The 226595-nt window shown below is 67.4% G+C and carries 201 protein-coding genes, 2 tRNA genes, 1 pseudogene and 1 riboswitch (2 of these 205 running past the window's edge); of the genes and pseudogenes, 93 read left to right on the forward strand and 111 right to left on the reverse strand.

Annotated features, from left to right (window positions below):
• On the forward strand, window positions 1-14 hold the 3' portion of the coding sequence (locus ASD05_RS18325; RefSeq protein WP_056595281.1) for an IclR family transcriptional regulator domain-containing protein. The gene continues 772 nt to the left of window position 1, outside the view; only the last 14 of its 786 coding nucleotides appear in the window; the start codon falls outside the window, past its left edge; the stop codon is at window positions 12-14.
• 124 nt (window positions 15-138) lie between these two features.
• Here the strand turns inward: ASD05_RS18325 and ASD05_RS18330 are convergent, their stop codons facing one another.
• From ASD05_RS18330 to ASD05_RS18375, 10 genes are all read right to left on the reverse strand, one after another.
• A complete protein-coding gene (locus ASD05_RS18330) occupies window positions 139-1146 on the reverse strand; it encodes a Bug family tripartite tricarboxylate transporter substrate binding protein (RefSeq protein WP_056595282.1) in 1008 nt (335 codons plus the stop codon).
• Between the two features lie 147 nt (window positions 1147-1293).
• Window positions 1294-2307: a branched-chain amino acid ABC transporter permease gene (locus tag ASD05_RS18335; RefSeq protein ID WP_235508029.1), complete on the reverse strand. Its 1014-nt coding sequence runs from the start codon at window positions 2305-2307 to the stop codon at window positions 1294-1296.
• 14 nt (window positions 2308-2321) lie between these two features.
• Entirely contained in the window at window positions 2322-3185 is an 864-nt protein-coding gene (locus ASD05_RS18340; RefSeq protein WP_056595285.1) for a branched-chain amino acid ABC transporter permease, read from the reverse strand.
• Window positions 3178-3894: an ABC transporter ATP-binding protein gene (locus ASD05_RS18345; protein ID WP_056595287.1), complete on the reverse strand. Its 717-nt coding sequence runs from the start codon at window positions 3892-3894 to the stop codon at window positions 3178-3180. Before ASD05_RS18345 ends, ASD05_RS18340 begins: the two co-directional genes overlap by 8 nt.
• A gap of 130 nt (window positions 3895-4024) precedes the next feature.
• Window positions 4025-4744 (reverse strand): ABC transporter ATP-binding protein, encoded by a 720-nt coding sequence (locus ASD05_RS18350; protein ID WP_056595289.1) that lies wholly within the window; start codon window positions 4742-4744, stop codon window positions 4025-4027.
• Between the two features lie 12 nt (window positions 4745-4756).
• Window positions 4757-6010 (reverse strand): ABC transporter substrate-binding protein, encoded by a 1254-nt coding sequence (locus ASD05_RS18355; protein WP_056595291.1) that lies wholly within the window; start codon window positions 6008-6010, stop codon window positions 4757-4759.
• Window positions 6011-6053: 43 nt separating this feature from the next.
• Window positions 6054-7517, reverse strand: coding sequence for an aldehyde dehydrogenase family protein (locus ASD05_RS18360; protein ID WP_056595874.1), 1464 nt, complete (start codon window positions 7515-7517; stop codon window positions 6054-6056).
• 131 nt (window positions 7518-7648) lie between these two features.
• Window positions 7649-8656 (reverse strand): hypothetical protein, encoded by a 1008-nt coding sequence (locus ASD05_RS18365; RefSeq protein WP_056595293.1) that lies wholly within the window; start codon window positions 8654-8656, stop codon window positions 7649-7651.
• Between the two features lie 14 nt (window positions 8657-8670).
• The gene (locus tag ASD05_RS18370; RefSeq protein ID WP_056595295.1) at window positions 8671-9183 is read right to left on the reverse strand and encodes a hypothetical protein; all 513 of its coding nucleotides are present in this window, start codon (window positions 9181-9183) and stop codon (window positions 8671-8673) included.
• A 133-nt stretch (window positions 9184-9316) separates the two neighbouring features.
• A complete protein-coding gene (locus ASD05_RS18375) occupies window positions 9317-10279 on the reverse strand; it encodes a LysR family transcriptional regulator (RefSeq protein ID WP_056595877.1) in 963 nt (320 codons plus the stop codon).
• 127 nt (window positions 10280-10406) lie between these two features.
• Between ASD05_RS18375 and ASD05_RS18380 the strand changes: the two genes are divergently transcribed.
• The 16 genes from ASD05_RS18380 (at window position 10407) to ASD05_RS18455 (ending at window position 26840) form a co-directional block, all read left to right on the forward strand.
• Entirely contained in the window at window positions 10407-11492 is a 1086-nt protein-coding gene (locus ASD05_RS18380) for a nuclear transport factor 2 family protein (protein WP_056595296.1), read from the forward strand.
• Window positions 11459-12922, forward strand: coding sequence for a L,D-transpeptidase family protein (locus ASD05_RS18385; protein WP_056595297.1), 1464 nt, complete (start codon window positions 11459-11461; stop codon window positions 12920-12922). Before ASD05_RS18380 ends, ASD05_RS18385 begins: the two co-directional genes overlap by 34 nt.
• Before the next feature lie 421 nt (window positions 12923-13343).
• Complete coding sequence (locus ASD05_RS18390) at window positions 13344-13526, forward strand: Flp family type IVb pilin (protein WP_056595880.1); 183 nt, start codon at window positions 13344-13346, stop codon at window positions 13524-13526.
• 1 nt (window position 13527) lies between these two features.
• On the forward strand, window positions 13528-14034 hold the full coding sequence (locus ASD05_RS18395) for a prepilin peptidase (RefSeq protein ID WP_200955456.1): 507 nt from the start codon (window positions 13528-13530) through the stop codon (window positions 14032-14034).
• 73 nt (window positions 14035-14107) lie between these two features.
• On the forward strand, window positions 14108-15121 hold the full coding sequence (cpaB, locus tag ASD05_RS18400; RefSeq protein WP_056595298.1) for a Flp pilus assembly protein CpaB: 1014 nt from the start codon (window positions 14108-14110) through the stop codon (window positions 15119-15121).
• A 42-nt stretch (window positions 15122-15163) separates the two neighbouring features.
• Window positions 15164-16492: a type II and III secretion system protein family protein gene (locus ASD05_RS18405; protein ID WP_056595299.1), complete on the forward strand. Its 1329-nt coding sequence runs from the start codon at window positions 15164-15166 to the stop codon at window positions 16490-16492.
• Between the two features lie 36 nt (window positions 16493-16528).
• The gene (locus ASD05_RS18410) at window positions 16529-17812 is read left to right on the forward strand and encodes a response regulator (protein ID WP_056595886.1); all 1284 of its coding nucleotides are present in this window, start codon (window positions 16529-16531) and stop codon (window positions 17810-17812) included.
• A 4-nt stretch (window positions 17813-17816) separates the two neighbouring features.
• Window positions 17817-19130 carry a CpaF family protein gene (locus ASD05_RS18415; RefSeq protein ID WP_056595300.1) on the forward strand — a complete coding sequence of 438 codons (1314 nt, stop codon included), beginning with the start codon at window positions 17817-17819 and terminating at the stop codon, window positions 19128-19130.
• Window positions 19123-20127, forward strand: a complete 1005-nt coding sequence (locus ASD05_RS18420; protein ID WP_056595889.1) for a type II secretion system F family protein — start codon at window positions 19123-19125, stop codon at window positions 20125-20127. Before ASD05_RS18415 ends, ASD05_RS18420 begins: the two co-directional genes overlap by 8 nt.
• Window positions 20124-21080 (forward strand): type II secretion system F family protein, encoded by a 957-nt coding sequence (locus tag ASD05_RS18425; protein WP_056595301.1) that lies wholly within the window; start codon window positions 20124-20126, stop codon window positions 21078-21080. The genes ASD05_RS18420 and ASD05_RS18425 overlap by 4 nt, the downstream gene beginning before the upstream one ends.
• Window positions 21077-21967 carry a hypothetical protein gene (locus ASD05_RS18430; RefSeq protein WP_056595303.1) on the forward strand — a complete coding sequence of 297 codons (891 nt, stop codon included), beginning with the start codon at window positions 21077-21079 and terminating at the stop codon, window positions 21965-21967. Before ASD05_RS18425 ends, ASD05_RS18430 begins: the two co-directional genes overlap by 4 nt.
• Window positions 21964-22320, forward strand: coding sequence for a DUF3613 domain-containing protein (locus tag ASD05_RS18435; protein WP_056595305.1), 357 nt, complete (start codon window positions 21964-21966; stop codon window positions 22318-22320). The genes ASD05_RS18430 and ASD05_RS18435 overlap by 4 nt, the downstream gene beginning before the upstream one ends.
• A 34-nt stretch (window positions 22321-22354) precedes the next feature.
• Window positions 22355-22828, forward strand: coding sequence for a TadE/TadG family type IV pilus assembly protein (locus ASD05_RS18440; protein WP_056595307.1), 474 nt, complete (start codon window positions 22355-22357; stop codon window positions 22826-22828).
• The gene (locus tag ASD05_RS18445) at window positions 22825-23355 is read left to right on the forward strand and encodes a TadE family protein (RefSeq protein ID WP_082572140.1); all 531 of its coding nucleotides are present in this window, start codon (window positions 22825-22827) and stop codon (window positions 23353-23355) included. Before ASD05_RS18440 ends, ASD05_RS18445 begins: the two co-directional genes overlap by 4 nt.
• Before the next feature lie 10 nt (window positions 23356-23365).
• Complete coding sequence (locus ASD05_RS18450) at window positions 23366-25411, forward strand: TadG family pilus assembly protein (RefSeq protein WP_082572141.1); 2046 nt, start codon at window positions 23366-23368, stop codon at window positions 25409-25411.
• A 10-nt stretch (window positions 25412-25421) separates the two neighbouring features.
• Entirely contained in the window at window positions 25422-26840 is a 1419-nt protein-coding gene (locus ASD05_RS18455; protein ID WP_056595312.1) for a sigma 54-interacting transcriptional regulator, read from the forward strand.
• 4 nt (window positions 26841-26844) lie between these two features.
• Here ASD05_RS18455 and ASD05_RS18460 read toward each other — a convergent pair whose 3' ends face one another.
• From ASD05_RS18460 to ASD05_RS18485, 7 genes are all read right to left on the reverse strand, one after another.
• Window positions 26845-28407, reverse strand: a complete 1563-nt coding sequence (locus ASD05_RS18460; protein WP_056595314.1) for a TolC family protein — start codon at window positions 28405-28407, stop codon at window positions 26845-26847.
• Window positions 28404-29720: an HlyD family type I secretion periplasmic adaptor subunit gene (locus tag ASD05_RS18465; protein ID WP_056595316.1), complete on the reverse strand. Its 1317-nt coding sequence runs from the start codon at window positions 29718-29720 to the stop codon at window positions 28404-28406. The genes ASD05_RS18460 and ASD05_RS18465 overlap by 4 nt, the downstream gene beginning before the upstream one ends.
• A 45-nt stretch (window positions 29721-29765) precedes the next feature.
• A complete protein-coding gene (locus ASD05_RS18470; RefSeq protein WP_056595321.1) occupies window positions 29766-31583 on the reverse strand; it encodes a peptidase domain-containing ABC transporter in 1818 nt (605 codons plus the stop codon).
• A 76-nt stretch (window positions 31584-31659) separates the two neighbouring features.
• A complete protein-coding gene (locus ASD05_RS30165) occupies window positions 31660-31827 on the reverse strand; it encodes a hypothetical protein (RefSeq protein ID WP_157610165.1) in 168 nt (55 codons plus the stop codon).
• Window positions 31824-34934, reverse strand: coding sequence for a glutamate ligase domain-containing protein (locus ASD05_RS18475; protein ID WP_056595323.1), 3111 nt, complete (start codon window positions 34932-34934; stop codon window positions 31824-31826). Before ASD05_RS18475 ends, ASD05_RS30165 begins: the two co-directional genes overlap by 4 nt.
• Before the next feature lie 109 nt (window positions 34935-35043).
• Window positions 35044-35550: a peptidoglycan-associated lipoprotein Pal gene (pal, locus tag ASD05_RS18480; protein WP_056595325.1), complete on the reverse strand. Its 507-nt coding sequence runs from the start codon at window positions 35548-35550 to the stop codon at window positions 35044-35046.
• An 85-nt stretch (window positions 35551-35635) separates the two neighbouring features.
• Complete coding sequence (locus ASD05_RS18485) at window positions 35636-38776, reverse strand: hypothetical protein (RefSeq protein WP_056595327.1); 3141 nt, start codon at window positions 38774-38776, stop codon at window positions 35636-35638.
• A gap of 302 nt (window positions 38777-39078) precedes the next feature.
• On the opposite strand from ASD05_RS18485, the gene ASD05_RS18490 reads away from it, so the two are divergent.
• Complete coding sequence (locus ASD05_RS18490; protein WP_056595329.1) at window positions 39079-39513, forward strand: DUF1841 family protein; 435 nt, start codon at window positions 39079-39081, stop codon at window positions 39511-39513.
• A 104-nt stretch (window positions 39514-39617) separates the two neighbouring features.
• Here ASD05_RS18490 and ASD05_RS18495 read toward each other — a convergent pair whose 3' ends face one another.
• Entirely contained in the window at window positions 39618-40607 is a 990-nt protein-coding gene (locus tag ASD05_RS18495) for a LysR substrate-binding domain-containing protein (protein ID WP_056595330.1), read from the reverse strand.
• A 107-nt stretch (window positions 40608-40714) separates the two neighbouring features.
• Between ASD05_RS18495 and pcaH the strand changes: the two genes are divergently transcribed.
• Together pcaH and pcaG are read left to right on the forward strand one after the other, a co-directional pair.
• Window positions 40715-41440, forward strand: coding sequence for a protocatechuate 3,4-dioxygenase subunit beta (gene pcaH, locus ASD05_RS18500; protein ID WP_056595332.1), 726 nt, complete (start codon window positions 40715-40717; stop codon window positions 41438-41440).
• Window positions 41441-41457: 17 nt separating this feature from the next.
• A complete protein-coding gene (pcaG, locus tag ASD05_RS18505; protein WP_056595334.1) occupies window positions 41458-42066 on the forward strand; it encodes a protocatechuate 3,4-dioxygenase subunit alpha in 609 nt (202 codons plus the stop codon).
• A gap of 69 nt (window positions 42067-42135) precedes the next feature.
• Here pcaG and ASD05_RS18510 read toward each other — a convergent pair whose 3' ends face one another.
• Window positions 42136-42828: a c-type cytochrome gene (locus tag ASD05_RS18510; protein WP_007835005.1), complete on the reverse strand. Its 693-nt coding sequence runs from the start codon at window positions 42826-42828 to the stop codon at window positions 42136-42138.
• 160 nt (window positions 42829-42988) lie between these two features.
• Here ASD05_RS18510 and ASD05_RS18515 point away from each other — a divergent pair, with 160 nt between their 5' ends.
• The 6 genes from ASD05_RS18515 (at window position 42989) to ASD05_RS18540 (ending at window position 52126) form a co-directional block, all read left to right on the forward strand.
• A complete protein-coding gene (locus tag ASD05_RS18515; protein WP_007835007.1) occupies window positions 42989-43843 on the forward strand; it encodes an AAA family ATPase in 855 nt (284 codons plus the stop codon).
• Between the two features lie 16 nt (window positions 43844-43859).
• Window positions 43860-44447 (forward strand): GNAT family N-acetyltransferase, encoded by a 588-nt coding sequence (locus ASD05_RS18520; protein ID WP_056595337.1) that lies wholly within the window; start codon window positions 43860-43862, stop codon window positions 44445-44447.
• A gap of 17 nt (window positions 44448-44464) precedes the next feature.
• Window positions 44465-45652 carry a vWA domain-containing protein gene (locus ASD05_RS18525; RefSeq protein ID WP_007835011.1) on the forward strand — a complete coding sequence of 396 codons (1188 nt, stop codon included), beginning with the start codon at window positions 44465-44467 and terminating at the stop codon, window positions 45650-45652.
• A gap of 62 nt (window positions 45653-45714) precedes the next feature.
• Complete coding sequence (locus tag ASD05_RS18530; RefSeq protein WP_056595339.1) at window positions 45715-47643, forward strand: autotransporter assembly complex protein TamA; 1929 nt, start codon at window positions 45715-45717, stop codon at window positions 47641-47643.
• A gap of 8 nt (window positions 47644-47651) precedes the next feature.
• Window positions 47652-51728 carry a translocation/assembly module TamB domain-containing protein gene (locus tag ASD05_RS18535; protein WP_056595895.1) on the forward strand — a complete coding sequence of 1359 codons (4077 nt, stop codon included), beginning with the start codon at window positions 47652-47654 and terminating at the stop codon, window positions 51726-51728.
• Window positions 51729-51826: 98 nt separating this feature from the next.
• Window positions 51827-52126, forward strand: a complete 300-nt coding sequence (locus ASD05_RS18540; RefSeq protein WP_056595341.1) for a hypothetical protein — start codon at window positions 51827-51829, stop codon at window positions 52124-52126.
• 9 nt (window positions 52127-52135) lie between these two features.
• Here ASD05_RS18540 and ASD05_RS18545 read toward each other — a convergent pair whose 3' ends face one another.
• The 6 genes from ASD05_RS18545 to oxlT form a co-directional block, all read right to left on the reverse strand.
• Window positions 52136-52444 (reverse strand): formate dehydrogenase subunit delta, encoded by a 309-nt coding sequence (locus ASD05_RS18545; RefSeq protein WP_056595343.1) that lies wholly within the window; start codon window positions 52442-52444, stop codon window positions 52136-52138.
• A gap of 31 nt (window positions 52445-52475) precedes the next feature.
• A complete protein-coding gene (fdhD, locus tag ASD05_RS18550) occupies window positions 52476-53336 on the reverse strand; it encodes a formate dehydrogenase accessory sulfurtransferase FdhD (protein ID WP_056595898.1) in 861 nt (286 codons plus the stop codon).
• A 10-nt stretch (window positions 53337-53346) separates the two neighbouring features.
• Complete coding sequence (gene fdhF, locus ASD05_RS18555) at window positions 53347-56223, reverse strand: formate dehydrogenase subunit alpha (RefSeq protein WP_056595344.1); 2877 nt, start codon at window positions 56221-56223, stop codon at window positions 53347-53349.
• Window positions 56224-56576: 353 nt separating this feature from the next.
• The gene (locus tag ASD05_RS18560) at window positions 56577-58136 is read right to left on the reverse strand and encodes a formate dehydrogenase beta subunit (RefSeq protein ID WP_056595346.1); all 1560 of its coding nucleotides are present in this window, start codon (window positions 58134-58136) and stop codon (window positions 56577-56579) included.
• Window positions 58133-58660 carry a formate dehydrogenase subunit gamma gene (locus ASD05_RS18565; protein ID WP_235508033.1) on the reverse strand — a complete coding sequence of 176 codons (528 nt, stop codon included), beginning with the start codon at window positions 58658-58660 and terminating at the stop codon, window positions 58133-58135. The genes ASD05_RS18560 and ASD05_RS18565 overlap by 4 nt, the downstream gene beginning before the upstream one ends.
• Window positions 58661-58947: 287 nt before the next feature.
• Window positions 58948-60240, reverse strand: coding sequence for an oxalate/formate MFS antiporter (gene oxlT / locus ASD05_RS18570; RefSeq protein WP_056595348.1), 1293 nt, complete (start codon window positions 60238-60240; stop codon window positions 58948-58950).
• 679 nt (window positions 60241-60919) lie between these two features.
• Here oxlT and ASD05_RS30500 point away from each other — a divergent pair.
• Complete coding sequence (locus tag ASD05_RS30500; protein ID WP_007834182.1) at window positions 60920-61081, forward strand: hypothetical protein; 162 nt, start codon at window positions 60920-60922, stop codon at window positions 61079-61081.
• Window positions 61082-61123: 42 nt separating this feature from the next.
• Here the strand turns inward: ASD05_RS30500 and ASD05_RS18575 are convergent, their stop codons facing one another.
• From ASD05_RS18575 to oxc, 11 genes are all read right to left on the reverse strand, one after another.
• Complete coding sequence (locus ASD05_RS18575) at window positions 61124-62071, reverse strand: LysR family transcriptional regulator (protein ID WP_056595350.1); 948 nt, start codon at window positions 62069-62071, stop codon at window positions 61124-61126.
• A 65-nt stretch (window positions 62072-62136) separates the two neighbouring features.
• A complete protein-coding gene (pyk, locus tag ASD05_RS18580) occupies window positions 62137-63558 on the reverse strand; it encodes a pyruvate kinase (protein ID WP_056595352.1) in 1422 nt (473 codons plus the stop codon).
• A complete protein-coding gene (locus ASD05_RS18585; protein WP_056595354.1) occupies window positions 63555-64568 on the reverse strand; it encodes a 2-dehydropantoate 2-reductase in 1014 nt (337 codons plus the stop codon). The genes pyk and ASD05_RS18585 overlap by 4 nt, the downstream gene beginning before the upstream one ends.
• Before the next feature lie 52 nt (window positions 64569-64620).
• Window positions 64621-65397 (reverse strand): fumarylacetoacetate hydrolase family protein, encoded by a 777-nt coding sequence (locus ASD05_RS18590; RefSeq protein ID WP_056595356.1) that lies wholly within the window; start codon window positions 65395-65397, stop codon window positions 64621-64623.
• Between the two features lie 44 nt (window positions 65398-65441).
• On the reverse strand, window positions 65442-66341 hold the full coding sequence (gene sucD / locus ASD05_RS18595) for a succinate--CoA ligase subunit alpha (protein ID WP_056595358.1): 900 nt from the start codon (window positions 66339-66341) through the stop codon (window positions 65442-65444).
• A 333-nt stretch (window positions 66342-66674) separates the two neighbouring features.
• Window positions 66675-67847 carry an ADP-forming succinate--CoA ligase subunit beta gene (gene sucC / locus ASD05_RS18600; protein ID WP_056595360.1) on the reverse strand — a complete coding sequence of 391 codons (1173 nt, stop codon included), beginning with the start codon at window positions 67845-67847 and terminating at the stop codon, window positions 66675-66677.
• Between the two features lie 35 nt (window positions 67848-67882).
• A complete protein-coding gene (locus ASD05_RS18605) occupies window positions 67883-68200 on the reverse strand; it encodes a hypothetical protein (protein WP_056595361.1) in 318 nt (105 codons plus the stop codon).
• 199 nt (window positions 68201-68399) lie between these two features.
• On the reverse strand, window positions 68400-69647 hold the full coding sequence (gene frc / locus ASD05_RS18610; RefSeq protein WP_056595363.1) for a formyl-CoA transferase: 1248 nt from the start codon (window positions 69645-69647) through the stop codon (window positions 68400-68402).
• On the reverse strand, window positions 69644-70090 hold the full coding sequence (locus tag ASD05_RS18615) for a PAS domain-containing protein (protein WP_056595365.1): 447 nt from the start codon (window positions 70088-70090) through the stop codon (window positions 69644-69646). Before ASD05_RS18615 ends, frc (ASD05_RS18610) begins: the two co-directional genes overlap by 4 nt.
• A 154-nt stretch (window positions 70091-70244) precedes the next feature.
• Complete coding sequence (gene frc, locus ASD05_RS18620) at window positions 70245-71519, reverse strand: formyl-CoA transferase (RefSeq protein ID WP_007831046.1); 1275 nt, start codon at window positions 71517-71519, stop codon at window positions 70245-70247.
• 28 nt (window positions 71520-71547) lie between these two features.
• The gene (oxc, locus tag ASD05_RS18625) at window positions 71548-73380 is read right to left on the reverse strand and encodes an oxalyl-CoA decarboxylase (protein WP_056595367.1); all 1833 of its coding nucleotides are present in this window, start codon (window positions 73378-73380) and stop codon (window positions 71548-71550) included.
• Between the two features lie 152 nt (window positions 73381-73532).
• On the opposite strand from oxc, the gene ASD05_RS18630 reads away from it, so the two are divergent.
• The gene (locus tag ASD05_RS18630; protein WP_056595369.1) at window positions 73533-74141 is read left to right on the forward strand and encodes a Crp/Fnr family transcriptional regulator; all 609 of its coding nucleotides are present in this window, start codon (window positions 73533-73535) and stop codon (window positions 74139-74141) included.
• Window positions 74142-74358: 217 nt separating this feature from the next.
• Here ASD05_RS18630 and ASD05_RS18635 read toward each other — a convergent pair whose 3' ends face one another.
• From ASD05_RS18635 to ASD05_RS18645, 3 genes are all read right to left on the reverse strand, one after another.
• Window positions 74359-75891 carry a tripartite tricarboxylate transporter permease gene (locus ASD05_RS18635; RefSeq protein WP_056595371.1) on the reverse strand — a complete coding sequence of 511 codons (1533 nt, stop codon included), beginning with the start codon at window positions 75889-75891 and terminating at the stop codon, window positions 74359-74361.
• Between the two features lie 24 nt (window positions 75892-75915).
• Entirely contained in the window at window positions 75916-76437 is a 522-nt protein-coding gene (locus ASD05_RS18640; RefSeq protein ID WP_056595373.1) for a tripartite tricarboxylate transporter TctB family protein, read from the reverse strand.
• Between the two features lie 105 nt (window positions 76438-76542).
• Window positions 76543-77562 carry a Bug family tripartite tricarboxylate transporter substrate binding protein gene (locus ASD05_RS18645; protein ID WP_056595375.1) on the reverse strand — a complete coding sequence of 340 codons (1020 nt, stop codon included), beginning with the start codon at window positions 77560-77562 and terminating at the stop codon, window positions 76543-76545.
• Between the two features lie 228 nt (window positions 77563-77790).
• On the opposite strand from ASD05_RS18645, the gene ASD05_RS18650 reads away from it, so the two are divergent.
• Together ASD05_RS18650 and ASD05_RS18655 are read left to right on the forward strand one after the other, a co-directional pair.
• Window positions 77791-77865, forward strand: a tRNA-Arg gene (locus tag ASD05_RS18650).
• Window positions 77866-78106: 241 nt separating this feature from the next.
• Entirely contained in the window at window positions 78107-78559 is a 453-nt protein-coding gene (locus ASD05_RS18655; RefSeq protein WP_056595377.1) for a hypothetical protein, read from the forward strand.
• An 81-nt stretch (window positions 78560-78640) separates the two neighbouring features.
• Here the strand turns inward: ASD05_RS18655 and ASD05_RS18660 are convergent, their stop codons facing one another.
• Window positions 78641-79546: a LysR family transcriptional regulator gene (locus ASD05_RS18660; protein WP_056595379.1), complete on the reverse strand. Its 906-nt coding sequence runs from the start codon at window positions 79544-79546 to the stop codon at window positions 78641-78643.
• Between the two features lie 131 nt (window positions 79547-79677).
• Here ASD05_RS18660 and ASD05_RS18665 point away from each other — a divergent pair, with 131 nt between their 5' ends.
• Both ASD05_RS18665 and ASD05_RS18670 read left to right on the forward strand, forming a co-directional pair.
• Window positions 79678-81246 carry an MFS transporter gene (locus ASD05_RS18665; RefSeq protein WP_056595381.1) on the forward strand — a complete coding sequence of 523 codons (1569 nt, stop codon included), beginning with the start codon at window positions 79678-79680 and terminating at the stop codon, window positions 81244-81246.
• 1003 nt (window positions 81247-82249) lie between these two features.
• Entirely contained in the window at window positions 82250-82765 is a 516-nt protein-coding gene (locus tag ASD05_RS18670) for an ureidoglycolate lyase (RefSeq protein ID WP_056595383.1), read from the forward strand.
• Window positions 82766-82775: 10 nt separating this feature from the next.
• Here ASD05_RS18670 and ASD05_RS18675 read toward each other — a convergent pair whose 3' ends face one another.
• The 7 genes from ASD05_RS18675 to ASD05_RS18705 form a co-directional block, all read right to left on the reverse strand.
• Window positions 82776-83954 carry an amidase gene (locus tag ASD05_RS18675; RefSeq protein WP_056595385.1) on the reverse strand — a complete coding sequence of 393 codons (1179 nt, stop codon included), beginning with the start codon at window positions 83952-83954 and terminating at the stop codon, window positions 82776-82778.
• A 31-nt stretch (window positions 83955-83985) separates the two neighbouring features.
• Window positions 83986-84975 (reverse strand): ABC transporter ATP-binding protein, encoded by a 990-nt coding sequence (locus ASD05_RS18680; protein WP_056595904.1) that lies wholly within the window; start codon window positions 84973-84975, stop codon window positions 83986-83988.
• A 17-nt stretch (window positions 84976-84992) separates the two neighbouring features.
• A complete protein-coding gene (locus ASD05_RS18685) occupies window positions 84993-86033 on the reverse strand; it encodes an ABC transporter ATP-binding protein (protein ID WP_056595387.1) in 1041 nt (346 codons plus the stop codon).
• Window positions 86034-86037: 4 nt separating this feature from the next.
• Entirely contained in the window at window positions 86038-86937 is a 900-nt protein-coding gene (locus ASD05_RS18690; protein ID WP_056595389.1) for an ABC transporter permease, read from the reverse strand.
• A 19-nt stretch (window positions 86938-86956) separates the two neighbouring features.
• Window positions 86957-87910 (reverse strand): ABC transporter permease, encoded by a 954-nt coding sequence (locus ASD05_RS18695; RefSeq protein WP_056595390.1) that lies wholly within the window; start codon window positions 87908-87910, stop codon window positions 86957-86959.
• A gap of 23 nt (window positions 87911-87933) precedes the next feature.
• On the reverse strand, window positions 87934-89595 hold the full coding sequence (locus ASD05_RS18700; RefSeq protein WP_056595392.1) for an ABC transporter substrate-binding protein: 1662 nt from the start codon (window positions 89593-89595) through the stop codon (window positions 87934-87936).
• Window positions 89596-89834: 239 nt separating this feature from the next.
• The gene (locus ASD05_RS18705) at window positions 89835-90191 is read right to left on the reverse strand and encodes a cupin domain-containing protein (protein WP_056595906.1); all 357 of its coding nucleotides are present in this window, start codon (window positions 90189-90191) and stop codon (window positions 89835-89837) included.
• Window positions 90192-90476: 285 nt separating this feature from the next.
• On the opposite strand from ASD05_RS18705, the gene ASD05_RS18710 reads away from it, so the two are divergent.
• Window positions 90477-90836 carry a hypothetical protein gene (locus ASD05_RS18710; protein ID WP_056595394.1) on the forward strand — a complete coding sequence of 120 codons (360 nt, stop codon included), beginning with the start codon at window positions 90477-90479 and terminating at the stop codon, window positions 90834-90836.
• A 312-nt stretch (window positions 90837-91148) separates the two neighbouring features.
• Here ASD05_RS18710 and ASD05_RS18715 read toward each other — a convergent pair whose 3' ends face one another.
• From ASD05_RS18715 to ASD05_RS18740, 6 genes are all read right to left on the reverse strand, one after another.
• Window positions 91149-91895, reverse strand: coding sequence for a lysophospholipid acyltransferase family protein (locus ASD05_RS18715; RefSeq protein ID WP_007830981.1), 747 nt, complete (start codon window positions 91893-91895; stop codon window positions 91149-91151).
• Between the two features lie 152 nt (window positions 91896-92047).
• Window positions 92048-93334, reverse strand: a complete 1287-nt coding sequence (locus tag ASD05_RS18720) for a dihydroorotase (protein WP_056595396.1) — start codon at window positions 93332-93334, stop codon at window positions 92048-92050.
• Window positions 93335-93473: 139 nt separating this feature from the next.
• Window positions 93474-94436: an aspartate carbamoyltransferase catalytic subunit gene (locus ASD05_RS18725; protein ID WP_056595398.1), complete on the reverse strand. Its 963-nt coding sequence runs from the start codon at window positions 94434-94436 to the stop codon at window positions 93474-93476.
• Window positions 94436-94936, reverse strand: a complete 501-nt coding sequence (pyrR, locus tag ASD05_RS18730; RefSeq protein ID WP_082572149.1) for a bifunctional pyr operon transcriptional regulator/uracil phosphoribosyltransferase PyrR — start codon at window positions 94934-94936, stop codon at window positions 94436-94438. Before pyrR ends, ASD05_RS18725 begins: the two co-directional genes overlap by 1 nt.
• A 139-nt stretch (window positions 94937-95075) precedes the next feature.
• A complete protein-coding gene (gene ruvX, locus ASD05_RS18735) occupies window positions 95076-95510 on the reverse strand; it encodes a Holliday junction resolvase RuvX (RefSeq protein WP_056595909.1) in 435 nt (144 codons plus the stop codon).
• A gap of 118 nt (window positions 95511-95628) precedes the next feature.
• Complete coding sequence (locus tag ASD05_RS18740) at window positions 95629-96228, reverse strand: YqgE/AlgH family protein (RefSeq protein ID WP_007838420.1); 600 nt, start codon at window positions 96226-96228, stop codon at window positions 95629-95631.
• On the opposite strand from ASD05_RS18740, the gene ASD05_RS18745 reads away from it, so the two are divergent.
• The gene (locus ASD05_RS18745; RefSeq protein WP_056595402.1) at window positions 96229-97776 is read left to right on the forward strand and encodes a cryptochrome/photolyase family protein; all 1548 of its coding nucleotides are present in this window, start codon (window positions 96229-96231) and stop codon (window positions 97774-97776) included.
• On the opposite strand, the gene ASD05_RS18750 is transcribed toward ASD05_RS18745, so the two are convergent.
• Both ASD05_RS18750 and ASD05_RS18755 read right to left on the reverse strand, forming a co-directional pair.
• Window positions 97727-98125 carry a hypothetical protein gene (locus tag ASD05_RS18750; RefSeq protein ID WP_056595405.1) on the reverse strand — a complete coding sequence of 133 codons (399 nt, stop codon included), beginning with the start codon at window positions 98123-98125 and terminating at the stop codon, window positions 97727-97729. The genes ASD05_RS18745 and ASD05_RS18750 overlap by 50 nt on opposite strands.
• Window positions 98122-99747, reverse strand: coding sequence for a hypothetical protein (locus ASD05_RS18755; RefSeq protein ID WP_056595408.1), 1626 nt, complete (start codon window positions 99745-99747; stop codon window positions 98122-98124). The genes ASD05_RS18750 and ASD05_RS18755 overlap by 4 nt, the downstream gene beginning before the upstream one ends.
• Window positions 99748-99979: 232 nt before the next feature.
• Here ASD05_RS18755 and ASD05_RS18760 point away from each other — a divergent pair, with 232 nt between their 5' ends.
• Both ASD05_RS18760 and ASD05_RS18765 read left to right on the forward strand, forming a co-directional pair.
• Window positions 99980-101095, forward strand: a complete 1116-nt coding sequence (locus tag ASD05_RS18760; protein ID WP_056595410.1) for a helix-turn-helix transcriptional regulator — start codon at window positions 99980-99982, stop codon at window positions 101093-101095.
• Entirely contained in the window at window positions 101092-102174 is a 1083-nt protein-coding gene (locus ASD05_RS18765) for a helix-turn-helix transcriptional regulator (RefSeq protein WP_056595413.1), read from the forward strand. Before ASD05_RS18760 ends, ASD05_RS18765 begins: the two co-directional genes overlap by 4 nt.
• Before the next feature lie 27 nt (window positions 102175-102201).
• On the opposite strand, the gene ASD05_RS18770 is transcribed toward ASD05_RS18765, so the two are convergent.
• From ASD05_RS18770 to ASD05_RS29555, 6 genes are all read right to left on the reverse strand, one after another.
• Complete coding sequence (locus tag ASD05_RS18770; protein ID WP_056595417.1) at window positions 102202-108300, reverse strand: Hpt domain-containing protein; 6099 nt, start codon at window positions 108298-108300, stop codon at window positions 102202-102204.
• Between the two features lie 31 nt (window positions 108301-108331).
• The gene (locus ASD05_RS18775; RefSeq protein WP_056595420.1) at window positions 108332-110647 is read right to left on the reverse strand and encodes a methyl-accepting chemotaxis protein; all 2316 of its coding nucleotides are present in this window, start codon (window positions 110645-110647) and stop codon (window positions 108332-108334) included.
• A gap of 42 nt (window positions 110648-110689) precedes the next feature.
• Window positions 110690-111223 carry a chemotaxis protein CheW gene (locus ASD05_RS18780; RefSeq protein WP_056595423.1) on the reverse strand — a complete coding sequence of 178 codons (534 nt, stop codon included), beginning with the start codon at window positions 111221-111223 and terminating at the stop codon, window positions 110690-110692.
• A gap of 19 nt (window positions 111224-111242) precedes the next feature.
• Entirely contained in the window at window positions 111243-111608 is a 366-nt protein-coding gene (locus ASD05_RS18785) for a response regulator (protein ID WP_007838401.1), read from the reverse strand.
• Window positions 111608-112006, reverse strand: a complete 399-nt coding sequence (locus ASD05_RS18790) for a response regulator (RefSeq protein WP_007838399.1) — start codon at window positions 112004-112006, stop codon at window positions 111608-111610. The genes ASD05_RS18785 and ASD05_RS18790 overlap by 1 nt, the downstream gene beginning before the upstream one ends.
• Window positions 112007-112090: 84 nt before the next feature.
• Window positions 112091-112261 (reverse strand): rubredoxin, encoded by a 171-nt coding sequence (locus ASD05_RS29555; protein WP_007838397.1) that lies wholly within the window; start codon window positions 112259-112261, stop codon window positions 112091-112093.
• A gap of 111 nt (window positions 112262-112372) precedes the next feature.
• On the opposite strand from ASD05_RS29555, the gene thiD reads away from it, so the two are divergent.
• On the forward strand, window positions 112373-113335 hold the full coding sequence (thiD, locus tag ASD05_RS18795) for a bifunctional hydroxymethylpyrimidine kinase/phosphomethylpyrimidine kinase (protein ID WP_056595426.1): 963 nt from the start codon (window positions 112373-112375) through the stop codon (window positions 113333-113335).
• Between the two features lie 127 nt (window positions 113336-113462).
• On the forward strand, window positions 113463-114749 hold the full coding sequence (hemL, locus tag ASD05_RS18800; protein WP_056595429.1) for a glutamate-1-semialdehyde 2,1-aminomutase: 1287 nt from the start codon (window positions 113463-113465) through the stop codon (window positions 114747-114749).
• 126 nt (window positions 114750-114875) lie between these two features.
• Here hemL and purH read toward each other — a convergent pair whose 3' ends face one another.
• Genes purH through dusB form a run of 3 tightly spaced genes read right to left on the reverse strand, consistent with a single transcriptional unit; the run spans window position 114876 to window position 117818 of the window.
• Window positions 114876-116483, reverse strand: a complete 1608-nt coding sequence (gene purH / locus ASD05_RS18805) for a bifunctional phosphoribosylaminoimidazolecarboxamide formyltransferase/IMP cyclohydrolase (protein WP_056595432.1) — start codon at window positions 116481-116483, stop codon at window positions 114876-114878.
• A 16-nt stretch (window positions 116484-116499) separates the two neighbouring features.
• Complete coding sequence (locus ASD05_RS18810) at window positions 116500-116736, reverse strand: Fis family transcriptional regulator (RefSeq protein ID WP_007838304.1); 237 nt, start codon at window positions 116734-116736, stop codon at window positions 116500-116502.
• Between the two features lie 17 nt (window positions 116737-116753).
• The gene (gene dusB, locus ASD05_RS18815) at window positions 116754-117818 is read right to left on the reverse strand and encodes a tRNA dihydrouridine synthase DusB (RefSeq protein ID WP_056595435.1); all 1065 of its coding nucleotides are present in this window, start codon (window positions 117816-117818) and stop codon (window positions 116754-116756) included.
• Between the two features lie 175 nt (window positions 117819-117993).
• On the opposite strand from dusB, the gene ASD05_RS18820 reads away from it, so the two are divergent.
• Window positions 117994-118458: a YqaA family protein gene (locus ASD05_RS18820; RefSeq protein WP_007838306.1), complete on the forward strand. Its 465-nt coding sequence runs from the start codon at window positions 117994-117996 to the stop codon at window positions 118456-118458.
• Here the strand turns inward: ASD05_RS18820 and ASD05_RS18825 are convergent, their stop codons facing one another.
• The gene (locus ASD05_RS18825; RefSeq protein ID WP_056595438.1) at window positions 118459-119133 is read right to left on the reverse strand and encodes a glutathione S-transferase; all 675 of its coding nucleotides are present in this window, start codon (window positions 119131-119133) and stop codon (window positions 118459-118461) included. It lies immediately after the preceding gene.
• Between the two features lie 180 nt (window positions 119134-119313).
• Window positions 119314-120405, reverse strand: coding sequence for a redox-regulated ATPase YchF (ychF, locus tag ASD05_RS18830; RefSeq protein ID WP_007838310.1), 1092 nt, complete (start codon window positions 120403-120405; stop codon window positions 119314-119316).
• A 208-nt stretch (window positions 120406-120613) separates the two neighbouring features.
• Between ychF and ASD05_RS18835 the strand changes: the two genes are divergently transcribed.
• The 6 genes from ASD05_RS18835 to rbsD all read left to right on the forward strand — a co-directional run bounded on the left by ASD05_RS18835 (window position 120614) and on the right by rbsD (window position 126746).
• Entirely contained in the window at window positions 120614-121558 is a 945-nt protein-coding gene (locus tag ASD05_RS18835; protein WP_056595441.1) for a sugar ABC transporter substrate-binding protein, read from the forward strand.
• A gap of 125 nt (window positions 121559-121683) precedes the next feature.
• On the forward strand, window positions 121684-123279 hold the full coding sequence (locus tag ASD05_RS18840; protein WP_056595444.1) for a sugar ABC transporter ATP-binding protein: 1596 nt from the start codon (window positions 121684-121686) through the stop codon (window positions 123277-123279).
• Complete coding sequence (locus tag ASD05_RS18845; RefSeq protein ID WP_056595447.1) at window positions 123276-124265, forward strand: ABC transporter permease; 990 nt, start codon at window positions 123276-123278, stop codon at window positions 124263-124265. The genes ASD05_RS18840 and ASD05_RS18845 overlap by 4 nt, the downstream gene beginning before the upstream one ends.
• A 32-nt stretch (window positions 124266-124297) precedes the next feature.
• Window positions 124298-125395, forward strand: coding sequence for a LacI family DNA-binding transcriptional regulator (locus tag ASD05_RS18850; protein ID WP_056595449.1), 1098 nt, complete (start codon window positions 124298-124300; stop codon window positions 125393-125395).
• Window positions 125392-126357, forward strand: coding sequence for a ribokinase (gene rbsK, locus ASD05_RS18855; RefSeq protein WP_056595452.1), 966 nt, complete (start codon window positions 125392-125394; stop codon window positions 126355-126357). Before ASD05_RS18850 ends, rbsK begins: the two co-directional genes overlap by 4 nt.
• Window positions 126354-126746: a D-ribose pyranase gene (rbsD, locus tag ASD05_RS18860; protein ID WP_056595455.1), complete on the forward strand. Its 393-nt coding sequence runs from the start codon at window positions 126354-126356 to the stop codon at window positions 126744-126746. Before rbsK ends, rbsD begins: the two co-directional genes overlap by 4 nt.
• A gap of 22 nt (window positions 126747-126768) precedes the next feature.
• Here the strand turns inward: rbsD and ASD05_RS18865 are convergent, their stop codons facing one another.
• Window positions 126769-127647 carry an MOSC domain-containing protein gene (locus tag ASD05_RS18865; protein WP_056595458.1) on the reverse strand — a complete coding sequence of 293 codons (879 nt, stop codon included), beginning with the start codon at window positions 127645-127647 and terminating at the stop codon, window positions 126769-126771.
• Window positions 127648-127764: 117 nt separating this feature from the next.
• Here ASD05_RS18865 and ASD05_RS18870 point away from each other — a divergent pair, with 117 nt between their 5' ends.
• From ASD05_RS18870 to ASD05_RS18885, 4 genes are all read left to right on the forward strand, one after another.
• A complete protein-coding gene (locus tag ASD05_RS18870) occupies window positions 127765-128892 on the forward strand; it encodes an FAD-dependent monooxygenase (RefSeq protein ID WP_056595462.1) in 1128 nt (375 codons plus the stop codon).
• A gap of 40 nt (window positions 128893-128932) precedes the next feature.
• On the forward strand, window positions 128933-129655 hold the full coding sequence (locus ASD05_RS18875) for a DsbC family protein (RefSeq protein ID WP_056595465.1): 723 nt from the start codon (window positions 128933-128935) through the stop codon (window positions 129653-129655).
• Complete coding sequence (locus tag ASD05_RS18880) at window positions 129655-131481, forward strand: M61 family metallopeptidase (protein ID WP_056595468.1); 1827 nt, start codon at window positions 129655-129657, stop codon at window positions 131479-131481. The genes ASD05_RS18875 and ASD05_RS18880 overlap by 1 nt, the downstream gene beginning before the upstream one ends.
• Before the next feature lie 108 nt (window positions 131482-131589).
• Entirely contained in the window at window positions 131590-132369 is a 780-nt protein-coding gene (locus ASD05_RS18885) for an enoyl-CoA hydratase (RefSeq protein WP_056595470.1), read from the forward strand.
• 21 nt (window positions 132370-132390) lie between these two features.
• Here ASD05_RS18885 and ASD05_RS30505 read toward each other — a convergent pair whose 3' ends face one another.
• Both ASD05_RS30505 and ASD05_RS18895 read right to left on the reverse strand, forming a co-directional pair.
• Window positions 132391-133587, reverse strand: coding sequence for a hypothetical protein (locus tag ASD05_RS30505; protein WP_200955457.1), 1197 nt, complete (start codon window positions 133585-133587; stop codon window positions 132391-132393).
• The gene (locus ASD05_RS18895) at window positions 133584-134249 is read right to left on the reverse strand and encodes a sigma-70 family RNA polymerase sigma factor (protein WP_056595471.1); all 666 of its coding nucleotides are present in this window, start codon (window positions 134247-134249) and stop codon (window positions 133584-133586) included. The genes ASD05_RS30505 and ASD05_RS18895 overlap by 4 nt, the downstream gene beginning before the upstream one ends.
• 136 nt (window positions 134250-134385) lie before the next feature.
• Between ASD05_RS18895 and ASD05_RS18900 the strand changes: the two genes are divergently transcribed.
• From ASD05_RS18900 to ASD05_RS18910, 3 genes are all read left to right on the forward strand, one after another.
• Window positions 134386-135900, forward strand: coding sequence for a VWA domain-containing protein (locus ASD05_RS18900; RefSeq protein WP_056595474.1), 1515 nt, complete (start codon window positions 134386-134388; stop codon window positions 135898-135900).
• Window positions 135901-135954: 54 nt separating this feature from the next.
• Window positions 135955-136031 (forward strand) — tRNA-Met (locus tag ASD05_RS18905).
• A gap of 397 nt (window positions 136032-136428) precedes the next feature.
• Window positions 136429-136875 (forward strand): hypothetical protein, encoded by a 447-nt coding sequence (locus ASD05_RS18910; protein ID WP_056595477.1) that lies wholly within the window; start codon window positions 136429-136431, stop codon window positions 136873-136875.
• A gap of 289 nt (window positions 136876-137164) precedes the next feature.
• On the opposite strand, the pseudogene ASD05_RS18915 reads toward ASD05_RS18910, so the two are convergent.
• Window positions 137165-138805 (reverse strand): annotated as a pseudogene (locus ASD05_RS18915) (3-(methylthio)propionyl-CoA ligase).
• Between the two features lie 123 nt (window positions 138806-138928).
• Between ASD05_RS18915 and ASD05_RS18920 the strand changes: the two are divergent.
• From ASD05_RS18920 to ASD05_RS18945, 6 genes are all read left to right on the forward strand, one after another.
• Window positions 138929-139600, forward strand: coding sequence for a nitroreductase (locus ASD05_RS18920; RefSeq protein WP_056595480.1), 672 nt, complete (start codon window positions 138929-138931; stop codon window positions 139598-139600).
• 43 nt (window positions 139601-139643) lie between these two features.
• The gene (locus ASD05_RS18925) at window positions 139644-139889 is read left to right on the forward strand and encodes a hypothetical protein (RefSeq protein ID WP_056595483.1); all 246 of its coding nucleotides are present in this window, start codon (window positions 139644-139646) and stop codon (window positions 139887-139889) included.
• A gap of 62 nt (window positions 139890-139951) precedes the next feature.
• Window positions 139952-140728 (forward strand): helix-turn-helix domain-containing protein, encoded by a 777-nt coding sequence (locus tag ASD05_RS18930; protein ID WP_056595486.1) that lies wholly within the window; start codon window positions 139952-139954, stop codon window positions 140726-140728.
• A gap of 36 nt (window positions 140729-140764) precedes the next feature.
• A complete protein-coding gene (locus ASD05_RS18935) occupies window positions 140765-141673 on the forward strand; it encodes a DMT family transporter (RefSeq protein WP_056595489.1) in 909 nt (302 codons plus the stop codon).
• A gap of 54 nt (window positions 141674-141727) precedes the next feature.
• A complete protein-coding gene (locus ASD05_RS18940) occupies window positions 141728-142567 on the forward strand; it encodes an alpha/beta hydrolase family protein (protein WP_056595492.1) in 840 nt (279 codons plus the stop codon).
• Window positions 142568-142675: 108 nt separating this feature from the next.
• Window positions 142676-143701, forward strand: a complete 1026-nt coding sequence (locus tag ASD05_RS18945; protein WP_162248896.1) for a serine hydrolase domain-containing protein — start codon at window positions 142676-142678, stop codon at window positions 143699-143701.
• Window positions 143702-143732: 31 nt separating this feature from the next.
• Here the strand turns inward: ASD05_RS18945 and ASD05_RS18950 are convergent, their stop codons facing one another.
• Both ASD05_RS18950 and ASD05_RS18955 read right to left on the reverse strand, forming a co-directional pair.
• A complete protein-coding gene (locus ASD05_RS18950; RefSeq protein ID WP_056595499.1) occupies window positions 143733-144911 on the reverse strand; it encodes an acetyl-CoA C-acetyltransferase in 1179 nt (392 codons plus the stop codon).
• A 32-nt stretch (window positions 144912-144943) separates the two neighbouring features.
• Complete coding sequence (locus tag ASD05_RS18955; protein ID WP_056595502.1) at window positions 144944-145726, reverse strand: SDR family NAD(P)-dependent oxidoreductase; 783 nt, start codon at window positions 145724-145726, stop codon at window positions 144944-144946.
• Between the two features lie 102 nt (window positions 145727-145828).
• Here ASD05_RS18955 and ASD05_RS18960 point away from each other — a divergent pair, with 102 nt between their 5' ends.
• The 4 genes from ASD05_RS18960 to ASD05_RS18980 all read left to right on the forward strand — a co-directional run bounded on the left by ASD05_RS18960 (window position 145829) and on the right by ASD05_RS18980 (window position 150915).
• Window positions 145829-148498, forward strand: coding sequence for a LuxR C-terminal-related transcriptional regulator (locus tag ASD05_RS18960; RefSeq protein ID WP_056595505.1), 2670 nt, complete (start codon window positions 145829-145831; stop codon window positions 148496-148498).
• Window positions 148499-148707: 209 nt separating this feature from the next.
• Window positions 148708-149514 (forward strand): AP2 domain-containing protein, encoded by an 807-nt coding sequence (locus ASD05_RS18965; protein ID WP_056595508.1) that lies wholly within the window; start codon window positions 148708-148710, stop codon window positions 149512-149514.
• 161 nt (window positions 149515-149675) lie between these two features.
• On the forward strand, window positions 149676-150464 hold the full coding sequence (locus tag ASD05_RS18975) for an AP2 domain-containing protein (protein ID WP_235508034.1): 789 nt from the start codon (window positions 149676-149678) through the stop codon (window positions 150462-150464).
• Window positions 150465-150537: 73 nt separating this feature from the next.
• A complete protein-coding gene (locus tag ASD05_RS18980; RefSeq protein WP_056595518.1) occupies window positions 150538-150915 on the forward strand; it encodes a hypothetical protein in 378 nt (125 codons plus the stop codon).
• A 9-nt stretch (window positions 150916-150924) separates the two neighbouring features.
• Here the strand turns inward: ASD05_RS18980 and ASD05_RS18985 are convergent, their stop codons facing one another.
• Entirely contained in the window at window positions 150925-152073 is a 1149-nt protein-coding gene (locus ASD05_RS18985; protein ID WP_056595521.1) for an acyl-CoA dehydrogenase family protein, read from the reverse strand.
• Window positions 152074-152106: 33 nt separating this feature from the next.
• Window positions 152107-153219, reverse strand: a complete 1113-nt coding sequence (locus ASD05_RS18990) for a CaiB/BaiF CoA transferase family protein (protein ID WP_056595525.1) — start codon at window positions 153217-153219, stop codon at window positions 152107-152109.
• Window positions 153220-153476: 257 nt separating this feature from the next.
• Between ASD05_RS18990 and ASD05_RS18995 the strand changes: the two genes are divergently transcribed.
• A complete protein-coding gene (locus ASD05_RS18995; protein ID WP_056595528.1) occupies window positions 153477-153713 on the forward strand; it encodes a hypothetical protein in 237 nt (78 codons plus the stop codon).
• 9 nt (window positions 153714-153722) lie between these two features.
• On the opposite strand, the gene ASD05_RS19000 is transcribed toward ASD05_RS18995, so the two are convergent.
• From ASD05_RS19000 to ruvB, 3 genes are all read right to left on the reverse strand, one after another.
• On the reverse strand, window positions 153723-154592 hold the full coding sequence (locus ASD05_RS19000) for a UDP-2,3-diacylglucosamine diphosphatase (protein ID WP_056595531.1): 870 nt from the start codon (window positions 154590-154592) through the stop codon (window positions 153723-153725).
• Window positions 154593-154795: 203 nt separating this feature from the next.
• Window positions 154796-155764, reverse strand: a complete 969-nt coding sequence (gene dmeF / locus ASD05_RS19005) for a CDF family Co(II)/Ni(II) efflux transporter DmeF (protein ID WP_056595534.1) — start codon at window positions 155762-155764, stop codon at window positions 154796-154798.
• A gap of 6 nt (window positions 155765-155770) precedes the next feature.
• Entirely contained in the window at window positions 155771-156835 is a 1065-nt protein-coding gene (ruvB, locus tag ASD05_RS19010) for a Holliday junction branch migration DNA helicase RuvB (RefSeq protein ID WP_056595537.1), read from the reverse strand.
• Window positions 156836-156934: 99 nt separating this feature from the next.
• On the opposite strand from ruvB, the gene ASD05_RS19015 reads away from it, so the two are divergent.
• From ASD05_RS19015 to ASD05_RS19045, 7 genes are read left to right on the forward strand one after another with little or no spacing between them, the layout of a single operon-like run.
• Complete coding sequence (locus ASD05_RS19015; protein WP_056595540.1) at window positions 156935-157552, forward strand: CDP-alcohol phosphatidyltransferase family protein; 618 nt, start codon at window positions 156935-156937, stop codon at window positions 157550-157552.
• A gap of 32 nt (window positions 157553-157584) precedes the next feature.
• The gene (locus ASD05_RS19020; protein WP_056595544.1) at window positions 157585-159351 is read left to right on the forward strand and encodes a bifunctional alpha/beta hydrolase/class I SAM-dependent methyltransferase; all 1767 of its coding nucleotides are present in this window, start codon (window positions 157585-157587) and stop codon (window positions 159349-159351) included.
• A complete protein-coding gene (locus ASD05_RS19025) occupies window positions 159348-160697 on the forward strand; it encodes a phosphatase PAP2/dual specificity phosphatase family protein (RefSeq protein WP_056595547.1) in 1350 nt (449 codons plus the stop codon). Before ASD05_RS19020 ends, ASD05_RS19025 begins: the two co-directional genes overlap by 4 nt.
• Window positions 160687-161133, forward strand: a complete 447-nt coding sequence (locus ASD05_RS19030; protein WP_056595551.1) for a hypothetical protein — start codon at window positions 160687-160689, stop codon at window positions 161131-161133. The genes ASD05_RS19025 and ASD05_RS19030 overlap by 11 nt, the downstream gene beginning before the upstream one ends.
• Window positions 161134-161177: 44 nt before the next feature.
• Window positions 161178-161855 (forward strand): lysophospholipid acyltransferase family protein, encoded by a 678-nt coding sequence (locus tag ASD05_RS19035; protein ID WP_056595915.1) that lies wholly within the window; start codon window positions 161178-161180, stop codon window positions 161853-161855.
• Window positions 161852-162808 carry a phosphatidate cytidylyltransferase gene (locus ASD05_RS19040; protein ID WP_007827976.1) on the forward strand — a complete coding sequence of 319 codons (957 nt, stop codon included), beginning with the start codon at window positions 161852-161854 and terminating at the stop codon, window positions 162806-162808. The genes ASD05_RS19035 and ASD05_RS19040 overlap by 4 nt, the downstream gene beginning before the upstream one ends.
• On the forward strand, window positions 162805-163398 hold the full coding sequence (locus ASD05_RS19045) for a YdeI/OmpD-associated family protein (RefSeq protein WP_056595918.1): 594 nt from the start codon (window positions 162805-162807) through the stop codon (window positions 163396-163398). Before ASD05_RS19040 ends, ASD05_RS19045 begins: the two co-directional genes overlap by 4 nt.
• Window positions 163399-163676: 278 nt before the next feature.
• On the opposite strand, the gene ruvA is transcribed toward ASD05_RS19045, so the two are convergent.
• Entirely contained in the window at window positions 163677-164249 is a 573-nt protein-coding gene (ruvA, locus tag ASD05_RS19050) for a Holliday junction branch migration protein RuvA (protein WP_007827972.1), read from the reverse strand.
• Window positions 164250-164269: 20 nt separating this feature from the next.
• Between ruvA and ASD05_RS19055 the strand changes: the two genes are divergently transcribed.
• Entirely contained in the window at window positions 164270-165226 is a 957-nt protein-coding gene (locus ASD05_RS19055) for a PhoH family protein (protein WP_200955458.1), read from the forward strand.
• A gap of 1 nt (window position 165227) precedes the next feature.
• Complete coding sequence (gene ybeY / locus ASD05_RS19060; protein WP_007827968.1) at window positions 165228-165695, forward strand: rRNA maturation RNase YbeY; 468 nt, start codon at window positions 165228-165230, stop codon at window positions 165693-165695.
• 10 nt (window positions 165696-165705) lie between these two features.
• Here ybeY and dtd read toward each other — a convergent pair whose 3' ends face one another.
• Window positions 165706-166149, reverse strand: coding sequence for a D-aminoacyl-tRNA deacylase (gene dtd / locus ASD05_RS19065; RefSeq protein WP_056595555.1), 444 nt, complete (start codon window positions 166147-166149; stop codon window positions 165706-165708).
• A complete protein-coding gene (locus tag ASD05_RS19070) occupies window positions 166146-167063 on the reverse strand; it encodes a cation diffusion facilitator family transporter (RefSeq protein ID WP_056595558.1) in 918 nt (305 codons plus the stop codon). The genes dtd and ASD05_RS19070 overlap by 4 nt, the downstream gene beginning before the upstream one ends.
• 151 nt (window positions 167064-167214) lie before the next feature.
• On the opposite strand from ASD05_RS19070, the gene ASD05_RS19075 reads away from it, so the two are divergent.
• Together ASD05_RS19075 and ASD05_RS19080 are read left to right on the forward strand one after the other, a co-directional pair.
• Window positions 167215-167721 carry a FecR domain-containing protein gene (locus ASD05_RS19075; RefSeq protein WP_056595561.1) on the forward strand — a complete coding sequence of 169 codons (507 nt, stop codon included), beginning with the start codon at window positions 167215-167217 and terminating at the stop codon, window positions 167719-167721.
• Window positions 167718-168338: an OmpA family protein gene (locus ASD05_RS19080; protein ID WP_056595564.1), complete on the forward strand. Its 621-nt coding sequence runs from the start codon at window positions 167718-167720 to the stop codon at window positions 168336-168338. Before ASD05_RS19075 ends, ASD05_RS19080 begins: the two co-directional genes overlap by 4 nt.
• A 7-nt stretch (window positions 168339-168345) precedes the next feature.
• Here the strand turns inward: ASD05_RS19080 and tyrS are convergent, their stop codons facing one another.
• Entirely contained in the window at window positions 168346-169578 is a 1233-nt protein-coding gene (tyrS, locus tag ASD05_RS19085; protein WP_056595567.1) for a tyrosine--tRNA ligase, read from the reverse strand.
• 160 nt (window positions 169579-169738) lie between these two features.
• Between tyrS and ASD05_RS19090 the strand changes: the two genes are divergently transcribed.
• Both ASD05_RS19090 and ASD05_RS19095 read left to right on the forward strand, forming a co-directional pair.
• Window positions 169739-171085: a M23 family metallopeptidase gene (locus ASD05_RS19090; protein ID WP_056595570.1), complete on the forward strand. Its 1347-nt coding sequence runs from the start codon at window positions 169739-169741 to the stop codon at window positions 171083-171085.
• A 42-nt stretch (window positions 171086-171127) separates the two neighbouring features.
• Window positions 171128-172252, forward strand: a complete 1125-nt coding sequence (locus ASD05_RS19095) for an anhydro-N-acetylmuramic acid kinase (protein ID WP_056595573.1) — start codon at window positions 171128-171130, stop codon at window positions 172250-172252.
• Between the two features lie 6 nt (window positions 172253-172258).
• Here ASD05_RS19095 and mdtD read toward each other — a convergent pair whose 3' ends face one another.
• From mdtD to rplM, 4 genes are all read right to left on the reverse strand, one after another.
• The gene (gene mdtD / locus ASD05_RS19100; RefSeq protein ID WP_056595576.1) at window positions 172259-173686 is read right to left on the reverse strand and encodes a multidrug transporter subunit MdtD; all 1428 of its coding nucleotides are present in this window, start codon (window positions 173684-173686) and stop codon (window positions 172259-172261) included.
• An 89-nt stretch (window positions 173687-173775) separates the two neighbouring features.
• On the reverse strand, window positions 173776-174141 hold the full coding sequence (erpA, locus tag ASD05_RS19105; RefSeq protein ID WP_007827949.1) for an iron-sulfur cluster insertion protein ErpA: 366 nt from the start codon (window positions 174139-174141) through the stop codon (window positions 173776-173778).
• Window positions 174142-174356: 215 nt separating this feature from the next.
• Window positions 174357-174749, reverse strand: coding sequence for a 30S ribosomal protein S9 (gene rpsI / locus ASD05_RS19110; protein ID WP_007827948.1), 393 nt, complete (start codon window positions 174747-174749; stop codon window positions 174357-174359).
• A gap of 12 nt (window positions 174750-174761) precedes the next feature.
• Window positions 174762-175193, reverse strand: a complete 432-nt coding sequence (gene rplM, locus ASD05_RS19115; RefSeq protein WP_007827946.1) for a 50S ribosomal protein L13 — start codon at window positions 175191-175193, stop codon at window positions 174762-174764.
• A 197-nt stretch (window positions 175194-175390) separates the two neighbouring features.
• On the opposite strand from rplM, the gene ASD05_RS19120 reads away from it, so the two are divergent.
• Window positions 175391-176341, forward strand: coding sequence for a 23S rRNA (adenine(2030)-N(6))-methyltransferase RlmJ (locus ASD05_RS19120; protein WP_056595578.1), 951 nt, complete (start codon window positions 175391-175393; stop codon window positions 176339-176341).
• 12 nt (window positions 176342-176353) lie between these two features.
• Here ASD05_RS19120 and ASD05_RS19125 read toward each other — a convergent pair whose 3' ends face one another.
• From ASD05_RS19125 to ahcY, 4 genes are all read right to left on the reverse strand, one after another.
• Complete coding sequence (locus tag ASD05_RS19125; protein WP_056595581.1) at window positions 176354-176974, reverse strand: septal ring lytic transglycosylase RlpA family protein; 621 nt, start codon at window positions 176972-176974, stop codon at window positions 176354-176356.
• A gap of 62 nt (window positions 176975-177036) precedes the next feature.
• Complete coding sequence (gene metF, locus ASD05_RS19130; RefSeq protein ID WP_056595584.1) at window positions 177037-177861, reverse strand: methylenetetrahydrofolate reductase [NAD(P)H]; 825 nt, start codon at window positions 177859-177861, stop codon at window positions 177037-177039.
• A 10-nt stretch (window positions 177862-177871) separates the two neighbouring features.
• Complete coding sequence (locus ASD05_RS19135) at window positions 177872-178666, reverse strand: TlyA family RNA methyltransferase (RefSeq protein WP_056595587.1); 795 nt, start codon at window positions 178664-178666, stop codon at window positions 177872-177874.
• A gap of 10 nt (window positions 178667-178676) precedes the next feature.
• Complete coding sequence (gene ahcY, locus ASD05_RS19140; protein ID WP_056595590.1) at window positions 178677-180116, reverse strand: adenosylhomocysteinase; 1440 nt, start codon at window positions 180114-180116, stop codon at window positions 178677-178679.
• A 65-nt stretch (window positions 180117-180181) separates the two neighbouring features.
• Window positions 180182-180250, reverse strand: a riboswitch (S-adenosyl-L-homocysteine riboswitch).
• A 196-nt stretch (window positions 180251-180446) separates the two neighbouring features.
• Here ahcY and phaP point away from each other — a divergent pair.
• The 3 genes from phaP to ASD05_RS19155 all read left to right on the forward strand — a co-directional run bounded on the left by phaP (window position 180447) and on the right by ASD05_RS19155 (window position 184892).
• Window positions 180447-180941 (forward strand): TIGR01841 family phasin, encoded by a 495-nt coding sequence (gene phaP / locus ASD05_RS19145; protein WP_056595593.1) that lies wholly within the window; start codon window positions 180447-180449, stop codon window positions 180939-180941.
• 231 nt (window positions 180942-181172) lie between these two features.
• Complete coding sequence (locus ASD05_RS19150) at window positions 181173-183107, forward strand: serine protease (RefSeq protein ID WP_235508035.1); 1935 nt, start codon at window positions 181173-181175, stop codon at window positions 183105-183107.
• 111 nt (window positions 183108-183218) lie between these two features.
• A complete protein-coding gene (locus tag ASD05_RS19155) occupies window positions 183219-184892 on the forward strand; it encodes a peptide chain release factor 3 (RefSeq protein ID WP_056595598.1) in 1674 nt (557 codons plus the stop codon).
• Window positions 184893-184957: 65 nt separating this feature from the next.
• On the opposite strand, the gene ASD05_RS19160 is transcribed toward ASD05_RS19155, so the two are convergent.
• From ASD05_RS19160 to ASD05_RS19170, 3 genes are read right to left on the reverse strand one after another with little or no spacing between them, the layout of a single operon-like run.
• On the reverse strand, window positions 184958-185761 hold the full coding sequence (locus ASD05_RS19160; protein WP_056595600.1) for an ABC transporter permease: 804 nt from the start codon (window positions 185759-185761) through the stop codon (window positions 184958-184960).
• A 5-nt stretch (window positions 185762-185766) separates the two neighbouring features.
• Window positions 185767-186618: an ABC transporter permease gene (locus ASD05_RS19165; RefSeq protein WP_056595602.1), complete on the reverse strand. Its 852-nt coding sequence runs from the start codon at window positions 186616-186618 to the stop codon at window positions 185767-185769.
• Entirely contained in the window at window positions 186615-187610 is a 996-nt protein-coding gene (locus ASD05_RS19170; RefSeq protein WP_056595605.1) for an ATP-binding cassette domain-containing protein, read from the reverse strand. The genes ASD05_RS19165 and ASD05_RS19170 overlap by 4 nt, the downstream gene beginning before the upstream one ends.
• 94 nt (window positions 187611-187704) lie before the next feature.
• Here ASD05_RS19170 and ASD05_RS19175 point away from each other — a divergent pair, with 94 nt between their 5' ends.
• Window positions 187705-188544 carry an HAD-IIB family hydrolase gene (locus ASD05_RS19175; RefSeq protein ID WP_056595608.1) on the forward strand — a complete coding sequence of 280 codons (840 nt, stop codon included), beginning with the start codon at window positions 187705-187707 and terminating at the stop codon, window positions 188542-188544.
• 36 nt (window positions 188545-188580) lie between these two features.
• Here ASD05_RS19175 and ASD05_RS19180 read toward each other — a convergent pair whose 3' ends face one another.
• The 4 genes from ASD05_RS19180 to ASD05_RS19195 form a co-directional block, all read right to left on the reverse strand.
• Complete coding sequence (locus tag ASD05_RS19180; RefSeq protein WP_056595611.1) at window positions 188581-189555, reverse strand: Bug family tripartite tricarboxylate transporter substrate binding protein; 975 nt, start codon at window positions 189553-189555, stop codon at window positions 188581-188583.
• 128 nt (window positions 189556-189683) lie between these two features.
• Window positions 189684-190724: a histone deacetylase family protein gene (locus tag ASD05_RS19185; RefSeq protein WP_056595614.1), complete on the reverse strand. Its 1041-nt coding sequence runs from the start codon at window positions 190722-190724 to the stop codon at window positions 189684-189686.
• 7 nt (window positions 190725-190731) lie between these two features.
• Window positions 190732-191781 (reverse strand): ornithine cyclodeaminase, encoded by a 1050-nt coding sequence (locus tag ASD05_RS19190; protein WP_056595617.1) that lies wholly within the window; start codon window positions 191779-191781, stop codon window positions 190732-190734.
• 135 nt (window positions 191782-191916) lie between these two features.
• Window positions 191917-193329, reverse strand: a complete 1413-nt coding sequence (locus ASD05_RS19195) for a PLP-dependent aminotransferase family protein (protein WP_056595620.1) — start codon at window positions 193327-193329, stop codon at window positions 191917-191919.
• A 163-nt stretch (window positions 193330-193492) separates the two neighbouring features.
• On the opposite strand from ASD05_RS19195, the gene gabT reads away from it, so the two are divergent.
• The 7 genes from gabT to ASD05_RS19230 all read left to right on the forward strand — a co-directional run bounded on the left by gabT (window position 193493) and on the right by ASD05_RS19230 (window position 201855).
• Window positions 193493-194785 carry a 4-aminobutyrate--2-oxoglutarate transaminase gene (gene gabT, locus ASD05_RS19200; protein ID WP_056595623.1) on the forward strand — a complete coding sequence of 431 codons (1293 nt, stop codon included), beginning with the start codon at window positions 193493-193495 and terminating at the stop codon, window positions 194783-194785.
• Window positions 194786-194812: 27 nt separating this feature from the next.
• Window positions 194813-195907, forward strand: coding sequence for an ABC transporter ATP-binding protein (locus ASD05_RS19205; protein WP_056595627.1), 1095 nt, complete (start codon window positions 194813-194815; stop codon window positions 195905-195907).
• Between the two features lie 55 nt (window positions 195908-195962).
• On the forward strand, window positions 195963-196991 hold the full coding sequence (locus ASD05_RS19210) for an ABC transporter substrate-binding protein (protein WP_056595630.1): 1029 nt from the start codon (window positions 195963-195965) through the stop codon (window positions 196989-196991).
• Window positions 196992-197045: 54 nt separating this feature from the next.
• Window positions 197046-198269 (forward strand): ABC transporter permease, encoded by a 1224-nt coding sequence (locus ASD05_RS19215; protein ID WP_414930054.1) that lies wholly within the window; start codon window positions 197046-197048, stop codon window positions 198267-198269.
• Window positions 198270-198291: 22 nt separating this feature from the next.
• The gene (locus ASD05_RS19220; protein WP_056595636.1) at window positions 198292-199110 is read left to right on the forward strand and encodes an ABC transporter permease; all 819 of its coding nucleotides are present in this window, start codon (window positions 198292-198294) and stop codon (window positions 199108-199110) included.
• 11 nt (window positions 199111-199121) lie between these two features.
• Window positions 199122-200081 (forward strand): agmatinase, encoded by a 960-nt coding sequence (speB, locus tag ASD05_RS19225; protein WP_056595924.1) that lies wholly within the window; start codon window positions 199122-199124, stop codon window positions 200079-200081.
• Window positions 200082-200376: 295 nt separating this feature from the next.
• A complete protein-coding gene (locus ASD05_RS19230; RefSeq protein WP_056595638.1) occupies window positions 200377-201855 on the forward strand; it encodes an NAD-dependent succinate-semialdehyde dehydrogenase in 1479 nt (492 codons plus the stop codon).
• A gap of 34 nt (window positions 201856-201889) precedes the next feature.
• Here ASD05_RS19230 and uvrA read toward each other — a convergent pair whose 3' ends face one another.
• Complete coding sequence (gene uvrA / locus ASD05_RS19235; RefSeq protein ID WP_056595642.1) at window positions 201890-207829, reverse strand: excinuclease ABC subunit UvrA; 5940 nt, start codon at window positions 207827-207829, stop codon at window positions 201890-201892.
• A gap of 178 nt (window positions 207830-208007) precedes the next feature.
• On the opposite strand from uvrA, the gene ASD05_RS19240 reads away from it, so the two are divergent.
• The gene (locus tag ASD05_RS19240) at window positions 208008-209123 is read left to right on the forward strand and encodes an ABC transporter substrate-binding protein (RefSeq protein ID WP_056595645.1); all 1116 of its coding nucleotides are present in this window, start codon (window positions 208008-208010) and stop codon (window positions 209121-209123) included.
• 18 nt (window positions 209124-209141) lie between these two features.
• On the opposite strand, the gene ASD05_RS30510 is transcribed toward ASD05_RS19240, so the two are convergent.
• From ASD05_RS30510 to ASD05_RS19260, 5 genes are all read right to left on the reverse strand, one after another.
• Window positions 209142-209288 carry a hypothetical protein gene (locus ASD05_RS30510; protein ID WP_200955459.1) on the reverse strand — a complete coding sequence of 49 codons (147 nt, stop codon included), beginning with the start codon at window positions 209286-209288 and terminating at the stop codon, window positions 209142-209144.
• Between the two features lie 119 nt (window positions 209289-209407).
• Complete coding sequence (locus ASD05_RS19245; RefSeq protein WP_056595649.1) at window positions 209408-211102, reverse strand: MFS transporter; 1695 nt, start codon at window positions 211100-211102, stop codon at window positions 209408-209410.
• A gap of 170 nt (window positions 211103-211272) precedes the next feature.
• Window positions 211273-211917 carry a 2-hydroxychromene-2-carboxylate isomerase gene (locus ASD05_RS19250; RefSeq protein ID WP_056595651.1) on the reverse strand — a complete coding sequence of 215 codons (645 nt, stop codon included), beginning with the start codon at window positions 211915-211917 and terminating at the stop codon, window positions 211273-211275.
• On the reverse strand, window positions 211914-212171 hold the full coding sequence (locus ASD05_RS19255) for a DUF1289 domain-containing protein (protein WP_056595654.1): 258 nt from the start codon (window positions 212169-212171) through the stop codon (window positions 211914-211916). Before ASD05_RS19255 ends, ASD05_RS19250 begins: the two co-directional genes overlap by 4 nt.
• Window positions 212168-212656, reverse strand: a complete 489-nt coding sequence (locus ASD05_RS19260) for a YbaK/EbsC family protein (protein WP_056515999.1) — start codon at window positions 212654-212656, stop codon at window positions 212168-212170. The genes ASD05_RS19255 and ASD05_RS19260 overlap by 4 nt, the downstream gene beginning before the upstream one ends.
• Window positions 212657-213053: 397 nt before the next feature.
• On the opposite strand from ASD05_RS19260, the gene nirB reads away from it, so the two are divergent.
• Genes nirB through ASD05_RS19280 form a run of 4 tightly spaced genes read left to right on the forward strand, consistent with a single transcriptional unit; the run spans window position 213054 to window position 218564 of the window.
• Window positions 213054-215585, forward strand: coding sequence for a nitrite reductase large subunit NirB (nirB, locus tag ASD05_RS19265; RefSeq protein ID WP_056595657.1), 2532 nt, complete (start codon window positions 213054-213056; stop codon window positions 215583-215585).
• Window positions 215586-215605: 20 nt separating this feature from the next.
• Window positions 215606-215947: a nitrite reductase small subunit NirD gene (nirD, locus tag ASD05_RS19270; RefSeq protein WP_056595659.1), complete on the forward strand. Its 342-nt coding sequence runs from the start codon at window positions 215606-215608 to the stop codon at window positions 215945-215947.
• 51 nt (window positions 215948-215998) lie between these two features.
• Window positions 215999-216811 carry a formate/nitrite transporter family protein gene (locus ASD05_RS19275; RefSeq protein WP_007827863.1) on the forward strand — a complete coding sequence of 271 codons (813 nt, stop codon included), beginning with the start codon at window positions 215999-216001 and terminating at the stop codon, window positions 216809-216811.
• 10 nt (window positions 216812-216821) lie between these two features.
• Window positions 216822-218564, forward strand: coding sequence for a bifunctional protein-serine/threonine kinase/phosphatase (locus tag ASD05_RS19280; RefSeq protein WP_056595662.1), 1743 nt, complete (start codon window positions 216822-216824; stop codon window positions 218562-218564).
• A gap of 15 nt (window positions 218565-218579) precedes the next feature.
• On the opposite strand, the gene ASD05_RS19285 is transcribed toward ASD05_RS19280, so the two are convergent.
• The 9 genes from ASD05_RS19285 to ASD05_RS19325 all read right to left on the reverse strand — a co-directional run.
• Window positions 218580-219500 (reverse strand): hydroxymethylglutaryl-CoA lyase, encoded by a 921-nt coding sequence (locus tag ASD05_RS19285; RefSeq protein ID WP_056595665.1) that lies wholly within the window; start codon window positions 219498-219500, stop codon window positions 218580-218582.
• 174 nt (window positions 219501-219674) lie between these two features.
• The gene (locus ASD05_RS19290; RefSeq protein WP_056595668.1) at window positions 219675-219980 is read right to left on the reverse strand and encodes an acylphosphatase; all 306 of its coding nucleotides are present in this window, start codon (window positions 219978-219980) and stop codon (window positions 219675-219677) included.
• 10 nt (window positions 219981-219990) lie between these two features.
• On the reverse strand, window positions 219991-221160 hold the full coding sequence (locus tag ASD05_RS19295; RefSeq protein WP_056595671.1) for an acyl-CoA dehydrogenase family protein: 1170 nt from the start codon (window positions 221158-221160) through the stop codon (window positions 219991-219993).
• Entirely contained in the window at window positions 221157-222383 is a 1227-nt protein-coding gene (locus tag ASD05_RS19300) for a CaiB/BaiF CoA transferase family protein (protein ID WP_056595675.1), read from the reverse strand. Before ASD05_RS19300 ends, ASD05_RS19295 begins: the two co-directional genes overlap by 4 nt.
• 130 nt (window positions 222384-222513) lie before the next feature.
• Entirely contained in the window at window positions 222514-223530 is a 1017-nt protein-coding gene (locus tag ASD05_RS19305) for a Bug family tripartite tricarboxylate transporter substrate binding protein (RefSeq protein ID WP_056595678.1), read from the reverse strand.
• A gap of 26 nt (window positions 223531-223556) precedes the next feature.
• Entirely contained in the window at window positions 223557-223946 is a 390-nt protein-coding gene (locus ASD05_RS19310) for a cupin domain-containing protein (RefSeq protein ID WP_056595681.1), read from the reverse strand.
• A complete protein-coding gene (locus tag ASD05_RS19315; protein ID WP_056595686.1) occupies window positions 223943-224692 on the reverse strand; it encodes an IclR family transcriptional regulator in 750 nt (249 codons plus the stop codon). The genes ASD05_RS19310 and ASD05_RS19315 overlap by 4 nt, the downstream gene beginning before the upstream one ends.
• 92 nt (window positions 224693-224784) lie before the next feature.
• Window positions 224785-225705, reverse strand: a complete 921-nt coding sequence (locus ASD05_RS19320; protein ID WP_056595689.1) for a 2-hydroxyacid dehydrogenase — start codon at window positions 225703-225705, stop codon at window positions 224785-224787.
• A gap of 98 nt (window positions 225706-225803) precedes the next feature.
• A protein-coding gene (locus ASD05_RS19325) for a DUF4349 domain-containing protein (RefSeq protein ID WP_082572172.1) crosses the window boundary here: on the reverse strand, window positions 225804-226595 show its 3' portion. 171 nt of this gene lie beyond the right edge of the window; 792 of the gene's 963 nt are visible here — the last part of the coding sequence; its start codon lies beyond the right edge, outside the window; it ends in the stop codon at window positions 225804-225806.

Below are 226595 nucleotides of genomic sequence, written 5' to 3' on the forward strand. Positions count from 1 at the left end.
CGCAGCTTCTTTAGGCAACCGCACGCAGCCGTTGGCCCTTTCCAGGAACACCGCGGAAGCGGCTTCGCCGGGCCGCTGGTGTTGCCCCCGGTAGGGGGTGGGAGAAGCGACACGAAGTGCGCGAAGCCTGGGGCGAGCTCAGCCCTCCGAGTGAATGCCCTTCATGATGATCACGCCGCCCAGGCGCGTGGTGTCGGCGCGCATGCGCTTGGCCAGCGTGTCGGGCGAACCGGGCTGCGCCTGCCAGCCGGTCTTGAGCAGGGCCTGGCTCACATCGGGCGAGCTGATCACCTCGACCAGCGCCGCGTTGAGCTTGGTGACGGCCGCGGGCTTCATGCCCGCGGGCGCGGCCAGCGCGGTCCAGATCTCGAGGTCGGCGCCGCGCACGTCGGCGTCGCGGATGCTGGGCAGTTCGCCGGCCAGCGGACTGCGCTCGGGCGAGGTCACGCCGATGGCCTTCACCTTGCCCGACTTGATGTGCGGCAAGGCCAGGCCGGGCGGCAGCAGCGCCAGTTGGATCTCGTTGGCCAGCAGGCCCGCAATGACCTGCGGGTTGCCGGTGTAGGGCTTGTGCTGCGCCGTGATGGCGGCGCGGCTCTTCAGCAGCTCCATGCCCAGGTGGCCCACCGTGCCCACGCCCGGCGTGCCGTACCTGGCGCCGGTGCCGAGGTTGCGCACCCACAGCAGTTGTTCGGCCGCAGTCTTGCCCGAGGCACTGCCCGACACCACGAGCACCAGCGGTGCGGTGCCGATGAGGCCGATCGGCGCGAAGTCTTTCTCGGGGTCGAAAGGCAGCGACGGATTGAGCAGCTTCGCGATGGTGAGGTTGCCGTTGATCAGCGCGCCGACGGTGTGGTCATCGGTGGCCTTGGCCACCAGGTCGGCCACGGTGTTGCCGCTGGCGCCGGGCTTGTTCTCGACCACCACCGGCTGGCGCAGGATCTTCGACAGGGGTTCGGCGATGGCGCGGGCCGCGAGGTCGGGCGAGGCGCCGGCGGGAAAGCCCACGAGGATGTGCACGGGCTTGGTCGGCCAGGCGGCTTCGCCGGCGGGAGCGGTGCGTTGGGCCCACGAAGCTTTCGCGAAGAACGAGGCGGCAACGGCTGCCGCGCCGCCTTCGAGCAAGCGGCGTTTGGTGATTGTCAAGGTGACTCCAGAGAGAGTGAAAACCAGGAAATGCGGAACGCCGGCTGAACGCCAGCTGACCATCGCACTTACAACACGTTACATGAGCAAACTGTGTTGCGCAAGTCCCAACGGACACGACGCTGGGGTTTTCACATCGGATGGCGTCTATCGCGCGGGCTTGCCAGGCGCGTGCAGCAGCTTGCGCTGCGTGGGAAACAGCGACCAGCCCCAGCGCTGCTGCGCGTAGCCCCAGAGTCCCTGCTTGAAGAATAGGGTCACGAGAATGGCCATCAGGCCGAGTCCGAGCAGATACCACGTGCCGTAGTCGCTCAGGAACTTATTGAGCGCCCAGAAGATGAGCGCTCCCACCAGCGGCCCTTCGATGCGGCCGATGCCGCCGATCACCACCATGAAGATGGCGAAGGCAGTCCAGTTGACACTGAAGGCGGCATCGGGGCTGATGCGCAGGTTGCCCACGAAGTACAGCGCCCCCGCGAGGCCCGCGCCGAAGGCCGCGACCACGTACACCGCGAGCTTCATGCGCGCGACCGGAATGCCCTGCGACTCGGCCGCGACTTCGTTGTCGCGGATCGCCAGCAGCGCCAGCCCGCGCTTGCTGCGCAGGAACAGATACACCAGCGCGACCGCCGCAACCACGCAGGCCAGCGCCATCCAGTAGGTGGTGCTTTCGCGTGTCGCCTTGTCGATGCCGCGCAGCGCGGTGAGCGTGGTGCCCGAGCCGCCACCCACCGCCGACACGTTGGCGAAGCTCAACCGGAACACCTCCGCGATGACCCAGGTGCCGATGGCGAAGTAGCCGCCCGCAAGCCGGAACGCGACGAAGGACACGGGTATCGCCACAAGCCCCGCCGCCAGCGCCCCCAGCGGTATCGCCACGAAGGGATTGACGCCCGCGAAGTTGCCGAGCATCAGCATCACGTAGCCGCCGAAACCGAAGAAGGCCTGCTGCCCGATGCTCACCATGCCGCCGTAGCCCGCGAGCAGGTTCCACATCATCGCGAAGATGAAGTAGCAGGCGATCTCGACGAACTCGCGCATCCAGCTCGACTCGCCCCACCACGGTAGGCTGGCGGCGACGAGCACGAGGGCGATGCCGGTGAAGAGTGCGGCTCGGCTCGCGGCGGTGGCGCGCGCGACGGCAATGAGGGGTGGGGGCATGTTCGTCATCTGCTTCATCCACGTGTCTTGGGGAAAAGGCCTTGCGGCCGCAGCACCAGCACGATCAGGAACACGATGTGCCCGAACCAGATGCCCCAGCCCGGATCGAGCCGGAAGCCGATCTGCTGCGTGACGCCGAGGATCATCGCGCCCGCCAGCGTGCCCCAGAAGGAGCCCATACCGCCGATGATCACGGCCTCGAACGCGAAGAGCAGCAGCAGCGGACCGTCCGAAGGAGAAACCGTGGTGCGCATGCCCTGCAGCGCACCTGCGATGGCGATGAGCACGAAGGCAATCGCCGTTGCCAGCGCATAGACCTTCTTCGCATTGAGCCCCATGAGTTCCGCGATCTCGCGGTCGTCGGACACGGCGCGAAACGACCGACCCAGCGCCGTGCGCGCGAACAGCCACTGCAGCGCCCCCGTCGCACCGACCGCGATGGCCAGCACGATCAGCGGCAGCACGCCCAGCGACATTGCATCGCCCAACGCGATGCCCTGCGTATTGAGCCCACCGGTCTCTATGGCGCGCGGATCGGCCGAGAACAGTTCGAGCAACAGGTTCTGGATGACGATCGACAAACCGAAGGTGACGACCAGCGAAGGCAGCGGGTCCTTCCCCAGCGTGCCGTTGAGCACGTAGCGCTGCAGCGCGTAGCCGAAGCCGAAGGCCACCGGCAGCACCGCGAGTGCGACCAGCCACGGCGCCGCATCCCCCGTCAGCGACACGCCCGCGATGACCGCGAACGCGCCGAGGATGATGAAGTCGCCCTGCGCCGTGTTGGTGAGCCGCATCACGCCGAACATCAGCGACTGGCCCAGCGCGAACAGCGTGTAGAGGCCGCCGAGCAGCACGCCCTGAACGAGGGTCTCAAGCATGGGCAGCCTCCACGCCGAAGTAGGCCTGCGAGATCTGCTCGCGCGTCAGGTCGGCGGAGTTGCCTTCGAGCGACACGCGACCTTCCTGGAAGCAGTAGATGCGCCGCGAGACCTGCCGCGCCATGGTCACGTCCTGCTCGACGATCACGACGGTCATGCCTTCCGCGGTGATGGCTGGCATGGCCGCGTAGATCTCGCGGATGACGATGGGCGCGAGGCCGAGCGACAGCTCGTCGCACAGCAGCACCTCGGGGTTGCTCATGAGCGCGCGGCCGAGCGCGACCATCTGCTGCTGGCCACCCGACAGCGAGGTGCCCGGCTGGTGGCGCTTTTCGGCGAGGATGGGGAACAGGGCGTAGAGGCGCGGCAGGTTCCACGGCCCCTTGCGCGCGGCGGTAGCGCCCATGAGCAGGTTCTCCTCGACGCTGAGGCTCGGAAACAGCCTGCGGCCTTCGGGGACCATGGCAAGGCCGCGGCGCACGATGTCGCCGGGAGCAAGGCCGCCGATGGGCTCGCCCTTGAAGCGGATCGCCTCACCGGGCGCGCGCACAAGGCCCGTCAGGCTCTTGAGGAAGGTCGACTTGCCGGCGCCGTTGGCGCCGATGATGGCGACGAGCTCGCCCTGGGTCAGCGAGAAGTCGATGCCGAAGAGGGCCTGGGCGTCGCCGTAGAAGGCTTCCAGCGCGCGAGTGGTAAGCAGAGCGTTCATGGTCTTTGCTCCCTCCCCCTCTGGGGGAGGGTTGGGGTGGGGGCAAGCGGCGTTGGAGTGGTGGCGCCGTCGTGCCCCCATCCCAACCTTCCCCCAGAGGGGGAAGGAGCAATTCGAAGGCGCCGCGCGCTCATGCTTCCATCCCCATGTACACCCGCCGCACCTCCGGGTCGTTCATCACCGCTCGCGGCGCGCCCTCGGCCAGCTTCTGCCCGAAGTTGATGACGAACAGCCGGTCCGCCAGCGACAGCAGCGCATGCACCACATGCTCGATCCAGATCATCGTCACGCCGCGCGCCTTGATGCGCTGGAGCTCGCCGACCAGCACCGCGGCCTCGGGCTCCGTCAGCCCGCCCGCGATCTCGTCGAGCAGCAGCAACTGCGGCCGCGTGGCCAGCGCGCGCGCCAGTTCCAGCCGCTTGCGGTCGAGCAGCGTCAGCCCACCCGCCTGCTTGTTCGCATGCGCCATCAGGCCCGTCTGATCCAGCACCTCGTGTGCGGTGTGCCACGCTTCGCGCTCCGTCTGCTGCCCACCGAAGCAGGCGGCGGTCACCAGGTTCTCGAACACGCTCATGTTGCCGAAGGGCTGCGGCACCTGGTAGCTGCGGCCGATGCCCGCATGGCAGCGCTGGTGCGGCTTCAGCCGTGTCACGTCGCGACCCGCGTACTCCACGCGCCCCGCGTCGACACGTACGTCGCCCGAGATCAGATTGAACAGCGTGGTCTTGCCCGCGCCGTTGGGCCCGAGAATGCCCAGCGTCTCGCCCTCGGTTACCGACAGCGTGATGTCGTCGGTGACCTTGAGCGCGCCGTAGGACTTGCTCACGGCATGCAGTGCCAGCAGCGTCATTGCATTCGCTCTTCAGAGCAGCCGCAGCTTGCCGCCGGTGGGAATGTTCGTCGCCGCCTCGTTGTTCACGATGGTCAGCTCCACCTTGTACTTGCTGCCCTTGCCCCACTGGCCGAGCACCAGCGGCGTCTTGCTGACGTTCCTGAACGGCCCCTGCCCGCCCCACTTCACCGGACCGACCACCGAGTTGATCGACGTCGACGCAACCGCGTCGCGCACGTCGGCAGCCTTCAGCGACTTCGCCCGCCCGAGCGCATTCGCCGCCACCTCGAACAGCGCGTGCGCGAAGCCGATGGGCTGCGTCCACTGCTTCTTCGTGCCGGCCTCGTAGGCATCGGCCAGTGCCTTCGCGCTTTGCTGCGTGAGGCTCGACGTGAACGGATGCGACGGGCTCCACCACACCTCGGTCGAGAGGCCGTCACCCAGGTCGCCCAGCGCCTCGATCGCGCCTGGGAACAGCAGCGCCTTGCCCAGCGTTATGACCTTCGGCTTGAAGCCCTGTTGCCGCGCCTGCGTGAGGAAGGTCTTGGCGTCGGGCGGAATCACCACGCCGGTGACGATCTCGACACCCTCCTTCTTGAAGGCCGCGATCTGCGCGCTGAAGTCCTGCGTGCCGTTCTGGAAGCGGCCGGGGTCGGTGAGCGTGAAGCCCATCTGCGCGAGCGGCTTCGGAAAGCCCAGCTCCTTGTCGCCCCATGCGTTGCCGTCGCCGTCGTTCGGGAACAGGCCGCCGACTTTCTTGTTGGTGGCGAGTGTCTTCCAGCCGTTGGTGAAGTTGGCGATGACGTCCTCCAGCCCCCAGAACATGTGGTACGTCCAGTTGAAGCCTTTGGCCGGATCGCCCTTGCGGCCGAAGAACCACGGCTGCCACGGCACCACGCTGGAAATGCAGGGCACCTCGTTGAGCTCGCAGGCATCGCTCACCGGGTTGGCGGTTTCAGGCGTTCCGGCGGTGAGCACCAGCGCCACCTTGTCCTTCAGGATCAGGTCGTTCGCCACCTCGCCCGCGCGGTTGGGGTTCGACTGGCTGTCCTTCAGCACGATCTGCACCGCGTACTTCTTGCCGCCGACCGTGATGCCGTCCTTGAAGGCGGTCTTCATCTGGTCGATGACCCATTTGTCGGCCTCGCCGAAAGGCGCGAGCGGGCCGGTCTGCGGCGAGACGTAGCCGATCTTGAGCGTGTCGGCCGCGAACACCAACGGGCTTGCGCCCGAGGCGACCAGCGCGGCCGTGGCCTGCGTGAACTGTCTGCGATTGAATGCCATGGTTGTCTCCGTCTCTTGTGTTTGTGTTGCCGCAACGACCGGGTCAGCGCACGAAGTGCGGCGGTATCTGCGCGTCGACGTTCACCCACACGCTCTTGACCTGCGTGTATTCGCGCATCGCATCGAACCCCATCTCGCGGCCGTAGCCGCTCTGGCCTACGCCGCCGAAGGGCGAGCCGGGATTCACGCGCTTGTAGCTGTTGATCCAGACCATGCCGGCGTGCAGGTCGCGCGCCACCTTGTGGGCGCGCTGCAGGTTGTTGGTCCACAGGCCGCTGCCCAGGCCGTAGTCGGTGCCATTGGCGATCTGCATCGCCTCCTCGTCGTTCTTGAAGGTGAGCACAGTGACGAAGGGGCCGAAGACTTCTTCCTGCGCAACACGGTCCCTGTACGACTTCGCACGCATCACGGTCGGCTCGACATAGCAGCCCTTCGCGAGATCGCCGCCGGGCGATTTGCCGCCAGCGAGCAGTTCACCGCCCTCGCCTTGCGCCACATCGACATAGCTCAGCACGCGCTCGCGATGCTGTGCGCTGGTGAGCGGGCCCATCTCCGTCGCGTCGTCCAGCGGGTTGCCGAGGCGGATGGACCTGGCGAGCGGAATGAACTGCTCAAGGAAGGCATCGGCGATCTTCTCGTGCAGCATCAGCCGCGAGCCCGCGATGCAGGCCTGCCCCTGGTTGTGGAAGATGGCCCAGGCGCTGCCATTGACGGCGGCCTGAAGGTTCGCGTCCTCGAACACGATGTTGGGCCCCTTGCCGCCGAGTTCGAGCTGCACCTTCTTCAGGTTGCCCGCGCTGGCCTGCACGATGCGCCGGCCCGTGGCGGTGCTGCCGGTGAAAGCGATCTTCGCGATCTCCGGATGCTCGGCGATGTACTGGCCCGCCACGCTGCCCAGGCCCGGCAGCATGTTGACCACGCCGGGCGGCAGGCCCGCATCGGCCATCAGTTCGGCGATGCGCAGCGAACTTAGCGGCGTGATCTCCGCCGGCTTCATCACGATGCAGTTGCCGGCCGCGAGCGCGGGCGCCATCTTCCAGCTCGTGAACATCAGCGGGAAATTCCACGGCACCACCTGGCCGACGATGCCGACCGGCTCGCGCAGCGTGTAGTTGAGGAAGCCTTCTTCGACCGGAATGGTTTCGCCCTGGAACTTGTCGGCCATGCCGCCGAAGTAGCGAAAGCACGCGGCGGTGCGCGGCACGTCGAGCCGGCGCGAATCGCGGATTGGGTGGCCGGTGTCGAGCGATTCGAGGCGCGCGAGTTCCTCGCCGCTGGCCTCGATGAGGTCGGCGAGCTTCAGCAGGATGCGGCCGCGGTCTGCGGCGGCCATGCGGCTCCATTTGGGGAAGGCGCGCTTCGCAGCCGCAACCGCTTTGTCGACGTCGGCCTTGCCGGCGAGCGCGACGTTGGCGATGGGCGTGTTGTCGTGCGGGTTGAGCGTGGCGAGGGTCTCGCCGGACTCGGCGTCGACGAAGCGGCCGTCGATGAAGAGCTGGTGGCGGATGATGGAGGCAGGCATGGGTTTCCTCTCCCTCCCCCGCTGGGGGAGGGTTGGGGTGGGGGCTTCTTCGAAGAGGGCGCGGGCTCGGAGAGCCCCCACCCCTGCCCTCCCCCAGAGGGGGAGGGAGTAATGCATCAGAACTGCACCGGAATCTCGGGCGACTCGCCCTTCTGGATCTCGTACACCAGGCTCGGCGACCCGTTCTCCCACACCAGCAACATCGAGCGCTTCGGGCTGAAGCCTTGGTGCCGGCAGTACGCAGGCATGGCCGCCATATCGCCGGCCTTCATGATCACGCGGGCCATCGGCCTGCCGGTGTTCTTGTCGCCGCAGTCCCAGTGGATCTCGTCGGTCATCTGGAAGAACCACTCGACGCGGTCGTTGCCATGGATGATCGGCAGGATGTGCTCCTCCGTCGTCGGGCACATGTAGCTGTGCTTCACCACCGAGGTGAAGCTCGGGTTCCACGTGACCTGCGAACGGCTCAGGAAGCCGAAGAGATTGAAGGCATGCACCTCGTTCTCGAAACCGGGCTCGGGGTGCAGCTCGGGCTGGCCCTGCGGCACGTCGGCAAAGGCGCGGTTGACCGGTGCGCCGCGTTCGTCGCTGCGCAGGTCAAGGTCGCCCTTCAGGCCCACGCAGCGCTTGGCCAGTTCGCGCGCCCTCGTGATCTTGGCGGTGTTGTTGCCCTTCTTGCGGCCGTAGGGCGAGCCGGTTTCCTGCGGCGCTGCGAACGGGTCGAAAGCCTCGTTGGTCCAGTCGTCGAGCATGGCCTCGAAGGTGGCGCGGATCTGCGCCGTGGGGAAGTTCTCGAGCAGGTCGATGCCCGCGTCCTTCATGGTGCCGTTGAAGCTGCCGGCGTACAGGTCGACCGACTCGTAGTGGTTGACGGTGCCGAACACGTCGTCGAAGTTGACCCAGCCGTAGAAGAAGCCCCAGGCCACGTCGCGCATCAGCGCGCGCAGGTAGCTGCCGGCGTCCATGGTGTGGCTCATCGGGCGGCCGTCGCGGGTCTTCCAGCCGATGTGCACGAAGTATTCATCGCGGTGAAAGCTGAAGCTGCCGAGCGAAAAGCCCTTGTAGCCGAGTGTGGCGTCGGGCTGCGACGCGATCACCTTGGCGAGTTCTGCGGGTGCGTTCATGGTGTGGCTCCTGTTCAATGGGTTTGGCAGATGTCGGCCCACTTTTCCACGGAGAGATCGCCCTTGCAGCTCTGCAGCACGATCACGCCCGGCTCGCCGGCACTGCGGAACTGGTAGGCGGTGTTCTTCGGCAGCAGGCCCTGGTGGCCGCGCGAGAGCTTCATCCAGCCCATCTTCCTGCCCTGCGGTTCGCCCTCGACCAGCACGGCGCCGTTCTTGTCCTTGTCGGCCACCGTCTGCGCGGCGTCGAGCTGCACCAGGTGCACTTCGACATCGCCGTCCATCACCAGCGCGAACTCGTCGTGCGCGCAGGTGTACCAGGGCGAAGTGCCTTCGGCGCGCAGCGTCTCCAGCACGTAGATCTGGTTCTGGCCGAACACGACCTTCTCGTAAGGCTTGCTGATGCTCGCGATCTCGAAGCAGTTGGAAAACGCGTAGTGGCGCACGTCGTCGTCGATCGGTTCGACGTGGCCCTTCTCGAAGTGCTTGAGCGACCCGAAGCGGGTTTGGTAGGCGGTTGCGGTCATGGCGGGGTGTCTCCTGTGATGAGCGAACTCTAGGAGTCAACCGGCGCCGCCGGTAGGGATCAGTTTGGAAGAGGATTATTCGGCGCTTCCGAATAATCGCTGGGGTTTACCCCCGTTCGGGCACCAGCCAGACCTAACCGCTGGTCCGGCTGAACTCGATGAGTTCCGACGGGATGAGCCCGCGCTCGATCAGCGCCGCGTCCCATGGCGGCACGCGCGTGAAGCGGGTGGCGATGTGCTCGATGAACAGGCGCAGTTTCAGCGCATTGCGCGAGGTGCCCGCATACACCGCGCTGAGCGAAAAGGACGACAGCTGGTGCTCGGCCAGCACCACGCACAGCTCGCCGCGCGCAATGGCATCGCCCGCCACCAGCGTCGGCAGGCAGACGATGCCCGCATGCTCCAGTGCATATTCGCGCAGCAGATGCACGCTGTTGGTCAGCAGCGCGGCGTTCAGGTAGATGGTGGTCTGCTCGCCCTGGTGGTGAAAAGTCCAGCGGTCGCGCGTGGGGTAGCCCGAATACAGGCCCAGCTTGTGGCGATGCAGCTCGCGCGGCGTGGCGGGCATGCCGTGCGCCTCGAGGTACGCCGGTGTGGCGCAAAGCACCCGCCGCACCGGAAACAGCGGCCGCGACACCAGCTCCTGCGAAGCCGCGGGAAAAATCTGCAGCGCACAGTCGACGCCGGCTTTCACCGGGTCGGCCACCGCATCGCTCACGATCAGTTCGAGGTGGATGTCGGGATAGGTCGTCTGGAACTCGCGCAGCAGCGAGGCAAAACGGCCCAGCACCATGCCCGTCAGCGCATGCACGCGCAGCGTGCCCGAGGGCGTGCCGCGCGCTTCGCGCATCTGGTCGACGATGCTCTCGGCACGCACGACCAGCTCCGTGCAGTCGCGCAGAAAGGCCTGGCCCATGTCGCTGAGGCGCACCACGCGCGTGCTGCGGTGGAACAGCGGCGCGCCCAGGAACTCTTCCAGCTGCTTGACCCGCGTGGTGACGACCGAGTTGGCCACGCGCAGTTGCCGAGCGGCTTCCGCGAAGCTCTGGGTCTGCGCGACGCGAACGAAGGTTTCAATACTTTGGAGACGGTCCACGGCCGCACTGTACTGCGCGAGCCCCGTGTTGCGGCCAGGTCGAAAGACCGTCATCACTGTGTCCGAAGGTTAACCACCACTTACAATGCCTGCCGCATCTCCCACCCCCTACGAGGTCTTGTCCGCAATGCCCAAGAGCCCCCGGCCGCGCGCCCGTTTCAGCTTCTCTCCCGCCGTTCGCGCCCTGTTCCTGGCCGCGGCAACCTGCGGCGCCATGCTGCCGGCACTGGCCGCCATCGAGCACGAGGAAGTCGACAAGCTCATGCAGGCCGGCAAGCTCGACGAGGCCATGACAAAAGCCGACGCCTTCCTCAAGGACAAGCCGCGCGACCCGCAGATGCGCTTCCTCAAGGGCGTGATCCAGCTCGACACCGGCAAGCGCGCAGAAGCCATCGCCGCCTTCACGCAGCTCACGCAAGATGCGCCCGAACTGCCAGAGCCGTACAACAACCTCGCTGTGATCTACGCGAGCCAGAACCAGTTCGACAAGGCACGCGGCGCGCTCGAAAGCGCGATCCGCACCAACCCCAGCTACGCCACCGCCCAGGAAAACCTCGGCGACGTGTATGCACGGCTTGCGAGCCAGGCCTACAGCAAGGCCCTGCAGCTCGACCAGAACAACACCGCCGTGCAGCCCAAGCTGGCGGTGATCCGCACGCTCTTCACGCCGACGCCGGTGGGTGGCAAGCCGACGGCCGTGGTCGCTTCGGCGGCGCAGGCACCGGCACCCGTGGCCAAGGCGCCTGCTCCCGCGCCAGCCCCTGCCGCGCCGCCGCCGGCCAAGGTCGCGGCCGCCCCTGCACCGGTGGCCGCCGCGCCCAAGGCGCCCGAGGCAACGCCGGCGCCCGCACCGGCGCCTGCGGCCAGCACCGCGTCCAATGCCGAAGTCGAGTCGGCCGTGCGCGCCTGGGCGTCGGCCTGGGCCGGTCAGGACATGGAGCGCTACCTCGCGGCCTACGGCCCCGACTTCGCACCCGCAGGCGGCCAGAGCCGCAAGAGCTGGGAAGAAGACCGCCGCGCCCGCATCGTCGGCAAGACGAGCATCAGCGTGAACATCGAGAACCTCGCGATCAAGGTCGACGGACAGACCGCGACCGCCAAGTTCCGCCAGATCTATCGCGCGGACAACCTCAACGTCTCGAGCCGCAAGACGCTGGACATGCAGCGCTCCGGCAATCATTGGCACATTCGCAAGGAAAGCGTCGGCGGCTAGTGGCAGACATCGTCCGGCACGGCCGGCTTCAGAATCCCCCGTTCCGTCTGCGCAGCGGACAGCTGCTTGCAGCCCTAGTGACCGCTTCCGCGCTGATGCTTGCAGCGCCCGGTGCGGCACTGGCGTCGAACAACACCAAGATCGGTAGCAGCGCCAAGGCCAAGGCCGCAACGGGCGGCCGCACCACGACCGCCGGCCGGTCTTCCGCCAAGGCACAGCCCAAAAGCAGGAAGGGCGCGGTTGCAGCAGAGGCCCGAACAGCTGGCGCCACGGCAAGGCCCGCACGAAAGCCCGCCTCCAATGCGGCCCCTATCCAGGAAGCCGGCAACGCCGAGGCACGCCTGATCGCGGTCTACGAAATGTTCGGCCGCGGCCAGGCCCGACCCGCGCTGGCCAAGGCCCGCGACCTGGTGCGCGACTATCCGAACTTCCAGCTCGCGCAACTCGTCTACGGCGACCTGCTCGCGGCGCAGGTGCCCCCGTCGAACGCGCTGCCCGACACCGCCAGCATCGCGAAGATGCGCGGCAACCCGGCCATGGCCGAGCTGCACGAGGAATCGAAGCGCCGCCTGCAGGCCCTGCGTGAGCGGCCGCCGGCCAACACCGTGCCGTCACAGTTCCTGGCGCTCTCCACCCGCAGCCGCTATGCCATTGCCGTCGACGCCTCGCGCTCGCGGCTGTACCTGTTCGAGAACTCGGACAAGGGCTTGAAGCTCACCGCCGACTACTACATCTCGGTCGGCAAGTCGGGCACCGACAAGGCCACCGAAGGCGATGCGCGCACTCCGCTTGGCGTGTACTACATCACCAGCAGCCTCGACCCGAAGTCGCTGAAGGACTTCTACGGCGCGGGCGCCCTGCCCATCAATTACCCCAACCCATACGACCTGCGGCGCGGCAAGACCGGCGGCGGCATCTGGCTGCACGGCACCCCGCCCCAGCAGTTCGCCCGGGCGCCGCTGGCGAGCGACGGCTGCGTGGTCATGGCCAATCCCGACCTGAAGCAGCTTTTGCGGAAAGTGCAGATTGGCGCCACCCCGGTGGTGACCGCGCGCAGCCTGCAATGGATATCGCAGCCGCAGGCGGAAAAAGAGTCGCAATCGATTACCGGCGCAATCAATGGCTGGAAAGATGCGCGAGCCAATGGAAATGAAGCGCAATTGAAGAAATTCTATTTGCCCGATTTCCAGCGCAGCAGCAAGAAATCCACCGAAGGAATTTCAGCTGTCGACGAAGAAGTGAAATACGCGCAGGGCAAGCGCGTGCAGCTCAAGGACATGTCTTACCTCCACTGGCGGGACGGTGACGACACCATGATTGTTACCTTCGGCGAAGTGTTCGAAGGCGAAAAGAGTGGACGCTCACGGCGCCAGTACTGGTTACGCCAGGGTACCGACTGGAAGCTGTTTCACGAAGAAATCCTGGGCTGAGGCCCGGTCGAAGCCCTCCCGGCGGCGAGGCAACCTCGCAATCTCGTGACTTTTTGCTCACCAGATAGGCCTTTTTTCAATGTTACATCTGGCCCGTTGGGAACCCGCGCTACGTAACACGTAACGCGTTTGTTCCCGTAACGTTTCCTATTCGCGCGTTCCCGGCGACGTAACGACGCATCCCATCTTTATGGGAGGTGACATGTGTCGTACAGAGGGAAATATTCGTTTCCAAACTGTCAATCGGTTGAGCAGGCCGTTTCTGATTCCGGCCGGCAGGCGGCTGGCCGCCATCCTGCTTTATCTCTCTCGCTCAGTACTCATTAGACAAAAGTACTATCTACTTCCCTGTTGATACACAGAGTTACGCTGTATAACATTGACCTGCAAGTCTTTGTTAACACTCCTGGAAAGGGAAATCATGCTTGGATCTATTGCTCGTTTTTTGCGCGATGAAGAAGGTGCTACCGCAATTGAATATGGAATTATTGCGGGACTGATGGCAATCATCTTGATCGGAATCTTTTCCGAAACATCCGGCATCGGCAAGGCGCTGATCGATATGTTTTCGTACATCGGAGGCAAGCTTCCGACCAAGGATTGATTTGCGCGCGGATTCCGTCCTGTTGATCTGGTTGGCCTTGATTGCCGTCCATGACTTCCGCAGGCGCACTGTTCCCAACTGGCTCGTGTTGGCGGGCGCCGCGGCGGCGCTCGCACAACTCATCCTTGAGCATCAGCCCGTGGGCCTGGGCTGGACGGAAGCACTGCTTGGCTTCGCCGCCGGATTCGGCGCACTCCTGCTTTTCTATGCCACAGGCGTCATGGGAGCGGGCGACGTGAAGTTCGCTGGCGCTCTCGGTCTATGGGTTGGCCCCATGGCACTCCTTCCCATCTGGATCGGCGGCAGTCTGCTCGCCGCCCTCCACGGCATTCTTTGGCTGGCGCTGCTGCGCTGGCCCGTGCTTCCCCGGCTCGCGTTGATGCTTGCGCACCAACGCTCTGCTGCCGACGGCATGGCGCCGTCCGGACGCCGGCCTCGTGTTGTTCCCTATGCAGCCTATCTGGCGCTCGCCACCGCTGTATGGCTGATCTGGGGGCGACAGAGTTGATCGCACACATGGCGGCGAAGCCGCCAGTCGTCGATTTTCCGGTTGCGCACATTCCTTCTTCTAAATGCCGCCCATGATCCATCTCACCAAGATAGTCGCCGCCATCCTCGTGCTGCTTGCCATTGCGCTCGGCGGCTATGCATGGATGCTCAGCAGGCAGGCTCCCCCTGCAAAAGCAGCCACCGCTCCGGTAGCCGCGCCAGCAAAGGCGCCGGTGGTAATGATGTATGCGGTGGTGGTCGCATCGAAGCCCTTGCCGGCAGGACAAGCCATTTCCGCCGACGCGATTCGCGTCGAGCGCCTGCCCATCAACCCCGCGGGCGCGTTCCAGGAAACGACGGATGCCATCGGACGTGTGCCGGTGATGGACCTTGGCGAAGGCACTCCGCTGCTTCAAGGCCAGCTCGTTTCGGGACTCGCATTGCGCGTGGCGGAGGGCGAACGTGCGGTGGCGGTCAAGGCCGACGAGCTCATGGGCGTCGGAAACAAGGTCCAGCCAGGCGACTTCGTCGATGTCTTCGTGATGTTCAAGTCGGACAACAAGGACGTCGATCGGAGCCAGGCGCGGCTGCTGCTCGCACGCAAGCGCGTGCTGGCATTCGGCAGTGCCTCCGTCGACGGTTTGCCACCCAAGGGGGCGGACGGCAAGGCCGGAACGGCACAGCCGCAGGCGCAACGCACGGAAGCGGCGAGAACCGCTGTTCTGGCGGTCGCGGTCGACGAGATCAATCGCCTGACGGTGGGCGAATCCAGTGGGCGGCTGTTGCTGGCGCTGCGCAATCCGACCGACTCGGCCGAGCCCGATCCCAAGCTCTTCGCAGAACTTCCGACCGCATTGCAACCCGCGCCGGCCAAGCCCGGCGCGCCGCGTCGAGCCCCGCTCGAAGGGCTGGACAAGGCTCAAGCAGGCTTGACCGCGGTGGATTTCGTTTCTGGCGGCACGACCGACAACACCCGCCGCGCGAACGCAGTGGCACGCAATGCGCCGGCCGGAAACGCAATCTCCCGCAGCGGCCCACCGACCGCGCGGGGAGGCACCGAAGTTGAAGTGATCCGCGGCGAGCGAAGCGAAACCATGCGCTATTGATCGGCCAAAGCAATGACCGTCCAAGTTCAAGAAAGAAGACACATGCCGCATTCGCCCTGCCAGTTCACAAGGAATCGGCGGCCTCCATTTCGCCTTGCGCTCGTCGCGCTGTGCCTGGTCTCGTTCGGTATCGTGCCGCCCGCTTCGCAGGCAGCTGGCCCGGAGACAAAGACACCTCCCGCGCGGCAGCCCATTGCGCTCGTGATGCAGGCGGGAACCCAGCAGGAACTGCTGGTCGACAAGGGCATCGATCGCATGGCCATCGCCGACGAGGCGGTGGTGGGCGTCACGCTGACCCGCAAGGCCGCGGGATCGGCCGGCGCACGCCTCATCATGACGGGTAAGGCGGCAGGACGCACGACCTTGATGGTTTGGGAAAAGGGCAGCACAGCAGCCACCACGTATGCCGTGGAAGTCCGTCGCCGCGCGGCGGTGCTGACCGGCTCCACCGACAGTCTCCCCGCGCACCAGCAGGCCACGGACATCGCCCTTTCAAGCGCCGATGAGAAGACCGCGCTGCAGGACCGGTCGGTCGTGAACGTCCGCAGCCACACCGTCCAGGTCGAAGTCAAGGTCGTCGAGTTCAGCCGGAGCGTGTTGAAGGAAGCGGGATTCAACCTTTCCTCCTATGGTCCCAACAGCCATGGCTTCAGCTTCAGCAACACCACGCCGGGCGGCGTTCTGGCGGATGCGTTCAGTCTTGCCTTGGGCTTTGGCAATGCCAACAAGGGCCGCGGCATGAAGCTGACGCTGAACCTGCTCGAAGGCAACGGCCTCGCGCGAGTGCTTGCAGAGCCGACGCTGGTGGCCATGTCGGGCCAGAGCGCAAGCTTCCTTGCTGGTGGGGAGTTGCCGATTCCAGTACCGCAAAGCCTTGGGGCAACGACCATCGAGTACAAGCCTTTCGGCATCGGCCTGTCGGTGACTCCTACGGTCCTGTCGAACGACCGCATCGTCCTGAAGGTCGCTCCGGAGGCGAGCGACCTCGACTACACCAACGCCCTGAGCATCGACGGCGTCGCGGTTCCCGCGATCACGACGCGCCGCGCGGACACGACCGTCGAGCTCGGCGATGGCGAGAGCTTCGTCATCGGCGGTCTGGTGAGCCGCACCACGTCGTCCAACGTCGACAAGGTGCCGCTGCTCGGCGACATCCCCGTTCTCGGCTCCTTCTTCAGGCAGAACAAGTACCAGATGAGCGAGAAGGAGTTGGTGATCATGGTGACGCCGCGTCTGGTCAAGCCGATCGCACGCAACACCGATCTCGACCCGTTCCTGCCGGGCACCGCCGAACAACGCGACGGCGCGGTGTGGCGCTCGATCTTCCTGGGCGGCGCAGCCAACACCGCGCTTCCCGGCTTCTCGCGTTGAAGAAACACCAGCATGAACGCCAGAAATGCTGACCTCATGAACGCACCACGCGACAGCATTCCCGAAACAGGCGCGGAAACCTACCTGTTCGCATCGAGCAACGGCGGCCACATCACGTGGTTGACCGATGCGCTCGGGCGGGTGGGCTCCGTGGTCGTGCTTGCTCCGGACGCGAAGTCGATCGACGAGCGCATCGCCCTGCTCGGCCCGGCCGCGATATTCATCGACTTCTCATCCGACCAGGTGACCGGTGCGAGCCAGCTTCACCAGCGCCTGAGGAGGGACTGGCCCGCCTTGCCAGTGCTTGCCATGGGAACGTCCACGGAGCCCGCCGCGATGCTTGCGGCACTGCGCGCAGGTGTCGACGATTTCGTCGACGTCGCGGCGGCGCCGACCGAGGCAGTGACCACATTGAAAACACTGCTCGAGCGCCGCAGCAGCTTGCAAGGAGGCACCCGCGGCAGCACCCTCGCGCTGCTCGGCGCGCGTGCCGGGCTGGGAGTGACCACGCTTGCGACCAGCCTGGCCCTGATGCTGCACACCCAGTTGTCCAACGCGCCTGCAAGACCGCAATCGCGCGCAACGCGACACGGCGTGGCCTTGCTCGATCTCGGTCTTCCTGCGCGCGACGGCTTGCTTTACCTGGACACCCAGAGCGGCTTCAGCTTCGTCGACGGCGTGCGCAACCTGCGGCGCCTGGACCAGACGCTGCTGCACACGGCCCTTGCCCATCACACCAGCGGCGTCGCCGTGCTGCCGCTGCCCGCGAGCCTTTCGCAGGTGCGCGAAATCTCGCACGCCGATTCCGTCGCGCTGATCAAGCGACTCTCCGACTTCTTCGACTTCCAGATCGCAGACCTCGGCGGCTTTTCGACCGTCGACTTCATCGCTCAAACCCTGCGCGAAGCACAGCAGACCTGGGTCGTGTGCGACCAGAGCATCGGCGCCATCGTCTCCACTGCCAACCTGCTGAAGGAGCTCCGCGCGCGAGGCATCGAGACCGAGCATCTTTCCCTGGTCGTGAACAAGTTCGACAGTCATGTCGGCCTGTCGGCGAAGGACATTGCCGAACGTCTCGAATTGCCGCTTCTGCACGTGCTGCCTGCGCGCAGCGCTGCGCTGCTGGCCGCGGCAAGCCGCGGGGAAATGCTGGTACGCACTGCGCGCAGCGATCCCTACTCCCAAGCCGTCACGGGCCTCGCTCGAAGCCTTCATCAGCAGTACATGTCCGTGTCGGGCCAACCGCCGGCCAAAGATCAGCGCTGGGTTGCACTGATGTCGCAAATCACCGGGCTCTGGAAGAGTTCAAACGAAAGTTGAGCCAATGTCCACCGATATCGAATTTGCCGACGACGATCAGGCATTCATCAATTCGCAGCAGTTCCAGGACATCAAAAGCTGGACGCACGACCATCTGCTCAGCCGCATCGAGGAGCTCGGCGCGGAATTCGGCCGCTGGTCGCGCGCATCGATCCAGCAGTTCGTCGAACTGGAAGTCGACAGCTTCGTACGGTTGCGGCGGGTGCCGATCAACGACCGCGAGATGCAGCTCATCTCCGATGCGCTCACCAAGGAGCTGGCGGGATTCGGGCCGCTGGAAGACCTGCTCAACGATCCCGCGGTGGAAGACATCCTCATCAACGGGCACACGAACGTTTACGTATCGCGCAATGGCGTGCTCGAACGCGAGACGCTGCGCTTCGCCGACACCGAGCACGTGATGCGCATCGTGCGCCGCATCCTCGCCCCGCTGGGCCGCCGGCTCGACGAAGCCAACCCGATGGTCGACGCGCGGCTGCCCGACGGGGGACGCATCAACGTCATCATCGAACCCCTCGCCATCGACGGGCTTTCAGTATCGATCCGGAAATTCCGCAAGGAGCCGCTCACACCGGCAGACCTGGTCAAGCTCGGTACCTTCGACGCAGGCATGGCCCAGTTGCTCGAGATCGCCGTGCGCGCGCGCTGCAACATTCTTGTCAGCGGCGGCACGAGCTCCGGCAAGACCTCGCTGCTCAACGCCCTCGCGAGCTTCATTCCGCCCGCCGAACGGGTGATCACGATCGAAGACACCGCGGAACTCTCGCTCGGCCACACCCATGTGGTGCGCCTCGAAAGCCGCCCCGGCGGCTTCGACGGCACCGGCGTGGTTTCGATCCGCGACCTGCTGCGCAACAGCCTGCGCATGCGGCCGGATCGCATCATCGTCGGCGAAGTCCGGGGCGCCGAGGTGATCGAGATGCTGCAGGCGATGAACACCGGCCACGAAGGCTCGATGGGCACCATCCACGCCAGTTCCCCGCGCGAATGCCTCTACCGTCTCGAGATGCTCGCGGGCTTTGCGGGCTACCAGGGCAGCGAAGTGAGCTTGCGCCGCCAGATTGCCAACGCCATCGATTTCATCGTGCAGATCGGGCGCATGTCGGGCGGTCAGCGGCGCATCGTCTCGCTGAGCGAAATCACAGGCGTCAACGACAACGTCGTGGCGATGCAGGAGCTCTACCGCTACGACCCGATCGTGTCCTCCGACGGTGAAGAACGCGACCGGTGGATATCCCTCGGCATCGCGCCTCACTCGCCCAAGATCACCCGCTTCCGTCAGATGATGACGCGTGCGCAAGGGGATCGCCGTGGATGAGATCCTGCTGGGCATGGCGTGCCTTGCGCTGCTGCTCGCGGCGGCAGGCATCCTGCTTTGGCAATGGGCGCGCGGGCGCCAGGAGCGGCGAGCCGCCTATCGCCATCTGGCACAGCAACTCGAGGCCAAGGCCGTGGCTGTCGCCGTGGAAGCTTCGCTGTCGGCTTCGCCGCGCGCCTCGTTCATCGACACGCCTGGCAGCGGCATCGCGGCAGACCCGTGGATGAATGCCGGCGGCGAGCCGCCGCCGGTACCGACGAACAAGGCACGCCTGCAGGCGCTGTTGCCCTCCTGGCTGGAAGGCGCCGTTTCGATACAGGCAATTGCGCTGGGCGCGTTGGTGATCGTGGTCCTGAGCGCGGCGGCCGGCCTGTTCGCCGGCTGGATCAGCGCCACTGGGACCTTCGTCGTGCTGCTGGCCTTGTCGCTGTTCGGGCTGTGGCTGCGCCTTCAGAAGTTTCGCCGCCAACTGATCGGACAGCTTCCCGCATTCATCGATTCGATGGTGCGCCTCATTACCATCGGCAACTCCACGCAGGCCGCGTTTCAACTGGCGATTTCATCCACGCAGGCGCCGCTGCAAAACTATCTCGAGCGCGCGGCCAACCTGGTGCGCGCCGGTGTGGACCTCGACCGTGCGCTGCACCAGACGGCGGCCAGCGTGCGCGTCGAGGAGATGTATCTCCTGGCATCCATCCTCGGGCTGGGCGTGCGCTACGGCGGGCGCGCAGACCTGCTGCTGGAGCGCGTTGCGAACTTCATGCGCGACCGGGAGCAAGCCCAGCACGAACTCGTCGCAATGTCGGCCGAAACGCGGCTGTCGGCGTGGATCCTCGGTCTCCTTCCATTGGGCGTGGGCGGCTTCATCATCATTTCCAACCCGGGCTACTTCCTGCGGATGTGGCACGACTCCACTGGCCAGATGATGATCTTCGGCGCGGTGGGCCTGCAGCTGCTTGGCACCGTTTTACTCTATCGCCTGGCGAGGTTGACATGACGTTCACTCCCACGCAGCTCGCCGCATGGAGCCTCGCGCTGCTGGCGCTCGGTCTTTGCACCGCGGCGGCGGGCCTGCTGGTCAACGAGGGGCGGCGCGCCCGGCGCGGCAAGGCCATCGGCCGCGCACTCCATCGCGACGATGCGGTCGTCTCGCCGGTCGTCGATGGCCTGTCGGAAGTCGAGGCCGCAAGGCGCGCCGATGCCGACCTCCCGCTGCATTGGCTCAACACCCGGATCGGCAAGGCCCTGGTGGCCGACGAAGACCGGCGGTTGATCGACCAGTGCGGATTTTCCTCGGCGCGGGCGCAGCTCGTCTTTCTGGTCACACGGCTCGCGCTGGCCATTCTGTTGCCCACGCTGGCACTGCTGTTCTGGCCCGGAGCGATCTCGACGAGAAAGCTCACCATCATTGCGGCGTCGGCCATCGGCATCGGCTTCATGGTCCCGAAGTGGCTGCTCGGCCGGCTGGCCGCCAAACGGCGCGAACGCGTGGCGCATGAGCTGCCGCTCTTCATCGATCTCCTGCGGCTTCTTCAGGGTGTGGGATTGAGCCTCGACCAGAGCCTGCAGATCATGGCCAACGACTTCTCGCACGTCATGCCGGTACTGGGCTACGAGCTGAATCTCGCCAACAGCCAATACAGCCGCGGCCGCACACGCGAGCATTCGCTGGCACGCCTGGGCACATTGCATGCCAACGACAACCTCGCGGGCATGGTTTCCCTGCTCGTGCAGGTCGATCGCCACGGCGGCGCCGTCCAGGAACCCCTGCGCGTATTCAGCGACCGGTTGCGCGAACACCGCAAGTCGGAGATGAAAGCGCGCATCGGCAAGATCACCGTGAAGATGACCGGTGTGATGGTCAGCACGCTCCTGCCGGCGCTCGTGATCGTGACCGCCGGCCCAGGCTTCATCGCCATCATCCGTTCACTGGGAGCCATGTCCAAATGAACATCGCCTTGCATGACTCGAAGTGCGCCTGCGCGCTACTTGCGGCCCTGATGATGCTGGCCGGCTGCGGCGGGCCCAAGGGCCTGTATCCGGCTGCGGCCGATGCGCAACAGCGGATGGCCGCAGAGGCTGCCGCGACGCAAAAGAATGCGGCGAACATCGACACCGCCGCAACGTACATGAAACTCGTCGAGCAGATGCAGACGGACGGCCTGTGGTTCGCCTCGCTTGCACACATCGATGCACTCGAGCAGCGCTGGGGTGCTTCTCCTGATTCGAGCCGCATGCGCGCCGACGCGCTGCGCCAGACGGGCGAGACTGCAGGCAGCGAAGCAGCTTACAAGCGCCTGATCGGCACGCCGCTGGAGGGCGCCGGCTACCACGGCCTCGGACTGCTGGCGGGCGGGCGCGGCGACTATCCCGCAGCCGTTACGCTGCTGAAGGAAGCGCAACGCCGCAATCCGACCGATGCCGTGCTCCTGAGCGACCTGGGTTACGCCAACCTGCGCGCGGGGCTCGTCGCGCAGGCGCGCCTGCCATTGATGCAGGCACTGCAACTGCGCTCCGACAACCCCCAGGCACAAGCCAACCTTGCGCTGTACCTCGAAGTCACTCAGCAAAGAGCGCAAGCCGACGCGCTGATGGAAGCGCACCGCATGTCGCCCGCGACGCGCGAAGCGATTCGCGAGAGTGCACGGCAACTGGGCAGTGCGCCGCTCGCTGCCGTGCAGCCGCTCCCCCGGGCGGCGACCATGGGGACATCGATCTTCGACGACAGCACCACGCCGCTCAAGCTCAAGGCGGCGCGCTGGCCCGGCATGGGCGGCCAGCAGGCCAACGCAGGCGCAATGACTTCCCGCAGTTCGATCTCACGAGGCACAGAATGAAGAACCCTTTTTCCCGCCTGAGGGCCGCCGGGCCGATGATCGGCCTTTCTCTCTCCCTGGCCGCCGCCATCGCCTCTGCACAGAACGCGCCCGCACAAGACGGCACAGCCAAGGCCGCACCGCAGGAAGATGCCGAGTACGAGAAAGCACCGCCCCTGCAAGTTGGCGATGCCGCGACGAGCCTGCTCGCAAGGCAGCGAGACGGCAGCTTCGCATCGCCCACGGCGCGCCCCATTGCGGGTGATGTCGCGCGCCGAAGCTATGAGCGCTATCTGAAAAGTTTCGAATTCCCGATTCCCGAACGCCTGAACTCGACGGTCAAAACCGGCAGTAGCGCGGGCGGCGGCAAGTAGCCGCCGGGCTTCGCTTTTCGAACGACGACACACCATGAGGCTCTCGCGCTCCCGGACGAATCCGCGTACCCAACGTGGCGTCTATGCGCTCGAGTTCGCCATCGCGTTCCTGCTCTTCTTCACCCTGCTCTACGCCATCATCTGCTATGGCGTTCTCTTCGCCATCCGCTTCGGATTACAGAATGCCGCCGAGGACGGTGCACGGGCAGCGCTTCGGTATCCGGTCGGCACGACCACCAGAGCGGCCAAGGCGCACGACGTCGCGCGCGACCAGGCCAGCGGCCTGCTGCCTGTCGCGCCCACCGTGGATGCGAAGATCTGCCAGGTGGCCAGCAACGATTGCTCGGCTACCCGCGTGTGCAGCATCCTCTGGGAACAGCGGTGCCAGATCGTGGTCACGATCACCGCATCGGGCCTCAAGGACATGCTGCCGCCGCTGCCCGCTTTTGCCGTGCCCGACACCCTGGTTGCCAAGGCGAGCATGCTGCTCGACGGGAGAACACCATGACGAAGCGCATCGCAACGGCTGAACGGCTCCGGTCCGCTGCCGGCCACCGATGCCGCCAGCGTGGCATTGCAGCGATCGAGTTCGCGTTCGTCTTCACTTTTCTGTTCCTGGCCATCTACGGCATCGCTACGTTCGGGGCGGTCCTGTACGTCCAGCAGACCGTGTCGCGAGCCGCCGAAGACGGCGCACGCGCGCTATCGCAGCCTTCCATGATGGGTCTTTCAGATGACGCCCTGCGCAGGCAGAGGGTCCAGGACGCTATCCACGAATCCCTGGCGGGATCGCTGGTCGTGCCGGAAGCCAGCAGTGCAGACATGGCGAGCCGCCTAGGCTGGATCAAGAGCCACGTGAACGTGAATGTGGTGTGGACGGGTGCAGGCGGCTCCGCGCCTGCCACCGGAGCGGTCGTGACCGTGGCCTATCCCTACAGCGCCAACCGCCTGCTGCCTACGCTGCCTCTTCTGGACACCAGCCGCTGGATGCCGGACACGCTGACGGGCCGGACAACCGCCGTGCTTCCGTCGTGAAAGGCACACCATGAGACAAGCATCGAAATCATCTCGGCAACGGTATCGCGGATCGATCATGGTCAATACGGCCATCGCGATGAGCCTGATACTGATCGTTCTGATCGGTACGGAACTCGGCTACCTGTTCTTCATGAAGAGGGAGCTTCAAAAGACGGTCGACCTAGCCGCACTGGCAGGCGCCCAGGCACTCAAGCCGTCCGTATGCGGCGTTGCTCAGCAGGCTGCAAAGGACAACGCCGCAAAGAACTTTCCGGTCGGCATCGACCCGCTGACGGACGCCGAGGTGGTATGCGGCAACTGGGACCCGGTGTTTCGCGCCCCTCCGCTTTACTTCGGCGCGCCGAATGCCGGGGAAAAGTTGAATGCAGTGCGCGTTTCCATCACGCGGAGCCCTTCGATGCTGCCGCTCTCGTTCACCGGAAACGCCCAGCATTCGATCGTCGTTTCTGCCATCGCCTACCAGTCGATTCCGCAGGCGGTGCTCAGCATCCGGAGCACGCTGCTTTCCGTCAACTCGACCCAGTCCGCGCTGCTGGACACGGTCTTCGGAAAGCTCCTGGGCGGCAACGTGGCCCTCACGGCGGTCGGCTGGCAAGGTCTCGTGACCACGCAGATCAACCTGCTGTCATTCCTGGATGCCATCGCGCTTCAGGTCGGCCTGCAGGCCGGTCAGTACGAGCAGGTGCTCAACTCGAACGTTACCGCTGGAAAGATGCTGAAGGCGCTGGCCACGGTTCTCGAGAAAAACGGTGGGCTGACGGGGGTGGCGCTTAGCGGCTTCAACGACATGGCCGGGCTGACGACACAGGTTTCCAATGCCCAGCTCAGCGTTGCCGAGATTCTCGGGGTTGCCACGGGTACGCCCAGCAGCGCACTGGACCTCAATCTGCAGGCCTTCCAGCTGACGCAGGCCTTTGTTCAGTTGGCCAATAGCCAGAATGCAGTGTCCCTCAGCGCCCCGTCGAACCTGCTTGGCCTCGCCAACGTGGTCACCACCGTCAAAGTCATCGAACCGCCGCAAACCTCGGCCATCGGAAACCCCGAATTGGCCATGCTGGACCCCTTGGGGGAAAACGGCATTCGCGTTCGGACGGCACAGGTGCGTGCTTTGATATCGGTGGACTTCACGACCGCACTGAGCGGCGTTGCCAACCTGGCCAACGAGGTCTTCAAACTGACGCAGCCCGTGACCGATCTGCTCAACAGCCTTCTTCACCTGGATCTGATTGGCGCATTGAGCAACGTGCTGTGCATCGATTGTGAGAAAAAAATGACCGACCTTCGGCTGGTGTCATCGCCATTTCGCATCGACATCAACCTGGACGTGGCGGCCGGCAAGGCCCGCGTCGACAAGTACAGCTGTCCAGTGAACGGCAGCAAGACACTCTCCGTCATCGCCGACACCTCAGCCGCCACCCTGCGCGTGGGGAAGATCGGCAACAGCGCCGCAGATGCCGCAGCCCAAGCCTTCGCCAGCAAGGATCCGCCTAACGTGGAGCCCGTTCCCCTGGTTGATATCGGTTCGATGACAGTCAAGAGGACCTGCATCGCATTTATTTGCACCAACTACCAATGGAAAAAGGGGAACACCTGGGTCCCTGACAACCAGAAGAGTACAGCTGACCGCGAAGCCTTCGCGGGAGGCGGTATCGGCCTGATGACCAACACCCCTGTCCTCGGTTCGAACGACACGCTGGAATTCGCAGCGCCGGTGGATGCCAACCTGCCCGACATCTCCGCAACTCAGATACCCACACCTTACCAACCCGTCGTCGCCAGCAACCTCGTCGGAGGCCTGAGTCAGACCTTGGCGCAAATCGACATCCATATGTACAAGCCGTCGGTCGACAGCGCCTTAGGCGACCTCCTTGTGGGCGTGGGAAACACCATCGACGTGGCCGTCGGTTTGCTTCGGCAGGCGATCTCCGCGGTTCTCTCGCCTCTCATCGACCCCTTGGTGAACACCCTGCTCACTGCGCTCGGCATCGATCTCGCAAAGACCGAAGTTGGAGCACGGCTGTCGTGTCAGGGCGGCGCACAACTGGTTTATTGAATCGATTCTCATGAGTTCCCCCAACTTCGACGAACTCGACCTCTTTGTCTGGGAAGGCAAAGCCGACATCCTCGACCGCATCGCGCGGTGCATGGCGAGCTTCGACGTGGAGGTTGTCAGGGCCGACGGCATGCCGCCTCCGCCGCAGGACCGCGGCACGGCGCTGCGCCCGTCAGTGGCGATCATCAGCGTCACCGTCATCGACAGCGGCGGGCTGGCGCATGCGACCGAGCTGCTGCAGGGCATGCCGGTGATCTGGGTCGCCGCAGGTTCGCGCGAGCGCGATTCGCGCACCTATCCGCCCGAGTACCTGCACGTGCTGCCCTACGACTTCACCTGCGCCGAGCTGCGCACGATGGTCGCGAAGCTGGTGCGGCAGCTGCGCGCGCGCGAAGTGGCGCCGCAGGCGCCCGACGTGCTGGTTGCGCACTCGGAGGCGATGAAGGCGCTGCTGGCCGAGGTGGGCGCCTTTGCCGACTGCAACCACAGCGTGCTGGTGCGCGGCGAAACGGGCGTGGGCAAGGAGCGCATCGCGCAGCAGCTGCACCTCGGGCACCAGCACTACAGCAAGGGCGCGTTCGTGGCGGTGAACTGCGGCGCGATTCCCGACGGGCTTTTCGAGTCGCTGTTCTTCGGCCACACCAAGGGCTCGTTCACGGGCGCGGTGCACGCGCACCGCGGCTACTTCGAGCAGGCCACGGGCGGCACGCTGTTTCTCGACGAGATCGGCGATCTGCCGCGCTACCAGCAGGTGAAGCTGCTGCGCGTGCTGGAAGACAGCGCGGTCACGCGACTCGGCGCGACGGCGCCGGTGCGGGTCGACTTCCGACTGGTGGCGGCGACCAACCGCAACCTGCGCGAGATGGTGGCGAGCGGCGAGTTTCGCGCCGACCTGTTCTACCGGCTCGCGGTGATCGAGCTGCACGTGCCCAGCCTCGAGGAGCGCGGCGAGGTCGACAAGATCGCGATCTTCAAGGCGCTGCTGGGCAACGTGCTCGGCGACGAGCTCGAAACGCTCGGCGAAACGCCGCACTGGCTCAGCGATGCGGTGGCCGAGACCTACTTTCCAGGCAACGTGCGGCAGCTGCGCAACCTTGCGGAGCGCGTGGGCGTGATCGCGCGGCAACTGCACGGCTGGGACCAGAACCTGATCCAGCGCGCGATTGCGCTCACGCGCGGCACGCCGGCACCGGCGACTCCGAGCGAGCGCAACGGCATGGGCAACGGCAACGGCTCGCTCGATGGGAGCGGCGACCGCAAGGGCTGGAACAGCAGCGAGCGCAACCGCATCATCGCGGCGCTGGAGATCAACGACTGGAAGCGCCAGGACACCGCGCAGCACCTGGGCATCAGCCGCAAGGTGCTGTGGGAGAAGATGCGCAAGTACCAGATTCTCGACGGCGAGCCAGGCATCCCAGAGGACGCCTGATCTCTCAGCGCGTAGACAGGCGCGAGGCCTTGCGCAGCGGCGGGTTCGCTCCTGCCGCGCCCACGGTGCGTTCGGCAACGGGCTCGCTCGCACACGCCGTATTGCTCGAGATGCACAGCGCACCCAGCAGGCCGTCTTCCGTCAGCACCTGCCGCCTCGGCGCGCCGAAGAGGCGGTCGATCCAGCCGTTGGGGCCGGCCGGGTCGATGCGCAGTTCGCCGGTGGTACGTGCCAGGCGCAGCTCGGAGATGCGCAGGTCGAACACGCCGTCGATGTAGTCGAACAGCAGGGTGTAGTAGTCGAGCTGGGCGTCGAGCACCTTGGGCAGGGTCTCGCGGCCGAACTCCATGAGGCGGCGGCGGCCGCGGAAGGCCTGGCCTGCCGTGCTCACGGCTTCCATCAGCTGGCGCTCGCGCTCGCGGCCCGACACGGTGCGCGCCCACGATGCCGATGTGAGCTCGAACAGGTTGAGCTTCACGCTTTCGAGCTTGGCTTCCTGGTTGGCGACTTCGGCCAGCGCCGACTTCAGGCGCAGCTGCCGATCGAAGCCGTTGCCGAAGTTCCAGTTGAGTTCGAAGGCGGCGCGCGTCGGGTCTTGGGGCGACACGCCGCGCGGGTCCTTGCTCTTCACGAGCACGGCGTCGAGCGAGGGGTAGAGGCTCGCGTCCTGCTGGTCGGCCAGCGCCTTGGCGCGGTCGATGCGGCCCTGCGCCTCGGCGATCTCGGTGCTGCGCGACTCGGCGCGGCGCAGCGCCTCTTCCTGCGAGGAGATGCGCCACTGCGCCGGCGCCGCAAGCACGGGCAGCGACTCGGCATTGGGCGAGAACTTGAAGTAGTTGCGGAACTTGGCAAGGGCCTCGTCGCGCTGCGCCTCGAAGTCGGACTCGCGTGCAGCCACCAGCGCGCGCCGCGAGGCCGCCATGTTGAGGTCGTTGTCGCCGCTCACGCCCAATGCCACGCGGCGCGCTTCGGCCTTGGAGATTTCGGCCACCACCTCGGTGGCCTTGTGCGCGATCTGCTTCTTCAGGTCGAAGCGCTGCACCTGCAGGTAGGCGGTGAGCGCATCCAGCACCACCTTCTGCGAGGTGGTGACGACGGCCTCGTCGTCCGCCTGGTTGGCCGCTTCGGCGGCGCGCTGCGCCGCGCTCATGGCGCCGCCGTCGAGAAGGCTCACGCGCGCCTCGGCGGTGAGCACGGTGTAGCTCTGCGTCTTGGCGTTGGCCGCGCCGCTGTTGTAGTTGCCGGACGAGGTGCCGAACTTGAAGCGCGGGTAGCGCGCCTGCTTGGCCGCGTCCACGCCGTAGCTGCTGGTGTTGGCCGCGGCCTGCGCGGTCTGCACCTCGGGGTAGTCCTGCGACAGCGCGATCAGGGCCTGCTTCACCTGCTGGGTGTAGCTCGCGGCGCCGAGCGAGGGCGGGGACAGCCGGCGCGCGAGCATCAGCCTGGCACCCGCCTCCTGCTGCTCCTGCGCGAAGGCGACGGGCGGCAGGACGAAACTCGCGCACAGCGCTGCACAGACAACGCCGGCGCCCGTGCGGCGTCGGTCGGCCGGTTGGCGGTACTTCATGGTTCGCGGAAGGCTTCGCGCCGCAGCTTGAGCACAGGTCGCAGGATGTACCAGATGAACGGATCGGTGCCCACACGCAAGTCCACTTCGGACTCCATGCCGGACGTGATGCGGTTCTCGTCGCGGCCCACATGGGACTGCGACATGCTGATGAGCAGCCGGTAGTACGGCGCGCCGTTGGCGATGGCGGGGTCGCGGTCGGCGTCGGCCGCCACCAGCTTGACCTTGCCGTCGACGGCACCGTAGCGCAGGTAGTCGTAGGCGGTGATCTTCACGCGCGCCGGCTGGCCCACTTCGATGAAGCCGCGGTCGTTGGGGTTGAGCCGCGCCTCGACCATGATCTCGTCCTCGTCGGGCACCACCTCGAGGATGGATTCGCCGGGTTTCACGACCCAGCCCGGGCTGGAGTTGCGCAGGCCCTTGACGATACCGTCCGACGGCGCCTTCACCACGGTGCGCGAGCGCTGGGTGCGCGCGCGCGCCAGGTCTTCGCTCAGGCTCGCGAACTGTCGCTCCACCGTGGCCAGTTCGTCCGACGCGCGCCGGCGAAAGCGCCCTTCGGCCTCGGCCATCTTGGCCTGCGCCTCGGTGATGGACGCGTTGGCGGAGATCACGCCCTGGCGCGCCACGGCAAGTTCGCTGCGCACGCCTTCGGCCTGCCGGCGCTTCTCCAGCACTTCGACCTGGCCGACCAGCTTCTCGCTGAACAGCTGCTCGGAAATTTCAAGCTCCTTCTGCATCAGCGCCAGCCGGTCGCTCAGGCCCTTGACCTTGGCCTGCTGCTCCAGCTGCTTGCTGCGCGCCTGCTCCAGGCCCGACACGGCGCCGGCCATGACGCCGCGCTGTTCGAGCGCGCGCGCCTGGTAGGCGCCGGTCTCGCCTTCGAACACGCTTTCGTCGATGTCGGCAGCGAAGGATTCACGCTTGAGCGGCTGGCCGCGGCTCTCGGCCATGAGCCGCACGCGCGTGGCCTGCGTGGCCGCGTAGCGGGCCGAGAGCTCCTCGAAGTTGAGGCCGCTGCCGCCAAGATCGATCTCCACCAGCGACTGGCCCTGCTTGACCTTCTCGCCTTCCTTCACCAGCACGTTGCTGACAATGCCGCCTTCCAGATGCTGGATCGACTTGACGCGGTCCGAGGGGATCACGCGACCGGGTGCGACGACCACCGTTTCCATCGGAAAACCGAGGCCGACCAGCGCCAGCACGCCGATTGCGCCGCCGATGATCCATTGGCGCCGCCGCCCCTGCGGCGAGGCCTGGGCCGCGCGCCTGTCGTTCTCGTCCTGAAGAATCTGCGGCAAATCTGATTTCAAGTCGCCTCCCCGATCACTCGTCATTCGCTCTTCGTTCGTTCTTCGTCACGCCATCGAACGGGAGGCAGCGGCGCCCGCGCCGTCTTCCGCATCGCCCAGCGCCACCAGCGGCTTCTTCACGCCGAACAGCTTCGGCACCATCACTGCCGCCGCGCCCTGCTCCACGTTGCCCTGCCCCGTGACGTGATAGACCACGTTGGCGGCGGAGACGATGCGCAGCGAATGCGTGACCACCACCACGGTGCGCACCTTGGCCACCGCGAGCAGCGTGGCGAGCAGGTTGCGCTCGCTCTGAAAGTCAAGGTCGTTGCTGGGCTCGTCGAGCACCAGCACCGAAGGTTTGCGCAGGAAGCTCATGGCCAGCGCGAGCTTGCGCCGCTCGCCCACCGACACGCCGGTGCCGCCTTCGCCGATCATGGTGCGGTAGCCGTCCGGCAGTCGCGAGATGAAGTCGTGCGCGCCCGAGAGCTTGCAGGCCGCGACGATCTGCTCGTCGCTCTGGCCGGGCGCCGTGCGGCGCATCACGTCGATCAGCGAACCGCCGAACCAGTAGACCTCCTGCGAGAGGTAGCTGATCCAGCGCGACAGCTCTTCACGGCCGAACTGCGAGAGGTCGTACTCGCCGATGCTGACGATGCCGCGCGTGGGCGTGTACAGGCCCGACAGCAGCTTCACCATGGTCGACTTGCCCGCGCCGTTGCGCCCGACGATCACGTGCAGCCCGCCCGGGCCGATGTCGAGGTCGACGTTTTCCAGCACCGGCTGCTGCGCGGTGTCGGTGAAGCTGAAGCTCACGTCCTTCAGTGTGATGCGGCCGAGCGGCTGCGGCAGCGTCATGCCCGTGGGCGGTTTCTCGACCGGTTCGCACAGCACGCTCTCGAGCCGCTTGGCGGCTTCCTTGGCGGTGGCCAGCGAGCGCCAGTTCGACACCAGCCCGGCCACCGGCTGCAGCGCCTTGAGCGCCAGCATGTTCGAGGCGACGAGGCCGCCCACCGTCATCCACTGCTCCATCACCGAGACGGCGCCCACGGTCACCACGATGACCGAGAACACCGTGAGCAGCACGGTGGTGCCGTCGCGCGCGGTCTCGATCTGGCCGTTCTTGCTGAAGCTCTCGGTGAGCCAGGCGTTGTAGGTCTGGCGCCACATGTCGCTGATGGGGCCGTCGTTGGCCTGCGTCTTCAGCGTTTCGCGCGCATGGCAGATCTCGGCGGTCATGCGGTCGAGGCCGCGGCCGCGCTGCACTTCTTCCACGCGGCCGGCGCGGACCTCGTCGGCCCACCACCAGGCCAGGAACGACATGATGGCGAGAAACGCCGCCACCACGGGCAGCACCGGCAAAGCGACGATGCCGATCACGGCGAGCGCGAAGATCGCCATCGGCAGGTCGAAGATCGATTGCGCGAGGCCGCCGGTGACGGTGCCGCGCACCGAGCCCACGTCGCGAAAGTATTGCTGCCACACCGAGGCGGGACGTGCCTCGAGCGCACGCAGCGGCCGGGCCAGCATCGATTGCAGCAGGGCACCGGAAACGCCGTGGTCGATGATGGCGCCCGCGTTGCGCAGCAGGCGCGAACGGCGCGTGCGCAACCAGAACTCGATGCACAGGAAGAACAGGATGCCGCTCACCAGCGCAGCGAGCGTCGAGAAGCCGCTGCGCGACAGCACGCGGTCATACACCTGCAGCAGGAAGATGGAGGGCAGCAGCCCGAACAGGCTGATCGGCAGCGAACGCCATGCCGCGCTCTTCACGAGCGGGTAGGCCGCGCGGAACGCGGCGTTCAGCGCCCCGGCATAAGGACTGGCACCCGGCTCGTCCGGCGTTTCGGCAACCAGCTGGCTGGGCAAGAGGAACTTGATCATGGGGAAAAAGCCGATCCGTCGTGCAATGACGCCTGAGCCATTATCAACTGTTACCTCACTGTTACAAGGCAAAAATTCACGCTCCGGCCAGCACCAGTGCGATGTTGGCGCACAGCAGCATGCAGAGCACCCAGGCGCACAGCAGCTGCGCCCAGCCCAGCCACCAGCGGCGCATCGGCCGCCGCCGATGCGGCGCCTCATGGTCGAAGGGCGATTGCGGAAGTACATCCCATCTCGTGCTCATGGCAGTGCTTTCAAAACCCGGGCCAACCGGGACAGGCCTACGCCTGCGGAACTCTTCGCCAGCACCCAGTCGCCGGGCTGCAGCAGCCCGCCGAGCGCGGTCGACAGGTCGGACACATCGACGAACCAGTGCGAGCGAACCTTTGTACGAATGCGCGCGTGCAGTGCCCGCATCAGCGGGCCGCACAGCAGCACGCGGTCGGGCTGCGAGGCCAGCAGCTCGGCCTCGAGGTCGAGATGGTGGCGTTGCGCGGCGGGGCCGAGCTCCTGCATGTCGCCGAGGATCGCCACGCGCCGCGCCGGCTCGCAGGGGGCCTGCGACAGCATCTCGAGCGCCGCGCGCATCGAGCTCGGGTTGGCGTCGTAGGTTTCGTCGATGAGCTTGAAGCTGCCGCCGCCGATGTGAATGGTGTGCAGCGCACCGCGGCCGCCCGGCGGCTCGAAGTGCGCAAAGGGCTCGACCGCGGCGGCCAGCGGCAAGCGCATGGCCTGCAGGGCCGCGAGCGCGGCGATGGCGCTCGCGCCCATGTGGCGCCCCGGTGCATTGAGCCGCAGCTGAAAGGGCTCGCCCGCCACCAGCGCCTGCACCTCGCCATGGTCGAAGGCAAGCAGGCGCACGTCGGCGTCCTTGTGCTCGCCGCAGGTGACGATCTGCAGCTGCCGCGCCGTTGCCGCTTCGGCGAAGGTCGCGAACTCGGGCATGTCGCGGTTGAGCACCACGCTGCCGCCCGGCGCCATGGCCTGCAGGATCCGGCTGTCGAGCCGCGCGGCGGCTTCGGTCGGGCCGCGGTGCTTCAGCGACGCGGCCGAGAGCCCCGTCACCACCAGCAGCGAAGGCCGCACCAGCTGCGCCGAGGCCGGCATGTGCGAGGTGCCCATCTCCAGCACCCAGTAGGCGGCGTGCCGTGGCATGCAGGTCATGTTCCAGGCGATGCCCGATGGCAGGCTGACGTTGCCTTCGGGCTGGCCGACCTCGCCCCACACGGTGAGCGCGCCGGCCAGCATGGCGGCCACGGTGCCGCTGGCGACGCCGTTCGCCGCGCCGCTGCCGAGCACGCCGCACACGCGGCCGGTGAACTCGGCGCGCGCATGGTCGCCCAGCTCCAGCACGGCCTGCAGCACGTTCGGCACCTTGAGCACGGGCACGCGCTTGTCGAGGTGCGGCTTGGGGTCGGTGCACAGCACGGCGGCGGCCGGCTGCAGCACGCCCTTGAGCGTGACGGCGGCCAGCGGCGTCTTCGACGGCCGCGCCTGGTGGTCGAACACCACGCGGCCCTTGCGCATGAACGAGCGCTGCGCCACGCCGGTGGCGCGCCAGCCGTCCTCGGGCTTGACGACCCATTCGCCGCCGGTGACGTGCGCCATCTCGCTCGCGGTCCAGGCGGCGCTGTCGTCGCGCACGCCGCCCACGCCGGCACTCCCGCCGCCGCCCGTACCGGGCAAGGTGCGCCGCTCCACCAGGTAGCGGTGGTAGGCGGCGAAGCCCGACAGGTAATGCTCCACGTCGTCGATGCGCACGCGAAACGAGTGATGGCGGATGAAGAACGAGCCGACGATGCTCGACGGCCGGCGAAAGTACATCGCCATCTCGGGCCAGAAGAAGCCGTTGAGCAGGTAGTGCGCGCGGTAGTCGAGCGCGCGATAGAACTTCTCGGTGTCGAGCTCGTCGAGCAGGTGCCGCATCGCGGGCATGCCTTCGAGCCGCTGGAGCATCTGCTGCGCGGCCAGCATGAGTTCGAGCAGCGTCGGGAAGGTGGTCTTCCGGTCGAGCACGAAGTCGAGATACCCCGCCACGTTCTGCAGGCCGAAGCGGAAGTACTTCTCCTGCGGGCTCCAGTGCGTGAGTTCGTGGACGCAGCGGCTGAGCCAGTGGTCGTGCACCTGCCAATGCTGGCTGGCAATGAAATGATCGAAGGCCTTCTCGACCGCGGCCAGCCATTGCGGCTCGCGTGTGAGGCCGTACAGGCGCATGAGGCCGTAGGCCGCCTCGCCGTCGTAGCAGACGATGCGCGAGGCCTGCTTGAGCGTGAGGTCGGCCGCATGCAGCACGTGGTTGAAGCGGCCCGTGGCCGCGTCTTGCAGCGACACGATGCCGAGCGCGAGCTTTTCCAGCAGCGGCAGCCAGTGGCGCGTGTCCATCAGCTCGCAATACTTCACCAGCGCGAGCACGCAGGCCGCGTTGCCGCCGAGCCTGATCTCGCCGCCGGTGTCGACCAGGAACGCCACCGCGCGCCCATCCGCCAGCGTGTAGTCGCGGATCAGCGAGGCCGTGAGATGGTCGAGCGAGCGGTCGATGGCCGCGCGCAGCGTTTCGTCGCGCGTGAGCTCCCACGCCTCGAGCATGGCGTGAAGCGCGCTCGCGTGGCGCGCCGCGTCGTAGGTCGGGATGCGGCGATCGAAGCACGGGAAATAGCCGTACACGAAGAGGCCGTCGCTCTGCACCTGGCGCGCGAGATACGAAGAGCCGCTGCGCACGAGGTCGAGCACCGACTGGGGGTTCAGCGCCGGCAGCTGCCGGCGGCCCGCATCGAGCCCCGTACCCACGAGCTTGTGCACCATGCCGTCGGGCTGGCAGAACACGCCCACCGTCGCCAGCAGGTAGACCGGCTGCTCCGGGGGCATGCTGTCCAGCGGCGGCGAGCACTGGAAGCGCTCCTGGCCGTAGACCTCGAAGTTGCGCGGGTTCACCACCGAATGCGCAATGGTCGAGTCGCCGCACAGCATGGCGTTGGCGTTGAGCTCCTGCTCGGTGAAGGCAAGCGCGAAGTCCTGGTCGAAGGCCAGGCCGAGGCGGAAGTAGTTGCGCTTGACGGCGGTGAGCTGCGTCTTGAACTGCACCCACTCCATCGGGCTCGCGCCCTCGACCCAGTCGATGCGCAGCCACGGCGACACGACGCCGCGCTCGCGCACCCAGCGCTCGACGCGCCCGGCGCCTTCGCGCCAGGCGGTTTCGAATTCGGTGGCCCGCGCGTGCACGACGTGTGCGCGCTGCGCGCCATCGCTCACGGAGAAGAACAGCGTGAACGCCGGATAGGGGGCCGGCAGCGCCGCGCACAGCGAAGCCAGGCGTTCGTGGCAGGCGTGGAGCTGGTCTGTGAAGGACATCATTCGGCCCCGATCCAATGCGGGAGACCGGCCGCGCCCGTCATCTGCTCTCGCTTCGATGACGTGTGCGCAGACCGGGAACTGCCGTCGAAGTCATCGCGGTGATCCGGCTTCAGCGGTAGCTGAATTCGGCTCGGCGATTGAGCTGATAGCCCTCCTCGGTGGTTTCGGTGGACGCGGGTTTTTCCACACCCCAGCTGATGGCCTCGATGCGCTCGGCGGGCACGCCCAGTTGCGTGAGCGCGCGCTGCACGGAGTCGGCGCGGCGCTGTCCGAGCGCCAGGTTGTATTCGCGCCCGCCGCGCTGGTCGGTGTGGCCTTCGATCACGATCCGGCTCGCCGGCCGGTTGCGCATGAAGCCCGCGTGCGCCTCGACGACGTTGCGGTCGCCGGGCCGGATGTTGTACCTGTCGAAGTCGAAATAGACGATCTTCGCCACGCCGGCCGGTCCGTTCTGCACCGGCGGCGGAGGGGGCGGCTCCACCTTCGCCACCGGGGCGGCCGCGCCCTTGTTCGAGTAGTAGTAGGTCGCGTCGTCGCGGCCCGTCTTCGGGGCCGCGCAGCCCACGAGGACTGCGCCGAGGGCGACGATGGTCAGTGTCTGGAAATTCTTCTTCATATCGATCCTTTCGGGGGACAGGCCGGTGGCGGCCTGTCCCTGGTGCTGCGCTCCCCCACTGCTCCTTCTGCGTTCTTGTTGCCGTTCAGCCCAGCAGGCCGTGCAGCACGTTCGTCACGGGCGACAGGGCGGTGCCGGTCGGGCTGTGATCGACCAGGCTGGTGATCGGGGTCACGACGTCGGTCACCAGCGGAGTGACCGCATGCGTGACGCTGCCCACCAGGTCGCCGGCCGGAGAAGCGGCGCCCGAACCGGCCAGGATGTCGGTCACCGGGGCGAGCAGGTCGGAGACCGCGCTCGTCGGGTTCGATGCCACCGGAGCAGCATCGGTCACGCCGCTCACCACGCTGGTGACGGGCTCCAGGATGTTTGCCACCGGGCTGCTGCCACCCGACAAGCCGCCGAGCAGGCTGCCCACCAGGCCGTCCTGGCCCAGGAGGCTGCCGACGAGGCCGTCGTTGCCGACCACACCGTCGAGCAGGCCGCCCGTGCCGCCACCGGTCGCGCCGCCGAGGACGCCGCCCAGAAGACCGTCGCTGCCGAGCACGCCGTCAAGCAGGCCGCCCGTGCCGCCATCGGTCACGCCGCCGAGGACGCCGCCCAGAAGGCCGTCGCTTCCGAGCACGCCATCGAGCAGGCCGCCGGTGCCGCCATCGGTCACGCCGCCGAGGACGCCGCCCAGAAGGCCATCGCTGCCGAGCACGCCGTCGAGCAGGCCRCCGGTGCCGCCATCGGTCACGCCGCCGAGAACGCCGCCCAGAAGGCCGTCGCTGCCGAGCACGCCGTCGAGCAGGCCGCCGGTGCCGCCATCGGTCACGCCGCCGAGGACGCCACCCRGAAGACCGTCGCTGCCGAGCACGCCATCGAGCAGGCCGCCGGTGCCGCCATCGGTCACGCCGCCGAGGACACCACCGAGAAGGCCGTCGCTGCCGAGCACGCCGTCGAGCAGGCCGCCGGTGCCGCCATCGGTCACGCCGAGCAGGCCATCGCCGGACACGAGGTGGGCCACGCCGTCGGTCAGGTAGTCGACCTGCGCCGTGACACCGTTCAGCAGCGCTGTCGTCGTGCCCTCACCGAGCAGTTGATCGGTCAGCGGGCTCAGCAGACCACCAGCGCTGGCCGCCACTTCGCCCACGACGCCATCGACCGGGTCGAGCACGTTGGGGTTGTTCTCGGAGAAGCTGCTGCCGAGCACCGGAGCCAGCAGGCCGCCGGCGGTGTTGGTCAGACCGTCCGCGAGGCCGACCACCGATCCGAGCGTGTTCCCGAGACCAAGCTCGCCCACCAGGCCGGTGTTCAGGCCATCGGCCAGGTTGCCGGCCATGCCGTCGGCCGGGTCGAACAGGCCAGCGCCCGTGCCCGGGGTGCCGCCGTTGCCGAGCACACCGCCGAGCAGACCACCTTCGCCGCCGAGAACGCCACCCAACGGGCCTTCTTCGCCGAGCACGCCGCCCAATACGCCGTTTTCCCCGAGCAAGCTGCCGAGCACGCCGGTGGTACCGAGCAGGCCGCCCGCGAGGCCGTCTTCGCCCAGCACGTCGGAGAGCGTGCCGTTCGTGCCGAGCAGCGAGCCGACGGCGCCGTCCGGACCCAGCAAACCACCCAGGGGCGTGCCTTCGCCGAGCAGGCTTCCGACCACGCCATCCCCACCCAGAACGCCGCCGAGCAGGCCACCGGAAAGACCGTCGTTGCCGAGCACGCCACCCAGGGGTCCGCCGTCGCCGACCACTCCGCCAAGCAGGCCGTCGAGGGCGCTGCCCTGGCCGATCAGGTCGCCGACGAGGCTGCCTTCACCGAGCAGGCCTCCAACCAGGCCATCGTCTGCCAGCAGGTTGCCGACCAACCCGTTGTTGCCGAGCAGGCCGTCGATCGTGTTGCCGACCACACCGCCGTCAGCCAGCAGGCTGTCGAGACCCAGGTTGGAGGTCAGGCCACCGAGCGGGCCTTCATTGGAAAGGAGGTTGTTCAGGCCGTCGGTCAGGTAGTCCACCTGGCCGTTCAGGTGATGGAGCAGCGCATCGGTCACGCCCTCGCCGAGCAGGGTGTCCACGACGGGACTCAGGCTGTTGCCGAGCGGGTCGGTGATGTTGCCGACGACCTCGTCGACCGGGTCCAGCGCGTTGGGATCGTTGCGGGTGAACTCGGAGCCGAGCAGCGGTGCCAGCACGCTATCGACCACGTCGGTCGTGCCGTCGACCAACGGGGCCACGGGAGCAAGCGCGCCGCCCAGGCCAGCGGTGCCGTCGACCGCGCCGACCGCGCCATCGACGAGGCCGTCGCCCGGATCGAGCAGGTGATCGCCGTCTGCGTCTGCGTCTGCGTCTGCGTCTGCGTCAGCGTCAGCGTCAGCGTCAGCATCGGCATCGGCATCGGCATCGGCATCGGCATCAGCATCAGCATCAGCATCAGCGTCTGCGTCTGCGTCTGCGTCTGCGTCTGCGTCTGCGTCTGCGTCTGCGTCAGCATCGGCATCGGCATCGGCATCGGCATCGGCATCGGCATCAGCATCGGCATCGGCATCAGCGTCGGCATCTGCATCTGCATCTGCATCAGCGTCGGCATCACCGTCCGCATCCGCATCAGCGTCCGCATCGGCGTCTGCATCCGCATCGGAGTCGCCCACGCCCGAAAGGAGCAGCGGGACGGCGCTGTCGCTGCCGCCGCCACCGCCGCCGAGCGCGGCGCCGAGTGCGGCGGCGCCCAGGGCACCGAGGGCGAATTCACCCAGCCCGATGCCGCTGCCGGCAGCGAGCTTCTTGGTCACGGCCAGGGCAGCGGCATCCGCATCGCTGTCCGGCGGGGTCACTTGCAGGTCGCCCGAAGCGACATCCACATTCACTTGTTCGAGGCCGCCCGGCAGCTTGGTCGAGCCGATGGTGGCGTCGGTGCCGCCGGTGAACACGCCGGCCAGCGGGGCCTTGTTGGTCGCCGATCCGGGAAAGAGAACGTTGGCGTGGCCGTCCTGCGGAACGATCACGCGGTCGCCGGCCACCAGTGTCTGATTGCCATCGACCGGAATACGGACACCGTCGCGCATCACGGCGACACCCGGCGTGGCGTTCGATAATGTGCCGATGCTGGACGGGCCAGCTGCAGCGGGCGCCGCCGAACTCGCCATGGCAGGAGCGCCTAGCGGAGTAACGGTGGCCTGGGCAATGACCACGGGAGCAACGCCTGCGGCGGCAAGTCCTTCGGTCGAATTCGTCGATGCTTGTTGAGCGGTCATGGCAGCCTCTGTGACAAAAGATGCCTACTCAGGGGCAACTAGCGTGCCGCTTTTTGCGCGCCCCTTGCCAGACCGCCTCCAGGCGCTGCAACTTGTTGATTCGTATGGAAATTTTTCTTTTAACCGGCCTGCCAAGGGAGTTCGGAAACAGCCCGCAGGAAGGTCATTCAGCGATTCGTTACGTAACGACGTAACCCCCTGTACCCGGAACGTCCGACACATCCGAGGTCTTGCTCCGGGCTTGCGTACCGGCTCTTGCACGGGACCCCACTTCCTTCTTTTTTTCTTCCTCTTCTATAGATATGTTCAATCCCTCCCAGGAAGACGTGCGCCGCTTCTTCTGCGACGTGTACGCCAAGCACCGGCAGGGCTTGCCGATGGAAGCGCTCGAGACCATCGCCGCCGGCTGGATCGACGAGCATCCCGAGTACCACGAGGATCTCGCCGATGCCGACGCGGCGGTGGCACGGGTCTACGACGGATCGAACGGGCGCGAAAACCCGTTCCTTCATCTGTCGATGCATTTGTCGATCAGCGAGCAGTGCTCCATCGACCAGCCGCGCGGCATCCGCCAGGCCGTCGAGCTGCTGGCCGCGCGCCGCGGCTCGCTGCTGCATGCGCATCACGAGGCCATGGACTGCCTGGGCCAGATGATGTGGGAGAGCCAGCGGGCCGGCCGGCCGCCGGACGGCGAGGGCTACGTGGCCTGCGTGCAGCGGCGAGCGACAACAGACTAACCCCCAGGCTTCGCGCACTTCGTGTCGCTTCGCCAACCCCCTTGCAGGGGGCAACACCTGCGGCCCGGCAAAGCCGGTTCCGCGGTGTTCCACATGAAAGCCGACTACCCCCCGGGCTTTTGCCTCGCCCTTGCCGGAACGGCCCCCTGCTGCTTCGCGGCCTCGCGCAGCAGCGCGGCCATGGCGCCGCGCAGGGCCGAAGGCTCGGCATCGCTGCGCTGCAGCAGCCCGACCGGCTCCTCGGTGCCGGCGGTCTCGATGCGCAGCCGCACAAGGCGCCCGTCCGCCAGCTCGCCGCGCGCGGCGCCCAGCGGCGTGATCCACACCGCATCGGACACGGCCACCAGCGCGCGCGCCACCGCCACGTCGAGCGTCTGCAATGCATTGGACGGCAGCACGAGGCCGCGCGCCGACAGAAAGCTCTCGGTGTTGTGGCGCGGGATCGTGCCCTCGCCGTACACCACCAGCGGATAGGCCAGCACCGCCTGCACCGACACAGCCTTCGACGCGAGCGGATGGCCGGCGCGCACGGCAAACACCAGCGGCTCGGTGTGCAGCAACTCGAAGCTCAGGCCGCCCATCAGGCGCGGATCGCTCATGCGGCCGACCACGAGGTCGAGCTCGCCGGCGCGCAGTTCGTCGAGCAGCACGGCGTTGGCGGCGCTCTTCACTACGATCTGCACCGATGGCCGGCTGTCGCGCAGCCGCGCCAGCGCCACCGGCAGCAGGGCCGGGGCCACGCTCGGCAGCGCGCCGATGCGCAGCCGCTCGATGCGCCCGCCCGACGCCGGCGCCACCGCCTGCGCGCTGGCGTCGAGCGCCTCCAGCACGCGCAGGGCATGCGCCAGCAGTTGCTCGCCGGCCGCCGTGAGCCCCTGCACGCCGCGCCGGCCGGCCTTGCTGCGCTCGACCAGCCGCGTGCCGACGATCGCCTCCAGCTCGGACAGCGTCTTGGACACCGCCGGCTGGCTCAGCGCCAGCCGCTCGGCGGCGCGCGCGAGATGGCGCTCCTGCGCCACGGCCACGAGGCAGCGCAGGTGCCGCAGCTGCACGCTGCGCACGAAATCCTGTCGAAGATCGGCGGAGTCTTTCAATTCCTGCTGGTTATTGAGAACGGAGAATTCTTCAATTTACATCATCGGATGGCGCTTCTAAAGTGGCGGCTTCCCGATTCGTCCCACGACAGCAGGAGACAACGCACATGTCGACCAAGACCCAAGGGCCCCAGCCCACCCTCACCCCGCGCGACTGGGAAGCCCATCCCAGCTACGTCTACCCGGGCTACAAGTCCACCGCGAAGCGCGGCCCGCAGAAGCCGCTGATCCCGCTGAAGGCCTCGCTCGGCGAGCTGCAGCAGCCGGTGTACGGCCACGACAGCATCGGCGAGTTCGACCACGACCTCACGCGCAACGCGCGCCGCAACGGCGAGCCGCTGGGCGAACGCATGATCCTCACCGGCCAGGTGCTCGACGAGCGACGCCGCCCGGTGGCCAACACGCTGGTCGAACTCTGGCAGGCCAACGCCTCGGGCCGCTACGTGCACAAGGTCGACCAGCACGACGCGCCGCTGGACCCCAATTTCCTCGGTGCGGGCCGCTGCCTGACCGACAGCGAAGGCCGCTACCGCTTCCTCACCATCAAGCCCGGCGCCTATCCCTGGGGCAACCATCCGAACGCCTGGCGTCCGCAGCACATCCACCTGTCGCTGTTCGGCCAGAGCTTTGCGAGCCGCCTGGTCACGCAGATGTACTTCCCCGGCGACCCGCTGCTGCAGTACGACCCCATGGTCACCGGCACGCCCGAGCGCTACCGCAACCGCCTGATTGCCGACTTCAGCCTCGACATCACCGAAGAAGGCTACGCACTGGGCTACCAGTTCGACATCGTGCTGCGCGGCGCCGACGAGACGCCCTTCGAGAACCGCTGAGCCAGGAGACACACACCATGCTGATGACCGCACAGGAAGCCGACTACGGCCAGACCCCTTCGCAAACCGTGGGCCCCTACTTCGCCTACGGCCTCACCGCCACGCAGTACGGCTACGACTTCGACCAGCCCTTCGACGCCGTGCTGGCGCTCGACACCGCCGCCGGCCAGCGCATTCGTCTCGAAGGCCGCGTGATCGACGGCGACGGCAACCCGATCAACGATGCGCTGGTCGAGATCAGCCAGCCCGACGGCGAAGGCCGCTACCCGCAGACGCCTGAAGAAGCGCGCGCCATGGGCTTTCGCGCATTCGGCCGTGTCGGTACCGGCACCGCCGAGGGCAACCGCTTCGTGTTCCACACCGTGAAGCCCGGCGCGCAGGCGCCCGGCGAAGCACCGCACATCAACGTGATCGTGCTGATGCGCGGGCTGCTGCTGCATGCGTTCACGCGCGTGTACTTCAGCGACGAGGCCGATGCCAACGCGAAGGACGCGGTGCTGCAGAGCGTGCCGGCCGAACGCCGCCACACGCTGATCGCCGAGCGCGTGGAGCAAGGCGGCGCGGTGACGTACCGCTTCGACATCCGCATGCAGGGCACGGACGAGACGGCGTTCTTCGACGTCTGATCTCAGGGAAATCCCGGACACAAAAAAACCCGCTCGCAGCGGGTTTTTTTGTGTCCGGCTTCGAAGCGCTTATTCGGCGCCGTGGTGAATGCGCGACTCGGGCACCGTCTTCAGTTCGCCGGGCAGCGAGCTGATGTAGCTGGCCAGCGTCTTGAGTTCGGCGTTGGTGAACTTCTTGGGTTCGACCTGCTGGCCCATCACCGCGTTGGATCGGCCGAGGTGCGGGTTGTTCTTCACGCGGTAGGACTTGAGCGCGACGAACAGGTAGTCGGCATGCTGGCCGGCCAGCTTGGGCACGGTGCCGTCGTTCGGCGTGTTGAAGTTGGCGCCGTGGCACTTGGTGCAGTTGTTGTCCTTGTCGCGGGAGATCAGCGCCTGGATGTTCTCGGGCGTGGCCTTGGCGAGTGTGGCCGGCGGTGCATCGTCCTGCTTCACGCCGAGCTGGCTGTAGTAGGCGGCGACGTCGGCGATGTCCTGCTCGGTGAGCGTGTCGGCGATGGCGCGCATGGTGGGATGCTTGCGGTCGCCGCCCTTGTATGCGGTGAGCGCCGCCGTGATGTACGTGGCGCTCTGGCCGGCGATCATCGGCACCTTGTGGATCTCAGGGAAGCTGGCCTGGTAGCCGATGATGCCGTGGCAGCCCACGCACATCGCAACCTTCTTTGCGCCGTCCTGGGCCTTGCCAGTGACTTGCTGGGCCTGTGCCGAGAGCGTCACGCAAGCGACAGCAAGGGCAAACATCGTGGTCAACAACTTGTTCATTTTGCGCGCACAATCTCGTGGAGAGTACAGTTTTTCGAATCAACATTCGATTATATGCAGGGGTCCTCCGGAACCCTGTGCAGGCCAACCCTGAGGCTGCACAACGCGTGTCGAGTGTGTTCTTTTCTCCACCCCAGCCTCCGCCTCACTCATCTCACTCATGAAATTCCAGGGCTCAGACAACTACGTCGCCACGCAAGACCTGATGCTCGCGGTCAATGCGGCCATCACCCTGAAGCGTCCGCTGCTCGTCAAGGGCGAACCCGGCACCGGCAAGACCATGCTGGCCGAGGAAGTGGCCCAGTCGCTCGGCCTGCCGCTGCTGCAATGGCACATCAAGTCGACCACCAAGGCGCAGCAGGGCCTGTATGAATACGACGCCGTGAGCCGCCTGCGCGATTCGCAGCTCAAGGACCTCGACGGCGGCGAGCGCGTGAGCGACATCAACAACTACATCGTCAAGGGCGTGCTCTGGCAGGCCTTCACGGCCGACCAGCCGGTGGCGCTGCTGATCGACGAGATCGACAAGGCCGACATCGAATTCCCGAACGACCTGCTGCGCGAAATCGACCGCATGGAGTTCTACTGCTACGAAACGCGCGAACTCATCCGCGCCAAGCACCGGCCGGTGGTGTTCATCACCTCCAACAACGAGAAGGAACTGCCCGACGCCTTCCTGCGCCGCTGCTTCTTCCACTACATCAAGTTCCCCGATGCCGAGACGATGAAGCACATCGTCGCCGTGCACTTCCCCGGCCTCAAGCAGGAGCTGCTCACGTCCGCGATGAAGACCTTCTACGACGTGCGCAACCTGCCCGGCCTGAAGAAGAAGCCCTCGACCTCCGAGCTGCTCGACTGGCTCAAGCTGCTGGTGGCCGAAGACATTCCACTCGAGGCGCTGCAGAGCAAGGACGACAAGGTCGCCGTGCCGCCGCTGGTGGGCGCGCTGCTCAAGAACGAACAGGACGTGACCTTGTTCGAGAAGCTCGTGTTCATGCAGCGCAACAACAGATAACTGCACAGGCTTCGCCATGGCGTTCATCGAACCTGCCACGCTGAAGGCCCGCGGCATCGCGCTGGTGCCGTTGTCGCTGGCCCACGAAGAAGGCCTGCGCGCCGCAGCCGCGGACGGCGAGCTGTGGAAGCTGCGCGTCACCTCCGTGCCCGAGCCGCAGGACACGCGCGCCTACATCGAAACCGCGCTCAAGACCGCCGACCGCTTCGCCTTCGCCGTGACCGACGAGGCCACCGGCACCGTGCTCGGCAGCACCAGCTTTCACGACATCCTGCCGGGCGTGAAGCGCGTGGAGATCGGCTACACGTGGTACGCCGCGCGCTGCCAGCGCACGCACGTCAACACCACCTGCAAGCTGTTGATGCTCACGCATGCCTTCGATGCACTGGGCTGCAACACCGTGGGCTGGCGCACCGACAATTTCAACTTCGCATCGCAGCGCGCCATCGAGCGGCTCGGCGCGAAGAAGGACGGCGTGATCCGCGGCCACGCGATGCGCCGCGACGGCACCATCCGCGACACCGTCATGTACAGCCTGCGCGCGGGCGAATGGCCCGAGGTGAAGGCGCAGCTGCTGTACCTGCTCGACAAGCCACGCGGCTGACACACAAGGAGCGCCCCATGCTCATCGACTTCTTCTACACGCTGCGCTCGGCCAAGCTGCCGGTGTCGGTCAAGGAATACCTCACGCTGCTCGAAGCCCTGCAGGCCGACGTGGTGGGGCCCAACTCCGACGGCGCCTACGGCATCGACGACTTCTACTACCTCTCGCGCACCGCGCTCGTGAAGGACGAGAAGCACTACGACAAGTTCGACCGCGCCTTCGCCGCCTATTTCAAGGGCGTGGAGATGCTCACCGACTTCACCAAGGAAGTGCCGCTCGACTGGCTCAAGAAAACGCTGGAGCGCGAGTTCACCGCCGAGGAAAAAGCCAAGATCGAGAAGATGGGCTGGGACGAGCTCATGGAAACGCTCAAGAAGCGCTTCGAGGAGCAGAAGGAACGCCACGAGGGCGGCAGCAAGTGGATCGGCACCGGCGGCACCTCGCCCTTCGGCCACGGCGGCTACAACCCGCAGGGCATTCGCATCGGCGGCGCCGGCAAGAACAAGAGCGCCGTGAAGGTGTGGGACCAGCGCGCCTACAAGGACTACGACGACACGCAGGAACTCGGCACGCGCAACATCAAGGTCGCGCTGCGCCGGCTGCGCAAGTTCGCGCGCGAAGGCCACGACGAAGAGCTGGACCTCGACGACACCATCCACTCCACCGCCGCCAACGCCGGCTTCCTCGACATCAAGATGCGGCCCGAGCGCCACAACAACGTCAAGGTGCTGCTGCTCATGGACGTGGGCGGCACGATGGACGAGCACATCCAGCGCGTGGAAGAGCTGTTCTCGGCCGTGAAGACCGAGTTCAAGCACCTGGAGTTCTTCTACTTCCACAATTGCGTGTACGACTTCATGTGGAAGAACAACAAGCGCCGCTTCTCCGAGAAGTTCGCCACCTGGGACATCCTGCGCAAGTACAACAAAGACTACAAGCTCATCTTCGTCGGCGACGCGACCATGAGCCCCTACGAGATCCTGCAGCCCGGCGGCAGCGTCGAATACAACAACGAGGAGGCCGGCGCCGAGTGGATCCAGCGCCTCACGCACACGTTCCCGAAGTTCGCGTGGATCAACCCCGAGCCGCAGGGCGTGTGGCAGTACCGCCAGAGCATCGCGGTGATGCAGCAGCTGATGTCCAACCGCATGTACCCCCTGACCCTGCGCGGCCTTGAAGAGGCCATGCGCATGCTCTCGAAGTAGGACGAAACCGCCTGTGGTCGGGGCCTTCGGGAACCGGAAGAGCTTGCTGTCAGAATCCGCCCATGGTCAGGGTGGTTCCAGTTTCCTCGCCGGCGTGGTGGCCGGCTTTGCTTTTTTCCGGCGTCCTGCTTCTGCAAGGCTGCAGCCTGCTGCCGAAAAAGGAAAGCACTGAAAGCAAGCCTGCGGCCGGCCTCGTGCGCAGCGGCAGCGCCACTGCGCAAGACGACAAGGAAAAAGACGACAAGGCCAAGGCCGACAAGCGCGACGCCTTCACCGTCGATGTACGCGGCCCCGAGGCCGTGCGCGACTACCTCAGGCTCCACCTCGAAATCCAGCGCTACCGCGAGCTCGACGACCTCGGCGCGACCGAGATCTCGCGCCTGATGGTAGCCGCCGAGGCCAACGCCCGCGAACTGCTCGGCACCCTCGGCTACTTCACGCCCACGCTGACGCTCGAACTCAACGAGACGCCCGAGAGCACCAAGGCCCCGCGCGAGATCGTCATCACCGTGTCGCCGGGCGAACCCACCAAGGTGAGCAACGTGCAGATCAGCTACGGCGGCCCGATCGCCGACGACGCAGCCGCCGAGCCACAGCGCGATTCGATCCGCACCAACTGGAGCCTGCGCGCCGGCCAGCCCTTCACGCAGCAAGCCTGGGACAGCGCCAAGACCACCGCGCTGCGCAGCCTTACGGCCAACCGCTTTCCCACCGGCAGCATCGAGATCAGCCGTGCCGAAGTGGACGCCGACCGCAGCGAGGCCCGCCTGAGCGTCACCTACCAGTCGGGCCCGGCCTACAAGTTCGGCCCGCTGGTGCTGAACGGCATCCAGCGTTACGACCCCGACGGCGCGCGCCGCATCGCGCGCCTGCCCAGCGGCACCGACTACGACCAGCAGAAGCTGCTCGACGCCCAGCAGCGCCTGGCCAGCAGCGGCTACTACGACTCGGTGTTCCTCACGCTCGACACCGAGAGCGGCAATCCGCTGGCCGCGCCCGTCATCGCGCAGCTGCGCGAGGCGCCTCTGCAGAAAGTGGTGCTCGGCGTGGGCTTCACCACCGACAACGGCCCGCGCCTGTCGATCGACCACATCCACAACCAGATTCCGCTGCTGGGCTGGCGCGCCGTCTCGCGGCTGTCGGTGGACAACGACATCAAGTCGCTCGGCACCGAATGGAAGGCGATTCCCGACGACCGCGGCTGGCGCTGGTTCTCGGGCGCCGAACTGAAGAGCGAGCAATCGGGCAGCTACGTGGTCGACAGCGGACGCCTGCGCGGCGGGCGCAGCAAGTCGAGCGACCACATCGACCGCAGCTACTTCCTGCAATACGACTACGCACAGAACCGCGGCACCAACGCGCCGCCCTCGGCCTCGGCCGTGACGGCCAACTGGGGCTGGACCGGGCGCTACTTCGACGACAACGCAGCGCCCTCGCGCGGCTTCGGCCTCGCGCTCGAAGTGGCCGCGGGCTACACGCTCACCGGCCAGCAGATGCCCTTCACGCGCACCTACGCACGCTGGCTCGGCGTTCTGCCGCTGGGCTCGACCGAGGACAAGGAAACGCGCGCGCGCCGCAGCCGCCTGCAGCTGCGCGTGGAGGCCGGCGCCGTGTCGGCCAAGGACAGCGCGCAGATCCCCTCCACGCTGATGTTCCTGACCGGCGGCGACACCACCGTGCGCGGCTACAGCTACAAGCAGATCGGCACCGTGCGCGCCGACGGCACGATCGTGGCCGGCCGCTACCTCGGCGTGGCCAGCGTGGAGTGGCAGCGCCCCTTCGTCTACAACGACAAGCTCACCGAATGGGAGAGCGTGGTGTTCGTCGATGCCGGCGCCGTGGCCGACAAGCCCGGCGAGCTCAAGCCCAAGGTGGGCGTCGGCGTGGGTGCGCGCTGGCGCAGCCCGGTCGGGCCGGTGCAGGCCGACCTGGCCTACGGCGTGGACTCGAAGAAGTTCCGCCTGCACTTTCGCCTCGGCTTCACCTTCTGATGCTTCCGATGCAGACCGACACCGAACCTACGCCGACGCCCATGCCTCCTGCCGTGCGGCGCTCGCGCGCAGGGCGCGCCGCGCGTGCCCTGGCCTGGACCGTGGCCGGCCTGGTGATGATCGTGATGCTGCTTGCTGCCGGCGCCTGGTGGTACATCGGCTCCGACAAGTCGCTCGCCTTCGCGCTCGCGCAGGCCGCGCAGCGGCTGCCGGCCGGCCAGACCCTGGAGAGCCGCGACGTCACCGGCTCGCTGCGCACCGGAGGCCACATCGGATGGCTCAAGTACCAGAGCGAGAGCATCGCCGTCGAGGTGAACGACGCCACCATCGGCTGGACACTGGCCCCGCTGTTCCGGCGCAAGGTGCACCTCGGCGAGGTGCACGCAAAGCAGGTGCTGATCGAAAAGCGCGGCCCGCCGAGCGAGGAGCCCACCAAGCCGCTCGAGCAGCTCGTGCTGCCGGTCGAGGTCGAGCTGCCCTTTCGCATCGACGAAGTGCGCTGGGCCGGCCCACCCGTGCTGCGGGCGCTCAACCTGTCGGGCAGCTACAGCTACAACAAGGCCGCCGAGCACGCGCTGGAGATCAAGGGCGTTGACGTTGCCGACGGCCACTACAGCGCCCGCGTGAAACTGCAGGGCCCCGCGCCCATGGCCATCGACGCGGCGCTCGACGGCCGCGTGAAGGCGCCGCTGGCCGAAGGCCGCAATATCGACGTGCTGGCCACCGCCACGGTGAAAGGCACGCTCGCCGGCACGGCCGCGCGGCTGCAGGTGGCGGCCGAACTGAAGCCCGCCGAAGAGAACACCGATGCGCCGATGGAAGCCAAGCTGCAGGCACAGATCGCGCCCTGGCTCCCCCAGCCGGTGATCGACGCGAAGGCCGACCTGCACAACGTCGACGCATCGAGCCTGTGGCCCGGTGCGCCGAAGACGCGGCTCACCGGTATGGTCGAACTGCAGCCCGACGCCGACACCGGCCCCGCCGCGTGGAAGGCCTCGGCCGACATCCGCAACGCCGTGCCCGGCCCGTGGGACAAAGAGAAGCTGCCACTCGAACAGGTACAGGCCCGCGTGGGCTTCGACGGCACGAACTGGACCGTTCCCGAGGCCACCGTGCGCGCGGGCGGCGGCCGCATCGACGCGGCCGGCAAGTGGAGCCCCGCGCCCTCGCCCTGGCAGGCCCAGGCCACCGTGCGCGGCGTGCGGCCGGGCGCGCTGTACAGCGAACTCTCGGGTGCGCCCGTGAGCGGCACGCTCAAGGCCGAGCAGAAGGAAAGCACCATCACCTTCGACGCCGCCCTGCGCGCCGAAGGCGGCGCCGGCAGCAAGGCCCTGCCCGGCTTCGCGCTCGACCGCGCGCTGGCCCAGGGCCAGTGGAAAGACCAAGTGCTCGACCTGCGCACGCTGCGCATCGAGGCCCAGCGCGCCAGCGTCAACGGCCGCTTGCAGGTGCGCGTGGCCGAGCAGGCTGCGAGCGGCAAGCTGGCCCTCGCGCTGCCGGGCGGCGGCGCGCAGGTCGAAGGCCGCATCGCGCCCGATTCGGGCGGCGGCGAGATCAAGGCCGCCATCGACGACGCCGACGCCGTGCAGCGCTGGGTGCAGAGCCTGCCGGGGCTGTCCGGCGTGTTCGCGAACGCGGGCGCCAAGGGCTCCGCGAAGCTCGATGCGAGCTGGCAGGGCGGCTGGCGAACGTTCCAGCGCCGGCTGCAGAGCCCCAACGCGCCTGCGCCGCGCGGCAGCATCGAGCCCAGCATCAAGGCCGTGCTCGGCGTGCCGCGGCTCGACCTGAGCCTGCCCTCCGAGCAACCCGGCGCAGCCGCCACCGCCGTGCAGCTGCGCGACCTGCACGCCGACCTCGCCGGCAGCCTCGCGCAGGCCGCGCTCACGCTGAAGGGCGAAGCAGCCACCGGCACGCAGAAGTTCGCCATCGACACCCGCGCCAGCGGCGGCATCGCAGGCGCCGGCCAATGGCGCGCGGCGCTCGCCAGCCTGAAACTGCAGGCGCAGGACAGCGCCCGCCCCGGCAATCCGTGGCTACTGGAGCTGAGCCGCGAAGTGACCGCGACCATCCGCAGCAGCACCGGCAATGCATCACCCCGCCTCGACGTCGAAGCCTCCGCCGCCGCGGCCACGCTGCGCGGCCCCGTGCCCGGCACCGTGCGCATCGACTGGCAGCCGCTGCGCTTCAGCCAGAGCGGCGCCGCGCCCAACCGCGTGTTCCGCGTGCAGTCGAAGGGCCAGCTGCAGGGCCTGCCGATGGCCTGGGCCGGCGCGTTCGGTGCGAACGCCACGCTGGGCGAATACGGCATCAGCGGCGACCTGTTGTTCAACGGCGACTGGGATATCGACGCCGGCGACACGCTGCGTGCCAAGGCCCGCCTCGCGCGCCAGAGCGGCGACATCCGCGTGCAGGCCGGCGAGGCTGCGCTCGTCACGCGCATCACCAGCACCGGCACGGGCACCGCGAGCGAACGCACGATGAACGCAGCTTCCGCGAGCGGCGAAGCGCCCAGCACGCCGGCCGGCCTGCGCCAGGCCGAGCTGCGGCTCGATGCCGAAGGTGACGCCGTGCGCGCCATCCTCGCGTGGGACAGCGAACGCGCCGGCAAGATCGACGCCGCCATCGACACCCGCGTGCAGCAGCGCGCCGGTGGCTGGCAGTGGGCACCCGACGCACCGCTGGGCGGCACCATCAAGGCCGCGCTGCCCAACCTGGGCGTGTGGTCGATGCTCGCGCCGCCGGGCTGGCGCATTGCGGGCACGCTCGACGCCAGCGCCACGCTGTCGGGCAACCGCGCCGTGCCGCGCTGGAACGGCACGTTGGGCGCCGACAAGCTCGCACTGCGCGCGCCGGTCGAAGGGCTGGACCTGCACGATGGCCGCCTGCGCGCCACGCTCTCGGGCGAGCGCGTCGACATCACCGAATTCACGCTCAAGGGCGGCGCCGGCAGCTCCGTGCGCATCGGCGGCCAGAGCGGCAACCGCAGCACCGCCGCCAGCGAGGCCCGCACCGACGGCGGCACCCTCTCGGCCAGCGGCAACCTCGGCTGGGGCCCGGCGAGCGGCAGCGCCTCGGGCATTCGCATGGCCCTGCAGGGCCAGCTGCGGGCGCTGCGCGTGCTGGTGCGCACCGACCGGCAAGTCACGCTCTCGGGCGACCTGCAGGCGCAGCTCGACAACGGCCAGTTCAGGGTGCGCGGCAAGCTCAAGACCGACCGCGCCGTCATCATCCTGCCCGACGAGACCGCACCCAGCCTGGGCAGCGACGTCGTCGTGCGCTCCGCCGCCAAGGACCGCGAGGCCGCCGAGGCGGCGCAGCGCGAATCCGCCAGCGCCAACGCACAGGCTGCCAAGCCGCAGACCGCCAAGCCGCCGGACATCGCCGTCGACTTCGATCTGGGCAACGACTTCGCCGTGCAGGGCCGCGGCATCACCACGCGGCTCGAAGGCAACCTGGAGATCCGCAGCACCAGGCTCAATGCGCCGCCGCGCATCACGGGCGAGGTCAAGACGGTGAAGGGCCAGTACCGCGCCTACGGCCAGCAGCTCGACGTGGAGACCGGCCTCGCGCGCTTCAACGGACCTTTCGACAACCCGGCGCTGGACATCCTCGCGATCCGGCCGAACCTGTCGCAGCGCGCGGGCGTTCAGATCACCGGCACCGCGCAATCGCCGCGCGTGAAGCTCTACTCGGAGCCCGCGCTGTCCGACGCCGAGACGCTGTCGTGGGTGATCCTGGGCCGGGCCTCGGCCACCAGCGGCGGCGAGTCGGCACTGCTGCAGCAGGCCGCGCTCTCGCTCATCGGCAAGATCGGCAGCAGCAGCAGCGGCGGCAGCCTGGCCAGCCGCTTCGGGCTGGACGAGCTCGGCTTCAAGGGACCGGGCAGCGGCGGCGACCTGCGCGAGTCGGCCGTGACGCTGGGCAAGCGGCTGTCGAAGGATTTCTACCTCACCTACGAACGCAGCATCGGCGGGACCTTCGGCACGCTCTTCATCTTCTACGACCTGACGACCCGGCTCACGCTGCGGGGCCAGGCGGGGCAGACGAGCGGGCTGGACCTGATCTACACGGTGAAGTACGACTGACGACCGAGCCTGCCGCGAGCGGCCGGGCAAGGGACTTCGATCTTGACCCGGCCCCGGCCGCGATCAAGAATCGCCGACGCCTTCACCGAGGAGCGACGATGAACAACGATGGAGACAAGGGCGACCACAGCCCGGCAGCGGACCGTCAGACATCCAGCCCGCCAGCGTCGGCGCGGATCACGCTCGTGCGCAGCGCGCTGCATGCGGTGATCGCAGCCGTCGCCCTCGCGGCACTGGCCACGTCGATCCCTCATTGGGGCGGCAACGAGTTCCCCGTGATGAGCCTGGTGATCTACGTCGCGGGCATGGTGTTCGTCGCCATGCCGCTGTGCCTGTGCTATGAGGCGCTGCTCAAGTCGCAGGCAGAACGCATGGCCGGCCGAAGCTGGGGCGTCTAGGCCTCGCGCTCAACCCGCGTCGCCGCCGCCCTGCGGAAACTGCTCCTTCGCCTCGCCGGCCTCGCGCGCCCCGCCGGGCAGCAGATTCGCGCGGTGGCCGCGAACCGCGGATGCGACGATCGGCAGCAGTCCCGTTGCAGCGCCCGCTTCGAGCGCGCGGATCAGCTGCACGCGCATGCTCGGCGCCCAGAACGACTTCAGGTGCGCGGCGATCGCGTTCGTGGCCATGGTGGCGTCGCTCGGCGATTGCGCCTGGAAGAAGGTGCCGATCTGGTTGGCCATCTTGACCAGTTGCGCCGTCGGATCGTGATCGTGCATGCACTGCCTTTGGAATGATTGGATGACTGCTTCAGTGCGCGCCGTACCCGGCCGCCGCCAGGCGCCCGGGGTGGCTGTAGACCGCCAGGTCGTCCTTGCGCGCGAAACCGACCAGCGTGAGCCGCGCGCGCTCGGCCGTGGCCACCGCGAACGAAGTCGGCGCGGACACCGCGGCCAACAGCGGCACGCCCGCCATCGCCGTCTTCTGCACCATCTCGAAACTGGCGCGGCTGGTCACGGCGATGAAGCCGGCGGATGCGTCGACATCGTTGTTCGCGAGTGCGCCGATCAGCTTGTCGAGCGCGTTGTGGCGGCCCACGTCCTCGCGCAGCCACTGCACCTCGCCATCGGCCGAGCACCAGGCCGCGGCGTGCACCGCACCGGTGGCCTGCTGCAGCGTCTGCAACGACTGGACCTGCAGCATCGCGCGCGCGATGGCCTGCCGTTCGAGCGGCCCTGCCGGATCGGCGAGCACCGGCAGTTCGCGCGAGACGTGCGCCAGGCTCTCGGTGCCGCACAGCCCGCAGCCGGTGCGGCCCGCGATCGTGCGGCGCCTCTGCTTCAGGCGCGCGAAGGCGGCGCTCGACACCTGCAGGCGCACCGTGATGCCGAGCTCCGATTCGCCCGTCTCCACCGCATAGAGTTCGTGCGCGTGGTCGAGGATGCCCTCGCTGAGCGAGAAGCCGAGCGCGAAGTCTTCCAGGTCGAGCGGCGTCGCGAGCATCACCGCATGCGAGATGCCGTTGAACTCCAGCGCCACCGGCACTTCCTCGGCCACCCAGTCCTGCACCGCATAGGCCTCGCCGCCGCGCACGCCGTGCACGGGCAGCAGGCGCGCGCCCTCGCAGAAGGTGTCGGCGCCGTCCGCGGCCGGCAAGGTGGCGATGTCCATGGCCATTGCGCTACTTGGCGGGGATCGTCTCGTTGCGCGGAGCCTGCGCCGAGCCGGCCGTCGCAAGGTCCAGCTGGACCTTGTTGAAGCGGCTGTACTCCTGCTGCCAGGCGGAGGGCTGCATCACGGGCGCCACCTGCACGGCCGTCACCTTGTACTCGGGGCAGTTGGTGGCCCAGTCGGAGTTGTCGGTGGTGATCACGTTCGCGCCCGACTCGGGGAAGTGGAAGGTGGTATAGACCACGCCCGGCTGCATACGCTCGGACACCGTGGCGCGCAGCACCGTCTCGCCCGCGCGGCTCTGGATGCCGACCCAGTCGCCGTCCTTCACGCCGCGCTCCTCGGCATCGTGCGGATGGATCTCCAGTCGGTCCTCGCTGTGCCACTGGTTGTTCTCGGTGCGCCGGGTCTGCGCGCCCACGTTGTACTGCGAGAGGATGCGCCCCGTGGTCAGCAGCAGCGGGAACATGCGCGTGACCTTCTCGTCGGTCGCCACGTACTGCGTGACGATGAACTTGCCCTTGCCGCGCACGAAGCGGTCGATGTGCATGGTGGGCGTGCCCTCGGGCGCGGCGTCGTTGCAGGGCCACTGGATGCTGCCGAGCTCGTCGAGGCGCTGGTAGCTCACGCCGTGGAAGGTCGGCGTCAGCGCGGCGATCTCGTCCATGATCTCTTCGGGGCTGCTGTAGTCCATCGGATAGCCGAGGGCCTGCGCGAGCTTCACGGTCACTTCCCAGTCGGCATAGCCGGCCTTCGGCGGCATCACCTTGCGCACACGCGAGATGCGGCGCTCGGCGTTGGTGAAGGTACCGTCCTTTTCAAGGAACGAGGAACCCGGCAGGAACACGTGCGCGTACTTGGCGGTTTCGTTGAGGAAGATGTCCTGCACCACCACGCATTCCATGGCCATCATCGCGGCGGCCACGTGCTGGGTGTTGGGGTCGGACTGCACGATGTCCTCGCCCTCGCAGTACAGGCCCTTGAAGCTGCCGCCGATCGCGGCATCGAACATGTTGGGAATGCGCAGGCCCGGTTCGGGGTCGATCTGTATGCCCCATGCGGCTTCGAAGGCCGAACGCGTGGTGCTGTCCGACACGTGGCGGTAGCCCGGCAGTTCGTGCGGGAAGGAGCCCATGTCGCAGGAGCCTTGCACGTTGTTCTGGCCGCGCAGCGGGTTCACGCCCACGCCCTCGCGTCCGACGTTGCCGGTGGCCATCGCGAGGTTGGCGATGCCCATCACGGTGGTCGAGCCCTGGCTGTGCTCGGTCACGCCGAGGCCGTAGTAGATGGCGGCGTTGCCGCCGGTGGCGAACAGCCGCGCGGCCGCGCGCAGCTCGGCGGCCGGCACGCCGGTGGCGGCTTCGGTGGCTTCGGGCGACTGCTCGGGGCGCTCGACGTACGACTTCCATTCCTTGAACGAGGCCAGGTCGCAGCGCTCGGCCACGAAGTCGTCGGCCATCAGCCCTTCGGTAACGATGACGTGCGCCAGCGCCGTGACCACGGCCACGTTGGTGCCGGGCCGCAGCTGCAGGTGGTGCGCGGCCTTGATGTGCGGCGACCTCACGATGTCGATGCGGCGCGGATCGACCACGATCAGCTTCGCGCCCTGGCGCAGCCGCTTCTTCATGCGCGAGGCGAACACCGGGTGCCCGTCGGTCGGGTTGGCGCCGATCACCATGATGACGTCGGCCTTGTCGACCGAGGCGAAGGTCTGCGTGCCGGCCGATTCGCCCAGCGTCTGCTTCAGGCCATAGCCCGTGGGCGAATGGCACACGCGCGCGCAGGTGTCGACGTTGTTGTTGCCGAAGGCGGCGCGCACCAGCTTCTGCACGAGGTAGGTTTCCTCGTTGGTGCAGCGCGAGGAGGTGATGCCGCCGATCGAGTCCTTGCCGTACTTGGCCTGCAGGCGCTTGAACTCGCTCGCGGCGTAGTTCAGCGCGGTGTCCCAGCTCACTTCCTGCCATGGATCGCTGATGTTCTTGCGGATCATCGGCTTGAGCATGCGGTCCTGGTGCGTCGCGTAGCCCCAGGCGAAGCGGCCCTTGACGCAGGAGTGGCCTTCGTTGGCCTTGCCGTCCTTCCAGGGCACCATGCGCACGACCTCGTTGCCCTTCATCTCGGCCTTGAAGGCGCAGCCCACGCCGCAGTAGGCGCAGGTGGTGATGACGCTGTGCTCGGGCTGGCCGAGCCAGATCACCGACTTTTCCTGCAGCGTAGCGGTGGGGCAAGCTTCGACGCAGGCGCCGCAGCTCACGCATTCCGAATCCATGAAGGCTTCGTCCTGGCCCGGCGACACGCGCGACTCGAAGCCACGGCCGCTGATGGTGAGCGCGAAGGTGCCCTGCGTTTCCTCGCAGGCGCGCACGCAGCGGTTGCACACGATGCACTTGGAGGGGTCGTAGCTGAAGTACGGGTTGGACTCGTCCTTCTGGTCCTTCAGGTGGTTGGCGCCGTCAAAGCCGTAGCGCACGTTGCGCAGGCCGGTGACGCCCGCCATGTCCTGCAGTTCGCAGTTGCCGTTGGCCGAGCAGGTGAGGCAGTCGAGCGGATGGTCGGAGATGTAGAGCTCCATCACGCCCTTGCGCAGGTCCTGCAGCTTCGGTGTCTGGGTGCGCACCTTCATGCCGGCTTCGGCGGGCGTGGTGCACGAGGCCGGAAAGCCCTTGCGGCCCTCGATCTCGACGAGGCACAGGCGGCATGAGCCGAAGGGCTCCAGGCTGTCGGTGGCGCAGAGCTTGGGCACGTTGATGCCGGCATCCACCGCGGCGCGCATCAGTGAGGTGCCGGCGGGCACGGTGACTTCGGTACCGTCGATTTCCAGCGTGACCTCGCGCGTCGATTCGCGCTTCGGGGTGCCGTAGTCGGTTTCTTTCAGATGGTCCAACATGTCTTTTGCTTTCTCTCTGTGCCTCGGTGGGCTTTTATTCAGTGGGCTGACGTTCGGAGCATTTGCGTTCGGGGCGCGTGCACAGGCCACCGGGTACTCCCCTCCGCGAATGTCCCCCGCCTTCGGCTCCTCCTTTATTTCGCTGCGGGGAGCACCCGATGCCCTGTGCACAGTGAGCGCCGCTCTTGTGCTGGCCGTTCGGTCGCCGCGTCCATCGATCACGCCGATGGGGTGCCTTGCGCAGCGAAATAAAGGAGGAGGCCGCAGGCCGGGGGACATTCGCGGAGCAAGGCACCCCGTCGGCGTGATCGCGCCCCGAACAACCGCGAAGAATCAAAAAGCAAGGCGTCATCTCAAGCAGCCTTGCGATCGGGGACCACAAGACCGAAGTCCTGCGGAAAATGGTCGAGCGCGGAAAGCACCGGGAACGGCGTCATGCCGCCCATGGCGCACAGCGATCCGTGGACCATGGTGTCGCACAGGTCGCGCAGCAGGATGACCTGCTGTATGCGGTTCTGGTCCGCGCGGATCTTGTCGATCACCTCGACACCGCGCGTCGATCCGATGCGGCATGGCGTGCACTTGCCGCAGGATTCGAGCGCGCAGAACTCCATGGCATAACGCGCGAGCTTCGACAGGTCGGCCGTGTCGTCGTGCACCACGATGCCGCCATGGCCCACCGTGCCGCCGACGGCCGCATAGGCTTCATAGTCGAGCGGCAGATCCCATTGCGACTCGGGCAGGTAGGCGCCCAGCGGCCCGCCGACCTGCACCGCCTTGATCGGCCGACCCGAGGCCGAGCCGCCGCCGTAGTCGTACAGCAGCTCGCGCAGCGTGACGCCGAAGGCCTTCTCGACCAGGCCGCCGTACTTGATGTTGCCGGCCAGCTGCATCGGCAGCGTGCCGCGCGAACGGCCCACGCCGTAGTCGCGATAGAAAGCTGCGCCGCGCGCCAGGATCAGCGGCACGCTGGCCAGCGTGATGACGTTGTTGATCAGCGTGGGCTGGCCGAACAGGCCCTCGATGGCCGGCAGCGGCGGCTTGGCGCGCACGATGCCACGCTTGCCTTCGAGGCTTTCGAGCAGCGCCGTTTCTTCGCCGCACACGTACGAGCCAGCGCCCTTGCGCACCGCGAGCGAGAAGCGCTTGCCCGACCGCAGGATGTTGTCGCCGAGGAAGCCCGCCGCCTCGGCCACGCGGATGGCCTCGTTCAGCGTGGCGATCGCATGCGGGTACTCGGAGCGCACGTAGATGTAGCCCTGCGTCGCGCCCGTGGCGAGGCCCGCGATGGTCATGCCCTCGATCAGCATGAAGGGGTCGCCCTCCATCGTCATGCGGTCGGAGTACGTGCCCGAGTCGCCCTCGTCGGCGTTGCAGACGATGTACTTCTGCGCGGCGGCCGTGCCCAGCACCGTCTTCCACTTGATGCCGGCGGGAAAGGCCGCACCGCCGCGTCCGCGCAGGCCCGAATCGAGCACCTGCTGCACGATCTCCTCGGACGCGAGCGCCAGCGCGCGGCGCAGGCCGGCGAAGCCTTCGTAGGCCTGGTAGTCGGTCAGCGACACCGGGTCGGTGATGCCCATGCGCGCGAAGGTCAGGCGCTCCTGCTTCTTGAGGTAGGGAATGTCTTCGGTCGGACCGAGCGCGAGCGGATGCCTGCCGCCCGTGAGAAAGCCGGCGTCGAACAGGCCGGCCACGTCGTCGGGCGTCACCGGCCCGTAGGCGATGCGGCCGGTCGGGGTGTTCACCTCGACCAGCGGTTCGAGCCAGAACATGCCGCGCGAACCGTTGCGCACGAGCTCGAGCATGATGCCGCGCGCCGTGGCTTCCTTCGCGATGCGCTGGGCCACGCGGTCGGCGCCGGCTGCGAGCGCGGCCGAGTCGCGCGGGACATAGACGGTGATGGTGCTCATGGGTTGTTGTCCTGCGCGATCAGCGCGTCGAATGCCCTGGGTGTCATGCGTGCATGCGGCTGGTCGTCGAGCGTCATCGCGGGCGACGAGGCGCACAGGCCGAGGCAGAACGCGGGCTCCAGCGTGAAGGCGCCGTCCTTCGAGGTGCCGTGCGCGCTGCATCCGAGGCGCAGCTCCGCGTGGGCGAGCAGCGCATCGGCGCCCATCGACTGGCAGGCCTCGGCGCGGCAGATCTGGATCACGTGGCGGCCCGCGGGCTCGGCACGAAAGTGGTGGTAGTAGGTGACGACACCGTGCACCTCGGCGCGCGAGAGGTTCTGCGCCTCGGCGATCACCGGCACCGTGTGGGCGGGGATGTAGCCCAGCGCGTCCTGTACGTCGTGCAGGATCGGCAGCAGCGCGCCGGGTTCGTCCGCATGCTGCAGCAGGCTGCGCTGCACGGCGGCGAGTTCCTTGTCCTTGTCGATGGGAGCTGAGGCCGGATGCGGTACCTCGTGCCCCTGCTGCGCCTGTTGTAGTTTCATGGTCCCATCCGGTCTGGTCCGTTGCCGCCTGCGCCGCCGTTGTCTTGCTGCCGGCGGAGCCGTTTTCATCGTGGTTTCGTCACGGGCCGCCGTCATGAAATCCGACGTGAATCCCGCGCTCATCCGCTTGAGGATCAATGTCGATGAATCGAGCGATAGGGGCCTTGACGCAAGTCAATTTCCGCGGAAACAAGCGCGGTGCCAATGCGCACAAACCCTGCGGCCCCATCGGCAAAAAGCCCTGCCATCTTCATGGCAGGGCCGCGTGTATCGGAAGAGCCGACGGCTTACTCGATGGTGGTCGTGGCGCGGCTCGCCTCGATGTGCTTGCGACGCATCGGCCGCAACACGAACCACGCCATCAGCGCAGCAAGCGCATTGACCGCGCTGGCGGCGATGAAGACGGCCTGCCAGCTGCCGGTGGCGGCGGCGAGCACGCTCGACAGCGGAACCAGCAGCGAGGCCGTGCCCTTCGCGGTGTAGAGCATGCCGGCGTTCGATGCCGCATACCTCGAGCCGAAGGTATCGGCGCAGGTCGAGGGGAACAGGCTGTAGATCTCGCCCCAGGCGAAGAACACGATGCCGGTCAGGATCACGAAGAGGATCGGGTTCTGGCCGTAGTGGTAGAGCATCAGGATGCCGACCGACTCCATCGCGAAGGCGATGAACATCGTCTGCTCACGGCCGATCTTGTCGGACACCCAGCCGAAGAAGGGCCGCGTGAGGCCGTTGAGCACGCGATCGATGGCGAGCGCGAAGGTCAGCGCGGGCAGCACCAGGCCCATGATGTTGACCGGCACGTCCATGATCTTGAAGTCCTTCGCGATGGGAGCGAGCTGCGCCGTGGCCATCAGGCCGCCGGCCGCCACCATCACGAACATCGCGTACATGACCCAGAACACGGGCGAGCGCAGCACTTCCGAGGGCGCATAGTCGCGGCCCGCCTGCTGCACGTTGCGGCTATTCGATGCCTTGGCATGGTGGGGCGCACGGGTCAGCATCCATGCGAGCAGGAACACGATGAGTCCCTGCCCGATCCCAAAATACAAGAAGGCCGCTTCGTAGCCGCTCGACTTGATCATCGCGGAGATCGGGATGATCGTGAGCGCCGAGCCCGCGCCGAAGCCCGCGGCGGTCATGCCCGCAGCAAGCCCCCGGCGATCGGGGAACCACTTGAGCGCATTGCCCACGCAGGTGCCGTAGACCGCGCCCGCGCCGATACCGCCGACGGCCGCTGCGATGTAGAGCAACGTGAGCGAATCGGCCTCCGAGTTGAGCACCCAGCCGAGGCCGCACAGCAGGCCGCCCACCAGCACCACGGGACGCGGTCCGAAGCGGTCGACGAGGTAGCCTTCGATCGGCACCAGCCATGTCTCGGTGAGCACGAAGATGGTGAACGCCACCTGGATCGCGGCGCGGCTCCAGCCGTGCTTCTCGGCGATCGGATTGACGAAGAGCGTCCAGCCGTATTGCAGGTTGGCGATCATCGCCATGCAGACGATGCCGATCAGCAGCTGGCCCCATCGGTATGCCTCGGATCGGCTCGCGGTGGCGCCATGGGTTTCGGAGGGAGGAAACATCGCGGGGGTGGAACCTGCGATCGTGGAGGTGGGCCGATTCATGGTGTTGTCCTTGGTTTTTCGGTGAGGTCCGACAGACTTCGAATGCAGATAAATCAATCGAGCGATCGGTGCAAACAGCGGAAATAAAACGGGGTGCTGCGCCATGCGCCACACACGCCACGCGATCGGTACGCATCGACAGGCAACGAGGCTTCCTTGACATCGATACACCGCATGAAGATCACCTGGTTTTGCGCGTGAATGACTGTCGGTCGGAGCGACTCAAAAACTCTTGACCTCAGTCAAGTTCACACGAATCGCGGACTCGCAAGACCCCCGTGGTATCCCTAGCAGCAGGCCTCTTCGCACGCGCGCATTGCGCTGCATCCGACATGCATCTCGCGATGCCGCGGCATGGTGTGCATGGAAGAGAAATTGCCCAGCTGGATCGCAAAGGTCTTCGCGGAACTTCGACGGTTCGTGCGATGACTTTCGCGATGCGCGTTCTGCGCTGATGCAGGCCCGCTTGCGAAGCGCTCGTACGGCCACGCTGCGCGTTGTGCAAGAACCTGCCTGTCGTTGAAAAAATTGACCTAGGTCAAGAAACGCGAAAATGGCGTTTGCTCTCGTCTAGGGTAAACCCTAAAATTCAGGGTAATCCCTTCGGTCTTTCAGTTTCAATCCTTTGGAGCCCTCAATGAGCCACACCACCCTGAATTCCAGCGCCCTGCGCACTCCCGCCTCTTCGTCCACTGCCAACGATGCGCTGCGCGACCTCATCGCCGCAATGCCCATCGTGATCTTCTACAAGGCCGCGCGTGCCGCGCTGATGCAGCGTTCGCCGGCTGCACGGCGTTGAGCTTCCACACCGAACCGATCCTCCCCGAAGAGCGCGCGCGAGTTACTCGCCGCGCTCTTTGTCTTTGGGGCTTTCGAATGGAACGATCTGCGCGATCAGCGACGGTCCGTCGCTCAGCAGGAAGTCCTTGAAGGCCTGCGCCACCGGCGGCAGGCGCTTGCTGCGACGGTGCACCACGTACCAGTTGAGCATCAGCGGAAAGCCCTCGACATCGAGCACGCAGAGGCTGCCGGCGCGCAGTTCCTGGCTCACCGTGTGCGCCGACACGAAGCTCACGCCCATGCCTGCGATCACGGCCTGCTTGATGGTCTCGGTGCTGCGGATTTCCATCGCGATGTTGATGCCGCTGAGGTCGCCGCCGAAGCCGTCTTCCATCGAATGCCAGGTGTCGGAGGCTTTCTCGCGCACCACGAAGGGCTCGCGCATCAGCCGCTGGAGCGGGATCTTCTTCACGCCCACCAGCGGATGGCCCGGCGCCGCGACGATCACATAGGGGTGCGGAGCGAACGGCTGGTTGACGGTATCGAGATCGGTCGGCGGGCGCACCATGATCGCGAGGTCGGTGAGGTTCTCGGCGATGTGCGTCAGCAGCTGCGCGCGGTTGTGGACCGTGAAGTTCAGCGTCACGCCCTGGTGCCGGCTCGCGAACTCGACCAGCAGGCGCGGAAAGAAGTAATCGCCCGCGCTGATCACGCCCACGTTGAGCTTGCCGCCGGAGACGCCCTTGAACTGCATCATCGCGTTCTCGGCCGCCTCGAACTGCTGGATGATGGTGCGGCTGATCTGCAGCAGCTCGGTGCCAGCGGGCGTGAGGTAGATCTTCTTGCCGAACTGCTCGAACAGCACATTGCCGGCGTGTTCCTCGAGCTTGCGCACCTGCGTGGAGACGGCGGGCTGCGTGAGGTGGAGCTCCTCGGCCGCTCGCGAAAAACTCAGCAGCCGCGCCACGGCTTCGAAGACCTTCAACTGGCGCAGGGTCGCATGCTTCATCGGGGGAGAACAGGTGGCTGCAGTCGAGCGGCATCGTACAGCGCGCCTGCGCCGATGGCCTGCGCTCAGTCGGGTATCCGCGCGACGTGCAGCAGGTTCGTCGTGCCCGATTGACCGAAGGGCAGGCCCGCCGCCACCACCACGTCGTCGCCCGCCTTCGCAAAACCTTCGGCGCGGGCCGTGCGGCAGGCGCACTCGATCATCTCGGCCACGTCATGCACGTCGTCGACGAGCACCGCATGCACGCCCCAGACCATCGCCATGCGGCGTGCTGCGGCGGTGTCGGGCGTGAGGCTCAGGATGGGCACGGCCGGGCGCTCGCGCGCAGCGCGCAGGCTTGTGAAACCCGAAGAGGTATACGTCACGGTGGCGGCCGGCGCGAGCAGCGCGGCCACCTGGCGCAGCGAGGCGCAGACCGCGTCGGCCGTGGTCGACAGCGCCGCGTCGTGCGTGGCGTCGATGCCCGCGCGGTACGAGGGATCGGCTTCGACGCGCGCGATGATGCGGTCCATCATCGCGACCGCCTCGAGCGGGTACCTGCCCGAGGCCGATTCGGCCGAGAGCATCACCGCATCGACGCCGTCGTAGATGGCCGTTGCAACGTCGGACACCTCGGCGCGCGTGGGCACCGGCGATGCGATCATCGATTCGAGCATCTGCGTCGCCACCACCACCGGCTTGCCGCCCTTGCGGCAGGCGCGCACGATCAGGCGCTGCAGCTCGGGCACCTGCTCGGGCGGCAGCTCCACGCCGAGGTCGCCGCGCGCCACCATGATGCCGTCGCACAGCGCGACGATGGCGTCGAGATGCTCGATGGCCGCGGGCTTCTCGAGCTTGGCCATGATCCAGGCGCGCGTGCCGATGATGGCGCGCGCCTCCTCGATGTCCTCGGGCCGCTGCACGAACGACAGCGCAACCCAATCGACACCGATCGACAGGCCGAAAGCCAGGTCGTCGCGGTCCTTCGGCGTCAGTGGCGAGATCGGCAGCAGCACGCTGGGCACGTTGACGCCCTTGCGATCCGAGATCGGTCCGCCGACCAGCACCGTGGTCTCGGCGAAGTCGGCGCCGTGGCTGTCCACGCGCAGCCGCAGCTTGCCGTCGTCGAGCAACAGCTCGGTGCCTTCCTGCAGCGCGGCGAAGATTTCCGGATGCGGCAGCGGCGCGCGGCGTGCGCTGCCGCTGGTCTTGCTGTCCATGTCGAGCCGGAAGCGCGCGCCCGCATCGAGCTGCGCGCGGCCGCCTTCGAAAGCGCCCAGCCGCAGCTTCGGCCCCTGCAGGTCCAGCAGGATGCCGATGGGCCGGCCGAATTCCTTCTCGAGGCGGCGAATGGTTTCCAGCCGGCGCGCATGGTCGTGCTGCGTGCCGTGGCTGAAGTTGAGCCGGAACACGTCCACGCCACGCTCGAACAGCGCGCGGATGGCCGGCTCGTCGGTGGTGGCCGGGCCGAGCGTCGCGACGATCTTGGCGCTGCGTGTGCGTCTCATGCTGCGATTTCGTGGAGCCTGACGCGGCCGCGCTGGTCTTCCATCGTTCGCGCGAGCAGCTTGACCAGGCTGTAGACGGTGTCGATGTGCGGTGTCGAGGTCTCGGTCAGCCGGGCCAGTTCGACCACGGCGCCCACCAGCGCATCGATCTCCGGTGCGCGCCCGGCTTCCACGTCCTGCAGCATCGAAGTCTTGTGCTTGCCGACTTTCTCTGCGCCCGCGATGCGCTTTTCGAGCGTCACGCGGAACTCGATGCCGAGCTTGTGCGCGACGGCCTGGGCCTCGCGCATCATCGCGGCGGCGAGATCGCGCGAGGGCGGGTACTGGCAGATGTCGACCAGCGTCGAATGCGAGAGGCTGCTGATCGGGTTGAAGGTCAGGTTGCCCCAGAGCTTGAGCCAGATCTCCGCGCGGATGTTGTCGAGCACGGGCGCCTTGAAGCCGGCGCCGGTGAAGCAGGCGGCAACGCGGTTCACGCGCTCGCTGGCCGAGCCGTCGAGCTCGCCGACCGGGAAGCGCTCGCCTTCGATGTGCTTGACCACGCCGGGCGCGATCAGCTCCGAGGCCGGGTAGACCACGCAGCCGATCACGCGCTGCGCGGGGATCTTCGCGGCCACGAGCCCCGAGGGATCGACGCTGCGCACCGGCGTGCCTGCGAGAGCACCGCCGTGCTGGTGGAAGTACCAGTACGGAATGCCGTTCTGCATCGTCACGACAACGGTGTCGGGCCCGAACAGCTTGGGCACGTCGTTCGCCACCGCCTCGACCTGGTGGGCCTTCATGGCGAGCACGACGATGTCCTGCGGACCCGCCTCGTCGTAGCGGTCGGTGGCCTTGACGTTGCGCGCCACCTGTTCTTCGCCCTCGGCCGAGACCAGCTTGATGCCGTTCCTGCCGATGGCTTCGAGGTTGGCGCCGCGCACGATGAACGTCACGTCCTCGCCGGCCAGCGCGAGCTTCGCGCCGACCAGTCCGCCGATGGCGCCCGCGCCGATGATTGCAATCTTCATATCGATCCCCAAGAGTTGAATTTCTTGCGCGGCCGCTTCGGCATGCGCGTTGTCAGCCGAAGCGGTTGCTGAGTTTTCCGATGCCGCCGATCTCGATCTCGACGAGGCTGCCAGGCTTCATCGAGCCGACGCCGACCGAGGTGCCACAGAGGATCACGTCGCCGCGGTGCAGCGTCATGTCCTGCGAGATCAGGCTGACCAGCTGCTGCACCGAGAAGCGCATGTCGCTGATCGGATAGTTCTGGCGCATCTCGCCGTTGAGCAGCGTGGTCACGGTGAGCGTTGCGGCGTCGAGGCCGGTGGCCACCACCGGGCCCATCGGGCAGAAGGTGTCGAAGCCCTTGGCGCGCACCCACTGCGCGAACGAGGCGTCGCGGTTCAGGATGTCGGCCACGGTCACGTCGTTGGCGCAGGTGTAGCCGAACACATGGTCGAGCGCGTCGGCCTCGGAGACGGCTGTGGCGGTCTTGCCGATCACGATGCCGAGCTCGCCCTCGAACACCACCTTGCCGTCGCACAGCGGCTTGCGGATCGGCGCGCCGGGAGCGAGGTAGGAGTTGGGCGTCTTCAGCAGGTACAGCGGCTCCGCCGGCACCGGCAGGCCCAGCTTGGCGCCGAGCGCATGGAAGTTGTTCCACAGCGCGATCACCTTGGTCGGCTCGGTGGGCGTGAGCAGCTGGAGCCCCGCCAGCGCAAACACGCGGCCCGTGGGCTCGGAGCTGCCGAACATGTCGCCCCGACGCTCGTGCACCGCATCGCCTTCGAGCGTGCCGAAGCCGATGCCGCCGGCGTGTTCGAAGCGGACCCATTTCGTCTGTTCTTGCTGCATGTTGTTGTCTGCTTTCTGGATGGAGGATTCGAGCCGGCCGTCAGTCAGTCGAACGGCAGGTAGTCGGGGATCACGAGCGAGGCGAGCAGCTTTCCCATCTCCGCCGGATTGCGCGTGACGTGGATGCCGCATTCCTTCATGACCGCGAGCTTTTCCTGCGCGGTGCCGCGGCCGCCGGAAACGATGGCGCCCGCATGGCCCATGCGCCTGCCGGGCGGCGCGCTGGCGCCCGCGATGAAGCCGACGACGGGCTTGCGCATGTGGTCGCGGATCCAGTACGCGCATTGCTCCTCGGCATCGCCGCCGATTTCGCCGACCATGATCACGGCGTCGGTGCGCGGATCGTCGTTGAACATCCGCAGCACGTCGATGTGCCGCAGCCCGCCGACGGGGTCGCCGCCGATGCCGACCACGGTCGACTGCCCGATGCCGAAGCTCGCGAGCTGGCTTGCGGCCTCGTAGGTGAGCGTGCCCGAGCGCGAGACCACGCCGATGCGGCCGCGCTGGTGGATGTGGCCGGGCATGATGCCGATCTTGATTTCGCCTGGCGTGATGAGGCCGGGGCAGTTGGGTCCGAGCAGCAGCGTCTTGCGGCCCTGCATGCGGTGACGCGTGCGGATCATGTCGCGCACCGGAATGCCTTCGGTGATGCAGATGACGAGTTCGAGCTCGGCATCGACCGCTTCGTCGATGGCCGCAGCGGCGAAAGGTGGTGGCACGTAGATCACGGAGACGGTGGCGCCGGTGCGGGCCTTGGCCTCTTTCACGGTGCCGAAGATCGGAATGCCGGCCAGCGACTCGCCTGCCTTCAGCGGGTTCACGCCCGCGACGAAGCAGTGCCGGCCGTTGCCGTATTCGAGGCACTGGGCCGTGTGGAAGCTGCCGGTCTTGCCGGTGATGCCCTGCGTGATCACGCGGGTGTGCTTGTTGATCAGGATGGACATTTCAGTGGTTCCATCGCGCGTTGCTTGTGTGTGTCTTCGGGGTGCGTGCACAGGCCATCGGGTACTCCCCTCCGCGAATGTCCCCCGCCTTCGGCTCCTCCTTTATTTCGCTGCGGGGAGCACCCGATGCCCTGCGCACGAGGACACGCTGCCGGTGCTCGCCGATCAACCACCGCTGCGTCCAACGATCACGTCGATGGTGGGCTTCTTTTCGCGAAATAAAGGAGGAGGCCGAAGGCCGGGGGACATTCGAGAAAAGAAGCACGCCGTCGGCGGGATCGCGCCCTGAAGAACAACGCACACCGCATCGAACAGAAGAAGGGAGGTTCATTGCTAGCGCTCCCAGTTCCGAGCAGCCCCAATGGCCCGCTGCGCAGCCTCGGCCATGTCGTCGGTGTTGATGATCGACAGGCCCGACTGCGCGAGGATGGTCCGGCCCAGGTCCTCGTTGGTGCCCTTCATGCGCACGATCAGCGGCACGGTGAGCCCGGTTTCTCGCGCTGCAGCAACCACGCCGTGCGCAATGACATCGCATTTCATGATGCCGCCGAAGATGTTGACCAGCACGGCCTTGAGCTTCGGGTTGCGCAGCATCAGCTTGAAGGCTTCGGTCACCTTTTCGGCTGTCGCACCACCGCCCACGTCGAGAAAATTGGCGGGCGTTCCGCCGTAGAGCTTGATCGCGTCCATCGTCGCCATCGCGAGGCCGGCGCCGTTGACGAGGCAACCGATGTCGCCGTCGAGCGCGATGTACGAGAGGTCGAACTTCGAGGCTTCGACCTCCACCGGGTCTTCCTCGTCGAAGTCGCGCATCGCGGCGATCCCGGGCTGGCGGTACAGGGCGTTGGCGTCGAAGTCGAACTTCGCGTCGAGCGCCATCACGCGGCCGTCGCGGGTCAGCACCAGCGGATTGATCTCGGCCAGCGACGCGTCGCTGGCATCGAAGGCCTGGTAGAGGTTCTGCATGAACACGCGCGCCTGCACCACCGAACGCTCGTCGATGCCGATGCGGCGCGCGATGCCGTCGGCCTCGGCAATGCGCAGGCCGGCGTCCGGATCGATGAAGAGCTTGTGGATCTTCTCGGGCGTGCGCGCAGCCACCGCCTCGATGTCCGTGCCGCCTTCGCTCGAAGCCATCAACGCCACGCGCTGCGAGTTGCGATCGACCACGAAGCCGAGGTACAGCTCCTTGTCGATCTCGACGCTCTCCTCGACCAGCAGCTGCTTCACCACGCGACCCTCGGGGCCGGTCTGGTGGGTCTTCAGCGTCATGCCGAGCATCTGGTCCGCGTGCCGCCGCACTTCGGCGACGGACCATGCGGGCTTCACGCCGCCGCCCTTGCCCCGGCCGCCCGCATGAATCTGCGCCTTGACCACCCAGGCCCGGCCACCGAGCCGGGTAGCCGCATCCGCCGCCTCGTCGGGCGAGCGGCAGACGAATCCGCGGGGCGTTGCCACGCCGTATTGGCGCAGGACGTCTTTACCCTGGTATTCGTGGATGTTCATGGCCGGGCTCGACTGCTGGATTGAATGTATTTATTTCAGGCACCGAGCTCGACGCCGTGGCTTTCAGCCCAATTGAAATAGCTCGACGAAGCCATTTCCCGCTTTCTGTGGATTTCCTTCTTCTGCTCGATCACCACCGCCAGGAATTCGGCGTCGTATGCCCTCAGGAGGTGCGGCTGATGGGTCTTCAGGTAATGGCCGATCCGCTCGTTGGCGTTCTGGCTCAGGTCCATCAGGCGGTCGTAGGTTTCGCCGTCCCAATGCCAGCGCAGCCCCAATTCGAAAAATGCTGCGTTATAGGCATTGCGCTCGATTTCGTCGCGCCAGTATTGAACGGGCGAATGGTTTTCCATGACCTTCTCCTTGAATTGATGCCGGGCTCGGCAGATTCAAATGTAGGACCGGTGATGAATAAATAAAAATTAAACTAATTTATATAAATCATTCATCAAGAGTTATAGATGGAGGCCAGGAATGCCCGCGCCCAAGGGCCTACCGCGCCACCCGCAGGCGGCGCTCTCGCAACTCAAGTTGGCGGGCCTGTGCCGCGCCTCAGATCACGCGTTCGGCCCGCAAGGTCGCCAGGTCGTCCGCGCCGTAGCCGAGCTGCCGCAGCACTTCCTCGGTGTGTTCGCCGAGCAGCGGCGAGCGCGTCACCACCGTCGGGCTGTCGGACATCTTGATGGGATTGCCCACCGTCAGGTACTTGCCGCGCACCGGGTGGTCGACCTCGACGATGGTGCCGGTTTCGCGCAGCGACTCGTCCTCGGCGATCTCCTTCATCGAGAGGATCGGCCCGCAGGGAATGTCGTACTCGTTGAGGATCTCCATGGCCTCGAACTTGTCCTTGGTCATGGTCCACTGCTCGATGCGCGCGAAGATCGGCTTCAGGTGCAGCAGGCGCGCGGCTGGCGTGGCGTAGGCCTCGTCGGTGATCCAGCCCTCCTCGCCGATCACCTTGCACACCGCAGGCCACACGGCCGCCTGCGTGATGAAGTAGATGTATGCGTTGGGGTCGGTCTCCCAGCCCTTGCACTTGAGGATCGAGCCCGGCTGGCCGCCGCCCGAGGCATTGCCCGCGCGCGGCACGGCGTCGCCGAACTTGCCGTCGGGGTACTGCGGGTATTCGTGCATGGTGCCGGTGCGCTCCAGCCGCTGCTGGTCGCGCATCTTCACGCGGCAGAGGTTGAGCACGGCGTCCTGCATCGGCGCGAGCACCTGCTGGCCGCGGCCGGAAGAGTTGCGCTGGAACAGCGCGGCAAGAATGCCGAGCGCGAGGTGCAGGCCGGTGCCGCTGTCGCCGATCTGCGCGCCGGTCACCAGCGGCGGGCCGTCTTCGAAGCCGGTGGTCGAGGCCGCGCCGCCGGCGCACTGGGCCACGTTCTCATAGACCTTGCAGTGCTCGTACTTGCCGGGCCCGAAGCCCTTGACCGAAGCCACGATCATGCGCGGGTTGAGCTTCTGGATGTGGGCCCAGGTGATGCCCATGCGGTCGAGCGCGCCGGGCGCGAAGTTCTCGACCAGCACGTCGCAGGTCTTGATCAGGCTGTCGAGAACCTCCTTGCCTTTGGGGTTCTTGGTGTCCAGCGTGATCGAGCGCTTGTTGTGGTTCAGCATCGTGAAGTACAAGCTGTCCGCGCCGGGAATGTCGCGCAGCTGGCCGCGCGTGGCATCGCCTTCGCCTGCGCGCTCGACCTTGATCACGTCGGCGCCGAACCACGCCAGCAGCTGGGTGCAGGTGGGGCCCGACTGCACGTGGGTGAAGTCGAGGATCCGAACGCCTTCGAGTGCCTTGCTCATTGCCTGTCTCCTTCTTTAACCATCGCGGCTTCGACTTCTACCAGACGGGCGCGCAATTTGCGCTCCTCGGCAAAGCGCACGGATTCATCCCGCACGATGGCGACGATGCCCGTGACCTCGTGATCGGCGGAGAACAGCATCGACACCGTGAAGGCGATCGACAGCGTGTGCCCGTCCTTGTGCAGCGCGGGAACGCGCAGCAGGTCGGCGCCGTACTTGGTGATGCCGGTGTCCATCGTCTTGTGATAGCCGTCCCAGTGCCGCTGGCGCTGCCGCTGGGGAATGATCAGGTCGAGCGACTGGCCGAGCGCCTCGGCCTCGGTGAAACCGAAGATGCGCTCGGCGGCCCGGTTCCACAGCGTGATAGCACCCTGCGCATCGCACACCATGATGGCATCGCCGGCGCCTTCGACGAGCTGCTTGAAATCGACGTTCGCTTGCATGTTTACCTCTGGCGCTTCATTTCAATCCAGAACCCCGCAGTGCCACTGCCCTTCCAGAGACACCGCGGAACCGGCTCCGCCGGGCCGCAGGTGTCGCCCCCTCGAAGGGGGTAGGCGCTGCCACACGAAGTGGGCAAGCCTGGGGGTGAGCCAACTACACGGCTTTTGATTCCTTCAGGTTGTCGATCTGCTGCTGGGTGTAGCCCAGTTCGGCCAGCACCTGGTCGGTGTGCTCGCCCAGCAGGGGCGAGGCGGTGACTTCGGGCTTGAGGTCCGAGAACTTGATCGGGCTGCCGATGGTCCAGTAGCTGCCGCGCTCCTTGTGCGGCACTTCGACGATCGAGCCGCTCTTGCGCAGCGACTCGTCGTGCAGCAGTTCCTTCATCGACAGCACCGGGGCGCAAGGAATGTCGTACTTGCGGAAGATGTCCACCGCCTCGAACTTGGTCTTGTCCTTGATGAAGTCCTCGATGGTGGCGAAGATCTGCTCGATGTGCGGCTGGCGGGCCTTGGCCGTCATGTAGTCGGGGTCGGTCTTCCACTCGGGCTTGCCCAGCGCCTCGCAGATCGGTTCCCAGGCATGGCCCTGCACCGTGAAGTAGATGTACGCGTTGGGGTCGGTCTGCCAGCCCTTGCACTTCAGGATCCAGCCGGGCTGACCGCCGCCGCCGGCGTTGCCCCCGCGCGGCACGACCTTGTCGGCGAAGGCCCCCATTTCATGCGGGTACTGTGGGTACTCCTCGAGGTAGCCCACGCTGTCCAGGCGCTGCTGGTCGCGCATCTTCACGCGGCACAGGTTGAGCACGGCGTCCTGCATCGAGCAGGCCACCTTCTGGCCCTTGCCCGTCTGCTGGCGGCCGATGATGGCGGTCAGGATGCCGATGGCCAGGTGCATGCCGGTGTTGGAGTCGCCCAGCGCGGCAGCGGAGATCGTCGGGGCGGAGTTCTCGCCCTTCCACCAGCCGGTGGTGGAGGCGGAGCCGCCGGCGCACTGCGCCACGTTCTCGTACACCTTCAGGTCCTCGTAGTGGTGGCCTTCGCTGAAGCCCTTGACCGATGCGACGATCATCTTCGGGTTCAGCTCCTGGAGGCGTTCCCAGGTGAAGCCCATGCGGTCCAGCGCCCCGGGGCCGAAGTTTTCCACCAGCACGTCGGATTCGCGGATCAGCTTTTCCAGCACGATCTTGCCCTCGGGCTTCTTCGTGTCCAGCGTGATCGAGCGCTTGTTGCTGTTGAGCATGGTGAAGTACAGCGCGTCGACGTTCGGAATGTCGCGCAGCTGGCTGCGGGTGACGTCGCCGGCGCCCGGGCGTTCGACCTTGATCACGTCGGCGCCGAACCAGGCCAGCATCTGCGTGCAGGCAGGACCGGCCTGCACGTGCGTGAAGTCGATGATCTTGATGCCGTTGAGGGGTTTGATGCTGCTCATTTGGGGTATCTCCTTGGATGGAATTGAGTTACTTCTTCTTCGCCGTGCTGGGGTTCAGGCTCGTGATGCGTCCGCTTTCCGTGCCCGCGGTTTCGTCGATGACGGCGTTGATCAGAGTCGGCCGGCCCGAGGCGACGGCCTCGGCCAGGGCCTTCTGCAGTTCGTCGGCGGTGGTGGCGTGCACGCCCACGCCGCCGAAGGCCTCCATCAGCTTGTCGTAGCGCGCGTTCTTGACGAACACGGTGGGCGCCACGTCGGCGGTGCCGCTCGGGTTCACGTCGGTGCCGCGGTAGACGCCGTTGTTGTTGAAGACGACGACGCAGACCGGCAGGTTGTAGCGGCAGATGGTCTCCACCTCCATGCCGCTGAAGCCGAAGGCGCTGTCGCCCTCGATGGCGATCACCGGCTTGCCGGTGACCACGGCCGCGGCCACGGAGAAGCCCATGCCGATGCCCATGATTCCCCAGGTGCCCACGTCGAGGCGCTTGCGCGGCTCGTACATGTCGACGATGCTGCGCGCGAAGTCCAGCGTGTTGGCGCCCTCGTTGACGACGATGGCGTCGGGCCGCGCCTTCACCTGGTCGCGGATCACGCTGAGCGCGCTCTGGAAGTTCATCGGCGAGGGCCGCGCGGCCAGCGTCGCGGCCATCTTCGAGAGGTTCTTGTCCTTACGCTCGGCGATGGCGCCGGTCCACTCGACCGGGGGCTTGGCCCACTTGGCATCGATGCCGGCCAGCAGCGCCGCCACGCAGGAGCCGATGTCGCCGATCACCGGCGCCTCGATGGCCACGTTGCTGTCGATCTCGGTCGGCGCAATGTCGATCTGGATGAACTGCTTGGCGCCCTTGTCCTGCGCCCAGGTCTTGCCCTTGCCATGCGAAAGCAGCCAGTTGAGGCGCGCACCGACCAGCAGCACCACATCGGCCTCCTGCAGCACGTAGGAGCGCGCGGCTGCGGCCGACTGCACGTGGGTGTCGGGCAGCAGGCCCTTGGCCATCGACATCGGCAGATAGGGAATACCCGTCTTCTCGACCAGCGCACGGATGTCGGCGTCGGCCTGCGCGTAGGCGGCGCCCTTGCCGAGCAGGATCAGCGGCCGCTTGGCGCCCTTGAGCAGGTCGAGCGCGCGCTTCACGGCATCGGGCGCGGGGATCTGGCGCGGTGCGGGGTCGACGACCTTGATGAGCGACTTCTTGCCGGCCACGGCATCCATCGTCTGCGCGAACAGCTTGGCCGGCAGGTCGAGGTACACGCCGCCAGGGCGGCCCGACAGCGCCGCGCGGATGGCGCGCGCAATGCCCACGCCGATGTCCTCGGCATGCAGCACGCGAAAGGCCGCCTTGCACAGCGGCTTGGCGATGGCGAGCTGGTCCATCTCTTCGTAGTCGCCCTGCTGCAAGTCGACGATCTCGCGCTCGCTGGAGCCGCTGATGAGGATCATCGGGAAGCAGTTGGTGGTGGCGTTGGCCAGCGCGGTCAGGCCGTTGAGGAAGCCTGGGGCCGACACGGTCAGGCAGATGCCGGGCTTCTGCGTGAGGAAGCCGGCGGCGGCTGCCGCGTTGCCGGCGTGCTGCTCATGGCGGAAGGAGATGACGCGCAGGCCTTCGGCCTGTGCCATGCGCGTGAGGTCGGTGATCGGGATGCCGGGCAGGCCGAAGATGGTGTCGATGTCGTTGAGCTTGAGCGCGTCGATGACCAGGTGGAAGCCGTCGATGGTCTCGGCCGCCGGCGCGCTGTCTTCGGTCGCGCCGCCCTTGAAGGCGCGGACCACCGCTTCGCCGTCGGCATCGCGGGTATTCGTGGGCTTGAGGGCATCTTCCAGCGTGGTGGCTGCCTCTTTCTCTGTTCTGACTGAAGACATGTCTCTCCTTCTGCATGGGTGAATGGCCAAGGCCCGAGCCGCGACTATGATTCGGGCCCAAGCTTTCGGCCGTTGACCTCGGTCAACTTTCCCGAAAACGGCGCCGACCCCGATGAACGGCGGCGGCAGCGAAATCGAGCAAGACGGTGACCATGACGTTGTTGGAAAACCATCCGGAGAAAAACATCATTCGTGCCCAGCTCCGGCAGAACGTCCTGCTCAAGGACCTGAGCGAAGCCGACCGCGCCGAACTGGAAGCCCATCTCGTCATCGTGGACGGCAACAAGGGCGAGTTCCTGCTGCACCAGGGGGTGCGCGAGATGGAGCAGTACTTCATCCTCGACGGCATCCTCAAGCGGGTGGTGAGCAACCCGGAGGGCAAGGAAATGATCCTGCGCTTTGCCGACGAGAACGACATGGAGACGAGCTACGCCGCGCTGCGGCTGGGCACGCCGACGCCCTACGGCATCGTCTGCGTGACGAAGGCGCGGGTCGCGAGCCTGCCGCTGAAGGAATGGATCGCCTTCCTGAACAAGCATCCTGAAACCAAGGAGCTGTTCGAGTTCCTGGTGATGCGCGGCATGAGCGAGATCATGGCTCACACGATCACGCTGCACCTGCTCGATGCCGCGGGGCGGGTGCACCGGTTCATGAGAAAGCACCCTGAGCTGGAGGACCGGATTCCGAGCAAGGAGCTGGCTTCTTATCTGAATCTCTCGGCGGAAACCCTTAGTCGGCTTCGCAAGCGCGGGAAGATTTAGCTCTCTCGGTTGTCCGGGGGGTGTGCGAATGACACCGGGTACTCCCCTCCGCGAATGTCCCCCGGCCTGCGGCCTCCTCCTTTATTTCGCTGCGGGGAGCACCCGGTGCCATTCGCACATGGGCGCTCTGCTCGTGCCGGCGGTTCGACCGCTGCGCCCATCGGCGTGATCGCGCCCCGAACAACCCGGGTCAGCGCGATCACAGACAAGTTGCTGGTCAGTCCACCGGCCGCTCGACCGCAAACTCGTCGGGCTTCTTCGACTTCCTGATCACGGCCAGCGCCTTCGAGATCAGCGGCCAGAACAGCAGCACCAGCGCCAGCGTCGTGATGCCGCCGACCAGCGGGTTCGAGAACATCACCATCACGTCGCCCTGCGAGACCAGCATGGCCTGGCGGAACGAGTCTTCGGCCTTGTCGCCGAGCACCAGTGCAAGCACCAGCGGCGCCAGCGGAAAGTCGAGCTTCTTGAAGAGGTAGCCCATCACGCCGAAGCCGAGCATGAACCAGATGTCGAGCATCGCGTTGTGCACGGTGTAGGCGCCGATGGCGCAGATCACGATGATCACCGGCGCGATGATCGAGAACGGAATGCGCAGGATCGACGCGAACAGCGGCACCGTGCTGAGCACCACGATCAGCCCGACGATGTTGCCGAGGTACATGCTGGCGATCAGGCCCCAGACGAAGTCCTTCTGCTCGACGAACAGCAGCGGCCCCGGCTGCAGCCCCCAGATCAGCAGGCCGCCCAGCAGCACTGCGGCGGTCGGTGAACCGGGAATGCCGAGTGCCAGCATCGGCAGCAGCGCGCTCGTGCCGGCCGCGTGTGCGGCGGTCTCGGGCGCGACCACGCCTTCCATCTCGCCGGTGCCGAACCTGGCGCCTTTCTTCGACATCTTCTTCGCGAGCCCGTAGCTCATGAACGAGGCCGGCGTCGCGCCGCCGGGCGTAATGCCCATCCAGATGCCGATCAGCGAGCTGCGGATCGAGGTCAGCCAGTACCTGGGCAACTGTTTCCAGGTCTGCCACACGACCTTGGGATCGATCTTCGCGCTCTTGCCCGAGAACTTCAGGCCCTCTTCCATCGACAGCAGGATCTCACCGATGCCGAACAGGCCGATCACCGCGATCAAGAAGTCGAAGCCGCGCATCAGCTCAGGCTGGCCGAAGGTCAGGCGCAACTGGCCGGTGACGGTGTCCATGCCCACGCTCGCGAGCGCGAAGCCCAGCGCCATCGACGCCAGGATCTTGAAAGGCGAGCCCTTGCCCATGCCGACGAAGCTGCAGAAGGTCAGCAGGTACACGGCGAAGAACTCGGGCGAGCCGAACTTGAGAGCGAACTTCGCGACCAGCGGCGCAAGGAAGGTGATCATCACCACCGCAAGAAAGGCGCCCACGAACGACGAGGTGAAGGCCGTCGTCAGCGCGGCGCCGGCCTGCCCGTTCTGCGCCATCGGATAGCCGTCGAAGGTGGTGGCCACCGACCACGGCTCGCCCGGTATGTTGAACAGGATCGAGGTGATGGCACCGCCGAACAGCGCACCCCAGTAGATGCACGACAGCATGATGATCGCCGAGGTCGGCGACATCGTGAAGGTGAGCGGCAGCAGGATCGCCACGCCGTTGGCGCCGCCGAGCCCCGGTAGCACGCCGATCAACACGCCGAGGATGATGCCGACGAACATCAGTCCGATGTTCATCGGCGTGAGGATCACCGAGAAGCCCTGCATGAGGGCGCCGATTTCTTCCATTTCGCTTGTGCTCCTTGAACGCGTTCAGTAGCCGAGGAACCGAAGCGGATCGAGTGCGCCCTTGAACAGCGGCACCTTGAACCAGACTTCGAACATGAAGAAGAACAGCGTGTTGACGGCGAGCGCGGCAAGCACGCTCTTGGTCCACGCGTACTTGCCGAGCACCACCATGAACAGCGCGATGTAGACCGCCGACGCCACGTAGATGCCGAGAACGGAGATCGCCAGCACGTAGACCGTGGCCGGCACCAGCACCGACAGCACGCGCTTGAGCTGCACCGAGTCGACGAAGACCGCGGTGTTGCGGTTCTTGCCGAGCAGCGACTGGTAGAGGATGCCGGCACCGGAGATCGTGATGATCACGCCGATGAAGAACGGAAAGTAGCCCGCGCCGGGACCGTCGCTGGTCCAGCCCGCGCCGAGCTTGCGCGCCTCGAAGACCACCACCAGGCCGACAGCCAGCAGCAGCAATGCCACCGCCGCTTCGACCAGGTGCGTGGAGATGCCCGGACGCGCCGCGCCCTCGGATGTTTCGTCGTGCTCCATGGAGCCCCCATCGTGGTTGTGTGAGAGAAGGAAGGGACAGATGCGGCACGCCCGCGGTCCGTCGGGCCGCCGGCATCCGGCGGCAGCGTGCGCTGCCGGTGCGGCCTACTTGGCGCTCGCGAGGAAGCCCGCCTCGGACATCAGCGTGCGGTGCGTGGCCTCGGCCTCGGTGAGCCACTTCGCGAAGGCGTCGCCGGTCATGAAGGTCGGGTTGAAGGCGCCCTTCTCCATGTACTCCTTCCACTCCGGCGTGGCGGCCACCTTGGTCAGCAGGTCCTTGTAGAACGCGAGCTGGTCGGGCGTGACGCCGGGCGGCATGAAGATGCCGCGCAGCATCGTGTATCGGGTCGGCACGCCCGCCTCCTTGCAGGTGGGGATGTCGTTCCACGACTGCGTGTCGGTGACCTTGGCCTTGAACGGCATGCGCTCGTCGTCGAACACGCACAGCGCGCGCAGCTTGCCCGCGCGCCACTGCGCCACCGCCTCGATCGGGTTGTTCACCGTCGACTGCACATGCCCGCCCACCAGCTGCACCGCCACCTCGCCGCCGCCCTTGAACGGCACGTAGATGAACTTGGTGCCGGTGGCCTTCTCGAGCGCCACCGTGATGATCTGGTCTTCCTGCTTCGAGCCGGTACCGGCCATCTTGAACTTGCTCGGCCCCGCGGCCTTCACCGCCGTGACGTACTCGCCGGCGCTCTTGTAGGGCTCGGACGCGTTGGTCCAGAGCACGAACTGGTCGAGCGCCAGCATCGCAACCGGTGTCATGTCCTTCCAGTTGAAGGGCACGCCGGTGGCCATCGGCGTGGTGAACAGGTTCGACAGCGAGATGACGATCTTGTGCGGATCGCCCTTGGCCTCCTTCACCGCCAGGAATCCCTCGGCGCCCGCGCCACCCGACTTGTTGACGACGATCAGCGGCTCCTTCATCAGCTTGTACTTGATGACGATGCCCTGCAGCAGCCGCCCCATCTGGTCAGCGCCGCCGCCGGTGCCGGCGGGAATCACGAACTCCACCGGCTTGGTGGGTTCCCATGCGAGGGCAGGCGCGGCGGTTGCCAGCGCCAGGACCGCCGCGGCAGCGGCTGTCGCGCGACCCAGAACGTGCGAAGCGAACTTCTTCATCAGGTTGTCTCCTGTGTAGTGTTTCGCTCTTTTTTGTTCTTGGATCTGAGCAGAGATGCAACGGGCACGATGGTGCGCGCCACCGATTCACGCCGGCTTGATCGCGGTCAACTTTTCGAAGATTTCGTATCGGGGTAAGCCCGCGCTGGCGGGGCGGCGCATCCTGTCATCGGGAACCCTATAAAATCGCGGCGCGCAGCGGGCTTCCAGCTTCCTGCGCTTCCATCCGTCTTCGTAGTTCAATGGATAGAACGGGGTCCTCCTAAGACTCAGATACAGGTTCGATTCCTGTCGAAGGCACCAAAGACCCGCATCACGGCGTCTCACCCCTTTCTCTCTCTCCCTCCTGCGCTGTGCGCGTCATCGAGTCGCCAGCGCGTGTTGTCAGTGGTCGCGGGTTCAACGTCTCGATTTCCGCTGGATGCCGGCCCGCGCACACGCCACCTCAGGTCCTACATCCGGGCTCGCTTTGGCAGGGCAGAACTTTGGTGCTCGGCGCTGACTCGCGCATCGCGACAGTCAAGCCCGGCAAGGAGAATCGAAAATGAACCACACAAGACGCCTTCTCACCACCGGTCTCGCCCTTTCCGGCGTATTCGGCTTTATCAATGCGAGCTTCGCCAAGGGAAAGCATCACCATCACAATGGCGCGAAGCTGGTGGGCGACAAGCTCAAGAGCGACGGCCAGCACGTCATCGACAAGAGCGGGCCGCACACGGTCTCCGTGGACATCAAAGACGCAAAGATCGCCGCGTTCCACGTCAAGCATGCAAACAAGGGCGACCTGCCGGTCAAGAAATACAAGACGAACAAGAAGATGGCCCGGGCGGACGGAATGCAATACGCCAGCTTCATCCAGGTTCAAGACACGTACCTGGGAATGACATACATCGGGTACAGCTATGTCGACGAGTACGGCGACGAGCAGATCTACTGGTATCCCTATGACATGATCCTGGACGGGGACACCGGCGCGGTCGAGTACGTTGCTGTCTGAACCTGATTTCCTTCTGGCGGATTCCTTTTCCTCGCCAACGCTGTTCCGCAGTTCCGCAAAGAGCATTCTTGAGAGGCGGCGTTACTCCACGCGCAACGTGCGGCGCGGCCGCCGCGCAGGCTTGTCCTGGCGGGCCCACTCGGCCTGTTCGATCAGGCGGCCCAGCTCGACCACGGCCGCACTGCGCTCCTGCGCGTCGCCTTCGCCGTAGGCCAGCGTGAAGTCCAGCATCGGCAGCGCGGGCAGGCCGTCGCGCTCGTCCAGCACCACCATGCCCGGACGCAGGTTGTCGCGGGTGAACGTAGCCACCGCGAGCCCGCTCAGCGCGACCGTGCGCAGGTCCTGCAGACTGTGCGAGCTGAAGGCGCCGTGCCAGGGGATGCCGGCCTTGTTCAGCGCATCGATGCTGACTTGCCGGCACACGCAGGGCGCTGGCGAATAGGCCAGCGGCAGCGAGGCGCCGTCGGGGCGCTCGAAGCCTTCGGCAGCGGCCCACACCATCGGCAGACGCCGCAGCAACGTGCCCTCGACCGCGCCCGAGACCGACACCACCACCGCCAGGTCGAGTTCGCGCTCGCGCACCATCGTGGCCAGGTCGAGCGTCAGACCCACGCTCACCTCCAGCCGGACGTTGGGGCAACTGCGCGAGAACTGGCGCAGGAGCAGCGGCAGGCCCTCGCTCATGAAGCTCTCGGGCACGCCGAAGCGCACCGTGCCTTCAATGGGCGAGCAGCGGAAGTGCCGCGTCAGCGCGTCCTGCGCCTGCAGGATGCGCTCGGCATGGTGCAGGAAGTCCTCACCGTCGGCGGTCAGGCTCAGGCGTCGCGTGGTGCGGTGGAACAGCGGGCGCCCGACCAGCTCTTCCAGCCGGCGGATCTGGTGGCTGACGGCCGATTGCGTCAGGTGCAGCTGCTCGGCGGCGCGGGTGAAGCCGTTGGCCTGGTGGACGGCGATGAATGCCTGCAGCAGGCCGGTGTCGAAGCTCATGGCGCCAGATTAATGAACTCGCTTCTTTAATGGAAGGAAATTTAATCATTTGCGTAATGAAAAGGGGGTCTTGAGAATGACTGGAACCTCCTGTTTCCACTGTCGACCTTCTTTCTTTTCACGACGCGCCGATGTCTTCTTCCACTCCTCGCCATCCCACCCTTGCGCTTGCCGCCATTTGCCTGGCGGCGCTGTTGTTCGGCCTGGAGATCTCCAGCGTGCCGATCATCCTGCCGGTGCTGGAAGCGCGGCTGCACGCCGACTTCCAGGACCTGCAATGGATCATGAACGCCTACACCATCGCCTGCACCACGGTGCTGATGGCCACCGGCACGCTGGCCGACCGCTACGGGCGGCGTCGCGTGTTCGCGCTCACCGTACTGGCCTTCGGCATCGCATCGCTGCTGTGCGGCCTGGCGCCCAGCACGGCGGTGCTGATCGCCGGCCGCTTCTTGCAGGGCATGGCCGGCGGCGCGATGTTCATCTGCTCCATTGCGATCCTGTCGCACCAGTTCCCCGACGGCAAGGCACGCGGCCGCGCCTTCGCGATCTGGGGCGTGGTGGCCGGCATCGGTCTGGGCTTCGGTCCGGTGATCGGCGGCGTCATCGTCGCGCTGGCCAGCTGGCACTGGGTCTTCCTGGTGCACGCGCCGCTGGCGTTGCTGGGCCTGGCGCTGATCATGGCCGGCGTGGCGGAGTCCAGCGACCCGTTGGCCCGACAGCAGAAGCTGGACCTCGCCGGCATCGTCACGCTGACCGTCGCGGTGCTCGGGCTGACCTCCTTCATCACGCAGGGAGAGGGCCTGGGCTGGACCAGCACGGCCGCGCTGGGCCTGGCAGCGGCAACGGTGTTCAGCCTGATCGCGTTCGTCGCGGTCGAGCGATTGCATCCACATCCGATGTTCGACTTCTCGGTGTTCAAGATCCGCGATTTCTCCGGCGCCATCCTCGGCTGCATCGGCATGAACTGCAGCTACTGGCCGTTCATGATCTACCTGCCGCTGTACTTCTCCGCCGGTCTGGGCTACGACACCACCACCGCCGGGCTGGCTCTCCTGTTCTACACGGTGCCTTTCCTGGTGATGCCGCCGATCGCGCAATGGCTGCTGCTGCGCTACCAGGCGCGTTTCGTGATTCCTGCCGGCCTGTTCCTGATCGGCTTGGGCTTCGTGCTGATGAAGCTGGGCAGCGGCCTCACGCACCTGGGCGGCTGGACGGTGTTGCCCGGCGCGCTGATCGCCGGCATCGGTCTGGGCCTGACCACCACGCCCGCGACCAACATGACCACCGCCTCGGTGCCCGCCAACCGCGCCGGCATGGCCTCGGGCATGGACGTCAGCGCACGCCTCATCACCCTGGCCATCAACATCGCCGCGATGGGGCTGGTGCTCGTGGCGGGCATCCTGGCTGCGCTGCGCACGGCGCTGGGGCCGGCGCTCGATGCAGCCCGGCTGCGTGCGTTGGCCGAACGGCTCGCGGGCGGGGACGTGGCGGGCGCGCAGCAAATGTTGGCGACGCTGGCCGCACCGGATGCGGCCGGCGCAATCCTCCAGGCCGCCGTGACCCATGGCTTCGGGTGGGTCATGCTGTACGGCGGACTCGGGGCTTGGCTGACCGCAGGGCTGAGCCTTGCGGTGCTGAGTCGTCGGCGCGCCTCGCCCGCGCAGGACGTGTTGCCCGGTGTGGCTGGCGGGCACTGAGGGTCCATCGATCCTGGGGTCTGTCGAGGGACGAAATACAAGAACTCGGGCGAGCATTTCGTCACCGCTCGCAGGCATCGGCAGAGCTGCCGCGTCGCGTAACACCATGCTATGGCGATCTTGCATTCCACTCCTCTATGAAGCGAGAGGCACGCGACTTCATGCATTCGAGTGCGGCTTCACGTGTCGGCTGCTGGGTAACCAACAGCACGCAGCATCGCGTGATTTCGTGCCGGAGTTCGGCCCGTGCGGTGTAGGCGCCATCAAGAGAACTCTCGAGCTCTACCGAGCAGCTCCAGCCTTCGGGCAAATCGGAATCCATCAAGACAGCGGGCATGGTCTCTAGATCGAAGCCTTGCAATCCGTGGGCGCAAGCAAGACGGCTTTACGCCCAGCTGCTGAGCCGCACAACCAATAGCAGGAGCAAACAGATAAACACCACGAGCGCGCCGGCGATGGCGAACTCCGTGGACGACATGCCTGCGGCTTCACGCAGCAGGTTCATGAAGAAAGTTCCTGGTGGCAGACTGTGCGATTCCATGCGCTTCTCCAATGTGTCGACGAACCGGCACCGCTTTCAACCGTTTGGGCACAGAGCGTTTCGCCGTCAAGTCACTGTAGAAGCTGCCCCACATGCGCACATGAGCGATTCGCCCCTTCTCCACGGAGACAAACGTCCCGCCGCTCCTGCTACCGCTCATGACAAAGCGCCTGCCGCCGGGCATCGTAGGAAAGTCCCTCTCAGCCGGAATCGCTTTTTGAGGATACCGGGCGCCTCCCCGAATGCCATGTTGGGCGCAGTCGGCACCGTGCCGGTCCTCAGGAAATGTCATGGCCCTCTACCTTGCTTGGCGCATCTGGGAAAAGGCGCGGCGGCGCTTCCGTCGCAGGCCCCTTGTATGAGTTCCAAGTCGAAGCGCTCGAACGCTTCTGCGTTGCTGGCAGGCACGCTCGTCACCCGGCACATGACCTGCGTGGGCCACATTTCTGCTGCAATCGAGACATGAACAATGACCTCCCAACAGGCGCCGTGGCACTCGTGGCGAAGCCGTTGAATGCCCAAGCCTTCGCGCCGTATGGCATCGTGATCGAGGCGCCCGCCGTCGAAGGCCGACCCATCAACGGCAGCAATGCGCGGCGCTTCGACCTGCTCGACGACCTGCGGCTCGACGCCGAAGGCGGCCGGCCGATGCTGGCGCTGTTCCGCGCGCAGGCGCGGCGCTTTCCGCACGAGGTATCGGAGATGGAGCGCCACGCGCTCGGCAGCCAGACCTTCGTGCCGCTGGGCGACAGGCGCTTCGTGATCGTGGTCGCCCGCGCGGGCGAGGCGCCCACGTCAGCGGAGCAACTCGCGGCCTTCGTCACCGACGGGTGCCAGGGCGTGGTGCTTGCGCCCGGCACCTGGCATCACGCGCTGCTGGCGGTGGATGCGGGCGACTTCGTGGTGATCGAACGCGCGGGGGTCGGCATCGATTGCGACATCTGCCTTCTTCGGCAGAGCGGCAGCGTGCGGCTCTGAAGCCCCGGCTTCAGCCCACGATGCGCTGTGCCAGCGCAACCAGCGACCGGTCCGACCCGGCCGGCCCGAGCAGCGAAATGCCCAGCGGCGCACCCTCGCGCGTGGCCAGCGGAATCGACAGCTGCGGAAAACCCGCCAGGCCCGCAATGCACAGCATGCGGATCGCGCGGTTGCGGTAGTCCTCCAACGAAGCCTCGCTGTCGCTGCGTAGCGGCGCGATGTCGGGCATGGTCGGCAGGAGCAGCACGCCGTCGGTGCCGAGCAGGTGGGTCAGGTGCGCGCGAAAGGCCGTGCGGAAAATGCGCGCGGTCGTCACCTGCGCGTCGGTCACTTCGCGCGACCACGCAAAGCGCTCGGCCACGCCCGGGCCGAGCGGCGGCGCGTAGCGCTCGATCATGGGTCCGTCGGTGAGCCAGGCCTCGCGCGACTGCAGGTAGCGAAAGTGCCAGTACATCGCGTCGAAGGATTCCAGCGCCACCGTCGTGCCCTGCGCGGGGCCGAGCAGGTCCTGCACACGGCCGGCCGCGCCCTGGAGCGCATCGGCCGCGGCGGGCACGGCCAGCGCCCACACGTCATCGGGCCGCAGCAGCCGCACGCGCTCGGACAAGGCGGCCGCATCGGCACCCAGCAGCACATCGGCCACGCGCGCGAATGTGCCGACGTCGCGCGCAAACCAGCCACAGGTGTCGAAGCTCGGCGCCAGGTCGAGCGCGCCTTCGAGGCTCACGCGGCCGTGCGTCGGACGCAGGCCGTACAAGCCGCAGTGGTTGGCCGGCGCACGCACCGAGCCGCCGGTGTCGGTGCCGAGCGCGAAGTCGCACAGATTCGACGACACCGCCGAGGCCGAGCCCGACGACGAGCCGCCCGTGATGCGCAGCGGCGCGCCGCCATTGACCGGTGCGCCGAAGTGCGCGTTGTTGCCGTTCATCGAGAACGCGAGTTCGTCGGTCACGGTCTTGCCGGCGAAGCGCGCACCGGCATCGAGCAGTTTCTGCACCGTGGGCGCGGTGCGGGTCTTGATGCCCGACATCGCCAGCACGATGGGGTTGCCGCCGCCCGTGGGGTAGCCGGCCACATCGAACAGGTCTTTTGCTGCAAAGCTCAGGTCGACGAGCGGACCGGTCGCAGCGCGCGGCACTGGCGCATCGGGGTACGGAACGAAGGCGTGGGCGGGGTCGTGCAGGGGCATGGCGATGGATGGGGCGTTTGGAGGTTGTCAGTCAGGCGACGAGCACCGGCGCGATGGCCGCCGCCGCATCGGTATGAATGCAGCGCACGCGATGACTGAGTGCAAGCTCGAGCACCGGCGGCTGCGCCGCGCGGCAGGCATCGCTCGCGAGCGCGCAGCGTTCGGCAAAGGCACAGCCGGGCGGCAACGCGGACAGGTCGGGCGGCGCGCCGCCGATGGTTTCCAGCCGCGTGCCGCGTGCCAGCGCACCATGCGCGCGGCTCTTGAGCAGTGCAATCGTGTACGGATGGCGCGGCGAGCGGATCAGCTCGCGCGCGGTGCCTTCCTCGACAATGCGGCCCGCATACATCACGGCGATGCGGTCGGCCACCTCGACGGCAGCGCCGATGTCGTGCGTGACGAAGATCACCGACAGCCCCAGGTCGCGCTGCAGCTCGCGCAGCAGCAGCAGGATCTGGATCTGCACGGTGGCGTCGAGCGCGGTGGTGGGCTCGTCGGCCAGCAGCAGCTGGGGCTTGCAGGCGAGTGCCAGCGCGATCATGGCGCGCTGGCGCATGCCGCCCGACATCTCGTGCGGATAGGCCTGCAGGCGCCGTTCGGGGCTCGGAATGCGCACACGCTCGAACAGCGCCAGCGCGCGCTGTTGCGCCTCGGCCTGCGTGACCGATTCGTGCCGGCGGATCGACTCGACGATCTGCGCGCCCACCGAATACACCGGGTCGAGCGCCAGCAGCGGCTCCTGGAAAATCATCGATGCGACCTTGCCGCGGAAGTCGGCCAGCTCGCGCTGCGACATCGCGAGCACGTCGCGCCCGGCCACCTGCACCGTGCCGCCCATGCGGGTGCGGCGCTCGGGGTGCAGGCGCAGCAGCGTGCGCATGGTCACGCTCTTGCCTGAGCCCGATTCACCGATCAGCGCGACGACCTCGCCGCGCTGCACTTCGAGGCTCACTCCGCTGACGGCGTGCACCGGCTTGCGGCCGCCGCTGAAGGTGACGCTGAGGTCGCGCAGGCGGACCATCGGTTCGTTGTTGTCGCTCAAGCTGCTTCCCTCCGGGCTTCAGTGGCCATCGGATGCCCGCTGCCCGCTTCGTGGATCAGGCAGCTCACCGCGTGCCGCGAGCTGGTGACGATGCGCTCGGGAACGACCTTGCCGCACACCGGTGCGGCCAGCGCACAGCGCGGATGAAAACGGCAGCCCGAGGGCGGGTTGATGGGGTTCGGCGGATCGCCCGCGAGGGCGGCTTCTTCGGTGCGGTGGTCCGGGTCCATCGACGGCATGGACGAAAGCAGCGCACGCGTGTAGGGGTGAGCGGGTGCGTCGTACAGCGCATCGGCCGGGCCGATCTCGGCCACCTGGCCGAGGTACATCACCATGACGCGGTCGCTCACGTAGCGCACCACGTTGAGGTCGTGGCTGATGAACACGTAGGTCAGCCCGAACTCGGCCTTCAGGTCGAGCAGCAGGTTGATGACTTGCGCCTCCACCGATTTGTCGAGCGCGGAGACGGCCTCGTCGAGAATCACCATGCGCGGCTGCAATGCGAGGGCCCGCGCGATATTCACGCGCTGCCGCTGGCCACCCGAGAGTTCATGCGGGTAGCGCTCGGCAAAGCGTTGCGGCGACAGGCCCACGCGAGCGAGCAGGTCGCGCGCACGTTCCACCGATTCGCGCCGCGACACTCCGTGCACCTGCGGCCCGAAGGCGATCGAATCTTCGATGGTGAGGCGCGGGTTGAGCGAGGCGTAGCTGTCCTGAAACACCATCTGCACCTGGCGGCGGAATTCTTTCAGCGGCAGGTCCCGGCTGCCGACTTCGCGGCCGTCGAACACGACTTCGCCGCGCGTCGGCTCGATCAGCTGCATCAGCAGGCGGGCGGTGGTCGACTTGCCGCAGCCCGACTCGCCGACCACGCCGAGCGTTTCGCCCTTGAGCACCTCGAAGTCCACGCCGTCGACCGCGCGCACGACGCCACCGCCGCGGCCGAGCGGGTCTTTCTTGAGCGGGAAGTGCTTGACCAGGCCCTTGATGGTGAGAAGCGGTTGGGCGGGACCGCCGATATCCTTCAGTGCATCCATGGCTTCACCCCTTGTTGTCCATCGCCGAGCGAAGTCCGTCGGACAGGAGGTTGAAAGAGATCGAAGTGATGAAGATCATCGCGCCCGGCAACGCAGCGACCCATGGCTGCACGTAGATCGCCGTGCGCAGCGTGTTGAGCATCAGGCCCCATTCGGGTTCCGGCGGCTTCACGCCCAGGCCCAGGAACGACAGGCCCGAGGCCAGGATCATCGACACCGCGATCAGGCTGGTGGCGTAGACGAAGATCGGCCCGAGCACATTGCCCAGCACATGCACCCGCACGATGGTGAAGGGGCTGGCGCCCGAAGCGCGCGCCGCTTCCACGTAGTCGCGAGTGCGCACCTGCGTGGTGACGCTCTCGGCCACGCGCGCGATCTGCGGAATGAACACGATGGTCAGCGAGATCAACGAATTGACCACCCCCGCACCCAGCGTGCCCGACAGAGCGATGGCCAGCAGCACCGAGGGAAAGGCGTAGAACACGTCGATGGTGCGCATGATCAGCGTGTTGGTCAGCCCGCCCGCATATCCGGCGACGATGCCGATGACCGTGCCCAGCACGAAGGCGCACAGCACCGGCGTGATGCCGATGAACAGCGACAGCCGCGCGCCGACGATGAGGCGCGAGAGCATGTCGCGGCCCAGCTCGTCGCTGCCCAGCGGAAGGCCCTCGGTGCCTATGGGCTTGAGGCGCTTGAGCATCGACGACTGGTACGGGTCGGACGGCGCAAGCCATGGGCCGAAGACGGCGAGCGCGATCAGCAGCAACACGACGATGGCCGCGCCGACGGCGACCGGGTCGCGCCGCAGACGCAGCCACACCGAGACCCAGTAGCCGCGAGAGCGCTGGGCCGGCAAGGGTTCGACGGCAACGGCGGAAGAGATGGGAAGCACGGTGGACATTGCTTGGCGGCTTTCTTCTTCAGGCACGCGCGATGCGTGGATCGAGCAAGGTTTGCAGCACGTCGACCATCAGGTTCAGCAGCACGAAGAACAGTGCCAGCACAAGGATCGTTCCCTGCAGCAGCGGCAGGTCGCGCTGGAAGATGGCGGAGTTGAGCAGGAAGCCGGTGCCCGGCCACGAGAACACGGTCTCTATGAGGATCGAGCCGCCGAGCAGATAGCCCAGCTGCAGGCCCATCACCGCCAGCGCCGTGGGCGCCGCGTTCTTCACCATGTGGCGGAACACGCCGAGCTGCGTGAGCCCCTTGGCGCGCAGGCCCACGATGAACTCCTGGTCGAGGATGTCGGCCACCAGCGCGCGCACCGTGCGCGCGATGATGCCCATGGGAATCACCGACATCGTGAGCGCCGGCAGCAGCAGGAACTGCAGGTGCGCCCAGTCCCAAGCCCAGTCGTCCGAGCCGCTGGGTCCCGCGCCGGTGGCCGGCAGCCACATGAGCTGCGACGAGAACACGATCACCATCACCATGCCCAGCCAGTAGTGCGGCACGCTCACGCCCAGCACCGAGAACATCGAGGCCAGCCGGTCGACCCACGAGCCGCGGAAGTAGCCCGCCACGAAGCCGAAAAGGCAGCCCAGCACGAAGCCGATGAAGGTGGCCACCACCGCCAGCCGCAGCGTGTTTCCCACGGCGGTGAACACCTCGCCGGCCACCGCGCGATTGCTCGCGATGGACACGCCCAGGTCGCCGTGCACCGCGCGCCAGACCCACATGGCGAACTGCTCGGGCAGCGAGCGGTTGAAGCCGTAGAGCTCGCGCAGCTGCGCCTGCAGGTCCGCCGAGGCGTCGGGCGGCAGGATCGACACCAGCGGATCGCCGGGCGCGATGTGCACGAGCAGGAAGCACACGAGGGCCACGCCGATGATGATCGGCACGGCGTAGATCACGCGGCGCAGGAGGTAGGCGAACATGGGTGGCTGGCTGCGGGAGAGGGTCAGTCCATCGTCATGGTGGCGATGTCGATGAACCAGCTTTTCGGCTGCACCACGTTCTTGATCCTGGACGAGAGTGCGCGCGGCCCCACGTCGTGCGCGATCCACACGAACGGTGCGTCGTCCACGATGTGCGTGTGCAGCTTTGCGAGCGCGGCGTCGCGCACCTTGTCGTCGAAGCTGGTGCGCGCATCGGCCACCAGCTTGTCGACCTCGGGGCTGCCGTAGTAGCCCCAGTTGTTCGACACCGGTGGGAAGGCCTTGGTGCTCACGAAGCGCACCATCGCGAAGAACGGGTCCATCGCTGCGAAGCTGATGTTGACCGCATTGGCGCCATTGGCCGAGGGGTCCTTCGCGCCCTTGCGCCAGTTGGTGAAGAGCGTGTTCCATTCGATCACGTCGAACTGCACGTCGAAGTAGCACTGCTTGAGCGACTGCTGCGCGAACTCGTTCATCGGCAGCGGCTGCATCTGGCCCGAGCCCGAGGCCGATATCTGCACCTTCACCTTGATCGGTTTGGCCGCGGAGTAGCCGGCCTGCGTCATGAGGGCCTGCGCGGCCTTCACGTCGTAGCGGATGTCGAAGCTCGGCTTGCCGAACCACGGGTGGCCCGGCGGCACCGTGCCTTTGGGCTCGGCCATCATGCCGCCCAGCAGCTGCTTCATGCCGCCGCGGTCGATGCACAGGTTGGCGGCCTGGCGTACGCGCTTGTCGAGCCAGGGCGAGCCTTCGGCGAACGAAAGTTGCCATGGCCACACGTGCGGCTGCGCGTTCGAATAGATCTTGAAGCCGCGCTGCGTGATCTGCGCCATGGCGTCGGGCGCGGGCGCCTCGATCCAGTCGACCTGGCCGCCCAGCAGCGCAGCGGTGCGCGCATTGGCTTCGGGCATCGGCAGCATCACGACCTTGTCGATCTTCGGCAGGCGCTTGGCGTCCCAGTAGGTCTTGTTGGCGGCCAGCTCCAGCCGCTCGCGCGCCACGAAGCGCGTGACCTTGAACGGACCCGAGCCGGCGGGGTCGGCGGCGAAGGCGGTCCAGGCGGCCTTGGCCTTGTCTGCGGGCGTGGCGCCTGCGGCGGCATCGAACTTCTTCTGCCATTGCGCGGGCGAAGCCATGAACAGGTTCGTGAGGTTGATCGGCAGGAAGGCGTCGGGCTCGCTGGTGGTGAGCTCGACCGTCGTGTCGTCGATCTTGCGCGCCGACTTGAGCGTGGGCATGCGCGAAGCCGTCACGCCGACCTGGCTGGGGTCGAACTGCGGGGCGTCCTTGTCGAGCACCTTCTGCACGTTCCACACCACGGCGTCGGCGGTGAAGGTCGAACCGTCGTGGAACTTGACGCCGGGGCGCAGCTTGAAGACCCACTTGGTCTTGTCCTTGGCGTCTACCGCCCACGAGATGGCGAGGCCGGGAGTCAGCACGCTCGGTGCGTCGGCCTTCGACAGATCCCATTGCGTGAGCGAGTCGTAGATCGGAATGCCGGTGAAGCGGTTGCCCTCGAAGCCCTGGTCGGGCTGGCCCAGCGTGCGCGGAATGTCGGCTGCCGTCATGGCGATGCGCAGCGTCTTTTCCTGGGCCATCGCATGGGGGGCGGCCAGGGCCAGGGTCGCGATTGCCGCGCAGGCGGCCAGGGGCTTCAGGAACAGGGCAGGGGCAGCACGCTTCACATGGAACTCCGTTGGGTGGAATGGCGAAAGGACGAAAGAAACGCCCAAGCACGACATGTGCCAACAGGCGATCAGTCCCTGGATCCATGTCCACGACCGACGGGCGCGCGAGGTGCCGGGTCAGGCGGGTGGTGAGTGCGTGGCCGTGCGCCTACGCGCGGGCACACGTTGGTTCGCACTGGGCGGCGGTGGTATCGCGTCAAAGATTGCCGCAATCCACACGCTCGGCTCCCTCCCCCTCAAGCCATGACCCACACCTTGCGCACCGTTTCGATGGTGCGCCAGGTGCCGACGTAGCCGGGCTTCATGATGAAGCAGTCGCCGGCTCCATAAGTCACCGGGCTCTGGCCTTCCTCGGTAATCTCGACCAGGCCGGACAGGATCAGGCAGAACTCCCAGGTCTCACCCTTGATGGAGTGGTTCACACCGGGTGTCGACTCCCACACGCCAGCGCGCACCTTGCCGTCCTTGGCGCTGTCGACGTCCCAGTTGCGGCACACGATGTCGCCTTCGATGACGCGTTCGGCCGGCGGCCGGTATTCGCGCGGTTCACCGAGTTGGTCGAGGTTGAAGTTGACGAGCAGATTGTTTGACATGAAAGATCTGGTGAAGTTGAACACGGGATCCTTCATGCTAGGGTCGTGCGCTTCCGCGTGGGTGCCGAAGTCGGTACCGGATTCGGTGGCAAATGCGCGATCGGCGGCCCGCTGCAGCGCGATCTGCCTGCACGCAGCGGCTACGGACTGACGACCGCTGCATCGATCGCGACCAGGCTCGTCACATCTGGGAACGTTCTTCACAGCAGCGACGTGCGCGGTAGCGGGGGGCGGCGCGTTGGACACCCATGAGGGCTTATTTTTCCCGCCCTCCAGGAGTCCCCAATGACTTTTCGCAGAACTGTTCTCAAGCTGGCCGCTGCCGGCGTCGTCGCCGCAGGTACCTTGGGCATGGCCGCATCAGCCAATGCAGAAACAAGCTGGTCCATCGGCATCGGCGTGCCGGGCGCAGTCGTCAGCGAGCCGCCGCCGGTCTACTACGAGCCGGCGCCCGTCTATACGCCGCCGCCCACCTACTACCAAGCCCCGCCGCCGGTGCGCTACCAGCAGCCCGCGTACTCGGTTCCGCCTCCGGTCTACTACGAGCCCGACTCGCGCTGGGAAGAACGCCGCGCCGAGCGCCGTGAATGGCGTCGCCGGCAATGGGAGCGCGAACAGCGCCGCCGCTATTACGAAGAACGCTAACTGATCCGACCGGGGTGTTCGTCGTGTAGGCACCCGCCCACGCGCATGGTTTGCTTTCTCCCGCACCGGTGAGGCTGCGCCGCGGCCAATCTGCAGGCCTGCTTGTTTCAAGGAGACCTGATCATGAAAAGCATCATCCTCTGGCTGTGCGGCGTGCCCCTGATCGTGATCATTGGCCTGAAGATCTTCGGGATTCTTTGACGAAACAAGAAGAAAAGCGAAGCCGAAGAAGAAACGGATCGGTTCCTCCTCACGGCGCATCCGTGCGCCGTTAAGCGCCTCCCTCGCGGGGCGCTTTTTTTGTCTCTCTCGTCAGTGCGTCTCGCGGCGCAGCTGCTGCACGTCTTCATGCAGCGACTGAGCCCAGGCGCGGCGCTCGCGGCCGTGCGGATGCTGCGGTTCGCCGAAGCGCACGATGGCCAGCAGCGGCGGCGCGCGCAGCGTGTTCCACAGCGACGCGGCGAGGCTGTCGTCGTCGATGTAGCGCGGGGCCTGGCTGGTTTCGCCGGTGGCCGCATCGGCAAAACGCAGCGCGGCGGGCAGCACGGGTGCGCCCGACGAAATGGCCGCCTGCAGCAGGTTGGCATGGAACGGCAGCAGCCCGCGGCCGTCGCTGGTCGTGCCTTCTGGGAACACGCCGATCAGGTCGCCGTTGCACAGCGCCTCGGTCATGTGGTGCACCACGCGCAGCGCATCGCGGCGGCGTTCGCGCTCGATGTAAAGCGTGCCGGAACCGTTCGACAGCGTGCCGATCAGCGGCCAGTTCTTGACGTCCGACTTCGACACGAAGCGCACGTGGCGCGCCGCATGGATGCAGGTGATGTCGAGCCAGGAGAGGTGGTTGCAGATCAGCAGCACCGGCCCTTCGGGCGGCGGCGTGCCCTGCACCTTGAGCGTGATGCCCATGATCTCGAGCATGCGCTTGGACCAGGCCTGCACGCGTGCATTGCGCTCGGGCTGCGAGAGGCCGGGGAAGGTGAAGCGGATCGTCCACCAGCCGGCCAGCGCATGCGCAATCGCATGCAGGAGGCGCCAGCAGGCTTTCAGCGAATGAAACATCAGACGTGCGCCCTCTCAGCTACTTGCTTCAGTGTCGACGCATGGTCGCGGAACACCGCGGAACCGGCTCTGCCGGGCCGCTGGTGTTGCCCCTTGCAAGGGGGTTGGCGTAGCGACACGAAGTGCGCGAAGACTGGGGGTGAGCTTCATTTTTAGCCGTGGACGACGCGGCCTGCCACCAGCGTGTGGCGCGCGCGGCCCTGCATGGGGTAGCTGGCGAACGGCGTGTGCTTGCCCTGGCTCTTGAGCGCATCGGGCTGCACCTGCCATTCGAGCGCCGGGTCGAACACGCACAGGTCGGCCACGCCGCCTTCGACGAGGCGGCCGATGCCGGTGCCCGCGTCGGCGGCGGCCAGCAGGCGCGCCGGCGCCGAGGTGATGACCTCGATGGCGCGTGCCGTGCCCGCGCCGCTGCGCTCGCCCCACTGCAGCGCGAGCGGCAGCAACAGTTCGAGGCCCGTCGCGCCCGGTTCGCTCTCGGCGAAGGGCAGCGTCTTGGCGTCGGCCTCGACTGGCGTGTGGTCGGACACCAGCGCGTCGATGGTGCCGTCGGCCAGCGCAGCAGAGAGCGCATCGCGGTCACCCTGCTGGCGCAGCGGCGGGTTCAGGCGCGCGCGGCTGTCGAAGTAACCGATGTCGGTGTCGGCCAGGTGCAGCGAGTTGATGCTGACGTCGCAGGTGAGCGGCAGGCCCTGTGCCTTGGCTTCGCGCACCAGCGCCACGCCGCGCGCACTGGAGATGCGGCACAGGTGCACGCGCGCGCCGGTGGCCTTCATGAGCTCGACGATGGTGAAGATGGCGATGGTCTCGGCCGACACGGGCACGCCCGCGAGGCCCAGGCGCGTGGCCAACGGGCCGCTGGCCGCGACACCCTTGCCGAGATCGCGGTCCTGCGGGCGCAGCCACACGGTGTAGCCGAAGGTGCTGGCGTACGACAGCGCGCGCTGCAGCACCTGCGTGTCGGCCAGCGGCACGTCGGCCTGGCTGAAGCCGATGCAGCCGGCTTCGGTGAGTTCGGCCATCTCGGTCAGCACGCCACCGGCCAGGCCGCGCGTGAGCGCACCGAGCGGGAACAGGCGCGCGCGCTGCAGCTTCTCGGCGCGGAACTTGAGCATCTCGACCAGGCCGGGCTCGTCGAGCACCGGGTCGGTGTCGGGCGGGCACACGAGGCTGGTGACGCCGCCGGCGATGGCCGCGGCCATTTCGCTTTCGAGCATGCCCTCGTGTTCGTAGCCGGGCTCGCGCAGTCGCGCGGCAAGGTCGACGAGGCCGGGCGCGACGATGCAGCCCGTGGCGTCGATGGTGCGCTCGGCCTTGAAGCCGGCCGGAATGCTGCTGCCGATGCCGGCGATCTTGCCGTCGGCGATGGCGATGTCGGCCTTCTTGTCGGTGCCCGATGCGGGATCGATGACGCGGCCGTTGGTGATGTGGATGTTCATGCGTCTGTACTTCCGGTGACAGTCATGGCCTTTTCGGGAAACACCGTGGAACCGGCTTCGCCGGGCCACCGGTGTTGCCCCCGGTAGGGGGTTGGCGAAGCGACACGAAGTGCGCGAAGACTGGGGGCGAGCAACATGTCTATGCTTCGTTACCTGCGACGATGCTCATTACCGCCATACGAACGGCGATGCCGAAGGTGACCTGCGGCAGGATCACGCTCTGCTTGCCGTCGACCACGGCGGAGTCGATCTCCACGCCGCGGTTGATCGGGCCCGGGTGCATCACGATGGCGTCGGGCTTGGCCAGCTGCAGCTTTTCCTGCGTGAGGCCGAAGGTCTTGAAGAACTCCTGCGACGAGGGCAGCAGCGCGCCGCTCATGCGCTCGTTCTGCAGGCGCAACATGATGACGACGTCGCAGTCCTTGATGCCTTCCTCGAGCGTGTGGCACACGCGCACGCCCATGCCGGCCATGTCGCCGGGCACCAGCGTTTTGGGGCCGACCACGCGCACTTCGGCGCAGCCGAGCGTGGTGAGCGCATGGATGTCGGAGCGCGCCACGCGCGAGTGCAGCACGTCGCCGACGATCGCGACCGTGAGGTTCGCAAAGTCCTTCTTGTAGTGGCGGATCGTGTACATGTCGAGCAGCCCCTGCGTCGGGTGCGCATGGCGGCCGTCGCCGGCATTCACCACGTGCACATGCGGCGCGACGTGCTGCGCGATCAGGTACGGCGCGCCCGACTCGCTGTGGCGCACCACGAACAGGTCGGCGGCCATGGCGCTCAGGTTGGCGATGGTGTCGAGCAGCGACTCGCCCTTGGTGGCCGAGGAGCGCGCGATGTCGAGGTTGATGACGTCGGCCGACAGGCGCTTGGCTGCGATCTCGAAGGTGGTGCGGGTGCGCGTGCTGTTCTCGAAGAAGAGGTTGAACACGCTCTTGCCGCGCAGCAGCGGCACCTTCTTCACCTCGCGGTCGCTCACGCTCGTGAAGTTGGCGGCCGTGTCGAGGATGTGCGTGACGATGTCCTTGGGCAGGCCCTCGATCGACAGCAGGTGGATCAGCTCACCGTTCTTGTTGAGCTGCGGGTTTCGCTTGTAGAGCATCAGCGGTTTTCCTCCACCTTGAGGCTGAAGGCGCCATCTTCGGCGCGTGCAAGGGCGAGCAGTTGCGTGTTGGGCAGCGTGAGCGTCGTCGCGGCGAAGTCGGCCGCCACCGGCAGCTCGCGCCCGCCGCGGTCGACCAGCACCGCGAGCCGCACGCTGGCCGGGCGACCGAAGTCGAACAGCTCGTTGAGCACCGCGCGGATGGTGCGGCCGGTGTAGAGCACGTCGTCGAGCAGCAGCACGTCGGCGCCGTTCACGTCGAAGGGCAGCGCGGTCTGCGCACTGGCCGAGAGCCCGCGGCGCGCGAAGTCGTCGCGGTGCATGGCCGACGAGATGATGCCGGGCGCGCCGGACAGGCCCAGGTCCTTCTGCAGCCGCTCGACCAGCCAGGCGCCGCCGGAAGTGACGCCCACCAGCTTCGTTTCGGGGCGCATCAGCGGCTTCACGCCGGCCAGCAGATCGAGATACAACGCCTCGGCGTCAGGAACGACAGGACTCACGATGATTGCTCCACGGCAAGGCAAGGGGAACGGAAAGTTCGGGGAACACCGTGGAACCGGCTTTGCCGGGCCACCGGTGTTGCCCCCGGCGAGGGGGTTGGCGAAGCGACACGAAGTGCGCGAAGCCTGGGGGAGAGCTTCATTCCGGGAGACTCCTCAAGAATTGCTCCAGGATGATGCAGGCGGAGGCGGCATCGGCATCGCGCGCACCGGAGGCCAGCGCCTCGGTGGTGCTGTAGCGCTCGTCGACCTCGAACACCTGCAGATTGAAACGCCCGCGCAGCTGGCGTGCGAACTTCTGCGCGCGGCGGGTGTTCTCGTGCGGGGCGCCGTCGGGGTGGTACGGCACGCCGACCACCAGCGCGTCGGGCTGCCATTCCTTGATGCGCGCCTCGACCTGCGCGAAGCGCGCGTCGGCGCCCTCGGCCTTGATGGTGGCCTGCGGGCTGGCGGTGCGCAGCAGCCGGTTGCCGCTGGCCACGCCGGTGCGCTTGGCGCCGAAGTCGAAGCCCAGGAAGCTCTGGAAATTGGCGGGGACAACGGCAGGTGCTGGGGGCCGAGCGCTGTCAGACATCGCCGGTCCGCTCACAGGGGGCCGCCGCGCACGGCCGCCCGAAGCGGCCGGCCCGCCCCCGGTAGGGGGTTGGCGAAGCGACACGAAGTGCGCGCAGCCTGGGGGCGAGCCAGGTTCATCATGCGTGACCCGCGTCCGGGGAAAGCTTCCAGGCCTCCAGACCGAGCAGCAGCAAGGCCTTGTCGTAGCGCTGCTCCACGGGCGTGTCGAAGATCACGGCCGGGTCGGCACCCACGGTGAGCCAGCTGTTTTCGGCCAGTTCCGACTCAAGCTGGCCCTCGCCCCAGGCCGAATAGCCCAGCGAGACCAGCACCTTGCGCGGACCGGCGCCGGTGGCCAGGGCCTCCAGCACGTCCTTGGAGGTGGTCATCTCGAGCCCGCCGGGAATGGTCATGGTCGAGGCGTAGACCGATTCCTCGGGCTTCTCGGCCTGCGTGAAGACCGGCTCGTGCAGCACGAAGCCGCGTTCGGTCTGCACCGGGCCGCCCTGGAAGACGGGGGCCTCGCCCAGTTCGGGGCGGGCCAGGTGGAGCTCGATTTTCTCGAACAGCACCTTGAGGTTGATGTCGCTGGGTTTGTTGATCACAAGGCCGAGCGCTCCGCGCTCGCTGTGTTCGCAGAGGTACACGACGCTGCGGTTGAAAGTTTTGTCTTCCATCCCGGGCATCGCTATCAGAAAGTGATGCGTGAGGTTCATCGGGGCAGAATCGGCGGCCATATGCCCCCGATTTTACTGGCCGTCGACAAGACCTATCCCAAAGGGCTCATGTGGTTCCGCCGCGACCTCCGGGTGGACGACAACGCGGCCCTGTATCGGGCGCTGCGGGCCTGCCGCCAGGTGGTCTGCGCCTTCGTGTTCGACAAGGCCATTCTCGACGCGCTGCCCTCGGTCGACCGCCGGGTGGAATTCATCCGGGAATCGCTGGTGGAGCTCGAAGCCGAGCTGCGCGCACTGGGCGGCGGGCTGGTCGTGCGGCATGCCGCGGCGGTGCAGGAGATTCCGGCGCTGGCCCGCGAGCTCGGCGTGCAGGCGGTGTTCGCCAACCGCGACGACGAGCCCGACGCGCTGGAGCGCGACGCCAGGGTATTCGGGGCGCTGGCCAACGCGGGCGTGGCCTTCCACACCTACAAGGACTCGACCGTCTTCGACCGCGACGAGGTCCTGACCCAGACCGGCCAGCCCTACACGGTGTTCACGCCCTACAAGCGGGCCTGGCTGGCGAAGGTCGATTCGTTCTTCCTGAAGCCGTACCCGGCGCGCAGCCACGCCGACGCGCTGGCGCCCTCGCCTCAGGCCTACGGAGAGCCAGTGCCCGCGCTGCGGGAGATTGGCTTCAAGAAAAGCAACCTCTCGGCGCTGGAGATTCCCACCGGCACGCGCGGCGCGGGCCTGCTGTTCGAGGACTTCTTCGAGCGTATCGACCGCTACGCCGAGGCGCGCAACTTCCCGGCGGTGCGCGGGCCCAGCTACATGGGCGTGCACCTGCGCTTCGGCACGGTGTCGATCCGGCAGCTGGCGAGCCTGGCGCACCAGCTCTCGCTGCAGGGCAATGCCGGGGCGGCGGTCTGGCTGAGCGAGCTGATCTGGCGCGAGTTCTACTTCCAGGTCCTGGCGCACTTTCCGCACGTGCACACGGGCGGCGAGTCGAAGAGCTTCCGGCCCGAGTACGACCGGATCCAGTGGCACCACGGCAAGCACGCCGACCAGCTGTTCGACGCCTGGTGCGAGGGCCGCACCGGCTATCCGCTGGTGGACGCCGCCATGTTGCAAATCAACCAGAGCGGTTACATGCACAACCGCCTGCGCATGGTGGTGGCCAGCTTCCTGTGCAAGGACCTGGGGCTGGACTGGCGGCGCGGCGAGGCCTACTTCGCGCTGCACCTGAACGACTTCGAGCTGGCCTCGAACAACGGCGGCTGGCAGTGGGCCAGCTCCAGCGGCTGCGATGCGCAACCCTACTTTCGCATCTTCAACCCGGTGACGCAGAGCGAGCGCTTCGACCCCGAAGGCAAGTTCATCCGGCGCTACCTGCCGCAGCTCGCGGGGCTGTCGAATGCGGCGATCCATGCGCCGTGGCTGGCATCGCCGGTGGAGCTGGAGGCGGCGGGCATCGCGCTCGGCGAAACCTACCCCAAGCCGGTGGTGGATCACGCCGAGGCGCGCGAGAAGACGCTGCAGCGCTACGCGGCGGCGCGCGGCACGGACCAGCCGCCGCTCAGCGGCGCGTCAGCACGATCTCCACGCCGGCGTCGGAACGGCCCTTGAGCGTGGTCGCATCGATGCGCTGGAAGGTGATGACGTTGTCGCGGCACCCGGTGAGCGCCTTGCTGCCCTGGAAGTGCAGCTCGTAGTCGCCGCTGTCCAGGCGCCGCCACTGCATCGGCGTCGGGATGCCGATGCAAGCGTCACCAGTGCTCTGCAGGATGGTCCGCCAGGTTCCGCCCGTGGCCTGCAGCTGCAGGTCCGCATCGAACTGGCGGCCGCTCTTGATCGTGAGGCGCGCCTTCCAATCGCCCTCCAGGCCTTCGCCCGCCTGCGCGGCGGCAGGTCCGGTGGCCATTGCGGTCGCCAGCGCGCCGGCGCAGGCTGCGGCACGCCACAAGCTGCGCGTCATGCGGCGCTCCCGATGCCCAGCTGGGGCTTCATCGCCTCCCACGCCACGCCATTGAGGCGGCGGGCGGTGTTGACGTTGTATCGGGCGTCGGACTTGGTTCCGCGCACCACGTAGACCGCGCCGTCGTACTCGCCGAAGGTGCGCAGCGACCCCACGGCGGTCGGCGGATGGCCGCCGTTGAAGACCAGCACGCGCACACCGCCCTCGGTGCGGACCTCCACCGTGCCGGTCTCGGTGGCCGCGCAGGTGTCGTAGGTGCTGGTGGCCGGATGGAAGTTGCAGGCGTAGTACTGCACCGTGCCGGCACCGGTGAACGCCACGCGCAGGATGCGCGTCTGCTGTTCGTCCAGCACCCCCATGCTGGTGGTGCCCGTGCCGGCGGGCAGGCTGACGCCGCCGGCCGGGAAGGCCGCCATCAACGCCTCCAGCGAGGTGAAGCCGGTCTTCTCGTTGGGGTTGGCGAGATTGATCGAAAGGGGTTGCGTCAGGTCCACCCCGCGGCGGTGGCGCAACTGCGATCCAGCCGGGAAGGTGGCGTCAGGGTTGGCGAAAGCCACCGACGGAACGACGCCGAAGATGCTGTTGCCGTCGGCCGCCTGCATCTCGGCCACCACCTCTGCCATCTTGCGGCCGGAGATGTCGGTGACTGCGGTGTGGCCGAAGGTGCGCGTGGTGCCCGCGCAATAGTCGCTGCGGCTCGGCGTGCCGAGGGTGGTGGTGAAGGCTACGTTCTCGTCGCAGCGCACCCAGCCGTTGGCGCCCAGCTGCAGGGAGCCGTAGAGCGTGTCGTGGGTGGTCGGCGCGCCGTTGGTCAAACCTGCGCGCCGGTCGGTGAGCTTCACTTTGCCGGTGGCCGGATCGGGCACCCCGTCGGTCGGATAGGTCCGCGCGATGTAGTGGTCGGCGCGCGCGAAATCCAGCCGCGCCAGTTGGTCCGAGGCCACCGGCGTGACGGTGGCCGGATCGACCACGCGCAACGCAACGCCGCTGTGCAGCGCATCGGCCGTAACCAGCGCGGCGGTGAAGGCGTTGTCTTCGAAGCGGGCCGAGTCGGTCACGGTCACGCCCCGGTAGTCGTAAAGCTGGGCGGCTTCCGGCAGCCCCAGCTGCTGCAGCACCAGCGCCTCGGCCCGCTCGAGCGGCAGGCCCGCCGCCACACCGGCCTGCAGCAGCGAAGTCAGCGGATTGACCTGCGCGCGGTGTCCGGCAGGCGCGCTCATGGTGAAGGCCTTGGAGAAAGCCGGCAGCGAGGGATTGCTGCCGTCCACCTGCGCCAGCAGCGGCGCGGCGGCGAGCTCGGCCGCCTCGGCTTCGTCGGCCGGCGTGTAGCCGATGCCGTAGGCACCATCGTCGCCGGTCTTGGCCGCCGCAGGCTCGCCGTCGTCGCAGGTTCCGTTGCGGTTGCGATCCACGCAGACCAGCGCCCCGCTGACCGGGCCTTGCACCATCACCTTGCCGGACATGGCGACCGGCGATGGCGACGATGGCGGGTTGGCGCCGCCGGGGCCGAACGGCGGCAAGCCCCCGCCGCCGCCGCCGCCTCCGCCGCCGCAGGCGGACAACGCCAGCAGAAGGCCTGCGCAGGCCGAAGGAACGGCCGCTCTGGTGAATCGAATGGACATGGTCTTTTTCCTCCAGGTTGTGTCGAGTGCCAAGGTCCGACCGAAAAGCGAACCTTTGTTCTCTGCAGTGTGGGAGGACGTTCTGCACGGCGCATCGTGCAAATGCACGATGCACGGCGACCTGCAAAGCCGTAGTAGGTAACCCTCGCGTTGACACCCGGCTGAGGGGGCGCGCATCATGCAAACAAAAGATAACTAAAAGATCACGCTCGTTTCCGCCAGGGGGAATCGCATGAATCGGAATCTCGCGCTGCAGCGCACGCTCGATGCGATCGCGCATCTGAGTGACCGGGAGCCACCGTGGACCGCTCTGTTGCAGGGCATGCAGCAGCTGATCGGCGGTGACAGCGCCACGCTGATCCTGTTCGATGGCGGCGGTGAGCTGCTGGATTTCCAGCAGCACGACGTCTCCCCGGCCACCGAACGCGCGTACACCGAGCACTACTTCGCCTACGACATCGCGGCATCGCTGACTGCTGGCGCAGCGCCGGGAACCTGGTTCGACACGCAGGAGCTGTTCTCCCCCTCCCTGCTGTCGAAGGAAGCCTTCTACGTCGACTTCATGTCCCAGCACCGGATGCGGCAGCTGCTGACCTTCATCATCGAAGACAACTCCCAGCGGCGCTGCGGCTTGACTGTCCAGCGCAACATGCCGGCCGGCCACGCGCGGCGGGCGCTGGAAAGCACCACCGTGCGTCGGGCCACCAGTGCGCTGCGGCAGGGGATCGCACAACGCGATGCGATGTCGCGCCAGTGGTTCGACACCGCCGAGTCGGCATTCGATGGTTTCAGCGAAGCCATCTGCCTGGCCACATCGCTGGGCACGGTGCTGCGCGCCTCGGGCCGAGCCCTGGAGCTCTTTGGCCGGGGGCACTCGCTGCGCCTGCGCGGTGGCAGGCTCTGGCATCCGCGCGCCGAGGTACAGCGCGCCTTGCGCTCGGCGCTCGCGCAAGCGCCACAGGCCCGTCAGCCGGTCCGCCTTTCCATCCCCGACGACAAGGGCCGCCTTTGCCGCCTGGAACTCGTGCCCGCCGTGCCCCAGCTCAGCCTGGGCAAGGAGTCGCTGGTCTTCATCCGCATGCACCACGACGGCATGCACTTGCTGCCAGCCGTCGACAGCCTCTGCAGCGCCTTCGGCATCACCCCCGCCGAGGCACGCGTGCTGAAGGCGCTCATGGCGGGCCAGTCGCCCAAGCAGCATGCCGGCTCGCAAGGCGTTTCGGTACACACGGTGCGCAGCCAGGTCACTTCGCTGATGGCCAAGATGGAGTGCACACGGCAGGTCGACCTCGTGCGCAAGGGCCTGTTCGCACCATCGCCGCTGCTGGATACCGGGAGGACCGAGTGAGCCGGGACGTCGCGCTGCGCCGCGCGCTCAATGCGATCGCGCACCTGGACGATCCTCATCCGCCATGGACCGATCTGCTGCAAGGCGTGCAGCAGGTGGTAGGCGGCGACAGCGCCACCTTCATCCTGCTGGAGAACGGCAACGAACTGCTGAGCTTTCAGCAGGTCAACGTCTCGGCCGCCGCCCAGCGCGAATATGCGCAGCATTTCTGCGCACACGACATCCTGATTCCTCCGACCCTCGGCGCACCGCCGGGAAGCTGGTTCGACACGCACGAGCTGTTCTCGTCGACTTTTCTCTCGCGCAATGCCTACTACGCCGACTTCATGTGCCGCCACGACGCGCGCCAGATGCTGGCCTGCATCGTCGACCAGGGTCCCCAGCGCCGCGGCGGCCTGACGGTGCAACGCAACACGGCCGCCTCCGCGCGCCAACTGCTGGACAGCACGCGGATCCGACGCGTCACCCACGCGCTGTGGCAAGGATTGGTGCGGCGCGACGTGCGGGCCCGGCAGTGGCTCGGCGACGCCGAATCTGCATTCGCTGCCTTCGGCGAAGCGATCTTTCTTGCGACACCCATGGGCACGGTGCTGCGCGCTTCGGCCGGCGCGCAGGAGTTCTTCGGCACAAACCGCTCGCTGCGTCTGCGCGGCCAACGGCTTTGGCATCCGTCGGCGCAGGCACAGCAGGCGTTGGCAGCCGGCCTTGCACAGGCCGCGCAATCGCCTCAGTTGATCTGCCTCTCCATTCCCGGTGGACCGGCTGGCCGGGAACACCTGGAGTTGGCACGCGCCGCGCCGCAGCTGAGCCTGGGCGAAGAGGTACTGGTGCTGGCACGCATCCGCTTCGGCCGTTCGCAGGAAGCACCCTCGATGAACAGCCTCTGCAGCACCTTTGGCATCACGCCCGCCGAGGCACGCGTGCTGGCCGCACTCGTGGCAGGCCAGTCACCCAAGCAGCATGCCAGCGCACAGGGCGTGTCGGTGCACACGGTGCGCAGCCAGGTCACTTCGCTGATGGCGAAGATGGACTGCACGCGGCAGGTCGACCTGGTGCGCAGGGCGCTGCTCGCGCCCTAGGCTTCGGAAGACCGGCCGATGCCGGACTCAGGCCGCCGCCAATGCGGCGGGCTCGCTCGTGTACGCACGCACCAGGCGCAGCAGTTCCTCTTCCGAGTACGGCTTGCCGAGGTAGTGGTTCACGCCCAGCGTGCGCGCGTACTCGCGGTGCTTTTCGGCGATGCGCGAGGTGATCATGATGATCGGCAGGCCGGTCATCGAATCGTCGGCGCGGATGTTGCGGGCCAGGTCGAAGCCGTCCATGCGCGGCATCTCGATGTCCGACAGCACCACCGCCGGGCGCTCCTGCTGCAGCCGTTCGAGCGCCTGCAGGCCGTCGGCCGCGAGCGACACGCGATAGCCTTCGCGCTGCAGCAGGCGCTGCGTGACGCGGCGCACGGTGATGGAGTCGTCCACCACCAGCACCAGCGGGACCTGCGGCGCCACCGGGGCCAGCGTCGGCAGCGGCTGCTGCGGCGCGCCGTGTTCGGCCGCGGCACCGTGCGCCGGCGCTGCCAGCGCGGCGGCCTGGCGCTCGCGCGCCTGTTCGCCATGCACCGAGGCCAGCGCCACCGGGTTGTAGATCAGCGCCACCGCACCCGACGCCAGCACCGAGATGCCGGCCAGGCCAGGCAGCCGCGCGAGCTGCGGGCCGAGGTTCTTGACCACGACTTCCTGGTTGCCCAGCACTTCGTCCACGTGCAGGGCCACGCGCTGCGCCGCGCTTCGCACGACCACGATCGTGTTGTTCCTGGCCGCCGCGTGTTCGCTGCGGGTCGAGGCCTGCAGCAGCGCGCCGGCCCAGTAGAACGGCACCTGCTCGCTGCCGAACGGATGGCTGTTGTGCAGGTAGGCCGCCTCGAGGTCGGTGCCGCCCACGCGCTGCACCAGTTCCACCAGGTTCGACGGCACGCCGATCGACACTTCGCCCGCGCGCAGCATCACCACGTGCGTCACGGCGGTGGTCAACGGCAGCACCAGCTTGAAGGTGGTGCCCTGGCCGGGGTTGCTGTGCGTTTCGATGCGGCCGCCGAGCGCCGCGATCTGCGCGCGCACCACGTCCATGCCGATGCCGCGGCCGGCCAGTTCGGAGACCTGCCCTGCCGTCGAGAAGCCGGGCTTGAAGATCAGCTCGGTGGCTTCCTCGGCCGACAGTTCCTTGTCGTGTTCGAGCAGGCCGAGGACGCGGGCGCGCTCTGCGATGCGCTTGTTGTCGAGGCCGGCGCCGTCGTCGCGGAAGCTCACCGAGACGTCGTTGCCTTCGTGGTGCAGGTCGATGACGATCAGGCCGCTGGCGTCCTTGCCGGCCTTCTCCCGCACCGCCGCACTCTCGATGCCGTGCGCCACGCAGTTGCGCAGCAGGTGCTCGAAGGCGGGCGTCATGCGGTCCAGCACGCCGCGGTCCATTTCGATGGAGCCGCCGACGATGTCCAGGCGCACCTGCTTGCCGGTGTCCTTAGAGGCCTGGCGCACCACGCGGTAGAGGCGGTCGGAGATGCCCTCGAACTCCACCATGCGCGTGCGCAGCAGGCCGCGCTGCAGTTCGCGCGTCTGGCGCGCCTGCACGCTGAGATCGTCTTCCGTGGCCTGCACCGTCTTCTGCAGCGTGCGCTGCACGGTGGCCACGTCGTTCACCGACTCGGCCATCATGCGCGTGAGTTCCTGCACGCGGGTAAAGCGGTCGAACTCCAGCGGGTCGAAGCTCTGCTGCGAGTCCTTGGCCTGCGCCAGGCGAGACTGCATCTGGCTTTCGGCCTGCACTTCGATGTCGCGCAACTGCTGTCGCAGGCGGTCCAGGTTGCCCGTGAGGTCGGACAGCGAGCCGCGCAGCTGGCCCAGCTCGGCCTCCAGGCGCGAACGCGTGATGATGACCTCGCCGGTCTGCGCGACCAGGCGGTCGAGCAGTTGGGTGCGGATGCGCACGGCCTGACCCGTTGCGGCGCGCAGCGGCGTGAGCAGCGCGGGCGCGGGGCGCGGCTGCAGCGTCGCGGGGACGCCAGGCTGGTCTTCCAGGCTCGCCACGGGAGCGGCGATTTCGTCGTTCGCGGGCACACCGGCTTCGGCCGCAACCTGCAGCGGCTGGGCGGCAGGCGCGGTGGCGGTGGCCGCGGCCACGATCTGGGCCAGCTCGACCTGCGTGGCGTCGTCGGCCGCGCGCAATGCGTCGAAGGTGGCCTGCAGGGTGTCGAGGCGCGCCAGCAGTTTTTCGATGTCGGCGCGTACCGCTCCCTGAGAGCCCAGGATTTCGATCTCGGACTCCATGCGGTGCGCGCGCTCGCCCAGGCGCATGGCGCCGGCAAGCCGTGCGCTGCCCTTGAGCGTGTGCAGCGTGCGCAGCACCGAGGCGCGCGGGGCAGCGTCGTCGGGGTGGTGCGCCCATTGGCGCAGCGCCTCGCCGAGCTGCGGCAGCAGTTCGGCCGCCTCTTCCTCGAAGATCGGGAACAGGTCGACGTCGACCGCGTCGGCCAAGTCGATGGCGTCTTCGGAATCGTCCAGCGCCACGTCGGCGACGGATTCGGCAACCACCACCTGATGCAGCGGCCGGGCCTCGGCGCGCATGGCGAGTTCGGTCGGCATCGGCGAATTGGCGATGTCGCGCAGCGCCTGCAGCGTGCCTTCGGCCGGGTCGCGCAGGAAGCCGACGGCGAACTGATGCAGCAGGCGGCGCAGCTCATCGGCCGCGGCCACCAGCACCATGCCCTGCTCCCGCGTGCCGCTGCCCAGCATCTGCAGGTGCTGCAGCGCGGCTTCGAGCAGACGGGCCATGCCCGACAGGCTGTGGAAGCCGACCGTGGCCGAGCTGCCGGCCAGCGAGTGGGCCAGCGCGACGGTCGAGTCAGGCAGGCGTTCGTGAGATTCGAGCGCCCATTCGCCAACGTCGGTGGCGAGCTGGCGCGACCATTCGTCGGCCTCGTTGAGGTAGACGTTGTAGAGCTGGATGCCGATGCGCAGCGGGCCGATGACCTTGACTTGGTCTTCGGCGCTCGCAGCCGCGGCTGCGATGTCTTCCGCGGCATCTTCCTGCGGCTCGGCGGACACGACAGGCGTGGCCGCTGCAGCGACGGGCTCGGGCGCTTCGTCGGCGACCAGGATCTGGGCTTCGGCAGGCGCCACCGGCGCTTCGAAGATGGGCGCGATCACCTCGGCAACCGCCGGGGTGGGCAGTTCGGGTTCGGGTTCCGGTTCGGCGACCGATTGCAGCTCGGGCTCGACGACCGGTTCTTCCTCGAGCGACGGCAGCGCCGCGGCTTCGATGACTTCCGGCTCGGCGGCAGCCTGCACGGGCTCCCAGTCGAGGTCGGGCAAACCGGCGGTGGTCGGCACGGTGGCTTCGACCGCTTCGACGACTTCGATCACGGGCTCGGCTTCCGCCAGCTTCGGCTCGGCGGCCTGGGGCGTTTTCGCGGGCGAAAGGAAATCGAAATCCTCGCCGCTCGGCAGGGCTGTCAGCGCCGCGGGCTCGGTGGTCTGCTTCGACTCGAAGTCGATGAAATCGGTCGACGCGAAATCGTCGTCGGTCTCGGGTGCGGCGGGCGCAGCGGGCTCCTGCCACGCCACGGTTTCGAGCGGCGCTTCGGGCGCCGCAGCGGGTGCGGGCGCAGGTACTTCCGGGGCCAGCGACAGATCGGGCAGATCCGGCAGCCGCAGCGGCGGCAGCTCCGCCGCCACCGGCGCAGGAACCTCGAGAAGGGGTGCGGGCGCGGCCACAGGCTCTTCGGCTGCGATGTGGCGCGCGGCGACCGCCAGGGCCTCGGCGTCGGCCATGCGCACCGGCGGGGGCACGGGCTCGCCAGCCAGCAGCGCGTTGGCCACGCGGCTGAACTGCGTGGACTGCCAGCCGTGCGCGGAACCCGAAGCGATGGCTTCGACCCATTGGCCGAATTCCTTCAGCGTGCGCTCGGTGCCCGACAGCAGTTCCGGCGTGGCGGGGCGCTGGTCGGCCAGCCAGGTGTTGAGCACCTGTTCGAGCGACCAGGCGGCATCGCCGAAGTCGGTGAGACCGACCATGCGCGAGCTGCCCTTGAGCGTGTGGAAGGCGCGCCGCAGGATCGTGAGTTCTTCGGTGTCGTCCGGGTAGCTGGCGAGTTCGGCGATGGCGGCCAGGCCGTTCTCCACCACTTCGCGGGCTTCGTCGAGGAAGATGTTCTGCAGGTCGTCTTCTTCGAGCTCGGTGACTTCGGTGTCGGGCAGCGCGCTCGGGCCGGTGATCTTGTTCGTCCAGCTGTCGGCCTTGTTGCTGAATTCCTCGATCGGCGAGACCTTGGCCTTGCGGTTGGGCGTGGCCAGTGCGGCGAGCTTCGAGGCGATCTGGGCGTCCACTTCCTCGATGCTGAGCACGGCTACGGCAGCCGGAGCCTGGCTCGGGGCGGCGGCGTCGGCCGTGCTGTCGGTGGCCTGGCGGCCCATCAGCGGCTTGAGTTCGCCGGCATCGGCGTCGAACACGAACAGGCGCTTGGCCAGCGCGGGCTGGTAGCCCAGCATGTCGATCAGGAAGCCGAGCGCGCCAAGGTTGTTGCCCAGCGCGTCGAAGCCGGCCATTTCCTCGGCCGGCGAGGTGCTGACGAGCATCGCCTCGACGTCGTCGCGCATGCGCTGCACGGTGAGCGCGGCCTGGTCGAGGCCGAGCACGGAGAACACGCCGCGCATCTGCAGGAGCTGCGTCGGCACGGTGCGCAGCAGGCCTTTTTCGGCCGGGCGGCGGAAATACTGGTCGAGCGATTTCTCGAGCTCGCTCAGGTGGCTGCGCAGCTCGTCGACCACGGTGCCCATGGTCTGGCGGTCGCTCACGCGGCGGTAGAGGTCTTCCATCCACGGCTCGAGCGGCTCGGAATGGCCGCCCGCGCGCACGCGTTCGATGCGCCCCGCCAGCTGCAGCGTGCGGGCCGTGAGCTGCGGATCGCTCGGGTCGAGGTCTTCGAGCGCGGCTTCCAGGTACAGCACCGAGGTGGCGACTTCCATCGCGAGTTCGGTACCGGGCGCCTGGCCGGTGCGCACGGAGGCTTCGACCGCGTGGGTCAGGGCCAGCACCATCGGCAGGCTCGGCGGATGCAGCTTCTGCAGCGATTCGCCGAGCTGCGCGAAGGTGTCGGCCACCTGGCGCGTGCGGGTGATGTCGCCGCCCGAGAGCGCCGACCACATTTCCTTGGCGGTCTCGATGCGCTTGCGGGCTTGTTGCAGTACCAGCGGATCGAAGCGGCCGAACTGCTCGACGGTGTAGTCGACGCGCGGCTCGCTGGCGATGCCCCAGGCATTGCGCACGGTGCGCAGCGTGGCGGCGTCGTCGCTGCCGGTGGGCACGGCCTGGGCGCAGAAGAACAGCAGGTCCTGGCCGAGGCGGTCGGACACCAGGCTGTCGCCGCGCGCGAGCGTGGCGTATTGCAGCAGTACACGCGAGGCGGCGCGCTTGACGTAGGCGTCGGGCGCGATCAGGCCGGTGGCCAGGGCTTCGAAGAAGCCGGCGGCCAGGGTCCAGAAGCTGGCGACGCGGGGCAGCAGCGCGCCACGTCCGAGCCCCAGGCACAGCGCATGCAGCCGGCGCGCGGCGTGCACGTCGCCGGTCTTGACCAGCTGCAGCACTTCGCGGTCGAGCCGCGAACGCACGGCCGGGTCGTAGGCCACGGCGGCCTGCGTGAGGGCGGGCTTGATCTCGACCCAGCGCCACGCGGTGCTCCACAGGTCGGCGGGGTGCACGCGCTCGTTGCCGACCAGTTCCAGCACGTCGCGGTACTGGGGAAACAGCGCCACCGACGACACGGGCTTGCCAGCCAGCAAGGCGTTCAGGAAGTCGACGACGGCGAAGCCGGCACGCTCGATCTTGAGCACTGCGGCATCGGTGCAGCGCTGCGGTTCGGCAATGAAGCCCTGCACCGCGAACTCGATGGCGCCAAGCACCAGAGCGGGCGAGGGATGTCCCACCATCTGGAGGGCGCCAACGGCCTGGTGCAGTTGCTGGCGGGCCATCTGCAGCGGGCCGCTCTCGGGCTCGGCCGCAGCAGCGTCCACGTCGCGCACGATGCGCCGCAGCGACTTGCCTACACCGTCAAGGGATTTCTGGATTTCTCCCAGCACCCAGGCCAGCGGCCCGAGGTCTTCGGTGGCCGGCATGTTGCCGGCGGGGGGGGCCGTGGCAGGGGTTTGAATCGACACGTTGGGTGCTCGCCGTTCTTATCTATCGGGGTCAGGCAATCTTGAAACGGGCCACCGAACGGCGCAGTTCTTCGGCCATCTGCGACAGCTCGCGCACCTGCTGAGCGGTGGTGCGCGTGCCTTCGCCGGTCTGTTCCGTCACGGCAAAAATGTGCTGGATGTTCGCGGCCACCACGTTGGCCGAATCGGCTTCGCGGGAGGCAGATTGCGAAATCTGCTCAATGAGGTCGGCAAGACGGCGCGACACGCGGTCGATCTCGGACAGCGCGGTACCCGCGTTGTCGGACAGCTTGGCCCCTTCGACCACACCCTGCGTGGAACGCTCCATGGCGCCCACCGCATCCTGCGTGTCGGTCTGAATCGCCTTCACCAGCGCCGAGATCTGGCGCGTGGCGTCTGCGGAGCGTTCGGCCAGTCGCTGAACTTCTTCCGCCACCACCGAGAAGCCTCGACCGGCTTCACCGGCCGATGCGGCCTGGATGGCTGCGTTCAGCGCCAGCACGTTCGTCTGTTCGGTAATGTCCGAGATCAGCTCGGTGATTTCGCCAATCTCCTGCGACGACTCGCCCAGGCGCTTGATCCGCTTGGAGGTTTCTTGGATCTGGTCGCGGATGGAGTTCATACCGCCGATGGCGTTCTGCACGGCCTGCAGGCCCGAGGACGCGGCTTGCAGCGACTGGCGCGCCACCGTGGCGGACTCTTGCGCCTGCGTGGACACGCCGTTGATTCGCTCGGCCATGGTCAGCACCGACTGGCCGGTTTCGCGAATTTCGCGCAGCTGTTCGGTGGAGGCGGCCAGCAGTTCGGTCGAGGTGCTTTCCACCTGCGACGTCGTCTGCGCCACGCGGGTCGCCGTGTTCTGCACGTTGCCCACCAGCAGGCGCAGTTCTTCCACCGTGTAGTTCACCGAGTCGGCGATGGCGCCGGTGATGTCCTCGGTCACGGTGGCTTCCTGCGTCAGGTCGCCTTCGGCCACTGTCTGCAGTTCGTTCATCAGGCGAAGAATGGCGGCTTGGTTGGCGTTGTTGATGCGGCCCACCTCTTCGGAGGACTGCTCGGCAGCCAGACGTTCGCGCTCGGCGTTGGCGGCACGTTCGCGGCCTTCGCGCACCTGCACGAAACCGATGGCACCGGCGAGGGCCAGGGCGGCCAGCGACAGCACGAACAGCAGCACGATCGTCCCGGCGCCGAGGCCGGTGCGTGCGGAGAGCTTGTCCTGCAGGTCGCCGAGCGACTTACGCAGCGGCTCGCTGTCGGTCAGGATCGAAGCCTGCGCTTCGCGTGCCGCCACCAGGCCCTGCAGGTTGCCCAGAATGGCGGAAGCCTGCGTGCGCATCTGCTCGTAGGTCTTCAGGATGGCTTCGAGCTGCTGGCGCGTCTGCGGGTCTTTCGAGCCGGGGAAGCGCTGCTGTGCATTGCCGTCGAGCAGGCCGCGGGTGGTTTCCTGGAAGGTGTTCAGGTCCTTGCCGAGCAGGAACACGGCGTCGGGGTTCACACCCTCGACCGTGAAGAACTCGTTGGTCGACTTGCCGATGCGCTGCGTCAGCATCACGAGCTGGCCGGCGGCCGAGATCTCGGGCAGCGTGGCGTTCTGCTGCATCTTCAGCGACGCGACGGTTTCCGTCATTTCGAGCAGCGTGGACGACTGCTGGTTGATGTCGCGCAAGGCGGCACCCACCTGCGTCAGGATCTGGCGCTGGGCCAGCACGGCCTTGGCGCTGGCATCCGCACGGGTGACGAGGGGATTGATCTTGTTCATCTCCTCGTCGTACTGGTTGCCCACTCGCTCCAGGTGCAACGAGTCGTCGCCGTTGGTCAGACCCGCGACGCGGCGCGAGAGGTCGTCGGCGCTGTCCTTCACTTCGACGAACGCCGAGGCGCTGCCGACGAGGGCCTGCGAGATCGACTTGGCAAGACGCTGCGACTGCATCAGCGACTGGCCGGTGGCAGCCACCTGCTGCGCCAGGCGGTCCGCGCGAAGAATGGCGGAGCCGGCCACCAGCAACAGCAACAGCACCGCGACCGCCAGCATGATGGCCAGGATACGCTGCTGCCGCGCCGGGTTGGAGCCCGCGCGGCCGCCGGTGGTGTCGAGCGCCGCTTCGGCAACCGCAGCGGCCGGCTCGTTGGCGGCGTCGCCGCCGCCGCCCGGCAGGTCGAGGTCGCTGAAGCCGGTGTCCGCTGGCGCGGCCCCCTTCTTGGCGAGGCGCACGGTTTTCTCGTCCGGGACCTGGACGGTGTCTACGTCGTCGATAGACAACGTGGAACCGGAGCCATCGACGCGGGCATTGTCGTTCCCGTTGGTCACGGGCAGTAATTTCTTGAACTTGTCGGCGATCGAGCTCACGGTCGGTCCTTCAGATAGTTTCCGGTACGGCGTGCGGGGGCACTACGCACCAATGCTCAAAAACTGGGGTTGCTGGGAAAGCGCCTGCAGGTTGACTTCCTGCCAGCGCTCTCCCGCCGCGTCGGTAAACAGATGCCCATGCCAGGCAGGTGCTTCTGCGCCAGGAGGCTCGGAGGCCGTGAAGGCCTCCGCACCCCGCAACCCCGCCAGTCGATCGACCAGCAAAGCGCAGTTGACTTCGAGCAGCTCGTTGAAAGCAACGAGCCGCGACTGGATGCGGGCCGCCTCGGTGGCGGCCAGCGCGCCCGGAACGCCGGTGGCGAATGCCGACAGCTGCACGACGCCATAGAGGCCGCCGCGCAGGTTGGCAACGCCGAGGAACCATGGCTCCGTGTAGGGCACGGGCTGTGGCGGCGTCCAGGGAAAGATTTCGCCGGCGTGTCCCAGCGGGAAGAGGTATTTGCCCTCGCCCGCCTCGACCGCCAGCCACGTGGCGGCCACGCCCGTCGTGCGAGCCGCCTGCAGGCGGCTCGCCAGCCGGGACTGGAAGGCTCTCAGAGCGTCGCGATTCGCCATGGGTTCAGCAGACTTCCGCTCAGGCCAGCGCGCTGATCTTGGACATCAGGTCGGTCGCGTTGACCGGCTTCACGATGTAGTCGCGTGCGCCCTGCCGCATGCCCCAGACGCGGTCGGTTTCCTGGTTCTTGCTGGTGCACAGGATGATCGGGATGGCTGCGTACTTCGGGTCGCGGGCGATGGCGCGCGTGAGCTGGAAGCCGTTCTGGCCGGGCATCACGACGTCCATGAGGATCAGGTCGGGCTGCTCTTCCTCCAGGCGGCGCATGGCGTCGTCGGCGTTTTCGGCCGTCTTGACGGCAAAGCCGTTCTTCTGGAGGAGGTCGGTCAGGAACATCAGTTCCGTCTTGGAGTCGTCGACGACGAGGATTTTTCGAATGGGCATTACTGCGCTTCCTGTTGAACGATGCCAAACTGCTGCACGGCCTGCAGCAGCTGGTCTTTGGTGAAAGGCTTGGTCAGGTAGTCTTGCGAACCGACCATGCGGCCGCGTGCCTTGTCGAAGACACCGTCTTTCGAAGACAGCATGACGACCGGAACGTTGGAAAAATTGGCGTTGCGCTTGATGATGGCGCAGGTCTGGTAACCGTCGAGCCGCGGCATCAGGATGTCGCAGAAAATCAGATGCGGCTTGTGGTCATTGACCTTGGAGAGCGCGTCGAAGCCGTCCTCCGCGAGAAGAACCTCATGCCCACCCTGCTTCAAAAAAATCTCGGCACTGCGCCGGATGGTGTTGCTGTCGTCGATGACAAGCACCTTGTAACCTGATCCATTCGGGCCCATTGCAAACGCTCCTGCTCATGAGACTTGGAAGCCCGCCGCGCCGAACACCGACGCAGACCGCGTAGCTCTATCTATGCCATGCTTTCAGATTTCAACCATTTCGAAGTCTTCCTTGCGCGCACCGCACTCAGGACAGGTCCAGTTCATCGGCACATCGGCCCAGGCCGTGCCTGCCGCGATGCCGTCTTCCGGTACACCAACTGCTTCGTCATAGATCCACCCACAAATCAGGCACATCCAAGTTTTCGTATTCATCGGAGCTTAAAGTCCTTGTTCATTAAATGCAACGAGTGTATCTATGCGTATCTCACTGACGGACGGTAAACGTCGCGCCTATGCCACCATCCAGGGGATTCCGCCCGGCTTATGACCATCTACTTACATTCCGCAGACAACACCCGCAAACCGGGCGATCTTAACGACCCCTCGCAGGACGACGAATCGATCGCCGAACGCGACCTGAATCCCCCCTGCGTGCTGGTGTTCAATGCCAGCGATCCCAGCGGGGCGGGCGGACTGGGCGCCGACGCCCTCGCCATGGCGTCGGTGGGCGCACACATCCTGCCCGTTGTCACAGGGGCCTACGCCAGGGACACGGCCGAGATTTTCGACCACTTTCCCTTCGATGAAGAGGCCATCGCCGAGCAGGCGCGCGCCATCCTGGAGGACGTGGAAGTCCAGCTGATCAAGGTGGGCTTTGCCGGCACCACCGAGGCCCTGAGCACCATCGCCGAGACCGCCGCCGACTATCCAGAGGTGCCCGTGGTGGCCTACATGCCCAACCTTTCGTGGTGGGACGAGAACCTGATCGAGCCCTATCTGGACGCTTTTCGGGAACTTGTTTTGCCGCAAACCACGGTGTTGGTAGGAAACCACAGTACGCTGTGGCGCTGGCTGCTTCCAGACTGGAACGGGGAGCGGCCACCCACTGCGCGCGACATTGCCAAGGCCGCCGGCGAGTTCGGCGTGCCCTATACGCTCGTGACCGGCCTGATGCTGCCCGAGCAGTTCATCGACAACGTGCTGGCCTCCCCGCAGTCAGTGCTCGCCAGCGAAAAATACGAGCGGCTCGAGGCCGTCTTCGCCGGCGCCGGCGACACCCTGTCGGCCGCGCTGGCCGCCCTGCTGGCCAGCGGCACCGACCTCGTGGCCGCGACCAGCGAAGCGCTGGCCTACATGGACCGATGCCTCGACGCGGGCTTCCGCCCCGGCATGGGCCATGTGCTGCCCGACCGCCTGTTCTGGGCCGAGCCCGAGGACGACGATGACGATGAAGACCCGGGCGCCGAACCGGACTTCGCCCTCCCACCCCACGACACCCGACACTGACATGTTGCTCGCCCCCAGGCTGCCCGCACTTCGTGTCGGTTCGCCTACCCCCTGCCGGGGGCGGGCCGGCCGCTTCGGGCGGCCGTGCGCGGCGGCCCTCCACTGAATAACCACCCATTTGCCTCCGATGCCCAACACTGACCGCAACGACACCCTCTTCGAGCGCGCCCGCGCCGTGATCCCCGGAGGCGTGAACTCGCCCGTGCGCGCCTTCAAGGCCGTGGGCGGCACGCCCCGCTTCATCCAGCGCGCGCAGGGCGCCTATTTCTGGGACGCCAACGACAAGCGCTACATCGACTACATCGGGTCCTGGGGTCCGATGATCCTGGGCCACGGCCACCCCGCCGTGGTCGAGGCCGTGCAGAAGGCCGTGCTCGAAGGCTTCTCGTACGGCGCGCCGACCGAGCGCGAGATCGAGCTGGCCGAAGCCATCCTCGCGCTGGTGCCGTCGATGGAAATGGTGCGGCTCGTGAGCTCGGGCACCGAGGCCGCCATGAGCGCGCTGCGCCTCGCGCGTGGCGCCACCGGCCGCAAAAGCATCGTCAAGTTCGAAGGCTGCTACCACGGCCATGCCGATGCGCTGCTGGTGAAGGCCGGCTCCGGCCTCGCCACCTTCGGCAACCCGACCTCGGCCGGCGTGCCGCCCGAGGTGGTGCAGCACACCATCGTGCTCGAGTACAACAACCTGCAGCAGCTCGAAGAAGCCTTCTCGCTGCACGGCAACGACATCGCCTGCCTGATGATCGAGGCCATCGCAGGCAACATGAACTTCGTGCGCGCGACACCTGAATTCGCCAAGCGCTGCCGCGAGCTGTGCACCCAGCACGGCGCGCTGCTGATATTCGATGAAGTGATGACCGGCTTTCGCGTGGGCCTGCACGGCGCACAGGGCGTGCTCGGCATCAAGCCTGACCTCACGGTGCTCGGCAAGGTCATCGGCGGCGGCATGCCGCTCGCGGCCTTCGGCGGTCCGCGCGCAATCATGGAGCAGCTCGCGCCGCTGGGCCCGGTCTACCAGGCAGGCACGCTGTCGGGCAATCCGGTGGCCACGGCCTGCGGCCTCGCCACGCTGAAGGAGATCGCCAAGCCCGGCTTCTATGAAGCGCTCGGCAAGAAGACACGCTCGCTGGTCGACGGCCTGAAGGCCGCAGCCGCGACCGAAGGCCAGCCCTTCAATGCCGACAGCGAAGGCGGCATGTTCGGCTTCTTCCTCATGAAGGACCTGCCGCAGAACTATGCCACCGTGATGACCACCGACAACGCGCAATTCAATGCACTGTTCCATGGCCTGCTCGACCGCGGCGTGTACATCGCGCCGGCGCTCTACGAAGCGGGCTTCGTGAGTGCGGCCCACACCGACGACGACATCGCCGCCACCGTCGAGGCCGCGCGGGACATCTTCAGGAAGCGTTGAGGCCGCGCGCATCCCGGCGCGGTGTCACGAATTTCGTGATTGCGCCGGGTATATTGCGCCGGCACTCGGTGAAGCCGGCTTCGCGGGTTGCGGCACCAGGGGCCGCCGAACCTCGCCTTCCGTCGCTCAGTGGCGGAAGTGCCGTACGCCCGACAGCACCATCACGACACCGCGTTCGTCGGCGGCATCGATCACTTCCTGGTCGCGCATCGAGCCGCCCGGCTGGATGACGCAGCTCGCGCCCGCATCGACCACCACGTCGAGGCCGTCGCGGAACGGGAAGAAGGCGTCGCTCGCCACGGCCGTGTCCTTCAGCGACAGGCCGGCGTGCTCGGCCTTGATGCTGGCGATGCGCGCCGAATCGAGGCGGCTCATCTGCCCCGCGCCCACGCCCATGGTCATGCCATTGGCGCAGAACACGATCGCGTTGCTCTTGACGTACTTCGCGACCTTCCAGGCGAACAGCAGGTCTTGCAGCTGCTGCGGTGTGGGCTGCTTCTTGCTGACTACCTTCAGGTCGCTGGCTGCCAGTTCGTGGTTGTCGGCAGTCTGGATCAGCAGGCCCGAACCGACGCGCTTCACGTCCATGGCGTTGCGGCCGTTGTCCCAGTCGGTGGCGCCGCCCTTGGGCAGCGCGATTTCGAGCACGCGCACGTTGAGCTTGGCCTTGGTGGCCTGGAACACTTCGAGCGCCTCGGGCGTGTAGCCGGGCGCCATCAGCACTTCGACGAACTGCTTGGCGATTTCCTGCGCGGTCGCGCCGTCCACCGGGCGGTTGAAGGCGATGATGCCGCCGAAGGCCGAGGTCGGGTCGGTCTTGAAGGCCTTCGAGTAAGCCTCAGCCGCGTCCTTGCCGATGGCCACGCCGCACGGGTTGGCGTGCTTCACGATCACGCAGGCGGGCACGTCGAAGCTCTTCACGCATTCCCATGCGGCATCGGCGTCGGCGATGTTGTTGTAGCTGAGCTCCTTGCCCTGCAGCTGCTTGGCCGAAACGAGCGAACCGGGTGCCGGGTACAGGTCACGGTAGAACGCAGCCTGCTGGTGCGGGTTCTCGCCGTAGCGCAGGTCCTGCACCTTCACGAAGCGGCCGTTGCTTTGCGCCGGGAACAACGAGCGCTTGGGCGCTGGCTGGCCGATGCTGGCGTCGAAGTCGATGGCCGAGAGGTAGTCGCTGATGGCGCCGTCGTAATCGGCGATGCGGTTGAACGCGGCCACCGAGAACGCGAACTTGGTCTTGTCGCTGAGCTTGCCGCCGGCCTTCAGCTCGGCCAGCGCCACGGGGTATTGCGAGGCGTCGGTCAGCACGCCCACGTCCTTCCAGTTCTTGGCCGCGCTGCGCACCATGGCCGGGCCGCCGATGTCGATGTTCTCGATCGCGTCTTCCAGCGTGCAACCGGGCTTGGCCACGGTGGCTTCGAACGGGTACAGGTTGACCACCAGCAGGTCGATGGTGTCGATGCCGTGTTCCTTGATCGCCGCCACGTGCGCGGGCAGGTCGCGGCGCGCGAGCAGGCCGCCGTGGATCTTCGGGTGCAGCGTCTTCACGCGGCCGTCGAGCATCTCGGGAAAGCCGGTGTGGTCGGCGACTTCGGTGACGGGCAGGCCGGCATCGGCCAGCAGCTTGGCGGTGCCGCCGGTGGACAGCAGCTTGATGCCCAGCGCATGCAGCGCCTGGGCGAATTCGAGGATGCCGGTTTTGTCGGAAACGGAGATGAGTGCGGTCTGGGCCATGGGATATGCCGTGGAGTTATTTCAAAAGTTTGTGTTCGACCAGCTTCTTGCGAAGCGTGTTGCGATTCAGGCCCAGCCATTGCGCGGCTTTGGATTGGTTGCCTTCCGCGCGCGTCATGACGACGTCGAGCAGGGGTTTCTCGACCACGCGCACGAGCATTTCGTACATGCCGTCGGGTTCGGTGCCGCGCAGGTCGCGAAAGTAGCTGTCCAGACTGGTGCGTACGCAGTCCTCGATATGTTTCTTGCTCATTGCTTCTTCTCTTTTTCTCAATCGACGGCGCAAGCCGCCTCCTCTTCACCCGACGACGCCTCTTCGTCCGCCAGGTGCTGCACGGGCATGCGGTCCATGCGGTCCGCCAGCCCGTCGAAATAGCCGCCGACCGCGCGCAGCTGCTCGGCACAGTCCTCGATGGTGTTCATGCGTGCGCGGAACGCTTCGCCGTCGGGCAGCGTGCGCACGTACCAGCCGATGTGCTTGCGCGCCGTGCGCACACCGCTGTAGTCGCCGTACAGCGCATAGTGCTCCACCAGGTGGTCGAGCAGCAAGCGGCGCACTTCGGCCACCAGCGGCGGCGCGCGGTGCGTACCGGTCTCCAGGAAATGCGCGATCTCGCGGAAGATCCACGGCCGGCCCTGCGCGGCGCGGCCGATCATCACCGCGTCGGCGCCAGTGGCCGCAAGCACGTCGCGTGCCTTCTCGGGCGATCGGATGTCGCCGTTGGCCACCACCGGCACGCGCACCGCGGCCTTCACGGCGGCGATGGTGTCGTACTCGGCGAAGCCCTTGTAGCCCTGCTCGCGTGTGCGGCCGTGCACCGTGAGCATCTGCACGCCGGCCGATTCGAAATCGCGCGCGAGCTTCACCGCGTTGCGGTGCTCTTCGCTCCAGCCGGTACGCATCTTGAGCGTGACCGGCACGTTGAAAGGCTGCGCGGCATCGACCACGGCCTGCACGATTTCAAGCGCCAGCGGCTCGTCGCGCATCAGCGCCGAACCGGCCCACTTGTTGCAGACCTTCTTGGCCGGGCAGCCCATGTTGATGTCGATGATCTGTGCGCCGCGCTCGATGTTGTAGACCGTGGCCTCGGCCATCATGGCCGCGTCGGTGCCGGCGATCTGCACCGCGATGGGGCCGGGTTCGCCGTCGTGGTTCGCACGGCGCGATGTCTTGAGCGTGCCCCAGAGTTCCTTGCGCGACGTGACCATCTCGCTGACCGCGTAGCCGGCGCCGAGTTGGCGGCACAGCATGCGGAAGGGCCGGTCCGTCACGCCGGCCATGGGCGCGACGAACAGGCGGTTTTCCAGCGTGTGGGTGCCGATCTGCAGGGTCATTTGGAAGGGGAGCGGTGCGAGTTCGGCTGCTGAAAAATGAGGCACGATTGTAGCCACGCCGCATTTCAGCGACTGAAACGATTTGCGGCCTGGGTACCCGTGTAAACACCGGTGCGATCCGGGGCTTTCTCCCACGGAATTGCGAGGTGAGCACTGCCTATACTTCGCCCACCTTATGCAAGCGTGGCTCGACTCCCTCATGGCGCTGCTGGCGCTGCCGCAGTACGGTCTGTCGACCCTCTTCGTCGCGGCCTTCGTCTCGGCCACGCTGCTGCCGGTGGGCTCCGAGCCCTTTCTCTTCGGGCTGCTCAAGCTCAACCCCGACATGTTCTGGCCAGCCATCGCTGTGGCCACCATCGGCAACACGCTGGGGGGCGCGGTCGACTGGTGGATGGGCTACGGCGCGCACAAGGTGGCCGACAAATATTCGCACTCGAAACACCATGTGCGAGTTCTGGGCTGGCTGGAGCGGCTCGGCCCGAAGGCCTGCCTGCTCAGCTGGCTGCCGCTGGTGGGAGATCCGCTGTGCGCGGTGGCGGGCTGGCTCAAACTGCCGTTCTGGCCTTGCGTGGCCTACATGGCGATCGGAAAATTCCTGCGCTACATCACCATGACGGTGGCGCTGCTGCAGGTCTTCTGATCAGTTCAACAATGCGTAGGGCCCGCCGCGCTCGAGCGCGCGCTTGTACGCGGGACGTGCATGGATGCGCTCCAGGTACGACATCAGCTTCGGCCGCTTCGCATCGAGCCCGCCGCGCGCCTGCGAGGCTTCGACCACGAAGCTCATCTGGATGTCGGCGCCTGTGAAGGCATCGCCCGCGAACCACTCGCTCTTGCCGAGCTCGGCCTCCATGTAGTTCAGGTGGTTCGCGATGTTCGGGTTGATGAACGCCGACTTCGCCTTTGCCGCGATGGCCTTGGCGATGGGCTTCGCGAAGAAGGGCATCTTGCTCGTCTCGATGCGGTCGAACACCAGCTTCAGCAGCAGCGGCGACATCGCCGTGCCTTCGGCGAAATGCAGCCAGTAGCGATAGCGCATCGCCTCGGGCGAACCCGCCGCGGGCGCGAGGCGGCCATTGCCATGGCGCTCGATGAGCGTCTCGATGATCGCGCCCGACTCCGCGAGCGTGAGCCCGTCCTGCGTCGTGACGACCGGGGACTTGCCCAGCGGATGGATGGCCCGCAGCGAAGCAGGCGCCAGACTGGTCTGCGGATCGCGCTGGTAGTGGACGATCTCGTAGGGCAGCTCTAGCTCTTCGAGCAGCCAGAGCACGCGCTGCGAGCGGGAGTTGTTGAGGTGGTGGACGGTGAACATGGGGGCGGGCCTTGTGGAGGAAAGAGAGGGCGCGCGGAGTCTATCCAACAACATCCTCGAAAGCCCACGGAGCCCTTTCGCGAGACACCGAGGAACCGGCTCCGCCGGGCCTCAGGTGTCGCCCCCGGCAGGGGGAAGGCGAAGCGACACGAAGTGCGCGCAGCCTGGGGGCGAGCCCTATTACGAGCTGAACAGGAAGTTCATCACGTCGCCATCCTTGACAACGTATTCCTTGCCTTCCGAACGCATCTTCCCCGCGTCCTTCGCACCCTGCTCGCCCTTGAAGGCGATGTAGTCCTCGAACGCGATGGTCTGGGCGCGGATGTAGCCCTTCTCGAAGTCGCCGTGGATCACGCCGGCCGCCTGCGGGCCGGTGTCGCCGATGTGGATGGTCCAGGCGCGCACTTCCTTCACGCCGGCGGTGAAATACGTCTGCAGGCCCAGCAGCTTGAAGGCGGCGCGGATCAGGCGGTTCAGGCCGGGCTCTTCCTGGCCGATCTCGGCGAGGAACATCTTCTTGTCTTCATCGTCCATCTCGGCCAGGTCGGCTTCGATCTTGGCGCAGATGGCGACCACGGGCGCGCCCTGCTTGGCGGCGTACTCGCGCAGGCGATCGAGGTAGGGGTTGTTCTCGAAGCCGTCTTCCGCCACGTTGCCCACGAACATCGCGGGCTTGGCGGTGATCAGCGTGAAGCTCTTGACCAGCGGCTGCTCTTCCTTGGTGAACTCCAGCGCGCGCACCGGCGTGTTCTCGTTCAGCGCGGCCTGGCAGCGTTCGAGCAGGCCCACCAGCTTCTGCGCGTCCTTGTCGCCGGAACGGGCCACCTTGGTGTGGCGGTGCAGCGCCTTCTCGACCGTGGCGAGGTCGGCCAGGCAGAGTTCGGTCTGGATCACTTCGATGTCGGAGATCGGGTCGACCTTGCCGGCCACGTGGATCACGTTCTCGTCGTCGAAGCAGCGCACCACGTTGACGGTGGCGTCGGTCTCGCGGATGTGCGCCAGGAACTTGTTGCCCAGGCCTTCGCCCGTGCTGGCACCGGCCACCAGGCCAGCGATGTCGACGAACTCGACGATGGCGGGCACGATGCGTTCGGGCTTGACGATCTCGCTCAGTTGCGCGAGCCGCGGATCGGGCACTTCCACCACGCCCACGTTGGGCTCGATGGTGCAGAACGGATAGTTCTCGGCCGCGATGCCGGCCTTGGTCAGCGCATTGAAAAGGGTGGATTTACCGACGTTGGGCAGGCCGACGATGCCGCATTGCAAACTCATGGGGGGTCCTCTTGGGTAACCGCCAATTTTAGGCGAGCGGGATTGCAGGCCGGTCCGGCAGGGCTTCGAGCCCTCGTTCCCTACCCCAAAACATCAGGGTTAGCCCCGATTAGCAAACGTTTGCGCAAACGTTTCCCTCGGCTAACATCGGAGCCCCCGGCAAAGACCGGCGTACCGCTCTGATCAACCATCCCAGGAGACATTCACCATGAAGTTCACCCGCCGTACCCTGCAAAGCGCTGCCGCCCTCACGCTGCTGGGCGCCATTGCCGGAACCCCCGCCTTCGCGCAGGACAAGCCCAAGGTCGCGCTGGTCATGAAGTCGCTGGCCAACGAGTTCTTCCGCACCATGGAAGACGGCGCCAAGGCGCACCAGAAGGCCCATGCCTCCGAATACACGCTGGTGGCCAACGGCATCAAGGACGAGACCGACACCGCCGCCCAGATCAAGATGGTCGAGCAGATGGTGGCGCAGAAGATCAATGCACTGGTCATCGCACCGGCCGATTCGAAGGCGCTGGTGCCGGTGATCAAGGCCGCCATCGACAAGGGCATCCTGGTGGTCAACATCGACAACCAGCTCGACGCGGCCGCGCTCAAGGAAAAGGGCATCCAGGTGCCGTTCGTCGGCCCCGACAACCGCGCCGGCGCCAAGCTGGTGGGCGACGCGCTCGCCAAGGAGCTGAAGGCCGGCGACAAGGTCGGCATCATCGAAGGCGTGTCGACCACCTTCAATGCACAGCAGCGCACGCTGGGCTATCAAGATGCCATGAAGGCCGCCGGCGCAACGGTGGTGGGCGTGCAGTCGGGCCAGTGGGAAATCGACAAGGGCAACACGGTGGCCGCCGGCATGATGCGCGAGCACCCCGACCTGAAGGCGCTTCTCGCGGGCAACGACAGCATGGCGCTCGGCGCCGTGGCCGCGGTCAAGGCCGCGGGCAAGACCGGCAAGGTGCTGGTGGTGGGCTACGACAACATCGGTGCCATCAAGCCGATGCTCAAGGACGGCCGCGTGCTCGCCACCGCCGACCAGTTCGCCGCCAAGCAGGCCGTGTTCGGCATCGAGACCGCGCTGAAGGCCATCGCCGACAAGAAGAAGCAGTCGGAGATGCCCGCCGAAGTGAAGACCGACGTGGTGCTGGTCACGAAATAATGCTCGCCCCCAGGCTTCGCGCACTTCGTGTCGCGCGCGCCTTCCCCCTACCGGGGGCAACACCAACGGCCCGGCGAAGCCGGTTCGGTGGTGTTTCTGGAATGAATGAATGAGGTTGCCCATCGATGGCTGACAACGATCGCAGTACGCCGGTGCTCTCGCTGAGCGCGCTCGGCAAGGACTATGCGGCGCCGGTGCTGGACGACGTCTCGCTCGTGCTCAACGCCGGCGAAGTGCTGGCCCTCACGGGCGAGAACGGCGCCGGCAAGAGCACGCTGTCGAAGATCGTCTGCGGCCTGGTGCAGCCCACGCGCGGCCAGATGCTGCTCGACGGCCAGCCTTTTGCGCCCGGCTCGCGCCGCGATGCCGAGCGGCTGGGCGTGCGCATGGTCATGCAGGAACTCGGCCTCGTCACCACGCTGTCGGTGGCCGAGAACCTGCTGCTCGACCGGCTGCCCAACAAGACCGGCTGGATCCGCCGCAGCAAGCTGCACGAGCTGGCCGCGCAGCAGCTGGCCAAGATCGGCATGCAGAACATCGACCCGGCCACGCCCGTGGCGCGGCTGGGCATCGGCCAGCAGCAGATGGTCGAGATCGCGCGCAACCTGCAGGACGACACGCGCGTGCTGGTGCTCGACGAGCCCACCGCCATGCTCACGCCACGCGAAACCGCGCACCTGTTCGAGCAGATCGACCTGCTGAAGGCGCGCGGCGTGGCCATCGTCTACGTGTCGCACCGTCTTGAAGAATTGCAGCGCATCGCCGACCGCGTGGCGGTGCTGCGCGACGGCCGGCTGGTCGACGTGCGCGCAATGGCCGGCGTGCGCGAATCCGAGCTGGTGCAGCGCATGGTGGGCCGCGCGGTGCACGAGCATGAAGGCCGCGACCGCCGCGTGGCCGGTCCGGTGCTGCTGAGCGCGCGCAGCATCGGCCGGGCGCAGGCCGTGCGCGACGTCGACATCGACCTGCGCGCGGGCGAAGTCATGGGCCTGGCCGGCCTGGTCGGCTCGGGCCGGACCGAACTGGTGCGCCTGCTGTTCGGCGCCGACCGCGCGGACCGCGGCGAGATCTCCCTTTATGAAAACGGCCAGCCCACGCAGCACGCGCGCAAGGGCTGGCGCTCGCCGATGCAGGCCATCCGCGCCGGCATCGGGCTGGTCACCGAAGACCGCAAGTCGCAGGGACTGCTGCTGCCGCAGTCGATCCGCGTCAATGCCACGCTGAGCGACCTCGGCGCCATCTCCCATGCCGGCTGGCTGCAGCGCGCCAAGGAGCGCAGCATTGCGCAGAAGCTGGTGGAGCTGCTGCGCGTCCGCTCGCGCAGCATCGAACAACCGGTTGCCACGCTGAGCGGCGGCAACCAGCAGAAGGTGGTGTTCGCGCGCTGGCTGCACCGCGAATGCAAGGTGCTGCTGCTGGACGAACCCACGCGCGGCGTGGACGTGGGCGCGCGCGCCGACCTGTACGCCGAACTCGACCGCATGACCGACGCCGGCAAGGCACTGCTGATGGTGTCGAGCGACCTGCGCGAACTGATGGCCATGTGCGACCGCATCGGCGTGATGAGCGCGGGCCGGCTGGTCGCGGTGTTCGAGCGCGGCGCGTGGAGCGAGCAATCGCTGCTGGCCGCCGCATTCAGCGACGCGACAGGACGCGCCGCCAACCCGCCGACGGTATCCGCCGTTTCCGATCCGACCCCGGCCACCGCCGACACACCATGAACGCTGCCGCCACCCCGACCTCCTCCGCTTCGCCGTCCGCGCTCAAGGGCCAGCTCGGCACCTACCTGGGCCTGACGGTCGTGCTCGTGGGCATGATCGCGCTGTTCGGAACGCTCAGCGAATACTTCCTGACGCGCGAGACCTTCGTCTCCATCGCGAATGAAATCCCCGCCCTGGCCGTGATGGCCGTCGGCATGACCTTCGTGCTTATCATCGCGGGCATCGACCTGTCCGTCGGCTCCGTGCTGGCGCTCAGCGCGGCTGTCACCGCGGCCGCCATCCTCGAATGGAAGCTCTCGGTGCCGCTGGCCGCCGTGCTCGGCCTCGCCACCGGGCTCGTCTGCGGCACGGTCACCGGCGCGGTGTCGGTCGCCTGGCGGCTGCCGAGCTTCATCGTCTCGCTGGGCATGCTCGAAGCGGTGCGCGGCGGCGCCTACCTCGTGACCGATTCGCGCACGCAGTACGTGGGCGACGCCATCTCGGGCCTGGCCGCGCCGTGGATCGGCGGCATTTCGGCCGCCTTCGTGCTCGCGGTGGTGCTGGTGGTCATCGCGCAGATGGTGCTCACGCGCACGGTGTTCGGCCGCCACGTGGTGGGCATCGGCACCAACGAGGAAGCGATGCGCCTGGCGGGCGTGGACCCGCGCCCCATCCGCATCGTCGTGTTCGCCGCCACCGGCCTGCTGGCCGGGCTCGCGGGCCTGATGCAGTCGGCCCGGCTCGAAGCGGCCGACCCCAACGCCGGCGTCGGCATCGAGCTGCAGGTGATCGCGGCCGTGGTCATCGGCGGCACCAGCCTCATGGGCGGGCGCGGCTCGGTGATCAACACCTTCTTCGGCGTGCTGATCATCGCGGTGCTCGAAGCCGGCTTGGCGCAGGTGGGCGCCAGCGAGCCGAGCAAACGCATCATCACCGGCGCCGTGATCGTGGTGGCCGTGATCATCGACACGCTGCGCCAGCGCCGCGCGGATCGCCGCCTGGCCTGACAGCATCCCGCCTCACGAGGAACACAAAAGCCATGGCCACCATCAAGGACGTCGCACTGAAGGCGGACGTTTCCGTCACCACCGTGTCGCACGTGGTCAACGACACGCGCCACGTGAGCGCCAAGGTGCGCGAGCGCGTGGAGCTCGCCATCCGCGAGCTGGGCTACGTGCCCAACGCGATGGCGCGCAGCCTGAAGAGCAACACCACCTCGACGCTGGGCATGCTGATTCCCAACAGCTCGAACCCCTACTTCGCCGAGATCGTGCGCATCGTGGAAGACCGCTGCTTCGGCGCCGGCTACACGCTGGTGCTGTGCAACACCGACGACGAACCGCACCGCCAGAGCGTCTACCTCAAGGTGCTGGCCGAGCGCCGCATCGACGGGCTGATCGTGGTGTCGACCGGCGCGGGCACCGCCGACGACGATTCACTCGCGAAGCAGCTGCACGGCCTGCGCGTGCCGACCGTGCTGGTCGACCGCGAGATCGACGACCCGGCCTGCGACCTGGTGGAAACCGCCCACATGCAGGGCGGCCTGCTCGCGGTGCGGCACCTGCTGTCGTTGGGCCACAAGCGCATCGCCTGCATCGGCGGGCCCGCGGGCGTGATGCCGAGCGAGCAGCGCATCGAAGGATGGCGCATGGCGCTGGCCGAGACCGGCGCGACGCCCGACATCGCGAACGCCAACGCGCTGCTGTGGCGCGGCGGCTTCACCAGCCAGGGCGGCTACGAGGCCATGCACGCCATCCTGCGCACCGAGCAGAAGCCCTCGGCCGTGTTCGTCTGCAACGACCTGATGGCGATCGGCGCGCTGCGCGCGGCGCATGAAAGCGGCGTGCGCGTGCCCGACGAACTCTCGATCGTCGGCTTCGACGACATCGAACTCTCCGCCTACACGAGCCCCCCGCTCACCACCGTGGCGCAGCCCAAGGAGCGCATCGGCGCGCTGGCGGTCGACATGCTGCTCGAACGCGTCGGCGGCAAGCGGCGCGACGCGCGCAAGGTGGTGCTGCAGCCCGAGCTGCGCGTGCGCGCCTCGACAGCGCGGCATGCGAGCTTCCGCGAGCCCGCCGCGCCCCTTGCGACCGAAACGCCTGCAACGCAAACCCGAAAGTCCCGCACCCCGTGAGCCCGAAGCCTTCTTCCAGCAGCCCCTCCCGGGCGCCGCGCATCGTGGTGCTCGGCAGCCTCAACATGGACCTGGTGCTGCGCGTACCGCATGCGCCAGCCGCGGGCGAAACCCTGCTCGGCCATTCGATCACCACCATTCCCGGCGGCAAGGGTGCCAACCAGGCGGTGAGCTGCGCGCGTGAAGGCGGACAAGTGCAGATGATCGGCTGCGTCGGCGACGACGCGCACGGCACGGCGCTGCGCAACGCGCTGCAGAACGACGGCATCGACACCGCCGCGCTGCGCACCGTGGCCGGCGAGCCCACCGGCACGGCGCTGATCCTTGTGGAGGACGGCGGGCAGAACCGCATCGTGATGATTCCCGGCGCCAACGCCCGGGTCGAGGTGGACGAAGCCGCGCTGAAGCGGCAGGTGCAGGGCGCCGCCTTCCTCGTCACGCAATTCGAGACCCCAATGGAACAGGTCGCAGGCGCCATCGCGGTGGCGCACGGCGCGGGCTGCAAGGTGCTGCTCAACCCCTCGCCGGTGCAGGCGATCGCCGAGCCGCTGTGGCCGCTGATTGACACGCTGGTGGTCAACGAGATCGAGGCGCAGACGCTGTGCGGCCAGTCCGCCGACAGCCCGCAGGAGGCCGCGCAGGCCGGCCAGGCGCTGCGCGCCAAGGGCATCGCGCGCGTGGTGGTCACGCTGGGTTCGCGCGGCGCGGTGGCCGTCGATGCCGACGGCGCGCGCCATCATCCCGCGCCGAAGGTGCAGGCGGTCGACACCACGGCCGCCGGCGACACCTTCCTGGGTGCGCTCGCGGTCGCACTGGGCGAAGGCCAGTCCTTCGACGAGGCCGTGCGCCTGGGCATCCGCGCCGCGGCGCTGTGCATCCAGCAGCCCGGCGCCCAGCCTTCCATCCCGCAGCGCGACGCCGTGCTGCGCAGTCCCTTGCCTCCCGACTGGATCACGCTGTGAAACGCACCGCCCTGCTGCACGCCGAACTCTCCCATGTGATCGCCTCGCTGGGCCACGGCGACATGCTGGTGCTCGGCGACGCCGGCCTGCCGATTCCCGACGGCCCGCGCCGTATCGACCTTGCCGTGGCGCGCGGAGTGCCGCTGCTCACCGACGTGCTGCAGGCCGTGCTGTCGGAGATGCAGGTAGAGAGCATCGTGGTAGCCGACGAGGCGCTGGGCGATGCGAAGAAGCTGCCGCCCTGGTATCCGCAGTCGCTGGGCATCGCGCCGCAAACCGTGTCGCACGAGGAATTCAAGCGCCGCAGCGCCAAGGCCCGCGCCATCGTGCGCACGGGCGAATGCACGCCCTACGCGAACATCATCCTGATCGCCGGAGTGAAGTTCTGAGGCGCCGCTCGAGCGCCTTCGCTCATTCGAACTTGTAGTTCGCGCCCACCGGCTGCCCGACCTTGAGCATGTGCTCCACACCCTGGATCACGATGCAGTTCATGCCGAAGGTGATGCCGCCATCCACGCGCGCGTCGGCGCGGTAGGTGCGCAGCGTGTCGCCGACCTCGGGGCTGCTGAGGGCGGTGGCCGGGTCGATGTCCGGGATCGGGCAGCGCGTGCAGGGCTTGACGGGGCGCAGTTCGGCCTCGCCTTCGCCGGTCGTGATGTGCAGCGCGTCGATGCGGTCCTCGTCGTGCGACTCGATGCCGCCCAGCACGATGTTGGGACGGAAGCGCTCGATGCCCACCGCGCCGTGGCCCTGCGCCGCGAGGCGTTCGTTGAGCTCGGCCAGCGAGCCCTCGCTGGCCACCAGCAGCGCGTAGCCGTCGGCGAACTGGGTCTGCGCCTCGACGCCGCCGGTCCACTTCATGCTCGACAGGCGCTTGTGCTCGGGATCGAAGCGCACGAGGCGCAGGGTCTGCGGCCTGCCGGGCTCCGAGAGGAAATCGCTGAACCACTGGGCGGCGATGTCGCCCATGTCGTAGGCGGCCACCTCGTCTTTCCACACGCGCACCCGCACCGGCTTCTCGACCCGGTCGAAGGCCAGGTGCAGCGCCAGCATGCCGGGGGCGCGCAGCACCACTTCCATCTGCTTCATCTGTGGCTTGATCAGCGCCATGCGCGGCAGCTGCCGCTGGGTGACGAATTCGCCCTGCGCGTCGACCACCATCCAGGCCCGGTCGAACTCCAGCCCGGTCTCGGTCAGCAGCATTTCGGGAAGCTCGACCCCGGCGCAGGACTTGACCGGGTAGATGAACAGGCGCGCGATGGTGGCTTCGAGGTCGAAAGACTGGGACACGGTGGGGGTTCCTTGGAATTCGGCGGCAATTGTCCGGCATCGAGGCGCCCCGAAAACTCCCCGCCGCAGGAAAAGGCCCACGCCCCGCCCTGGACGGGCAACTCCTACAATCGTTCGATGGCCCTCCCTCCTGAAGTTTGCATTCGCGGCGCCGGCATCGTCGGCCGCACGCTGGCCCTGCTGCTCGCGCGCGAACGCGTGCGCGTCGCGCTGGTGGTGCCGCCGGCCACGCAGGGCAAGGAAGACATCCGTGCGTATGCGCTCAACACCGCCTCGCGCGCGCTGCTCGAATCGCTGCGCGCCTGGCCCGACGCCGCCCACGCCACCGCTGTGCGCGAAATGCTGGTGCACGGCGACGAAGGCGGACGGGTGCAGTTCAGCGCCGCACGCCAGAAGGTCGATGCGCTGGCCTGGATCCTCGACGTGCCCGCGCTCGAGCAGCAACTGGCCGACGCGGTGCGCTTCCAGCCCCAGATCGAGGTCGTGGCCGAGCCCGTCGCCGCCCCGCTCACCGTGGTGTGCGAAGGCAAGGCCAGCACCACGCGCGAGGCGCTTGGCGTGAGCTACGAGGTCACGCGCTATCCGCAGCACGCGATCGCGGCGCGCATGGAGGCCGAGCAGTCGCACGACGGCATCGCGCGCCAATGGTTCAACGACAGGGGCGAAGTGCTCGCGCTGCTGCCGCTCGGCGGCACGCACGGCAAGGCGGTCGCGCTGGTGTGGTCGATCGACCAGCTGCGCGCGCCCGACCTGCTCGCGCAGGGCAACGACGAATTCAACGCCGCCGTCACCGAAGCCAGCCACAACGCGCTCGGCGCGCTCAAGCTGACGAGCGAGCGCGGCGCGTGGCCGCTGGCGCGCGCCATCGCCGACCGCTGGACCGGCGCCATGCCCGACCAGCCGACCCGCTCCTGGGCCCTGGCGGGCGACGCCGCCCACACGGTGCACCCGCTGGCCGGCCAGGGCCTGAACCTGGGCCTGGCCGACGCGGCCGAACTGGCCGAGGTGATCAGGAACCGCGACTACTGGCGCAGCGTGGGCGATGCCCGCCTGCTGCGCCGCTACGAGCGCGCCCGCCGTGCCGACGTGCTGCAGATGAGCCTTGCGACCGACGGACTGCAGCAGCTTTTCTCGCACAACCTCGGCCCGCTTCCTGCATTGCGCAACTGGGGCATGCGCGGTTTCGACCGCACGCGCCTCGTCAAGCACTGGATCACGGCGCAAGCCATGGGCCTGAAGGCCTGACGCGCCCCCTTATTCTCGAATCGAACCAACGGATCTCCCGATGACACTCGTACGCAACCTCCTACTCGCCGCCTGCACGCTGGGCGCGGTCGTGGCCGCCACCGCCGGCGAAGCCGAGATCCGCAAGAACCTGCCGGCGCGCATTCCGCAGTTCCCGGCGATCGACGAAGTCTCGAAGTCGCCGATCCCGGGCGTCTACGAAGTGCGCGTGAACGGCGCGCAGATCTTCTACACCGACGAGCAGGGCAACTACCTGATCCAGGGCAACCTGATCGACGTGAAATCGCGCAAGAACCTGACCGAAGAGCGCGTCGAGAAGCTCAGCGCCGTCGCCTTCGACCAGCTGCCGCTGAAGGACTCGATCAAGATCGTGCGCGGCAACGGCAAGCGCAAGCTCGCGGTGTTCGAAGACCCGAACTGCGGCTACTGCAAGCGCTTCGAGAAGGACATGAAGACGGTCGACAACGTCACCGTGTACCTGTTCCTGTACCCCGTGCTGGGCCCCGACTCGAACGTCAAGTCGCGCGACATCTGGTGCAGCAAGGACAAGGGCAAGGCCTGGGGCGACTGGATGGAAGCCAGCACCAAACCCACCACCGCGGCCAGCAGCTGCGACGTGACCGCGCTGCAGCGCAACGTCGAGTTCGGCCGCAAGTACAACATCACCGGCACGCCCACGCTGATCTTCAGCGACGGCACCCGCACGCCCGGCGCCATTCCCGCAGAGCAGGTCGAGAAACAGCTCGCCGCTTCGTCCAGCTGATGGCGGCGAAGGCTCCCGCGCAGCGCGCCGCAGGCGTGCGCTATCGCGTCGAATGTGCGGATCTTCACGCACACCTCTTCGACATCACGCTCACCATCGATGCGCCCGCGGCACAGCAGCGCGTGTCGCTGCCGGTGTGGATTCCGGGCAGCTACCTGGTGCGCGAGTTCGCCAAGAACCTGCAGGGCCTGCGCGCCACGCAGGGCCGACGCAAGCCGGCACTCACGCAGCTCGACAAATGCAGCTGGCTCGTCGAGTGCACGCCCGGGCAGCCGCTGGTGCTGCACTACCGGGTCTGCGCCTACGACAACTCGGTGCGTACCGCCTGGCTCGATGCCGAGCGCGGCTTCTTCAACGGCACCAGCGTGTGCCTGCGTGTCGAAGGCCAGACCGAGGCGCCGCATGCGCTGGAGATCGTCGCACCCGTGTTGGCCGATGACGCCGCACGCTGGTCGTGCGCCACGGCCCTGGTGCCGCTGAAGGCCGACAAGCAAGGCTTCGGCAGCTACCAGGCCTCGGGCTACGACGAACTGGCCGACAGCCCCGTCGAGCTGGGCGCCTTCTGGAGCGCCGAGTTCGAAGCCTGCGGCGTGCCGCACCGCTTCGTGATCGCGGGTGCCGCGGCCTCGTTCGATGGCGACAAGCTGATCGCCGACACCAAGGCCATCTGCGAAGCCGAGATGCGCTTCTGGCACGGCGACAAGGTCGGCAAGCGCGGCGGGCCGAAGCCGCCGATCGACCGCTACGTGTTCATGCTCAATGCGGTCGACGACGGCTACGGCGGGCTCGAACACCGCCATTCGACCGCGCTGATCTGCAACCGCCGCGACCTGCCGCAGCGCGGCGAGAAGAAGAAGCAGCCCGATGGCTACACCACGCTGATGGGGCTCATCAGCCACGAGTACTTCCACACCTGGAACGTCAAGCGCATGCGGCCGGCCGAGTTCGTGCGCTACGACTACAGCCAGGAAAACTACACGCAGCTGCTGTGGTTCTTCGAGGGCTTCACCAGCTACTACGACGACCTGCTGCTGCGCCGCGCCGGGCGCATCGACGATGCGGCCTACCTGCGCCTGCTCAACAAGACCATCAACCAGGTCATGCAGACGCCGGGCCGGCTGGTGCAGCCGGTGGCCGACGCGAGCTTCGACGCCTGGGTCAAGTACTACCGACAGGACGAGCAGACGCCCAACAGCACGGTGAGCTACTACACGAAGGGCGCGCTGGTGGCGCTGTGCTTCGACCTCACCTTGCGCCATGAAGGCAAGGGCACGCTCGACGACGTGATGCGCCACCTGTGGACCCACAGCGGCGGCGGCCCGATCAGCGAGGCCGACATTGCCGCCGCGCTCGAGGCTGTGAGCGGCCGCTCGTATGCGGCGGAACTCGCGCGCTGGGTGCATTCGACCGAGGATCTCCCGCTCGCGCAGCTGCTGCGCGCGCACGGCGTGGCCACGCTCGAAGACCCCTCGCAGCAGGCGCAGGCGCTGGGCCTGCGCGTGGCCGAGGCCAATGGCAGCGTGCAGGTGAAGGTGGTGCTGCGCGGTGGCGCGGCCGAGAAGGCCGGTTTTTCCGCGAACGACGAGTGGATCGGCATCGAGCTGCCCGCCGTCGGCAGGAAGGGCCAGCAGCGGCCGGCGCAGGCCTGGCGCATCGCGAAGCTCGACGACCTCGCGCTGTACCTGGGCGATGCGACGAAGTGCACGGCCATCGTGGCGCGCGACCGCAAGCTGATCAGGCTGCCGCTGGTGCTGCCCGTCGGTGCGACTACCTGGCGCCTGTTCTCGCACGACGCCGCCAAGGTGGCGAACTGGCTGGGCAGTTAACTCGCCTCTTTGTCCCTCCCCCCGCGCTGGGTCGGCGTTCCCGCATCGGGAACTCCGGGCCATGCTGGGTATAGTGAAACGCGTTTTTTCCCTTCCCCCGGAGACACCATGAGCTACGAAAACATCGAAGTGCGGACCGAAGCTGGCAAGGTCGGCATCATCACCCTCAACCGCCCGAAGGCCCTGAATGCGCTGAACGACGCGCTCATGACCGAGCTGGGCCAGGCGCTCAAGGCCTTCGATGCCGACGATGCCATCGGCTGCATCATCCTCACGGGCAGCGAGCGCGCCTTCGCGGCCGGCGCCGACATCGCGGCGATGGCCAAGTACAGCTTCATCGACACGTACAAAGGCGACTACATCACGCGCAACTGGGAAACCATCCGCTCGATCCGCAAGCCGGTGATCGGCGCGGTGGCCGGCTTTGCGCTGGGCGGTGGCTGCGAGCTGGCGATGATGTGCGACTTCATCATCGCGGCCGACAACGCCAAGTTCGGCCAGCCCGAGATCAAGATCGGCGTGATCCCCGGCGCCGGCGGCACGCAGCGCCTGCCGCGCGCGGTGGGCAAGAGCAAGGCCATGGACATGGTGCTCACTGCCCGCATGATGGACGCCGCGGAAGCCGAGCGCGCGGGCCTCGTGAGCCGCGTGGTCCCTTTCGAGAAGCTCGCCGACGAAGCACTGGGCGCGGCGCTGATCATCTGCGGCTTCTCGCAGGTCTCGGTGATGGCGGCCAAGGAATCGGTCAACCGCGCCTTCGAGAGCGGGCTGAGCGACGGCGTGATGTTCGAGCGCCGTCTGTTCCACGCGCTGTTCGCCACGGCCGACCAGAAGGAAGGCATGGACGCCTTCCTGAACAAGCGCGCACCGGACTTCAAGAACGCCTGATCGCCCGGTCGGGCCTCCGGTTCAGCGCGCCAGCAGCGCGCGCAGCGCATCGAGCGCTTGAGCCGGCGGCGTGCCGACCAGCGCGGTGCCGCCGGGGTGCGGCGTCCAGCGCACCTGGTCGCCCGCAATTTCGAGCACGGCGATGAGCGTGTCGCCGCGATAGAGCGACAGTCGCGCCTCCACCGGGGCACCGAGCGGTGCATCGGGTGTGGTGGCCGAGCGCGCCACCGTGCCCACCAGGGCAGGCAAGCCTTCGACGTCGCCCCGCGCACGCCGCGCGCCGGCGTCCGAACTGAACGATGTCCAGCGCTCCAGCGCGGAGAAGGACGGCGGCCCGTCGACCCGAGACGCCGCTGCCTTCGCCGCGCGCGGCGAAGCGTCCTGCAACGCGCCGGAGGCTTGCCCGCTGGCACCGCTCTGGCTGGCAAGCGCCGAGGCGTCCTGCGACTGGCGGGAGAGCGGGGCGGCGGCCGGCGGCGATGCAACGGATGGAGCGGGCGCGGCCGGTGTTGGGGCGTAGGCGCGCCGGCGTTCGCTTTCCATGCGCTCTTCGCGACGCTCGTCCTGCGCGGGGGCTTGTACGGCCTGCTCGGCGACGATGGCGGGAGGCGCCGGCGCCACGAGCGTGGGCGCGGGCACCGCCTCCCTGCGCGATGGCTGGGCGCGTGTCGCTTCCTTGGCAGGCGCCGCGTCGCGCGGCACCTTGGCACGCTGTTCGGCGGCAGGCGCGGCCGGTGCCGGCGGGGCTTGCTTCGCCGCGGCCGGCGGCGCCGCCGCGGGTTCAGGTGCGGCAGCCGTTGCGGGTGCAGGCGCTGCAGGAGCGGCAGGTGCTTCGGCCGCGGGCGCGGCGGCCCCGCCGACACGCGCCTCCCCGTCGAGCCGCGCATCGGGCACTGGTTCGCTGCGCCACAGCACAGTGATGAATGCGGCCACCAGCACCGTCGCGAAGGCCGCGTTCCACGGCATGCGCGGATGCGGCTCTGCGCCACTGCCGAACAGCCGGCGCCACCACGGCCGAGCGCTCGCGGCGTTGGCGGCCGTGCCCGCAGTCGACACCGGCGCCGCAGCCAGGTTGTGCGCCATCTTCAGGATCGCGTCGCGCGTGCGCGGATCGGGCGTGGCCTCGCCGTCGGGCGCGTGGTCCAGCGCACGGCGCAGCGCCGGGTCGCGCAGGTCGTCGTCGCGGCCATCGTGGATTTCAGTGTGGTTGCCGCTCATGCCCGTTGCTCCAGCACCGACAGGTAGCGCTCCATGCAGGCGCGCAGCTTCTGCAGGCCGTAGCGCAGCCGGCTGCGCACGGTCTCGAATCCGATCTCCAGGCTCGCGGCCAGCGCCTCGACGGTCAGGCCGTCTTCATGGTGCAGCAGGAACGCGGCGCGCTGCTCGGGCGGCAGTTCGTCGAGGCAGGCCAGCAGGCGGCGGCCCGCGGCGCGCCAGAACGCGAGCTCTTCGGCCGACGGATGCGCGGCCGCATCGACAGCGCCGCGCACGCCGCGGTCGAGCGTGGGGACGGGATCGCTGTCGTCGTCAGGATGCGCATCGAGCGGCACTTCGCGCCCGCTCACGCGCAGCCGGTCCATCGCGAGGTTGTGCGCGATGGTGAAGGCCCAGGTGCGCCAGGTCGCGCCCTGCGGCGAGAAGCTCTCGCGCGCCGAGATGATCCGCACCCAGGTGTCCTGGAACACCTCGTCGGCCTGCGCCGCCAGCCGCGCGCCCAGCAGCCGCTTGACGAAGCGGAACAGCCCGCCTTCGTGGCGCGCATAGAGCACGTCGAACGCGGCGGCATCGCCTTGCGCATAGGCCAGCATCAACTGGTCGTCGGGCATGGCCTGACGCTCGGGGGCGTTCTTGGCGGAAGGGGCGCGAGGAAGCGCGGACATCGGCGGATTTTCACCCGAGCTTGTACGGGCGGCGGAAGGCATCGGGGTTCAGGGCGGCAAAAAAAAACGGCGAGGCTCAACCCCGTTGGCGGCGGCCCGCCGTATCAGCCTGCACCCAACCACCCGGAGTCCTTCCATGATCCACGCCTTCGCTCCCCGCTTCCGCCGGCCGCTCGCCGTGCTGCTGTGCGCCCAACTGCTCCTGACGGCCTGCGGCGCCACCGAGCCCCCGGCCGTGGCCGACGGCCCTGTCAGATGGCCAACGCCCGCGCCCGACAGCCGCACGCAGGCAACGCTTGCCGTGCCGAATTTCGAGGCGCCATCGGCCACCGGTTGCGCCCGGCCGATCCAGACGCACGAGACGCCGGGCCTGCAGCGCAACGCCCAGTTCGAAGGGCACGCCCTGCGGGAAAGACACGCGCTCGCCGACACGGCCACGCCGCCGGATGCCCTGCGCAAGCCGTCGCGCGCAGAAGCCGCGGGCGCATTGGCCGCCTCGCCCGCGCCGATCGCCGAGGCCCCGCCCGCAGCTTCGGTCATGCCCTCGCCTGCCGCACCTGCCTCTCCGCGCATCGCCATCCAGCCGCCTGCGCAGGCACCGCGCCCCGCCAGCGAGCCCGTCACCGCCGGCATGGTCGACGACAACGCCGACTTCGGCGAATACCTGGCCTTCCGCGGCCGCACCCAGGTCGTCCACCGCGAGCGCGACATCAGCGCGCGCTACCTGCTCCAGGTGCGCGATGCGCGCGGCGCCGTCGTGCCCGATGCCGAAGTGGCCGTGCAGGCCGCGAACGGCGCCGCCATGTGGGCGCGCACCGACGCGGGCGGGCGCGTTTGGCTGCATCCGAACGCCTTCGACAAGGCCCGAAGCGAGGTGTACGAAGTGACCGTGCGCAAGAACGGCCGCCAGAGCACCGCCTTCTTGCAGCGCGGCCAGAAGAATGCCGTCGACGTCGTGCTCCCTGGCAAGCCGGGCGCCGCACCCGCGCGAGCCCGGCTCGACCTGGTCTTCCTGATCGACGCCACCGGCTCGATGGACGACGAGATCGCCAAGCTGAAGACCACCCTGCGCACCATCGCCGACCAGGTGGCCAGGCTGCCGAGCCGCCCCGACACCTGCTTCGGCCTGGTGGCGTACCGCGACCGCACCGACGACTTCCTGGTGCGCCGCCATGACTTCACCAATGACCTGAACGCCTTCCAGGGCGTGCTCGACGCCCTGCGCGCCGCGGGCGGCGGCGACTACCCCGAGGCGATGAACGAAGCCCTGAACGAAACGGTTCACAAGCTGAGCTGGCGCGGCAGCGGCACCACCCGCCTCGTGGTGCTGCTGGCCGATGCGCCGCCGCACCTCGACTACGGCGGCCCGCAATACGACGACGACATGGTCGCCGCGCTGGGCAAGGGCATCAAGGTGTTCAGCGTGGGCGCCTCGGGGCTCGACCAGCAGGGGGAATACATCCAGCGCCAGATCGCGCAGTACACCGGCGGGCGCTTCGTGTTCCTCACCTACAAGGAGGCGGCGAACCCGGCCAGCGGCCCCGGAACGCAGACCGTGCACGACGTCGGCAACTATTCGGTGCAGACGCTGGACAAGCTGATCGTGAGGCTCGTTTCCGAAGAATTGGGCAAGTTGCCCGCGGATGGTTGAACTGGGCCCTCAGCCTGGGCTATAATTTTGGGCTCGGTGCAAAACTGCACTGACGGCTCTTTAGCTCAGTCGGTTAGAGCGATGGAATCATAATCCACAGGTCCGCGGTTCGAGTCCGTGAAGAGCCACCAACAAGACGGAAAAGCCTTGCAAGTCAACGACTTGCAAGGCTTTTTTCCTTGTGGGGCGCGCCTGATTCTCAGCCGGGCAGCGCCGGCTGCGGACGCCCCCAGATGCCCGCCATCTGGCCAATGGGCATACCCAGTTTCGGTGATGGCGCCCGCCCGGGTAGTCCACAAGAATCGCCGGAAAGAATAAATATTCACAATCAAACCCTTCTCGGCCACCACCGTCCCGGAGGGGTGGTTTGTTCGGGGGCGCTTGAGTTGTCCAGGAATCAGGGGAAGTTCTTGCAGTCCCTGTTCGGCTGGGCGGCATGACGCGGCATCGATAGCGGAGGGAATCGTAGACAGGGGATCTTCGGTGCCACTCAGTTACCTTCTCCAGTTGGAGCATGCTCGCCTGCCGATGCATGTGACCGACGCGCAGGACGTGCGACGCGTTTCCGTCCTGAAAGCGACCGGCCTCATCGAGGCCTCCATCGACCCGGCTTGCGACACCGGGGGCAGCTACAGGCTGGCGCAGGCGGCGCTGGTGGTCTGCATCACCGAAGAGGGGCATGCCGAGATCGGCAACCTGCGCAGCCGCGGCAAGGCCGGGGCCGCACCGAAGATCGCAAGGACCGGCCCCGAGCCCCTGGACTACCTGCGCATGATCGAACGCTCGACATTCCCGCTTCGCGTGCAGGACCCGCGGGAGATCGATTGCATCGAAGCGCTGAAGCAGGCCGGGTTCGTCGATGCGGCGATCAGCCCCGCGCTGGCGTGGAAGAGCGGCAGCGAGCCGCAGGAGCTGGCGGTGATCCGGCGCATCACGCCGTTCGGGCGGGCGCAGCTTGCGCGGGGCACCAAGTAGTTTCGCGGTATCGGGAATACGCAGGGTGAGTGGCATCCGCCGTCAATCGAAGGCGGCGGCGCGAGCCCTCCTCGTCAAATCAGTACGAAATGCCTAACGCCGCGCGCATCGCCCCTCGCATGCCCGTCTCTCTTTGCATGCATCCGCGCCCTTTTCCTTTCCCCGCCAGTGCGATGCCTATTCAACAGGCAACGTGATGGGAACCCACGCCAGCTCTCGCTTCGCCTCATCACCTCCACCCACAACTCACAGAGTTGTCCACAGAAAACCCGAACAAGTCATCGAACTGTCAAAGAGATGTCGTCGCGACGTAACCCTTGAACTGTTCGCGCAGCCTCGTCTTCAGCAGCTTGCCGGTGGCTGTATGCGGCAGGCTGTCGACGAAAGCCACGTCATCCGGTAGCCACCACTTCACGACGCGCTCCGCGAGGAAAGTAAGCAGTTCCTCGCGAGTGACTTCGACACCCGCGCGCCTGACCACGATGAGCAGCGGTCGCTCCTGCCACTTCGGGTGCGCGATGCCGATCACGGCCGCCTCGGCCACGGCCGGGTGTGTGCTCGCGGCGTTCTCGAGCTCGATGGAAGAAATCCATTCGCCGCCCGACTTGATGACGTCCTTCGCGCGATCGACCAGTTGCACATAGCCGTCCTCGTCGATGTTGGCGACGTCGCCGGTCGGGAAGAAGCCTTCGGCATCGAGCACCGGGCCGCCCTCGTCCTTGAAGTAACCGCTCGCGATCCACGGGCCGCGCACGTGCAGGTGGCCGAAGGCCTTGCCGTCGTGCGGCAGGCGCTGGCCGTCCTCGCCGACGATCTTCAGTTCCACGCCCCACACGCCTCGGCCCTGGCGCATCTTCACGCGCGTCTGCTCATCCTTCGGCATCGACAGGTGCTTGGGCAGCAGGTTGCCGATCACGCCGATAGGGCTGGTCTCGGTCATGCCCCAGCCCTGCACGAAGTCGGCGCCGAAGTCGCGCTCGAAGCGCTCGATCATGCTGCGTGGCGTGGCCGCGCCGCCCACGCCGATGCGCTTCAGGCCGATGGCGCGGGTGTCGATTTCAGGATGGGCGTCGAAGTACTGGAACAGCATCAGCCAGATGGTGGGCACGGCCTGCGAGAAGCCGACCTTCTCGTCGCGCATCAGCTCGTACAGGCTCTGGCCGTCCATGTGCGGGCCGGGCATCACGAGCTTCATGCCGGTCATGGCTGCCGCATAGGGCATGCCCCATGCGTTGGCATGGAACATGGGCACCGCGAGCAGCAGCGTCATCTGCGAGTTGACGCCGAAGGTGTCCGGCGCGCATTCCATCAGCGAGTGCAGCACGGTCGAGCGGTGCGAATACAGCACGCCCTTCGGGTTGCCGGTGGTGCCCGAGGTGTAGCAGAGCGACGAGGCGGTGCGCTCGTCGAATTCGGGCCATGCGCAGGTCTCGCTCTGCGCGCCGACGAGCTCGTCGTAGCACAGCAGGTTGGGCACGTCGATAGCGGGCATGTGCGCGCGATCGGTCATCGCGATGAAGGCGCGCACCGACTAGAGTTGTGGCGCCAGCTTCTCGACCAGCGGCGCGAAGGTGGTGTCGAAGAACAGCACCTTGTCTTCGGCGTGGTTGACGATGTAGTCGATCTGCTCCGGAAAGAGCCGCGGGTTCACCGTGTGCAGCACCGCGCCCGTGCCCGACACGCCGAAGTACAGCGCGAGGTGCCGCCAGGTGTTCCACGCGAGCGTGCCGACGCGGTCGCCCGGTTCGATGCCCAGCACCTCCATCGCATTGGCCACCTGCTTGGCGCGGCGCTGTATCTCCGCATAGTTGGTGCGGTGCACCGGCCCCTCCACGGTGCGGCCGACGACTTCGGCTTTCGGATGAAAGGTGGCTGCGTAGTCGATGAGCGACGAGATCAGCAGCGGGCGGTCTTGCATCAATCCGAACATGGGTCTTGTCTCCTGTACGCTGGGGCGATGCTAGGCAGGCGCCATGCCGCGACGCATCGTCGAAACGGACGATTGAGGACCCGCGAAGGTTGCCCCTAGCATCCCCCTCAAGAGGACCTTTGCATGAACGTTCAAGACGCCATCGCCACCCGCCGCTCGGTGCGCGATTTTCTCGACACGCCGGTGCCCGGCGACGTCATCCGACGCGTGATCGAACAGGCGCTGCGCGCGCCCTCGGGCGGCAACCTGCAGCCTTGGCACCTGCACGTGGTGGGCGGCGAAAGGCTTGCCGAACTCAAGGCGATCATGCGCACGCGCGTGCAGGAGGCACCTGCCGGCGAAGGCAGCGAGTACGACATCTACCCGCGCGAGCTTGTCGCGCCCTACCGCGACCGCCGCTTCGCCGTCGGCGAGGCGATGTATGCGCGCCTGGGCATTCCGCGCGAGGACAAGGCCGCGCGCCGCGAATGGTTTGCGCGCAACTACCAGTTCTTCGGCGCGCCGCTCGCGCTGTTCTGCAGCGTCGACCGCCGCATGGGCCCGCCGCAGTGGTCGGACCTGGGAATGATGCTGCAGAACGTGATGCTGCTGCTGCGCGGCGAAGGGCTCGACAGCTGCCCGCAGGAATGCTGGGCGATCTACCCGCAGACCGTCGGCCGCTTCATCGCGCTGCCGCCCGAACGCATGCTGTTCACGGGCATGGCCATCGGCTACGCGAACCGCAGCCGGCCGCTCGATGCGCTGGTGACCGAACGCGCGCCGCTGGCCGACGTGGCGGAGTTCGTCGGCATCTGATACGGCCCCCGCGGCCAGAATGGAGCCCGCACAAGGAGAAGCGATGCAGAAGCAGTCCTACTGGTTTCCCGCCAAACGCTACGGATGGGGTTGGGGCCTGCCCATCCGCTGGCAAGGCTGGGTGGTGATGGCCGCATATGCGGTGCTGGTTGTGACAGCGGTGCTGTCCATTCGCCCCGGGCGGCACCCCCTGCTGTTCTTCGCGGCTCTGGTGGGCCTGACCATCGCGCTCACCTTGGTCTGCTGGATCAAGGGTGAGCCCCCGCGCTGGCGCTGGGGCGGGAAGTAGTCGAGCGCCAACCGACGAACGCATGATGGCTCGCCAGACATGCGCATGCACAGAATACCGCCATGCCCCAGGAACGCACCCTCCTCTACACCGGACACGAATTCACGGTCGAGCACGTGCGTTCCCATTCGCAGCAGGGGCCCGACTGGAGCGCGCCCTACACCCTCGAATCGCGACGCATCATTTTCCCGACAGGCCGCACCGTGCTCGACGTACGCTCAGGAGATGGCACATGGCTGGTCGACGGACTCACCGCCATGCACTTCGGCGACGCGATGGTCTATCAGCTGCGGCTCGCGGCACGCGCGGCCAGGCACAGCATGGTGGTCAGCCGGCACCGCTTGCCTCGCGCGGATGCAGCGCCGGTGTTCTGCCTTCTGTCGCCTCGATCGCTGTACCGCGTTCATGCGGCGCAGCGGCAGCTTCGCGCGGGCGATGCGGGTGCAGATGCCATCGCTTCGCTGGTCGATGAACTCAGCGCGTCGCGCCGGCAGGCGCCGTTGACGGGTGCGGTCGCACGCGTCAAGCGGCTGCTCGCGGAAACCGCCGACTGCGAGGCGAAGCTTTCGATGCGCGATGTGGCCGATGCGGTCTCGCGCTCGCCGTTTCACCTGGCGCGCAGCTTTCGGCAGCAGACTGGCTTGAGCCTTCATCAGTACCGGCAGCATCTGCGGCTCGCAGCCGCCATGGAGCGGCTGGCCGATGGCGACCGCGACCTCGCGGGCATCGCGCACGACCTCGGCTATTGCAGCCAGAGCCACCTGGGCGCCGTGTTCCGGCGCGATGTGGGCGTCACGATGGGAGAAGCCCGCCGCATGTTGGCCAGCGCACGAATTTGATAGCCACCGCGCGGCGCGGTCGCGAGACTCGCCGCGATGGATCGCAATCTTTTCGCCGGCCTGCTCGCCGCGCTGGCCGCAGCCGTCATCGGCAGCGCCTGGCAACTCGTCTCGCGCCACGGCGTGACCACCACGCTCGGGCCAATGGAGCTGGCGCTGATGCGCTATGGCATTCCTGCCCTGTTGCTGGCGCCGCTGTGGTTCGGCAAGAAGAGGCGCATCGCACCTAAGGCCTCACGCGTTGCGCTCATGCTGCTCGTCGCCGGTGGCGGCCTGCCCTTCGGGCTGCTGGTGCTGGCCGGTGCGCAATGGGCGCCCGCGAGCCACATGGGCATCTTCATGGCGGGCAGCCTGCCGCTCTTCACCGCCATCGGCGCGTGGCTGCACAAGGGGCAGAAGGTCGAAGGCATCAGGCTTGCCGGGCTGGTGTGCATTGCCATCGGCATGGCGCTGTTTGCCGCGGGGAGTTTTCGCGGCGGCTCGCTCGACTGGCGCGGTGACCTGCTCTTTCTGACCGCGGCCATGCTGTGGGCGGTGCACTCGCTCGCGTTCGCGCACTGCGGGCTCACGCCGTGGCAGGGCGCGGCGTTCGTGAACGGATGGTCGGCGCTGCTGCTGTTGCCTGTGCTGTCGACCGTCGGCGCGCCGCGGCTGCTCAGTGCGCCATGGCCCGATGTCGCGCTGCAAGCCGCGACGCAAGGCGTGGTCGCGGGACTGCTCGGGCTGGTTGTTTACATGATGGCCGTCGTGCGGCTGGGTGCACCGCGCGCCTCGTTATCGGCGGCGCTGGTGCCGGTGCTGACCACGCTGGGCGCGGCGGCCTGCATGAACGAGCCGGTCACCGGTGCGGTGCTGCTGGCTTTGGCGTTGGTGGTGCCGGGGATCGTGCTGGCGAGTGGTGCGGTTCGATGGCGCGCGAAGGAGGCGGCGCGGCCGTCGGCATAGAGGCTTCAGGCGGCACGGGCAGAATGCGGCGAAACACCAGGGACGTGCACGCCAATGAAAAAGCTCATTCTCCTTGCCGCCTCGCTCGCCTTCGCCGCGGCATCCTGCTGGGCACAGGAGCGCAGCACGGTTCGCGTGCTCACGCCCTTCATTGAAGCCGGTGCGCCCGTCACGCTGGAGATGGTGATCTACAAGCCCGAAGGCGCGGGGCCCTTTCCCACGGTGGTGTTCAACCACGGCTCCACCGGCATGGGCAACAAGCCGGCGCTGTTCAAGGACACCTGGGCGCCCGAGCGCCTCGCCAGGTGGTTCACGCAGCGAGGCTGGCTTGTGGCTTTTCCCCAGCGGCGCGGACGTGGCCAGTCGGACGGGCTGTATGACGAAGGCTTCACCCCCAAGCGCGAGCACTACAGTTGCGACCCGGCCCTGTCGCTGGCCGGCTCCGACCACGCGCTTGCCGATGTCGACGCCGCCGTCGCATCGCTGCAGAAGAACCCCGACGTGGACACAAAGCGCATGGAGATCGCCGGCCACTCGCGCGGCGGCATCCTCGCGATCGCCTATGCCGGCACCCGACCCGGCGTGTTCCAGGGCGCAATCAATTTCGTCGGCGGCTGGATGAGCGACCAGTGCCCCAATGACACCGCGGATGCGATCAACCCCGTGAGCTTCATGCATGGCGCTGCCTTTCCCCGTCCCACGCTCTGGCTGTATGGCGAGAAAGACAGCTTCTATGCGATGGCGCACAGCCGGAAGAATTTCGAAGCCTTCACGGCAGCTGGCGGCAAGGGCACCTTCGAGACCTATGCGCTGGAGCCCGGCACGAACGGGCACATGCTGATCGTGCAGCAAGGGCTGTGGGGTCCGGCGGTCGAGGCGTATCTTGCGAAGTGATCGCAGCACCCGGATCACCGCGGAACCCGATCATGACGATTGGGTGCTGATCAAAGCTGTCAATGCCATCTAATCAGAGCCGCATGCGACATGCGAGCGGAACCGCGAATGAATTCCATCACTTTGACAACACTCGAAGACCGGCTGCGGCCCCTGATGGAAGCCGCAGGCATCCCGGGTGTGTCGATGGCCGTGCTGCGCCACGGAAAAGTAGACGCGCTGGCCGCCCTCGGGGTCAGGAACACGCTCGACAACGCACCCGTCAACACGCAGACCGTATTCCAGGCCGCGTCGCTCACCAAGCCGATCGTGGCCTACGCCGCACTGCAGCTGGTGGACGCCGGCGAACTGACGCTAGACGAATCGCTGGCGCACTTCGTTCCGACGGTGCTGCCGGGCGATGCTGCCTTCGCGGCCATTACCGCGCGTCATCTGCTTACGCACACCTGCGGCCTGCCCAACCTGAGAGCGAAGAACCAGCCACTGCAAGTCCACTTCCAGCCCGGCGAGTGGTTCAGCTATTCCAGCGTCGGCTTCAACCATCTTCAATCTGTCATGACGGCGATCACCGGCGAGCCGCTCGAGGCAACGATGCGGCAACTGGTGTTCGATCCGCTGGGCATGCGGTCGTCGAGCCTCGAACAGCCGGCCAGCCTCCAGGACAACCTCGCTGCCCCGCACGAAGGCGAAGCATCCGTGGACGTGCCGCGCTACCCAGCCAGCGCCTCTTTTTCGCTGCACACGACGGCAGCCGACTACGGCGCCTTTCTCGGCGCAGTGCTGCGCGGCGAGCGGCTGAAGGAAGCCACCCACCGCGCATGGCTGACCTGCCATGCGCATGTACCCAAGGAGAGCGCGGAGCGCCTGCGCGGCGCGCCCACGGAAACCGAACTGGATCCCGAGGTAGGTTGGGGTCTCGGCTGGGGGCTGGAGCCGAACCACGGCACCTTCTTCCAATGGGGGAAGATGGATGGCACCCGTGCGTTCGCCATGGGCAGCGTGGCAGAACAGTCGGCCGTCGTGCTGTTCGCCAACAGCAACAAGGGGCTACGGTTGATGCGCGAGGCCGCAGCGTGCGCCCTGCCCGGCGTGCATCCCGCCATTCGATGGCTCGACGCATGCGTGTCCGAATGAATCGCTGACGGGCGACGCGCTCGCACCAAGCTCACAACCGCTCGACAATGGTCACATTGGCCATCCCGCCGCCTTCGCACATCGTCTGCAGGCCGTAGCGCTTGCCGCGCTGGCCCAGCGCGTGAACCAGCGTGGTCATCAGCTTGGTGCCCGACGCGCCGAGCGGATGGCCCAGCGCGATCGCGCCGCCGTTCACGTTCAGCCGGGCCGGGTCGGCGTCCAGCACCTGCAGCCAGGCCAGCGGCACCGGCGCGAAGGCCTCGTTGACTTCGTACAGGTCGATGTCGTCGATCTTCATGCCCGCCTTCTTCAGCGCGCGCTGCGTGGCGGGTAGCGGCGCCTCCAGCATGATGACCGGGTCGTGGCCCATCACGCTCATGTGATGGATGCGCGCCAGCGGCTCCACGCCCAGCGTCTTCAGGCCGTTCTCGTTCACGACCATCAGGCCGCTCGCGCTGTCGCAGATCTGGCTGGCGGTGGCCGCCGTGCAGCGCCCGCCTTCGGCGATGAGCTTGACGGCCGCGATGCTCTCCAGCGTGGCGTCGTAGCGGATGCCTTCGTCGGTGGCGTGCTGCTCGCCGGTCTCGGAACCGTCGGCCAGTCGCACCGCCACGGGCACGATCTCCCGCTCGAAGTGGCCGGCCCGGGTGGCCGCGATGGCGCGCCGGTGGCTTTCGAGCCCATAGCGGTCGAGCTCGTCTTTCTCGATGCCGTAGTTCCTGGCGATCATCTCGGCGCCGGTGAACTGGCTGAACTGGACGTCGGGGTAGCGCTTCTGCATCGAAGGGCTCACGTAGAAGCCCAGGCCGTTCTTCAGCGGCAGCGTGGTGGGCAGGCCCATCGGCACGCGCGTCATGCTTTCCACGCCGGCGGCGATGACGATGTCCATGCTGCCCGACATCACGGCCTGCGCCGCGAAATGCAGCGCCTGCTGCGACGAGCCGCACTGCCGGTCGACCGAGGTGGCCGGCACCGACTCCGGCAAGCGCGAGGCCAGCACCGCGTTGCGCGCGATGTTCGATGCCTGCTCGCCGGCCTGGCCGACGCACCCCATGATGACGTCCTCGACCAGCGCGGGGTCGGCACCGGTGCGCGCCACCAGCGCATCGAGCACCTGAGCGGCGAGGTCGGCCGGGTGCCAGCCGGCAAGGCGGCCGTTGCGGCGGCCTCCGGCGGTGCGGGCGGCGGCGACGATGAATGCTTCGGGCATGGGGTTCTCCTGTGTTCGCAAGATGGTTCGGGTCAGCGCGGCGCCATGCGAATGGCCCCATCGAGCCGCACGCTCTCGCCGTTGAAATAGCCGTTGGTGATCATCAGCTCCGCCAGCGTCGCGTACTCCGCCGGCTTGCCCAGCCGCTTGGGAAACGGCACCGACGCCGCCAGCGCGGCCTTCACGTTGTCGGGTGCGCCCTGCAGCAGCGGCGTGTCGAAAATGCCCGGCAGGATGGTGTTCACGCGGATGCCCTCGCCCATGAGGTCGCGCGCGATGGGCAGCGTCATGCCGACGATGCCGGCCTTCGATGCGGTGTAGGCGGCCTGTCCCATCTGCCCGTCCTGCGCGGCCACCGAGGCGGTGTTGACGATGGCACCGCGCTCGCCGTCTTCCAGCATGTCGAGCGTGAGCATGCCGGCCGCCGACTTGGCGATGCAGCGGAAGGTGCCAACGAGGTTGATCTGGATGATGCGGTCGAAGTTCGCGAGCGGAAAGTGCTTGATCTCGCCCGTCGTCTTGTCGCGGCTCGCGGTCTTCACCGCATTGCCGGTGCCGGCGCAGTTGACGAGCAAGCGCTCCTGGCCGTGTGCCGCGCGCGCCTTGGCGAACGCCGCGTCGATTTGCTCTTCGGAGGTGACGTCGACCTTGCAGAACACGCCGCCCAGTTCCTTCGCCAGGGCCTCGCCCTGTTCGGCGTTGAGGTCGAACAGCGCGACCTTCACGCCATGGCCGGCAAGGCGGCGCGCGGTGGCGGCGCCGAGGCCCGAGGCACCGCCGGTGACGACGGCGGCAATGCTGGAATCGAGTTGCATCTCTGGGTGTCCTTGAGGTGTCTTTTCGGGTTTGTCCCCCGCCAGTTTAGGAAGCAGAATCGACCGCACACATCGTCGGAAACGACGGGATTTCGCCTCCGCATGCAGTCCCCCACACCCCGGATTCTCGAAACCAAGCTCAACCCGCCGGCCTTCGTCGCCACGCAGGTGCAGCGCACAGCCATCGGCGAGGAGATCGCTGCGGCGGCCGTGAAGCTGGTGCTCGTGCGGGCGCCGGCCGGCTTCGGCAAAACGACGGCCATGGCGCAGATCCGTGAGCGCAGGGAGGCGCAGGGCGTGGCCACGGCATGGCTCACGCTGGACCGCGCCGACAACGACGTCTCGCGCTTTCTCCACTGCCTGGCCGAAGCCGTACAGCGCATGGGCGTGGAAGAGCCGCGCGCCAACGCGCCCTTCGATGCGGTGGCCGCACTGGCCGCGCACGACTCGCCTTTCACGCTGTTCCTCGACGACTTCGAAAGGGTGCAGGAGCCGGCGGTGCTGGGCGTGGTGCGCGAGATGGTCGAGCACCTGCCGCGCGGCGGGCAGATCGTGATCGGCTCGCGCAGCCTGCCCGACCTGGGCCTGGGGCGGCTGCGCGCGCGCGGCCAGCTGATGGAGATCGACACCGACCGCCTGCGCTTCAGCCTCGAGGAGACCAGCGCCTTCTTCGGCCTGCGCCGGCCCCGTGCGGCCCAGGCGCTGCCGGCCGAGACGCTGTCGCAGCTGCACCGCAAGACCGAAGGCTGGGTGGCCGCGATCTGGCTCGCGTCGATGGCGTTGGAGCGGCATGGCACCGGCGCCGGTTTTGTCGAACGCTTCTCGGGCTCGGACCGCGCCGTTGCCGACTACCTGGCCGAAGACGTGCTCGCGAACCAGCCGCAGGACATCCGCGACTTCTTGCTGCGCACCAGCATCCTGCGGCAACTCGATGCATCGGTGTGCCAGACGCTGTGCCCGCGCGTGGACTGCGCAGCCATCCTCGAACGGCTGGCCGCGTCGAACCTGTTCCTCACGCCCGTGAGCGGCGACGGCGGTGCATGGCGCTATCACAGCCTGTTTGCCGACTTCCTGCGCGCGCAGCTGGCGCGCGAACTGCCTGGCGAGCTGGAGCGCCTGCACCTCGCGGCCTCGGGCTGGTACGAGTCGCACGACCGCCCTGTGCCCGCCATCGATCACGCGATCGAAGGCGGCGACCATCCGTATGCGCTGACCCTGCTCGACAGCTACGCGACGCAATTCCTGGAGCAGGGCCGCATGCGCATGCTGGCACGCTGGTTCTCTGCCATTCCCGAACACCAGCTGCGCGAGCATCCGTTCCTGCAGCCCATCTCGCTGTGGGCCACCTGCTTCACGCACGGCCCGTGGGACGCGATGCGGCAGCTCGAAAAGTCGGGCTGCCTCGACAGCCCCATTGCCGAGGTACGTGCAAGCGCCCACACGCTGGTGCCCCTGCTGCTGGCGATGCAGGACCGCCACGACGAAGCCTATGAAGCGGGCCGCCAGAGCCTGGCGCGCCTGCCCACCGGCCTGGCCTTCGCCGACAGCGTGCTGCTCAACGCCATGGCTCACATCCTGGCCGTGCGCGGCGACCCGCACGAGGCACGGCGCCTGCTCGACGCCGCGCGGCGCGAGCAGGGCAACAGCACCTTCAACCGCATGTACACCGAGTCGCTGGCCGGCCTGTTCGACCTGCAGGAAGGCCGCTTGCGGCAGGCCACCGCGCGGCTGCGCATGGCGGTCGATTCCACGCATGCGGTGTCGTACAACCACAGCCATGGCAATGCATGGGCGGGCGTGCTGTACGCGGGCGCCGTGTACGAGACCAACCAGCTGGTGCAGGCCGAGCATCTGTTGAACGTGTACCTGCCGCTGGCGCGCGACGTGGGCCTGCCTGACCACATGATCCTGAGCCACGTGATGCGCTCGCGGCTCGCGTTCCATGCGGGCGACATCGACACCGCGTTCCAGGCGCTGACCGAGCTCGAATACCTGGGCCACCACCGCCAGCTGCCGCGCGTGGTGGCGGGCGCGAAGCTGGAGCGCTCGCGCATGCTGCTTCTGCAGGGCAACGGTCCCGCATCGCGCGACGAACTGCTGCGCGCCGACGACCCCGCGCTGTGGGACAGCGAGCGGCGGCAGCGCCTGCCTGCGCACGACCTCGACTACCTCGCGCTGGCAAAGGCCCGCTGGGAAATCGCCTTCGGCGATGCGCGCGCGGCACTGGGCGCGCTCGACGCGGAACTGCATGCGGCGCTGGCCTCGGCCCGCAACCGGCGCGCGCTCAAGCTCAGGGTGCTGCGCGCGCTGGCGCTGCAACGCATCGGCGATGCGGCCGCCGCGATCGAGCAGATCGGCGAGGTGCTGCAGGCGGCGAGCCAGGAAGGATTCATGCGGCTGATCCTCGACGAAGGCCCGGTGGTGGGCACGCTGTTGCACCGGTATGCGGCGGCCATGCAGGAGAGCACGCGCGGCAGCAGCGATCCGATACTCGCCGATCACCTGCAACGGCTGCTGCAGGCGGCCGGGCCGGCCGGCAGTGGCGAGGTGGAAGCACCCGCGGCCGATGCGATGAAGGAGCCGCTGACCCGCAAGGAGATCCGCGTGCTGCAGCTGCTGGCCGAAGGGTACTCGAACAACGCGATGGCGGAAAAGCTGTTCGTGTCGGACAGCACGGTGCGCACGCACCTGCGCAACATCAACATGAAGCTCGATGCGAAGAGCCGGACGCAGGCGGTGGCGATTGCGCGCAAGCTCGGGGTGATCCGCTAGGCGGACACTGCCCGTCCGTCGCCGCCGTTTTGCAGGGCCGGCAACCTTGTCCAGCATGACTCACGCCGGCGCCCCCGATTACTACCGATTCCGGTGATTCCCCGGCCATTGGCCAATCCCTAGGATTCCTCCAGAGGTCAGAGTCTTCCAACTGCCGCGACGGCAGGCAACAGATAGCGAGTAAGGGAGCGGCGAAAGCCGGAGCCACCATGCCCAAAGGAACCCCGAATCCTGCCGCCATGTACGGCATCTATCGCCGTGCCTGGGGCTTCGAGGTGTCGATCGTGCGCAACGGCACGCGCTACTACAAGCAGTTCGGCCGCGCCAGCTACGGCAGCGAGGAGCAGGCGCTGCTGCAGGCGCAGGACTGGCGCGACGGCATCGTGCGCAGCGTGCCGCCGGTGCCGCGGCGCACCCGGGCCGAGAAGCTGCGGATCAACAACACCACCGGCGTGTCCGGCGTCTTCCGCCAGGTCGCCTCGGACGGCAGGGTGCGGGCCTGGGTCGCCAAGACCTACATCGGGCACGACGAGATCCTGCGCACCGACTTTCCGGTGAACGCGGTGGGTGAGGCCGCGCAGGAGTTGGCCGTCGAGGAGCGGACACGGCAGCTGGAGCGCATGGCCGGGCTGGCCAGGCTGCATCCGGCCGAGGAAACGATCCGCAAGAGCCCGCCGGCCTTTCCCGCCGGGCTGCTGTCGCCCAAGCGCTCGAAGTCCGAGATCAAGCGCAGCACCAATTCCAGCGGCGTGAGTGGCGTGCATTTCAAGGTGCCCAACCCCGGCCATCCGGGTTACTGGCTCGCCATCACCTACACCACGGGCAAGGGCAGCGTGAGCAAGGCTTTCTCCATCAAGGAGCACGGCCCCGAGAAGGCCAAGCTGCTGGCCATCGAGGAGCGCGAGCGCCAGCTCGAGCAGAAGCTGATGCCTGATACCGGCACGCTCGCCCCTTCCCGCCGGCGGGAGGCCAGCCGGCACGGCCAGGCGGCCGTCGAGACGAGGCCGCAGCAGTGATGAGGCCCTTTTACTGCATTGTCCCGTGCATGACTGCCTCCGCGGAGTTGTCATTGCGCTTCGGCCAAAATAGCTGCGAAATGCGTGCGCCAAGGAGCGGCAGGCAACTCGGGGAGTCCATCGGAATCAGCACCGCTGAGAGCAGCAGCATCACGTCGAGAATGCCCAAAGGAATCCCCAATCCGGCAGCCATGTACGGCATTTACTCCAGGCCCTGGGGTTTCGAAGTTTCCATCGTACGCAACGGTGTTCGCCACCACAGGCTGTTCGGCAAGGCCAGCTATGGCGGCGCGGAGCAGGCGTTGCTCCATGCGCAGGACTGGCGCGACTTCATCGTGCGCAACGTGCCGCCACAGGCGCGCCGCGTGCGGGCCGAGAAGCGCCGCGCCAACAACAGCACCGGCGTGCCGGGCGTGTTCCACCACCTGGCACCGGGCGGCCGCGTGCGGGCGTGGATGGCCAAGACCTACATCGCGCCGGACGAAATCCTTCGCACCGACTTCCCCGTCGCGGAGCTGGGCGACGCCGCGCAGGCGCTGGCCGTCCAGGAGCGCGCGCAGCAGCTCAAGCGCATGACGGGGCTGGCGCGCATACACCCGGCCGAGGAGGCGATCCGCATGGGGCTGTCGGCCCATGCGCCCGGGCCGCGCACGGCCAAGCGCTCGAAGTCGGAGATCACCCGGCGCAACAACACCAGCGGCGTGAGTGGTGTCCACTTCAAGGCGCCCAAGCCGAGCCATCCCGGCTACTGGCTGGCCATCACCTACACAACGGGCAAGGGCAGCGTGAGCAAGGCGTTCTCGGTGAAGGTGCACGGCACCGACGTGGCCAAGAGCCTGGCCATCGCCGAGCGGGAGCGCCAGCTCGCCGACAAGCAGCGCACCGAGGAAGCCGCAGCGAGTGCGGCCTCGCAGCGCACGGCCTCCGGCGCGAAACGGGCCGGCGGATGAGAGTCCTGCAAGAAAACGTCTTCGCGGAAGCGGCGAAGACCGGTAGCAGCCGCATGCACGGAGCGGCCCGCCCATGAAATACAAGCAGCTTCACCGCTTGCTGCGCGTGGCCTCGCACCTGCTGGACCAGGCCGCGGCGGATGTGCGGACGACCGATCTCGGTCCCGTGGACGAGAACATCCAGCGCATCGGCCGCGCACTGATCGAGGTGATCGAGGTGCAGCGAAAGATCTACACCGCGCAGCCCGAGCTGCAGCCCGGGTCGCTGGCCGCTTCGCCGCGCGAGAACGATGCCAACCGGCTCTTCACCCAGTTCACGCTGGAAGCGCTGGAGCTGGAAGACGCGGGCCATCCCGATGCGGCGCGCGAGAAGTACACGCAGTTCATCGGCCTCTCGCCGTCGTACCACCACCGCGAAATTGCGCGGGCGGAGATCCGGCGGCTGTCCTGAACGCGCTGGTCACAGCGCCCTCGAAATCACCTCCTTCATGATCTCGTTGGTGCCGCCGTAGATGCGCTGCACCCGCGCGTCGGCGTACATGCGCGCCACCATATATTCGTTCATGAAGCCGTAGCCGCCGAACAGCTGCAGGCACTCGTCGATCACGCGGCCCTGCGCCTCCGAGCCCCAGAGCTTGGCCATCGAGGCGGTGGCGGTGTCGAGCCTGCCGGCCACGAGGTCTTCCACGCAGCGGTCGATGAAGGCGCGGCCCACCTTGATCTGCGTGGCGATCTCGGCCAGCTTGAACCGGGTGTTCTGGAACTCGGCAATCGGCTTGCCGAAGGCCTTGCGGTCGCGCACGTAGTCCAGCGTGGCCTGGTAGGCGCCTTCCATGGTGGCCAACGCGCTCAGGCCGATGATGGTGCGCTCGTACGGCAGGTCGCCCATGAGCTGGAAGAAGCCCTGCCCTTCCACGCCGCCCAGCAGGGCGTCGGCACCCACGCGCACGTCGTCGAAGAAGAGCTCCGAGGTGTCCTGCGCCTTCATGCCGATCTTGTCGAGCACGCGGCCCACGCGAAAGCCCTGGCAGCCCTCGGTCTCGACGATGAGGATCGACGTGCCCTTGGCGCCCTGCGACGGATCGGTCTTGCACACCACCAGCACCACGCCGGCAAGGAAGCCGTTGGTGATGAAGGTCTTGGAGCCGTTGATGAGGTAGCCGCCGTCCGTCTTCCCGGCGCGGGTGCGCACGCCCTGCAGGTCGGAGCCTGCGCCGGGGTCGGTCATGGCGATGGCGCCGACCAGCTCGCCGCGCGCCATGCGCGGCAGGTAGCTGCGCTTCTGCGCCTCGGTGCCGTGGTTGAGGAAGTAGTGCGCCACGATGCTGTGCACCGAGGTCGCCATGCCGGTGAGCGCGCGGCGCGACATCTCCTCGTAGAACACGGCTTCATGGCGAAAGTCGCCGCCGGCGCCGCCGTATTGCTCGGGAATGTCCGCGCACAGCAAGCCGAGCGCGCCGGCCTTGCGCCAGACCTCGTGGCCCACGTGGCCGCGCCTGCGGGCTTCCTCGTCGTGCGGGAGCACTTCGGTTTCGATGAAGCGCACCACGTTGTCGCGGTACAGCTCCAGGTCTTCATCGCTCCAGGAGCGGCGGAAATCGATGGCCATGTCGCCTTTCTTCGTTGTCGTCGGCTTGCTTCGTCAGGAAGCGCACAGCGGTGCGATGGCGTGGGCCGCCACGCCCCAGCGGCGCAGCACGGTCTCGCCGTCGTCGCGCGCGGCGGCCGGCGGCACGACCGGCGCGGTGCGGCTGAAGCGCGGCGCGGGCGCGGGCTGCATCACGCCGCCCACGTTGGCGAAGGTGCCGCGCGCCACGTTGTGCGGATGCTCGGGGGCCTCGTCCCAGTCGAGCACGGGCGCGAAGCAGGCATCGCTGCCTTCGAGCAGCACGCACCATTCGTCGCGCGTGCGGGTGCGGAACAGGTCGGCCATGCGCAGCTTGAGCAGCGGCCAGCGGTCGGCGTCCATCTGCGCGTCGAAGGCGGGGTCGTCGCCGATGCCGCAGCGCTCGCGCAGGAGCGCGTAGAACTGCGGCTCGATGGCGCCCACGGCCACGTACCTGCCGTCGGCGCAGGCGTAGGTGTCGTAGAAATGCGCGCCGCCGTCGAGCATGTTCTCGCCGCGCTGGTTGCTCCAGCGGCCGGCCGACTTGAGGCCGTACATCATGGCCGACAGCAGCGCCGCGCCATCGGTCATGGCGGCATCGACCACCTGCCCTTGCCCCGACTGCTTCGCCTCGTGCAGCGCGGCGAGGATGCCGAAGGCCAGCAGCATCGCGCCGCCGCCGAAGTCGCCCACGTAGTTGAGCGGCGGCACGGGCGGCTCGCCCGCGCGGCCGATGGCATGCAGTGCGCCGCTGATGGCGATGTAGTTGATGTCGTGCCCCGCGGCATGCGCCAGCGGGCCGTGCTGGCCCCAGCCGGTCATGCGGCCGTAGACCAGGCGCGGGTTGCGCGCGTGGCACGGCGCGGGGCCGAGGCCCAGCCGCTCCATGACGCCGGGGCGGAAACCTTCGATGAGCACGTCGGCCTTCTCGACGGCATCGAGCACGGATTGCGCCGCGCCTTCCGCGCGCAGGTCGGCCTGCAGCGTGCTGCGGCCGCGCGCGAGGATGTCGTGCGCATCGGGCTGCGTGCCCGGACGCGCGATGCGGATCACCTCCGCGCCCATGTCGGCAAACAGCATCGCGCAGAACGGCCCGGGGCCGATGCCCGCCATCTCGATGACCCGCAACCCCTGCAGTGGACCCGCCATGCCTCGTCTCCTTCGGCTCCGCGCGGAACGAACGCCTGCCGTGTAGCGCCATCTTGGCGCGCAGGCGCCCTGCAGGCATCGTCGGAAGCGACGAATGCGCACGCGACGAGCCGCGCTTCGTGTCAATCCTTAGCGAAGACTTTTGTTTTCATTTATTCGGGATAGTCCGATGGTCCGGCGCGCAGGCCGATGTTTCAATTCGTACGGGAGTCGTTCCGGGCGTCACAGAAAGTGCGCCCCCTTCGAAGGAAGCAACCTTGAGCTCTGTCATTCCCGGCTTCTCGCACGCCAGCGTCGAACGGCTGTGCGACTACGAACTGCCCGAACCGCCGGCCCCTGCGCTGCGGGAAGCGGCGGAGCCCCCTGGGCCCGAGAACCTCGCCCTGGCCTGGTGGCTGTGGATGGACGAACTGGGCAAGAGCATGTTCAGGCACTACGACGCCTGGCGCGACCAGCTCGGTCACACGGCGAACGGCCCGGCGCGCAAAGGCTGAGCGCGTCGTTCAGGCCGCGACGGCTTCGCGCTGCGGCACGGCCTTCGCCGGCACGGGCATGTGCTTCGCCCAGTCGATGATTTCCAGCGTTCCGTCGGCATGCTCGGCCAGCGCCGTCAGGCTCTCGACCCAGTCGCCGTCGTTGCAGTAGAGGATGCCGTCGATGTCGCGCATCTCGGCGTGGTGGATGTGGCCGCAGACCACGCCCTGCGCGCCGCGCTTGCGGGCTTCGCGGGCCACGGCGTTCTCGAAGTCGCCCACGTAGCTCACCGCGCGCTTGACCTTGCCCTTGAGGTACTTCGAGAGCGACCAGTACGGCAGCCCCATGCGCGCGCGCAGCGAGTTGAGGTGGCGGTTGAGCTTGAGCGTGAACTCGTAGAGCGAATCGCCCACGTAGGCAAGCCACTTGGCGCACTGGATCACGCCGTCGAACAGGTCGCCGTGGATGATCCACAGCTTTCGGCCGTCGGCGGTTTCATGAATCCATTCCTCGGCCACGTCGATGCCGCCGAAGTTGTGGTGCAGGTACTTGCGCGCGAATTCGTCGTGGTTGCCCGGGATGAAGATCACGCGCGTGCCCTTGCGCGCCTTGCGCAGCAGCTTCTGGATCACGTCGTTGTGCGCCTGCGGCCAGTACCAGTGCCGCTTGAGTTGCCAGCCGTCGATGATGTCGCCGACCAGGAACAGGGTCTCGCACTCGGTGTGCTTCAGGAAGTCGAGCAGCGCACGCGCCTGGCAGCCGGGCGTGCCCAGGTGCAGGTCGGAGATCCACAGGGTGCGGAATTGCAGGGGTGGACGAGCGCGATCGTCGTCCTCCGGGTCGAGGGCCCGGGTCGCGGTGTCGCGCCATGCGCGGAGGAAAGCGTCGTCGCGTTGCATGGACGGGTAGGCTCCCACCGCGGCGTGACCGCATGATGGCGCTGCCGTGACATTCCGGTGACGCGTGGCCGGACGTTGACTTCGCATTTCTCCCCTCCCCCGCTGGGGGAGGGCCGGGGTGGGGGCAAGCGGCGCCACCACCGGGCACGCTCTGCCTGCCCCCATCCCAACCTTCCCCCGAAAGGGGAAGGAGTAAGACCTGCTCAATCCACGCAGCGCTGGATTTCGACCGTCGAGTGGCGGATTTCCTCGTGCATCGAGAAGCAGGCGCGCACCTCGTCGGCCGTCAGCGTCATCGAATGCGTCACCACCGTCAGCGCGCAGGCATACGCGTCGCGCCCCACGCGCCACACATGCAGATCGGCCACGCGCGTCTCCGAATCGGCCAGCATCGTCTCGACGCCTTCGCGGATTTCTTCGGTGACGGGGTGGTCCATCTCGCGGTCGAGCAGCACCTTGCCGGTTTGCTTCAGCAGCCCCTTGGCCCAGACCGCCACCAGCACCGCGCCGACGATGCCCATCGCCGGGTCGAGCCAGGCCCAGCCGTAGAACCAGCCGCCGAGCAGCGCCGCGATGGCCAGCACCGAAGTGGCGGCATCGGCCACGACGTGGATGTAGGCGGAGCGCAGGTTCAGGTCGTGGCCGTGATCGCCGTGTGCATGGTCGTGGTCGTGGTCATGCCCATGTCCGTGGTCGTGCCCGTGATGATGGTGGTGATGCGCCCCGCCCAGCAGCCGCGCGCAGACCAGGTTGACCACCAGCCCCAGCACCGCCACCGAAATGGCTTCGGGGTAGTGGATCGCCGAAGGCGACCACAGCCGCTCCAGCGAGCCCACCACCATCAGCGCCGCGATGCCCAGCAGCACCAGCGCACTCGCGAAGCCGCCGAGCACCTCGATCTTCCAGGTGCCGAAGGCAAAGCGCGGGTCACGCGCATAACGCCGAGCGGCTGCATACGCAAACGCGCTCAGCCCGATGGCCAGCGCATGCGAGCTCATGTGCCAGCCATCGGCCAGCAGCGCCATCGAGTTGAACCACCAGCCGGCACCGATCTCGACCACCATCATCACGGCGGTGATCCACATCACGAGGCGCGTGCTGCGCTCGGCCGAAGCGGTGTCGGCGCCGAAATGATGGTCGTGCTGCCAGGCACTCAGGTCATGGGTGTGCATATGTCTTCAGACTCCAAACAGGTCTTGTCCGTCAGAACGGCCCGAAGGCGGCGCCACGCCCAGGTGCCGGTACGCGGCCAGCGTGGCGATGCGCCCGCGCGGCGTGCGCTGCAGGTAGCCCTGCTGGATGAGGTAGGGCTCGATCACGTCCTCGATGGTGTCGCGCTCCTCGCCGATGCTGGCCGCGACGTTGTCGAGCCCCACCGGGCCGCCATCGAAACGATGGATCACGGCTTCGAGCAGCTTGCGGTCCATCAGGTCGAAGCCCTGCGGGTCGACGTCGAGCATGGCGAGCGCCCTGTGCGCGATGTCTTCGGTGATGCGGCCATTGCCCTTCACATCCGCGTAGTCGCGCACGCGGCGCAGCAGCCGGTTGGCGATGCGGGGTGTGCCGCGCGAGCGGCGCGCGATCTCGAAGCCGCCGGCCGCGTCGGTCTCGACCTTGAGCAGGCCGGCGCTGCGATGCACGATGAGCGCCAGCTCTTCGGGCGTGTAGAACTCCAGCCGCGCGACGATGCCGAAGCGGTCGCGCAGCGGGTTGGTCAGCATGCCGGCGCGCGTGGTGGCGCCCACCAGCGTGAAGGGCTGCAGGTCGAGCTTGATGCTGCGCGCCGCGGGGCCCTCGCCGATCATGATGTCGATCTGGTAGTCCTCCAGCGCGGGGTACAGGATTTCCTCGACGACCGGGCTCAGCCGGTGGATCTCGTCGATGAAGAGCACGTCGTTCGGCTCGAGGTTGGTCAGCAGGGCCGCCAGGTCCTTGGGCTTCTCGAGCACCGGGCCCGAGGTCTGGCGCAGGTTCACGCCGAGCTCCGCCGCGATGATGTGCGACAGCGTGGTCTTGCCCAGGCCGGGCGGGCCGAACAGCAGCACGTGGTCGAGCGCCTCCTGGCGTTTGCGCGCAGCGCCGATGAAGATCTCGAGCTGCTCGCGCACCTTGGCCTGGCCGACGTACTCGTCGAGCAGCTTCGGGCGCAGGGCCCGTTCGATCGCCTCTTCGTTGGGCGAAGCGGGGGCAGCGGACACCACGCGTTGGGGGGCGGGCGCGAAGTCGTCGGTCTGGATGGTCATTGCGAGGGGGTTCTTCGAAGGCGAGTTTAGTGCCTGCCACACTGGCAGAATGCTCCGGCCGTGTATCCGGCCATATAACAAGCGAGGGGAAGCCAGCACGTGTCGATCTACGAACTGAAGCCGCGTTTCCAGGCCCTGCTGCGGCCGCTGGTGGTCCGCCTGCATGCGATGGGCGTCACCGCCAACCAGGTCACGCTGGCGGCATGCGTGGTGTCGGTCGCGCTCGGGCTCTGGCTGTTCTTCGCGGCGCCTTCTCTGCGCGCCTTCGCGCTCATTCCGCTGTGGATGTTCCTGCGCATGGCCTTCAACGCCATCGACGGCATGCTGGCGCGCGAGCACAACCAGCAGAGCAGGCTGGGCGCCTTTCTCAATGAACTGACCGACGTGGTCTCCGACGCCGCGCTCTACCTGCCCTTTGCGCTGGTGGCGCCGTTCAGCCCGTTCTGGGTCGGCGCGGTGATCGTGCTGGCCGGGCTGAGCGAATTCGCCGGCGCGCTGGGCCCCACGGTGGGCGCCTCGCGCCGCTACGACGGCCCGCTGGGCAAGAGCGACCGGGCCTTCGTGTTCGGCGCGCTCGGCCTCTACGTGGCGCTGGGCTGGCCGCTGCCTGGCTGGACGGCCTGGCTGATGCCGCTGCTGGCCGCGCTGGTGGCCTGGACCACCGTCAACCGCATCCGCCGCGCGCTGGCCGAGGCCGACGCGGCCGACCGCCACTGAACAAGACAAGAACCAAGGATCACAGGGATTCAATGAACGACACCACTCCACGCATTGCCGCCGAGCATCACTTCCAGACGCACGACGGCGAATCGCTCTTCTACCGCCACTGGCCGGCCACCGGCGCCACGCGGCGCGGCGCCATCGTGCTGTTTCACCGCGGCCATGAGCACGGTGCGCGCATGGCGCACCTGGTCGACGAGCTCAACCTGCCCGACTTCGACTTCTTCGCCTGGGACGCGCGTGGCCACGGCCGCTCGCCCGGGCAGCGCGGCTACAGCCCCAGCTTCGGCACCTCGGTGCGCGATGTGCAGACCTTCGTGCAGCACATCGGCAGCGCGCACGGCGTGCCTGAGCAGGACATCCACGTCGTCGCGCAGAGCGTGGGCGCGGTGCTGATCGCCACCTGGGCGCACGACTACGCACCCAAGGTGCGCGGCCTCACGCTCGCCTCGCCGGCCTTCAAGGTGAAGCTGTATGTGCCGTTCGCGCGCGCCGGGCTCGGGCTGATGCACAAGCTGCGCGGCCTGTTCTTCGTCAACAGCTACGTGAAGGCGAAGTTCCTCACGCATGACCCGGAACGCATCGCGAGCTACGAGAGCGATCCGCTGATTTCCCGCCCCATCGCGGTCAACATCCTGTTGGGCCTGTACGAGGCGGCCGACCGCGTGGTGGCCGACGCCAACGCGATCACGCTGCCGGTGCAGCTGCTGATCTCGGGCGCCGACTGGGTGGTGCACCACAAGCCGCAGCACCAGTTCTTCGAGCGCCTGGGCAGCGCGGTCAAAACCAAGACCGAGCTGCCGGGCTTCTTCCACGACACGCTGGGCGAGAAAGACCGGGCGCCGGCGGTGGCGTCGATCCGCGAATTCATCCTGCAGCGCTTCGATGAGCTGGCCGTGCCGGTCGACCGCCGCGAGGCGCACCTGAGCGGCGACACGGCCGACGAGTCGCGCGCGCTGGCCGAGCCGCTGTCGCCCCTGTCGCCCCGCGGCGCCTACTGGGCCATGACCCGCGCCGGGCTGAAGCTGGGCGGCACGATGTCCGAAGGCATCAAGCTCGGCCACGCCACCGGCTTCGACTCGGGCAGCACGCTCGACTACGTGTACCGCAACCACCCGCAGGGCAGCTCGGCCATCGGCCGCTCCATCGACAACACCTACCTGAACTCCATCGGCTGGCGCGGCATCCGCCAGCGCAAGATCCACGTCGAGGAGCTGATCCGCATCGCCATGGAGCGCCTGGCCGAAATGCACCGCGAAGTGCGCGTGATGGACATCGCCGCGGGCCATGGCCGCTACGTGCTCGATGCGGTGCTCGCAAGCCCCGTGAAGGCCAGCTCGATCCTGCTGCGCGACTACAGCGACATCAACGTGCGCGACGGCCGCGCACTCATCGCCGAGAAGGGCCTGGAAGACGTCGCGCAGTTCGTGCAGGCCGACGCCTTCGACCGCATGAGCCTCGCCACCGTGGCGCCGCGCCCCACGCTGGCCGTGGTGTCGGGCCTGTACGAGCTGTTCCCCGACAACGAGATGGTGCGTCGCTCGCTCGCGGGCGTGGGCGATGCGGTGGAAGACCGCGGCTACCTCGTCTACACCGGGCAACCCTGGCACCCGCAGCTCGAGATGATCGCGCGCGCCCTCACCAGCCACCGCCAGGGCGAAGCCTGGGTGATGCGCCGCCGCACGCAGCACGAGATGGACCAGCTGGTGGAGGAAGCGGGCTTCCGCAAGATCGACCAGCGGGTCGACGAGTGGGGCATCTTCACGGTGTCGCTGGCGGTGCGCGTCGCGCAATGACCGCCCCTGCGGCACGACGGCCCTGGAAGCGCGCGGCCGCATGGCTGGTGTTCTTGGGGCCGCTGTTCTATGCGACCTATGGCCTCGCCAACTGGTGGGCGACCACGCGGGCGAACGTGCCGTCGATGGCTTTCGAGTGGGAGCGGCAGGTGCCGTTCTGGCCGTGGACGATCTTTCCGTACTGGACGATCAACGTGTTCTACGCGCTGTCGCTGTTCCTCGCGCACAGCCGGCACACGCTGGACCGGCATGCGCTGCGGCTGGTGACTGCCACGCTCATCGCCTGCAGTTGCTTCATCGTCTGGCCGCTGCACTTCAGCTTCGGGCAGCCGCCGGTCGAGGGGGCACCGGCCTTCCTGTTCAATGCGCTGCGCGGCTTCGACCAGCCGTTCAACCAGGCGCCCTCGCTGCACATCGCGCTGGCGGTGATCCTGTGGGACTGGTACCGCCAGTTCATTCGGCCCCTGTGGGCGCGGCTGGTGCTGCACCTGTGGGCCTTCGCCATCTGCGCCTCGGTGCTCACGACGTGGCAGCACCACTTCATCGACATTCCGACCGGCGCACTGCTTGGGTTGTTCTGCGTGTGGCTGTGGCCGCTGGAGCGCGTGGTGTCGATGCCACGCGCATGGCGCTGCACGCGGGACGCCCAGCGCTGGAAGCTGGCGGGGTTCTATGCGGCCGGCGCGGCGCTGTTCCTGGCTGCCGCGCTGCGTGGCGGCGGCGTCGCGCTGTGGCTCGCATGGCCGGCCGCATCGCTCGCGCTGGTGGCACTGAACTACGCCGGCTTCGGCGCACGCGGCTTTCAAATGAACGGCCATGGCCGCATGGGCTGGGCAGCGCGCTGGATGCTGGCGCCCTACCGGCTCGGCGCCGCCGTCAACGCCTGGCTCTGGACGCGCAGGCTGCCGGCCTCGGTCGAGGTGGTGCCCGGCCTGCGGCTCGGCCGCCGCCCGACGCACGCCGAATGGCTGGCCGCCGGGCAGCCCCGGCTGGTGAGCCTGTGCGCCGAGCTGCAGATGCCGGCCGGCGTGCCGCATGCGCGCTGCGTGCCGTTGCTCGACCTGACGGTGCCGCCCACCGTGCGCCTGCAGCGCGCGGCGGCCGTCATCGAAGGCCAGCGGCGCAGTGCGGATGGTGCGACAGTGTGGGTCTGCTGCGCGCTCGGCTTCTCGCGCAGCGCGGCCGCGGCGATCGCCTGGCTGGGCCGCTACGGCGCGGCCGGCGGTGTCGCCCAGGCCGAAGACGCGGTGCGCCGCGCACGGCCGCAGATCGTGCTGCGAGGTGCGTGGCGCCTGTCGCTGGAGCCCTTCAAGCCTTTGCCGGAGGTGCCGCCCCATGACCGATGACAACGAACGAACCACCTGCGCCGCGCTGGCGGGCCTGCTGCGCGCCATCGCGCTGCTGGCCCTCTGGGGCTTCGCGCTCACCTGCATCTCTGCGCTGGTGCTCGCGCTGACGCTGCGCTCGCTCTCGACCACTGCCACCATGGGCTTCGGCGCGGTCGTGATCCTCGGCGCGCTGGAGCGCTACTTCGCGTTCCGGCTGCGCTTCGACGAGGCACTGTTCGACGGCCTCGCGCGCGGCAGCGTCGCCTCGCTCGATGCGCTCGACCGCGCGCTCTCGGCCCTCGGGCTGCGCGAGCCGCCGCCGTCGCAGCACGCCCCCCGCCCGCTCGACGACCGCGTGCAGGGCACCCGCCAGCTCATGCAGCGCCACGCCATCGTGGTGGCCTGCCAGAGCGCCCTGTTCCTACTTGCCTTGATGACACAGGACTTGTCTTGACCACAGAAGAAAACAAGAACAACGACAACACTCCCGACAGCACCGTGCTGCGGCGCGGCCTCGCCGTCGTGGCCGGCAAGCTCATCATCGGCGCGGCCGGGCTGCTGACGGGGGTGCGCGCCATCTGGTCGGGCACCACGCCGAAGGCCGAGCAGACGCTGTACTTCGCCAACCACACGAGCCACGGCGACTTCGTGCTGCTGTGGGCCACGCTGCCGCCCGACCTGCGCGGACTCACGCGGCCGGTGGCGGGGCAGGATTATTGGGAAGCCTCGAAGCTGCGCAATTTCATCGGCAAGGACGTGTTCAACGCGCTGATGATCCGGCGCGACGGCTCGGGCCAGGGTGGCAACCCGGTCGACCAGATGAAGGAGGCGCTGGAGGGCGGCGACTCGCTCATCATGTTCCCCGAGGGCACGCGCAACACGGGCGAAGACATCCTGCTGCCGCTGAAAAGCGGGCTGTTCCACCTGGCGCGCGCCTGTCCCCACGTGCGGCTGGTGCCGGTGTGGATCGAGAACCTGAAGCGCGTGCTGCCCAAGGGCGTGCTGGTGCCGATTCCGCTGGCCTGCACGGTGCGCTTCGGCACGCCGATCACGCTGGCGGAAGATGAAGACAAGGTGTCGTTCCTGGCCCGCGCGCGCGCGGCAATGCTCGACCTGCGACCAGAATACGATCGCGTCGAACTCAACGGCCGGCAAGACGGAGGGACGGCCGCATGATCGAGCTCTCTCCTTTCGCGTGGACCACGCTCAGGCTCTTCGGTGGCGTCTTCGGCGTGCTGGTGCTGGCCTCGTCCATCGGCGCGCTTCTCAAGTGGCGGGTGGCGAGCGGCCAGCCGCATTCGGTGATCGACAACCTCAACTCGCGCGTCAATGCGTGGTGGGTGATGGTGGCGGTGATCGGCATTGCCTTCGCCTTCGGCAAGGGCGGCGTGATCGTGCTGTTCTACCTGATCTCGTTCTATGCGCTGCGCGAGTTCATCAGCCTGGCCTACACGCGGCGCGGCGACCACGCGGCGATCGCGCTGGCTTTCTTCGTCGCGCTGCCGGGGCAGTACTTCCTGATCTGGATCGACTGGTACGGGCTGTATTCGATCTACATCCCGGTCTATGCCTTCCTGCTGCTGCCCATCCTGGCGGCGATGGGTGGCGACACGCAGCGCTTCCTGGAGCGCACCTCGAAGATCCAGTGGGGGCTGATGGTGTGCGTGTTCTGCATCAGCCACGTGCCCGCGCTGCTCACGTTGCAGATTCCGGGCTTCGAGGGCCGCAACCTGCTGCTGATCGCCTTCCTCGTGATCGTGGTGCAGGGCAGCGACGTGCTGCAGTACGTGTGGGGCAAGCTGTTCGGCAGGCGCAAGGTGGCGCCCGAGCTGTCGCCCTCCAAGACCTGGGAAGGCCTGGTCGGCGGCGTGGCGAGCGCCACCGCGCTGGGTGCGGCGCTCTACTGGGCCACGCCGTTCAACCCGTGGCAGGCGGCGCTGATGGCGCTCACCATCTGTTTGATGGGCTTCTTCGGCGGCCTCGTGATGTCGGCCATCAAGCGCGACCGCGGCGTGAAGGACTGGGGTTCGATGATCGAGGGCCACGGCGGCATGCTCGACCGGCTCGACTCGGTGATCTTCGCGGCACCGATCTACTTTCACGCGTTGCGCTACTGGTGGGTGCCGTGAGCAAGGCGGAAGAGCGTGTTGCGCACGACACGCCCGTGGAGTGCACCAATGCCGCCTCGTGGGCGCGCTGGCTCAAGCGCCACCATGCCACCGCCGCCGGCGTGTGGCTGCGCATCGCGAAGAAAGACAGCGGCCTCGCCTCCATCGACCACCCCACCGCACTGGAAGAAGCGCTGTGCTGGGGCTGGATCGACGGCCAGCGCAAGAGCGAGGACGCGCAGTACTTCCTGCAGCGCTTCACGCCTCGCACCAAGCGCAGCATCTGGTCGCAGATCAACCGCGCCAAGGTGCTGAAGCTCATCGAGGAAGGCCGCATGCAGCCGGCCGGCCATGCCGAGATCGAACGCGCGAAGGCCGACGGCCGCTGGGACGCGGCCTATGAGGGCGTCAGCGCGGCGACGGTGCCGCCCGACCTGCAGGCCGCGCTCGATACGAACAAGAAGGCCGCGAAGTTCTTCGCCACGCTCGATTCGCGCAACCGCTTCGCAGTGCTGTTCCGTACGCAGGGCGCGAAGAAGCCCGAGACGCGGGCGCGGCGCATTGCGCAGTTCGTGGAGATGCTGGCCAAGGGCGAGAAGATCCATCCCTGAGTGTTTTGGCGTGTGCTTGATTCAGGGGGCGTGCGAATGGCACCGGGTACTCCCCTCCGCGAATGTCCCCCGGCCTGCGGCCTCCTCCTTTATTTCGCTGCGGGGAGCACCCGGTGCCATTCGCACACGGACGCTCTGCTTATGCCGGCGGTTCGACCGCTGCGTCCATCGCACGCCGATGGGGTGCCTTGCGCAGCGAAATAAAGGAGGAGGCCGCAGGCCGGGGGACATTCGCGGAGCAAGGTACCCCGTCGGCGTGAGCGCGCCCTGAATCACGCTCACTTCGCCAGCGACTTCAACGCCAGCTTGATCCCTTCGCTCACGGTCGCATCCTTGGGCAGCGCCTTGAGCGCGAGCGCAGCTTCCTTGTCGCTGTAGCCGAGCGCAACCAGCGCCTGGAGGATGTCGGCCTGCGCGTCCGACGCCGCGTGCGCCGGCAGGCCGATGTCGGCGCCGAGCTTGCCCTTGAGTTCCAGCAGCAGCCGCTCGGCGGTCTTCTTGCCGATGCCCGGGATCTTCACGAGCCGGCCCAGTTCCTGCGTCGTGATCGCCTGCGACAGTTCGCCCACGCTCATGCCCGAAAGCAGGCCCAGGGCCGTGCGCGGCCCCACGCCGGTGATCTTGATGAGCTGGCGAAAAGCCGCCCGCTCCTCGGCCGTGCCGAAGCCATAGAGAATCTGCGCGTCCTCGCGCACGACGAAGTGCGTGAGCAGCGACACGCGCTCGCCGGTGCCGGGGAGGTTGTAGAACGTGCTCATCGGCACATCGACCTCGTAGCCGACGCCGTTGCAGTCCACCACCACCTGCGGCGGATTGCGCTCAGCGAGCGTGCCGGTCAGTTTGCCTATCATGGGTGCCCTTTTTCCTTGAAATGTCCGGCGTGATTCTGCGACACACCTTTACCCCACTGAACAATTCGCGCCTCGGCCACCTGTGCGGACCTCTGGACGCGCACCTGCGCCGCATCGAGGAAGCGCTGGGCGTGAAGATCGCGCACCGCCACGAACAGTTCAAGGTCGACGGCCCCAAGGCCTCCGCCCAGCGCGCAATGGACGTGCTGCAGGCGCTGTACGAAATCGCCCAGCGCGTCATAGATCCGGCCGTGGTGCAACTCACGCTGGCCGGCGACGGCTCGATGCTCGACGGGGACGACGACCTCGCGATGCTCGTCACCCGCCGCACCGACCTGCGCGCGCGCACCCCCACGCAGGCGATCTACCTCGACAACATCGCCAAGCACGACATCACCTTCGGCATCGGCCCTGCGGGCACGGGCAAGACGTATCTCGCTGTGGCCTGCGCGGTCGATGCGCTCGAGCGCGCTACCGTGCAGCGCATCGTGCTGACGCGGCCCGCGGTGGAAGCGGGCGAGCGGCTCGGTTTCCTGCCGGGCGACCTGACGCAGAAGGTCGACCCCTACCTGCGCCCGCTGTACGACGCGCTCTACGACCTGATGGGCTACGAGAAGGTGCAGAAGGCCTTCGAGCGCAACGCGCTCGAAATCGCGCCGCTGGCCTTCATGCGCGGACGCACGCTGAACAACGCCTTCGTCATCCTCGACGAGGCGCAGAACACCACGGTCGAGCAGATGAAGATGTTCCTCACGCGCATCGGCTTCGGTGCCAAGGCGGTGGTGACGGGCGACGTGAGCCAGATCGATCTGCCCAAGCAGCAGCTGAGCGGCCTGATCGATGCGGAGCGCGTGCTCAAGCGGGTGAACGGCATCGCGATCACGCACTTCACGAGTGCGGACGTGGTGCGGCATCCGCTGGTGGCGAAGATCGTCGATGCCTACGACGGCCAGCGCAAGCGCGCGGGAGGCCACTGAGATGGCTGCCTCCAGGCTCCCCGCACTTTCGCTCTCGCTGCAGTTCGGGCGCTTCAAGGGCGTAGAGCGCCACCGCGCCGCGCTGCCGCGTCACAGCGTGACGCGATGGATCCGCCACGCGCTCGACATCGACGGCGAGATCACCGTGCGCATCGTCGATGCCGACGAAGGCCAGCGCCTGAACCGCGAGTTCCGCGGCAAGGACTACGCGACCAACGTGCTGACCTTCGACTACGCGCAAAGCCCGCTGGTGATGGCCGACCTCGTGCTGTGCGCGCCGGTGGTGGCGCGCGAGGCGAAGGAAAACCGCAAGACGCTCGCCGACCACTACGCGCACCTGCTGGTGCACGGCACGCTGCATGCGCAGGGCTGGGACCACGAGACCAGCGAGGCCGACGCCGACGAGATGGAAGCCTACGAGATCGAGATCCTCGCGGGGCTGGGCATCCGCAGTCCCTACGGCAAGTAGACGGCGTCCGCTACGCCGCCATCTGCAGCGGGATGGTGACGGGCCCGTCGTTCAGCAGGTGCACCTGCATGTCGGCGCCGAACTCGCCGGTGGCTACCACCGGGTGCGCGGCGCGTGCCTGCGCCACGAAATACTCGTAGAGCCGGCGCCCCTCATCGGGCGGCGCGGCCTGGGTGAAGCTGGGGCGGTTGCCGGCGCTCGCATCGGCCGCCAGCGTGAACTGGCTCACCACCAGCAGGCCGCCGCCGATGTCCTGCACGCTGAGGTTCATCTTGCCGGCCTCGTCCGAAAAGATGCGCAGCTTGAGTATCTTGGCGAGCATGCGGTCGGCCAGCGCATCGGTGTCGCCGCGCTCGGCGCACAGCAGCACGAGCAGGCCCGAATCGATGGCGCCGACGGTGCGGCCGGCAATGTCGACGCGCGCATTCGCCACGCGTTGAAGAACAGCTTTCATAGAGGGTGATGTTCGCCGGCCTGGGTGGCGCGGGCTTCCATGGTCAGGGGCAGGAGCTGGATCGTGACGCGCAGGCCGGGCACCGCGTCCATCAGGGCCTGCTCCAGTTCGTCGCGCATGCTGGCGGCGTGCTGCAGGGTCCAGTGGCCGGGCACGTGCATGTGCAGGTCGGCGAAGCGACGCTGGCCGGCGCTGCGCGTCACCATGTCGTCGAAGCGTAGCCGCGTGCCTTCGGGCATGCGGGCAGCAAAGGCGTCGAGCGTGGCGCGCACGGTGGCGAGGGTCTCGGGGTCGAGCGCTTCGTCCATCAGCCCCTGCGACGAGCGCCACACCAGCTTGACGCCCTCGCGCACGATGTTGAGCGCCACGCCGATGGCCAGCACCGGATCGAGCCAGAGCCAGCCGCTGAACTGCACGCAGACAATGCCGACGACCACCGCGGCGGAAGTCCACACGTCGGTCATCAGGTGGCGGCCGTCGGCCTCCAGCGCGATCGAGCGATGCGTGCGGGCCGCGCGGAACAGCAGGAAGGCCAGGCCGGCGTTGAAGCCCGAACTGACCACCGACAGCGCCAGGCCCCAGCCCAGTTGCTCGAGCGGTTGCGGCGTCAGCAGCCGTTGCACCGAGACCCAGAGGATCGCGATGGCCGCGCCGACGATCAGGATCCCCTCGAAGCCCGAAGAGAAGTATTCGGCCTTGTGATGGCCGTAGGGATGGTCGTCGTCGGCCGGCCGCTCGGCGATGGTCACCATGGCGAGCGCGAACATGGCGCTCGCCAGGTTCACGAAGGATTCCATCGCGTCGGAGATCAGGCCCATCGAGTTCGTCATGTAGCCTGCCAGGCCCTTGAGCACGATGGTGATCAAGGCCACGGCGACGGAAACGCGCAGCAGCGTCTTAGGGGTAAACGTCATGTAAAAACCATCGAGAATTGGGCAATAGGCCACACGAAAAGCGGTAAAAGGCCGCAAGAACTGCCTGAATTATCGGCCTCGTGTCCTCATGTAACGCCTTCGCATTAGTATTCGCGACCATTGCGGAACACCGTTTCGCAGAGAGCCCCTGATGATGAAAAAACTCGTGACCGCCTTGAGCGGCCTGGCCATTGTGGGCTCGGCCGCTCTGGCACAAGCCCAGACTCCCGCTGCCTCGCCCGCGGTTGCGCCGGCGGCCCCGGCCAAGGCCGATCCCCAGGCGGGCTTCGTGAAATCCGTGCGCGGCAACGTGCAACTGCTCAGTGGCACCGGCGCCACGCGCCCCGCCAGCCCGGGCGATGCGCTGGGCACCGTGGACCGCATCGTGACCGGCCCCGATTCGTCGGCCTCCGTGGTGCTGCGCGACGACACGACGCTGGTGGTCGGTCCCTCGTCGCGCCTCGACCTGAAGGAATTCCACTTCGACGGCACGACATACGAAGGCGGCATGCTGGTCTCGCTGCTGCGCGGCTCCATGCGCATGATCACGGGCCTGATCGGCAAGACCAACCCCGACGCGGTCCGGGTCGAAACGCAGACGGCCACCATCGGCATCCGCGGCACCGACTTCATCGTGCAAGCCGACGGCAAGCCATGAGCATCGCCTCCAAGTCCCGCCCCGCATCCCTCTTCATCGCCACGTTGGCAGCCGCGCTTCTTGCCGCCTGCTCGACGCCGGGCACGCGGGTGGTGCTGCTGCCGCAGGCCGACGGCAAGCCATCGGCGGTGGTGGTGCGCGCCAAGGATGGCGAGGAAGTGCTCTCCAAGCCCTACCAGCGCGCCACGGCCGCAGTGGGCGCGAGCGGCGCCCCGACGGTCGACCAGGTCGATCCGGCCAAGGTACAGGCCGAAAACAAGCCGCTGTTCGACATGCGCCCGCCCCCGCCGCAGCGCTACACGGTGTATTTCGATATCGGTGGCACCACGCTGACCCCGGCATCGCAGCAGATCATGACCGAGGCATTGGCAGCTGCCCTGGCGCGCAGCGGCGGCGACATCGTGGTGACGGGCCATACCGACACCAAGGGCAGCGGCGAGCAGAACGACCAGTTGTCGCGCCGCCGGGCGCAGGAAGTGGTCCAGCTCTTTGTGGAGCGCCAGTTCCCGGCCAACCGCATCGAGGCCGTGGGCCGAGGCGAGCGCGACCTGGCCATTCCCACCGCCGACGAAGTGGACGAGCCGCGCAACCGGCGCGTCACCATCGAGGTGCGCTGAGCGGCGCTCAGCTCAAGGTGACGCGGGCGAACTTGCGCTTGCCGACCTGAACCACGTAGCTGCCTGCAGGCAGCTTCAGGGCCTTGTCGCTGACCACGGAGGAATCGATCCGCACGCCGCCGCCGTCGATCAGGCGGTTGCCTTCCGACGCCGAAGAAGCGAGGTTTGCCTGCTTGAGCAGCTGGGCAATGCCCAGTGGAGCGCCCGACAGCGCCACCTCGGGAATCTCGTCCGGCACGCCGCCCTTGCTGCGGTTGATGAAATCCTGCTCGGCCGTATCGGCCGCCGCCGCGCTATGGAAGCGCGCGGTGATTTCCTTGGCCAGCGCGACCTTGGCGTCTTTCGGGTTGCGGCCGCCCTCGATCTCGGCCTTCAGCGCCGCGATCTGCTCCAGCGACTGGAAGCTCAGCAGCGTGTACCAGCGCCACATCAGGTCGTCGGAGATCGACAGCACCTTGGCGAACATGGTGTTGGCGTCCTCGCTGATGCCGATGTAGTTGTTCTTGCTCTTGGACATCTTTTCGACGCCATCAAGCCCTTCCAGCAGCGGCATAGTGAGTATGCACTGCGGTTCTTGCCCGTATTCCTGCTGGAGATGCCGGCCGACGAGCAGATTGAACTTCTGGTCGGTGCCGCCCAGCTCGAGGTCGCTCTTGAGCGCGACCGAGTCGTAGCCCTGCATCAGCGGGTAGAGGAATTCGTGCACCGAGATCGACTGGCCGGTCTTGAAGCGCTTGCTGAAGTCGTCGCGCTCCATCATCCGGGCCACCGTGTACTTGGCGGCGAGCTGGATCATGCCGCGGGCGCCCAGGGGGTCGCTCCATTCGGAGTTGTAGCGGATCTCGGTCTTCTCGGGGTCCAGCACCAGGCTGGCCTGCCTGTAGTAAGTCTGGGCGTTGGCCTCGATCTGCTCGCGGGTGAGCGGCGGACGGGTGCTGTTGCGGCCGGAGGGGTCACCGATGGTGGTGGTGAAGTCGCCTATCAGGAAGATCACCCGGTGGCCCAGGTCCTGCAGCTGGCGCATCTTGTTGAGCACCACGGTGTGGCCGATATGAATGTCCGGAGCGGTCGGATCCAGCCCCAGCTTGATCCGCAGCGGCGTCCCGGTGGCCTCCGAACGCTGCAGCTTGCGCACCCACTCGTCCTGCGGCAGCAGCTCGTCGGCGCCCCGGAGGGATATTTCGAGCGCGCGTCCTACACTATTTGAGAGGGTGGTGGATGTAACAGATTCGGCGTTCATGGGCTTTTTTAGCTGACTTTGGGGGTGCCGAAGCTATACTCAGCCCGACTTGTCAAGCGCCGAATTCTAAGCGGCGCTTTTTTCCGCACCGTCTGCTGCCGCCCTGAACGTACTGGGCCTTGCAGGGCGGATTTGCAGAACCTGAGCTGGAATTCAAAGTTTGATCAACGGCATCCTTGCCGCCGAGGAGCTTCTCGCTTCTCGCGTGGCCTATACATTCCGGACGTATCCCAAGCAGATCACCGCGCTCATCGCGGCGGCGCTGCTGAGCGCCGGCACCCTCGCGGTGGCATCGCTGGGCCCTGACGCCTCCGACCTCCCGGTCCACCAGATCCTCGAAGCGACGGCGCCGGTGTCGTTCGCCGACCAGGGCGAATCGCTCGAAAACTTCAGCTTCACCCTGTTCCGCACCGACGTTACCCGTTCGAGCGACACGGCCGAAGCCCTGATGAAGCGCCTCGGCATCTCCGACCCGGCCGCCACCGCCTTCGTGCGCGGCAGCGTCGAAGCCCGCAACGCGCTGTTCTCGCGCGCCGGTCGCACCGTGACGGCCGAGGCGACGCAGGAAAACCAGCTCAAGAAGCTCAGCGCCCGCTGGATTCCCGACGGCGACGGCGGCTTCAAGCGCTTCGTCATCGAGCGCACGCCCACCGGCTTCGCCGGCGTGACCGAGCGCGACACGCTCACGCCGGGTACGCGCCTGGCGAGCGGCACCATCCGCACCTCGCTGTTCGCCGCCACCGACGATTCGCGCATTCCCGATGCGGTGGCGAGCCAGCTGGCCGACATCTTCGCGGGCGACGTCGACGTGCGCGCGCTGCGCAAGGGCGACCGCTTCGCCGTGGTGTACGAGACCTTCGAGGCCGACGGACAGGCGCTGCGCAGCGGCCGTGTGCTGTCGGCCGAGTTCGAGAACAACGGCAAGATCCACCAGGCCGTCTGGTTCCAGCCCCCGGGCGCGGGCCAGAAGGGCAGCTACTACCGCCCGAACGGCGACAGCCTGCGCAAGGCCTACCTGGCGACGCCGGTCGAGTTTTCGCGCGTGTCCAGCGGCTTCGCGATGCGCATGCACCCGATCCTGAACAGCTGGCGCCAGCACAACGGCGTCGACTACGCGGCGCCCACGGGCACCTCGGTGCGCTCGGTCGGCGACGGCACGGTCGATTTCGCCGGCACGCAGAACGGCTACGGCAACATCGTCATCATCAATCACCGCAACAACCAGCAGACGGCCTACGCGCACCTGAGCCGCATCGACGTCAAGGCCGGTCAGGAGGTGAGCCAGGGCCAGACAGTGGGCGCGGTGGGTTCCACCGGCTGGGCCACCGGCCCGCACCTGCACTTCGAATTCCGCGTGGGCGGCGTCTATCAAGACCCGGCATCCATCGCCCAGGAAGGCGGCGCACCGATCACCGCGGCGCTGCGTCCGGCCTTCGAACGCATCGCCGTGGGCGCGCGCACCGAGCTGGCAGCCGCCTTCTCGGTCATCCAGGCCAGCGCCGACTGATTCCGCCGCGCGGCAGGCAGCCTCTCTCGACCTGATCCAGGGATGGCCGCCAAACTCTTCATCGGCCTGATGTCGGGCACCTCGCTCGACGGCGTCGACGGTGTGCTGGCCGACTTTTCCGGCGGCCGCATCGCGGTGCGGGCCTACGCCACGGCGCAATTTCCCGTGGCCCTGCGCGCCGAACTGCTCGCGCTGAACACGCCCGGCGACAACGAACTGCACCGTGCGGCACTGGCGGGCAACGGGCTGGCCCGGGCGTACGCCGGCGTCGTCGCCCAGTTGCTGGCGGACAGCGGCACCGACGCCAGCGCCGTCGCCGCCATCGGCGCGCACGGCCAGACGGTGCGCCACCAGCCGCTCGAGTTCGACGAGGTCGGCTACACCCTCCAGGTCAACAACCCCTCGCTGCTGGCCGAACTGGCCGGCATCGACGTGGTCGGCGATTTCCGCAGCCGCGACCTCGCGGCCGGCGGCCAGGGCGCGCCGCTGGTGCCGGCCTTCCACCATGCGCTGTTCGCACGGGCCGACGAGACGGTCGCGGTGCTGAACATCGGCGGCATTTCCAACCTGAGCCTGCTGCCGGCCACCAATGCGGCCAGCGGCATCAGCGTGCTCGGCTTCGACTGTGGTCCGGGCAATGCGCTGATGGACCACTGGTGCCAGACCCACCAGGGCCAGCCCTTCGACCGTGGCGGCCAATGGGCTGCCAGCGGACAGGTGCTGCCCGACCTGTTGGCGCAGATGCTGGCGGACCCGTACTTCGCCAAGGCACCCCCGAAAAGCACCGGGCGCGACCTGTTCAATCCGACCTGGCTGGCCGCGCAGGTGGGCACGAGGGCGATGGCGCCTGCAGATGTGCAGGCGACATTGGCCGAACTGACCGCTCGCGCCTGCGCAGCAGATGTAAGCGGCTATGGAAAAGATAGCGAGCTGCTGATCGTCTGCGGAGGCGGCGCCCTCAACGACCACCTGCTGGACCGCCTGCGCGCGCTGCTGCCCGGCGTCGACGTGGCGGCCTCGACCGAGCACGGCCTGCCGCCCCAGCAGGTCGAGGCGGCGGCATTTGCATGGCTGGCCCGCGCCACCATCCGGCGCGAGGCGGGCAACCTGGCCAGCGTCACCGGCGCCCGCGGGCCGCGGGTACTCGGCGCGATCTACCCGGCCTGAAACGGATCAGCCCTGGCCGGAAACCTCCGGCTGCGCAGGGCGTGTGGCGCGCACTTCCGAGGGCAGATGCCAGAAGATCAGTGCAGAAGCCACCGTGATCAGCCCCATGCTTGCGAAAGTAGCCTGAAAAGCATCCAGCGTGTGCGCCGGCGTCTCGGTGCCGAAGATGCCGTTGTAGCCCGTCAGCACGGCACCCGCGGCGGCAACGCCCAGGCTCATCGCAAGCATCTGCACCATCGACAGCAGGCTGTTGCCGCTGCTGGCCATGCTGCCATCCAGGTCCTTCAGCGTGATCGTGTTCATCGCGGTGAACTGCAGCGAATTGACCGCGCCGAAAGCCAGCAGCTGCAGCACATGCAGCGCCATCGGCTGGTCTGGCGCCGTCAGGCCAAAACTGGCCATCGTGCAGCCCACGAGGATGGTGTTGGCCACCAGCACCTTGCGGTAGCCGTGGCGCGTGATCAGCGGCGTGGCGAAGCGCTTCATGGCCATGCCCGCCAGGGCGATTGGCAGCATCATCAGACCGGCGCGCACCGGCGAATAGCCCATCGACACTTGCAGCAGCAGCGGCACCAGGAAGGGCATGCAACTGCTGCCCAGCCGCGAGAACAGGTTGCCGATCAGGCCGATGCTGAGCGTCGGCACATGGAAAAGCGAGGGCGCGAACAGCGGCTCGGGCGTGCGCGCGGCGCGCAGCCAATAGGCGACGATGCTGGCAAAACCGAAGATCAGCACGACCAGCACGCCGCCCTGGTGCAGGCCCGCGCCGTCGAGCGAGAGCGAAATCGCCACCATGCCGAAGGCCAGCATCGCATAGCCAACACTGTCGAAGCGCTTCTGCACAGCACCGCGTAGGTCAGGCATGTACTTGAGCGTGGCAATGCAGCCCAGCAGCCCCACGGGCACGTTGATCAGGAAGATCCAGTGCCACGAGGCATACTGCACCAGCCATCCGCCCAGCGTGGGGCCCAGCAGGGGCCCTATGAGCCCCGGGATGGCGACAAAGCTCATCGCCTGCAGGAACCCTCCGCGCGGCACGGTGCGCAGCAGCGCCAGGCGCCCCACGGGCAGCAGCAGCGCGCCACCCAGGCCCTGCACCACCCGCGCAGCCACCAACTGGCCCAGCCCGTGCGAGAGCGCGCACAGCACCGATCCAGCGGCGAACAGCACGATCGCCGAGAAAAAGACACGCCGGGTGCCGAAGCGGTCGGCGATCCAGCCCGAGGCGGGAATCAACATCGCCATGGTGAGCGCATAGGCCACCACCACCGACTGCATGCGCAGCGGGCTTTCGCCGAGGCTCGCGGCCATCGACGGCAGCGCCGTGTTGATGATGGTGGCGTCCAGCGTCTGCATGAAGAAGCCGACGGCGACGAGCCACAGCAGGCTCTTTTGAACGGGATCGGCGATGGCGGCTTCGGCCTCGGAGGTCATGGGGGACAGGGCAAGGAAACGGACGGGAACGAAAAAGCCGCCCGGAGGCGGCTTTTCAGGGGTGCTGGGTCAGCAGCATTCGGCGAGCATCAGGCCGAGAAGCTCGATCCGCAGCCGCAGGTGCTGGTGGCGTTCGGGTTCTTGATCACGAACTGGGCGCCCTGCAGGTCTTCCTTGTAGTCGATCTCGGCGCCGACCAGGTACTGGTAGCTCATGGCGTCGATCAGCAGCGAGACGCCGTTCTTGGTCATGGTGGTGTCGTCTTCGTTGGTGATTTCATCGAAGGTGAAACCGTACTGGAAACCGGAGCAGCCGCCGCCCTGCACGAACACGCGCAGCTTCAGGTCGGGATTGCCTTCCTCGGCGATCAGGTCGGCGACCTTGGCGGCCGCGCTGTCGGTGAAGACGATCGGCTCGGGCATCTGGGTCTGGATGTTTTCGGCAACGGCGCTCATGGGGTGATAACTCCTAGGGGGCCGGACATGCGGCCAATGAAACGAATGCTACTGCAATGCCGCATTCCCGGCAGGCCGGGTGTGGCGTGCACCCCAATGCAAGTGGGGTCGGACGCCCCCTGCACCAAGAGGCAGCTCCAGCGAAAAGGCACCCGAAGGCGGCCCCGGTAACGAAAAAGCCGCCCGAAGGCGGCTTTGTGTTCGCAGTGAACAGATCAGCGCTTGCTGAACTGCTTGCGGCGACGGGCGGAGTGCAGACCGACCTTCTTACGCTCGACTTCACGCGCATCGCGCGTCACGAAGCCGGCTTGGCTCAGCACGGGCTTGAGCGTCGCGTCGTAATCGATCAGCGCACGAGTGATGCCGTGGCGCGTGGCGCCGGCTTGACCCGATTCGCCGCCGCCGTTCACGTTGACCATCACGTCGAAAGCTTCGAGGTTGTTGGTCAGCGCCAGGGGCTGCTTGGCGATCATGATCGAGGTTTCGCGGCCGAAGAACTCTTGGATGTCCTTGCCGTTGACCGTGATCTTGCCGGTGCCTTTTTTCAGAAACACGCGGGCGACGCTGGATTTGCGACGGCCGGTGCCATTGTTCCATTCACCAATCATTCTCAAGGCTCCTTACAGTTCCAGCACTTTGGGCTGTTGGGCGGTATGCGGGTGCTCAGCGCCACCGTACACCTTGAGTTTCTTGATCATCGCGTAACCGAGCGGGCCCTTGGGCAGCATGCCCTTGACAGCCTTTTCCAGGGCGCGGCCCGGGTGCTTGTTCTGCATGTCGCGGAAGTTCGTCGCCGTGATACCGCCCGGGTAGCCCGAGTGACGGTAGTACACCTTGTCGATCGACTTGGCGCCGGTGACGCGCAGTTGCGCGGCGTTGATGATGACGATGAAGTCACCGGTATCGACGTGAGGCGTGTAAATGGCCTTGTGTTTGCCGCGCAAACGGAGAGCAACTTCGCTGGCTACTCGTCCGAGGACCTTGTCGGTCGCGTCAATCACAAACCACTCGTGCGTCACGTCAGCGGGCTTGGCGCTGAACGTTTTGGTCATGAGTTTTTCTCTTGAAAAGAGGGTTTGGCGGGCCCTTTTCCACGGTCGGCGTTCCTCTGACGGGAATCTCTTAGGTGGGTTTAAAGTCCTCGCCGCGGGGCCACAAAAACGCTGCGAAGCCTGCGATTATATAAAGAATGGCCCTGTGCTGGCAAATTCGCATATGCGGGGCCCAACACCGTTACCATCCTCCCCCTATGTTCAGTTACCGCCACGCCTTCCATGCCGGCAACCACGCCGACGTGCTCAAGCACACGGTGCTGATTGCCACGCTCGACCATCTGCTTGAAAAAGAGGCAGCCCTGACGGTCGTCGACACCCACGCCGGCGCCGGCCTGTACCGGCTCGACGGCGACTACGCAGGCACCAGCGGCGAAGCGGCCGACGGCATCCTGCGGCTTCTTTCGGGCAAGAAAACGCCCGATGCGCCAGTCTCCGCTGCGAAGTCCGCTACCAAAAAGGTAGTGCCTGAAGCCGAAATTCCAGTCGCCGACGCCATTGCGCGCTACCTGGAAGTGATTCACGACTTCAACCCCAACGGCGGCGCCCGCGTCTATCCCGGCTCGCCATTCATCGTGCAGCACCTGCTGCGCGACCACGACAAGCTCAAGCTGTTCGAGCTGCACCCGACCGACGGCCGCGCGCTGAGCGCCAACATCGCCCAGCTCGAGGCCGGCCGCCAGATCGCCGTGTTGAACGAAGACGGCTTCGGCAGCGCCACCAAGTTCCTGCCGCCGCCGTCGCGCCGCGCGCTGGTACTGATGGACCCGAGCTACGAGATGAAGACCGACTACGGCCGCGTGCTCGACTTCGCGGCCGAGGCGCTCAAGCGTTTCGCCACCGGCACCTACGCGGTCTGGTATCCGATCATTCCGCGCCCCGAGGCGCACGACCTGCCGCGCCGGCTCAAGACCATGGCGACGAAAGCCGGCAAGTCGTGGCTGCACGCCACGCTGACGGTCAAGTCCAGCAAGATCACGACGGACGCATCGGGCGAGACGCATCGGCCGGGGCTGCCGGCCAGCGGCATGTTCCTGATCAATCCGCCGTACACGCTGAAGCCGCTGCTGGCGGCCGCGCTGCCGCAGTTGGCGGAGCGCCTGGCGCAAGACCGGCACGCCGCCTTCTCGCTCGATTCGGGCGGCTGAGCCTTCCCGCCCCTATCTCTGGCGGCGGGGCGGCACGACCGCCTTGCGGCGTGCGGGCGCCGGAGCCCTCGCCCGTTGCGGCGCAGCCGGTACTGTTGCGGACGCCAGCACGTCGCCCGCCTCCACCGGCAATCCGCCGCAACGCATCCCCTCGCGATCGACGACCGTCAACGCCACCTGCTTGATGCCCATGCTCGTCAGGCCGATGCGGTCGGCCGCCGCGCGGCTCAGGTCGATCACGCGACCCGCCGCGTACGGTCCGCGGTCGTTGATGCGCACCAGCACCTCGCTGCCGTTGACGAGGCTGCGCACGCACACGCGCGTGTTGAAGGGCAGGGTCTTGTGGGCCGCCGTCATGGCCGCCATGTCGAAGCGCTCGCCGTTGGCGGTCTTGCGCTGATGGAATTGAATGCCGTACCAGGAGGCACCGCCGCGCTCGAAGATTTCCCGCGTGCCCTCATCGCCGGGCACGCCGTCGTCCGGCGGCAGTTCGCCCGTGCCGGACACCGCAAGGTCATAGCGCACCGACGGCACGCTCGAACGCGCCGCCGCGCCCGGCGGTACCGCGATGGCGCGACGCAAGGGCGTCAGCTTCGCCGTCGCCCCGCCTTCGGCGTCGGTCGCCGGTGGCATGGCGCAACCCGCGAGAACGCAGGTCGCAGCGACGAGGACGGCACGAAGTCCCGCGCCCCCACTCAATCGAGGCGCTCCAGCACAGCCAGCGTGGCCGCCGACTGGTTCATCGTGTAGAAGTGCAGCGCCGGCGCGCCGCCTTCCTGCAGACGCGCGCACAGGTCGGTGACCACGTCGAGGCCGAAGGCCTTGATCGACGCCGTGTCGTCGCCGAAGCCCTGCAGCCGCAAACGGACCCAGCGCGGAATCTCGGCGCCGCAGGCGTCGGAAAAACGCATGAGCTGCGTCGAGCTCGTGATCGGCATGATGCCCGGCACGATCGGCGTGTCGAGCCCCAGCTTGCGCACGTCGTCGACGAAGCGGAAGTAGGCCTCGGGGCTGAAGAAATACTGCGTGATCGCAGAGTCGGCGCCCGCCTTCACCTTCGTCGCAAAGGCCTGCAGGTCGGCTTCGGGCGAGCGTGCCTGCGGATGGACCTCGGGGTAGCAGGCCACCTCGATGTGGAAGTCGCGGCCGGTCTCTTCGCGGATGAAGGCAACGAGGTCGCTCGCGTACAGGAACTCGCCGCCCATGCCATAGCCGCTCGGCAGGTCGCCGCGCAGGGCCACGAGGCGCTTGACGCCCATGGCCTTGAGTTCGGCGAGCTGCTCGCGCACCGTGGCGCGCGTGGCGCCGATGCACGAGAAGTGGCTCGCAGCGTCCACGCCTTCGGACAGGATCTCCTGCACCGCACCGAAAGTGCCCTGGTGCGTGGAACCGCCCGCGCCGTACGTGACCGAGCAGAACTGCGGCTTGCGCACATACAGCTGCTGCCGCGCAGCGCGCAGCTTGACTGCGCCCTCGGGCGTCTTGGTCGGGAAGAATTCGAAACTCAACGGAAGGCGCACCTGCGTCTCCTTAGGAACCGTCGTTCGCGTCGTGAACAGCGCGAACGGCGTGAATGAAAAACTCGCGGTTGCCGTCGCCCCCGGCGATCGGGCTGTCGAACCATTGCAGCACCCGCAGACCCAGCGCCTCGCAGGCATCGTGCAGGCGCTTCTCGACCACCGCGTACATCGACTCGTCGCGCACGATGCCGCCCTTGCCGACCTGGCCGGGCTGCAGCTCGAACTGCGGCTTCACCAACATCAGCAGGTGGCCGTCGTCGGCCAGGAACTCGACGACCGCCGGCAGCACCAGCGTGAGCGAGATGAACGACAGGTCGCCGACGATCAGGTCGAAGCGCAGATCGAATGGTTCCCCGCCCTCCTCCTGCAAGTCGTCGGCCGAGAGCGCGCGTGCATTGACGCCTTCGATGGGGACCACGCGTTCGTCCTCGCGCAGCTTCGCATGCAGCTGCCCGTGGCCGACATCCACGCCGACCACTTTGGCGGCACCGCGCTGCAGCAGGCAGTCGGTGAAACCGCCGGTCGACTGGCCCACGTCGAGGCACAGCTTGCCGGAGGGATCGACACCGCTCACGGCGAGCGCACCTTCGAGCTTGAGCCCGCCGCGCGACACGTACCGGGCCTCGGCCGCATCGACCAGTTCGAGCTCGGCCGATTCGGGCACGTCGTCCTTGTTCTTGGCGACCGAGCGCCACGCGTCGCTGGTGCCCGCGTCGCGCCAGCGCAAGCCGCCGGCAATCAGCCGCACAGCCTGCGAACGCGACGCGGCCAGGCCGCGCTCTACCAACAGTTGATCGGCGCGCATGCGCTGTCGATCAGTAGCGGTACGTGTCCGGCTTGTACGGACCGTTCTTGCTCACGCCGATGTAGGCGGCCTGTGCGTCCGTCAGCTCGGTGAGCATGGCGCCGACCTTCTTCAGGTGCAGGCGCGCGACCTTCTCGTCGAGGTGCTTGGGCAGCACGTAGACCTTGCCGGCCTGGTAGGCATCGGGCTTGGTGAACAGCTCGATCTGGGCGATGGTCTGGTTGGCGAACGACGACGACATCACGAAGCTCGGATGGCCCGTGCCGCAGCCCAGGTTCACGAGGCGGCCCTTGGCCAGCAGGATGATCTTCTTGCCGTCCGGGAAGGTGATGTGGTCGACCTGCGGCTTGATCTCTTCCCACTCGTACTTCTCGATCGACGCGACGTCGATCTCGTTGTCGAAGTGGCCGATGTTGCAGACGATGGCCTGGTCCTTCATCTTGACCATCGTGTCGTGCGTGATGACGTCCTTGTTGCCGGTGGTGGTCACGAAGATGTCAGCCTTGTCGGCAGCGTATTCCATCGTCACGACCTTGTAGCCTTCCATCGCGGCCTGCAGCGCGTTGATCGGGTCGATCTCGGTCACCCACACCTGCGCGCTCAATGCACGCAGTGCCTGGGCGGAGCCCTTGCCCACGTCGCCGTAGCCGGCCACGCAGGCCACCTTGCCGGCGATCATCACGTCGGTCGCGCGCTTGATGCCGTCCACCAGCGACTCGCGGCAGCCGTACAGGTTGTCGAACTTGCTCTTGGTGACCGAGTCGTTCACGTTGATGGCGCGGAACAGCAGCGTGCCCTTGGCGCTCATCTCGTTCAGGCGGTGCACGCCGGTGGTCGTCTCTTCGGTCACGCCGATGATCTCGGCCGACTTGCGGGTGTACCAGGTGTCGTCCACGGCCAGCTTGGCCTTGATGGCGGCGAACAGGATGCGCTCTTCCTCGCTGGTCGGGTTGGCGAGCACACCCAGGTCCTTCTCGGCGCGCTGGCCCAGGTGCATGAGCAGCGAGGCGTCGCCGCCGTCGTCCAGGATCATGTTCGGGCCTTCGCCCTTCGAGCCCTTGGGGCCGAAGTCGAAGATGGCGTGCGTGTAGTCCCAGTAGTCCTTCAGCGACTCGCCCTTGATGGCGAACACCGGCGTGCCTGCGGCGGCGATGGCCGCGGCGGCGTGGTCCTGCGTCGAGAAGATGTTGCACGAGGCCCAGCGCACGGTGGCGCCCAGGGCTTGCAGGGTCTCGATCAGCACGGCCGTCTGGATGGTCATGTGCAGCGAGCCCGTGATGCGCGCGCCCTTGAGCGGCTGCGCCTTCGAGAACTCCTCGCGGATGGCCATCAGGCCGGGCATCTCGGTTTCCGCGATCTTGATTTCCTTGCGGCCCCAGGCAGCGAGGGACAGGTCAGCAATCGCCTGGTCGGCGGTCGAAACGGGGGTGGGCTTGAGAACAGCGCTCATGGGAACTCCAACAAAGCTGGTTTGAAAGATGCCACTGCCTACGGGGAAAGACTCACCGCGAGAACAGCGGGTGAGCGTGGTTGCGATGTGGTCCGAGCCTCACGCCTGATGGCGCTGCAACGCTCCTCGGAACGGCGGATTGTAGACGGGGCAACAGGGCCAGCCAACCGCTCGGGTATCCCACATCAGGTAAAGCACGTTCGCCACGACCAAGGGAAATCCCGCAGGCAAATATTCCTGACTGGCACCCCCCGCGATGCCTGCCCGGCGTATCGTGGCACCGGTTCTTGTCACCCTTCCCCGTTCACACGACACCAGGAGATAGCGCCCATGGCCACTGCCAAGAAAGCCGCCGCGAAGAAGACCACTGCCAGCAGCAGCAACACCAAGGAGGCTCCCAATGCCGCCGAGATGCTCAACCCGCTGAAGAACCTCAAGGCCATGACCGACCGCCTGCAAGAACTCAATCTGACCGGTGGCGCGAGCAAACTGCTCGAAAGCGGACAAAAGGACCTTCAGGCGCTGATGCAGGCGAATGAGAAGTCCTACCAGGGACTGCAGACCGTGGTGCAGCGACAGACGGAAATGATCAAGAGCGCCATTGCCGAGTGGCAGACGGCCGCCAAGGAAATGCCCGGCAAGGATGCCAAGGCCAACCTCGCCAAGCTCGACGAACTCGGCCGCCAATCGTTCCAGCGCGCGATCGACGACATCAAGGAACTGGCCAATCTCGCCGCCAAGTCGCAGGCCGATGCCTTCGACCTGGTGCGCCAGCGCATACAGGCCAATGTGGACGAAGTAACCAAGATGCTTCAGCGCAAATAGAACCTTGATGTAGTAATTATTTAGTTTTGGTTCTTTTTAGACAGCGCCACCTGATCGGGCGATCCAAGCACGGATTTGTGGCGAAATTTCGCATTTCCGTGCCATTTGCACAGCAGACACACAGCGAATTTTAAAGAAAGGCCTTGCCTTACCGGACAATTGCGTGTCAATACGTAACGTCCAGGGAGGCAAGGTATGCGCGCAAGCGTCGGAATAAGTTTGAGCACGGTCATGCTGTCAGTTCTGCTGACCGCATGTGGAGGATCAAGCAGCGGCGGTGGATCTGTCCCATCCGCCGCGGTGTCGGGCTCCGACACGGCAGTCAAGACTGCGGAGCCGAGCCCTCCCGCCAGCGCTGCCCCCGCACTGATCGAGTCGAGGGTGCAGTCGCCGGAACTCGCGGCAACCGACGTCAGCCCCTTCAAGGACCGTCCCGTGGGACGCGCCCCGACGCCACGGCATGTGGTTCTGCCAGCACTTCCGCCAGAGAGCGCCGTTCCCCTGAAGTCGGCCCCCGCGATCTTCGGCACTCCCACCAAGATCGGTGTTGCACGCCGGATCGCTGAAACTGCGAACGTCCAGGCGGTGTCCAGCATGATGAGTTGGACGCCTTCGGAACGGGGAGGCAAAGTGGCCGCTTTGCGATTCGCATCACCGAATGCAAGAGGTGTTCGCATCGGCCTGCGTGTCGAGAGCCTTCCCCCGGGCACCATGGTGCGCTTCTACGGCGACGCGAGTCCAAAGATCTACGAGGTGTCCGCGCAGGAAATCCTCACGGCCATTCAGCGCAATCTCGACGCAGGCGATTCGAGCGACAACGCGCGCACCTATTGGTCGCCCAACATGGGCGGTGAAGCTCTCACCGTCGAGATCGAGGTCCCACCCAACGCCGTGCTCGAAGCGGTCAAGGTGGCGGTGCCCATGCTGTCGCATGTGTCCATCGACATCACCAAGCAGGACTCGCTGGAAAAAGTGGGTGAAGCCGGCTCATGCAATCAGGACGTTACCTGCGCCTCCCAATACAACACCCTCAGCAAGTCCGTGGCGTTGATGGACTTCATCGACAACGGGAGCAACTATGTATGCACCGGCACCTTGCTCAACGACCGCATGTCGACCGGCACGCCATATTTCCTGAGCGCAAACCATTGCATTTCCAACCAGACGGTCGCATCGACTCTCTACACCTACTGGTCCTACAAGTCCGCCAGCTGCAACAGCACGCAGGTCAGTCCTGCGCTGACCGCCATGACCTCCGGCGCCACGCTGCTCTATGCGGAGTCGACGACCGACACGTCCTTCATGCGGCTGAATTCGCAACCGCCGGCCGGTGCGCTGTTTGCCGGTTCAAGCCCGTTCGACCCCAGTTCATTCGACGGCATTCAGGGCGTCTATGGCGTGCATCACCCTAAAGGTGATTTGCAGAAGTACAGTGAAGGCGACTATCTCGGAACCGCGGCTTGTGCAAATTCGAGTTGCTCTTCTTCAACAGGAAGCAACGGCAAGTTTCTGGCAGTGAGATGGAATCGGGGCGTGACCGAGGGCGGCAGTAGTGGGTCGGGGCTGTTCCGGAGACTCAATGGCAAAGACTATCTCGTCGGGCAATTGTGGGGCGGAGCGTCTTCGTGCAGCCAGCCCGGCGGGTATGACTTCTACGGGCGCTTCGATCTCCCCTTCAACGCCGCGCTGCAGCCGTGGCTCAACGCACCTTCCACGACGGTGCGTACGACCATCTACCGCTTCTACAACACCAGAACAGGCGCGCACTTCTACACCTCCAACGTGCCGGAGCGCGACCTCGTCATCACAAAGCTGCCTGAGTACAACTACGAAGGTCCTGCCTTCTTCGCGTTTGCTGCCGCAGCATCAGGCACCAGCCCGGTTTATAGGTTCTACAACACGCGCACCGGCGCGCACTTCTACACGATCAGCGAGCAGGAGCGCGCTAATGTGCAGGCGACCTTGCCCTGGTATTCGTACGAGGGCGTGGCCTGGTACGCCAACACCTCGCAGGCCGGCGGTGCCACCCCGATGTTCCGGTTCTACCAAACGAAGGTCCAAACTCACTTCTACACAATCAACGCAAGCGAGCGGGACAGCGTCCAACAGAATCTTCCGATGTACACCTACGAAGGGATTGCGTATTTCGGTTGGACGAACCTTTGATCCACGCAGCGCCGCGGCTACGCGGCGCCACCGGATCGGGTGTTCGATCATGAAATTCACTGCCACGGCAGGCCTTGAGCGGGGAATTCAGCACGGGCTCGCCGCTGGCAGATGCACATCTGCGAAAATCGCGGGTTCCCTGGAGTTCCCGTGTCATCCCCCTTCCTTGCCGAAACCCGCCGCCGCCGCACCTTCGCGATCATTTCCCATCCTGACGCCGGCAAGACCACGCTGACTGAAAAGCTGCTGCTGTTCTCCGGCGCGATCCAGATCGCCGGCTCGGTCAAGGCGCGCAAGGCCTCGCGCCACGCCACCTCCGACTGGATGGAAATCGAAAAGCAGCGCGGCATCTCGGTGGCCTCGTCGGTCATGCAGATGCTGTATCGCGACCACGTGATCAACCTGCTCGACACGCCCGGCCACAAGGACTTCTCCGAAGACACCTACCGCGTGCTGACGGCCGTCGACTCGGCGCTGATGGTGATCGATGCCGCCAACGGCGTGGAAGCGCAGACGCGCCGGCTGATCGAGGTCTGCCGCCAGCGCGACACGCCCATCATCACCTTCGTCAACAAGATGGACCGCGAAGTGCGCGAGCCGCTGGACATCCTCGACGAAGTGGAGCGCGAGCTCGGCATGCCCTGCGTGCCGATGACCTGGCCGGTCGGCCAGGGCAAGAGCTTCCGCGGGATCATGAACCTGCGCACGCAGGCGATGACGGTGTTCGAGTCGGGCAGCGAGCGGCTGCCGCACGACTTCGAGACCATTCCGCTGAGCGAGCGCGACACGCTGGTCAAGCGCTTCGGCGCCGACTTCGAGCACGCCATGGAAAGCATGGAGCTGGCCACCGGCGCCTCCCCCACCTGGGACCGCGAAGCCTTCCTGGCCGGCAAGCAGACGCCTGTGTTCTTCGGCTCCGGCGTGAACAACTTCGGCGTGATGGAAGTGCTCGACGCGCTGGTCGACCTCGCGCCCTCGCCGCAATCACGCACCAGCACCACGATGGTCAACCGCCAGCCGGTGGTGAAGGAGATCCAGCCCGAGGACAAGGATTTCGCGGGCGTGGTCTTCAAGGTGCAGGCCAACATGGACGCCAACCACCGCGACCGCATCGCCTTCGTGCGCATGGCCTCGGGCAAGTACACGCCGGGCATGAAGCTCAAGGTGCAGCGCACCTCGAAGGAGCTGCGCCCGACCAGTGTGGTGACCTTCATGAGCCAGCGCCGCGAGGCGGTCGAAGAGGCCTACGCGGGCGACATCGTGGGCTTCACCACGCACGGCGGCGTGCAGCTGGGCGACACCATCACCGACGGCGCGAGCCTGCAGTTCACCGGGCTGCCCTTCTTCGCGCCCGAGCTGTTCATGACCGTGATCCTCAAGAACCCGCTGCGCACCAAGCAGCTCCAGCAGGGCTTGGCCCAGCTCGGCGAGGAAGGTGCGATCCAGGTGTTCCGTCCCGAGGTCGGCGGGCCGATGCTGCTGGGTGCCGTGGGGCAGCTGCAGTTCGAAGTGGTGCAGCACCGGCTGAAGGCCGAGTACGACGCCGACGTGCGGCTCGAAGGCTGCCAGTACACGGGCGCGCGCTGGATCACGGCCGACACGCCGGCCGAGCTGCGCGAGTTCGTCAACGCCTATCCGGTGCGCATGGCCAAGGATGCGGCGGACACGCTGGCCTTTTTGTGCACCTCACCTTACGACGTGCGGCTGGCGCAGGAGCGCTTTCCGAAGATCCACTTCCATCCGCTGCGCGAGCACGCGGGGCTGGCGCTGCAGAGCGCGGGGTAGAAGGCGAGAGCGGACTTCGGACGCAGAGGGGACGCGAAGGTCCGGCGAAGTACGCAAAGATCCACTCAGCTGCCAGTAGACGCATAGCGGCGCAACCCGAAGCGCCACACCCCGAATGCTGCCGCGAGAAACACGAACCCCGCGAGCGGCGACACCCAGCCCACCCACACCGGCGCGCCCAGCGGATCGGGCTTGCCCAGGATCGACAGCGCCGGGTAATAGGCCACGCAGGCCAGCGGCACGATGAAGGTCAGCACGCGGCGGAACCACTGCGCATAGAGCGCCAGCGGGTACTGCGCCGCCTGCACGCCGCCGTAAGTCAGCACGTTGGCGATCTCCAGGCTCTCCACGGTCCAGAACGACAGCGTGCCCTGCAGCACCAGGATGCCGAGGAACAGCGCAACGCCACCGGCCATGGCGAACAGTGCGATCACTACGGCGCCCGGCGTCCACGCGATGCCGGCCTGGTGCGTGGCGAACGCGACCACCGCCAGGCCCTGCAGCAAGCGGCCGATGCGGCTCAAGCGGAAGTCGTTGCCCATCAGCTGCAGCGCGAGCGGACGCGGACGCAGAAGCAGGCGATCGAAGGCCCCGGTGCGCAGGAACTCGGTGCCGAGCACGTCGAAGCCGCGGCCCAGAGCATCGGCCAGTGCGAACATGCAGTTCACCAGGCCGTAGAACAGCGCCACCTCGCCGATGCGCCAGCCCTGCACGTCGCCGAAGCGGTGGAACAGCGCCCACACGGCGATCACCTCGATGCCGGTGCCGAGGAACTGGCCAACGGTCAACATCAGCGCCGAGGCCGGGTAGCGCGCCTGTCCACCGATGGACGCACCCACCAGCCGGAAGAAGAGCGGAAGCGATCCCATCGCGCTCACCCGCCCTGTACCTGGAGGCCGCGCATCGTGCGTCCCATCGCGAAATGGCCGAAGGACACGAGTAACGCGATCCAGAAAGCCTGCAACCCCAGCCCGCCGACGGCCTGCCAGCCCTGCAGCTGCCCGAAGTACAAGCGCGCCGGAATGTCCATCAGCCCGGCCAGCGGCTGCATCAGCAGCGCGGTCTGCCAGCCATCGGGCAGCATCGCGAGCGGCAGCAGGTTGCCCGAGAGCACGATGACCACCGGCGTGGCCACCGCGCTGATGCCTCGTTCGTTGAGCGCGGCGGTGGCCGCCACGTTCAGCAGCATCACCATCGACGTCGAGAGCAGCAGCGCGAGGACGGCCGACAGCGCGAAGGCGAGCCCCGCTGCCACACCCGCCGGCAGCTGCCATGCCCATTCGCCCAGGCCGGCCAGCGGCAGCGCGACCATCGCGAAGACCGCCATCAGCGCAATACGCGGCAGCACGCGCGCCGCAATCCACCCGGCGCTGCGCGCGAACCACAGCGCATAGGCATCGACGGGCCGAAGCCGGTCGTAGGCGACGGCGCCGGTGCGCACCGCCTGCCCCACTTCCGGGTCGCCCAGCCAGGGCAGCAGCACGAGCAATCCCTGCGCGAGCCACGTATAGGTGATGGCCTGCGCGAGCGACATCGAACTGCTCGCGCCCGTGGTGGCCGCGTGGCCGTAGAAGGCCGCGAACACCATCACCTTGATGCCGCCCCACCAGCACTGCGTGGCGAAACCGGCGAGCGCGGCGGTGCGGTACTGCAGCATCTGCAGGAAGCGCGACGCGAAGGCCGCGAGGTAGGGCCGCGCAAGATCGCGCGGGCTGGTCGCCGTCATGCCTCGGCCGCTCCGTGCATGGCATAGAAGCGCGCGATGACGGCTTCGATCGCCAGGCCTTCCAGGCGAATGTCTTCCACCGCGTGCGCGGCCGCGATGCGCGCGATCAAGGCTGGCGCGGCGGTCTGCGCCGGATCGAAGTCGAGCACCAGCGTCTGCCCGTCGCGCGAATGCACCCTCGCGCCGGCCACCTGTTCCGGCAGCTCGGCATCCTGCGCGAAATCGACCACCAGCCGCCGCTCCGCCATCACCTGCGCGCGCAGCGCCTCGACCGGGCTGTCGGCCAGCACGCGGCCGTGGCCGATGATGATCACGCGCCGGGCCAGCGCCTCGATGTCGTGCATGTCGTGCGTGGTCAGCAGCACGGTGGTACCGCGCTCGCGATTGGCGCGGCGCACGAAGTCGCGCACCGCCAGCTTCGACGGTGCATCGAGCCCGATGGTCGGCTCGTCGAGGAACAGGATGTCGGGCTCGTGCAGCAGCGCCGCAGCGATCTCCGCGCGCATGCGCTGGCCCAGCGAGAGCTGGCGCACCGGCTGCGCGAGCACGCGCTCCAGGTTCAGCAGCGCCACCAGCTCGTCGCGCATGCGGCGGTAGCGCGCGGGGTCCACGCGGTAGATGTCGCGCAGCAGGTCGAAGCCGTCGCCCACGGGCAGGTCCCACCACAGCTGCGTGCGCTGGCCGAAGACCACGCCGATGCGCGCCACGTGGCGCTCGCGGTCGGCGAAGGGATCGCGGCCGTCGATCTCCACGCGTCCGCCGTCTGGCCGCAGGATGCCCGAGAGGATCTTGATGGTGGTCGACTTGCCCGCGCCGTTCGGCCCGATGAAGCCCAGCAGCTCGCCGCGCTCCAGCGAGAACGACACGCCCGACAGCGCCTCCACCGTGCGATGGCGGCGCCGCACGAGGCCGCGCAGCGCGCCCATCACGCCTGGGTCGCGCTCGGAGATGCGGTAGGACTTGCGGAGGTCGTCGACGAGGATGTGGGGCATGGAGGGCGCCGCGCCGGCCTCGAAGGCACAGCGGGGGCGGGATGCTACACGAAAGCCCCGGTACGATCGCCGCTCTCCCAGCATTCCCCGCTCCATGCCTTCCCTGCCCTCCTCGCCGCACCATCTTCTTCCGCTGACCCGATGGCCCGAGGCCGCGCGCGGCGCGCTCGTCGGCGTCTTCACCGACATCGACGACACGCTGACGCACGAGGGCGCCATCACGCCCGATGCGTTGCGCGCGCTGGGCGATCTCAAGGCGGCGGGGCTTTCGGTGGTGGCGATCACGGGCCGGCCGGTGGGCTGGAGCCTGCCCTTCGTCAACGCCTGGCCCGTCGATGCCATCGTGGCGGAGAACGGCGCGGTGGCGCTGCTGCCCTCGGCCGACGGCCGCGTCGAGAAGCGCTACCAGCAGGACGAGCCCACGCGCGTCGCCAACTTCGCGCGCATTCAGGCGGTGCTGGAACGCATCGAGCGCGAGCTGCCGGGCGTGGGCCGCGCCACCGACTCGCCGGGGCGCGAGACCGACATCGCCATCGACCACAGCGAATTCGTGCAGCTGAGCGACGCCACGATCGCGCAGGTGGTGGCGCTGATGCGCGGCGAGGGCATGCACGCCACCGTCAGCAGCATCCACGTCAACGGCTGGTACGGCGACAACGACAAGCTGGAAGGCGCGCGCTGGATCGTGCGCGAACTGTGGGGCCGCGCGCTCGACGGCGAGATGGACCGCTGGGCCTACGTGGGCGACTCCACCAACGACCAGCTGATGTTCCGCAGCTTCGCGCACAGCATTGGCGTGGCGAACGTCGCGCGCTTCGTGCCGCAGCTGGAACACCTGCCGCGCTATGTGACGCAGGGCGAGCGCGGTGCGGGGTTTGCCGAGGCAGCGCGCGCGATCATCCTGGCGCGCCCGCGCCTCGACACTGCTGGCTGACCCGGCTGACGGGCGATCCGGACTAAAGCCGCAGGCTTACTTCTCCTTCGCCAAGCCCAGCTTCTCGATCACCACCTTCTCCCGCACCACCGTGTCCTGCGCAAACTTGGTGTACTGCGCCGAGCTCATGTAGTTAGGCAGCATGTCGTAGCGCCCCAGCGCCGCCACGTAGCTCGGCTCTTCCATCGCCTGCTTGAACGCGTCGTGCAGCTTCTTCACCACCTCGGGCGGCGTGCCCTTGGGGGCGCCGATGCCGAAGGGCGAGTTCTGCACCACGTCGTAGCCAAGCTCCTTGAGCGTGGGCGCATCGGGGAACTTGGCCAGGCGCTTCTCGCCCCAGGTGTTCAGCACGCGCAGCTTGCCGGCCTCGACCTGCGGCGCAAAGCCGGTGCTGTCGGCGGCAGCCATGAGCTGGCCGCTGACCACCGCGAGCATCAGGTCGGCACTGCCCTTGTAGGGCACGTGCTGCAGCTCGATGCCGGCCTTCTGCGCGACGATCTCCGTCGTCAGGTGCGGGCTGGTGAGGTTGCCGGTGGAGCCGTACGTCAGCTTGCCGGGGTTGGCCTTGGCGTAGGCGACGAAGTCGGCCCAGGTCTTGAAGGGGCTGTTGGCGGGCACCACGATGCCGAAGGCATAGCCCGTGACGTTGATGACGTACGTGATGTCCTTGAGCGGGTCCCAGTTGATCTTGGTGGTGTAGCCCATGCGGAACACGCCCAGCGGGATCTGCGCGACGGTGTAGCCGTCGGGCTGCGAGGTCTGCAGCGCCTGCGCGGGCAGCGTGCCGGCGGCGCCGGGCTTGTTGTCGACGATGACCGGCTGGCCGAGGATCTTGCTCGCGTTGTCGGCGAGCTGGCGCATGGTGATGTCGGTCGGGCCGCCGGCCGGAAACGCGACGATCAGCTTGATGGGCTTGGTGGGAAAACCCTGCGCGAAGGCCGCCATCGGAAAGGCGAGGCCGCAGGCGGTGAGCGTGGCGGCGGTACGGAGAAAGGTGGAGCGGCGGAGCATGGCTGACGGGGGTCCTGACTTTGAAACCGCCAATTGGGCCTCGCCCCGTTGGCGAAGGCAATCGGGGCTCCCCTGATTTCCCCGGGGAAACCCGGGCCATCGTCACACCGGAGTCGCCTGCGCGTCAGCTACGCCTGTTCGAAGCCTTCGAGCACGTTGACCGCGTTGATGCCCACCTCGGCCACCGCATAGCCGCCCTCGAAGACGAACACCGTGGGCAGGCCCGCGCGCGCGAGGTCTTCGCCCATGCGCAGATAGTCGTCACTCCCGAGCCTGAAGCCCGCGACCGGGTCGCCCTCGAAGGTGTCGACGCCGAGCGAGACCACGAGCGCGCCGGCCTTCACCGCCGCGATGCGGTCGAGCGCGGTCTTCAGCGCCGCGCGCCACGCTGTGAAGTCCGTGCCGCGCGGCAGCGGCAGGTTGTGGTTGAAGCCCTTGCCCTGCCCCGCGCCGCGCTCGTCGGCATGGCCCAGGTAGTACGGATAGTCGGTCAGCGGATCTCCGTGCAGGCTGGCGAAATGCACGTCGCTGCGCTCGTAGAAGATGGCCTGGGTGCCGTTGCCGTGGTGGTAGTCCACGTCGAGCACGGCCACGCGCTCGACGCCCGCATCGCGCAGCGCCTGCGCCGCGACCGCGGCATTGTTGAGAAAGCAGTAGCCACCGAAGAAATCGGCGCCCGCATGGTGGCCCGGTGGCCGCGTGAGCGCGAAGGCGGCGCGCTCGCCGCCAACGACGCGCTGCGCCGCGGTCCACGCGCAGGCCGCACCGTGTCGCGCCGCGGCCCAGCTGCCCGCCATCAGCGGCGTGCCGGCATCGAACGAGAACAGCCCCATGCGCGCCGGAAAGCTCTTGGGCAGCACATCGGTGCGCATGCCGCGCGTGGGCCAGTACGAAGGCAGCGCATCGCGCGACACGTTGGACGGGTCGAGCGCCACCCACTCATCCCACGCATGCGCAATGAAGTCCAGGTAGCGCGGCGCATGCACCTTCGCCAGCAGCGCCTCGTCGAAGGCATCGGGCGCCTGCAGCGCGCCGAGGCGGCGGCGCTCCAGCTCGTGTTTCACATGGTCGACGCGGGCCGGAACCTCGAAGCACGGCACGAGTTCGCCGCGGAACATTTCGACTTTGCCATGGTGAAGAACGTGCTGGTCGTTGTAGATCGTGAGCATGCCGCCATCATGCCGCACGCCGCAGCACTGTACGGCGCCGACCCGAGGCCGTGAGGCCGAACAGGTCCTTCGGGTCGTCGAGCTCGGGCACCAGCGCGATCTGCTGGCCGACGCCGCGTTCGGTCGCAATGCGCTGTATGTAGCGCAGCGCCGTGTAGTCTTCCAGCGCGAAGCCGACCGAGTCGAACAGCGTGACCTGCTCGGGAGTTTCGCGGCCGGGCACTTCGCCGAGCAGCACGCGCCACAGCTCGTGCACCGGAAAGTCGGCCCCCACCTGCTGGATCTCGCCCTCCACGCGGGTCTGCGGCTCGTACTCGACGAACACGCGCGCCTTGTGCAGCACGTCGGGGTGCAGCTCGGTCTTGCCGGGCGAATCGCCGCCCACCGCATTGATGTGCATGCCCGGCTCGATCATCTCGGGCGTGAGCACGGTCGCGCGCCCCTGGCAGGCGGTGACGGTGGTGACGATGTCGGCGCCGCGCACGGCATCCGCCACGCAGCGGGCGCGCACGATGTCCAGCGGCGTGCACACCGACAGGTGGCGCACCAGCTTGTCGGTGGCGTGCGGGTCGGTGTCGTACACGCGCACTTGCTCGATGCCCAGCAGCGCATGGAAGGCCAGCGCCTGGAACTCGCTCTGCGAGCCGTTGCCGATCAGCGCGAGGCTGCGCGAACCGGGTCGCGCCAGTGCCATGGCCGCCATCGCCGAAGTTGCGGCCGTGCGCAATGCGGTGGTGAGCGTGAGTTCCGAAAGCAGCACCGGGTAGCCCGTATCGACTTCCGCCAGCACACCGAAAGCCATGACGGTCGGCAGCCCGAGCTGGGTGTTGTTCGGATGCCCGTTGACGTACTTGAAGGCATAGGCGCCGTCGTCGGCCACCGGCATGAGTTCGATCACGCCGAGGTGCGAATGGCTGGCCACGCGCGCCTTCTTGTCGAACTCGCGCCACCGCAGGAAGTCGTCGCGCAGCGCGTCGGCCAGGGCCGTGAGGAACTGCGGAACGCCGGTCTCGTCCACCAGGCGGACCAGGCTGTGAACATCGATGAAGCGGGTCATGACATGGCTCCTTGCGTAGCCCTGCCGCGGCGCTTCATCCCCTCACATGTTTACTCCACCATGGCTGGTTCAGGATGCGCCTGCGCCAAGGGTTGAAGCCATTGTGCGCCTGCTTGCGCGGCATTGCGAGCAACGTCAGTCGTACCTGCGCTGTTCTTCGATGCTGCGCTCCAGGAAGCGCCAGAGACGCTCGTCCTCGCTGAAGGCCACGTTGAAGCGCAGCCAGCCGGTGGGATGCGGGTTGACCAGGAACAGCTGGCCCGGGCCGAGCATGATTCCCTCGGCCGCGGCGCGCCGCGAGAGCTCGGAGCTGTCGGCAATGTCGGGGTGCCGGGCCCACAGGTACATGCCGGCCGCAGGCTCATGGAACAGCTCGAAGCCCAGTCCGCTCAGCCGCCGCGCGACACTGCCATGCGCCTGCGCGAGGCGCTCGCGCAGCGCCTTGAGATGCTTGCGCCAGCGGCCGTCGGTCACGGTGCCGAAGGCCAGGCGCTCGGTGATGTCGGACGACGTGAGGCCCGAGACCATCTTGAGCTGCGCCAGCTCGTCGAGCAGCTCCGGCTGCGCGACCACGTAGCCGACACGGATGTTCGGCGAGATGGTCTTCGAATAGCTGCCCACGTAGACCACGCGGCGCAGCTGCCCCAGGCTGGCGAGCGAGGGGCGCATCGACGCGTCCATCTCGGCGTAGATGTCGTTCTCGACCAGCGTGAAGTCGTGCGCCTGGGCCAGCTGCAGCAGTTGCACCAGCTGCGGCAGCGAGGCCATCGAGCAGGTCGGGCTCTGCAGCCGAGGCTGGGTGAAGAAGGCCTTGGGCCGGTGCTGCGCGAGCAGCGCCTCGAGCGCGGGCATGTCGTAGCCCGAAGGGATGCGCGGCACGCCGATGATCTCCACGCCCAGGAAGCGCAGCATGAACATCAGGTTCGGATAGCCCGGGTCGTCCACCAGCACCGCATCGCCCGGCTTGAGCAGCCGGCGCGCGACCAGGTCCAGCGCCTGACTGGAACCCTGGGTCAGCAGGACCTGGGCGGCATCGACCACGATCTGCTGCTCCGACAGCGCCTCGGCCGTCGCCATGCGCAGCGCCATGTGGCCGAAGGGCAGGCCGTAGCCGCCGATGTCGGTGCCTTCGGAGGCGAGGTGGCGCAGGCTGCGGCGCATGCCGTCCTCGAACAGCCAGTCGTGCGGCAGCCAGCCGCAGCCGGGCTTGAGCGGCAGGTTGCGGTTCTCGAAGATCTGCTGCAGATACCAGCGGGCGTCGAAGCGCGGGTCCGGGCGGGGCGTGCTGGCCGCACCGGCGGCGCTCTCGTCGCTGCGCCGCTTGACGAAGAAACCGGCGTTGGCGCGCGAGACCAGCAGGCCCTGCGCCACCAGCCGGTCGTAGGCCTCGACCACCGTGAAAACACTGACGCCGTGCGCCGCGGCAAAGGCGCGGATCGACGGCAGCTTGCTGTCGGCCTTGAGCTTCTGGGAGCCGATCAGTCCGCGCAGCCCTTCCACGATCTGGCTTACCAGCGGCGTCGGCTGTTCGGGACGAAGAATGAGCATCGGGGGGCGTCTCCGGCAGTCCGGGCTGCACCATATTGAGGAAAGTATGTACAGGATACAAGACCAGTACAGTCTTCCGGGCGATCACTTCCGGTGTACATGGCTGGATCGATTCGCGCGACCTAGAGTGCCGGCATTCCTCCTTCAAAGCACAGGTCGTACCATGCAACGCGAACCCCATCTCAGCAATGCCGCCCTCATGGCCCGCCGCAGCGCGGCCGTCGCCCGCGGTGTGGGCCAGGCCCATGAAATCTTCGTCAGCCGCGCCGCCAACGCTGAACTGTGGGACGTCGAGGGCCGCCGCTACATCGACTTCGCCGGCGGCATCGCGGTGCTCAATACCGGCCACTGCCACCCGGAGATCAGTGCCGCCGTGAAGGCGCAGGTCGATCTCTATTCGCACACCTGCTTCCAGGTGGTGGCCTACGAGCCCTATGTGGAGCTGGCCGAGCGCCTGAACGCGCTGGCGCCGGGCGCATTCGCGAAGAAATCGATCTTCCTGAGCACGGGTGCCGAGGCGGTGGAGAACGCGGTCAAGATCGCCCGCGCCCACACGCGGCGCCCCGGCGTCATCGCCTTCACCGGCGGCTACCACGGCCGCACGATGATGACGCTCGGCCTGACCGGCAAGGTGGCTCCCTACAAGATCGGCTTCGGCCCCTTCCCGGGCGAGGTGTTCCATGCGCTGTACCCGAACGCGCTGCACGGCGTGAGCGTGGACGATGCCCTGCACTCGGTCGAGCTGCTGTTCAAGAACGATATCGAGCCCGAACGCGTGGCGGCCTTCATCCTGGAGCCGGTGCAGGGCGAGGGCGGTTTCTACGTGGCGCCCAACGACTTCATCGAAGGCCTGCGCGCGCTGGCGGACCGCCACGGCATCCTGATCATTGCCGACGAGGTGCAGACCGGCGCCGGCCGCACCGGCACCTGGTTCGCCAGCGAGCAGTGGCCCGTCGCGCCCGACCTGATCACCACCGCCAAGTCGATGGCGGGCGGCTTCCCGATCTCCGGCGTGGTGGGCCGCGCCGAGGTGATGGACGCTCCCGCGCCCGGCGGCCTGGGCGGCACCTATGCCGGCAGCCCCATCGGCTGCGCCGCAGCGCTCGCGGTGCTGAAAGTGTTCGACGACGAGCAGCTGCTCGCGCGCAGCCGGGCGCTGGGCGAACGGCTCACGGCCGGCCTGCGCCGCATCGCGGCCGGCGAGCCGGCCATCGGCGACGTGCGCGGGCTCGGCGCCATGGTGGCCATCGAGCTGTTCGAAGAGGGCGACACCGCGCGGCCCGACGCGGCACTGACCCGCCAGGTGGTCGCGGAGGCGGCGCGGCGCGGGTTAATCCTGCTGTCATGCGGCACCTACGGCAATGTAATTCGTGTACTGGTGCCGCTCACGGCATCCGACTTGCTTGTGGACGAAGGCCTGGCGCTTCTCGCGGACAGCTTCGCCGCGCTGCGCTGATCGACCGATCCTTTCCCGGAATCCTCCATGACAGCAGAACCCTTGGTGCGCTTCCAGCGCGTCCAGAAGACCTACGACGGCGAACACCTGGTGGTGCGACAGCTCGACCTGGACATCCACCGCGGCGAGTTCCTGAGCCTGCTCGGGCCTTCGGGGTCGGGCAAGACCACCACGCTGATGATGCTGGCGGGCTTCGAGTCGCCGACCTCGGGCGAGATCCTGCTCGACGGCAAGCCGATCACCCGCACGCCGCCGCACAAGCGCAACTTCGGCATGGTCTTCCAGAACTACGCGCTGTTTCCTCACCTGAGCGTGGGCCAGAACGTGGCCTATCCGCTCACCGTGCGCAAGGTTTCGAAAGACGAGCAGCAGCGCCGCGTGCAGCGCGCGCTCGACATGGTGCAGCTGCGCGGCATGACCGACCGCCTGCCCGGCCAGCTCTCGGGCGGCCAGCAGCAGCGTGTGGCGCTGGCGCGCGCGCTGGTGTTCGAGCCGCAGCTGGTGCTGATGGACGAGCCGCTCGGCGCGCTCGACAAGCAGTTGCGCGAGCACATGCAGCTCGAGCTCAAGGACCTGCACCGCCAGCTCGGCGTGACCTTCGTCTACGTGACGCACGACCAGGGCGAGGCGCTCACCATGAGCGACCGCGTGGCGGTGTTCAACGAAGGCGTGATCCAGCAGCTGGATACGGTCGACAAGCTCTACGAGACGCCGTCCAACCGCTTCGTGGCCGGCTTCGTCGGCGACAGCACCGTGCTCAAGGGCCAGCTGGACCGCGGCGGCGAGCACGCCGAGATGAAGCTGCCCGACGGCCGCGTGCTGCGCGGGCTCAACGTCGGCGGCGCGGCCGCGGGTGCGGCCGTGGAGGCCTGCATCCGCCCCGAGCGCGTGGTGCTGCACCGCCGGCCGGAGACGCAGGGCACCAACATGCTCGCCGCCGAGGTGGCGCGCGTCATCTACTACGGCGACCACCTGCGGCTCTTGTGCAGCGTCGGCGGCGGCCAGACCGAAGCCACCGTGAAGCTGCCGCTGGACGGCCTCGACGGCGCTGCTGCGCCGCGGGCCGGCGAAGCGGTGGTGCTCGAATTCCCCACCGCGCATGCGCGCATCTACGCCCCCTGATCCCGGTCCGTTGTTGTTCCCTCGTTTCCTTTCATCACCCAGGAAGATTTCCATCATGAAAAAGACATTCCTCGCCTGCATCGTCGCCGCCAGCTTCGCGCTGCCGGCCCTCGCCCAGCAGCAGCTCACCGTGGTCAACTTCGGCGGCGCCAACGCCAATGCCCAGAAGAAGGCCTACTACGAGCCCTACGAGAAGACCGGCACCAAGATCATCCCGGTCGAATACAACGGCGAACAGGCCAAGATCAAGGCCATGGTCGAGACGAAGAAGGTCACCTGGGACGTGGTCGAGGTCGAATCGCCCGACGCGGTGCGCGGCTGCGACGAGGGCCTGTTCGAGAAGCTCGACTATTCGAAGATTGGCAACAAGGCCGACTTCCTGCCGGCCGCCGTCACCGACTGCGGCGTGGGCCTGTTCGTGTGGTCGACCGTGATGGCCTACAACGGCGAGAAGCTCAAGACCGCGCCCACCAGCTGGGCCGACTTCTGGGACGTGAAGAAGATCCCCGGCAAGCGCGGCATGCGCAAGGGTGCGCGCTACAACCTCGAGTTCGCGCTCATGGCCGACGGCGTGAAGCCGGCCGACGTGTACAAGGTGCTCGGCACCAAGGAAGGCGCCGACCGCGCGTTCAAGAAGCTCACCGAACTCAAGCCCAACATCCAGTGGTGGGAAGCCGGTGCGCAGCCGCCGCAGTTCCTGGTGGCCGGCGACGTGGTGCTGACCACGGTGTACAACGGCCGCATCGACGCGGCCAACCGCGAAGGCCGCGACCTCAAGATCTACTGGCCGGGCGGCATCTACGACCTCGACTACCTGGTGATCCCGAAGGGCGCGCCGAACAAGGAAGCCTCGCTGAAGTACATCCAGTTCACGATGCAGCCGGCCAACCAGGCGGTCTATGCCCAGAGCATCGCCTACGGCCCCACCAACACCAAGGCGCTGGCCTCGCTCAGCCCCAAGGTGCTGGCCGACCTGCCGACCTCGGCGGCCAACGCCAAGGATGCGCTGCAGTTCAGCGTCAGCTTCTGGGCCGACCAGGGCGAGGCGCTCGAGAAGCGCTTCGCGTCCTGGGCCACGCAGTAAACGAGCGGCGCGAAAAAGGCCATGCACGCGGCAACGTCTGTCCCCCAGGTTTCGATGCAGGCTCCGCCCGGCGAGCTTCGGCGTGCGCTGGCGCGCGCCGAGGCCCGCCGCAAATGGCGCGCCTTTGCGCTCACGGTGCCGCTGCTGGTGTTTCTGCTGCTGACCTTGCTGGTGCCCATCGTGGCGCTGCTGCAGCGCGCGGTCGAGAACCCCGAGGTGGCCAATGCGCTGCCGCGCACCGTGCGTGCGCTCGACGGCTGGAACCGCAAGGAGGCGCCCGCGCCGGCGGCCTATGCCGCCATCGCGGCCGACCTCGGCCAACTGCCCGACAGCTCCGACGCCGGCGCCCTGGCGCGCCGCCTCAACACCGAGATCGCAGGCGCCCGCTCGCTGGTGATGGGCACCTTCCGGGCGCTGCCGATCACCGGCACGCCGGAAGAAGTCAAGGCGCGCATGCTGGAGCTCGACCCGCGCTGGGGCGAGGCGCCGTACTGGCAGGCGATCGCCAAGAACGGCTCGCGCTGGACGCCCGACTACCTGCTCGCCTCGGTTGATCTGCGGCGCGACGTGGCCGGCGACGTGGAGCGTATGCCCGCCGACCAGCGCGCCTTTGCGGGCATCCTGCTGCGCACCTTCCAGATCAGTGCCGTGGTCACCTTCTTCTGCCTGCTGCTGGCCTATCCGCTGGCCTGGTGGCTGTCGACGCTGCCGGCGCGCAAGGCCAACGTGCTGATGATCCTGGTGCTGGTGCCGTTCTGGACTTCCATCCTGGTGCGCGTGGCGGCCTGGATCGTGCTGCTGCAGTCCGAGGGGCTGGTCAACCGCGGCCTCATGGGCATCGGCCTGACCGACCATCCGCTGGCGCTGCTGTTCAACCGCACCGGCGTGGTCATCGCGATGGTGCACATCCTGCTGCCCTTCATGATCCTGCCGCTCTACAGCGTGATGAAGAGCGTGCCGCCCACCTACCTGCGCGCGGCCGTCTCGCTGGGCAGCTCGCCGCTGGCGGCCTTCTTCCGCGTGTACGTGCCGCAGACCTATCCGGGCATCGGCGCCGGCGCGCTGCTGGTCTTCATCCTGGCGATCGGCTACTACGTGACGCCTGCGCTGCTCGGCGGCGCGGACGACCAGATGCTGAGCTACTACATCGCGCGCTACACCAACGTGGAAATCAACTGGGGCATGGCCTGCGCGCTGGGCGCCGTGCTGCTGGTCGCCACGCTGCTGCTGTACGCCGTCTACCGCCGCATCGGCAAGGCCGAGCTGAGCCTCGGCTGAGCGGCACGAAAGACAGACAAGCATGTTCAAGCTTCCCCAATTCCCGGCCTATGCCACCTTCGCCGACAAGCTCGGCTGGTGGCTGGTGCGCGCCGGCTGCGTCGCGGTGCTGGCCTTCCTGCTGGCACCGATCCTGGTGGTGATTCCGCTGTCGTTCTCCGACAGCTCGTTTCTGGCCTACCCGATCCCGGGCTGGTCGCTGCGGTGGTATCGCAACCTCTTCGAGTCGCCCGAGTGGGCGCGCGCTGCGCGCAACAGCTTCATCGTCGCACCGGCCGCCACGGTGCTGGCCACCGTGCTGGGCACGCTGGCGGCGGTGGGCCTGTCGCGCACGAGCTTCGCCTTCAAGGGCCTGCTCATGAGCGTGCTGATCTCGCCGATGGTGGTGCCGATCGTGGTGGTGGGCGTCGCCACGTACCTCTACTTCGCGCCCATCGGGTTGGCCGACACCTACTTCGGGCTGATCGTGGTGCATGCGGCGCTGGGCGCGCCTTTCGTGCTGACCACGGTGCTCGCCACGCTGGCCGGCTTCAACCAGAACCTGGTGCGCGCATCGCTGAGCCTGGGCGAGACGCCGTTGCGGACCTTCATGCGCGTCACGCTGCCGGTGATTGCGCCGGGCGTGATCTCGGGCGCGCTGTTCGCCTTCGCCACCTCGTTCGACGAAGTGGTGGTCACGCTGTTCCTCGCGGGGCCCGACCAGGTCACGCTGCCGCGCCAGATGTTCACGGGCATCCGCGAAAACATCTCGCCCACCATCGCCGCCGTGGCGACGCTGCTGATCATCTTCACCACCACGCTGCTGCTCGCGCTCGAATGGCTGCGCGGACGGCGGCGCTGAACCCATACGCCATGCCGATCACCACCACACCGAACCAGCCGCTCGGCGGCAACACGATGCCGCGCTTCGCCGGCCCCGGCACGATGATGCGGCTGCCGGCCGCAACCTCGCCGGAGGGGCTGGACGCGGCGTTCATCGGCGTGCCGCTGGACATCGGCACTTCCAACCGCCCGGGCGCGCGCTTCGGGCCGCGCCAGATCCGCGCCGAATCGGCGCTGCTGCGGCCCTACAACATGGCCACCGGCGCGGCGCCCTTCGACAAGCTGAACGTGGCCGACCTGGGCGACGTGCCGATCAACACCTATTCGCTCGACAAGTCGATCGACATCATTTCGACCTTCTACGACTCGGTGCTGGCCGCCGGCTGCGCGCCGCTGACGCTGGGCGGCGACCACACCATCGCGCTGCCGATCCTGCGCGCGGTGGCGCGCAAGCACGGCCCGGTCGCGCTGGTGCACGTGGATGCGCATGCGGACGTGAACGACGACATGTTCGGCGAGCGCATTGCGCACGGCACACCGTTCCGCCGCGCCGTCGAGGAGGGCCTGCTGGCCTGCGACAAGGTCTGGCAGATCGGCCTGCGTGGCACCGGCTATGCGGCGGACGATTTCGACTGGCCACGCGAGCAGGGCTTCACGGTGGTGCAGGCGCACGAGGTCTGGTACCAGTCGCTCGCGCCGCTGATGGCGCAGGTGCGCGAGCGCATCGGGCCTACGCTGCCGGTCTACATCAGTTTCGACATCGACGGCATCGATCCTTCGTTCGCCGGCGGCACCGGTACGCCCGAGATCGGTGGACTCACCGTGCCGCAGGCATTGGAGATCGTGCGCGGCTGCCGTGGCCTGAACGTGGTGGGCGCCGATCTGGTGGAGGTCAGTCCGCCCTATGACGTCAGTGGGAACACTGCGCTGCTCGGGGCCAATCTTCTCTACGAAATGCTGTGCGTGCTTCCTGGGGTGCCGTTTCGGTGAGGGGCTGTTCGGGGGCGTGCACAGGCCACCGGGTACTCCCCTCCGCGAATGTCCCCCGGCCTTCGGCCTCCTCCTTTATTTCGCTGCGGGGAGCACCCGGTGCCCTGTGCACTGGACGCGCTGCTGGTGTACGGCCGATCAACGACCGCTCTGAACACGATCACGCCGATGGGGTGCCTTGCGCAGCGAAATAAAGGAGGAGGCCGAAGGCCGGGGGACATTCGCGGAGCAAGGCACCCCGTCGGCGTGATCGCGCCCCAACCCTCACCTCAACCCAAATAGAACGCAGACAACCATGAACATGAAAACCTCCCCTCTCGCACTGCTGAACGACCCGACCCTGCTCAAGACCGACGCCCTGATCGCGGGCGAGTGGGCAAAGGGCGCGGCCCGCTTCGACGTGAACGACCCCGCCACCGGACTGAAGCTGGTCGACGTGGCCAACCTCACGCGCGCGGACGCAGAGCTCGCCATTGCCGCTGCCGACAAGGCGCTCGCCGCCTGGCGCGGCAAGACCGGCAAGGAGCGCAGCATCGTGCTGCGCAAGTGGTTCGACCTGCTGACCGCCAACACCGAAGACCTCGGCCGCCTCATGACCGCCGAGCAGGGCAAGCCCTTCGCCGAGGCCAAGGGCGAGGTCGCCTACGGCGCGAGCTTCGTCGAGTGGTTCGCCGAAGAGGCCAAGCGCGTGAACGGCGAGGTGCTGCCGCAGTTCGACAACAACCGCCGCCTGCTGGTGATGAAGCAGGCCATCGGCGTGTGCGCGGCCATCACGCCGTGGAATTTTCCGCTCGCGATGATCACCCGCAAGGTGGCACCGGCGCTGGCCGCAGGCTGCACGGTGGTCATCAAGCCGGCCGAACTCACGCCGCTCACCGCACTGGCTGCGGCCGAACTGGCTATGCGCGCGGGCATTCCGCCGGGCGTGCTCAACGTGCTCACAGCCGACAGCCAGAACAGCATCGCGATCGGCAAGGCACTGTGCGAGAGCGACGTCGTGCGCCACCTGAGCTTCACCGGCTCCACCGAGGTGGGCCGCATCCTGATGAGCCAGTGCGCGCCGACGGTCAAGAAGCTGTCGCTCGAACTGGGCGGCAACGCGCCCTTCCTGGTGTTCGACGATGCGGACGTGGACTCTGCGGTCGAGGGCGCCATGGCCAGCAAGTACCGCAATGCCGGCCAGACCTGCGTGTGCGCGAACCGGCTGTATGTGCAGGACGGCATCTACGACGACTTCGTCGAGAAATTCGCGGCCAAGGTCAAGGCGCTCAAGGTCGGCAACGGCTTCGAGGACGGCGTGGTGCAGGGTCCGCTGATCGAGGATGCGGCCCTCGACAAGGTGCAGCGCCACGTCGACGATGCCGTCGCCAAGGGCGGCAAGGTGCTCGCGGGCGGCCACCGGATGCAGGGCCAGTTCTTCGAGCCGACCGTCGTTGCCGAAGCCACTTCCGACATGCTGTGCGCGCGCGAAGAAACCTTCGGCCCCTTCGCGCCCGTGTTCCGCTTCAAGACCGAGCAGGACGGCATCGACGCGGCGAACAACACCGAGTTCGGCCTCGCGAGCTACTTCTACACCCGCGACGTGGGCCGGATCTTCCGCGTGGCGGAAGCGCTGGAATACGGCATGGTCGGCATCAACGCCGGCGTGATCGCCACCGAGCATGTGCCGTTCGGCGGCGTGAAGCAGTCGGGCCTGGGCCGCGAGGGCTCGCACCACGGCATGGACGACTACGTGGAGATCAAGTACCTCTGCCTGGGCGACATCCAGAAGTAGGAAGAGAGGAGGGCGGGGCAGGCCCCGCCCTGCCCTATCGCGCCAGCACCGGCGCCAGGGCCACCCCGGTGTGCGTGCCCAGCCGCACCACCTCTTCGGGCGGCGCCGCCGCGACGATGCGCCCGCCCGCGTTGCCGCCTTCGGGCCCGAGGTCGAGGATCCAGTCGGCCTCGGCGATCAGGTCGAGGTCGTGCTCGATAACCACCACGCTGTGGCCGCCGTTCACCAGCCGGTGCAGCACGTGGATCAGCTTCTCGACGTCGGCCATGTGCAGGCCCACGGTCGGCTCGTCGAGCACGTACAGCGTGTGCGGCGCCTTCTGGCCGCGGCGCGTGATGTCGTCGCGCACCTTGCTGAGCTCGGTCACCAGCTTGATGCGCTGCGCCTCGCCGCCCGACAGCGTGGGCGAGGGCTGGCCCAGCGTGAGGTAGCCGAGCCCCACGTCCTTCAGCAGCTGCAGCGGATGCGCGATGTTGGGCATGCTCGCGAAGAACTCGACGGCCTCGTCGACTTCCATCTTCAGCACGTCGCCGATGCTCTTGCCGCGCCAGCTCACGGCCAGCGTCTCGGGGTTGAAGCGCGCGCCGTGGCACACCTCGCAGGGCACCTTCACGTCGGGCAGGAAGCTCATCTCGATGGTACGCACGCCCGCGCCCTCGCAGCCGGGGCAGCGCCCTTCGCCGGTGTTGAAGCTGAAGCGCGCCGGGCCATAGCCGCGCGCCTTCGCTTCGAGCGTGTCGGCGAAGAGCTTGCGGATGGTGTCCCAGAAGCCGATGTAGGTGGCCGGGCAGCTGCGCGGCGTCTTGCCGATGGGCGTCTGGTCGACCTCGAGCACGCGGTCGATGGTCTCGTAACCCTCGACGCTGTTGCAGCCGGCCCAGGCCGGGCGCTTGCCCGCCGCGTCGGCGTCGCGGCCCGCCTTGGTCATGCGCTGCACCACGATGCCCTGCACGTTGGCAAGCAGCACGTCGCGCGCCAGCGTGGACTTGCCCGAGCCGCTGACGCCGGTGACCACCACGAGGCGGTGCAGCGGCAGCGTGGCCGTCACGTCCTGCAGGTTGTGCAGGTCGGCGCCATGCACGGTGAGCCATGCATTGGCTCCCTCCCCCGCTGGGGGAGGGTTGGGGTGGGGGCTGGCGGCGCTTGCATGTGCTGTGGCCTTGTTCGAGGCCGTCGTGCCCCCTCCCCTGCCCTCCCCCGGAAGGGGAGGGAGAGGGACAAGGCGCCGCTCGTGCAGCGGATGCCTGATCGCATCGCGCAGGTAGCGGCCAGTCTGCGAATCGCCCGCGGCCTGAATGTCGGCCACCGTCCCCTCGGCCACCAGCCGCCCGCCGCGCTTGCCCGCGCTCGGGCCGATGTCGATGATGTGGTCGGCGCGGCGGATGGTGTCCTCGTCGTGCTCCACCACCACCAGCGTGTTGCCCTTGTCGCCGAGCTTGTGCAGCGCGTCGAGCAGGATCTGGTTGTCGCGCGCGTGCAGGCCGATGGTCGGCTCGTCGAGCACGTAGCACACGCCCTGCAGGTTGCTGCCCAACTGCGCCGCCAGGCGGATGCGCTGCGCTTCGCCGCCGGAGAGCGTGGGCGCGCCGCGGTCGAGCGTGAGATAGCCCAGGCCCACCTCTTCCAGAAACTCCAGACGGCTCCTGATCTCGGGCACGAGGTCGCGCGCGATCTCGGCTTCACGGCCTGCGAGTGCCAGCCCTTCGAACCACTGCCGCACCTCGGTCACGCTCATGCGCGCGAGCTCGGTGATGCCGATGCCGCTCAGGCCATCGGCCGGCGATGCGCCGAAGCTCACGGCGCGCGCCGTGGCGTTCAGGCGCGTGCCTTCGCAAGTCGGGCAGGCGGTGTCGGCCAGGTCTTCCACCTCGGGCTCGGCGAAGGTCTGTTCGCGGCCCTTGTTGTCGTCGTCGCGGATGGAATCGTCGAAGACCTTGCGCTGGTCCTTGCTGAGCTTGACGCCCGTGCCCACGCAATCGGGGCACCAGCCGTGCTTGCTGTTGTAGCTGAACAGGCGCGGGTCGAGCTCGGCGTAGCTGGTACTGCACACGGGGCAGGCGCGCAGCGTGGAGAACACGTTCACGCGGCCGATGCCCGAGGCCGACACGCCGGCCATCATCGCCGCCTTGAGCCCGTCGAGTTCGCTCAGCACATGCACCACGCCCTTGCCGTGTTCGAGCGCCTTGGCAAGCGCCTCGCGCAGTTCGGTTTCCTTCGCGGGCAGCACGTCGAGGCTGGCCACCGGCAGCTCGATGCTGTGCTCCTTGAAGCGGTCGATGCGCGGGAATCCTGTCGTCGGCAGGAAGTCGCCGTCCACGCGCAGGTGCGTGAAGCCACGCGGCCGCGCCCAGTCGGCCAACTCGGTGTACACGCCCTTGCGATTGCTCACCAGCGGCGCCAACAGGCCGATGTGCTGGCCCTTGAAGTTGCGCATCAGCTGTGCGGCGATGCTGTCGGGCGTCTGCGGCTGCACCGCGGCGCCGTCGTGGATGCAGTGCTGGATGCCCAGCTTCACGTACAGCAGGCGCAGGAAGTGCCAGACCTCGGTGGTGGTGCCCACCGTGCTCTTGCGGCCGCCGCGCGACAGGCGCTGCTCGATGGCCACGGTCGGCGGGATACCGTACACCGCATCGACCTCGGGCCGGCCCGCGGGCTGCACGATGCTGCGCGCATAGGCGTTGAGCGATTCGAGATACCGACGCTGCCCTTCGTTGAACAGGATGTCGAAGGCGAGCGTCGACTTGCCCGAGCCGCTCACACCAGTCACCACGCTGAACTTGCCGCGCGGAATGTCGACGCTGAGGTTCTTCAGGTTGTGCTCGCGCGCGTTGACGATCTGCACCGCATCGGCGCCCGGCGCCTTCTTCGCGTTGGCGATGTAGCGGCGCGCTGCGCGCTCGGCCACCTTGTAGGCATCGGGGCCGATGGCGAGTTCGTAGTCCGCCAGCGCGGCGCCGGTGAACGAGGCGCGGTTCTCGCGCAACTGCTCGGGCGTGCCCTCGGCCACCACCATGCCGCCGCCCTCGCCGCCTTCGGGGCCGAGGTCGATGCACCAGTCGCTGGCGCGGATCACGTCGAGGTTGTGCTCGATCACGATCAGCGAATGGCCGGCGTCGAGCAGCTTGCGCAGCGCGCGCATCAGCCGCGCGATGTCGTCGAAGTGCAGGCCGGTGGTCGGCTCGTCGAACAGGAACAGCGTGCCCCGGCGCGCCACCGACTGCTTGCTTGCGGTCGCGCTCTTCGCCGCTTCGGCGAGGAAGCCTGCGAGCTTCAGGCGCTGCGCCTCGCCGCCGGAGAGGGTCGGCACGGGCTGGCCGAGCTTGACGTAGTCGAGGCCCACGTCGGAGATCGGCTGCAGCACGCGCAGCACGTCGCGGTCGGCCTCGAACACTGCCGCCGCTTCGGCCACGGTGAGGTCGAGCACGTCGGCCACGTTGTAGCTCCTGCCCTTGCGCTCCACGCGCACTTCGAGGATCTCGGGGCGGTAGCGCTTGCCGTCGCAGTCGGGGCAGCGCAGGTAGACGTCGGACAGGAACTGCATCTCGACGTGCTCGAAGCCCGAACCGCCGCAGGTCGGGCAGCGCCCGTCGCCCGAGTTGAAGCTGAACTTGCTCGCGGTGTAGCCGCGCTGGCGCGACAGCGTGGCCGTCGCGAAGATCTCGCGGATCGCGTCCCAGGCACCCACGTAGCTCGCGGGGTTGGAACGCGCGGTCTTGCCGATCGGCGACTGGTCGACGAACACCACGTCGCCCAGGTGATCGGCGCCGAGCATGCGGTCGTGCACGCCGGGCGTTTCCGTGGCCTTGCCGAAGTGGCGCATCAGTGCAGGCGCCAGCACGTCCTGGATCAGCGTCGACTTGCCCGAGCCGCTGACACCGGTGACGCACACCAATCGCGCGAGCGGGAACTCGACCGTGACGTTCTTCAGGTTGTGCTCGCGCACACCTTCGAGGATGAGGCGGTGCGTGTTCTCGCTCACGAGCCGCTTGAACCCCATGCCGATCTTCTTGCGCCCGCCCAGGTACTGGCCGGTGAGCGTGTCGGCGTCGCGCAACTGGTCGGTGGTGCCGTCGAACACGATCTGCCCGCCGCGTGCGCCGGGGCCGGGACCCATGTCGATCACGCGGTCGGCCGCGAGCATCACGGCCGGGTCGTGCTCGACCACGACCAGCGTGTTGCCCGCATCGCGCAGGCGCAGCATGGCCTCGGTGATGCGGTTCATGTCGCGCGGGTGAAGGCCGATGCTGGGCTCGTCGAGCACGAACAGCGTGTTGACCAGCGAGGTGCCGAGCGCGGTCGTGAGGTTGATGCGCTGCACCTCGCCGCCGCTCAGCGTGCGGCTCTGGCGGTCGAGCGTGAGGTAGCCGATGCCGACGTCGTGCAGGTAGCGCAGGCGGGTGGTGATTTCTTCGAAGAGGAGTTTGAGGGCCTGCGCTTCCCCGGTCTTGGCTCCTTCCCCCGCTGGGGGAAGGCTGGGATGGGGGCTCGCGGCCTCATTCGAGGCAGCAGGGCTTGCAGGCGCCGCCGGCCCCCACCCCTGCCCTCCCCCAGCGGGGGAGAGAGAAACACCCATGCGGTCGAAGAATTTACGCAGCCGCTCGATCGGCAACAGCATCAGGTCATGCAGACACAACCCCGGCAGTGCCTCCAGCTGAGCCCGCGTCCACTTCGCCCCCGTCGGCATGAATCGCTTCTCGGGCGGCAACACCGCATCCGCATCTTCCTTGCTGCCGATACGCCAGATCAGGCTGTCGAGCTTCAGGCGCGCGCCGCTGCAGGTCGGGCATTGCGTGTAGCTGCGGTACTTCGACAAGAGCACGCGGATGTGCATCTTGTAGGCCTTGCTCTCCAGATAGCCGAAGAAGCGCCGCACGCCGTACCACTGCTTGTTCCAGTTGCCTTCCTTGTAGTTGGGCGTGCCCTCGATCACCCAGTGCTTCTGCTCCTCGGTGAGCTTGTTCCACGGCGTGTCGCGCGGAATGCCGGCGGCCTCGGCGTGGCGCATGAGATCGTCCTGCGCTTCTTTCCACGCGGGCGTCTGGATGGTCTTGATCGCGCCGGCGCGCAGCGTGAGCTTGTCGTTCGGAATCACCAGCCCCAGGTCGACACCGATCACGCGGCCGAAACCGCGGCAGGTGTCGCAGGCGCCCACGGCCGAGTTGAACGAGAACATCGACGGGATCGGGTCGGCGTAGCGGATGTCGCTCTCGGGGCAATGCAGGCCGGTCGAGAACTTCCACACGTCGGTCGGTGCGTTCTCTTCGGCACCGGTCGCATGCACCGTGACGCGCCCGCTGCCGCGCTTGAGCGCCACCTCGATCGCCTCGACCACGCGCGCTCGCTCGGCGCCCGATGCACGGAAGCGGTCGGCCACCACGTCGAGCACCTTGCGCGGCCCGGTGGGCGTGGCCACCTCGCGCTCGGCCTGCACGCGCGTGAAGCCGCTGGCCGACAGCCACTGCGTCACTTCCTCGGCCGTGGTGCTCGCGGGCAGCTCGACCGGAAAGGTGACCACGAGGCGCGGATCGCCCGCTGCGGCCGCGCGCTCGACGATCTGCGCGTAGATGCTGTCGGGCGAATCGTGGCGCACCGGCAGCGCGGTCTCGCGGTCGAACAGGTCGGCTGCGCGCGCGAACAGCAGCTTCAGGTGGTCGTTCAGCTCGGTCATGGTGCCGACCGTGGAGCGCGAGGAGCGCACCGGGTTGGTCTGGTCGATGGCGATGGCGGGCGGCACGCCCTCCACCTTGTCGACGGCCGGCTTGTCCATGCGGTCCAGGAACTGGCGCGCGTAGGCGGAGAAGGTCTCCACGTAGCGCCGCTGGCCTTCGGCGTAGAGGGTGTCGAAAACGAGACTGGACTTGCCCGAGCCGCTGGGCCCGGTGACCACGGTCATCTCGCCTGTGCGGATGTCGAGGTCGAGGTTCTGGAGGTTGTGCTGGCGCGCGCCGCGAATCCGGATGGAGCCCTGTGTCATGAGTGCCTTGGGGGGTGGGGCAAACATTCTAGGGAGTGGCCCATGACGGGTTCGTGCACTACTTCACAAGGTCGGTGGCTTCGCAGGGGTTTGTCCGGATGGAGTTGAAGACACTTTTAGAAACAAATAGCACATTTGTTTTCGATTGCTTCCGAGCATGTCGAGAGGAGAAGTTTTCATGAAGAAGATGACGCGCACGCTGTGTGCCGCCGCGCTGCTGACACTGTCGGCGGCCGGCGCTCCGGCGCAGATCCTGATCGGCCAGACCGCCGGAATGACCGGCTCGGTGGCCGCCGGCGTGAACGAGACCATCGGCGGCGCCCAGCTGGTGATCGATGCGGCCAATGCCCAAGGTGGCATCCACGGCGAGAAGATCGAGATGATCCGCATGGACGACGCCTTCGACGTCAAGCGCGCCAGCGAGAACGCCCGCGTGCTGATCGAGGACAAGAAGGTGCTGGCGCTCTTCATGAGCCGCGGCACGCCGCACTCGCAGGCCATCATCCCGTGGCTCGACAAGTACGACGTGGCGCTCATCGGCCCCTCGACGGGCGCGATGGTGCTGCACAAGCCGCTGCAGAAGCATGTGTTCAACGTGCGCGCCACCTACCAGCGCGAGGCCGAGAAGGCGGTGCAGCACCTGCTGACCATCGGCCTCACGCGCATCGCGGTGGTGCATGTGACCGACTCGTTCGGCACCGACGCGCTCGAGGGCGCGATGACCGGCTTCACCAAGGGCAAGGCCAAGCCGGTCGTGACCATTCCGGCCGACCGCGAGAAGCCCGACTACAAGTCCATCGTGCCGGCCATCAAGGATGCCGATGCACAGGCCGTGGTGTGGATCGGCTCGGGCGTCGCCGTGGTGGACGGCATCAAGGCGCTGCGCGCCGCGGGCTCCGCGGCGCAGGTGGTCACGCTGTCGAACAACGCTTCGTCGGGCTTCATCAAGCAGCTGGGCGACGCGAGCCGCGGCGTGATCGTGACGCAGGTGTTCCCGAACGAGCGCTCGCTCGGCCAGCCGATGGTGAAGGAAGCCCTGGCCCTCGCGCAGGCCAAGGGCCAGGCCGAACTGTCGCCGGCCACGCTCGAAGGCTTCGCCTCGGCCAAGGTGCTGGTGGAGGCGCTGCGCCGCGCGGGGCCCAAGCCCACGCGCGCAAAGATCGTGGCGGCGCTCGACAGCCTGCGGGGCTACGACCTCGGCGGCGGGCTCGAGGTGAGCTACTCGCCGCAGGACCACAGCGGCATCGATTTCGCGGACCTGTCGATCATCAGCGACGGCAAGTTCAAGCGCTGACCGCTGCGCGGCGCCTTCCTACTTCGGTGCCGCGGCTGGCGCCGTTTCGTGCGCCGCGTCGCCGCCGTGCTTCTCGCCCGACATGTCGACCTTGTCGCCGGCCTTGGAAATCACGAACAGAGCGATGGCGGCAAAGACGATGAAGCCGACGACGAGTTTCCACATGGGTGTTGTCTCCTGACGAGGTTGATTCAAGGGGCTCAAGAAAAAGGCTTCATGCGGTTGGCATGAAGCCTTTTTGTTGAACGGAGGGCGGATGGCGCCCTCCTCTGCGCGAGCAGCGATCAGTCGTTGGCGTAGATGTCCACGTTCTTCGTTTCGCGGATGAAGAGCGTGCCCACCACCAGCGTGACGCCGGCGATGATGATCGGATACCAGAGGCCGTTGTACATGTTGCCGGTGGAGGCCACGATGGCGAAAGCGGTAGTCGGCAGCAGGCCGCCGAACCAGCCGTTGCCGATGTGGTACGGCAGGCTCATCGAGGTGTAGCGGATGCGCGTGGGGAACATCTCGACCAGCATCGCGGCGATCGGGCCGTAGACCATGGTCACCAGCAGCACCAGCCAGAACAGCAGCAGCACCGTCAGCACCTTGTTCATCTTCGCGGGGTCGGCCTTGGCCGGGTAGCCCGCGACCTTCAGGTCTTCGGCCACGCTCTTCTTGAAGGCGGCGATTTCCTTGGCGGAGCCCTCGTCGAACTTGGAGTTCACGACGTTGCCGACGGGCGCCTCGACCGACTTGTCGCCGATCTTCACGACGGCCTTCGAACCCGGCGCGCCGGCCACGTTCTCATAGCTCACCGAGTTCTGCACGAGGTAGCGCTTGGCGATGTCGCACGAGCTCCTGAAGTCGATCTCGCGGGCCACCGGGTTGCCCTGGAACGAGCAGGTCGCCGGGTCGGCCGTCACCGTGACACCGGCCGTGGCCTGCGCGCGGGCCAGGTCGGGGTTGGCGGCTTCGGTCAGCATCTTGAAGACCGGGAAGTAGGTGACCACGGCCAGCAGGCAGCCGGCCATGATGATCGGCTTGCGGCCGATCTTGTCGGACAGGGTGCCGAAGATCACGAAGAACGGCGTGCCGATCAGCAGCGCGGCGGCGATCATCAGGTTGGCCGTGGTCGCATCCACCTTGAGCTGTGCCGTCAGGAAGAACAGCGCATAGAACTGGCCCGAATACCAGACCACAGCCTGGCCCGCCGTGAGGCCGACCAGCGCCAGGATCACGATCTTGAGGTTCTTCCACTGGCCGAAGGATTCAGACAGCGGCGCCTTCGAGGTCTTGCCCTCGGCCTTCATCTTCTGGAAGGCCGGCGACTCGGACAGCGAGAGCCGAATCCACACCGACACGCCGAGCAGCAGGATCGACACCAGGAACGGAATGCGCCAGCCCCAGTCGTTGAACACCGCTTCGCCCATGCCTTCGCGAACGCCCAGGATCACCAGCAGGCTCAGGAACAGGCCGAGCGTGGCGGTGGTCTGGATCCACGAGGTGTAGGCGCCGCGCTTGCCGTGCGGCGAGTGCTCGGCCACGTAGGTGGCGGCACCGCCGTACTCGCCGCCGAGCGCGAGGCCCTGCAGCATGCGCAGCGCGATCAGGATCACCGGCGCAGCGACGCCGATGGTCGCGTAGCTGGGCAGCAGGCCGACGATGAAGGTCGACAGGCCCATGATCAGGATCGTCACCAGGAAGGTGTACTTGCGCCCGATCATGTCGCCCAGGCGGCCGAACACGATGGCGCCGAACGGACGCACCAGGAAGCCGGCCGCGAACGCCAGCAGCGCGAAGATGAAGGCGGCGCCCGCATCGAGGCCGCTGAAGAACTGCTTCGCGATGATCGCGGCGAGCGAACCGTAGAGATAGAAGTCGTACCACTCGAACACGGTGCCGAGCGAGGAGGCGAAGATGACCTTCTTCTCCTCCGAGGACATGGGCCGGGGGGCCGGATGCGGCACTCCCCGTGAATCTAGTGTGGCTGCCATTGCGTCGTCTCCTGTGTGTGTGCGTTCATGCGGCGCCCGACTGTTTCGGGACCGTGAGGCATTCTTGGAGGCGCGACTGACCCGAGCCTTGCGCGAAACTGAACCGGTGCTTACGGTTTAAGGTGAAACCCGCGGGGCGCGTTTCAGGTTGTAAGAAATCCGGGGGTCGCTCAGTTTTTGCTGCTGCGCAGCAGGGACGGGCGCTGGTCCGCCGACGTCCATTGCGGGCCGTCGAACCACGCATCGCCCGACAGGTAGGCGCGCAGCATCTGCAGGCCGTCGAAGCCCCAGAACAGGCGCCCGTCGACCACATAGGCGGGCGTGCCGAACACGCCGAGCTGCAGGGCCTCGTCGGTGTTGCGCTTGAGCAGGGCCTTGCTCTCGTCGCTGTTCGCGTCGCGCTTCGGCGCCAGTTGCGCAGTGAGCGCGGCGAGGCGCGCGGCGTCGCCCGCGTCTTCGCCGCCGCGCCACACGTGGCGGAAGATGGTCTCGGCCACGAGGCGGCTGATGCTGCCGTCGTCGCTCGTCGACACTGCCAGCCGCAGGTGAGGCAGCGGGTTGTAAGGATGCGAGGCGGGCATCTCGATCCGGATGCCGTTCGCGTGGCCCAGCCAGAGCACGTGGCGGTAGGTCCAGCTGCGCTTCGACGGGATCTCCGCCGGCCCGAGCTGGCCGTGCTGCTTGAGCAGCGCCCCTAGCAGCACGGGCTTGTAGGCCACGCTGCAGCTCAGGCCTTCGAGCGCCTCCGGCAGGTGCTCGAACGCGAGGTGCGCGTAGGGCGAGATGAAGTCGAGATAGAAGTCGATGTGCTTCATGCGGTGTTGTCTCCGGAAGCGCGCCAGATGCCGGCCCGCGCACGCAACTCTATCGCGCGCCACACGTGGCGCCGCGTTTCGTCTTCCATCCTGCTCCAGCCGGCGATCTCGGGGATGGTGCGCAAACACCCTTCGCAGAAGCCGCTGAGGCGGTCCATGCGGCACACGGAGGAGCACGGCGAGGGCACGTCTTCAGCCATGGCCTGCACGGCCACGGCGCGCTCGGCCAAGGTCTCGGCCTCGTCGAAGTTCACACCACGTCCGCCACCGGCGCGCCGGTGAGCTTCTCGAGATCGTGCGGGCGCAGCTGGAACACCGCATGCGGATGGCCCGCGGCCGCCCAGATCTCCTCGAAGCGGAACAGCTCGCGGTCGATCAGCACCACGGGCTTGGTCACGTGCCCGACCGGCGAGACGCCGCCGATGGTGAAGCCGGTGCGCGCCTTCACGAAGTCGGCGTCGGCGCGGCCGGTCTTGCCGACCAGCGCATCGACCTTCTTCTCGTCGACGCGCTTGTCGCCCGAGGTGATGACCAGCACCGCCGCCTCGTCGCTCTTGCGTCGGAAGATGATGCTCTTGGCGATCTGGCCGACCGAGATGCCGAGGGCGTCGGCCGCCTGCTGCGCGGTGCGGCAGGCGTCGTCGAGCATGCGCGGCGAATGGGGATGGCCGGCGTCCTGGAGTACGCGCGAGACGCGCTGGACACCGTCGGGAAGGGAATGGAGTTCGGAGCCGCACATGGCAGGTTCAGCAGGTTCAGGGTTCATCGAGGTCCCAGAGCATACGGAAAAGCCTGCGCCGCCGCCTGGGCGCACCAATGCGGAGAGCCTCGCGACGCCACGGCGCACGACGCCCGTGCGTCCGGCGCCGGGCCCGGGGCGGTTTCGGTGCGCAACCGGCCGGCCAGGGTGGCCGCGGCGCTTTTTTGATCCGGCATGGATATTGCTCATCCCCCGGTTCACAGTGCCTCCGCTAACGACGGCGGGGTTCAAGCGAGCTGGCGGCCGGCAAGCCGCGAGCTCGTCTGCTCCAACCCAATTTCGCATCCGTTCCGTCGCGGAGGCCCACTGCCGCTGTCTGCCCAGACAGTGACCGGCGGGCCGCAGCTTCCAGGGCCGGCTGCGTGCAGGACCCCCAATGAAGATCGCAGTCATCGGCCACGGCATGGTCGGCCACAAGTTCCTCGAGCAACTCCACGAGCTCGGCGTCGCGAACGCACAAGTCACCGTGCTTTGCGAGGAGCCCCGCCCGGCGTACGACCGGGTTCACCTGTCCGAGTTCTTCGCCGGCAAGACGGCGGAAGACCTGTCGCTCGTCGAGCCGGGCTTCTTCGAGCGCAGCGGCTTCACGCTGCGTCTGGCCGCGCGGGCGGTGGCCATCGAGCGGCGCAACAACACCGTCTCCACGGCCGACGGCGAAGTGGTGCACTACGACAAGCTGGTGCTTGCGACGGGCTCCTTCCCCTTCGTGCCCGCCGTGCCGGGCCGCGACCGCCCGAACTGCTTCGTCTACCGCACCATCGAGGACCTCGAGGCCATGAAGGCCTGCGGCGCCCGCTCGAAGAGCGGCGTGGTCGTCGGCGGCGGCCTGCTGGGCCTGGAATGCGCCAAGGCGCTGCGCGACATGGGCCTCGAAACCCACGTGGTGGAGTTCGCGCCGCGCCTGATGGCCGTGCAGGTCGACGAAGGCGGCGGCCGCGCCCTGCGCAACAGCATCGAGGCGATGGGCCTGCACGTGCACACCGGCCGCAACACGGTGGAGATCACCGACGGCGCGACCGCCCGCCACCGTATGGTGTTCGCCGACGGCACGCACCTGGAAACCGACATGATCGTGTTCTCCGCCGGCATCCGTCCGCGCGACGAGCTGGCGCGCCAGAGCGTGCTGGCCGTCGGCCCGCGCGGCGGCGTGGCGGTGGACAGCCACTGCCGCACCAGCGACCGCAGCATCTACGCGATCGGCGAATGCGCGTCGTGGAACGAGCAGACCTTCGGCCTCGTCGCGCCGGGCTACGACATGGCCCGCGTGGCCGCCAAACACATCGCCGGCCAGGACGACGCCGCCTTCACCGGCGCCGACATGAGCACCAAGCTCAAGCTGATGGGCGTGGACGTGGCGAGCATCGGTGACGCGCACGGCAAGACGCCGAAGTCGCGCGCCTACCAGTACGTCGACGAACGCAAGCAGATCTACAAGAAGATCGTCGTCAGCGAGGACGGCAAGCAGCTGCTGGGTGCGGTGCTGGTCGGCGACGCCGCCGAGTACGGCACGCTGCTGCAGATGGCGCTCAACGGCATCGCGCTGCCCGCCGACCCCGAGTTCCTGATCCTGCCGTCGAGCGACGGCAAGGCCAAGCCGGGCCTGGGCGTCGATGCGCTGCCCGACAGCGCGCAGATCTGCTCGTGCAACAGCGTCACCAAGGGCCGGATCTGCGAGGCCGTGGGCGAGGGCGCGTGCACTGTCGCCGAGCTGAAGGCCTGCACCAAGGCCGGCGCCACCTGCGGCGGCTGCGTGCCGCTGGTCACGCAGGTGATGAAGATGGAGATGTCCAAGCGCGGCATGGCGGTCAACAACCACCTGTGCGAGCACTTCCCCTACTCGCGCCAGGAGCTGTACCACCTGATCCGCGTGGGCGAGATCCGCAGCTTCGCCGACCTGCTGGCGAAGCACGGCAAGGGCCTGGGCTGCGATATCTGCAAGCCGACCGCCGCGAGCATCTTCGCGTCGTGCTGGAACGAGTTCGTGCTGAAGAAGGACCTGGCCAGCCTGCAGGACAGCAACGACTACTTCCTCGGCAACATCCAGAAGGACGGCACCTACTCGGTGGTGCCGCGCATGCCGGGCGGCGAGGTCACGCCCGACGGGCTGATCGCGGTGGGCCAGGTGGCGAAGAAATACGGCCTGTACACCAAGATCACCGGCGGTGCGCGCGTGGACATGTTCGGTGCGCGCGTCGAGCAGCTGCCCGCCATCTGGGAAGAACTGATCGCGGCCGGCTTCGAGTCGGGCCATGCCTACGGCAAGTCGCTGCGCACGGTGAAGAGCTGCGTCGGCTCCACCTGGTGCCGCTACGGCGTGGACGACAGCGTCGGCCTGGCCGTGGAACTGGAGAACCGCTACAAGGGCCTGCGCGCGCCGCACAAGATCAAGTTCGGCGTGTCGGGCTGTACCCGCGAATGCGCGGAAGCGCAAGGCAAGGACGTCGGCATCATCGCGACCGACAAGGGCTGGAACCTCTACGTGTGCGGCAATGGCGGCATGAAGCCGCGCCATGCCGAACTGCTCGCGAGCGACCTCACCAAGGCCGAGCTGATCCGGCTGATCGACCGCTTCCTGATGTTCTACGTGCGCACGGCCGACCGCCTGCAGCGCACCAGCACCTGGCGCGAGAACCTCGAGGGCGGCCTCGACTACCTCAAGGGCGTGCTGCTGCAGGACACGCTGGGCCTGGGCGACGAGCTGGAAACGCAGATGCAGCGCGTGGTCGACACCTACCAGTGCGAATGGAAGACCGCGGTGAACGACCCCGTCACGCGCCAGCGCTTCCGCTCCTTCGTCAACAGCGAGAAGCCGGACGAGCACATCGTGTTCGTGCAGGAGCGCGGCCAGATCCGCCCCGCCCGCGCGGAAGAGCGCGGCGAAGCCGCCTCCGACGTCTCGATGGCCTGAAGAACATCCAAGGAAATCCCATGACCCAAGACAACCTCCAGTGGACCCCGGTGTGCGCGGCCACCGACATCCTGCCCGACACCGGCGTGTGCGCTCTGGTCGACGGCGTGCATGTCGCGATCTTCAGCGTCGGCCATGAGCAGGCACTGTTCGCCATCGACAACATCGACCCGAAGGCGGGGGCCAGCGTGCTGTCGCGCGGGCTGGTCGGCAGCCTGGGCGAGCGCATCGTCGTGGCTTCGCCGCTCTACAAGAACCACTTCGACCTGCGCAGCGGCGAATGCCTGGAAGCGCCCGAGCACTCGGTGCGCGCGCATGCCGTGCGCGTGCAGGAAGGCCGCGTGCTCGTCGCGCTGGCTTGAGGCCCCGGTCTCCCTTTTCAGTTTCGTCTTTATCGCTTCCAAGGAACCAGAATGGCCTATCTAGCCCCCGCCGAGTTCGTCACCAAGATGGTGGACGCCGGTGAATCCAAGCTGCTGATGTCCACGCGCGACACGCTCATCCGCTCGTACATGGCGGGCGCGATCCTCGCGCTGGCGGCGGCCTTTGCCGTGAGCATCACCGTGAACACCGGCAATGCGCTCGTTGGCGCGATGCTGTTCCCGGTGGGCTTCATCATGCTGTACCTGCTGGGCTTCGACCTGCTGACCGGCGTGTTCACGCTGGCACCGCTGGCCGTGCTCGACAAGCGACCCGGCGCCACCTGGGGCGGCGTCATGCGCAACTGGGGACTGGTGTTCACCGGCAACTTCGCGGGTGCGCTGACGGTCGCGGTGTTCATGGCCGTCATCTTCACCTTCGGCTTCAGCGAGGCGCCCAACGCCATCGGCGAGAAGCTCGGCCACATCGGCGAAGGCCGCACCATCGGCTACTCCGCGCATGGCGCCGCCGGCATGCTCACGTTGTTCATCCGCGCCGTGATGTGCAACTGGATGGTGTCGACGGGCGTGGTGGCGGCCATGATGTCGACCACCGTGTCCGGCAAGGCGATCGGTATGTGGATGCCGGTCATGGTCTTCTTCTACATGGGCTTCGAACACTCGATCGTCAACATGTTCCTGTTCCCCACCGGCCTGATGCTGGGCGGCAAGTTCACGATCATGGACTACCTGATCTGGAACGAGCTGCCCACGGTGCTGGGCAACCTCGTCGGCGGCCTGACCTTCGTCGGGCTGACGCTCTACTCCACGCACTACAAGACGGCGCCCAAGCGCGCCGCCAGCTGAGCCGGCCTGGATGCCGCGCAAGGCATTGCGCGTGACGCTCGGCCAGCATTCGCTGGCAGGGCGCAAATCGCCGGTCAACCAGGACTTCCACGGCGCCATGCTGCCCGAGGGAGCGCTGCGCGCCTCCAAGGGCATCGCGGTGGCGCTCGCCGACGGCATCGGCTCCAGCCGCGTGAGCCAGGTGGCGAGCGCGGCGGCCGTGCGGGGTTTTCTCGACGATTACTACGCAACCTCCGACGCGTGGTCGGTGCGCCGCTCCGCGCAGCGGGTGCTGGACGCCACCAACTCGTGGCTGCACGCGCAGACGATGCGCAGCGACGCGCGCTTCGACAAGGACAGCGGCTACGTCTGCACCTTCAGCGCGCTGATCCTCAAGGGCCGCGACGCGCACCTGCTGCACGTCGGCGATGCGCGCATCTACCGGCTGCACGCCGGCGCACTGGAACAGCTCACCGAAGACCACCGCGTCAACGTGTCGTCGGCCGAGTCATACCTGGGCCGCGCGCTGGGCGCGGGCGCCCATGTGGAGATCGACTACCGCTGCTGGCAGGCGGAGGCGGGCGAGGTCTACCTGCTGGCCACCGATGGCGCGTACGCGCACCTCGACATCGGCACGGTGAACGACGTGCTCGGCCGCTGCGGGGACGATTTCGACGCGGCGGCCCGCCTGCTGGCGCAAGCCGCGCAGGCCAAGGGCAGCGACGACGACAGCACGGTCCAGCTGCTGCGCATCGACGAGCTTCCCGAAGCCGACGCGCCGCATGCGCAGCTGCAGCGCGAAGGCCTGGCGCTGCCGCCGGCCCTCGCGCCGAGGGACCGCTTCGAGGGCTTCACGCTCGTGCGCGAGATCCACATGAGCGCGCGCAGCCACGTGTACCTGGCCACCGACGAGGCCACCGGCCAGCCGGCGGTGCTGAAGCTCCCGTCAATCGACCTGCGCGGCGACCCCGACTACCTCGACCGCTTCGTGCTCGAGGAATGGGTGGCGCGGCGCATCGACAGCCCGCACGTGCTCAAGGCCAGCGCCGTCGAGCGCACGCGCGGCCACCTGTACGTGGCCATGGAGTACGTGGACGGCCAGACGCTGGCGCAGTGGATGGTCGACCACCCCCGGCCCGCGCTGGACAGCGTGCGCGGCATCGTCGAGCAGCTGGCGCGGGGCCTGCAGGCGCTGCACGGCAAGGAAATGCTGCACCAGGACATGCGCCCCGAGAACGTGATGATCGACCGCACGGGCACCGTGAAGATCATCGACCTCGCCGCCACCCACGTCGCAGGCCTGTCCGACGGCAGCGGCGAGCGCCGGGCGCTCGCCATCGAAGGCACGCTGCAATACACCGCGCCGGAATACTTCATCGGCCATGGCGGCACGGCCCGCTCCGACCTGTTCTCGCTGGCGGTGATCGCCTACCAGATGCTCGCCGGCCAGCTGCCTTACGGGCTGCAGGCGTCGCGCATCCGCTCACCCGCCGATGTCGGCCGGCTGCGCTATGTGCCGGTGCGGCATTTCCGTCCCGACCTGCCCGCGTGGGTCGATGCCGTGCTGCAGAAGGCACTGCACCCGCAGGCGGCGAAGCGGCAGGAGGCGGTGTCCGAATTCGCGCACGACCTCAGGGCGCCGGGGCCGGAGTTTCTTCGCGCGCGCTCACCCGCACTGATCGAGCGCCGGCCGGTGCTGTTCTGGCAATGCACGACGGTGCTGCTGGCCGCGGCGGTGATCGTACTGCTCGGGCTGCGCGCCTTCGGGCACTGAAGAAGACGAAACCGCTCAGTCGGCGCGCTTGGTGCGGATCGCCTTCGAAGCGCGCGAGTTCGGTTCGCGCCCCAGCGCCTCGCTGATGTAGACGCCCGCGTCGATCAGCTTGTCGAGGTCGATGCCGGTCTCGATGCCCATGCCGTGCAGCATGTAGACCACGTCCTCGGTCGCCACGTTGCCCGTTGCGCCCTTCGCGTAGGGGCAGCCGCCGAGGCCGGCCGAGGACGACTGGAAGTTCCACACGCCCAGCTCGAGCGCCGCCAGCGTGTTGACCAGCGCCTGCCCGTAGGTGTCGTGAAAGTGGCCGGAAATGGCGTCCACATCGAAGTGCGCCAGCGTGGCCTCCATCGCCCCTTGCACCTTGCGCGGCGTGCCCACGCCGATGGTGTCGGCCACGTCCACGCGCTGCACGCCAATGCCCTTCATCAGCTGCGCAAGGTAGCCGACCTTGGCCGGCGCGATCTCGCCTTCATACGGGCAGCCCACGGTGCACGACATGGCGCCGCGCACGTGGATGCCCTTCTCTAGCGCCGCTGCCACCACGGGTGCGAAGCGCTCGATGCTCTCGGCAATGGAGCAGTTGATGTTCTTCTGGCTGAAGGCCTCGCTCGCGGCTCCGAACACCACGATCTCGTCGGGCCATTCCTCGCGCGGCGCCGCGATGGCGGCCTCGAAGCCCTTCATGTTGGGCGTGAGCACCGAGTAGCGCACGCCGGGCTTGCGCTGGATGCCATGCATCACCTCGGCGTTGTCGGCCATCTGCGGCACCCACTTGGGCGAGACGAAGCTGGTGACCTCGATCTCCTTCAGGCCCGCGTCCTGCAGGCGGTGCACGAGGCCGATCTTGACTTCGGCCGAGACGGGCTGCTTTTCGTTCTGCAGGCCGTCGCGCGGGCCGACGTCGACGAGCTTGACGCGGGTGGGGAGTTTCATGGGATGTCTCTTGTGTCGCGGGAGGATGAAAGACCGTTGGCCATTGTCCGACACATAGAAATGCCCTGCCAGGCACACAGGCCGCGGAAGGTAGCAATGCGCGCCTGCGGGGTTGCAAATGGTGCCAACCGCACGGCGCCCGGGCTCGGGCTCGGAGGCAGACCGAAGCGGGCGCTAGACGGTTCCCCGCTGCTCGAAACCGCCGGGCATGCCGCCCGCTGCAACGGCGTCGAGGCGCTCGTCCACATCGACCGCATCCACGCGCGCGCCGTCCGGCCCCTGCTGCGCCCAACGGACCAGCGCCTCGACCGCGCCAGCCTCGCCGATCGCCAGCGCTTCCACGCTGCCGTCGCGGCGGTTGCGCACCCAGCCGTGCACGCCGAGCCGCTGCGCAGCCTGCACCATCGACCAGCGATAGCCCACGCCCTGCACGAGGCCGCGGATGACGAGGTGGCGGGTGACGATGGCGTCGTTGTTCATGGCATTGCGATCAGTACGACTTGGGCAGCCCCAGTGCCTTCTCCGCGATGAAGTTCAGGATCATCTGCGGGCTCACCGGTGCGATGCGCGGAATGTAGCTCTCGCGCAGCAGGCGCTCCACATGGTATTCCTTCGCATAGCCCATGCCGCCCAGCGTGAGGATCGCGTTCTGGCAGGCATCGTGCGCCGCCTCGGCCGCGAGGTACTTGGCGGCATTGGCCTCGATGCCGCAGGGCTCGCCCGCGTCGTACAGCGTGGCGGCCTTGAGCATCATCAGGTCGGCCGCCTCGAGGTTGGCCCAGGCCCGCGCCAGCGGATGCGCCACGCCCTGGTTCTGCCCAATGGGCCGGCCGAACACGATGCGCTCCTGCGCGTACTGCGAGGCGATGCGCAACGCCGCGCGGCCGATGCCGATGGCTTCCGCAGCGATCAATATGCGCTCGGGGTTGAGCCCGTGCAGGATGTACTCGAAGCCGCGCCCTTCCTCGCCGATGCGGTCTTCCTCCGGCACTTCGAGCCCGTCGATGAAGAGCATGTTCGAGTCCACTGCCGCGCGGCCGAGCTTGTGGATCTCGCGCACCTCGACCTTGCTGCGGTCCAGCGCCGTGTAGAACAGCGTGAGGCCTTGCGTGGGCTTTTTCACCTGGTCGATCGGCGTGGTGCGCGTGAGGATGAGCATGCGGTCGGCAACCTGCGCGGTCGAGATCCAGATCTTGCGGCCGTGCAGCAGGTAGCTGCCATTCGGCTGGCGTACCGCCTGCGTCTTGAGGCTGGTGGTGTCCAGCCCCGCGTCGGGCTCGGTCACGGCGAAGCAGGCTTTCTCGGTGCCCGCGATCAGCGGCGGCAGGAAGCGCTGGCGCTGCGCCTCGCTGCCGAACACCACCACCGGGTTGAGCCCGAAGATGTTCATGTGCACCGACGACGCACCCGACATGCCCGCACCCGACGCGCTGATGGCACGCATCATCAGCGCCGCCTCGGTGATGCCGAGCCCCGCGCCGCCCTGCGCCTCGGGCATCGCGATGCCGAGCCAGCCGCTCTCTGCAACGGCGCGGTGGAACTTGTGCGGGAACACGGCGCGATCGTCGTGGTCGCGCCAGTAGTCGGCGGGGAAGTCCTCGCAGAGGCGTTCGATGGCCGCGACCAGCGAGCGCTGGTCTTCGTTCAGGGAGAAGTTCATTCTTCGGTGTCCGTCGGTGGGTCGGGTTGCAGCGTGACGCCGCGTTCGAGCATGCGGGCAATGGCCTCGTCGCCATATCCCGCTTCGCGCAGCAGCTCCACGCTCTGCTCGCCGATGCGCGGCGCGGGCCGGCGGATGGCGGTGGGCGTGGCGCCGTATCGGCCGACCGGCGCGAGGGTGCGGATGCGGCCCTCGGTCGGGTGGTCGAGCTGGGGGTAGAAATCGACGGCGCGCAGGTGCGGGTCGTCGAGCAGGCTCTCGGTGCTGTGAAGGCGCGCGACGGGGATGTCGGCGGCATCGAGCGCTGCGAACCATTCGTCGCTGGTGCGCGTGGCCATCGCTTCGGCGACGAAGGCGTACACCGCGCCGATGTTCGCGGCGCGCGCGGTGTGCGTGCCGAACATCGGCGAGCTGCGCAGCTCGGGCCGGCCGATCAGGTCGAAGAAGGCCTGCCAGTGCTTGTCGTTGTAGATGAGCACGCTGAGGTAGCCGTCCGATGTTGCATAGGGCTTGCGATGCGGCGCGAGCAGGCGCGCGTAGCCAGTGGGGCCGAGCGGCGGCTCGAAGCTGCGGCCGCCGAGGTGGTCGCCCATGACGAACTGCGAAAGCGCCTCGAACATCGGCACCTCGACCGCCTGGCCCTTGCCCGTGCGTTGCGCGTGCAGCACGGCAGCGAGCAGCGCGATGGCGGCCTGCAGGCCGACGGCGCGATCGGCGAGCGTGACGGGTGCATAGCGCGGTTCGCCACCGCTTTGCTCCGCGAACAGCGAGGCCACGCCTGCCGCGCCCTGGATCAGGTCGTCGTAGGCGGGCCTGCCGGCGTAGGGCCCCTGCTCGCCATAGCCGAACGCGCCGAGGTAGACGATCTTCGGATTGGCCTCGGCCACGGCGTCATAGCCGAGCCCGAGCCTCGCCATCGCCTGCGGCCGCGTGTTGTAGATCAATGCATCGCAGCCGGCCGCGAGCTTCAGGCAGGCCTCGCGCCCTTCGGGCTGCTTGAGGTCGAGCACGATCGAACGCTTGTTGCGGTTCAGGTGCAGCGCCATCGCGCCCATGCCGGGGTGGCGCATCGGGCCGACAGCGCGCAGGTTGTCGCCGCCGGGCGGCTCGACCTTGATGACGTCGGCACCGAGGTCGCCGAGCGTCTGCGTGGCGTAGGGGCCCATCACCACGGCCGTGAGGTCGAGGATGCGGATGCCTTGGAGAGGTCCTGAGGTGTTCATGTCTTCGCTCCTTCCCCCGCTGGGGGAAGGCTGGGATGGGGGCAGGCAGAGCGCCCCATGGGTACGCCGCTTGCCCCCACCCCTGCCCTCCCCCGGGAGGGGAGGGAGAAATACAAACTCGAAAGCGGGTTCATTCGGGCTGAATCCCCGCAGCCTGGATCAGCTTCCTCCACTTCGCCAGCTCCGACACCGTGAACGCCCCCAGCTCCTCGGGCGTGCTGCCGAATGCATCGAAGCCCAGCTTGCTCACGCGCTCGCGGAAGGCCGCGCCGTTCGTCATCTCCGACAGCGCCTTGTTGAGCTTCAGCACGATGTCGCGCGGCGTGCCGGCCGGCGCGAACACGCCGTTCCACGAGGTGATGTCGAAGCCTTTCAGCTCGGGCGTGTCGGCCAGCGGCGGCAGCTCGGGGAAGAGCTTGGTGCGCTCCTGCGTAGTGACCGCAATCGCGCGCATCTTGCCGGCCTTCACCGTCGCAAGGCCCGCGGCGAGGTCGACCACCATCATCGACACCTGCCCGCCGATCAGGTCGGCAATGGCCGGCGGCGTGCTCTTGTAGGGCACGTGCAGCATCGGCACGCCGCTCATGCGCGACAGCGTGGCGCCGCTCACGATGCCCGTGCTGTTGCCGCTCGCATAGGTCAGCTTGCCGGGGTGCGCGCGTCCCCAGGCCAGCAACTCGGCCACGCTCTTCACGGGCAGGTCGTTGTTCACCACGAGCATGAACGGCAGGTTGCCCATGCGGCTCACGGGCGCGAAATCTTTCACCGGGTCGTAGGGCAGCGACTTCATCAGGCTCGGGTTGGCCGAGTGCGTGGTGTTGGTGGTCATGAAGAGCGTGTAGCCGTCGGGCGGCGCCTTGGCCACGGCCTCCGCGCCGATCACGCCGTTGGCGCCGGCCTTGTTGTCGACGATGACCGAGCCTTTCAGCGCGTCGCCCAGCATCTGCGCGGTGATGCGCGCCACGGCGTCGGTGCCGCTGCCCGCCGCGAAGGGCACGACGATGCGTATCGGCTGCTTCGGGTAGCCGTCTTGCGCGAAGGCCCAAGGCACGGCGCTGGCGAGCCCCGTGGCGGCACCGATGGAAATGAAACGGCGACGGCTCGCCACCACGACCGATGGCTCGGTCGCGTTCTTAGTTGTCTGCATTTGCTTATCTCCGGGTTGTTGTCGCTTCAGGGCCGGATCACGCGCTCCGGCAATTCCTCGTACGGCGGGCTGTAGATCACCAGCACGCGCACCGGCTCGCCGCTCACCACCGTGAAGGTGTGCATCGCGTCGGCCGGGAAAAAGCAGCTGTCGCCAGGGTGCAGTTCCTGCCGCTGGCCGCCCACCTCGGCAACTGCACGGCCTTCGAGCATGTAGCAGACCTGCTCGATGCCCGGGTGCGCGTGCGGCAGCGCGCCCTTGCCCTTCTGGATGTGGCCGACCAGCACTTCGAGCTGCTTCGCGCCCACGGTCTCGGGGCCGATCAGGCGCTTGTTGAGCGTGCCGGTGTGGTTGGCCGGGTGGTAGCCGGCGATCTCATCCTCGCGGATGAAGTAGCGGGGGGTGCTTGCGGTCATCGGTTGCTTTCGGTCTTGGGTTCGATGGCGAGGCAGGCCGAGCGCAGCATCGCCGCGATCTCCTCGATGCGCGCCTCCATGCGGTAGCGCGGACCGGCGACCGAGATGGCATAGGCCTCGCCGCCGATGCGCAGCGGCCACGCGAGGCCGATCAGGTCGGGAATACTTTCGCCGAGGTTGCCGTACCAGCCGCGCGCGGCTGAGCGCTGCAGTTCGGCTTCGATGGCATCGGCGGTGGTGAGCGTGGCGTCGGTCAGCGGCGCGAGCACCATGCCGTCGAGCAGCTTGCGGCGCGCTTCGGGCGCGAGCGTGGAGAGCAACGCACGGCCCAGCGAATTGGCGTATGCCGGGCGCGTCTCGCCCGACTCGGCCGTGTAGCGGATGCTTTGCGGCGCGCTCAGCACTTCCAGGTACACCACCAGGCCCGCATCGCGGAACTTGGCGAACACCACGGTTTCGCGCGCAGCATCGCGCAACTCCTCGAGCGTGGCCTTCACCCGGTCGAGCACCGGGTCGTGGGCGGCGATGACCTGCGCCATCGCGAGCAGCCGGCCCGTCGGGTAGTAGCCCTGGCGGCGGCCGGTCTCGTACATGTAGCCCTGCTCTTCGAGCGTGCGGATCAGGCCCAGGCAGCTCGACACCGGCATGTCGAGCAGGCGCGCCATCTCGGACAGCGCCAGCGGCTGCTTCTCGCGAGCGAAGAGCTCGACGATCTCGATCACGCGGAATGCAGTTTTCACAGTCATGAAAATATTTTCATGCTCATGAAAAATCGGCGCTTCGGGGTTTCCCCTGCCCGCCTTGCGCCACGGCGGGCTCGCAAAAGGTGACGCCGGCGTCAGTACCCGCGCGCCGGATCGACCACGCCGGCGATCGGCAAGCCCTGCTCCATCGCCCGGATCTTCCCGGCGATCTGCGCAATGGACTCCTCGCGCAGCGTGCGCGCCGAGCCGTGCGGCGTCACGGTGATCTTGGGATGCCGCCAGAAGGCGTGGTCGACCGGCAGCGGCTCGACCTGGAACACGTCGAGCGTCGCGCCCGCGAGCTGGCCGGCGTCGAGCATCGGGATCAGGTCGCCTTCCACGAGGTGCGCGCCGCGCGCGATGCTGATCAGGTAGCCCTCGGGCTTCAGCTTGCCCAGCGTGCTGCGGTTGAGGATGCCGCGCGTCGCCTCCGTCAGCGGCAGCAGGTTCACGAGCACGCGCGTGGACGACAGGAACTCGTCGAACTGCGCCTCGCCGCTGAACACGCGCACGCCGTCGATCTCCTTCGGCGAACGGCTCCAGCCCAGCACCGGAAACTCGAACTGCGCGACCGCCTTGGCCACGCGCTCGCCGAGCACGCCCAGACCCATGATCCCGACCGGGAAGTCGCGCCGCAGCTTCGGCTTGCGGTAGCTCCACTTGCCCTGCTTCGCATCGGCTTCGTAGGCGTCGAACTCGCGGAAGTGGCGAATGAGCGTGTGGCAGACGTACTCCGCCATCTGCACCGACATGCCCGCGTCGTCGAGCCGCACGATGCGCGTGTGCGCCGGCACCTTCAGCTTGAGCAGCGCATCGACGCCCGCGCCGATGTTGAAGATGCCGCGCAGCTTCGGCTGCTCGTCGAGAAACTCCTGCGGTGGCGCCCACACCACGGCATGGTCGGCCTGCGGTGCGCCGGGCTTCCAGGCCTCGATGACGGCATCGGGTAATTCGGCCTTGAGGCCCTCGATCCAGGGGTCGGGGCGGTTGTCGGTGAGGTAGACGGTGATTCGCATGGGGACGAATCTTAGTGAAGGCGCTGGCGCGGCGTTCGGGCCGCCCGCGAAGGAGATCAGGGACGACGTCAGCGACGTGGTGGTGGGCTGACCCCGGGTCAACCCGCCTTGATGCGGCGACGGCGCCACAGCACCCGCACCAGCCATCCCATCGGCAGCACCACCAGCACCAGCCAGGGCAACACCGCCGCGATGAAGGTGATCAGCGAGCCGACGCTCTCCGCCAGCACCGCGCCCGCGTTGCGCAGCGCCCTCCCCATCGGGCTGTAGCCGTCGCCGCCGCTCACCAGTGCGCGCCTGGGCGTGAACTGGATCTGGATGTGCTGCTTGCTGGTCTGCTGCGCCAGCACCTTGCGCTGCGTGGCAATGGCGTCGAGCTCGGCCTGCGTGTCCGACAGCGTGCGCTGGATCGCCAGCAGGTCGGCCATGGTGCGCTTGGTGACGGTGTCGCGCAGCATGACGCGCAGGCTGTCGCGGAACTCGGTACGGTTCCTGATGCGGGCTTCGACGTCGATCACCTCGGCGGTCTTGTCCTCGCTGGTAGTGGTGTGCGAGACCACGTTCGCCACGCCGGCCAAGCCACCGAGCAGCTTGTCGACGTCGGCGGGCTCCACGCGCATCTCGAGCATGGCGTTGCCGGGCTGCTGCGGCGTCTCGCGCAGCAGGGAGGACGACAGCAGCTCGCACTTCAGCGAGCCGCAGAGGTCGCGCACCTTGCCCCAGGCATCGGCCAGCTGCTCGGACGGCACCTCGACGTTCAGGTCTTGCCGCACGGCCAGGAAGCGCTGCAGCGGGGTGTCCTGCCCGCCCTGCGCCTGATCCGCGGAAGCCGTTTCGGCCGACCGCATGCGCTGCTCCTTCCTGGCCATGCCGCCGGCATGGCTGGCTGC

Source organism: Variovorax sp. Root434, assembly GCF_001426595.1.
Lineage (GTDB): Bacteria > Pseudomonadota > Gammaproteobacteria > Burkholderiales > Burkholderiaceae_C > Variovorax.

What these genes read in the sequence shown, in the direction of transcription:
- ASD05_RS18335 (WP_235508029.1), bottom strand. Translation starts at nt 2,307, where the DNA reads ATGCCCCCACCCCTCATTGCCGTCGCGCGCGCCACCGCCGCGAGCCGA.
- ASD05_RS18340 (WP_056595285.1), bottom strand. Translation starts at nt 3,185, where the DNA reads ATGCTTGAGACCCTCGTTCAGGGCGTGCTGCTCGGCGGCCTCTACACG.
- ASD05_RS18345 (WP_056595287.1), bottom strand. Translation starts at nt 3,894, where the DNA reads ATGAACGCTCTGCTTACCACTCGCGCGCTGGAAGCCTTCTACGGCGAC.
- ASD05_RS18350 (WP_056595289.1), bottom strand. Translation starts at nt 4,744, where the DNA reads ATGACGCTGCTGGCACTGCATGCCGTGAGCAAGTCCTACGGCGCGCTC.
- ASD05_RS18355 (WP_056595291.1), bottom strand. Translation starts at nt 6,010, where the DNA reads ATGGCATTCAATCGCAGACAGTTCACGCAGGCCACGGCCGCGCTGGTC.
- ASD05_RS18365 (WP_056595293.1), bottom strand. Translation starts at nt 8,656, where the DNA reads ATGAACGCACCCGCAGAACTCGCCAAGGTGATCGCGTCGCAGCCCGAC.
- ASD05_RS18370 (WP_056595295.1), bottom strand. Translation starts at nt 9,183, where the DNA reads ATGACCGCAACCGCCTACCAAACCCGCTTCGGGTCGCTCAAGCACTTC.
- ASD05_RS18380 (WP_056595296.1), top strand. Translation starts at nt 10,407, where the DNA reads ATGCCCAAGAGCCCCCGGCCGCGCGCCCGTTTCAGCTTCTCTCCCGCC.
- ASD05_RS18390 (WP_056595880.1), top strand. Translation starts at nt 13,344, where the DNA reads ATGCTTGGATCTATTGCTCGTTTTTTGCGCGATGAAGAAGGTGCTACC.
- cpaB (WP_056595298.1), top strand. Translation starts at nt 14,108, where the DNA reads ATGATCCATCTCACCAAGATAGTCGCCGCCATCCTCGTGCTGCTTGCC.
- ASD05_RS18405 (WP_056595299.1), top strand. Translation starts at nt 15,164, where the DNA reads ATGCCGCATTCGCCCTGCCAGTTCACAAGGAATCGGCGGCCTCCATTT.
- ASD05_RS18410 (WP_056595886.1), top strand. Translation starts at nt 16,529, where the DNA reads ATGAACGCACCACGCGACAGCATTCCCGAAACAGGCGCGGAAACCTAC.
- ASD05_RS18415 (WP_056595300.1), top strand. Translation starts at nt 17,817, where the DNA reads ATGTCCACCGATATCGAATTTGCCGACGACGATCAGGCATTCATCAAT.
- ASD05_RS18425 (WP_056595301.1), top strand. Translation starts at nt 20,124, where the DNA reads ATGACGTTCACTCCCACGCAGCTCGCCGCATGGAGCCTCGCGCTGCTG.
- ASD05_RS18430 (WP_056595303.1), top strand. Translation starts at nt 21,077, where the DNA reads ATGAACATCGCCTTGCATGACTCGAAGTGCGCCTGCGCGCTACTTGCG.
- ASD05_RS18435 (WP_056595305.1), top strand. Translation starts at nt 21,964, where the DNA reads ATGAAGAACCCTTTTTCCCGCCTGAGGGCCGCCGGGCCGATGATCGGC.
- ASD05_RS18440 (WP_056595307.1), top strand. Translation starts at nt 22,355, where the DNA reads ATGAGGCTCTCGCGCTCCCGGACGAATCCGCGTACCCAACGTGGCGTC.
- ASD05_RS18445 (WP_082572140.1), top strand. Translation starts at nt 22,825, where the DNA reads ATGACGAAGCGCATCGCAACGGCTGAACGGCTCCGGTCCGCTGCCGGC.
- ASD05_RS18450 (WP_082572141.1), top strand. Translation starts at nt 23,366, where the DNA reads ATGAGACAAGCATCGAAATCATCTCGGCAACGGTATCGCGGATCGATC.
- ASD05_RS18455 (WP_056595312.1), top strand. Translation starts at nt 25,422, where the DNA reads ATGAGTTCCCCCAACTTCGACGAACTCGACCTCTTTGTCTGGGAAGGC.
- ASD05_RS18460 (WP_056595314.1), bottom strand. Translation starts at nt 28,407, where the DNA reads ATGAAGTACCGCCAACCGGCCGACCGACGCCGCACGGGCGCCGGCGTT.
- ASD05_RS18470 (WP_056595321.1), bottom strand. Translation starts at nt 31,583, where the DNA reads ATGATCAAGTTCCTCTTGCCCAGCCAGCTGGTTGCCGAAACGCCGGAC.
- ASD05_RS30165 (WP_157610165.1), bottom strand. Translation starts at nt 31,827, where the DNA reads ATGAGCACGAGATGGGATGTACTTCCGCAATCGCCCTTCGACCATGAG.
- ASD05_RS18475 (WP_056595323.1), bottom strand. Translation starts at nt 34,934, where the DNA reads ATGATGTCCTTCACAGACCAGCTCCACGCCTGCCACGAACGCCTGGCT.
- pal (WP_056595325.1), bottom strand. Translation starts at nt 35,550, where the DNA reads ATGAAGAAGAATTTCCAGACACTGACCATCGTCGCCCTCGGCGCAGTC.
- ASD05_RS18490 (WP_056595329.1), top strand. Translation starts at nt 39,079, where the DNA reads ATGTTCAATCCCTCCCAGGAAGACGTGCGCCGCTTCTTCTGCGACGTG.
- pcaH (WP_056595332.1), top strand. Translation starts at nt 40,715, where the DNA reads ATGTCGACCAAGACCCAAGGGCCCCAGCCCACCCTCACCCCGCGCGAC.
- pcaG (WP_056595334.1), top strand. Translation starts at nt 41,458, where the DNA reads ATGCTGATGACCGCACAGGAAGCCGACTACGGCCAGACCCCTTCGCAA.
- ASD05_RS18510 (WP_007835005.1), bottom strand. Translation starts at nt 42,828, where the DNA reads ATGAACAAGTTGTTGACCACGATGTTTGCCCTTGCTGTCGCTTGCGTG.
- ASD05_RS18515 (WP_007835007.1), top strand. Translation starts at nt 42,989, where the DNA reads ATGAAATTCCAGGGCTCAGACAACTACGTCGCCACGCAAGACCTGATG.
- ASD05_RS18520 (WP_056595337.1), top strand. Translation starts at nt 43,860, where the DNA reads ATGGCGTTCATCGAACCTGCCACGCTGAAGGCCCGCGGCATCGCGCTG.
- ASD05_RS18525 (WP_007835011.1), top strand. Translation starts at nt 44,465, where the DNA reads ATGCTCATCGACTTCTTCTACACGCTGCGCTCGGCCAAGCTGCCGGTG.
- ASD05_RS18530 (WP_056595339.1), top strand. Translation starts at nt 45,715, where the DNA reads ATGGTCAGGGTGGTTCCAGTTTCCTCGCCGGCGTGGTGGCCGGCTTTG.
- ASD05_RS18535 (WP_056595895.1), top strand. Translation starts at nt 47,652, where the DNA reads ATGCAGACCGACACCGAACCTACGCCGACGCCCATGCCTCCTGCCGTG.
- ASD05_RS18540 (WP_056595341.1), top strand. Translation starts at nt 51,827, where the DNA reads ATGAACAACGATGGAGACAAGGGCGACCACAGCCCGGCAGCGGACCGT.
- ASD05_RS18545 (WP_056595343.1), bottom strand. Translation starts at nt 52,444, where the DNA reads ATGCACGATCACGATCCGACGGCGCAACTGGTCAAGATGGCCAACCAG.
- fdhD (WP_056595898.1), bottom strand. Translation starts at nt 53,336, where the DNA reads ATGGACATCGCCACCTTGCCGGCCGCGGACGGCGCCGACACCTTCTGC.
- fdhF (WP_056595344.1), bottom strand. Translation starts at nt 56,223, where the DNA reads ATGTTGGACCATCTGAAAGAAACCGACTACGGCACCCCGAAGCGCGAA.
- ASD05_RS18560 (WP_056595346.1), bottom strand. Translation starts at nt 58,136, where the DNA reads ATGAGCACCATCACCGTCTATGTCCCGCGCGACTCGGCCGCGCTCGCA.
- ASD05_RS18565 (WP_235508033.1), bottom strand. Translation starts at nt 58,660, where the DNA reads ATGAAACTACAACAGGCGCAGCAGGGGCACGAGGTACCGCATCCGGCC.
- oxlT (WP_056595348.1), bottom strand. Translation starts at nt 60,240, where the DNA reads ATGTTTCCTCCCTCCGAAACCCATGGCGCCACCGCGAGCCGATCCGAG.
- ASD05_RS30500 (WP_007834182.1), top strand. Translation starts at nt 60,920, where the DNA reads ATGAGCCACACCACCCTGAATTCCAGCGCCCTGCGCACTCCCGCCTCT.
- ASD05_RS18575 (WP_056595350.1), bottom strand. Translation starts at nt 62,071, where the DNA reads ATGAAGCATGCGACCCTGCGCCAGTTGAAGGTCTTCGAAGCCGTGGCG.
- pyk (WP_056595352.1), bottom strand. Translation starts at nt 63,558, where the DNA reads ATGAGACGCACACGCAGCGCCAAGATCGTCGCGACGCTCGGCCCGGCC.
- ASD05_RS18585 (WP_056595354.1), bottom strand. Translation starts at nt 64,568, where the DNA reads ATGAAGATTGCAATCATCGGCGCGGGCGCCATCGGCGGACTGGTCGGC.
- ASD05_RS18590 (WP_056595356.1), bottom strand. Translation starts at nt 65,397, where the DNA reads ATGCAGCAAGAACAGACGAAATGGGTCCGCTTCGAACACGCCGGCGGC.
- sucD (WP_056595358.1), bottom strand. Translation starts at nt 66,341, where the DNA reads ATGTCCATCCTGATCAACAAGCACACCCGCGTGATCACGCAGGGCATC.
- sucC (WP_056595360.1), bottom strand. Translation starts at nt 67,847, where the DNA reads ATGAACATCCACGAATACCAGGGTAAAGACGTCCTGCGCCAATACGGC.
- ASD05_RS18605 (WP_056595361.1), bottom strand. Translation starts at nt 68,200, where the DNA reads ATGGAAAACCATTCGCCCGTTCAATACTGGCGCGACGAAATCGAGCGC.
- frc (WP_056595363.1), bottom strand. Translation starts at nt 69,647, where the DNA reads ATGAGCAAGGCACTCGAAGGCGTTCGGATCCTCGACTTCACCCACGTG.
- ASD05_RS18615 (WP_056595365.1), bottom strand. Translation starts at nt 70,090, where the DNA reads ATGCAAGCGAACGTCGATTTCAAGCAGCTCGTCGAAGGCGCCGGCGAT.
- frc (WP_007831046.1), bottom strand. Translation starts at nt 71,519, where the DNA reads ATGAGCAGCATCAAACCCCTCAACGGCATCAAGATCATCGACTTCACG.
- oxc (WP_056595367.1), bottom strand. Translation starts at nt 73,380, where the DNA reads ATGTCTTCAGTCAGAACAGAGAAAGAGGCAGCCACCACGCTGGAAGAT.
- ASD05_RS18630 (WP_056595369.1), top strand. Translation starts at nt 73,533, where the DNA reads ATGACGTTGTTGGAAAACCATCCGGAGAAAAACATCATTCGTGCCCAG.
- ASD05_RS18635 (WP_056595371.1), bottom strand. Translation starts at nt 75,891, where the DNA reads ATGGAAGAAATCGGCGCCCTCATGCAGGGCTTCTCGGTGATCCTCACG.
- ASD05_RS18640 (WP_056595373.1), bottom strand. Translation starts at nt 76,437, where the DNA reads ATGGAGCACGACGAAACATCCGAGGGCGCGGCGCGTCCGGGCATCTCC.
- ASD05_RS18645 (WP_056595375.1), bottom strand. Translation starts at nt 77,562, where the DNA reads ATGAAGAAGTTCGCTTCGCACGTTCTGGGTCGCGCGACAGCCGCTGCC.
- ASD05_RS18655 (WP_056595377.1), top strand. Translation starts at nt 78,107, where the DNA reads ATGAACCACACAAGACGCCTTCTCACCACCGGTCTCGCCCTTTCCGGC.
- ASD05_RS18660 (WP_056595379.1), bottom strand. Translation starts at nt 79,546, where the DNA reads ATGAGCTTCGACACCGGCCTGCTGCAGGCATTCATCGCCGTCCACCAG.
- ASD05_RS18665 (WP_056595381.1), top strand. Translation starts at nt 79,678, where the DNA reads ATGTCTTCTTCCACTCCTCGCCATCCCACCCTTGCGCTTGCCGCCATT.
- ASD05_RS18670 (WP_056595383.1), top strand. Translation starts at nt 82,250, where the DNA reads ATGAACAATGACCTCCCAACAGGCGCCGTGGCACTCGTGGCGAAGCCG.
- ASD05_RS18675 (WP_056595385.1), bottom strand. Translation starts at nt 83,954, where the DNA reads ATGCCCCTGCACGACCCCGCCCACGCCTTCGTTCCGTACCCCGATGCG.
- ASD05_RS18680 (WP_056595904.1), bottom strand. Translation starts at nt 84,975, where the DNA reads ATGGTCCGCCTGCGCGACCTCAGCGTCACCTTCAGCGGCGGCCGCAAG.
- ASD05_RS18685 (WP_056595387.1), bottom strand. Translation starts at nt 86,033, where the DNA reads ATGGATGCACTGAAGGATATCGGCGGTCCCGCCCAACCGCTTCTCACC.
- ASD05_RS18690 (WP_056595389.1), bottom strand. Translation starts at nt 86,937, where the DNA reads ATGTCCACCGTGCTTCCCATCTCTTCCGCCGTTGCCGTCGAACCCTTG.
- ASD05_RS18695 (WP_056595390.1), bottom strand. Translation starts at nt 87,910, where the DNA reads ATGTTCGCCTACCTCCTGCGCCGCGTGATCTACGCCGTGCCGATCATC.
- ASD05_RS18705 (WP_056595906.1), bottom strand. Translation starts at nt 90,191, where the DNA reads ATGTCAAACAATCTGCTCGTCAACTTCAACCTCGACCAACTCGGTGAA.
- ASD05_RS18710 (WP_056595394.1), top strand. Translation starts at nt 90,477, where the DNA reads ATGACTTTTCGCAGAACTGTTCTCAAGCTGGCCGCTGCCGGCGTCGTC.
- ASD05_RS18715 (WP_007830981.1), bottom strand. Translation starts at nt 91,895, where the DNA reads ATGTTTCATTCGCTGAAAGCCTGCTGGCGCCTCCTGCATGCGATTGCG.
- ASD05_RS18720 (WP_056595396.1), bottom strand. Translation starts at nt 93,334, where the DNA reads ATGAACATCCACATCACCAACGGCCGCGTCATCGATCCCGCATCGGGC.
- ASD05_RS18725 (WP_056595398.1), bottom strand. Translation starts at nt 94,436, where the DNA reads ATGCTCTACAAGCGAAACCCGCAGCTCAACAAGAACGGTGAGCTGATC.
- ruvX (WP_056595909.1), bottom strand. Translation starts at nt 95,510, where the DNA reads ATGTCTGACAGCGCTCGGCCCCCAGCACCTGCCGTTGTCCCCGCCAAT.
- ASD05_RS18740 (WP_007838420.1), bottom strand. Translation starts at nt 96,228, where the DNA reads ATGGCCGCCGATTCTGCCCCGATGAACCTCACGCATCACTTTCTGATA.
- ASD05_RS18745 (WP_056595402.1), top strand. Translation starts at nt 96,229, where the DNA reads ATGCCCCCGATTTTACTGGCCGTCGACAAGACCTATCCCAAAGGGCTC.
- ASD05_RS18750 (WP_056595405.1), bottom strand. Translation starts at nt 98,125, where the DNA reads ATGACGCGCAGCTTGTGGCGTGCCGCAGCCTGCGCCGGCGCGCTGGCG.
- ASD05_RS18755 (WP_056595408.1), bottom strand. Translation starts at nt 99,747, where the DNA reads ATGTCCATTCGATTCACCAGAGCGGCCGTTCCTTCGGCCTGCGCAGGC.
- ASD05_RS18760 (WP_056595410.1), top strand. Translation starts at nt 99,980, where the DNA reads ATGAATCGGAATCTCGCGCTGCAGCGCACGCTCGATGCGATCGCGCAT.
- ASD05_RS18780 (WP_056595423.1), bottom strand. Translation starts at nt 111,223, where the DNA reads ATGGCGAATCGCGACGCTCTGAGAGCCTTCCAGTCCCGGCTGGCGAGC.
- ASD05_RS18785 (WP_007838401.1), bottom strand. Translation starts at nt 111,608, where the DNA reads ATGCCCATTCGAAAAATCCTCGTCGTCGACGACTCCAAGACGGAACTG.
- ASD05_RS18790 (WP_007838399.1), bottom strand. Translation starts at nt 112,006, where the DNA reads ATGGGCCCGAATGGATCAGGTTACAAGGTGCTTGTCATCGACGACAGC.
- ASD05_RS29555 (WP_007838397.1), bottom strand. Translation starts at nt 112,261, where the DNA reads ATGAATACGAAAACTTGGATGTGCCTGATTTGTGGGTGGATCTATGAC.
- thiD (WP_056595426.1), top strand. Translation starts at nt 112,373, where the DNA reads ATGACCATCTACTTACATTCCGCAGACAACACCCGCAAACCGGGCGAT.
- hemL (WP_056595429.1), top strand. Translation starts at nt 113,463, where the DNA reads ATGCCCAACACTGACCGCAACGACACCCTCTTCGAGCGCGCCCGCGCC.
- purH (WP_056595432.1), bottom strand. Translation starts at nt 116,483, where the DNA reads ATGGCCCAGACCGCACTCATCTCCGTTTCCGACAAAACCGGCATCCTC.
- ASD05_RS18810 (WP_007838304.1), bottom strand. Translation starts at nt 116,736, where the DNA reads ATGAGCAAGAAACATATCGAGGACTGCGTACGCACCAGTCTGGACAGC.
- dusB (WP_056595435.1), bottom strand. Translation starts at nt 117,818, where the DNA reads ATGACCCTGCAGATCGGCACCCACACGCTGGAAAACCGCCTGTTCGTC.
- ASD05_RS18820 (WP_007838306.1), top strand. Translation starts at nt 117,994, where the DNA reads ATGCAAGCGTGGCTCGACTCCCTCATGGCGCTGCTGGCGCTGCCGCAG.
- ASD05_RS18825 (WP_056595438.1), bottom strand. Translation starts at nt 119,133, where the DNA reads ATGTTCACCGTCCACCACCTCAACAACTCCCGCTCGCAGCGCGTGCTC.
- ychF (WP_007838310.1), bottom strand. Translation starts at nt 120,405, where the DNA reads ATGAGTTTGCAATGCGGCATCGTCGGCCTGCCCAACGTCGGTAAATCC.
- ASD05_RS18835 (WP_056595441.1), top strand. Translation starts at nt 120,614, where the DNA reads ATGAAGTTCACCCGCCGTACCCTGCAAAGCGCTGCCGCCCTCACGCTG.
- ASD05_RS18840 (WP_056595444.1), top strand. Translation starts at nt 121,684, where the DNA reads ATGGCTGACAACGATCGCAGTACGCCGGTGCTCTCGCTGAGCGCGCTC.
- ASD05_RS18845 (WP_056595447.1), top strand. Translation starts at nt 123,276, where the DNA reads ATGAACGCTGCCGCCACCCCGACCTCCTCCGCTTCGCCGTCCGCGCTC.
- ASD05_RS18850 (WP_056595449.1), top strand. Translation starts at nt 124,298, where the DNA reads ATGGCCACCATCAAGGACGTCGCACTGAAGGCGGACGTTTCCGTCACC.
- ASD05_RS18870 (WP_056595462.1), top strand. Translation starts at nt 127,765, where the DNA reads ATGGCCCTCCCTCCTGAAGTTTGCATTCGCGGCGCCGGCATCGTCGGC.
- ASD05_RS18875 (WP_056595465.1), top strand. Translation starts at nt 128,933, where the DNA reads ATGACACTCGTACGCAACCTCCTACTCGCCGCCTGCACGCTGGGCGCG.
- ASD05_RS18880 (WP_056595468.1), top strand. Translation starts at nt 129,655, where the DNA reads ATGGCGGCGAAGGCTCCCGCGCAGCGCGCCGCAGGCGTGCGCTATCGC.
- ASD05_RS18885 (WP_056595470.1), top strand. Translation starts at nt 131,590, where the DNA reads ATGAGCTACGAAAACATCGAAGTGCGGACCGAAGCTGGCAAGGTCGGC.
- ASD05_RS30505 (WP_200955457.1), bottom strand. Translation starts at nt 133,587, where the DNA reads ATGAGCGGCAACCACACTGAAATCCACGATGGCCGCGACGACGACCTG.
- ASD05_RS18895 (WP_056595471.1), bottom strand. Translation starts at nt 134,249, where the DNA reads ATGTCCGCGCTTCCTCGCGCCCCTTCCGCCAAGAACGCCCCCGAGCGT.
- ASD05_RS18900 (WP_056595474.1), top strand. Translation starts at nt 134,386, where the DNA reads ATGATCCACGCCTTCGCTCCCCGCTTCCGCCGGCCGCTCGCCGTGCTG.
- ASD05_RS18910 (WP_056595477.1), top strand. Translation starts at nt 136,429, where the DNA reads ATGCATGTGACCGACGCGCAGGACGTGCGACGCGTTTCCGTCCTGAAA.
- ASD05_RS18920 (WP_056595480.1), top strand. Translation starts at nt 138,929, where the DNA reads ATGAACGTTCAAGACGCCATCGCCACCCGCCGCTCGGTGCGCGATTTT.
- ASD05_RS18925 (WP_056595483.1), top strand. Translation starts at nt 139,644, where the DNA reads ATGCAGAAGCAGTCCTACTGGTTTCCCGCCAAACGCTACGGATGGGGT.
- ASD05_RS18930 (WP_056595486.1), top strand. Translation starts at nt 139,952, where the DNA reads ATGCCCCAGGAACGCACCCTCCTCTACACCGGACACGAATTCACGGTC.
- ASD05_RS18935 (WP_056595489.1), top strand. Translation starts at nt 140,765, where the DNA reads ATGGATCGCAATCTTTTCGCCGGCCTGCTCGCCGCGCTGGCCGCAGCC.
- ASD05_RS18940 (WP_056595492.1), top strand. Translation starts at nt 141,728, where the DNA reads ATGAAAAAGCTCATTCTCCTTGCCGCCTCGCTCGCCTTCGCCGCGGCA.
- ASD05_RS18945 (WP_162248896.1), top strand. Translation starts at nt 142,676, where the DNA reads ATGAATTCCATCACTTTGACAACACTCGAAGACCGGCTGCGGCCCCTG.
- ASD05_RS18950 (WP_056595499.1), bottom strand. Translation starts at nt 144,911, where the DNA reads ATGCCCGAAGCATTCATCGTCGCCGCCGCCCGCACCGCCGGAGGCCGC.
- ASD05_RS18955 (WP_056595502.1), bottom strand. Translation starts at nt 145,726, where the DNA reads ATGCAACTCGATTCCAGCATTGCCGCCGTCGTCACCGGCGGTGCCTCG.
- ASD05_RS18960 (WP_056595505.1), top strand. Translation starts at nt 145,829, where the DNA reads ATGCAGTCCCCCACACCCCGGATTCTCGAAACCAAGCTCAACCCGCCG.
- ASD05_RS18965 (WP_056595508.1), top strand. Translation starts at nt 148,708, where the DNA reads ATGCCCAAAGGAACCCCGAATCCTGCCGCCATGTACGGCATCTATCGC.
- ASD05_RS18975 (WP_235508034.1), top strand. Translation starts at nt 149,676, where the DNA reads ATGCCCAAAGGAATCCCCAATCCGGCAGCCATGTACGGCATTTACTCC.
- ASD05_RS18980 (WP_056595518.1), top strand. Translation starts at nt 150,538, where the DNA reads ATGAAATACAAGCAGCTTCACCGCTTGCTGCGCGTGGCCTCGCACCTG.
- ASD05_RS18985 (WP_056595521.1), bottom strand. Translation starts at nt 152,073, where the DNA reads ATGGCCATCGATTTCCGCCGCTCCTGGAGCGATGAAGACCTGGAGCTG.
- ASD05_RS18990 (WP_056595525.1), bottom strand. Translation starts at nt 153,219, where the DNA reads ATGGCGGGTCCACTGCAGGGGTTGCGGGTCATCGAGATGGCGGGCATC.
- ASD05_RS19000 (WP_056595531.1), bottom strand. Translation starts at nt 154,592, where the DNA reads ATGCAACGCGACGACGCTTTCCTCCGCGCATGGCGCGACACCGCGACC.
- dmeF (WP_056595534.1), bottom strand. Translation starts at nt 155,764, where the DNA reads ATGCACACCCATGACCTGAGTGCCTGGCAGCACGACCATCATTTCGGC.
- ruvB (WP_056595537.1), bottom strand. Translation starts at nt 156,835, where the DNA reads ATGACCATCCAGACCGACGACTTCGCGCCCGCCCCCCAACGCGTGGTG.
- ASD05_RS19020 (WP_056595544.1), top strand. Translation starts at nt 157,585, where the DNA reads ATGAACGACACCACTCCACGCATTGCCGCCGAGCATCACTTCCAGACG.
- ASD05_RS19025 (WP_056595547.1), top strand. Translation starts at nt 159,348, where the DNA reads ATGACCGCCCCTGCGGCACGACGGCCCTGGAAGCGCGCGGCCGCATGG.
- ASD05_RS19030 (WP_056595551.1), top strand. Translation starts at nt 160,687, where the DNA reads ATGACCGATGACAACGAACGAACCACCTGCGCCGCGCTGGCGGGCCTG.
- ASD05_RS19040 (WP_007827976.1), top strand. Translation starts at nt 161,852, where the DNA reads ATGATCGAGCTCTCTCCTTTCGCGTGGACCACGCTCAGGCTCTTCGGT.
- ruvA (WP_007827972.1), bottom strand. Translation starts at nt 164,249, where the DNA reads ATGATAGGCAAACTGACCGGCACGCTCGCTGAGCGCAATCCGCCGCAG.
- ASD05_RS19055 (WP_200955458.1), top strand. Translation starts at nt 164,270, where the DNA reads ATGTCCGGCGTGATTCTGCGACACACCTTTACCCCACTGAACAATTCG.
- ybeY (WP_007827968.1), top strand. Translation starts at nt 165,228, where the DNA reads ATGGCTGCCTCCAGGCTCCCCGCACTTTCGCTCTCGCTGCAGTTCGGG.
- dtd (WP_056595555.1), bottom strand. Translation starts at nt 166,149, where the DNA reads ATGAAAGCTGTTCTTCAACGCGTGGCGAATGCGCGCGTCGACATTGCC.
- ASD05_RS19070 (WP_056595558.1), bottom strand. Translation starts at nt 167,063, where the DNA reads ATGACGTTTACCCCTAAGACGCTGCTGCGCGTTTCCGTCGCCGTGGCC.
- ASD05_RS19075 (WP_056595561.1), top strand. Translation starts at nt 167,215, where the DNA reads ATGATGAAAAAACTCGTGACCGCCTTGAGCGGCCTGGCCATTGTGGGC.
- ASD05_RS19080 (WP_056595564.1), top strand. Translation starts at nt 167,718, where the DNA reads ATGAGCATCGCCTCCAAGTCCCGCCCCGCATCCCTCTTCATCGCCACG.
- tyrS (WP_056595567.1), bottom strand. Translation starts at nt 169,578, where the DNA reads ATGAACGCCGAATCTGTTACATCCACCACCCTCTCAAATAGTGTAGGA.
- ASD05_RS19095 (WP_056595573.1), top strand. Translation starts at nt 171,128, where the DNA reads ATGGCCGCCAAACTCTTCATCGGCCTGATGTCGGGCACCTCGCTCGAC.
- mdtD (WP_056595576.1), bottom strand. Translation starts at nt 173,686, where the DNA reads ATGACCTCCGAGGCCGAAGCCGCCATCGCCGATCCCGTTCAAAAGAGC.
- erpA (WP_007827949.1), bottom strand. Translation starts at nt 174,141, where the DNA reads ATGAGCGCCGTTGCCGAAAACATCCAGACCCAGATGCCCGAGCCGATC.
- rpsI (WP_007827948.1), bottom strand. Translation starts at nt 174,749, where the DNA reads ATGATTGGTGAATGGAACAATGGCACCGGCCGTCGCAAATCCAGCGTC.
- rplM (WP_007827946.1), bottom strand. Translation starts at nt 175,193, where the DNA reads ATGACCAAAACGTTCAGCGCCAAGCCCGCTGACGTGACGCACGAGTGG.
- ASD05_RS19120 (WP_056595578.1), top strand. Translation starts at nt 175,391, where the DNA reads ATGTTCAGTTACCGCCACGCCTTCCATGCCGGCAACCACGCCGACGTG.
- ASD05_RS19125 (WP_056595581.1), bottom strand. Translation starts at nt 176,974, where the DNA reads ATGCCACCGGCGACCGACGCCGAAGGCGGGGCGACGGCGAAGCTGACG.
- ASD05_RS19135 (WP_056595587.1), bottom strand. Translation starts at nt 178,666, where the DNA reads ATGCGCGCCGATCAACTGTTGGTAGAGCGCGGCCTGGCCGCGTCGCGT.
- ahcY (WP_056595590.1), bottom strand. Translation starts at nt 180,116, where the DNA reads ATGAGCGCTGTTCTCAAGCCCACCCCCGTTTCGACCGCCGACCAGGCG.
- phaP (WP_056595593.1), top strand. Translation starts at nt 180,447, where the DNA reads ATGGCCACTGCCAAGAAAGCCGCCGCGAAGAAGACCACTGCCAGCAGC.
- ASD05_RS19150 (WP_235508035.1), top strand. Translation starts at nt 181,173, where the DNA reads ATGCTGTCAGTTCTGCTGACCGCATGTGGAGGATCAAGCAGCGGCGGT.
- ASD05_RS19155 (WP_056595598.1), top strand. Translation starts at nt 183,219, where the DNA reads ATGCACATCTGCGAAAATCGCGGGTTCCCTGGAGTTCCCGTGTCATCC.
- ASD05_RS19160 (WP_056595600.1), bottom strand. Translation starts at nt 185,761, where the DNA reads ATGGGATCGCTTCCGCTCTTCTTCCGGCTGGTGGGTGCGTCCATCGGT.
- ASD05_RS19165 (WP_056595602.1), bottom strand. Translation starts at nt 186,618, where the DNA reads ATGACGGCGACCAGCCCGCGCGATCTTGCGCGGCCCTACCTCGCGGCC.
- ASD05_RS19170 (WP_056595605.1), bottom strand. Translation starts at nt 187,610, where the DNA reads ATGCCCCACATCCTCGTCGACGACCTCCGCAAGTCCTACCGCATCTCC.
- ASD05_RS19175 (WP_056595608.1), top strand. Translation starts at nt 187,705, where the DNA reads ATGCCTTCCCTGCCCTCCTCGCCGCACCATCTTCTTCCGCTGACCCGA.
- ASD05_RS19180 (WP_056595611.1), bottom strand. Translation starts at nt 189,555, where the DNA reads ATGCTCCGCCGCTCCACCTTTCTCCGTACCGCCGCCACGCTCACCGCC.
- ASD05_RS19185 (WP_056595614.1), bottom strand. Translation starts at nt 190,724, where the DNA reads ATGCTCACGATCTACAACGACCAGCACGTTCTTCACCATGGCAAAGTC.
- ASD05_RS19190 (WP_056595617.1), bottom strand. Translation starts at nt 191,781, where the DNA reads ATGACCCGCTTCATCGATGTTCACAGCCTGGTCCGCCTGGTGGACGAG.
- ASD05_RS19195 (WP_056595620.1), bottom strand. Translation starts at nt 193,329, where the DNA reads ATGCTCATTCTTCGTCCCGAACAGCCGACGCCGCTGGTAAGCCAGATC.
- gabT (WP_056595623.1), top strand. Translation starts at nt 193,493, where the DNA reads ATGCAACGCGAACCCCATCTCAGCAATGCCGCCCTCATGGCCCGCCGC.
- ASD05_RS19205 (WP_056595627.1), top strand. Translation starts at nt 194,813, where the DNA reads ATGACAGCAGAACCCTTGGTGCGCTTCCAGCGCGTCCAGAAGACCTAC.
- ASD05_RS19210 (WP_056595630.1), top strand. Translation starts at nt 195,963, where the DNA reads ATGAAAAAGACATTCCTCGCCTGCATCGTCGCCGCCAGCTTCGCGCTG.
- ASD05_RS19215 (WP_414930054.1), top strand. Translation starts at nt 197,046, where the DNA reads ATGCAGGCTCCGCCCGGCGAGCTTCGGCGTGCGCTGGCGCGCGCCGAG.
- ASD05_RS19220 (WP_056595636.1), top strand. Translation starts at nt 198,292, where the DNA reads ATGTTCAAGCTTCCCCAATTCCCGGCCTATGCCACCTTCGCCGACAAG.
- speB (WP_056595924.1), top strand. Translation starts at nt 199,122, where the DNA reads ATGCCGATCACCACCACACCGAACCAGCCGCTCGGCGGCAACACGATG.
- ASD05_RS19230 (WP_056595638.1), top strand. Translation starts at nt 200,377, where the DNA reads ATGAACATGAAAACCTCCCCTCTCGCACTGCTGAACGACCCGACCCTG.
- uvrA (WP_056595642.1), bottom strand. Translation starts at nt 207,829, where the DNA reads ATGACACAGGGCTCCATCCGGATTCGCGGCGCGCGCCAGCACAACCTC.
- ASD05_RS19240 (WP_056595645.1), top strand. Translation starts at nt 208,008, where the DNA reads ATGAAGAAGATGACGCGCACGCTGTGTGCCGCCGCGCTGCTGACACTG.
- ASD05_RS30510 (WP_200955459.1), bottom strand. Translation starts at nt 209,288, where the DNA reads ATGTGGAAACTCGTCGTCGGCTTCATCGTCTTTGCCGCCATCGCTCTG.
- ASD05_RS19245 (WP_056595649.1), bottom strand. Translation starts at nt 211,102, where the DNA reads ATGGCAGCCACACTAGATTCACGGGGAGTGCCGCATCCGGCCCCCCGG.
- ASD05_RS19250 (WP_056595651.1), bottom strand. Translation starts at nt 211,917, where the DNA reads ATGAAGCACATCGACTTCTATCTCGACTTCATCTCGCCCTACGCGCAC.
- ASD05_RS19260 (WP_056515999.1), bottom strand. Translation starts at nt 212,656, where the DNA reads ATGTGCGGCTCCGAACTCCATTCCCTTCCCGACGGTGTCCAGCGCGTC.
- nirB (WP_056595657.1), top strand. Translation starts at nt 213,054, where the DNA reads ATGAAGATCGCAGTCATCGGCCACGGCATGGTCGGCCACAAGTTCCTC.
- nirD (WP_056595659.1), top strand. Translation starts at nt 215,606, where the DNA reads ATGACCCAAGACAACCTCCAGTGGACCCCGGTGTGCGCGGCCACCGAC.
- ASD05_RS19275 (WP_007827863.1), top strand. Translation starts at nt 215,999, where the DNA reads ATGGCCTATCTAGCCCCCGCCGAGTTCGTCACCAAGATGGTGGACGCC.
- ASD05_RS19280 (WP_056595662.1), top strand. Translation starts at nt 216,822, where the DNA reads ATGCCGCGCAAGGCATTGCGCGTGACGCTCGGCCAGCATTCGCTGGCA.
- ASD05_RS19285 (WP_056595665.1), bottom strand. Translation starts at nt 219,500, where the DNA reads ATGAAACTCCCCACCCGCGTCAAGCTCGTCGACGTCGGCCCGCGCGAC.
- ASD05_RS19290 (WP_056595668.1), bottom strand. Translation starts at nt 219,980, where the DNA reads ATGAACAACGACGCCATCGTCACCCGCCACCTCGTCATCCGCGGCCTC.
- ASD05_RS19295 (WP_056595671.1), bottom strand. Translation starts at nt 221,160, where the DNA reads ATGAACTTCTCCCTGAACGAAGACCAGCGCTCGCTGGTCGCGGCCATC.
- ASD05_RS19300 (WP_056595675.1), bottom strand. Translation starts at nt 222,383, where the DNA reads ATGAACACCTCAGGACCTCTCCAAGGCATCCGCATCCTCGACCTCACG.
- ASD05_RS19305 (WP_056595678.1), bottom strand. Translation starts at nt 223,530, where the DNA reads ATGCAGACAACTAAGAACGCGACCGAGCCATCGGTCGTGGTGGCGAGC.
- ASD05_RS19310 (WP_056595681.1), bottom strand. Translation starts at nt 223,946, where the DNA reads ATGACCGCAAGCACCCCCCGCTACTTCATCCGCGAGGATGAGATCGCC.
- ASD05_RS19315 (WP_056595686.1), bottom strand. Translation starts at nt 224,692, where the DNA reads ATGACTGTGAAAACTGCATTCCGCGTGATCGAGATCGTCGAGCTCTTC.
- ASD05_RS19320 (WP_056595689.1), bottom strand. Translation starts at nt 225,705, where the DNA reads ATGCGAATCACCGTCTACCTCACCGACAACCGCCCCGACCCCTGGATC.